This window comes from Sphingomonas sp. CFBP 13603, assembly GCF_014892665.1.
Taxonomy (GTDB): domain Bacteria; phylum Pseudomonadota; class Alphaproteobacteria; order Sphingomonadales; family Sphingomonadaceae; genus Sphingomonas.
Genome location: NZ_JADBIA010000003.1, coordinates 1 through 228,017, shown reverse-complemented (window position 1 = coordinate 228,017; position 228,017 = coordinate 1). Strand labels below are relative to the sequence as shown.

Genomic DNA, 228,017 nt, shown 5'->3' with positions numbered 1-228,017 from the left:
GTCGAACCCTAGGGGCGGGTGGGCGCACTAGACAAGTGCGCCCACGACGAGTTGACGATCTTCCCCGCAAACTTCGACATTAGACTGAGGTCCGACAGGGAACGGGTTACTGGTCGCCCCTACTGATCACGCCGTCCGAGCAGGCGCAGGCGCAGTGCGTTCAGCTTGATGAAGCCGGCCGCGTCGCGCTGGTCGTAGGCGCCCTGGTCGTCCTCGAACGTCACGACCTTCTCCGAATACAGCGAGTTCGGCGACTTGCGGCCGACCACGTACACGCCGCCCTTGTAGAGCTTCAGTCGGACGGTGCCCGAGACCTTCTCCTGGCTGCGATCGATCGCGGCCTGGAGCATCTCGCGCTCCGGCGAGAACCAGAAGCCGTTGTAGATCAACTCGGCATAGCGCGGTGCCAGCTCATCCTTCAGATGCGCGGCGCCGCGATCGAGCGTCAGCTGCTCGATCCCGCGATGCGCGAGGTGATAGATCGTGCCACCGGGAGTCTCGTACATGCCGCGGCTCTTCATGCCGACGAAGCGGTTCTCGACGAGATCGAGACGGCCGATGCCGTGGCGACGGCCGTACTCGTTGAGCGTCGACAGCAGGGTGGCCGGGCTCATGCCCTCGCCGTTGATCGCGACGCCGTCGCCGCGCTCGAAATCGATCGTGATGTACTCAGGGACATCGGGCGCGTCCTCGGGGTTCACCGTGCGCGAATAGACATAGTCGGGAACCTCGTCCCACGGGTTCTCGAGCACGAGGCCTTCGCTCGATGTGTGCAGCATGTTCGCATCGGTCGAGAACGGCGCCTGGCCGCGCTTGTCCTTGCTGACCGGGATCTGGTGCTGTTCGGCGAACTCGATCAGCTTGGTGCGGCTGGTGAGATCCCATTCACGCCACGGTGCGATCACCTTGATGTCGGGCGACAGCGCGTAATAGCCGAGCTCGAAGCGGACCTGGTCGTTGCCCTTGCCGGTCGCGCCGTGGCTGACCGCATCGGCGCCGACCATCTTGGCGATCTCGATCTGGCGCTTGGCGATCAGCGGCCGCGCGATCGACGTGCCGAGCAGGTACAGCCCCTCGTACAGCGCGTTCGACCGCATCATCGGGAACACGTAGTCGCGCACGAACTCCTCGCGCAGGTCGTCGACGAAGATGTGCTCGGGCTTGACGCCCATCATCTCGGCCTTCGCGCGCGCGGGCTCGAGTTCCTCGCCCTGGCCGAGATCGGCGGTGAAGGTCACGACTTCGCAGTTATACGTCTGCTGCAGCCATTTCAGGATCACGCTCGTGTCCAGGCCACCGGAATAGGCGAGCACGACGCGGTTGATCTGATCGGTCACGGGCAGAATCCTTTGGGCAATATCCAATGCGGCGCCCCTATGCGCTGGGCGCGCGCCATGCAACCACGCGCGTTAATGGCGCGTACAACCGAACCGGTCTATCTGCGCCGCGCATCCTCTGGAGTTACTGCACCGTGCTACGCCAAAGCCTCACCCTTCTCGTCCTCGCCGGCCTTGCGACTCCGGCGCTCGCGCAGGAAACCCGCGCGTCCGCCTCGGCCAAGTTCAAGGCCGAGTTCGCCGCGTCGGATACCAACAAGGACGGCGTCCTCACGCGCGCGGAAGTGCAGGCGCGGATCGGCAACATGAAGGTCGGCGGGCAGGGCCGTCCGGACCCGGTGCATGCCAAACGCCTCGCCGACCTGTGGTTCACCAGCGCAGACAAGAACAAGGACGGCAAGGTCACGCAGGCCGAAGCACAGGCGCTGCTCGCGGCGACGTTTGCGAAGTACGACGCGAACAAGGACGGCAAGATCGGCGGCGACGAACGCGCCGCGGCGAAGGCCGACGTGCAGGGCCCGCGCTGACTCCATTCGCCTAACACCGTTGTTCTCCCGCGGACGCGGGAGCCCAGCTAAGTACCGTATCCCTGCTTGGTCCTGGGCCCCCGCCTCCGCGGGGGAACACGGAGGTTGACGGGCGGCGTCCTGCGCCAAGCCCGAATTGTACAGGGGATGGTATGAGCGTGGGTCAGCCTTCGCGCAACGCCCGCTCACCCTCGATCATATAGTCGCGCGTCAGCGGCAGCGTCATTCGGCTCTTCGACAGCTGGATCTGGTAGTTGACCATCCCCCCGGTCCGAAACGCCGCAGCGGCGCCCGCGAGGTAGAACGTCCACATTCGGTAGAACCGCTCGTCGTACAGCGCGACGATCGCGTCCTTTGCAGCCACCGTCCGGTTGTACCAGAGGTCGATCGTCAGCGCATAATGCACGCGCAGCACCTCGATATCGGTCGGGAAGAACTTCAGCCCCTCATACCCCTTCACGATCTCCGACAGCGCCGGATTATAGCCGCCCGGGAAAATGTACTTGGTCGTGAACGTGTCGGTGACGCCCGGACCGCCCATCCGGCCGATCGTGTGGAGCAGCATCACGCCGTCGTCGGTCAGCAGGTCGCGGCACTTGCGGAAGAACGCCTTGTAGTGCGCGGGGCCAACATGTTCGAACATCCCGACCGAGACGATCCGGTCGAAACTGCCCGTCAGCGCGCGATAGTCGATCAGCTCGAACTTCACCTTGTCGGCGACGCCCGCTTCCTCGGCCCGCCGCCGCGCGACCTTCAACTGCTCCTCGCTCAGCGTTACGCCCAGCACCTCGGCGCCGGTCTTGGCGTGCAGGTACAGCGCCATGCCGCCCCAGCCGCAGCCGATGTCTAGCACGCGCATGCCCGGCTGGATCGCGAGCTTGGCGGCGATATGCGCCTTCTTGTCGTCCTGCGCCTGCTCCAGGCTGTTGCCCGCGTCAGTAAAGTACGCGCAGGAATATTGCCGGTCCGCGTCGAGGAACAGGTCGTACAGCCGGTCCGACAGGTCGTAATGATGCGCGACGTTCTTCTTCGACCGGCGCGCCATGTTCACGCGGTCGACGCGGTGGACGACCTTGCCGAGCAGTTTGATCGGCAGCGAGGGATTGAGTCCGCCGCCACGCTCCCACGGACTGTTGCCCTTGAGCAGATTGATGAGATCACGGATGTCGCCGCGCTCGATCACAAGGCGCCCGTCCATGAACGCCTCTGCCGCGCCAAGCGCCGGGTGGCGGACGATCGCGCTGGCGACGCCGGGCTGGGTCAGCCGGATCGTGACCGGGTTGTAGGCAGGGTCGGGCTTGCCGAAATGCTTGGTCGTGCCGTCGGCGTGGATGAGCGTGAGTTCGCCGGTTTTAACCTGCCGGGCCAGGAAACGATCGAAAAGAGCCATGGGGGGTTAGCTAATGATTGGTACGGAATTGCGCTACCCCCGGCGGCCGATCAGATTCCGGCGTACCAGTCGTAATCGACGTTATCTTCCCAATACCCCCCCTTGCCCTTGCCGATCCCGGCGAGGCTGGCGACCGCGTCGATCGCCATGACGTATTTGGCGTGCTTGTAGCCAAGCTGCCGTTCGACGCGCAGCCGGACGGGGGCACCGTGCGCGACGTCGAGCACCTGATCGTTGAGCGCCCAAGCAAGGATCGTCTGCGGATGGAACGCGTCGACTAGGTCAACCGACTCGTAATAGTTCGCGCCGTTGTACAGGTCGGCGCAGGTGAAGACGATGTAGCGTGCGGACTTCTGCAATCCGGCGGCGTCGAGCAGTGCGCCAAGCTTCGGCCCCTGCCACTTGCCGATCGCGCTCCAGCCCTCGACGCAATCGTGCCGCGTGATCTGCGCCCGCGATGGCATCTGGCGGAGTTGCGGGAGCGAGACCGACAGCGGTCGATCGACCAACCCGCCGACCTTCAGCCGGTAATCCGCGAAGTTATTGACGACCATCTCGGTGTAATCCGCGGTCCCCGGATTGCTTGTGCCGTTCGACCGGAAGATCGGCGACATCTGCGCGGGGCTGAACTCGGGCGCCAGCGCGTTGCGGTTGCTCAGCGCGCGCTGCAGCCCGCGGTTCATGTCCTCGCCCATGAACAGGATTTTCCGCGCCTCGGGGTTCGCGGCGATCTTGTCGCAGCCGGTCAGCAGCGCGCCTGCACCGATGGTCGCACCCATGACGAGCGAGCGGCGGGTAATCAGCGAACTCATGCGACGTCCTCCGACGGGTGGGCGGGTATTTTCCAACGCCCGGTAATCATCGAGCGCACTTCGTTCCAGGTCCCCGCCAGGATCACGAGCGCCAGATGCGCGATGATGAACAGCACCAGCCCGGTCGCGGCGATGAAGTGGATCGAGCGCGCCGACTGCCGCCCGCCGAACACCTCCAGCAGCCACGGCCACGCCGCGTCCATCCCCGGCGACATCGTCAGCCCGGTCAGGATCATCACCGGGATCAGTACGAAGATCGTCGCCACATAGGACAGTTTCTGGAGGATATTGTACGCGCCCGGCCGCTTCGGATCATGGAAGCGGAACGCGAGATGCTCCTTCACGTCGTGCACCACCTCGCGCGGCGACAGCTCGACGGCGCGCACGCGCAGATCGCGCTGGAAATGCTTGTTGATCAGGCTGACGATCATGAACCCGAGCAGCGCGAAGGCGAGCACCAGCGCGAAGAACAGATGCCAGCGCCGCGACAGCGCCAGGTTATAGCTCGTCGGGATCGTCAGCAGGTTGAGCAGCGACACCAGCCAACTCGGCCACTGGTCGAGCGTCGTCCACGCGGTATCGAAATTCGCGCCATACCGTCCCCAATACAGCCGCGGATGCGCTTTCAGGATGCCGATCCCGCTGCCGATCATGATGAACATCGTCACCACCGTCACCCAGTGCCAGACGCGCGTCGCCAGCCGGTGGCGCTTGATGACCGGGGGGCTGACGGGGGTGCTGACGGGGAGGGCAGTGGGATCGTTCATGCTCGACCTTCGCTATAGGCAGTCAGACAGTGACTTAGCAGGAATACATGTATGACCGAATGGCATTCTTACGAGCCCACGAACGGCCATCGCCTGCCGCACGATCCCCTGAACGCGATCGTCGCGCCGCGGCCGATCGGCTGGGTCAGCACCGTGTCCGCGGACGGCGTGCCGAACCTCGCGCCGTACAGTTTCTTCAACCTGTTCAACTACAACCCGCCGATCATCGGTTTCTCGTCGATGGGCTGGAAGGACAGCGTCGCCAATATCGAGGCGACCGGCGAGTTCGTCTGGAACCTCGTCACGCGCGATCTTGGCGAGGCGATGAACGCCACGTCTGCGGGCGTGCCGGCGGACGTCGACGAGTTCGCCCTGGCAGGACTCGAGATGGCGGCCTCGACGAAGATCAAGCCGGCGCGGGTCGCCGCTTCGCGCGCGCAGTTCGAGTGCAAGCTGACGCAGTTGATCCGGCTGGAGACCAAGGACGGCAAAGAGCTCGACCAGTGGCTGGTGCTCGGCGAGGCGGTCGCGATCCATATTGACTCGGCGATGCTGGAGGACGGCGTCTACCAGACCGCGCGCGCGCAACCGATCCTGCGCGGCGGCGGTCCCGCGGATTACTTTGCGATCACGGAAGATTCCTTGTTCAAGATGCGTCGCCCGGGCTGAGAGAGGCGTATGTTGCGGCGCAGCATGTAGCGCCGCACCGACTTACGAAAGAGATGCTCATGAAACCTGTCGATGCGCGCATGGCGCTGCTCGCGCTCGCCGTCGGCGGGTTTGCGATCGGCACCACCGAGTTCGCGGCGATGAGCCTGTTGCCGCAGTTCGCGCGCGGGCTCGGGATCGACGAGCCGACCGCGGGGCATGTCATCAGCGCCTATGCGCTCGGCGTGGTGGTCGGTGCGCCGACGATCGCGGTGCTGGCGGCGAAGATCGAGCGGCGGGTGTTGCTGATCGGGTTGATGACGTTCCTCGGGATCGCCAACGGCCTGTCCGCGCTTGCGCCGACCTATCATCTGATGCTGCTCGCCCGGTTCCTGAGTGGCCTGCCACACGGCGCGTATTTCGGCGTCGGATCGCTGGTCGCGGCATCGATGGTGCCGCGCGAGAAGCGGTCGCGCGCGGTGTCGCGGATGATGCTCGGGCTGACGATCGCGACGATTGCGGGCGTGCCGTTGGCGAATGGCATCGGGCAGTGGTTCGGCTGGCGCTGGGGGTTCGGGATCGTCGCGATCATCGCGGCGGCGACGGTGGCGATGCTGCTGAAGTTTGCGCCAATTCTTCGACCTGCCAAGGATGCGAGCCCGCTCGGGGAACTGGCTGCGCTGCGCAACGGGCAGGTGTGGCTGACGCTGGCGATCGGTGCGGTCGGGTTCGGCGGGATCTTCTGCGTCTACACTTATCTCGCCTCGACGCTGACCGAAGTCACGGGGGTCTCGTCCGCGTTCACGCCGGTCGCGTTCGCATTGTTCGGCGTGGGCATGACGATCGGTACGCTGGTCTGTGCGAAGGCGGCGGACGTGGCGCTGATGCCGGCGGCGGGGATCACGTTGCTGTTCGGAGCAGGGGCGCTTGCGCTCTACGCGCCGGCGACGCCGCATCTCTGGGCGATGCTGCCGGTGGTGGTGTTGATCGGGTGCGGCGGCGGGTTGTCGACGATCCTCCAGACGCGACTAATGGACGTCGCGGAGGAGGCGCAGACATTGGCGGCGGCGCTCAACCATTCCGCGTTCAATACCGCCAACGCGCTTGGGCCTTGGCTTGGTGGGCTGGCGATTGCGGGCGGGTATGGGTTGCCGTCCACCGGCTGGGTCGGGACCGCGCTGGCGCTGGGCGGGTTTGCGATCTGGGCGGTGTCTTGGGGACTGGATCGCCGACGGGTCTGACTACCCTCACCGTCATTCCAGCGTTCGCCGGCTGACCGTCATCGCAGCGAAAGCTGGGATCTCCCCGTTCCGGGTCGCAGCGTCCGCCAACGATGATACCCCAGCTTTCGCTGGGGCGACGGTTTTTTTGGGGGGGGCGACGGTTCTGGAGAGGCTTAGAGATATCCCAATCGCTACCACCCCGGCGAAGGCCGGGGCCCAATTGGGGGACGGTGCTAACTAGGGGCAGCGCTCTGTTACTGCAGCCTTGCCAATTGGGCCCCGGCCTTCGCCGGGGTAGTGCTTTTGGGGAGTTCCGACCTCAGCGGGCGATGTCGCGCTTGGCGAGCTGCTTGTTCAGCCCCAAGGCGATCAGCGTGAACACCGCGCCCGAGAACAGGTACGCGCCGCTCGCCGCCAGCCCAAGCTTGCTCGTCAGCAACAGTGCCGCCAGCGGCGCGAACCCTGCACCGAACAGCCACGCCAGATCGGTCGTCAGCGCCGAACCGGTATAGCGGTGCTGCGGCGACAGGCTCGACGCGATCGCGCCCGAGGACTGGCCGAACGACAGGCCGAACAGCAGGAAGCCAATGCCCATGAACAGGCGCTCGCCGATCTCGCCGCCATCGAGCAGCGATGGTGCGGCTATCGCGAACAGCGCGATCAGCACCGCGATCGTCCCCAGCATCGTGCGACGTCCGAACCGGTCTGCGAGCAACCCCGACACCAGCATCGCGCCGATCCCGATGATCGCGCCGATCACCTCGACCACGAGGAAGCGACCTGCCGATTCACGCGTGAACAGCACGACCCACGACAGCGGGAACACCGTGACCATGTGGAACAGCGCGAAGCTCGCGAGCGGCACGAACGAGCCGAGCCAGATCGCCTTCCACTGCGACTGCACGGTCTCGACGACGGGTGCCGGCTCCAGCTCGCGCTTGGCATACATCTCTTCGAATTCGGGCGTCACGACCAGGCGAAGGCGGGCGAACAGCGCGACGACGTTGATGGCGAACGCCACGAAGAACGGATAGCGCCAGCCCCAGGCGAAGAAATCCTCGGTCGGCAGCGCAGCGACGAAGAACGCGAACAGGCCACTCGCGACCAGCAGGCCGATCGGCGCACCGAGCTGCGGCAGCATCGCGTACCAGCCACGATGCTTTTCCGGCGAGTTCAGTGACAGCAGCGAGGCGAGACCATCCCAGGCGCCGCCGAGCGCGACGCCCTGGCCAATGCGCAGCAGCGCGAGGATCGCAACCGACCAGTTGCCGACCTGATCATAGCCGGGGATGAACCCCATCGCGACCGTCGACGTGCCGAGCAGGAACAGCGAGATCGTCAGCTTGACGCTGCGGCCGTACGCGCGATCGACAGCGATGAAGATGATCGAGCCTATCGGGCGGGCGATGAACGCCAGCGCGAACACCGCGAACGAATAGAGCGTGCCCTGCAACCGATCGACATACGGGAAGACAAGGGTCGGGAACACGAGCACCGAGGCGATCGCATACACGAAGAAGTCGAAGAATTCTGAGGTGCGGCCGATCACCACGCCGATCGCGATCACGCCGGGCGTGACGTGCTCGCCGTCGCTGTGGATACTGCGAGCATCGGCTTCGAAGCTCGTCTCGGGGATCGTGTTTGCACTCATTCTTCAACTCGCTCTTCAGGGCGCGAACCCGATGATACGCTGTTCCGGCGGATGCGGGCAGATATATTCCGTCCCATCCCTCCGCGCCCAATGCGGGCAGGGGTGATCTATGCTACTCTTGGCAACGATAAAGCCATGCCGATGTTGCAGTGCAGCGCCCATTGGACAAATTGTCCACTGTAGCGCGGCGAAAGCGAGGCGTAGGGGATCCGCATGATCGTTGAGAAAACCGTTTCCCGCGCGAAAAAATGGCTGGCCGTGCTGCCGCTTGCGCTGCTCACCAGCGGCTGCAACTGGGTCGTGATGTCGCCCTCGGGTGATATCGCAGTGCAACAGCGCGATCTCGTGCTGATCGCGACCGGGCTGATGCTGTTGATCATCGTGCCGGTGATCTGCCTCACGCTGCTGTTCGCGTTCCGCTACCGGCAGTCGAACAAGACCGCGAAGTACGAGCCCAACTGGGATCACTCGGTCGGCCTCGAGCTGTTGATCTGGGGCATTCCGCTGCTGATCATCATCGCGCTCGGCGCGCTGACATGGACCAGTACGCATCTGCTCGATCCGTACCGCCCGCTCGGCCGGATCAAGCCCGATGCGCCGACGCTCGCGAACAACGTGCCGGTCGGCAACCTGGTCGACAAGCAGCAGCTGGCGAACGGCGTCGGCAAGCCGCTCGAGGTTCAGGTCGTCGCGCTCGATTGGAAGTGGCTCTTCATCTATCCGGAATACGGCATCGCCACGGTCAACGAACTGGCCGCGCCGGTCGATCGCCCGATCCGCTTCCAGATGACCTCGTCGTCGGTGATGAACGCGTTCTACATCCCTGCGCTCGCCGGCATGATCTACACGATGCCCGGCATGCAGACGACGCTGAACGCGGTGATCAACAAGCCCGGCAATTACGAGGGTTTCTCGTCCAACTATAGCGGCGCGGGCTTCTCGGGGATGCGCTTCCGCTTCCACGGCGTCAGCGACGCTGGCTTCCAGGCCTGGGTCAACCAGGTCAAGCAGCGCGGCGGCGGCCTCAATCGTGCAAGCTACCTCCAGCTGGAGAAGCCGAGCGAGAAGGTCCCGGTCCGCTACTACAATGCGGTCGAGGCGAACATGTTCAAGCTGGTCGTCGAGCAGTGCGTCCAGCCCGGCAAGGTCTGCATGTCGCAGATGATGCACGGCGGCAAAGGCGGGGGGGACTCGCACGCCGGCATGGCGATGCCGGGCGTTAACGGCGGCAAGGGCCCGCAGGATTCGTCCGAGCGAGTCGAAGGCGCGTTGATGAAGGACGCGGACGAAAAGGGAAGCGGCAACCACTGGACCGCGCCGGCCGACATAAAACAGGACGGCGCCAACAGCGCGCCCGGCTCGCAGTCCAACCGCAATCACACGATGTTGATGCCCCAGAAGAATGGGCTGACCCCCTCCACCATGCCGGGCACGCGCCCCGTCGCGAACGGCTAGAGAACCATCATGAACGACACCCTGTTGAAGACTATCTTCGGCCGCCTGACCCTGGAGTCGCTGCCGCTGCACGAACCGATCGTCGTCGCCACCTTCGCGATGGTGGCGATCGGCGGGCTCGGGCTCGTCGCCGCGCTGACCTATTTCAAGGTCTGGGGCTATCTCTGGAACGAGTGGTTCACGAGCGTGGACCACAAGAAGATCGGGATCATGTACATGATCCTGGCGATCGTCATGCTGCTGCGCGGGTTCTCTGACGCGATCATGATGCGCGCACAGCAGGCGATGGCGTTCAACGGTTCCGAAGGATACCTGACCGCGCACCACTACGACCAGGTCTTCACCGCGCACGGCGTGATCATGATCTTCTTCGTGGCGATGCCGATGGTCACGGGTCTGATGAACTATGTCGTCCCGCTCCAGATCGGCGCGCGCGACGTGTCGTTCCCGTTCCTCAACAATTTCAGCTTCTGGATGACCACGGCCGGTGCCGTGATCGTCATGATGTCGCTGTTCATCGGTGAGTTCGCGCGGACCGGCTGGCTCGCGATGCCGCCCCTCTCGGGACTGGCGTACTCGCCCGACGTCGGTGTCGATTACTATATCTGGGCCTTGCAGATCGCGGGCATCGGGACGCTGTTGTCCGGCGTCAATCTGGTCGCGACCATCGTCAAGATGCGCGCGCCCGGCATGACCATGATGAAGATGCCGATCTTCACCTGGACGTCGCTCTGCACCAACATCCTGATCGTCGCCGCCTTCCCGGTGCTGACCGCGGTTCTCGCGATGCTGTCGCTCGATCGCTACATTGGCACCGCGTTCTTCACGAACGACTCGGGCGGCAATCCGATGATGTACGTCAACCTGATCTGGATCTGGGGTCACCCCGAGGTCTACATCCTGGTCCTGCCGGCGTTCGGCATCTTCTCGGAAGTCACCTCGACCTTCTCGGGCAAGCGCCTCTTCGGCTACAGCTCGATGGTCTATGCGACGCTCGTCATCACGATCCTCGCCTATCTCGTCTGGCTGCACCACTTCTTCACGATGGGGTCGGGCGCGAGCGTGAACTCGTTCTTCGGCATCACCACGATGATCATCTCGATCCCGACAGGGGCCAAGATCTTCAACTGGCTGTTCACGATGTACAAGGGCCGGATCCGGTTCGAACTGCCGATGATGTGGACGATCGCCTTCATGGTGACCTTCACGATCGGCGGCATGACCGGCGTGCTGCTCGCGGTGCCGCCAGCCGACTTCGTGCTGCACAACTCGCTGTTCCTGGTCGCGCATTTCCATAACGTGATCATCGGCGGCACGCTGTTCGGCATGTTCGCCGGCATCAACTATTGGTTCCCGAAGGCGTTCGGCTTCAAGCTGGACAAGAAGTGGGGCACGGTATCGTTCTGGTGCTGGGTGGTCGGCTTTTACTTCGCGTTCATGCCGCTCTACGTGCTCGGCCTGATGGGCGTGACTCGCCGGATGCGCTATTTCGACGATCCGAACCTGCAGATCTGGTTCGTCATCGCCGCCTTCGGTGCAGCGCTGATCGCAGCCGGCATCGGTGCCTTCCTGCTCCAGATCTTCGTCAGCATCCGCAACCGCGAAGCGCTGGCCGATCACAGCGGCGATCCCTGGGGTGGGCGTACGCTGGAGTGGGCGACCTCGTCGCCGCCACCGGAGTACAACTTCGCGTTCACGCCGATCGTCCACGACCTGGACGCCTGGTACGACATGAAGGAGCGCAAGCACGAGCGGCCTGTGACCGGCTTCAAGTCGATCCACATGCCGAGCGGCACCGGCACGGGCGTCGTGCTCGCCGGCCTCAGCGTGGCGTTCGGGTTCGCGATGATCTGGTACATCTGGTGGCTCGCAGGGCTCACGCTGGTCGGCATCTTCGCGACGACGATCTTCCACACGTTCAACTACAAGCGCGACTTCCACATCCCGGTCGAGGACGTGATCGCCAGCGAGGACGCGCGCACCCGCCAGCTCGCGACCCAGGGAGCCTGACGCGATGTCCGCAATACCCATGAAGGACGGCCTGAACGAGACCGAGAAGGTCTCGTTCTATGAGCTGGACGAGCACGAGCATCCCGAAGGCAGCAGCACGATGCTGGGTTTCTGGATGTACCTGATGAGCGATTGCCTCATCTTCGCGGTGCTGTTCGCGGCCTATGCCGTGCTCGGCAACAGCTATGCCGGCGGCCCCAGCCCGAAGGAGATCTTCGAGCTGCCGCTGGTGGCGGTGAACACCGCGATGCTGTTGTTCTCGTCGATCACCTACGGCTTCGCGATGCTGTCGATGGAGGAAGGTCGCCAGCGCATCATGCAGATGTGGTTGGCGTTCACCGGCCTGTTCGGCCTGTGCTTCCTGTCGATCGAAATGTACGAGTTCGCCACCCTCATCCATGAGGGTGCGGGCCCGACCCGCAGCGCGTTCCTGTCGTCGTTCTTCACGCTCGTCGGCACGCACGGCCTCCACGTCACGATGGGCTTCATCTGGCTCGTCACGCTGATGGTGCAGGTCCAGAAGCACGGCCTAATCGCTGCCAACAAGCGCCGCCTGATGTGCCTCAGCATGTTCTGGCATTTCCTCGACGTCATCTGGATCGGCGTCTTCACCTTCGTCTATCTGATGGGCACCCTACGATGAGCGACCCCCACGCAAACACGCACGACGCGCATGCGGATCATGACCACGCAGCGCACGGCACGCGCGGCAGCTACCTGAAGGGGTTCTTCCTCTCGGTCATCCTGACCGCGATCCCGTTTTGGATCGTCATGACCGACGCGTTCAAGGATCCGTCGACCGCCGCGCTCGTCGTGATGGTCTTCGCGGTCGCGCAGATCGTCGTCCACATGATCTACTTCCTGCACATGAGCGGCAAGTCGGAGGGCGGCTGGACGATGATGGCGTTGATCTTCACGATCATTCTCGTCGTCATCACGCTCAGCGGGTCGATCTGGGTGATGTACCACATGAACACGAACATGATGCCGATGCAGGCCGCGGCAGACATGTGATGAAGACGCGACCGGGCCCTGCCGTCTATGTCGCAGGTCTGGTTGCGCTGCTGCTGTTCGCCGGGTTCATGGCGCTCGGCATCTGGCAAATCGAGCGCCGCACCTGGAAGCTCAACCTGATCGAACAGGTCGCGGCGCGCTCTCACGCCGCGCCGGTCGCTCCGCCGGGGCCAGCCTCCTGGAACGCGATCACCGCCACCACTGACGCCTATCGCCGCATCCGCCTCGACGGCACCCTCGATAATTCGCGAGAAACGCTGGTCCGCGCCGCCACCGCGCTCGGCAGCGGCTATTGGGTCGTGACCCCCTTGCGGACCGCCCAAGGCTTCACCGTCCTCGTCAACTGCGGCTACGTCTCGCCCGAGCAACGCGTCGCGCATACCAAGCCGACCGGCTCGGTCACGATCACCGGCTATCTCCGCATCACCGAGCCGGGTGGCGGCTTCCTGCGCCACAACGATCCCGCCACCGGCAAGTGGTATTCGCGCGATGTTGATGCGATCGCCAGCGCGCGTGGCCTGTCGAACGTAGCGCCCTATTTCGTCGACGCGGACAAGTCCGGCACGGCCGCCCCCGTCGGCGGCCTGACGATCATCGCCTTCCCGAACAACCACCTCGTTTATATGCTGACCTGGTTCGCACTCGCCGCGATGACGATCGTCGCTTTCGCCGTGTTCGTGCGGCAGGATGCCCGCAAGCGGCGGGGGGCGATCGACACATGACGTCGTCAATGGCGGGGCAGGGGGTTGCACGACAGAGCTGGCAGCGCTGGCTCGCGCTCGCCACAGCCCGCACCGATGCGACCGGCAACGCCAACATGCGCCAGCTCGTCACGCTGCGCTGGATCGCCGTCGCCGGCCAGTTCGTCACGATATTGTTCGCCCGGTTCGCGCTCGGCTTCGACCTGCCGATGGTGCCGATGCTCGCGGCGCTGGCGGCGGGTGTCGGCCTCAACCTCGTCAGCATGCCGCTCTACGGGTGGCGCAAGGGGGCCAATATCCAGCTCCTCCTCGCGCTCCTGTTCGACGTCGGCCTGCTCACCACGCAACTCTATCTCGCCGGCGGCGCGACCAACCCGTTCATCTCGCTCTATCTGCTCCACGTCGTGCTAGGCGCGGTGCTGCTCGATCGCTGGTCGAGCTGGGCGATCGTCGCCGTCACCGCCGCCTGTTTCGGCGTGCTAACACTCTATTACCGTCCGCTGATCCTCCCCCCCGATTATAGCGGCGAATATTTCCTGCTCTACACGATCGGCTCGCTGCTCTGCTTCATGCTGATAGCGACGCTTCTGATGCTGTTCATGACCCGCATCACCGGAAACTTGCGCGCCCGAGACACGCGCCTCGCCGATCTTCGCCAGCAGGCCGCGGAGGAGGATCACATCGTCCGCATGGGCCTGCTCGCATCCGGCGCCGCGCACGAACTCGGCACGCCGCTCGCATCGATCGCCGTGATCCTAGCCGATTGGCGCCGCATGCCGACGCTCGCGCAGGACGCCGACCTCCAGGCCGAGATCGTCGAGATGCAATCCGAAGTCCAGCGCTGCAAGGCGATCGTCACCGGCATCCTCCTGTCCGCCGGCGAGGCGCGCGGCGAGGCGCCCGAGATCATGCCGCTCCACCAGCTCCTCGACGGAATCGTCGACGAGTGGCGCGCGGTGCATCCGTCGGTCGATTTCGACTATACCACCCGAGTCGGCGACGATCCGCAGGTCGTGTCGGACCCCGCGCTGAAACAGGTGATCGCCAACGTGCTCGACAACGCCGCCGAAGCCTCGCCGCACTGGGTCGCGTTCCGCGGCGAACGCAGCGATGGCGACCTCGCGCTGATCGTCCGCGACCGCGGCCCCGGCTTCAGCGACGAACGCCTCGCCAGTTTCGGCAAACCCTACCAGTCGAGCAAGCGCGAACCCGGCCACGGTCTAGGCCTGTTCCTCGCGGTCAACGTTATGCGCAAGCTCGGCGGCGGCGTGTCCGTCGTGAATTGCGAAGGCGGTGGCGCGGAAGTCACGATTACCATGCCCCTCTCCGCGATCGCCCTGTCATGACAAGCACCGTGACGGACGCCATGACCGAACCGAAACTCCTGGCCATCGTCGAGGACGACGAGACCTTCGCCCGCACGCTCCGCCGCTCGTTCGAACGCCGCGGCTACGAAGTGATGCAGGCCGCCAGCCACGAGGAGCTCGTCGAGCAACTGGCCGAGCGCACCCCGCGCTACGCCGTCGTCGACCTGAAGCTGGGCGGCGCGTCCGGCCTCGTCTGCGTCCAGACCCTTCACGCGCACGACCCGGAAATCCTCGTCGTCGTCCTCACCGGCTTCGCGAGCATCGCCACCGCGGTCGAGGCGATCAAGCTCGGCGCCTCGCACTATCTCGTCAAACCCTCGAACACCGACGACATCGAAGCCGCGTTCGATCGTACCGAGGGCAGCGTCGATACCGAACTGTCCGAGCGCCCGACCTCGATCAAGACGCTCGAATGGGAGCGCATCCACACCACGCTCGCCGAAACCGATTTCAACATTTCGGAGACCGCGCGCCGCCTCGGCATGCATCGCCGCACGCTCGCACGAAAGCTCGAGAAACGCCCGGTAAAATAGCCGCAACGCTTGGCCGGGCGCGCGCGTTGACGGTCGATGCCAGCGCCAAAACCCTCACGACTCTGGCAGCCGAAGCGACTGCTCGCGACCCCGTCCGCGCTGACCTGGGAGCACGGTGCCGAGATTGCCGCCCGCGCGACCGCGCTCGGCGTACCCGTCACGACGCTACCGAGCGACCGTCTCAAGCTCGACTTCCCTGACGACTCCCGCCGCGCCTATGCCGAAGCCAAGGCAACGCTGGCGCTGGTCGTCGCGCCGCCGTCGAAGCGCAAGCTCCAGCCGATCGCCCCCAGCGCCGACTGGCGAATCGACCTCGCCGAGGGCTGCCCCGCGCATTGCGGCTATTGCTACCTCGCCGGCTCGCTGAAAGGCCCGCCCATCACGCGTGTCTACGCCAACCTGCCCGAGATCCTCGCCGAACTCCCCGCGCACCTCGGGCAGGGCACAGTAACCTCGCGCTCGACCGCCCGCGCGCATGAAGGCACGACGTTCGAGGCGTCCTGCTACACCGACCCGCTCGGCATCGAGCACGTCACCGGATCGCTCTCCGCGCTGATCGCGCATTTCGGCGCGTGGGAGGCGGACGTGCAGTTGCGCTTCACCACCAAGTTCGACGCGGTCGAGCCACTGCTGACGCTAGACCATCACGGCCGCACCCGCATGCGCGCCTCGATCAACCCCGCCGCCTATGCACGCTTCGAGGGCGGCACGAGCCCCGTCGCCGCGCGGCTGGTGGCGCTTAGGAAAATGGCAGACGCGGGCTACAAGATCGGCCTGACGGTTGCGCCGATCATCGCCGCCGAGGGCTGGCGCGAGGCGTATGGCGACTTGCTGGCGGAGGCGGGCAGGGTGCTCGCCGACATCCCCGACGTGACAATCGAATTGATCACCCACCGCTACACCCCCGGATCGAAGGCGGTGCTCGAAACCTGGTACCCCGGCTCGTCGCTCGACCTCAGCATGGCCAACCGCACCGAGAAACGCACCAAGTTCGGCTCGGTCAAATACGTCTACGACGCCGACACGATGCGCGCGCTCCGCAGCTTCTTTCAGGACGAGGTCGCGGCCAAGCTCCCGCAGGCGCGCATCCTCTATTGGACCTGACCGCCGCGCCAACCGGCAACGCAGCGTTGCCATTCGCGACCTTCCGATCGCCGCCACCGCCGCCTACCTCGAGACTATGACAAACTCCCGCCAGCCAACCCTCTTCATCCCGCACGGTGGCGGGCCCTGTTTCTTCATGGACGACCCCGCCGGCACCTGGACCGGCATGGCCGCGTACCTCCGGTCGATCGCCGCCTCGCTACCCGAAAAGCCCAAGGCGATCCTCGTCGTCTCCGGCCACTGGGAAACGCGAGGCATCGCGTTCACCGGCGCCGCAACGCCGCCGCTGATCTACGATTACGGCGGCTTCCCCGCGCATACCTACGAGATCCGCTACGACGCGCCCGGTGATCCCGCCTTGGCCGTCCGCGCCGCCGGCCTGCTCCGCGAAGCCGGCCTGACCGCCAATGTCGACCCGACACGCGGGCTCGATCACGGCGTCTTCATCCCGATGAAGGTCGCGTTCCCCGACGCTGACATTCCGGTCGTCGAGATGTCGGTCGACCGCGATCTCGACCCGGCACTCCACGCCGCCGCCGGCCGCGCGCTCGCTCCGTTACGCGACGAAGGCGTCCTGATCGTCGGCTCGGGCATGAGCTTCCACAACATGCGCGGCTACGGCGATCCCCGCTTCACCGCGCCGTCCGAAGCCTTCGACCAATGGCTGACCGCCGCGGTCGAGTCCGAACCGACCGCCCGAGCGACAGCGCTAGCGGGCTGGGCCGAAGCCCCCGCTGGACGCCTCTCGCACCCCCGCGAAGAGCATCTCCTCCCGCTGATGGTCGCCGCCGGCGCCTCCGATCAGCCCGGTACGCAGGTCTACAACGAGCGCGTGCTGCAAACCGCAATCTCCAGCTACCGCTTCAACTAAAGGAATTCCCATGGCTCTTCCCGTCCTGCTCGCGATCTCCGGCAGCCTGCGCCGCGGCTCGTACAATACCGCGATCCTGACCACGCTTGGCGAAGCGATCACCGACAAGGCCGCGCTGACGGTCTTCGCGCTGAACGACGTGCCCCTCTACGATCAGGACGCCGACACCGACACGCCCCCCGCCGCCGTCGCAGCCCTGCGCGCGGCAATCGGCGCGGCCGACGGGATCGTCATCGCCAGCCCCGAATACAATCATGGCATGTCCGGCGTCCTGAAGAACGCGCTCGACTGGGCCTCACGCCCGCACGGCAAGGCGACGCTCACGGGCAAGCCCGTCTTCACGCTCACCTCGTCGCCCGGCGCAGTCGGCGGCGCACGCGCGCACGCGCAACTGAACGAGACGCTCGCCTCGATCGGCGCCCGCACCGTCCTGCGCCCACAAGCCGTCGTCGGCGCCGTGCACGAGAAGATCGCCGACGGTCGCCTGACCGACCAGCGCACGCTGGACTTCCTCGTGGCCGGCATCGACGACCTGCTCGCCTACATCGCGCGGCCCACCACCGCCGACCGCGAGGCCTCCTGACATGCGCCACGTCCTCGACCAGTATCCCGCCCAGCGCGACGACATTGCCGACCTGGTGACCCGCCGTCCGCTACCGGGCCCCGGCCTGCCGCAGGTCGATCCGTTCCTGTTCCTCAACCACCACGGTCCGCAGACCTATCGTCCCGGCAATAGCGGCCTGCCGTTCGGCCCACACCCGCACCGTGGCTTCGAGACGGTCAGCTTCATCCTGAAGGGTGAGATGGCGCATCTCGACAGCGGTGGCCATGAGAGCGTCATCCGCGCGGGCGGCGTCCAGTGGATGACCGCCGGCTCGGGCTTGATCCATGCGGAGATTTCGCCCGCATCCTTCAAGCGCGACGGCGGCTCGCTGGAGATCCTGCAACTCTGGGTCAATCTCCCCGGCCGGCTCAAGATGACCAAGCCCGCTTATACCGGCCTCCAACGCGAGGACATTCCCGCGATCCCGGTCGAGGGTGGCACCGTGAACCTGATCTCCGGCACGTTCGCCGGACGACAGGGCCCGTTTGAATCCCTCACCGACGTCGCGATGATGACGATTGAACTCGAAGCCGGCGCCAAGGTCGACCTGCCAGCCCCGACCGGCCGCGCGGTTTTCTTCTACGTCGTGGCCGGCTCGCCCTCGGCGAACGACACGCCGATCAAGCCACACCACCTCGCCACGTTCGACAACGAAGGCGACGCGATCACCGTCACGACCGAAGCCCCCGCCACGATCCTCTACGGCCACGCCGACCCGATCGGCGAACCCGTCGTCTCACACGGCCCCTTCGTCATGAACACCCGTGAAGAGATCGTCCGCGCGATCGAGGACTATAACGCCGGCCTGTTCGGCAAGCCGCCCGTCATCCGCTAGGGCGCTTTACGCACCGGGGGCAGCGCGGCACAGATGTCGGCGCCCCCGGCAGGCACCGTAAAGAACGGCCCCGCCCGGTTCTCGCGCGAGGCGATCCACGCCACGAACCGCGGATTGTCCGTCGCGCGATATTCGAAATGCGGTCGCTCGCCGGCGGGCAGTTCGCTCGCGAGGCGTGCGGACACGATCGGGCTACGCTCCCCCTCGGTCTTGTAGAACCCCAGATCCCCCGTCCCGCGCGGTAGCGACGACAGCCACTCGACCCCGTCGATCACGCGTCCGACCACCGCGATGTTCCGATCGAGCGCACGCGGCGAATGCCCGATCACGGTATACAATTCAGCGCCGCTCCCCGTGCTCGGCGCCAGATCGCGCGCGACGCCGACCATGCCGTAGCAATGCGGCACCCACTCGGTCGCGCCATTGCCCGCGAGCGGCCACCCGTCGCGACTATACCCCGCCCATTCGGCATAAGGATCGCGCTGCGACAGCCGCGCCACCGTCGTCGGCCCGGCATGCGAATATTCCGCCGGTGGATTCGCGACGACGCCCGCGACCAACGGTTTCTTCTCGGTCGCATCACCCCATTGCGCGACGTAATTGTCCTGCAACCGGTAGACGCTCGTCCCAGCATCCCACCAATGCGCCCGCGCCAACTTGCGTATGTTCGCGACGTGCACCGGCGCATAGCGAGGCGCCAACCGCACGGTAAACCGGTGCCCATTGACCAGGGTGAACACCATTAGTTCGTCGTCCGGGACCGCAACCCAGTCCGCCGGCACCGGATCGGACGGGAGCGTCGCGGCGGCCGGAACGGCCTGCGCAAGCATGGCGGCGAGAAGGATATTCATCATCCCCGCAGACTGCCCGAGGCCGTCCCCGCACGCAATCGCTTGCGCGCGCGCGAAACCCGCACTAGCAGACCCGCTTCCAGAGCAATGCGGAGCGGTGGCCGAGTGGTCGAAGGCGCTCGCCTGGAAAGTGAGTATACGTCAAAAGCGTATCGTGGGTTCGAATCCCACCCGCTCCGCCACCTTCCTTTGGAAGGCGTTGAAAAAGCTGACAAAAACGATATTCGTCGTTCTCCGCCCCACATTCCAACCAACACCCGTTTGCAGGCAAGGCCGAAGAGCGCTAGCTTTGATCTATCGGCGCTAGCTATTAAGCGGGTCACGCGCTTACGGCGACGTTCTGGCTGAGGGGATGGTTTGGTGACGGCTGACGCTTTGAAGGGCAAACGGCTCGCGGAATTTGCTAGCGACATTCAAACGGGCGTAGGGGCTTTCGAAGTCGGCGAGTTCGATGACCTCAGGATGATCGGCATGGCAGCGTCTCTTGCTGTCCAGCTCCGGGGGCTTCCAGAGCTTGATTACTTGATCCTCGCGCGCGTCTCGGATAGCCTGTTCAATATTCCTGCTGTGGCCTTAAAGCCCGTACTGCGCATGTTAAGCGAAGCTGGAATGCTCCGGTTATACGAGGTCGGTAGAACCATCACTAAGGTCGACCCCGAAGTTCCGTATTTTGAGGATGTGTATCGCATAATAGGTGACTATTCGTCGGAGTTCGTGCTGAACGAGACTGAACAGGCGATGGTCGCAATTATGTCGCGCCTACAGGAGCGACCAGAAAACAAGGATAGCCTTGTTGCAAAGACCGGCATGGAGAAGACACTGGCAGACAGGTGCCTGACTATTGGTGGGGAAAGCGGGCTCATCACCGGCCATCGTGCCCGGGAACAGACCGTTTTGCTTAGCCCCGTTTACTTCGCTGATAATAACCAAGGACTGGCGGACCTTTTGGCAAAAGCCGGCGGCGATGACTTCGCTCGCGTTTTAACAGTGCTTAAAGGCCATCAAGGTTGGCCGTTAAGTATGATTATTGCAAACCAAAAGATCGCGGGTCAGCCTTTAACCGCAACGCAGGTTGAGCTAATCCAGCTTCTAGCTGCGGAGAATATGCTTAAGCCGCCAACCATTGAAATTGGTGCTTTTAACGAAACCTTTGTTTTTACGCCAAGGCCAGGCTCAGCCCGTTTGTCTCCCGGCAATAGAGAGATATATGAGCGAGCTATGGCCCTGCTATCGGCGGTACGAAAGGGTCAGCTTCTACCATTTAGCTACGGCATCAGAAACCCGGCGGTACTTTTAAAAGCCTTGCTTCGAGACGGTTACTTGAATTCAAATACGGAAGCATTTCAGCAATATAATAAGGTAGCATCAACTTTTAATATTGGTTATTTTGTTCAAACGAAACCAGGATGGCATCAGTTCCATCTGCGCAAAACCGAAGAAAATGAAGAGGCGGTGCGCCTGGCTATAATGTTGGCGGAGGGGGGCAATGCCCGCGTAGAAATGCGCGAGGATAAGCAAGCGCGTGCTCTTCTGCAAATGGACGACAAATATGTAAACTCGGTCCTTGGCAGCCGTGCGCTTCGGGAACGTCAAAAGATAACGCCAAGTGCTGCTACCAAAGAGCAGTGGGAACAACTCACTTTGATGCTGGTATAAATTCATGGCGAGAAGCGATAAAGACAATCCGGCTAAAGAGCAGGCTCTCAAGTTCTGTGTAAGCTCCGGTGTAATGACATTTTTAGAGGTTGACGTTTATAATGTCGTCGAGCTTACGAGTGCGCCGAAGAAGATTACCGACATTGACGTACTTGGCATATCCTTGCGACAGGACGGCTCGATTGCGCGGACGGTCTATGACTGTAAATGTTCGGGTGGTCCTGCCTTTGCAAGAGCACTCTGGCTAAGTGGGCTTATGCAATACACGGGGATCGACGATGGTCTTATCCTCATGGGAAAGTCTGCTGAGCGTGCACATCGCCTTGCGGCGCGTAAGCTTAATGTAAACGTCTTTGGTTCGAATGCGTTTGACAATTACGCGGCAGCAACAAGCGTCGAGTATAAGCTTTTGAAGTCTCATGCCGGAAATATCGAAAATTGGCATCGTGCTTATGATGGCGCGCTTAATCAGCCAGCGATCCAAAGTATACTCGCTATTATTCAGCAGGAAGTGCCGCTAAGCAACGATCCGGCAAGATCGATCAGACGGCTTATATCACGCACGCTCCCCTTCAAGGGCGAGTTGAACCCAAACAAGCCGCTTCATATGTTTGCGTTTGTTGAATTCGTAACTTCGATATCTCTGCTTCTAAATATGATAGTAGCCGATATCAGAAATATCGTTGACCTTAGCGAGGGTGAGGGAGACTTTTTGAAGGTTGTCCGGTACTATCTCTGGGGCGGTCCAGAAGGTGTCGCTAACCTAAAGCGCATGTATGAAATTTTGAAAACGCATGACAGCACGACGGAACAGGAAACTGCGTTGATCGCTTGGCCTCAATTTGTCCAGCTTGTCCGCGGGCTCTTGGAATCTCCAACGCACGTACGCAACGCGGTTATAGCTCTTCGGGAGCTTAGCCTACGGCAGGTCGCGGACGTTGATGACGGAGCGGATATGAGATTAGGCCGTTTGTTTGCTGCCCCGCGTGCAAGGCAATTTGCAAAGCGGCTAGGAGGCTATTCGGCTAGCGCTCTTAGGTTGCCTAGCGAATTCGCCGATCGAATGGATGTGCAAATCGATCAACTAGTGGCGAAAGTCGGTTAGGACTGAATTGAAAGTTTTCGAAGTTATCAATGGGCGCTTTCCGGTGTTTGCCGGTACAAGATACCAGACTGATTAATAGCATATCGCTGTTCGGACCAACTAACGTCAGATTCGTGATCATTAGGCAGCCTCAAAGGGCGGCAATGTGACTTGTCAGAACGTCTTTCACTGCGGCCGCAATGCCTACGACAAAAACATGGTCGCCTTGAATATCGACCCGAGTAGCACCGGAAATTCTACCCTCATGAGCAGCCTGATTACGGCGTCGAACAAACGTATTTAGGTTGCTTTCAATCAAGCTTTTAGAAAAGGTGCGGTTGAGGGTATCGCTGTAGTTGCTTGCGAGCTTCTGGATAGGATCAGCTACGCCAAACCGGTTGAACATCTTTTTTAACGTCTCAGCGTTGGGATTTGCGTCTGTGGAATCAAAGCTTTTTGGATGAATGTTTCCACCCGCGACGGCGGAAGTGTAATTCTCAATCATCGATATCATTTCTATTCGGTCAATACCTTTCGCGCGAGAGGACCAGTTGATAAAGCCGTTAAGATTATTCCAATAAAATTGCTGACCTAAGCGATCGTCTTTAGCATCTGGGAATCGTTGATTTAGTTCGCCTGCACATTCATGAAAGGACCGTTTTAAGAAGCTTTCAAATCTGCCGCATGTCAACGTGACATAAGCAGAAAGAAGAGTTTCACTACGGGGCCGCGATCTTTTGGAGGCTGGGTTCTTAATCCTCGCTTCAAGCGTAAGAAATAGATGATTTCTTTTTAAGTCGAAAAGAAATGACTTCATTTCTTGATCAAGGGCGGCGGTCATCAATTACCTCGTCGAGGAGATTTTTCAAACGCGCAACCCGTGACTTTAGGTAGCTCGGCGTGTTCGTAGCGGCGTCGACCGATCGTTGGAACTCCGGCTCCGTAAAGAGAAGTTTGAACTTTTCGACAATGGTCACTTTATGCAATTCGAGATCGGATATGTCATAGTCTTGTAATGCTAGCATTTGTGCATCGTACAGAGACGCTAGTACGTGATTTCTCCATGACTGCTTATCAGGCTGCCACCTCTGAAAGCAGTTTTCGCCAAATACAGCTGATACTTTGCTTACAGTGAGGTAAAAATCGTCAATTAGAATTTTCACCTTATCGGGCTTGGAGTTTCTATTTTTCTCCATGAATGAGTCTAGCTGGCGTTTTACGCCGCCCTTGAAGTCTGCCCATGTTTTGGAAAATGTCAGGTAGCGGAGTACCAGTTCTGAATCTCGCATTTCTTGGTAAATCTTGCTGTCGGACTTCTTTGCGACGCCCATAACTCTGTAGAATCGATCGCTTTCACCGGCTTTGTTGATCGCTGAGTTCAGGTCGCCCGCGAAAATGTTGTTTCTAATCTCTTGCGCATTCAGCGGTACGCCCCCGGTATTTAGTCGCTGGAAAACCTCGTACTTAATTGCGGGATCAGATTGCCGTAATACAATGATAGCGCGAAGCGTGGGCCTGGTTCTTAAGATGGTTTGTAGATCACGCGGGAGGTCTCGGAAGTATAGTCCGTTAAGCTCGAAAAAAACCTGTAAGTTTTGAAGCGGCATCGCGTTATTGAAGAAATCCTGTATCGCAGATATGCGCTGTTTTCCATCGATCACGGAGTATCGACCGTACCGATCTTCGTTGAGGTAGATCGGGGGTATCGGAACGTTAAGCAGCAAAGATTCTATAAGCTTCGACTTTTTCTTTTCATCCCATCTAAAGCGCCGCTGAAAATGCGGCTTCATATCGATTGTGTTTTCATCGGCCAGATCACGAAGTGTACCTAGATTGTAATCAGCCTGGGCTGTGACGAGCTCTTTCTGTCGATTGCTCCAAAACGCTAGATCGTCGTTGGTCTCTTCCTCAAGATCGTTGAAGTCTAAATCCACATCGTCGCTCACGGGTAGCTCTCCTAACGGCAGGCCAAATCATGAAGACAGATGGCTGTCGCGACAAGGGCATTTAGATGCATCCGAAAACGGTCGGTTGCGAGAAGGCGGCCGAAATGTATCGAAAATAGATTAGCGGTGTTTCGTCCGTCGCCGCTGTTGCGATACACCCTTTCGATGGGGTGTAGCGATTACGGTAGGGCGCACATGTAGCTAAGTGGGGTCAGCTGGCAGGACTCAACGACAAACGGGTCAAGAACGGACACCTGCCCCCCAACAGCTTTTGTCCTGGCCTCTATCAGATCGATTCCGTGAACCACGATCAGGATATTAGCCGGATGTACACGGCGATGTAGTTCGACCTCGTTTGCGGTTAGGATCACTTGCCCATACGAAGACGTAGTGCCCTTGACCTCAATGTGATGCTGGACACCGTCGCGTGTTCCAAGAAAGTCGCACGAATGAGTAGCGTGCACGTCTCTTACGGTCGTAAACGCATTCGCAGTCAACCACGTCAACGCGGCCGACATAGCGTGCTGCTCAACGGCCTGACGTTCGAGAGTTGATAGACCGAACCCTTGTCCACCCGAAGCTGTTCGCTTCGAGCCGGGTCTAGCGACCGCGCTAACTGCGTCGATAGCTTCAATCATTTCAGGGGGCGGCGAGCTCGGTGCCTTCCCTAGTTCCTGTGCCCTATAAAGCTCGCCGAGAATGGCGACGGCTTGAAGCGCGTCGCGAGCGAGCTCACTATCATCAGGCAGGTTCCCGGCGGCATATGTCTTGGAGAACGCCGCCGTACTTTCATATGCTTTAGACAGCGTCGCAATCGAGCCGAGGTTCACCCCCTCGACCATTCCCATGAGTGCGGCCTGTTTGCTAACCAGTCCTCTAGCCCATGCCATGAGTGTCGCGGCTTCATCGAATGTACGAGGCTTAAAATCACGGCCGTCAAACCGCGTAGAGCCATGACTGATGCATAGCGCTACTCCTTCCCCGTCCTGACGAAACAGGTAAACGACGTACCAGCCATTTTGAGCGGAAGGCGAAAGCTCCGGCGAGTGAACGCGAACCCAAGGGACGAATGTCTTCAATCCCGTCCCGTCGCGGCCTTGCACGTTTAATCGTCCACGAAACGGTAGCACGGCATTCGGTTGTGCGGCTGACCAGGTGCGTAGCTCATTAGGAATCACGTTTCGGATCAGATCGCCACGTTCCTGCATCAGCGCAGTGTTTTGGGATGAGAAATCGTGTTGGAGGGTCAAGACCTCCTGGAAGTAGTTGCGCATGAAAGGAAGCTACCGGTTCCCGCCATATCAGCAAGGTCGCTCGGATGGGTATACCTTAGCGAGACAAAGCTTTGAGACAAAGGAACCGTCTCATTAGGGTTTGACTCGCGATAACGAGACAGGCAGTATCGATCCTCAAAGAAGCTATTGAGACGAATCAGCCATGTCGACAATTCTCGGTTACGCCCGCGTTAGCAGTGACGATCAGGATTGCTCTGTTCAAGAGGACGCCTTGCGAGCCGCCGGTTGCACCGTAATCCGCTCGGAGAAGATCAGCGGCACGACAACAGAGGGGCGGCACGAACTCGACACGCTCCTATCTTTCGTCAGGACCGGCGATACGCTCATGGTGACGCGCATCGATCGGTTGGCGCGTTCGGTTGCTGATTTGGAGAAGATAGTCGCGGCCTTAAAGGCGAAAGGAGCCTTTCTGCGCGCCACGGAACAGCCGATCGATACCTCGACGCCCGCCGGACTGGCGTTCCTTCAAATGCTAGGCGTCTTTGCGCAGTTCGAAACAGCGATCCGCAAAGAGCGTCAGATGGAGGGGATAGCCAAGGCGAAGGTCAAGGGTGTTTACAAGGGACGTAAGCCGTCTGTGGACGTAGCTGCGGTGCGCTCGCTGCGTAATGAAGGCGTCGGCCCAAGTGATATAGCGAAGCGCTTGGGGATAGGCAGGGCAAGCGTATACCGCGCCTTGGGAGTTTAAATAACCTTCCCGAGGCAATGGCTGATGAAGCCGAAAACCGTTCGAGCAATAGCGCGGCAAATGCTCGCCCACGTCCAAATCGACGGAAACAAAGGGCTCAAACAAAATCGGGTATCGCCCGTAGCATTTTACTTTTTAGGCTAGGTTTGTAAGAATTGAACAGGCCGTTTCGCAGCGTACCATTTCGAGCGCATTGAATAACGTTGACGCATCGCTGACCTATCGACAACACTCTTCATTTTTCGGTGATGGGAGAGTGGGGATGGGTGAAGGATACAACTTTGATAAGTTCAAAAAGGCAATTCTCGATCTAAGTGTATCGACCGATTGGGATAGCGCGAAGGCCGAGTGGCAACTCAATATGGTATATGAAGACCCTTCTGATAGATCGTGCGAGTGTGAACATTCACCGATCCACCAGATTTGCGTAATCAAGAATGAGAAGAATAGTAAGATCGCAGAAGTTGGAAATGTCTGCGTACAAAAGTTCCTGCGCCTAATGTCGAACAGAGTGTTTGCAGTTATACGCCGCCTACGCTGGGACCTTAACAAGTCGCTAAACCCCAACGCACTTCAATTGTTTGAGGACCGTGGCATCATATCGCCGTCCGAACGACAGGACTATTTACGATATTGGCGTAGGAGAAAAAATATGAGTGACGCACAGAGGGCGCAGAAGCTATCGATTAACGAACGTGTATTAGCCTATGTTGATAAGGCTACTGTGGAAATGATTGCAACTTCCAAGGCGGCATTGGCAAAATAGCTAGTTAATAGGGCGGCAATATCTTATATCTGCCACATCTATTGCCTGAACTGAAAGTGCAATAGTTTTGGCGAGAATTGTTCGTATGATAACTGGCAGATACGTGATAAAACTTCCGGGATCGACGGCGACGGGCAGGGCAGTTTAGGTTTTTTGATCTTGCGCCCCCATCGGCGTTGGCTGGTGCCCTGCTTGCCCTTTAGATCGCCTTTAAAGCCGGGAGATTATAACCTTCCGCTGGTTTTGATACTCCTGCTCGCTCAACAGTCCTTGTGCTCGTAGATCGTTAAGGCGGCGAAGCCGTGGCTCGGGCGCTTCATCAACCGCCGCAGTGGGTTTCTTTGATCGGGCATGGGGCCTTGTAACAGGGCTATCGACGCGCACCCGTGGCGGCTTCTTCGCCGTGTGGTTCTTTCCTGACATGCTGACGATTGCCGCGAGCAAGCCAAGCACGAAGCCACCTATGAGCATTCCTCCAAAGCCGCCGATAACGTTGCCAACGAAGCCGCCGAGTAGGAGTCCAGCCCCCGTTCCAACGGTTCCTATCTGATCGCCCTTCTATTGACGCAAGCAGTAAGGACAGACCTCGCCAGCAAAGGCGATCTTCATCCCGCATCCCGTGCAGTGCAAATCTCTACCGCCCCAGCTTGTCGTGTAACCGCTTCTGCACGGCGGCCTTGAAGCGCTTGGCTTCGACTTCTCCAACTGTGCAGGTCTGACGTTCGTCGTTGAAGGCGTCGATTGCAGAAGTGTATGCGGAATATGACGGCGAGAACGGATCGACATGAGCGGGCGCGATCTTGCCGCGTTGAAGCTTAGAGTCGAAATAGAAATCCTGAAAACCAATGTACGCGCCGAAGGAGTTTTTTCCGTTAACCTTCCCGGTGACACATCGGTCATTCGAGTAGATATCTTCGAATTGGGCAGCCGAGGGGTCTAGGAAGTCCTTTGTAACGAACGCCTTACCTTGAAGTTCGATATTCGGGTCATCTGTCCCCGTAGCAGCCTCGGGCATTCGCAATAAGAAGGCCGTGAGAGCCGCCGCAGCTAACAAACCAAATACCCATATCATCAACATGCCGTAGTTAGGTGACGGAGCATTTTTATCGGGGAGTGCCCCGGAGAGCGGAGCGGTATCAAACCGATAGCCACAATGCTTACACGCCTTTGCAGCAGCCTTGACCGTCTCGGCGCATTCCGGGCAAGTCTTCTCGTCTGCTTGCATTCACTCATCCCCCACGCTGACGGCTTTGCGCCCACTCTACCGGGATGGCATTACACGATTACTGTGTAAAGTGCGGCTCGCGGCATTGCCGACCGATGGCAACGGGACGAACGTCGACAACGAAGGGCTTTCAGGATGAGCGCTATCGGGTGCTTATTGGAATGCTGGTCGCTGCACGGAAGTCGGCAGGGCTAAGCCAGGGCGCACTGGCAGACCTACTACATCGGCATCAGCAGTTCGTCAGCCGCTATGAGACAGGCGAGCGGCGGCTCGATGTGGTGGAGTTTGTAGACATAGCGCGAGCGCTCGCGATCGATCCGGCGGCGGCAGTAAGCGGCGTGTCACCTGCGTCTACAGAATGACGAAGTCCTAGCCTAACGAGGGGTAGGGCAGAGGAATGGAATCAGTCAGAAGTTGATTTTTAAATCCAACCTCACAAGTTAATGACGAGTGCGGAACACGGGTGCGGTTACGCGGGCTGGAACCCGCCCCCGAACGTGCCCTATTCCCCGTTTTAAGCCCCGCACAGCGTTATTTGCATAAAACAGCCAGTACCATGGGCTCGAGCGCTATGCCTCCTGTACGGGGTTGTATAAGCCGTGTATAATCTAAAGGCCTGTAATCGAATCTAGTTATAAAATACTCTTGCATTTAAATATATTTAAGTTTGTTTACTGTTTCAGTAAGTAAATTAAACTTACTACTTTATTAACAATGTTGACTTAACTGACGCATGTTGACATAATAACCGCGAGACTTATCCCGTCTTGGCCCTAAAGGGATTTGGATTGAGTAGCCACTCTGGTTAGCGAAGGTGATGTATCACTGATGCGCTCGGAACCTGCCATCGAAATCTACTAGATCAAGCCGCGGGATCAAGCTGCTTTGGAGGAATTTATAACCTTCCGCCTCCCCCGACCGCTAACAACCTGCGTAGGGGATAATCCGGCCTAATCGAAAGATAGGGTGATACACTCCTTGTGGGTTCACAAGGTATCATACGCGGGCTGGCCCCCGTTCATTCCTTTCAAGGGAATGGCAAATAGGTAGCCGGGATAAACAAAGCACGTTGGTTTAGGGCAAGCATTCCGCTTGATACGGCTTTAGCTTCAACGCTAGGCAACTAAGATGTTCAATATCTCTTCAATATAGAAGATGTATCTCTTAGTGTATCACCCTAGCGGAAGGTAAAGCCGTATCTTACTAGATTAGGTCCACCAATACCAAGCTCAGGTCGGGCTCGGCATGGCATGGCAGGCTCAAAGTATCGTTTAAGCGTTAATCACATCCTTGATCCAAGAGATCAATCTTCTGATCGGTACCTGGGTAACCATTAAGGCCCGCAACAAGCTTGCTACGAACCTTTTGCAAGCCGCCCCTGACCTGCCTTAGAGCCTTCCTCTCAAGGCCACTGGTGTTTGCAATTGCCCGATCTAATAGCGCAATATCGTCACGCCACCGTTGAGCGGTGTCAAACATTTCACCCATGGTTACGTCCGCCATCAAACTTCTCCAATCTCGCGCGCTGAAACCCAATTGTTGATATGGCTTTCATACCAGCCGACTGCACGTCGGCCGATCTTGCGAGGTTTCGGAAATTCGTTGCGGCTCATTGCGGCATAAATGGCGCTACGTTTAAGGCCAACGATATGTTCGACTTCTGGTCGCCGGATAATGCGTTCTATAGTCATGAATTGCCTCCTTAAAAAAGAAGACAATCCAGATACACGCGAAAATGGCATCGTCAACCATCTTTATTTTGATAGGTTGGAAACGTTTAGGATAAAAACTGTTTGGATATTGTAAACGTTTTAGATGCTGAGATTCAAAGTCTAAAGGAAAATATCACAAGATTAGTTCTCTAAGTACGTTGCCCAGTCAGCCATAACCTTGGAGCGCTTTGAAAGTAAGCTAGACCTGGCGTAGGCAGCTTCGGTTTTGTCTTTAGTAACGTGAGCCAAACAGAACTCTATCACTTCTCGCGCGTGCGCCGTCTCGTCTCCGGCCCAGTCGCGGAAGCTTGATCGAAAACCGTGAGGAACGGCCGCGATATTCAGTTCTTTCATCAGCTTCGAGAGCGTATTTTCCGAGAGGGGGCGGTCTTTTTTTGTGCCTGGAAAGACCAGATCGGACTCTGCCTGGCGAAGAATGCGTGCTTCTCCCATGATGGCGAGGCAGCGTTTCGAGAGTGGAACACAGTGATCCTTTTTGGCCTTCATCCTGGCCGCCGGGACAGTCCATAGGCCCGCATCTATGTTGAATTCGCTCCAACGAGCCTTCAAGCTTTCCGAGGGACGCGTCGCGGTCAGAACCATGAATTCGAAAGCCAGTTTCGTTGCTTGAGTCGCGTTGCTCGCCTTCACCGTTGCGATGGCGTGCCTGACGGCCCCGCACGGCAACGCAAGCCGGTGGACTACCTTGGAGCGGTCGTGACGCGGCAGGGCTTTCGTAATCGCCTCCGCAGGATTGTCCGTGCGCCAGCCCTGCGCCATCGCGTGCTTCATCACCGTTCCGATGCGCTGCTTTACCCGACGCGCAGTTTCCTCGTTTACCGTCCAGATCGGCATCAGCACGGCAAGCACGTCAGCGTTTGTCACCGTGTCAATCCGCTTCGAACCAATCGTTGGGAAAGCGTAGGCGGTGAGCGTGTTAATCCATTGCTGCCCATGCTTTACGTTGCGCCATGTTGGCTCGGATAACTTGTGGACGCGCTTAGCTGCTTCTTCGAACGTCAGGATGCCCGTAGAGCGTCGTTTTGCAGCGATAGGGTCTTCACCCGACCGTGCTACCTTTCGGTGCTGTAAGGCCTGTTCTCGGGCGTCTGCTAGGCTAACCAGAGCCGCCGATCCCAGTCCTATGTCTCGACGTTTACCCTGTATAACGATGCGCTGAAACCAACGCTTGGCACCCGACTTATCGACTTTGAGGTAGAGGCCATTGCCATCACCATAGGAGCCCGCCTCCTTAAGGTTTCGGATGGTTGCGTAGGAAAGGCGCTTTTCCTTGTGCGCGCCGACTGGTTTGATACCTGACATAAGCCCACATATCACCCCACATAATAAATGGGAATATGCCCGACCTTGCTGGAACTTGTCGGAACCCTCTTTTAAAAAGCTGTTATAAAACAGCCTTCTATGGATGGCGCTGGAACAGGTAGGAACAGCAGTCGGATGACACCCGCTCCGCCACCCCTACCTCGAACCACCGGCCCGTTGGCTGTATCGGCGGCTAGGTCGCCGATGCCAGGATGCAGTATACGAGCACCGGCACGCCGATCAGCAGGATGATGAACAGAAGGTTGAGTTCCATCAATCGACCCAACCAGTTTGGCGGGCTTTCCCTCAGATCTTCCACGTCGGATTTGGAATAGTCCTGAACGACCTCCATTCGGAAGTCGTTGGAAAAGAAATGCTTCGGCCGCATTCTCAGAAAAGGTCGCGACGGATCGCTCGGTTCCTGATGATCCTTACCGGGAGATCCGTGCTCGTCCGAATTTTGAATGTCGTCTGCCACTGTACGGTTTCCACTTACTCGAGATCATGGGCGCTTCGAGGGCGTCCCAAAAGTCAGATCGAATAAAGCCCGAACTCCAGCGGCGTCTGGCCGCGAGCTCGGGCTAACCGCGTGCGGCGAGTTGACCGGCGTGGTCGTGGAAACGTTTATGTGTCGCAGGAGCGTACATGAGAGTTACATCGTGGACCCGCGGTGTAATGTCAACGACCGTCGATCTATTCAAAACCGAGTCTTGGCCTAGTGCAGCGGAACACGAGTTTGATCGTGTAGGCCGTTCCCCTCTGGCGCTCGTCTTGAACGAACGTGATGGCGGACCGCGTCGGGTCAGCGGGTTGGATAAACCTAGCCCGTTTGCTTCCACGCATCCTGATCGATCCGATCGTTTCATCTTCTGTCGATTGCTGTGAAACGAGGCGCCTTCGGTCTCCGCATCATCGCCAAGGCCTCTCCCGAAGATGACAAAAACGTTAGATTGATAGTGACTCGCAAAAGCGACTCTTCTAGAGGGCTCCCGTCAACGGGGGTTCAGTATGAGTTTGTCGAGTATATTGCTGGCGAGTGCGGCACTGGTCGGGGCACCTTTGCCGGCATCGGCGGAAGAGCCGAAGACCGCGGAAGCCGCCAGCGGATCGGACGACGCGCAGAAGTCCGACGAGATCATGGTCATCGGCAAGAGCTATGGTCGCGCGGTCGGCAAGACCGTAACGCCGCTGAAGGACACCCCGAACACCATCACCGTGATCGATCGCGAGCAGATCGAGGCGCAGAATTTGTTCACGCTGGAGGACGCGCTGACCGCGACCAACGGCATCACCGTCAACGGCGTCGGCAGCGAGGACCCGTCGTTCTTCTCGCGCGGGTTCGCGATCACCAATTACCTGATCGACGGCGTCCCGAGCTTTGCGTTCAACTTCCCGTCCGCCGTGCCGGACCTGTTCTTCTACGACCGGCTGGAGGTGCTGCGTGGCCCGGCAGGCCTGTTCAGCGGATCGGGCAATCCGGCGGGCAGCATCAACATGGTGCGAAAGCGACCGCTCGACGCGTTCAGGATGCAGGCGAGCGCCGGTGCCGGGAGCTACGACAATCTACGCTTCGAACTCGACGTCTCGACGCCGATCGGATCGAAGGCGGGGCTCCGCGTCGGTGCGATGGCGCAGGACCAGGACCAGTTCTTCGCCACCGCGCACCGCAACCGCATCGGCGGGTTCGCGGTCGGTTCGCTCGAGATCGGCGACCGCACCACGCTGACGGTCGGCGGCTATTACGACCGCTTCCGTCCGGCAGTGCAGTCGGGACTGCCCGGCATCATCGGCGGCGCGGACGGCAGCGACGGCAAGTTGCTCGACGTCAAGCGATCGACCTATCTCGGGGCCGACTGGAACCGGTTCAACGCCGAGACCTGGACCGGGTTCGCCGAACTCGCGCACAAGATCAGCGACCGCTGGACGTTGCGCGCGACCGGGCTGTTCACCGACGTCGATCGCGTCGACATCTACAGCTATATCGGCAACCAGCCGGTCACCGCGACCAACGGCTCGACCAGCCACATCGCCTATCGCGGCGACAGCAAGCAGCAGACCCGTTCGTTCGACTTCAACGGCATCGGCAGCTTCCCGCTGTTCGGTCGCGACCAGACGCTGATCCTCGGCACCGATTACCAGGCGAGTTCGGGCACGTCGTATTTCACGCGGCTGTCCAATTATGCGCGGATCGACGTGTATGATCCGGTGTCGCCGTTCGAGCCGCCGCTGAATCCGTACGGCGCGTCGCCCTATTATCCGGTGCAGGGGACGGGGGCGACCTGTCCCAGTTCCAGCACGGCGATCACGCCCGCGCCCGCCAATTGCGCGCTGCAGGTCTATGGCGGTTCCTCGACCGACGTCGAGCAATACGGCATCTACGGGCAGATGCGGCTGAGCCCGCTCGCTGGCCTGACGCTGATCGGTGGCGGCCGCGTGACGTGGTGGGATACCACGACGACCACGCTCCTGACCCCGACCGGCGTTCTGCCGCCGTCGACGCGCTACGGGATCGACAACCGCTTCACGCCCTATGCCGGGATCGTCTGGGACGTGACGTCGCAGCTCAATCTCTATGCGAGCTATGCCGACAGCTTCACGCCGCAGGCGGCACCGGTCGGCCGGGCACGCCCCGACGGGCAGCAGATCGAGCCGCTGGTCGGTGCGCAATATGAGGCGGGGACGAAGCTCTCGCTGATGAACGATCGCCTGCTGCTGTCGGCGGCGGCGTATCAGATCACGCAGACCAACCGGTTGTTCAACGATCCCGACATCCAGACCGTCGTGCTGCAGACCGGCAAGGTCCGCTCGCGCGGTATCGAAGCCGAGGCGACCGGCGAGATCCTGCCCGGCTGGCGGATCAATGGCGGCTACACCTACACCAAGACCAAGTATCTGGAGGACCAGACCACCGCGTTCGAGGGGCTGCCACTGGTGCCGATCGTTCCGAAGCATATGATCAAGGCGTTCACTAACTACGCGCCGGTCGACGGGCCGCTGGCCGGCGCGAGCCTTGGCGGCAGCGTGACGTGGTTCAGCTCGACCTTCGGCGGCAACGCGGCGGTATTCAACGCCGACGGCACGCTGCGGACCCGGTCCACCATCGTCCGCCAGCCGAGCTATGCGGTGCTCGACCTGCGCGCAGGCTACAAGTTCAACGAGCGGGTGGGTGTCTCGGTCAACGTCGCGAACGTACTCGACAAGAGCTATTACGCGCGCATCGCCGCCACCGGTCGCGGCAATTACTATGGCAGCCCGCGCACCGCGTTCGCGACGCTTCGGTATACATTCGAATGACGGCGGGCGACGCGCATGCCCGCGCGCGCTGGGCGCGACGTGGCGACATCGCGCTGCGCGTCGTCGCCGCGGTACCACTCGGCTATGCGACCGCGAGCCTCTGGGCGATGGCAATCGCGCGACTGCTGCCCGGTGATCGTGCCGAGGCGAGCGTCACCGCGTCGCTGATCGCGCTCGCCTTGTGCGCGCTCGCGGCGATGTGGGCGTTCGCGGCGCGCAGTGGCTGGCGGGCGATCTGGACGCTGGCCATCGCCGCCGGGATCGCCGCGGCGATCGCATGGGTCTCGATCGACGCGACGGGGCGGTTATGAGCAAGGGCTTTCGACAGTCGCAGGCGTTCCTGCATACGTGGTCCGGGCTGCTGCTCGGCTGGATCCTGTTCCTCGTGTTCGTCGCAGGCACGATCGCGTTCTGGCGCGAGGGTCTCAACCGCTGGATGCGGCCGGAGATCGCGCGCGTCGAACAGCCGATGCGCGTGCTGGCCGGGTCGCAGGCATTCCTCACCGGCAAGGCGCCCGACGCCAAGAGCTGGATCATCCCGGTAGCGACCGAACGATCGCCCGGCGCGCAGGTCTTCTGGGTACCGCAACCCAAGCCCGGCGAAGAGCGTGGCAGGCGGGGCCGGCGAGGGCGCGGCGACACGCAGGCGCTGATCGGCGCCGATGGACAGGTCGCGCAGGCGCGCGAGACGCGGGGCGGGGAGTTCTTCTACCGGTTCCACTTCGATCTCCATTACATGCCGGTGATCTGGGCACGGTGGCTAGTCGGGTTCGCGACCATGATGATGCTGGTCGCGATCGTCAGCGGGATCGTCACGCACAAGAAGATCTTCAAGGATTTCTTCACGTTGCGCCGTGCCAAGGGCCAGCGCTCCTGGCTCGACGGGCATAACGCGACTGCGGTGCTGGCGCTGCCGTTCCACCTGATGATCACCTATACCGGGCTGGTCACGTTGATGACGCTGCTGATGCCGTGGGCGGTCGTCGCCAATTATACCGATCAGAATACCGTGTTCGCCGCGCTGTTCCCGACCGCCAATGTGGTCGAGCGGACCGGCCGTCCCGCGCCGTTGATCGACCTGCGACGGATCGCCACCGACGCCGAACGCCGGCTTGGTGCGCCCGCCAGTTTCATCGAGGTCAGCGATCCCGGCGACGCCGCCGCACGGATCACGATCAGCCAGAGCGCCAATTCGATGCTGTCGTCGCGGACGCCGCGGCTGACCTATGACGGCGTGACCGGGCGCCTCGTCTGGCGTTCGCCGCCACCGGGCGCCGCCGCCGAGACCGCGGGCGCGATGGTCGGGCTCCACGCCGGACGGTTCGCAGGCAACGGCGGGCGCTGGCTGTATTTCCTGTGCGGGATCGCCGGCACGCTGATGGTCGCCAGCGGCCTCGTGCTGTGGACGGTCAAGCGTCGCGAGCGCCTGCCCGACCCGACCCGGCCGCATTTCGGGTTCCGCCTCGTCGAGCGGCTCAACGTCGCGGTGATCGGCGGCTTCCCGCTCGCGCTCGCGTGCTTCTTCTGGGCCAACCGCCTGCTGCCGGTAACATTGGGCGCGCGCGCGGACTGGGAGATCCACGTATTGTTCATCGCCTGGGCTGTCGCCGCGGTGACGGCGTTCGTCGTCAGGCCGGCGCGTGTGTGGCCGGCGCTGTTCGCGACGACCGGCGTGCTGCTTGTCGCGTTGCCGGTGTACGACGTCGTCGCGACCGATCGCGGGCTGTTCGCGTCGCTGGCGATCGGCGACCTGATGATCGCGGGCATCGACGCGACGATCGCGGTGTTCGGGGTTGCGTTCCTCCTGCTCGCCCGCCGCGTCGCGCGCTATCGCCCGACTGCGAAACGCGCTCGCAAGGTCAAGGCCGCGACCACCGCCAAGGTTCTGGAGCCCGCCGAATGAGCGTCCTGTCGCTTCTGTTCGCGACCGCCGCGTTCGTCCTGCTCGGTCTCGCCACCGATGCGCATCATCGCCGCCGGTTCGGCGCGTGTCCGGACGCGCGGCGACGCCGAATGCTGCGGACCGGCGGCTGGTTGGCGCTCGTCGCGAGCACCGTGCCCGCGATCCTAGCTCGAGGCTGGATCTTCGGGCCGATACTCTACGTGGGCGCGATCATGGCCGGCGCCGGGATCGCCTTCCTCACGCTCAATTTCATCCCCGCCCGTGCCGACCCCCGGCCCTCCGTCAAAGGACTCTAGCCTATGCGTACCCTGTTCGCAGCGCTCATCCTCTGCCTGCCTGCAACCGCGCAGGCTCACGAGATCTGGATCGAACGCGACGGCACCGGCCCCGCGCGCGTCTATCTGGGCGAGCCGGGCGAACCGATGCCGCCCGGCGGCGATCCCGAGTTCGCCAAGCTGAAGGCGCCGCGGATACTCGCGCAGCCAGGCGCGGTCCTGACGCGGCGTACCGGGTTCCTCGAGACGAACCTGCCGGCCGGCGACGTCCGCGCGTGGGACGATACGGTGTTCGCACCCTGGGGGCCGGACGGGAAGAAGGAGGGCGTGGTCTATTACGCGCGCGCCGGTCGTGCCGAGGCGAAGGCCAGGCTGCCGTTCGAGGTCGCGCCGGTCACCGCGAACGGGTCGCGCTTCGTGCTGACGCGCGACGGCAAGCCGGTGCCCGGCGCCACCGTCGCGCTGTACGCGCCCGATCGTTCGAAGACCGACATGACGACCGATAAAGCCGGCACCATAGAGACGGGCAAGAGTGACGAGACGGGCAAGCCGGATGTCGCCAAGCCGGGACGCTATCTCCTGGTTGCCAGCAAGAAGGAGGACGGCCCGATTTCGCTGCCCGGCGGCGTCGCGCAGGCCGTGTACCGGATCACGACGACGACGTACGTCGTACGGTAGGGCTCCGGGTGCCGGATCGATTGGCGATTGACGGCCGATCCGGCGTCACCGAAGCCGCGATCGGAATGCGGCAAGCTGGTTTTGCCGATCGAGCGTGAACGGAGTCGAGGCGTGGCCGTCAGATCATCGAAGGGAACACCGGCGAAGCCGTGGGACGGCGCGGTCGTCCGCACATGGCTGGAAAGCCGGGTGGTCGCCGCGCGGGGCGATCAGGTCGTGGCGGAGCGCGGTGGCCGAGAGCTTCAGGACGATTGCGACAAGGCAAGCGCCGAGGAGATGGTCTGCGCGATGATGAAGGCCGGAAAGACCGCCGATCTCCAGGCGTCGTTCTCGGACGCTCTGCTGCTGTTCCTCGACCGCGACGAGTATATCTGGCGCGGCGTGTATAACGACACGCGGTTCGACCGGCACGTGCGGTCCTATGCCAAGAAGCTGCTCAAGATGGCGAAGAGCAACGACGGCTTCGAAAACACCACGCATTACCAGTGATAATGCGCATCCGGAGACGGCGCGCTACGTTGCGGTGAACCGAAGCGCGACCTAAATGTCAGGGACTTAGCGCCAATCCATGGGAAGCCGGCCTTGACTGACATCACCGACCGCGTTTCCCCTGTCGTACCGAAGATGACGGCCGATGCCGAGCGGATCGCGGCCGAACTGATCGGCCAGGACGTCGGAACCGATCCGTTCGTCGCCGCGGTGCGGGCTACGCGCATGCCGATGATCATCACCAATCCGCGGCTGCCCGACAATCCGGTCGTGTTCGTGAACAACGCGTTCTGTCGCCTGAGCGGGTATGAGCGCGACGAGATACTCGGGCGTAACTGCCGCTTCCTGCAGGGGCCGGAAACCGACGAAGCGACCATCCAGCGCATCCGCGACGCGGTGAAGCGGGTCGAGCCGCTGGAGATCGACATCCAGAACCACCGCAAGGACGGTGAACTGTTCTGGAACCGTCTGCTGCTGGCGCCGGTCTACGATACCGAGGGCGTGCTGGCCTATTTCTTTGCCAGCCAGGTCGACGTGACGATCGAGCGGGAGCGGCTGCACGGCCTGGAGGTCAGCAACGCCTCGCTGATGGCCGAACTCACCGACCGGCTGCGGATGCAGGAGGAGCATGAGCGCGAACTGGCCTTCACGCTGAAGGCGGCACGGTTCGGTACGTGGAGCTTGGAAATCCCCACCAACCGCCTCACCGCGTCGGAGACTTGCAAGGAGATCTTCGGTCGCCCCGTGCACGAACCTTTCACCTACGAAGACCGGCTGGAAGCGATCCACCCGGACGACCGGCAGAAAAGCGTCGCCGAGGTGGAGCGCTGCATCGCGGAGGGGACCGATTACGGCGTCGTCTACCGCATCATCCGGCCGGACGGCGAGATGCGATGGATCGGCTCGCGCGGGCAGCCCTTCTACAATGCGCACCACGAGGCACTGCGCATCGCCGGCGTCTCGACCGACATCACCGACCAGCGGCGTGGCGACATGATGCGCGCCGCGCTCGTCGAGCTGTCCGACGTTTTCCGCGATACCGACGAGCCGGACGATATCTCGTTCGCGGCGGCGCGGATCATCGGCAATACGCTGGGCGTCAGCCGCGCGGGCTATGGCCAGGTCGATACGCAGGCCGAAACCATCACGATCGCGCGCGACTGGAATGCGCCCGGAATCACGTCGCTCGCTGGCGTGCTCAACTTCCGCGATTACGGATCGTACATCGAAGACCTCGCCCAGGGCCGCGACGTGGTGTTCGACGATGCGCGGATCGACCCCCGTACGATGGCGAACGCCGCCGCGCTCGAGGCGATCAGCGCCCGCGCCGTCATCAACATGCCGTTGACCGAGAACGGTGATCTCGTTGCCTTGTTGTACATCAATCACGAAGCGCAGCGTCACTGGCGCGAGGATGAGCTGGCGTTCATTCGCGACGTTGCCGAGCGCACGCGGATCGCGACCGAACGTCGCCGCGCGGAACAGGAGCTGGCCGCACTCGCTGCATCGCTCGAACAGCAGGTGACGGCGCGGACCAGCGAGCTTCAGAACGCCGAAGACGCGCTGCGCCAGTCGCAGAAGATGGAGGCGGTGGGCCAGCTCACCGGCGGCGTCGCGCATGATTTCAACAATCTGCTGACCGTCATCCGGTCGGCGACCGATCTGCTCAAGCGCCCGGATCTCAGCGATGATCGGCGCGCGCGCTATATCGAGGCGATTTCGGACACCGCCGATCGCGCGGCGAAACTGACCGGCCAGTTGCTCGCCTTCGCACGCCGGCAGGCGCTGAAGCCCGAGATCATCGACGTCGGCCAGAGCCTGCGCGTGATCTCGGACATGCTGGGCACGCTGACCGGATCGCGCATCGTGATCGGCATCGACGTGCCGGACGACGCGTGTTTCACCAACGTCGATCCGAGCCAGCTCGATACCGCGCTGGTGAACATGGCGGTCAACGCGCGCGATGCGATGGACGGGGCGGGGCGGATCGACGTCGCCGTGCGACACGCCGCGTTCATTCCGGCGGTCCGATCGCACCCGATGGTCCGTGGGCGGTTCGTCGCGATATCGATGACCGACACGGGATCGGGCATCGAGCCCGACAAGCTCGAACGCATCTTCGAACCGTTCTTCACCACCAAGGGCGTGGGGCAGGGGACCGGGCTCGGGCTGAGCCAGGTGTTCGGGTTCGCCAAGCAATCCGAGGGCGACATCACGGTCGAAAGCCAGGTCGGCGTCGGCACCACCTTCACGCTGTATCTCCCCGCAGTCGATCAGGGGGAGTCCACCGAAGCGGATGACGCTGTGGAGGATCTCGCCGACGGCCACGGCACCTGCGTCCTCGTCGTCGAGGACAATCGCGAAGTGGGCACGTTCACCACCCAGTCGCTCGCCGAACTCGGCTATGTGACGGTCTGGGCCGCCGACGCTCAGGAGGCGCTGGTCGAACTCGAGCGGGATGCATCGCGCTTCGACATCGTGTTTTCGGACGTCGTCATGCCGGGGATGAACGGCATCGAACTCGCCGAAGCGATCCGCGAGCGGTATCCCCGCCTGCCGGTGGTCCTGACATCGGGGTATAGCAACGTGCTCGCGCAGAACGGGACGCACGGCTTCGACCTGCTGCACAAGCCGTATTCGGTCGAGCAATTGTCGCGCGTGCTGCGCAGGGCGACGGGCTGAGGCTGAGCGGGCAGGCGGGGCGGGCAGGCGGGGCGGGCAGGCGGGGCGGGCAGGCGGGGCGGCGCATCATGCTTCATGGCTTGCTTACCAATCCGCGCTACTGAGTATCCCATGCTCCAGGACGCCGCGCTTTCCGATATGGCCGAGACCGACCCCGAGGCCGATCCACGTCCACGGTCGGCGGTCAGCCACGGTGCGGGCCTTTCCGGGTTGGCGGGCGTGCTGGCGTGGCTCGGGATCGCGCGCTGGTATGGGATGGACGGGCCGTATTCCGCGCTCATCAACGTGGTCGCGTGCGGACTGCCGATGGTGGCCTGGTCGCTGCTGGTCGACAAGGTCCACCGGAGCCCGAGCACCGGGATCGACTGGTCGACGGGCAAGCCGTGGCGCGAGACGCTCGACACCAGCCTGACCAAGCTCGCGGGGTTGTGGGCGACCTGGGCGGGGATCGCGGTCATTTACGGCGCCGGGCGGTTTTACTGGCAGGGCAATTTCGCGTTTGCGATGTGGTGCTTCACCAACGCCGCGCCGATCCTGTTCGTCGCCTCGATCCCCTACGTGCTGTGGATCGACCGGTATCTCGTCGCGCCGCGCGACGGCGCCTGGCATCTCGGCGCATGGCTGACCGGGCAGGCAGGCGTCGACCGCGAGGCGATCTATGGCCATTTGCGCGCATGGGGCGTGAAGACGTTCTTTCTCGCTTTCATGCTGGCGATCGTGCCACCGGGGTTCGGCGATTTCGTCCGTGGCGATCTGCGCGCGGTGCTGCACGATCCGGTGTCGCTGTCGAACTGGCTGGTGACGCTGATGTTCCTGATCGACGTGGCGTTCGCGACGATCGGCTATCTGCTGACCTTCCGCCCGCTCGATTCGCACATCCGCAGCGCCAATCCCTACGCGGCGGCGTGGATGCCCGCGCTGATGTGCTATCCTCCGTTCATCCTGATGAACACCGGCGGTCCGCTCGATTACCATCCGGGCACGTCGGACTGGGCGTATTGGTTCCAGTGGCATCCGGTGCTGCTGGCGCTGATCGGGACGGTGCTGGTGGCGCTGACCGCGATCTATGCGTGGGCGACGATGGCGTTCGGCTTCCGCTTCTCGAACCTGACCAACCGCGGCATCCTGACGCACGGGCCATACGCGGTGTCGCGGCATCCGGCGTATCTGTCGAAGAACCTGTTCTGGTGGATCTCGACGATCCCGATCCTGACCGTCGGCAGCATGGTCGATGCGGCGCGCGCGACGCTGTTGTTGGCGGCGGTCAGCGGCGTGTATTACTGGCGCGCGAAGACCGAGGAGCGCCATCTGAAGCTCGATCCGGACTATCGGGCGTATTTCGACTGGATGACGCGCAACGGCGTGGTGCCGCGGTTGTTCGCGCGACTGCGCGGCTGATTCCCTCCCGCAAGCGGGAGGGGGAGCCGTCAGAAGCTGGCCTCGTCGTAGACCTTCGAAACGTCGCCGTTCCAGACGCCGTTGTAGCGTTCGAGCAGCACTTCGGCCGGCACCTTGCCGCTACGGACGATCTCGCGCAGCGGATCGAGGAAGCCGGTCTCGTTGTCGCCCGCCCGATTGAACCGCGCCCGCGCCGACAACCCGGCACCGGCGATGTCGAGCACTTCGCCGGCGATATCGCGCAGCTTTCCGCCACCGGCGATCGGCGCGTTCAGCCCCAGCTTCGGCACCGCGTCACGCAGAGCCTGACGCTCGTCGATCGTCCAGTCCTTGACCAGGTCCCACGCCGCATCGAGCGCACCCTGATCGTACAGCAACCCGACCCACAGCGCCGGCAGCGCGCAGATCCTGTTCCACGGCCCGCCATCGGCGCCGCGCATCTCGAGGAATGTCTTCAACCGCACCTCGGGGAACGCGGTCGACAGATGATCGGTCCAGTCGTCGAGCGTCGGCTTCTCGCCCGGCAGCACCGACAATTCGCCCTTCAGGAAGTCGCGGAAAGACAACCCGGCGGCATCGATATACTTGCCCTCGCGGTAGACGAAGTACATCGGCACATCGAGCGCGTACTCGGCATAGCGCTCGTAGCCGAAACCATCCTCGAACACGAACGGCAGCATGCCGGTGCGGTGCGGATCGGTGTCGGACCAGATATGGCTGCGATACGACAGCATGCCGTTCGGCTTGCCCTCGGTGAACGGCGAGTTCGCGAACAGCGCGGTCGCGAGCGGCTGAAGCGCGAGTCCGACGCGGAATTTCTTCACCATGTCCGCCTCGGACGCGTAATCCAGGTTCACCTGGATCGTGCAGGTCCGCAGCATCATGTCGAGCCCCATGCTGCCGACGCGCGGCATGTGCCGCAGCATGATCGCATAGCGCCCCTTGGGCATCGTTGGCAGTTCCGCACGCGTCTTGTCCGGCCACATGCCGAGCCCGAGAAAGCCGATCCCGAGCTTCTCGCCCGCCGCTTTCACCTGCTCCAGATGACGCCCGGTCTCGGCGCAAGTCTCGTGCAGCGAATCGAGCGGCGCGCCCGACAGCTCGAACTGGCCCGCAGGCTCAAGGCTGATGCTGCCGTCGGGGCCCGACATGGCGATGGCGTTTCCGCCCTCCATGACCGGCTTCCAGCCATATTGCTCCAGATCGCCAAGCAACGCGCGGATGCCGCTCGGCTCGTCATAGGACGGGGCGTGGTGATCGCCGTTCGCATAAACGAACTTCTCGTGCTCGGTGCCGATCCGCCATGCGTTCTTCGGCTTCTCGCCGCCTGCGAAGCTGGCGATCAACTGGTCGCGCGACTCGATCGTCGGGCTGGTCTTTTTCGGAGCGGGAATCGTCGTCATCGCCGCGCCTTACGCGTCGATGAACGAGGGTGCTAGAGGGGATTCGGACCAATCGGTACCGATGTCATACACCCGCCCGATCGGCGCCCCAATCGCCAGCCGCAGCCATCCACAAGGCAACCGCCGCCCCCGCCGCGGTTTCGGCTCGCAGGATGCGCGGCCCCAGCCCGATGCCGACCGCGTTCGGATGCGCACGGATCGCCTCCCGCTCGTCCGCATCGAAGCCGCCCTCGGGCCCAATCAGGATCGCCGCCGGGCCGGGGCGCCCCCGTATCGCATCCAGCGCAGGCACGCCGCCGGTTTCATCGGCAAAGAACAGCGCGCGGTCCTCGGGCCAGTCGCGCAGCAACGCGGCGAGCTTCACCGGCTCGGCCACCTCGGGCAGCGCGGTGCGCCCGCATTGCTCGGCCGCCTCGATCATCTGCGTCCGCAGACGTTCGGTGTTGGGCTTGTCGACGATCGTCCGCCGCGTGACCACCGGCACCAGCCGCGCGACGCCCAGCTCGCACGCCTTCTCCGCCATCCAGTCGACCCGCCCCTTCTTGAGCGGCGCGGCGCACAGCCACAGATCGGGCACGTCCTCGCGCGGCCGCAGCATTTCGGTCACGTCGAGCACCAGGTCGCGCTTGCCGACGCTCGCCGCGACGCCGAGCCATTCCCCGGTCCGATCATCGAACAACTTCACCGGATCGCCGATCTTCATCCGCATCACCCCGACGAGATAATGCGCCGCCGGCCCATCGACGTGGAGCGGACCGGCCGCGAGCGGCGTATCGACGAACAGGCGCGGCGTGGACTGCGGCGGCCAGGCGGGGGTTGCAGGCATGCACCGCCTCTAGCAAATCCTCCCGCAGACGGGGAGGGGTGGCGGCATCCGGATGCTAAGCCGTCTCGTCGTCGGCCAGAGCGGCGGCGAGCCATGTCGGGATCACCGCATCGCCAAGAGCTTCGACGCGGCGATGCTCGATCATCAGGCCAAGCTCCGGGTAGGTCGTACGCGTACGGTTGCTCGGCTCGGTGAAGGGGGCCACGACCAGGCGGCGGTTGACCTTCGACCGGTGATGCATCCGCGCGGTGTTTTCCTGGCCGACGTAACACCCCTTGGTGAAACTGACGCCGTTCAGTTCGCGAGCGTTGCATTCGAGCCAGAGCGTTTCGCCGGCGCCGAGATCCGCGATGCCTTCGGGCACCCCGAGTGACAGGCGGTGCGCGTGCCACCCGGTCGCGGGCGCTGCTTCCGGGGCGATCCAGCGATGGCCGAGGTCGGCAAGGCGAGGGTCTGGCACACCTTGGGAGCCGCCGAGCGACCAATGAACCTTCAGTGCATCCGGCTGGAACGTGATCGCGCGGCGCAGGCGGTAGAGCGATAGGCGTTTCGTCAGCGCTTCGGCCTGCGTAGCCTCGACGTCGATCAGCACGTCGTCGCCGTCCGCCCACAAGATGAAGTCGAACAGCGCCTTGCCCTGCGGCGACAGCAATGCCGCCCACGCCGGAGTGGCGGGGGTCAGCAACGTGGTGTCGGCGGTGACCAGCCCTTGCAGGAAGCCCCGCACGTCTTCGCCCGCGATGCGGATCACGCTGCGATCGGCGAGCATCGTTCCAGGAGTGTCCATGATCACCACCTAGTGCGCCTGGCGCGATTTCCAAGCAGGCGACGTCTGGCATCCGGCGGCGCGCGCCGATAGTAAGGCCGCATGACCGAGCGCCTCACGATCCGCCGCCCCGATGACTGGCACGTCCACCTGCGCGATGGCGCGATGCTGGAGGCGGTAGCGAGCCATACCGCGCGGCAGTTCGCACGCGCGATCATCATGCCGAACCTGACCCCGCCCGTGACCTCGATCGAGGCCGCGAAGGCCTATCGCGAGCGGATCATGGCGGCCCTGGGGGAGGGTGCGAACTTCACGCCGTTGATGACGTGTTACCTCACCGACGGGACCGATCCGGCGGAGATCGCGCGCGGCCATGCCGAGGGCGTCTTCACCGCGTGCAAGCTGTACCCCGCGCATGCGACGACCAATTCGGCGCACGGCGTCACCGATATCCGCGCGCTGACCGGCGTGCTGGAGACGTTGCAGCGGATCGGCATACCGCTGCTGATCCACGGCGAGGTGACCGACAAGTCGATCGATATCTTCGACCGCGAGGCGGTGTTCGTCGAGCGCGTGCTGACGCCGCTGGTGCGCGACTATCCCGGCCTGAAGATCGTGCTGGAGCATATCACGACCGCCGAAGCGGCGGCGTTCGTGACCGAGGCGGATCATCCGATCGCCGCGACGATCACGCCGCAGCACCTGCTGATCAACCGCAACGCGCTGTTCGACGGGGGGCTTCGTCCGCACGCCTATTGCCTGCCGGTGCTGAAGCGCGAGACGCACCGACTGGCCGTGCGCCGCGCCGCTGTGTCGGGATCGCCGCGGTTCTTTCTCGGGACCGACAGCGCGCCGCATGTGGTGGGCGCCAAGGAATCCGGCTGCGGATGCGCGGGCATCTTCAACGCACCGTTCGCGCTGGAAGCGTATCTGCGCGTATTCGACGAGGAAGGTGCGCTCGACAAGTTCGAGGGGTTCGCCTCCGAGCACGGCGCGCGCTTCTACGGGTTGCCGCTGAACGAAGGCACCGTGACGCTGGTGCGCGGCGATGCCGAGGTACCCGCGTCGGTCGGCGCGGGGGATACGGCGGTGGTGCCGTTTCTCGCGGGGACCAATGTCGGGTGGCGGTTCGAGGGGTAGGGGCGTTCCCGAATATTCGTCAGGCTGACGAAACCTTCAGCCGGTCGAGCCACAGCCGCGCCTCCTTCTGCTCGCCGACCGCGCTGGCGCTGACCGGACCGCGCGCGGCGAAGAAGTCGCGGTGGAGTGCGAAGGGTTCCAGCATCAGGCGGTCGCGCATCGAATCGATGTCGCCGCCCATCTCGGTGAGCGCGTCGATCGTAGGGGCGATCGCGGCGCGGACGCGGCGGTCCGGGGTGCGGTCGAACAGGCCCAGCGAACCGGACGCGGTCTTTTCGAGCGCCGCGATCAGCGTTTCGCGATATTCGGTTTCCAGGTCCTCGCGCTGGGCGTCGAGGCGGGCGAGACGGTCGGGTTTTGCCATTTTTCAGGCGTAGCGTTTGGGGTGGGGGCGTCAACTTGTGCGCGTGGCTTTGGCTTTGCGCCACGAGGGACTTCGGTGTCTGGGCGCGCGCCGTGGGCGAAGCCCACGTCGTCGGACGGGCTGAAGCTCGCCGGCCGGGCTTGCGCGAGTCAGGCGGGCGTAGCCGCCTGCCGCGCTGCGCTTAGAACGGCAGCCACCTCGATTTGTGCGTGATGTTCATATACCCGACGTTCACTCCCGCACGCCAGCCGACGCCGAGACGGATCGGGATCAGGACGACGTTGCCGCGGCGGAGATAGGTCGCGGCGAAACCGCCGACGAGATACAGCCGGCCTTCTACGGCCGGGAAGCGCTTGTAGAGTTCTTCGGTGTCGTAGAGATTGTAGACCAGCACGAAGACCTTGTTCGCGTCGCCGCCGACGTCGAAGCCGACCGATGGCCCCGTCCAATAGACCGGCTGCTGGCCCTCGACCTTGTGGCTCATAATTCCCGAGCCGTAGCGGACGCCGAGGATGAACGCCCCGGACGCCTCGCGACCGGCGATATAGGCGTTGGGCTGGCCCTGATCCTTCAGGATGTTCTCGAGGATGCCGCCAAGCCCTGCTGCGCCCTTGCCGAACACGCCTTCGCCCGCGGCGAGCAGGTCGTCGCGTTCATAGGTGTCGGCGGCCTGCATCGTCGCCTCGGCACGCGTTTCGGGACGCTGGGCGTTCGTCGCGGGTGGTGGCGCCGGTGTCGGCGTCGGCGTCGGTTCGGCCGGAACGTCCTGATCGGCAGGCCGCGACGGCTGCGTCGTTGTTTGCGGAACCGACTGGCCGGCGCGATATTGCGAAGGCTGCGCGGAAAGGTCGCCGTCGATCGCCTGGTTGGGATCGATCGTGCGGACCTGCGCCGCCGCGATACCCGGCGCACCGCCGCACAAGGTGGCTGCAAGGACGCCAAGGCCAAGCCAGAAGCTACGCATGATCAACTATTCCCCAGAACGCGAATGCGCCCGCTGCGGCTAGGTAACCAAGATGCGCCTTGCCGCGCAATGAACGAACCACCGGCCCGTGTCGATTTCGCGTCGGAATAGCGCATTACAGCCGTTGCCCCGCCGCCCGACCCTCGCTATAGCCCCGCATCTGCTGCAGCCGGAGACGTGGGTGAGTGGCTGAAACCAGCGGTTTGCTAAACCGCCGTACCGGGTTTACTGGTACCGAGGGTTCGAATCCCTCCGTCTCCGCCAATTTTCGTTAGAGTGATATTTCCTTTAACCGCATGCGGTAACCCTTCGCGGGCATGCAGCGCAGCCTCATCTTGTAACGGGAGCCCCCTTGCACGGGCGCTTCCGAACGCCGCTGTTGCCGAGCGCGTCGATTTTTGACGTGGGCAACCTGCAAGCGGGGTTTCGTCCACCATGCTCCGCTCACTTCGGATGGACGACGGGGGGCATCGTCTCATACTGTGATGTCGACCGTGGCTACGGTACGGCTGGCTTGCCGTCGTGACCGGCTGGCGAGTCAGGGGTTGAAGGATGCCGAGGACGATGGACGTTTCCGCCAAGTTTGCCGCGCCGGTCGAGGGTCGCGCGCCGTACGTCGTCGCCGATTCCGCCTGAGCATCTCGGCATGAACCCGTTGACCGTCGATCGCCCGGATGAACACGCCCGCGCTCGTCCCGATTGCCACCAGGCGATCAGCATCCTCGACCTGTTCACGATCGGGATCGGGCCGTCGAGTTCGCATACCGTCGGGCCAATGCGCGCGGCGTGGCTGTTCGCGGATATGGTCGCGGACGAGAAGCCGGTGGCGGTGCGCGTCGACTTGTATGGTTCGCTGGCGCTGACCGGGCGGGGGCATGCGACCGACAGTGCGGTGATGTTGGGCCTGAGCGGCGCGCAGCCGGAGACGATCGATCCGGACCTGATCCCGGTGCGGTTGGCAGCGATCCGGTCTAGCGGGCGGCTGATGCTGGCCGAGCGGGTAGAAATCGGGTTCGAGGAGAGCCAGCATCTGCTGTTCCATGCGCAGACGTTTTTGCCGGGGCATCCCAATGCGGTGACGTTCACCGCGTCGTTCGGTGACGGGCGCAGCGTCGAGCGGACGTATTTCTCGATCGGTGGCGGCGCGATCGTCGAGGCGGGGTCGGGGCCGGTCAAGGCGAACATCCTGTTGCCGCGACCGTTCTCGTCGGGAGCGGAACTGCTCGCGACCGGGGACGCGACGGGGATGACGATCGCCGACATCGTCCGCGAGAACGAGATCGCGTGGCGGCCGGAGAGCGAGACCGATGCGTTCCTCGATGCCGTCCGCGCGGCCATGTTCGCGTCGATCGATCGCGGGTGTCGGCAGGGCGGCATCCTGCCGGGCGGGCTGAAGGTGCCGCGTCGCGCGAAGGCGCTGTTCGAGGGGTTGCAGGCGCGCGATACCGCGGCCGATCCGTCGGCGGTGTTCGAGTGGGTCAGCCTGTATGCGCTCGCGGTGAACGAGGAGAATGCGGCGGGTGGCCGGGTCGTGACCGCGCCGACCAATGGCGCGGCGGGCGTATTGCCGGCGGTGCTGCGCTTCTACGAGAATTTCACCAAGGACCCTACGCCGAAGGGTGCGCATGATTTCCTGCTGACCGCGGCGTCGATCGGGTTTCTCTACAAGAAGCGCGCGTCGATCTCGGCGGCGGAGATGGGGTGCCAGGGCGAGGTCGGCGTGGCATGCTCGATGGCGGCGGGCGCGCTCGTCGCGGCGCTCGGCGGGACCAATGCGCAGATCGAGAATGCGGCGGAGATCGGCATGGAGCATAATCTCGGCCTGACCTGCGATCCGATCGGCGGGCTGGTCCAGATCCCGTGCATCGAGCGCAACACGATGGGTGCGATCAAGGCGATCAACGCCGCGTATCTGGCGCTGCGGGGGGACGGTCGCCATATCGTCAGCCTCGATGCGGTGATCGAGACGATGCGCCAGACCGGTGAGGACATGCGCTCGCAATATAAGGAGACGTCGCTTGGTGGCCTGGCCGTCAACGTCGTCGAATGCTGAAGGATTATCCATGACTGCCCCGACGAACCCGCTTCTCGATACGCTGTCGCTGCCCCGTTTCGCCGAGCTGTCGCCCGACCAGATCGCGCCCGCGCTCGACGAGGCGATCGCGCGGCATGAGGCGATGGTCGAGGCGCTGACGACCGCGCGGCCGACGGATTTCGCGGGCGCGTGGCTGCCGTACGAGCGCGCGAATACCGAGATCGGCGCGATCTGGTCGGCGGTGTCGCACCTGCACGGTGTCGCGGACACGCCCGAACTGCGCGCGGCGTATTCGGAGGGGCAGAAGCGGCTCGTCGAGAACGACATGAAGGTCGGGCAGAACCGCGACCTGTACGAGGTGTTCGTGGCGCTGAGCGTGTCGCCCGAGTTTGCCGACCTACCCGTCGAAGATCGGGTCGCGGTCGAGCAGGCGATCCGCGACTTCACGCTGTCGGGTGTGGCGCTGGAGCCTGAGGCACGGGACCGGTTCAGCGAGATTTCGGTCGAGCTGTCGGGCCTGTCGAACGAGTTCGGCAGCGCGGTACTGGATGCGACCGATGCGTGGTCGGAACTGGTGACCGACGAGGCCGATCTCGCGGGGATTTCGGACGCGGACAAGGCGATGTTCGCGGATGCCGCCAAGGCGAAGGGGCAGGCGGGCTGGCTGGTCACGTTGCAACAGCCGAGCGTCAACGCGGTGCTGACCTTCGCCGAGAACCGCGACCTGCGCGCGCGCATGTACCGCGCGTTCGCGACGCGCGCGTCGGACCAGGGGCCGAACGCGGGCGAGTTCGACAACAGCGCGCGGATCGCGCGTATCCTCGAACTGCGGCATGAGGGGGCTAAGCTGCTCGGCTTCACCGATCCGGTCGCGTGGTCGCTCGAGACCAAGATGGCACCGAACGGCGCCGAAGTGATCGCGTTCCTGCGCGATCTGGCGCGGCGGGCGAAGCCGGCGGCTGAGCGTGACCTCGCCGAACTGAAGACGTTCGCCGCCGAGCAGCTAGGGATCGCCGATTTCGAGCCGTGGGATGCGGGCTTCGTGTCGAACCGGTTGCGGCAGGATCGCTATGCGGTCGACGCGCAGGTGGTGAAGGCGTATTTCCCGGTCGAGCGCGTGATGGAGGGCTGGCAGACGCTGATGCAGCGGCTGTTCGGCATCAAGCTCGTCGAGCGCGACGACGTGTCGCTGTATCATGACGATGCGCGGTTCTTCGACGTGGTGGACGAGAGCGGGACGGTGTTCGCCGGGCTGTATCTCGACCTGCACGCGCGGACCGGCAAGCGTGGCGGCGCGTGGATGGCGCAGGCGCGGCCGCGGTTGCACGACGGCAATACCGTGACGGTGCCCGTCGCGTACCTCGTCTGCAATTTCGCCCCGGATGGCGGCGAGACGCCGTCGCTGCTGAGCCACAACGACGTGACGACGTTGCTGCACGAGACCGGCCACTGCATCCACCTGCTCTTCACCAAGGTGAACCGCCCGAGCATCGCCGGCACCAACGGCTTCGAGTGGGACGCGATCGAGCTGCCGAGCCAGTTGATGGAGGATTTCGCCTGGGACAAGGACGTGCTGACCGGCATGTCGGGGCACTACAAGACCGGCGAGAAGCTGCCCGCCGACCTGTTCGAACGGATGGTGAAGGCGCGGCATTTTCAGGCGGGGATGTTCATCCTGCGCCAGGTCGAGTTCGCGCTGTTCGACTTGCTGCTGCATCTGGGCACGATGGGCAGCGACCCGATCGAGGTGATCGAGGCGGTGCGCGACGAGGTGGCGGTGATCCGCCCGCCCGCATGGCACCGCTTCCCGCACGCGTTCAGCCACATTTTCGCAGGCGGCTATGCGTCGGGCTATTACAGCTATCTCTATGCCGAACTGCTGGCCGCCGATGGCTTCGAGGCGTTTGCGGAAGCGGGCCTGGTCGATCGCAAGACCGGCGACCGGTTCCGCGAGGAAGTGCTCGCGCGTGGGGCCACGCGTCCGGCGGCGGAGAGCTTCCGCGCGTTCCGCGGGCGTGATCCCGAGCCGACCGCGATGCTGGTCCGTCACGGGCTGCAAGGGTGACGAAGCGCGTCGACCGGCGCTGGCTGTCGGAAGCGGTACGGCGGATCGAGGCGGACTATAACCGGTCCGCCGACACGCACCTCATTCGGGTGGATTTGCCGCGGTACCCCGGTATCGTCCTGTACCTCAAGGACGAGAGTTCGCACCCGACCGGCAGCCTCAAGCACCGGCTCGCGCGGTCGCTGTTCCTGTACGCGCTGTGCAACGAATGGATCGGGCCGGACACGACGGTGATCGAATCCTCGTCAGGATCGACTGCGGTGTCGGAGGCGTATTTCGCGAAAATGCTGGGGCTGCGCTTCATCGCGGTGGTTCCCGCGACGACCGCCAAGCCCAAGCTCGACGCGATCCGCTTTCACGGCGGCGAGATCCACATGGTCGACGATCCGCGTACCGTCTACGCGGTCTCGCACCGGCTCGCGGCGGAAACCGGCGGGCATTATCTCGACCAGTTCACCTACGCCGAGCGCGCGACCGACTGGCGCGGCAACAACAACATCGCCGAGAGCATCTTCGCGCAGATGGCCGAGGAGGAGCATCCGTGCCCGTCCTGGATCGTCTGCGGCGCGGGGACCGGCGGCACGTCGGCGACGATCGGGCGCTTCATCCGCTATTGCCGGCACGACACGAAACTCTGCGTCGCGGACCCGGTGCACTCGGTGTTCCACCGGCATTTCGAGGACCGATCGGTGGTCGCGTTGCCCGAGGGGTGCGCGTCGCGGATCGAGGGGATCGGACGGCCGCGCGTCGAGCCCAGTTTCGTGCCGAGCGTCATCGACCGGATGATCGCGGTCGAGGATGCCGACAGCATCGGTGCGATGCGCGCGCTGTCCGACCGGCTCGGCCGGCGCGTCGGCGGCTCCACCGGGACCAACCTCTGGGCCTGCGCGCAGATCGTCGAGGAGATGGCGGCGGCGGGCGAGACGGGCAGCATCGTCACGCTGTTGTGCGATGGCGGCGACCGCTATGGCTGCACCTATTACGATGACGCATGGCTCGACGATCGCGGGGTCGCATGGACCGATGCTGCGGCGCGGATGACGCAATTCCTGGGCTGAGTAACCGATGACCACATGGCAGTTCTGGATCGATCGCGGCGGCACGTTCACCGATGTCGTCGCGCGGCAGCCCGACGGACGGATCGTCACCGCCAAGCTGCTGTCGGAAGATCCCGAGCGCTATGATGATGCGGCAGTCGAGGCGATCCGGCGGCTGACCAACGGAGCGGACGTGCCTCTCGAACTGCGGATCGGGACGACGGTCGCGACCAACGCGCTGCTCGAGCGCAAGGGCGAACCGACGTGCCTCGCGATCACCCGCGGGTTCGGCGATGCGCTGCTGATCGGTCACCAGGAGCGGTCCGATATTTTCGCGCGCGACGTGAACCGTCCGCCGCCGCTGTTCGCGCATGTCGTGGAGATCGACGAGCGGGTCGGTGCGGAGGGCGATGTGCTCGGGCCGCTCGACGTCGACGCGGCCCGTGCAGGGCTACAGACGGCATTCGATAGCGGTTTGCGCGCCATCGCGATTGTCCTCATGCACGGCTACCGCTTCACCGCGCACGAGGAGGCGCTGGCGGCAATCGCGGCTGAGATCGGCTTCACCCAAATCTCGGTCAGCCACCGCGTCGCGCCGTTGATCAAGCTAATCGGGCGCGGCGATACGACCGTCGTTGACGCGTATCTGTCGCCGGTCGTCGATCGCTATGTCGCGGGCCTGAGCGACGCGCTGGGGCAGGGCGCGCTGTTCATGCAGTCGTCGGGCGGCCTGGTCGATGGCGCAGGCTTTCGCGGCAAGGATGCGATCCTGTCGGGGCCGGCGGGCGGTATCGTCGGCATGGCCGCGACGGCGCGCGAGGCCGGGTTCGAACAGATCATCGGCTTCGACATGGGCGGCACCTCGACCGACGTGTCGCACTACGCCGGCACCTATGAACGCGACACTGAGACGCTGATCGCCGGCGCCCGCATCCGCGCGCCGATGCTGCGGATCCATACCGTCGCAGCGGGCGGGGGCTCGATCTGTCGGTTCGATGGGGAGCGGCTGATCGTCGGCCCAGAGAGTGCGGGCGCGGTGCCGGGACCTGCGTGTTATCGCCGCGGCGGGCCGCTGACCGTGACCGACTGCAACGTGATGCTCGGCAAGGTTCGCCCCGAATTCTTCCCGGCGCTGTTTGGATCGGCAGGCGACCAGCCGCTCGATGCCGAGGCGGTGGCCGCCCGGTTCGTGGAACTGCCGCTCGATCCGCAGGTCGCGGCGGAAGGGTTCGTCGCGGTCGCGGTGGCGAACATGGCGAACGCGATCCGGACGATCTCCGTCGCGCGCGGGCACGACGTGACGCGCTACACGCTCGCCTGCTTCGGTGGAGCCGGAGGGCAGCATGCGTGCCTCGTCGCCGATGCGCTGGCAATGGACCGCGTGATGATCCACCCGCTGGCCGGCGTGCTGTCGGCGTACGGCATGGGCCTCGCCGATCGCCGCGTGCTCCGCGAGGCGACCTCGGGTACTGCGTTCGCGGACTATGCCGCGATCGCGCAGGCGCTGGACGGTCTGGCGGAAGCAGCGCGCGACGCCCTGGTGGCGCAGGGCGTCACGGCGGACGACGTTCGGATCGAACGCCGCGTGCATCTGCGCCGAGGCCAGACGGACCACACCATCGAGCTCGAGCTCGACGAACCGCCAGCGATGATCGCCGCGTTCGACGCCGCACACATCGCGCAGTTCGGGTTCGCCAGCGAAGCACCGCTGATCGCCGACCGGGTTGTCGCGGAGGCGATCGCCGAGAGTCCGCCGATCAACGCCTCGCTCGTCGCGTTCCCCGACGAGCCAGCCGCGCCGCTCTCGATCGCCCCCGTCTACATGGCCGGCACATGGCACGACACGCCGGTCCTCGCCCGCGAAGGCCTCCCCGCCGGCCACGCCATCGACGGACCCGCTCTGATCCTCGACAGCGTCTCGACCACCATCGTCGAGCCCGGCTGGCGCGCGCGCGTCGATCCGATCGGCAATCTGATCCTTGACCGGATCGCACCTCGCGTCGGCGCCAGCATCGGCACCGAATCCGACCCGGTCCGGCTGGCGATCTTCGCCGGTCTGTTCATGAGCATCGCCGAGGAGATGGGCGCCGCGCTCCAGCGCTCCGCCGCGTCGGTCAACATCCGCGAGCGGCTCGACTTCAGTTGCGCGCTGTTCGACGCGCACGGCAACCTCGTCGCCAACGCGCCGCACATCCCGGTCCACCTCGGGTCGATGGGCGAAAGCATCCGCACGATCATCGACGCGCGCGGCGGCGGCGCAGATGGCCGCGGTATCCGCCGCGGCGACGCCTACGCGCTCAGCGCCCCCTATCGCGGCGGCACGCACCTGCCCGACATCACCGTCATCATGCCGGTCTTTGCAGACGACAATGACGCGCCGGCGTTCTTCGTAGCCGCCCGCGGGCATCACGCGGACGTCGGCGGCATCACGCCCGGATCGATGCCGCCGGAAAGCCGCTCGGTCGAGGAAGAGGGCGTGCTGCTCGACGACGTGCTGGTAGTCGACGAAGGGCGTTTCCTCGAAACCGAACTGCGCGCAGTGTTCGCGAGTGGCCCCTATCCAGCCCGCAACATCGACCAAAACATCGCCGATCTCGCCGCACAGTTGGCCGCCTGCACACGTGGCGCGACTGGTCTCATACGGCTCGCGAACGAGTACGGCACCGACGTCGTTGCGGCGTACATGGAGCACGTCCAGGCCAACGCCGACGCCGCTGTTCGCCGCCTGATCGCGACGCTCGACGACGGCGCGTTCGCCTATGAGATGGACGATGGCGCCGTCGTCCGCGTGGCGGTCCGTGTCGACCGCGCAGCCGCGACGATGGAGGTCGATTTCGCCGGCACCAGCGACCAGCGCCCGACCAACTTTAACGCCCCCGTCTCGATCGTCCGTGCCGCCGTCCTCTATGTCGTCCGCGCGCTGATCGACGAGGCGGTACCGCTCAACGACGGCTGCCTGCGGGGCGTGACGATCCGCGTGCCCGAAGGCTCGATGCTCAACCCGCGCTATCCGGCTGCGGTCGTCGCCGGCAACGTCGAGACGAGCCAGGTCGTCACCGACGCGCTGTTCGGCGCGCTCGGCGCGATGGCCGCGAGCCAGGGGACGATGAACAACTTCACCTTCGGCAACGACACCCACCAATATTACGAGACGATCGCCGGCGGGGCAGGCGCGGGGCCCGGCTTCGACGGCGCGTCGGTGATCCAGACGCACATGACCAACAGCCGGCTGACCGACCCGGAAATCTTCGAAACGCGCTTTCCGGTATTGTTGGAAGAATTCTCGATCCGCCGCGGCTCGGGCGGCGCAGGCGCACATCACGGCGGCGACGGGGCGACGCGACGAGTCCGGTTCCTAGAGGACATGACCGCCTGCATCCTCGCCAACCGTCGCCGCGTGGCCCCGTTCGGGGTGGCGGGCGGCGAACCGGGCGGGCTGGGCTCGGCAACCATCGAGCGCGCCGACGGCGGCATCGAGCACCTGGGCTCCACCGCCAAGGTCGACATGGCGCCGGGCGACGTATTCGTGATCGAGACGCCTGGCGGCGGCGGTTTCGGCAAGGCGTGACCGGGCACGCGCCGCGCGACGTCTGGTTGCGGTAACGCGACGAACGCGGCACACACGGCATTCGATCAGCCTGAAAGTGAAGCCCATGACCGCATCCCGTTCCCGCGCCCTGTTCGTCCGATTGCTCGCGGGATCGGTGCTGGCGGTCGCAGCGCCCGCCGTCGCGCAGACGACCAACAACGCGCCCAGCGCGGCGGCGGCGCGGACCGAGGCCCCCAAGGCGCGGCCGTGGATGAACACCGCGTTGAGCGCCGATGCGCGTGTCGATCTGCTCCTGAAGGAGATGACGCTCGACGAGAAGCTGCAGCTCACCTTCGGCTATTTCGCGACCACCGCCGACTGGCAGAAGACGCCGATCAAGAATTTCGTCTATCCCAAGGACGGCCTGCCCGCATCCGCCGGGATCGTGCCCGGCATCCCGCGCCTCGGCATCCCGAACCAGTGGCAGACCGATGCCGGCGTCGGTGTCGCCAGCCAGCGCGGGCCGACGCCGCGGCTGCGCACCTCGCTGCCATCGGGGATCGCGACCGCATCGACCTGGAACCCGGACCTCGCACAGGCGGGCGGTGCGATGATCGGCAACGAGGCGTTCTTGTCAGGCTTCAACGTGCAGCTCGCGGGCGGGATGAACCTGACGCGTGAACCGCGTAACGGGCGCAATTTCGAATATGGCGGCGAGGATCCGTTGCTGGCCGGAATCATCACCGGGCACGAGATCAAGGGAATCCAGTCGCAGCACGTCGTCTCGACGATGAAGCACTACGCCTTCAACGGGCAGGAGACGAACCGCTTCACGATGGATCACAAGATCGGTGAACAGGCCGCGCGCCAGTCCGACCTGCTCGCGTTCGAGATCGCCAACGAGGTCGGCCAGCCCGGCTCGGTAATGTGCTCGTACAACCGCGTGAACGGCCATTATGCGTGCGAAAACGACTGGCTGCTCAACACCGTGCTGAAGCGCGACTGGGGCTTCAAGGGCTATGTCATGTCCGACTGGGGCGCGACGCATTCGACCAGCGAGGCGGCCAATGCCGGGCTCGATCAGCAATCGGGCTGGGCGTTCGATCGCTCGGCGTACTTCGCGGATGCGCTGCGTGAGGCGGTCAACAACGGCCATGTCAGCGAAGCGCGCGCCACCGACATGGCGCGCCGCGTGCTGTGGGGAATGTTCTCCGTAGGCGCGTTCGATACGGTCGTCGCGGGCGACCGCGCGACGACGATCGATTACGCCGCTCATGCTGCGGTGACCCGCACTGATGCGGAGGAGGGGATCGTCCTCCTGAAAAATACCGCGGGTCTGCTGCCGATCGCCAAGTCGGCCAAGTCGATCCTGCTGATCGGCGCGCATGCCGATGTTGGCGTGCTGTCGGGTGGTGGTTCGAGCCAGGTCTATTCGCCGAACGCGCCGACCAACGGCCTGATCGTGGCGGATGGGTTCCCGAGCGGTTTCCCCGGCCCCAAGACCTATCACGCCTCGTCGCCGATGAAGGCGTTGCAGGCGCGGACCGGCGCGACCGTGGCCTATCTCGACGGCAAGGACGTCAGGGCGGCCGCCGCGGCGGCGCGGAAAGCGGATGTCGTCGTCGTGTTCGGCGAGCAGTGGACCGGCGAGTCGATCGACGCGCCCGACCTGAATCTGCCCGACAACCAGAACGCGCTGATCGATGCGGTCGCGCGCGCGAACGCGAAGACGGTGGTCGTGCTCGAAACCGGCGGGCCGGTTGTGATGCCGTGGCTCGGCAAGGTCGGCGCGGTGCTGGAGGCGTGGTATCCCGGCACGGCGGGCGGCGAGGCGATCGCGCGCGTGCTGACCGGAGAGGTCAATCCGTCGGGGCATCTGCCCGCGACCTTCCCCGCGTCGCTCGCGCAGACCCCGCGGCCGGTGCTGGAGGGCGATCCGAAGCTCGACCGCGACGCGCATCCGATGGGCAATTACGATATCGAGGGCGCAGCGGTCGGCTATAAATGGTTCGACAAGACCGGCGCCACGCCGCTGTTCCCGTTCGGCTACGGACTGTCCTATACCAACTTCGCGATGAGCGGCCTGACCGCGGCAGCCGAGAGCAAGGGCATCAAGGCCGGCTTCTCGGTGAAGAACACCGGCGCCGTGCAGGGCAAGGCGGTCGCGCAGGTCTATGTGTCGGGCGCAGGCTGGGAAGCGCCGAAGCGGCTGGGGGCCTTCCGCAAGGTCGACCTCGCGCCCGGCAGCGATAAATCGGTATCGGTGACGATCGATCCGCGCCTGCTTGCGACGTTCGACACGACGACCGGCGGCTGGAAGATCGCGGGCGGCGACTACAAGGTGATGCTCGCCACCTCGGCCACGGACATCGTCCAGACCGTGACGGTCCGCGTGCCCGCGCAGACGCTCGATCGCAGCGGCAAGTGAGCCGCCGTTTCGCGCGACTGCTGCTCGCGCTGTGTGCGGCGATGTCGAGCACGCTCGCGGCGGCGCAGGACCAGCTCGTCGATCCCAACACCGTGCGCCCATCGCGCGAGGCCGGGCGGACCGCCAACGGCCTCGCGATGACGCCGCCGATGGGGTGGAACAGCTGGAACAAACACGGCTGCAAGGTCACCGAACAGGTGATCCGCGACACCGCCGACGCGATCGTCGCAAACGGCATGAAGGCGGCGGGATACGGCTATGTCGTGATCGACGATTGCTGGCACGGCGACCGTGACAAGGACGGCTTCATCACCGCCGACGCGACCAAGTTCCCGTCGGGGATCAAGGCGTTGGCGGACTACGTCCATGCAAAGGGCCTGAAGTTCGGGATCTACTCCGATGCCGGGCGAAAGACCTGCGGCGGGCGTCCCGGCAGCCAGGGGCACGAGTATCAGGACGCGCTGACCTATGCGCGCTGGGGCGTCGATTACCTCAAATACGACTGGTGTTCGACCGGCGTGCGTAATGCGGAGGAAGCCTATGCGCTGATGTCCGACGCGATCCGCGCAACCGGCCGGCCGATGCTGCTCTCGATCTGCGAATGGGGCAACAACCGCCCGTGGGAATGGGGCGCGAAGATCGGCAACATGTGGCGCACCACCGGCGACATCCGCGATGCGTGGGCGGGGCCGGTGACCTATTCGCTCGGCATGATGGACATCGTCGACAAGAACGAGCCGCTCTATCCGTTCGCGGGGCCGGGCCACTGGAACGATCCGGACATGCTCGAGGTCGGAAATGGCGGGATGACCGACACCGAATATCGCGCGCATTTCAGCCTGTGGGCGATGATGGCGGCGCCGCTGATCGCGGGCAACGACGTCGCGAAGATGGACGGCGCGACGCGCGCGATCCTGCTCAACAAGGACGTGATCGCGGTCGATCAGGATACGCTCGGGATGCAGGGGCGGCGGGTCCGCGACGATGGCGACCACGAGGTGTGGGCGCGCCCGTTGGCGGACGGAAGTCGGGCGGTGCTATTGCTGAACCGGGGAACAACACCGGCCGAGATCGCGGTGTCGTGGCCGGAGATCGGCTACACGATGGCGATGGCTTCGGACGTGCGCGATCTTTGGTCGGGGACGACGCGGCGCCTGCGTGAAGGACGGTTCTCGGCGATGGTCCCGCCGCACGGCGTGGTGATGGTGAAGGTGACGCCGAATTAGTTTGTGAAGTAGGGGCCGCGATCTTGCCCCAATCCCGTTCGTTCCGAGTAGCCATCGCATAGCTCTGCAGGGGCGCATCGAGACGGCGTATCGAAGGACAAGTTGGCGCGCGGAACGTGTACCTCGATACGCGCCCTCGATATGCTGCTGGCGCAGCTACTCGGTCTCTACTCGGCACGAGCGGGACGGGGTGAGCGACAAACGGACGCGAGGGCAGGGCGGCTTCGCAGGCGTCGGACTGCGCGTCGGATTTAAACGATCCTCCCCCGCCAGGGGGAGGTGGCTGGCTTTAGCCAGACGGAGGGGGAGGTAAGGAAAAACCCCGGTTCCGTGTCCTCCCCCTCCGTCACCTTCGGCGCCACCTCCCCCTCGCGGGGGAGGATAGCCAAGTCTCAGCCCTTGGCCTTTATCGCCGCGATCCGCTCGTCGACCCGGCGTTCCAGGATCGTCAGTGGCATCGCGCCTTCCTTCAGGATGTCGTGAAACTGCTTCAGGTCGAACGTGTCGCCCAACGCGGCCTTCGCCTTCACCCGCGCCCGCGTCCATGCCATGTGGCCGACCTTGTAGCTGCAAGCCTGACCCGCCTGCGTGCAATAACGCTCGACCTCGCGCTGCGTCCTCGGCCGCGCAAAGCCGGTCGTCGCGACCATGTAGTCGGTCGCCTTCTCGCGGCTCCAGCGTTTCGCGTGGATGCCGGTATCGACCACCAGACGCGTCGCGCGGAATAGGAACGACTGGAGATAGCCTGCGCGCTCCAGCGGCGATGCATACGCCCCGAGCTCGTCGGCCAGCTGCTCCGCATACAGCGCCCAGCCCTCCGAATAGGCGGAGAAGAAGCCGATCTTCCGCAGCGTCGGAATGTCCTTCGATTCCTGCGCAAGGCTGATCTGGAGGTGATGCCCCGGCACACCCTCGTGATAGGTGAGCGACGGCAGCGTGTATTTCGGCCAGTCGCCGACGTCCTTCAGATTGACGAAGTAGATCGCCGGGCGGCTGCCATCGAGCGAGGCACGGTTGTAATAGCCGTTCGATGCGCCGTCCTGGATCTCGACCGGCACCGCGCGGATTTCGAGTGGCTGCGTCGGGACCTCGGAGAACGCCTGGGGAAGCTTGGCGTACATCGCCTTGATGCCGTCGTTCAGCCCGGCGATCAGCTCGGTGCGCCCCTCCGCGGTGTTCGCGTAAAGCTGGTCCGGAGTCACGTTGAGCTTCGCCAGCCGCTCGCCAACCGTGCCGGTCGTGAAGCCCTGCGATTTCAGGATCGTGTCGAGCTGCGCGGTGATCTCGGCGACCTGAGCGAGGCCGATGCGGTGGACCTCGTCGGGGCTCATCGTTGTCGTCGTGGCCTGGTTCAGCGCCATCGCGTAGATCGCGTCGCCGTTGGGCACGCGCCATATCCCGTCACCGGGCTTGGTGGTCGGCTTCAACCGCTCAATCAGCGCGATCTGGCGGTCGAGCGCGGGATAGACCTTGCCCTCGACGATCTTCGAAGCGCGCGCCTGCCAGTCGCCGGCAAGACCCTTGGCCGCCGCACGTTTCACCAATGACTGGACGATGCTCGACGTCGCGGCTGGCTGGCCCCGCAGTTTCCGCATCTGTCCCAGCGTCAGGTCGAGCGACCAGCCGGGTGCGAGCAGGCCGCGTGCCGCCTCGGCTTGCTGCATCGCGCTTTCCTGATCGAGCACCGTGCCGAACTGATCGAGCCGGGACAGATACGCCTCCGCATCCGGGGTGGCGTTGATCGTGTGTGCGGTGTTGAGGAAGTCGGGCACCTGGAAATAGGCGCCGCCCTGCTGGAAAATCCGGTACGGGCGGATTGGGCTGTCCATGCCGAACTTCTCTGGCGCGGCGATCTGCGTGTTCAGCGAATAGCGCACCACTTCGAGGTTGAGCTTGGCGGCGGGCGACAGGCCTGCGCCGTCGTAGCGGGCTAGGCTGGCGAGCGCGGCCTTGGTCTCGCTCACGTCGCGTGCGCGCTTTTCCGGCGTGCGCGGCGAAAGCTGGCTCTTCAGGCCCGCGAGAGACCCCTTGTCGAGACCCAGCGATGTCGCGAGTTCGGGCGACCGGGCGACGCTCGCCTGGAATATCCGCTCGAAATCGGCGTTGAGCGCGGTGTCGCCGCTCGACTGCGCAAAGGCCGATGACGGCAACAACGTGGTGGCAAGTGCGGCGACGCCGCCCGATGCGAGGAACTGGCGACGATCCATGACGAACTCTCCCGTGAACTTTCGCGCATCTAAGCCGATCGCCGCGCGGACCGCCAGCGCTTCGGGATCGGAATTTCGGCGCGTCTGCGACCGGAACCGGCGTGGAAGATGCGTCCGTCGCGAAACCGCCGGAACAAGCGCGGATATCGTCGGTTTTACCCGAGAGCCCGGCGGTGTCCTTACCCCCCCGAAGGATGCCGTCGGGTGTATGCGTAGGTGAGGTAGACGTGCGAAACGAGACATCCAGGCGTGAAGCCGGCGCACGATTGCACGATGTCGGCGAAACGTTGCGTTCGTCCTGGCAGACGCCGACGGATACGATGATCACCGAAGACATCCCGACGCTGCTGACGCGCCTGTCGCAGGTGCCGAAGACCCGCAAGAAACCGTAATTCGACCGGCCCGGCGTGCAGCCGGACCGATCGTGCATCCCGACCTCAGCTCGTCGGCGCTGCCTTCTTCGCAGGGTCCTTCATGGCCTCGATGAGCTTCTTCACTTCCTGGCTGCGACCGCGTGGCATGATCAGGACGTCGTTGCCGCTCGCGACCACGATCAGGTCCTCGACCCCGACCAGCGAGACGCGGACGCCGTCGCTGCGGACGAAGCAGTTCTTCGTATCGATTGCGAGAACGTTGCCGTCGCCGTGGCTGCGGTGCGCGTTGCCGTCGCTGTCCGTGTCGCTGATCGCGTGGAGCGCGTCCCAGCTGCCGACGTCGTTCCAGCCCATCGCGACCGGCACGACCGCGACACGGTCGGCCTTTTCCATCACCGCATAATCGATCGAATCGTCGGGCGAGGCTGCAAAGGCGACCGCGTCGGGGTAGATGCGGGTCCCTTCGGTACGCGCCTTGTCCATCGCCTCCTGCGTGGCGGTCAGGATACCCGGATCGAACTGCGCGAGGGCTTCGAGATAGGAGTCGGCAAGGAACAGGAAGATCCCGCCGTTCCAGGCATGATCGCCGCTCGCCAGCATCGACTGCGCCTTGTCGAGCGGGGGCTTCTCGACGAACCGCGCGACGCGGTTGACGCCGGGCTGGAGTTCGTCGCCGATCTGGATCCAGCCATAGCCGGTCTCGGGCGCGTCGGGTGCGATGCCGAACGTGACCAGCCACCCTTGCGTGACGAGCGGCATTGCGGCCTCGATCGCCGCGTGGAATGCCGCGACATCGCCGATAACGTGGTCCGACGGCATAACCAGTAACGCGTCGCCGCCCCCACCGGCGGCGATCGCCGCCAGCGCGATGGCGGGCGCAGTGTTGCGACCGGTTGGCTCGAGGATCAGCGCCTGCGGTGTTGCGCCAGCTTCTGCAAGCTGCTGCTCGACCAGGTCGGCATGGCGCGCATTGGCGACCACGATCGGAGCGGCAAAGCGTTCGCCGAACGTACGACCCGCCGTAAGCTGCAGCATCGTTTCATCCGCCGTCAGCGCGAGCATCTGCTTGGGCATTTCAGGGCGGGACATCGGCCAAAGGCGCGTGCCCGATCCGCCTGACAGGATAACGGGAACGATTTTGCGTGCGGTCATGAATCCTCCGGGTGGCGCTGAGCTATAGCGGAGCGGCCACCGGTGCCAATCGCCGAATGTATCGATTGGATGCGCGGTCTTCAGGCTTTTTTCGTGTTTTCCTGCGAAACCAAGCGTTCAGGTGTCGGTAGCATTTACAAATAACCTGTCGGGAAGCGTTGCATGATACGGCTCTTCAAGCATTACGTGCCGCATACCGTGCTTCTGCTCGGGCTGGTCGACATGATCCTGCTGATCGTTTCGGCAGAGCTGGGCTGGGTCGTTCGCGCGCATCAGATCGGGATGCTGGTCGAGCCGATCGCCACCCGGATCGCGCAGTTGCTGACGTTTGCGATCGCGTTGCAGGTCTCGCTGGTCGCGGTCGGGGCGTACGGCGTCGCTTCGTTCCTGTCGCTCCGGTTCGCCGCCGCGCGTCTGGCCGTGGCGCTGGCACTCGGCGTCATCTTCTTGTCGTTCATCTTCTTTCTGGTTCCCGCACTTACCTTCTGGCGATCGAACCTGTTGTACTCCACGATCATCGCGACCGTGCTGCTCGTCACCGTGCGGGCGTTGCTCGGGAAGACGCTTGGCGGCGAGACGTTCAAGCGTCGCATCATCGTGCTGGGCGCCGGCAAGCGTGCGGCGCAGATCCTCGGATTGTCCGAACAGCCCGGCATCAATTTCGTCGTCGCGGCCTTCGTCTCCATGGGGGAGGCGGATCCCGTCGTTGCGACCGTCACGCCGCGCGCCGACATTCCGAACCTGGCGGCGTACATCGTCGATCAGAATGCCAGCGAAGTGGTCCTCGCGCTCGACGAGCGACGCAACGCCTTGCCGATGAAGGATCTGTTGCGGGTCCGCACGACCGGCGTCCAGGTCAGCGAAATTTCCAGCTTTCTCGAACGTGAAACGGGGCGCATCGACCTGAAGAGCGTCAATCCGTCATGGCTGATCTTCTCCGACGGTTTCGCATCGAGTCGCATGCTGTCGAGCGTCTTCAAGCGCGCGTTCGACATCATCGCGAGCGGGCTGTTGCTGATCGTGACGCTGCCGATCATCCTGCTCACCGCAATCGCCATCAAACTCGAATCGAAGGGCCCGGCCTTCTACCGCCAGCGCCGGGTCGGGCTCTACAACGAGGGCTTCGACATCCTGAAGCTGCGTTCGATGCGGCAGGATGCGGAGGTCGCGGGGACTGCAGTCTGGGCGGCGGAGGACGATCCCCGCATCACCCGGGTCGGTCGTTTCATCCGTAAGGTCCGGATCGACGAACTGCCGCAGACCTGGACCGTGTTGAAGGGCGAGATGAGCTTCGTCGGGCCACGCCCCGAACGCCCGCAGTTCGTCGAACAGCTTGAGGATCAGCTGCCCTTCTATGCCGAGCGGCACATGGTGAAGCCCGGCATCACCGGTTGGGCGCAGATCAACTATCCGTATGGCGCGTCGATCGAGGATGCCCGGCACAAGCTGGAATACGACCTGTATTACGCGAAGAACTACTCGCCGTTCCTCGACATGCTGATCCTGTTGCAGACGCTGCGCGTGGTGCTGTGGCCGGTCGGCGCGCGCTGAATACGGCATGATGGCGACGCTCACCCTCTGGAGCCATGCGCTCGCCGCCCTCGTGTTCGGGGGGCTGGGCGTAGCGCAACTCCGCGGCGGTGCTGGGCAATGGCCGCACGGCGCGTTCGTCACGGCCTTGTTCGCGACGAGCCTCTGGGCATTGGCCGTGGCGGGGATCGATGCCGGCCATGTCGCGCCGCGCATCGCGGAAAGCGTCCGCAATATTGCGTGGCTCGGTTTCATGCTGGCGCTGGTCCGGCGGGATCGGGCCGGGAATTTTGCGCTGGGCGCGGTCTATCTGCTGGTCGTCGCGATCGCGGTGATGAGTGCCTTGCTGGCAATAGCCGAAATGGCGCCGATTGACCGCGAGGCCGTGGTGGCGGTCGGCACCGCGCGGCTGGTCTTCCGCATGATGACCGCGGTCAGCGCACTGGTGCTGGTCCATCATCTCTACCAGGCAGCTCCGGCTTCGCGCGGTGGGATCAGGCTGGTCATGCTGGCGCTGGCGGCGATGTGGGGCGCTGACCTCGTGCTGCTCACGCTGTTTTATTTCCAGGCCGACTGGGTGTCATGGCTGTCTGCGGTGCGCGGCATGGCGATGGTGGGCGTGGCAGCGGTGTTGATGATCGCGGTGCATCGCAGTGGAGACTGGACGCTCGCGCTGTCGCGGCCGGTGACGATACGGGCGCTCACCGCGATCGGAATCGTGCTGTACGTGGGCATCGTCGCGCTCGCGACCAGTCTCGCCGGTAGCTATGCCGGGCCTTATTCCCGCATTGCACAGACCGCGATCGTGTTCGGCGCGACCGCGACCCTCATGACGATGCTGTCGACGCCGTGGCTGCGCGCGTGGACCAAGGTGAAGATCGCCAAGCACCTGTTCCGTCATCGCTATGATTACCGTGCCGAATGGCAGCGTTTCACCGATACGCTGGGCATGTCGGGCACGCAGTTCGATGGTCATCCCGAACCACTCGGAACACGGGTCGTGAAGGCAGTGGCAGATCTGACCGATTCGCCCGGCGGCCTGTTGCTGGTGCCCGATGGCGCATCGCTTGAGGTGAGCACGACGTGGAACTGGCGCGACACGACCGAGAGCGGCGGCGAAGCGTTGGCGCGCTATCTCGGCAATGGCGCCCGTATCATCGAACTCGATCCGGTCCGCACGGGCGATGCACTCCACGAAGAACAGGCTAGCGTTCCGACGTGGCTGTCCGACTGTAATGAAGCCTGGGCGATCGTGCCGCTGCTGCACGGCGGGAACCTGGTCGGTGCGATCGTTCTCGCTCGCCCGCCGGTCGACCGTGCGCTGGACTGGGAGGATTTCGATCTGCTCCGCGTCGCCGGGCGGCAGGCGGCGAGTTATCTGGCGGAGGATCGCGCGCATTCCGCGCTGGCGGACGCGGCGCGCTTCGACGAGTTCAACCGCCGCTTCGCGTTCATCCTGCACGACATCAAGAACCTCGTCAGTCAGCTGACACTGGTTGCGCGCAATGCCGAACGCCACGCCGACAATCCCGATTTCCGCGTCGACATGATCGCTACCCTCAAGGACTCCTCCGATCGCATGAATGCGCTGCTCGCCCGCCTGTCGCAGCATAATGCCGCGCCCAGCGAACCGCTCCAGCCGGTCGATGTCGGTGCGCTGGTCGAACGCATCGTAGCCGCGCGGAAGAGCCAGCATCCGATCGCGGCACGCGTCGTACCGGCGCTCGCGCTTGGCCATGCGACGCGGCTCGAACAGGTGCTGGGTCACCTCGTCCAGAACGGCATCGAGGCGAGCGGGGCCGACGATCCGATCATGCTGTCGATCGACGCGCAGGGCGACCGCGTGAGGATCGACGTGATCGACCAGGGCTGCGGCATGACGCCAGGGTTCGTACGTGACCAGCTCTTCCGCCCGTTCGTATCGTCCAAGCCGACCGGGTTCGGCATCGGTGCGTTCGAGGCGCGACAGCTCGTCCAGGCAATGGGCGGTACGCTGGAGGTCACGAGTCGCGAGGGGCAGGGAACGCGTTTTCGGATAACGTTGCCCGCCGCGACCGTGATGGAGGCGGCGGCATGAGCGGGGCCACGACCGAAAGGGGCCGGCCCGTCCTGTTGATCGTCGAGGACGATGCCGGGCTACAGCGGCAACTTCGCTGGGCCTATGAAGGCTATGAGATCGTCGTCGCGAGTGATCGCACGCAGGCCCTGGACGCGGTGCGCGCGCATGAGCCGGCGGTCGTGACGCTCGATCTCGGCCTGCCGCCCGACCCCGACGGCGTGAGCGAGGGCTTTGCGACGCTGCGCGACATCCTGGCGATGAAGCCCGACACCAAGGTGATCGTCGCATCCGGGCACGGTGCCCGCGAAAGCGCGTTGCAGGCGATCGCCGATGGTGCCTGGGATTTCTACGCCAAGCCGATCGATATCGACGCGCTGGGCATGATCGTCGGCCGCGCCTTCCACGTCCATGCGCTCGAAGCCGAAAACCGTCGGCTTGCCGCACGCGTCGAGGCAGGCGGGTTCGGTGGTCTCATCAGCGCGTCCCCCGAAATGGCGGTGGTTACGCGGACGCTGGAGCGGGTCGCCCCCGCGAACGTGTCGGTGATGTTGCTCGGTGCCAGCGGCACCGGGAAGGAGTTGCTCGCACGGGGGCTGCACGACGCATCGCCGCGATCGCGCGGTAGTTTCGTCGCGATCAACTGCGCGGCGATTCCAGAAACCCTGCTCGAAAGCGAATTGTTCGGACACGAGAAGGGCGCGTTCACCGGCGCGATCAAGACCGTCCAGGGCAAGATCGAACAGGCGGCCGGCGGCACGCTGTTTCTCGACGAGATCGGCGACGTGCCTCTCGCGCTGCAGGTCAAGCTGTTGCGGTTCCTCCAGGAGCGCGTGATCGAGCGCGTCGGCGGGCGCAAGGCGATCCCCGTCGACACGCGGATCGTGTGTGCGACTCATCAGAATGTCGACGCGATGGTCGCCGACGGACGCCTCCGCGAAGACCTGTATTACCGGCTTGCGGAGATCGTCGTGCGAATTCCCCGGTTGGCCGACCGGACCGGCGACGCGGTATTGCTCGCACGCCACTTCGTGACGCGCTACGCCGTGGCCATGAACCCCGTCGTCACCGGCCTTGCTCCCGACGCGCGCGCTGCGATCGATGGCTGGGGCTGGCCGGGCAACGTCCGCGAACTGGAGAACCGGATCAAGCGCGCGGTGATCATGGCGGACGGAAAGCTGGTCACCGCGACCGATCTCGACCTCGACGGCAAGGCGGAGGAGGCTGCCGCGCTGAACCTGCGCGCCGCCCGCGAACTTGCCGATCGCAAGGCGATCCGTCAGGCGCTGGTCCGCGCCGACGGCAACATTTCCGGCGCGTCGCGTCTGCTGGGGATCAGCCGGCCGACGCTGTACGATCTGCTCAAGAGCTATGATCTTCATGTCTGAGGCCGCGTCTGGATCGGGCGCTCGGGCAAGCCGCTATCCGCTGCTGCGTCGCAAGCGGCGGCGGCGCGTGAAGTTGCCCGCTATCCTGACAGGCAATCGCGCAAGGATCCTCGCGATCGCTCTCCTGAGTCTGGCGCTCGTCGCCGTCGCGATCGCTCTCGCTCTGCGTCCGCCACCGCCCAATGCGCGCCGGTTGCTCATCGACAGCCTGAACACGCTGAATGCCGGGAATTACAGCGCTGCCCGGACCAACGCGCAGCACGCGATTGCCGCCGAACCCAGGCTTGCCCTCGCGCATGCCGTGCTTGCCCGCGCCTATCTCGAGCTCGGTGACGGACTAGCCGCGGAAGCAGAACTGGCGCGCGCGACGGATGCCGGGCTGTCCGCCGATCGCCTTCATCAGCTGTTGGCGCATGCACGGCTGCTGCAAGGCGATGCCGACGGCGCACTCGACGAAGCCGCCAAGGCGCCGCCGCGCTATGCCGGTTATGCCGCAAGGATCCAGGCGCGTGCGCTCGCGTCGCAAGGCGATGGCGTCCAGGCGCAGGCGGTGCTTCGCGCGCTGCTCGATCGCGCGCCGAACGATGCGGCGGCATGGACCGATCTCGGACGTATCCGGCTGACGGCCGGCGATGTCGGCGGGGCGTCGGTTGCAGCGTCACGCGCTGCGACGCTCGCCCCGCGCGAGCCCGCCGCGCTGACCTTGCAGGGCGAGGTCGTCCGTAGCCGTTACGGGCTGGTCGCCGCGCTGCCATGGTTCGCGGCGGCGTTGCGGAGCGATGCCTATTATCACCCCGCCCTGATCGAATATGCCGCGACGCTGGGCGAACTGGGTCGCAACACCGAGATGCTGGGCGCCACCCGCAATGCGCTGCTGGCGCGGCCGGGCAGCCCGCAGGCGCTGTATCTCCAGGCGGTGCTCGCCGCGCGTGCCGGCCGGACCGCATTGGCGCGCACCTTGCTGCAACGGACCGGGGGCGCAATTGCGGGCTTGCCGGGTTCGCTCCTGCTGTCGGGCAGTCTGGACTATGCGGAGGGCAAGCCCGAGCAGGCGGTCGCCGCGTGGCGGCGGCTGGCTGCGGTGCAGCCCTTGAACGTCACCGCACGGCAATTGCTCGGCGCGGCATTGCTCCGCTCGGGCAACCCCCGCGAGGCGCTCGATGCGCTGCGGCCGATCGGAATGCGTGCCGACGCGGACAGTTATTCGTTGACCCTGATCGCGCGCGGGTTCGAAGCGGTCGGCGATCAGGCGTCCGCTGCGCAATACCTCGATCGGGCGGCGACGGGGCCGATCGCGCCGGCTGCGACATTTGTCACCGACGATGCGGTCGGTGCGCTGATGGCAGACGCCGACGGCGCGGTCGGCGACCCGACCTATGTGTTGGGCGTGGTCCGCGGTCTGGTCACGCGTGGTGACTTTGGCGGGGCCGTAGCGCGCGCGCGGACGCTGGCCGTATCAACGCCTGGCGCGCCCGCGGCGCAACTGGCGCTGGGGGATTCACTGGCCGCCGGGGGACGCTACGGCGAAGCGGCCGGAGCGTACGCTCGCGCGGCCGACCTGTCGTTCGACGAACCAACCATGCTGCGTCTGGTCGACGCGCTCGGCCGTGCCGGGCGGGCGGAAGATGCGAGCGCGGCACTCGCGCTGTATCTGTCGCAGAATCCGCAAAGCCTGGCGGGGCTGCGGCTGCTCGGACATTGGCAGGTCGCGTCCGGCGACTGGGACACTGCGATCGAAACGCTCGAAGGGGTACGGCGCCGCGTCGGCAATCGTGACGGCGGCGTGCTGGTCGATCTCGCGCTGGCCTATGCCGGCAGCGACGACGGCGCGATCGCGGTGCGATACGGGCGAGCCGCCTACGGACTGTCGCCGATGAGCGCGGCGGCGGCGGATGCTTATGGGGTCGCCTTGGCCGCAGACGGCAATCTCGACGGCGCACGGCAATTACTGGTCAAGGCGACTCGACTTGCACCCGGCAATGCCGTGATCACGGATCATCTTCGCCAACTCCGCTGAACGCTTGCCTGACGGGCATCGCGACGCCAGAAGCCGCGTATGACCGATCCTCTGGACCGCATCGCCGCCGCACTGGAGCGCCTGTCTCCACCGCCACCGCCCGCCGCCGATCCGCTGGCACATCCCGCGTATGTCTGGCGCGGTAATGCGCTCCAGCCGGCGCGTGCGTTCGCACCGTTGCCGCTCGCCATGCTGATCGGAGTCGAACGGCAAAAGACATCGCTGGTCGCCAACCTGCGCCATCTTGCCGACCGGCACGCGGCGCAGGATGTCTTGCTCTGGGGTGCACGCGGCACCGGCAAGTCCGCGCTCGTCAAGAGCGCCGTGGCATCCTTGCAGGCCGAAGGCGGCGATATCGCGCTGGTCGAAGTCTCCGAACTTGCAGGACTCCCGGCGCTGTTCGCCTCACTTGGGCCGGTCGATCGCGCCTTCGTGCTGTTTGTCGACGATCTGGGATTCGACGTCCCGGCCGAGGCGCGGACGCTGCGATCGATGCTGGAGGGTGGGGCGGAACCGCGGCCAGCCAACGTCCGGCTGGTGGTAACGGCCAATCGTCGCCACCTGGCATCACGCGACATCGCCGAGCAGGAGAGCGCGATCAATCCCCGGGATTCGGTCGACGACCATCTTGCGCTGGCAGACCGATTCGGTCTCAGCCTTGGTTTTCATGCGCTGGATCAGGAGGGGTATCTGGCGATCGTCGCGGCGTATGCGAAGGCGAACGATCTGTCGTTCGAGCCTGGCGATGCGATCGGCTGGGCGACACGTCGAGGAAGTCGATCGGGTCGGGTAGCGTGGCAGTTCATCGTCGATCTGGCAGGCCATGCGGGAAAGCCGCTCTAGCCAAGACCTGTATCGGTGACGTTGTGAGCGTACCGGGAAACGAGTGGGCCGACGCGGTCGCGTCGGCCCGAAACGCTTAGTTGCTGTCCGAATCGTCATCCTTGACGATTGCGACAACACCGATGGCAACAACGCCAGCAGCGATCAGAGCAGCGATGATGCCGCCGCCAGCTGCTTCGCTCTTGCCCTTTGCAACCGTGCCAGCGCGAACGTTCGCGACCGACAGGCTTGCAGGTGCTGCGGTTGCTGCAACCGAGGTGGACAGCATTGCGACAGCAAGTGCGCTGCCGGTAAGGGCCTTGAGCTTCATAAAAATCTCCAAAAACAAGTCGTGGGAATATGATGCAACGCAATATTTGTCAATGCGTTCCAACCGGTTTTGAACCCGGCTAAACGTTAGTACAAATATCAAGCCGGACCGTCGACTTGCTCCGCAAGTTCCAACCAGCGCAATTCCGCTGCTTCCTTTTCCGCACGTGCCTTCTCGATCGCGGCCGTCAATTTCGCGAACGTCGCATGGTCGCGCATGTAGAGATCGGGCTTTGCGAGCTTGACCGCATCGACCGCCATCTGCGCGTCGAGTTCCTCGATTCGCTTCGGCAGCAGCTCATAGTCGCGCTGGTCCTTGTAGGTCAGTTTCGCACGGGGTGCCGCGACGGTCGGCGCGGTCGCGGCGACCTTCTTCGACGCGCGCTTGCCGGTCGTCGTCGAGACGCGACGCTTTTCCCAATCCTCGTAGCCGCCCGCGACGACGTCGACCGTACCCGAGCCGTCGAGCCCGAGCGTGATCGTCACGGTCCGGTCGAGGAAGTCGCGATCATGGCTGACGATCAGGACGGTGCCGTCGTAATCGCCGATTACTTCCTGCAACAGATCGAGCGTTTCGAGATCGAGATCGTTGGTAGGCTCGTCCAGCACCAACAAGTTCGACGGCTTGGCGAATTCGCGCGCCAGCAACAGCCGCGAGCGTTCGCCACCCGACAGCGAGCCGATCTTCGCATCGACCATGTTGGGGTCGAACAGGAAGTCCTTCAGGTAACCGTGGATGTGCTTCCGAACGCCGAGCACGTCGATCCACTCGCCGCCATCGACGACGACTTCGCGGACCGTCTTTTCGGGCGCCATCAGGCTGCGCTGCTGGTCGATCACTACTGCATCCAGGGTCTGGGCCAGCTTGATCGAACCACTGTCGGGCTGGATCTCGCCGGTCAGCAGCTTGAGCAAGGTCGACTTGCCGGCGCCGTTGCGGCCGACGATGCCTATGCGGTCGCCTCTGGTGACCCTCAACGTCAAGTCGCCGATGATCGTGCGGTCGCCGTATACCTTGGTGACGTTCTTCGCGTCGATCACGACCTTCGACTTGGTGTCGTCGCTGGCGGTCGTCAGGTTCGCCGAGCCCTGCGGCCCGATCATCGAGGCGCGTTCGGCGCGCATCTCGTGCAGCTTGGTGAGACGGCCCTGGTTGCGCTTGCGACGGCCGGTGACGCCGCGGAGCAGCCAATGCTCCTCCAGCTTGAGGCGCGCATCGAGCTTCTCAGCCTGGCGCTGTTCCTCGGCATACACCTGCTCGGTCCACGCCTCGAACCCGCCGAAACCGATCTCCGCGCGACGGATCGCGCCGCGATCGAGCCACAGCGTCTGCTTCGTGAGTCGCGTCAGGAAGGTGCGGTCATGGCTGATCACGACGAACGCGCCGCGGAACCGCTTGAGCCAATCCTCGATCCATTCGATCGCGCCGATGTCTAGATGGTTGGTCGGCTCGTCGAGCAGCAACACGTCGGGGTCCTGCGACAGCGCCCGGACGATCGCCGCGCGACGCCGTTCGCCGCCGGACGCCGAGGCCGCCTCGCGCGACAGGTCGATGCCGAGCTGATCGGCGATCGAATCCGCCTCGTAGTTCACCGGCGCATCGTCCCCCGCCATCACGTAATCGCGCAGCGTGGCGAAACCGCGCAGATCCGGCTCCTGCTCGAGGATGACGACGCGCGTGCCGGGGACGATCGTCCTGCGTCCCTCGTCCGCCTGGACGCTCCCGCCGAGCAGTTTGAGCAAGGTCGTCTTGCCGGCGCCGTTGCGGCCGATCAGCGCGAGCCGGTCGCGCGGTCCGATATGGATGTCGAGATTGCGAAAGAGCCATCCCGAGCCCTGGACGAGTCCGAGGCCTTCGAATGCTAAGATTGGTGCTGCCATGTTCGCGCCACGTAGGGGTGCGAAGTGATGCAGGCAAGTTACACCGCGCAGGCTTCGTGCTGTCGGCGGCCTGTCGCGATCATTCACAGGCTGTTCAATGCGGGAGGCCTATGCCACCGCCATGAAGATGCTGCTTTTCCTTGCGACCCTGGCCGCTGCGCCGTTTCTGATGGGTGCCGCCCCCGTGCTGGCGGGCGAGCCCCCGCAGCGCCGCAGCGATCAGATGTCGGCGTTGCAGGCGCGCAAGACCGGAGCGCCGTCTTTGCGCGAGATCGAGTCGCGCGTGATCCCGACGATGCGGGGGGCGCAGTATCTCGGCTCGGACTATGATTCGGGCAGCGCCATTTACACGCTGAAATTCCTGCGCGATGGAACCGTCATCTGGGTCGACGTCGATGGCCGCAACGGCCAGATCGTCGGCCGCACGGGTCGCTGAACACTGTAATCGAGAGGATTGTCATGCGCGTTCTGATCGTCGAGGACGAGCCGAATCTCGGCCAGCAATTGAAGAATACCCTGGAAGGGGCCGGCTATGCGATCGACCTCGCGGTCGATGGCGAGGAAGGGCATTTCCTAGGCTCGACCGAGAATTACGATGCGGTCGTGCTCGATCTCGGCCTGCCGGAGATCGACGGGCTGACCGTGCTCGATCGCTGGCGCAAGGAGGGCAAGACGATGCCCGTGCTGGTGCTGACCGCGCGCGACAGCTGGTCGGACAAGGTCGCGGGCCTCGATGCGGGCGCGGACGATTACGTCGCCAAGCCGTTCCAGAGCGAGGAGCTGATCGCACGCCTGCGTGCGTTGATCCGGCGTGCGAGCGGCAACGCCTCGTCCGAGCTGACGGCAGGCGACATCCGCCTCGACACGCGCAGCGGCAAGGTGACGCGCGCTGGCGAGCCGGTGAAGCTGACCGCGCAGGAATACAAGCTGCTGAGCTACCTGCTGCACCACAAGGGCAAGGTCGTCAGCCGTACCGAGCTGATCGAGCATATCTACGACCAGGATTTCGATCGTGATTCGAACACGATCGAGGTGTTCGTGACGCGCATCCGCAAGAAGCTTGGCCAGGACGTGATCACGACGATCCGTGGGCTCGGCTACAGCCTCGAAGATCCGGACGCCTGATCGGCTGACGATGGACAGCGCGCCGGTCACAGACACGCCGATAGCGGACGGGCCGATCCGCGTGCCCGCCGCGGTCAAGGGATCGCTGTCGCGGCGGATGATCCTGATCGCGGCGGTGTGGATCGGCGTGCTTCTCAGCGGCGGCGGGTTCGCGCTCGACCGGGTACTGAGTCAGGCGGTGACGCGAAACTTCGACGATCAGCTCGAATATGTGCTGCGATCGCTGCTCAATTCGTCCGAGATCGGGCCCGACGGCGAGGTGATCTTCTCGCGCGAGGCGGCGGCCGACCAGCGCTTCGTCGAGCCGTATTCGGGGCTGTACTGGCAGGTGTCGGGCAAGGGGCGCGAGGATTTCCCGTCGCGTTCGCTGTGGGATCGGCGCCTCGCGTTCGGCGGGACGCATGACGACCGCAACGCGCACTTCTATGACAGCACGCAGTTTCCAGACGAGAAGCTTCGCGTCGTCGAGCGGGACGCGGTGATCCCCGGATCGAAGGTGCATTGGCGTTTCCAGGTGGCGCAGAGCCGCGACGGGCTCGATGCGCAGATCACGACGTTGCGGCGGACGCTGGTGCGCAGTTTCGCGCTGCTTGCGCTCGGGCTGATCGTGATGGCGGCGCTGCAGACATTCTATGGGCTGTGGCCGCTGCGGCGGGTGCGCGAGGAAATCGCGCGGATGCGGGCGGGTCAGTCGAACCGCGTGTCGAGCGCGATGCCGGTCGAGGTCGCGCCGATGGTCGAGGAACTGAACGCGCTGATCGAGCATAACGAGCGACAGGCGGAGGAGGCGCGGCGGCATGCCGGCAACCTCGCGCACGCGCTGAAGACACCGCTGACGGTGATCATGAACGCGGCGACGGCGCAGTCGGACGATCTGGCCGACACGGTCATCCGCGAGGCGCGGACGATGCGGCGGCAGGTCGACCATCACCTCGCGCGGGCGCGGGCGGTCGGGCGGCGTGGGTCTGCGCATAGTCGTGCGGATGTTTGGCCGAGCCTTGAGTCGGTCGAGCGGGCTGTCGGCCGGCTGTACCGGCATGTCCGGATCGACGTGACCGGGCCGCGTGGGTTGCAGGTGCATGTCGAGCGGCAGGATCTCGATGAGATGCTCGGCAACCTGATCGAGAACGCGGCGAAATATGGTGGCGGCAGCGTGTTCGTGACGGTCGGCGCGCAGTCGGGGTTCGTCGAGTTCCTGGTCGAGGATGACGGCGTCGGCATTCCAGCGGAAGAGCGGGTGCGGATCTTTGACCGAGGCGTGCGGCTCGATACGGGGAAGCCGGGGACCGGGCTGGGGCTGGCGATCGTGCGCGATGTGGCGGAGATTTATGAGGGGACGGTTGCGCTTGAGGAGAGCGAGGATCTTGGTGGGCTGCTGGTGCGGCTGAGGTTGCCGGCGGCGAATTAGCACTTAGTCCCGTTTTCCTGCGAACGCAGGAATCCAGGGTCGAGAGCGACGGCGCTTGTGACCCTGGGCTCCTGCGTCCGCAGGAAAACGGCACGGACTACCCCCGCGAGCGAGCCTGCCGATACGTCCCCAGCACGCGCAGCCACTTCGAATGGAACCCCAGTTCCTCCAGCGCATGGTCGAGGTTCGCGTCGCCCGGCTTCCCCACCACGTCCGCATAGAATTCCGTCGCGGAGAAGCTGCCGTTGCGCTGGTAGCTTTCTAGCTTGGTGATGTTCACCCCGTTGGTCGCGAACCCGCCGACTGCCTTGTACAGCGCGGCGGGGACGTTCCTGACCTCGAAGATCAGCGTCGTCATCCATTCGCCCCCAACCGGCTCCTGCGCCGCGGGAGGCTTGCCGCCGCGGGCCAACACCACGAACCGCGTCGTGTTGTGGTCCGCATCGGCGATGTCGGTCGCGAGCAGGTCGAGGCCATACAGCCCAGCCGCGGCGGGGGGCGCAAGCGCGGCGATCGTCGGGTCGCCCAACTCCGCCACCACCGCTGCCGCGCCGGCGGTGTCGGGATAGCTCACCGGTTCGATCCCGTGCGCCTTCAGCCAGTGCCGGCATTGGCCGAGTGCCTGCGGATGGCTCATCGCCTTGCGGATGCCGTCGCGCGGGCCGCATGCCATCAGCGCGTGGCGGATAGGCAGGAAATGCTCGCCGGTGATGACCAGGCCCGATTCGGGGAGCAGGAAATGGATGTCGGCGACGCGGCCGTGGAGCGAATTCTCGATCGGAATGATCGCGCAATCGGCTCGGCCGTCCTTTACCGCGTCGATCGCGTCGGAGAAATCGAAGCAGGGCAGGGGCAGGCCGTCGGGGAACGCCTCGACCGCGGCGACATGGCTGTTCGCGCCCGGTGCACCCTGGAACGCGACGGCGCGCGCGGGCTCGGCGGCGGCGGCGTCGGTCATCCGCGCGACGATCGGGCGGGCGGGTGCGGCGAAGTTTTCCATGCGCCGAGCGCCTAAAGCGCGCTGCCTGCCTGTTCAAGCCGCGTAAAGCGCCGCCGCCCGCCATACACCCGCCCTTCAAGCGCGGCTTGCGGTGCGCGCTCGCGTTTTCTATGGCTATCCCAAACAGAACAGGGCGGATGCACAAGATGGACAATCGGACCAATACGATCGCCGGCTGGGTGCTCGCAGGCTGTGGTGCGGCGCTTGGGCTGTCGATCGTCGGCGGGATGATGTTCCACGGCGAGCGCCCCGAGAAGATGGGCTATGCGATCGAGGGCGTGGTCGCCGAGGGCGGCGAGGGTGCCGCCGCCGAAGTGCCGATCGCCTCGCTGCTGCCGACCGCCGACGCCGCCAAGGGCGCCGAAGTGTTCAAGAAGTGCGCCGCCTGCCATACCATCAACCAGGGCGGCGCGAACGGCGTCGGCCCAAACCTGTACGGCACGGTCGGCGAGGAAATCGCTAAGGGCAAGAACGGCTTCGCCTTCTCGTCCGCGCTCGCGGGTATCGGCGGCAAGTGGGACTTCGACAAGATGAACGCGTGGCTGACCTCGCCGCGCAAGTTCGCGCCGGGGACGAAGATGACGTTTGCGGGTCTCGGCAACGCGCAGGACCGGGCGAACGTGATCCTGTATCTCAACCAGCAGGGTTCGAACGTGCCGTTGCCGGCGGCCCCTGCGGCTGGCGCTGCTCCGGCGGCTGGCAAGGATGCTGCGGCGAAGGATCAGCCGGCGGCCGCGAATGCGGCGGAAGCTGCGGCGACCAAGGGCGCGCCGACTGCAGACATCGCCAACACCGGAACGCCCGCTTCGGGTGCGCCATCGGTCGATCCAGAAGCAGCCCGCAAGGGCGCTCGCTCGGAGAAGTAATCTTCCTGCTCCCTCTCCCCGGAAGGGGGAGAGGGAGCAGAAGTGGTTGCCTCCCCGGGGGAAGCTCAGCCCTCGGCGGCTTCCTTCTCGGCCCGCTCGCGGTAGAACGACTGCACCGCGTCCCAGGCCTCGTCCGCGGTCTCGACGTAGCGGAAGATCCCCAGGTCCTTCTCGCTGACGACGCCTTCCTCGACCAGCGCGTCGAAGTTCACGACCCGCTCCCAGAACTGACGCCCGAACAGCAACACGGGAATCGGCTGGATCTTGCCCGTCTGGATCAGCGTCAGCAGCTCGAACAGCTCGTCGAACGTCCCGAACCCACCCGGAAACGCCGCCAGCGCCCGCGCATGCAGCAGGAAGTGCATCTTCCTGAGCGCGAAATAGTGGAACTGCACCGACAGCGATGGCGTGACGTACGGGTTCGGCGCCTGCTCGTGCGGCAGGACGATGTTCAGCCCGATCGATTCGGCGCCGACATCGTCCGCGCCGCGGTTCGCGGCTTCCATGATCGACGGACCGCCGCCCGAACACACCACGAACTGCCGCCAGCCCCGCTCGTCGCGCGGCAGCACGCTGACCTTGGCGGCCAACTCGCGCGCGACGTCGTAATATTTCGACTTCTCGACCAGCCGCTCGGCGATCTTCTTCGACTTCTCGTCGGTCGCAAGCGTCAGCAACGCCTGCGCCTTCGACGGCTCGGGAATGCGCGCGGAGCCGTAGAACACGAACGTCGAACCGATTTTCGCCTCGTCGAGGACGAGTTCGGTCTTCAGCAGTTCGAGCTGGAACCGCACCGGCCGCAGGTCTTCGCGCAACAGGAAGTCCATGTCCTGGAAGGCGAGCCGGTAATGCGGATGCTGCGTCTGGGGGGTGGAAACGGAGTCGCGGGCGGACTCGGCATCCTGGCTGGCGTTCGGAAAAACGCGCGATGGTACTCGTGTATCGGTCATTCAGGCGCGATTAGAGGAAACGCGAGGGGAGGGCTAGAGCGGTGCGCTAGCGGCAGAAATTGGCGTGATCGTCTTCGAGATGAAGGTGGTTGCGATGCGCGGCGTTGTAGTCGGGGCTGAGCACCGTACCGAACCGCTTGCACGCCGACGCGCGGATCGTCTGGAGGAACTGCCGGACCTGCGGATCGGCCGAGTTCCAGTCGTTCAGCACGGTGATGCGCCGCCCGTCCTTCAGCACGAACCCGCCGATATCGATCGCGTTGGCGATCGCGTGCCCCGATCGCCGGCCGGTATTTCGTGCCGAGCCGACGATATTGCGGCACGCATAGCTCCCCATGCTGTCGACCCGCGCGAGTTCGCTGCCGAGCATCTGGTACGCGGCGGGCGCCACCGCGTTGCGCGTCCAGCCGATGAACGCGCGCGCCGCGCCGCAACGGACTGCGGTGAGATTGGCCACGGGCACGCCGATATCGACCAGTTTCACGGTGCCGTTGAGCCCGCAACCCGGCCCCGTTTCGCGGTCGGGCAGGACCTGGAACGAGACGTGGAGTTCGCGCAGGTCGGCGAGACACTGCGCCGTTTCGCGGTTGCTCGGGACGGACAGGTTGGGGCGGGTCTTGGTCGGCGCAGTGGGCCGATCGGCACGTCCGCACGCGGCAAGCGTGAGGGCCAGGAAAACGATCCCCAACCACTCCGTCATGCCGGGCTTGTTCCGGCATCGGTCCATCGTCTTGTCCCCCATGCCGACGGCCGTGTGGCACGGTGGGCCCTGGAACAAGCCCGGGGTGACGGAGCGAGTTTGGCGCACGGTGGGGCGAGTCCCGCCGCCGCGCGCTCGCAATCGAACGCGGTTGACACCCCCGTGAACGCCGTTAGGGCCGGCGACGGGCCACGCGGTCCCAACGCCGCGCGTGCTCTCTGTGAGGAGAGATACATGACTGATACGACCTACGCACCCGCTACAAATGCGCCTGCACTGCCCGCTACGAAGCCGGCACGTCCCTTTTTCAGCTCCGGTCCCTGCGCGAAACCTCCGGGTTGGTCTGCGGATAAGCTCGCCACCGACTCGCTCGGTCGCTCGCATCGCTCGAAGATCGGCAAGACCCGCCTCCAGTACAGCATCGACCTGATGCGCGAACTGCTCAAGCTCCCCGACACGCATCGCATCGGCATCGTCCCCGGTTCGGACACCGGCGCGTACGAGATGGCGATGTGGACGATGCTCGGCGCCAAGCCCGTCACCGCGCTGGCGTGGGAAAGCTTCGGCGAGGGCTGGGTGACCGATGCCGTGAAGCAGCTCAAGATCGACCCCACGGTCGTGCGCGCCGATTACGGCCAGCTGCCCGATCTGGACGCGGTCGATTGGTCGAACGACGTGCTGTTCACCTGGAACGGCACCACCAGCGGCGTGCGCGTGCCGAACGCGGACTGGATCCCGGACGACCGCGAAGGCCTCTCGTTCGCCGATGCGACTTCGGGCGTGTTTGCGTACGATATCGACTGGGCAAAGATCGATGTGGCGACCTTCTCGTGGCAGAAGGTGCTCGGCGGCGAGGGCGCGCACGGCGTGCTGATCCTCGGGCCGCGTGCGGTCGAGCGGCTTGAGACATACACGCCCGCGTGGCCGTTGCCGAAGGTGTTCCGCCTCGTGTCTAAGGGCGAGCTCACCGAGGGCGTGTTCAAGGGCGAGACGATCAACACGCCGTCGATGCTGGCGGTCGAGGATGCGATCTTCAGTCTCGAATGGGCGAAGTCGCTTGGCGAGGACGGCCTGATCAAGCGGTCGGATGCGAATGCTGCGGCGTTGGACAAGATCGTAGCGGAGCGTGACTGGCTGGGGCATTTGGCGGTCGATCCGGCGACGCGGTCGAAGACCAGCGTGTGCCTCACGGTCGAGGGTGCCGACGAGGCGCTGATCAAGGCGATGGCCTCGGCGCTCGAAAAGGCTGGCGCGGCGTATGACGTGGCGGGTTACCGCGACGCGCCTCCGGGGCTTCGTATCTGGTGCGGCGCGACCGTCGACACCGCCGATATCGAAGCGCTCGGCCCCTGGCTCGACTGGGCCTACGCGACCGCCAAGGCGGCCTAATATTCTCGCTCCCTCTCCCCTCCGGGGAGAGGGCTGGGGTGAGGGGCTGCCACGCACGCCACCTCCCCGTACCACCCCTCACCCCGACCCTCTCCCCGGAGGGGAGAGGGAGAAGAAGGAAATCCCATGCCAAAAGTCCTCATTTCCGACAAAATGGATCCACGTGCCGCCCAGATCTTCCGTGAGCGCGGCGTCGAGGTCGACGAGATCACCGGCAAGACGCCCGCCGAACTGATGGCGATGATCGGCGAGTATGACGGCCTCGCGATCCGCAGCTCGACCAAGGTCACCAAGGAGATCCTCGAGCACGCGACCAACCTGAAGGTCGTCGGCCGCGCAGGCATCGGCGTCGATAACGTCGACATCCCCGCCGCGTCGGCGAAGGGCGTGGTCGTGATGAACACACCGTTCGGCAACTCGATCACCACCGCCGAGCACGCGATCGCGCTGATGTTCGCGCTCGCCCGCCAGCTGCCCGAGGCCGATGCCTCGACCCAGGCCGGCAAGTGGGAGAAGAACCGCTTCATGGGCGTCGAGCTGACGTCGAAGACGCTCGGCCTGATCGGTGCGGGCAATATCGGCTCGATCGTCGCCGACCGTGCGCGCGGCCTCAAGATGAAGGTCGTCGCGTTCGATCCGTTCCTGACGCCCGAGCGCGCGATCGAGATCGGCGTCGAGAAGGTCACGCTCGACGAACTGCTGGCGCGCGCCGACTTCATCACGCTGCACACGCCGCTGACCGACCAGACTCGCAACATCCTCTCGGCCGAGGCGCTCGCCAAGACCAAGAAGGGCGTGCGGATCATCAACTGCGCACGCGGCGGCCTGATCGACGAGGTCGCGCTGAAGGCGGCGCTCGATTCGGGCCAGGTCGGGGGTGCAGCACTCGACGTGTTCGTCGAGGAGCCCGCCAAGGCGTCGCCGCTGTTCAACACGCCGAACTTCGTCAGCACGCCGCATCTCGGCGCGTCGACGACCGAGGCGCAGGTCAACGTCGCGATCCAGGTCGCCGAGCAGATGGCCGATTTCCTGATGTCGGGCGGCGTCACGAACGCGCTCAACATGCCGTCGTTGTCGGCCGAGGAAGCGCCGAAGTTGAAGCCGTACATGGCGCTGGCGGAGAAGCTCGGGTCGCTGGTTGGTCAGCTGACCACCGGCGCGGTTTCGCGGATTTCGGTGCATACCGAGGGCGCGGCGGCCGATCTCAACGCCAAGCCGATCGTGAGCGCGGTGCTCGCGGGCTATCTCCAGACGCAGACCGCGACCGTCAACATGGTCAACGCGCCGGTGCTGGCGCGCGAGCGTGGCCTCGAGGTCCGCGAAGTGCGTACCGAGCGCGAGGCGGATTATCACACGCTGCTGCGCGTCGCGGTGAAGACCGAGGATGGCGAGCGGTCGGTGGCCGGCACGCTGTTCGGCGATTCGGCGCCGCGGTTGGTCGAGCTGCTGGGGATCAAGATCGAGGCCGATCTGGCGGGGCCGATGCTGTACGTCGTCAACGAGGATGCGCCGGGGTTCATCGGTCGTCTTGGGACGGCGCTAGGCGAGGCCGGGGTGAATATCGGGACGTTCCATCTTGGTCGTCGTTCGGCGGGCGGCGAGGCTGTTCTGCTGCTCTCGGTCGACGAAGCCGTGACGCCCGACCTGCTCACCAAGGTCCGCGCGCTCCCCGGCGTGAAGACCGCAATGGGCCTCAACTTCTAACGGTGTTACTGACTTAGCCCTCTCCCCTCCGGGGAGAGGGTTGGGTGAGGGGCAGTTGGGAAGGGCATCGCTCGCGGCGCCCCTCACCCCGACCCTCTCCCCGGAAAGGGGAGAGGAAGCAGTGAAGGTTGACGACCTACTTCTCGATCGCGCCAAGCGGATGCGGCGCGAGCCTACTCCGGCAGAGGCGAAACTCTGGCGCCACCTCCGTGACCGGCAGATCGCCAACACTAAATTCACCCGCCAGTTCGTCATCGGCCCCTACGTCGCGGACTTCGCCGCACGAGACGCGAAACTCGCCATCGAGGTTGACGGCGATACGCATAGTGACCAAGCGCGCGACGCAAGCCGAACGGATTGGCTCCAACGACAGGGATATCGCGTGATACGGTTCAGCAACGCCGACATCATGTCCGAGATGGACGGGGTCTGGCAGGTCATATCTGCAGCCCTCACGGCGGAGTCTGCAAAATGACGGCACTCCTCCCCGAAGGTTTCCGAGATCGCCTCCCCCCGTTTGCCGATTCGGCAGCGGCACTGGAAGCCCGCGTGCTCGAAGCGGCGCGCTTGCACGGCTACGAGCGCGTCGATCCGCCGCTCGCCGAATTCGCCGACGGGCTGGAGATGCGACTGAAGGCTGGCGGCCTCCACGACGCGGTGCGCTTCGTCGATCCGGTGTCGCAACGCACCCTTGCGATCCGCCCCGACATCACCGCACAGGTCGCGCGGATCGCCGCCACGCGCATGGGTCATCACCCACGTCCGGTCCGCCTGAGCTACGCCGGCTCTGTCCTCAAACTGCGCGCGTCGCAGCTTGCCCCCGCCCGTGAGACCCGGCAGATCGGCTGTGAGTTGGTCGGGCTCGACTCAGTCGCCGCCGCGCAGGAACTCGTCGCAGTGGCAGTCGACATGATCGCGGCCGCCGACGTCACCGGCGCGTCGATCGACTTCACGTTGCCCGACCTAGTGCCGACGCTCGCCGCCGGCCCGCTCCCCGTCGCGGACGACCTCGTCGCCACCCTGCGTGACCGCCTCGACGCGAAGGACGCCGGTGCCGTCGCCGCACTCGCGCCCGCCTACCTCCCCCTGATCGAAGCCGCAGGGCCGTTCGACCAGGCGATGGACCGCCTCCGTGCGTTCGACGCGACCGGTGCGTTGGCCTCCCGCCTCGACGGTCTCGCCCGCATCGCCGAAGCACTCGACGGCCGCGTTGCGCTGACGCTCGACCCGACCGAGCGGCACGGGTTCGAATACCAGAGCTGGCTCGGCTTCTCGCTCTTCGCCGACGGCAGCGCGCGGGAAGTGGGTAGGGGCGGCACCTACACCGTCGTTCACGAGAACGGCGCCGAGGAAGCCGCTACGGGCTTCTCGCTCTACGCCGACGCATTGGTCGAGCGGGTCGCCACCGTCGACCGCCGCCGCCTCTTCCTCCCGTTCGGCACGCCAGCCAGCGAAGGCGCAGCGATGCGCGCGCAAGGCTGGGTCACCGTCGCCGCACTGGACGCCGGCGACACCCCAGAAGCACAAGTCTGCACGCATCTATGGGTGGCGGGCGAGCCCCGCGCGCTGTAGGCGCTGCGCGTAATCCTCAGGAGATAGAGTTTGGCCAACGTAGCAGTCATCGGCGCGCAATGGGGCGACGAAGGCAAGGGCAAGATCGTCGACTGGCTCGCCGAGCGTGCCGACATGGTCGTGCGGTTCCAGGGCGGGCACAATGCCGGTCACACGCTGGTCGTCGGCGACAACGTGTACAAGTTGTCGCTGCTGCCGTCGGGCATCGTCCGCGGGACGCCGTCGTTCATCGGTAACGGCGTGGTGCTCGATCCCTGGGCGCTGAAGGACGAGATCGCCCGGCTCGGCGCGCAGGGCGTCGTCGCGACGCCGGAGACGCTGCGGATCGCCGACACCTGCGCGCTGATCCTGCCGTTCCACCGCGATCTCGACGGTCTGCGCGAGGACGCCAGCGGTGCCGGCAAGATTGGCACGACCCGCCGCGGCATCGGGCCTGCGTATGAGGACAAGGTCGGTCGCCGCGCGATCCGCGTGTGCGATCTGGCGCACCTCGACGATCTCGGGCCGCAGCTCGATCGCCTCACCGCGCATCACGACGCGCTGCGTGCCGGCTTCGGCGAGCCGCCGATCGATCGCGCGCGCCTGATCGCGGAACTGCGCGAGATCGCCGGTTTCGTGCTGCCGTTCGCCAAGCCGGTGTGGCGCGACCTCAACGCCGCGCGCTCGGCCGGCAAGCGGATCCTGTTCGAGGGTGCGCAGGGCGTGCTGCTCGACGTCGACCACGGGACGTATCCGTTCGTCACCTCGTCGAACACCATCGCAGGCGCCGCAGCCGGCGGGTCTGGCCTCGGACCATCGGCGGTTGGCTTCGTGCTCGGGATCGCCAAGGCTTACACGACGCGCGTCGGTTCGGGACCTTTCCCGACCGAGCTCGAGAACGAGACTGGCGAACGCTTGGGCGTCCGCGGGCATGAATTCGGCACGGTCACCGGGCGTAAGCGTCGATGCGGCTGGTTCGACGCGGTGCTGGTGCGCCAGGCGGCGGCGGTCGGCGGCATCACCGGAATCGCGCTGACCAAGATCGACGTGCTCGACGGGTTCGAGACCGTGTCGATCTGCACCGGCTATAAACTGCGTGGTGAGACGCTCGATTATTTCCCCGCGCATGCGGCGGACCAGGCGCTGGTCGAGCCGATCTATGAGACGATGGAAGGCTGGCAGGAGACGACTGCCGGTGCACGTAGCTGGGCCGACCTGCCCGCGCAGGCGATCAAGTATATCCGCCGGATCGAGGAGCTGATCCGCTGCCCGGTGACTTTGGTGTCGACCAGCCCACAGCGTGCCGACACGATCCTCGTCCGCGATCCGTTCTCGGACTGAGCGGACACTAAAAAGCCGGGCGATCACTCGCCCGGCTTTCCATTTACTTGATTGGGGTCGGATCAGCGCGGCGAAGTGCCGGACGTCCCTCCCGTGGTCGAACCCATCGTACCGGTGGTCGTGCCACCCATCGTGCCCGTGGTCCCGGTCGTGCCGCCCATCGTGCCGGTGGTGCCGCCCATGGTACCCGTAGTGCTTCCGGTCGTGCCCGACATCGTACCGCCAGTCGTACCTGTGCCGCTCATGGTGCCCGACGTCGTACCGCGCGTACGGCTGCGAGCCTTGGTGCTACGCTGCGTGCGCGTGCTGGTCGAGGGGTTGGCCTGATCCATCGTACCGGTCGACATGCCGCCGGTCGTGCTGCCTGCGGTCGAGCCGCCCATGGTGCCGCCGCTCATCGTTCCACCCGTGGTGCCGCCCATCGCGCCGCCGGTACCACCGGTTGTCTGTGCCATTGCCACGCCTGGAATAATCAACGCTGCCGCTGCGATCGAAGTCAGAATACGCATTTCGCTCTCCTATGTTATTGAAGGGCAAGCGTTTCAGTCCTGTTTATGTTCCAGCGTCAGCCGCACTGGCCCCGATGCAGCAGCGCTTGGTCGGCCAACACCAGCGCCACCATCGCCTCGACCACGGGGACTCCGCGGATGCCCACGCACGGATCGTGACGGCCTTTGGTGGCGATCGTCGCGGCCTCGCCGGTTGGGCTGATCGTCTCGACCGGGGTGAGGATCGAGCTGGTCGGCTTGAACGCGACGCGGAGCCGGATCGGCTGGCCGGTCGCGATCCCGCCGGCGATCCCGCCAGCATGGTTGGCAAGGAACTCTGGACCATCGACGCCCGGCCGCATCGGATCGGCATTCGCCTCGCCCGACAGCGCGGCGGCAGCGAACCCGTCGCCGATCTCGATGCCCTTGACTGCGTTAATGCTCATGCAGGCCGACGCGAGCTCGGAATCGAGCTTGGCATAGAGCGGTGCGCCCCAGCCGGCAGGAACGCCAGTCGCCTCGCACGCGATCACCGCGCCGAGCGACGAGCCCGATTTCCGCGCGGCGTCGACGAGCGCCTCCCAGCGAAGCGCTGCCTCGACGTCGGGGCAGAAGAACGGGTTCTGGTCGATCTGCGCATCGTCGAAGTTGGCCGGATCGATCGCATCGCCACCGATCGCCTCGACCCAGGCGCGGACACGGACCTGCGGCACGACGAGCCGCGCGACCGCCCCGGCGGCAACGCGTGCCGCAGTTTCGCGCGCGGACGAGCGCCCACCACCCCGGAAATCGCGAAACCCGTATTTCGCGTCATAGGCATAGTCGGCGTGGCCGGGGCGATAGGCCTTGGCGACGTCCGAATAGTCCTTCGAGCGCTGGTCGACATTCTCGATCATCAGGCTGATCGGCGTGCCGGTCGTGCGCCCCTCGAACACGCCCGAGAGTATGCGCACCGTATCCGGCTCGCGCCGCTGCGTCGTGAAGCGCGAAGTGCCGGGGCGACGCTTGTCGAGCCAGGGCTGGATATCGGCCTCGGTAAGCGCGATCCCCGGCGGGCACCCGTCGACGATCGCACCCAGCGCAGGCCCATGAGACTCGCCCCAGGTGGTGAAGCGGAACAGCCGTCCAAACGTATTGAAGCTCACTTGCCCCTCTCCCCAACGGGGAGAGGGAGGGGCCCGTGCGATGCATGGGAGGGTGAGGGCACGCGCGTGAGTCCATCAAGGATCGCGGCGAGCACGCCGTCCATCCGCTGCATCACGTCGTTGTTCCAGACACGGATCACACGATATCCCTTGGTCGCGAGGAAGGCGGTTCGGTTGTCGTCATAAGTGACGTCCCCGATATGTTGGCTGCCGTCTACCTCGACGACCAGCATGGCGTCCATGCAGAGGAAGTCGGCGATGAAGGGCCCGGTCCAGACTTGACGGCGGAACTTGAAGTTGCCGAGACGACGATTGCGGAGGCGGTACCATAGCCGGTCTTCTGCTTCGGTCGCGTTGCGCCTCAGCTCTCGTGCTCGATTCAGTGCTTCGGTGCCGTCGCGTTGCCTCACCTTGCCCCACCCTCCCATGCTTTGCATGGGCCCCTCCCTCTCCCCGGAGGGGGAGAGGGGTTATACCAGTGCGATATCGGGCGCGTCTTCGGCCTTCATGCCGATCACGTTGTAACCCGCATCGACATGGTGGGTCTCGCCGGTCACGCCGCTCGCCAGGTCGCTCAGCAAATACAACCCAGCGCCGCCGACGTCGTCGATCGTCACGTTACGCTTCAGCGGCGAGTTCAATTCGTTCCACTTCAGGATCAGGCGGAAATCACCGATGCCGCTCGCGGCCAGCGTCTTGATCGGCCCTGCCGAGATCGCATTCACCCGGATATTGTCGCGACCGAGATCGACCGCGAGATACTGCACGCTCGTCTCCAGCGCCGCTTTCGCGACGCCCATCACGTTGTAATGCGGAATGACCTTCTCCGCGCCGTAATAGCTGAGGGTCAGCATCGCGCCGCCCTCGGTCATCATCTTGGCCGCGCGCTGCGCCACCGCGACGAAAGAATACACCGAGATGTTCATCGTCATCAGGAAATTGTCGAGGCTGGTATCCACGAACCGACCGCGCAGCTCGTTCTTGTCCGAAAAACCGATCGCGTGGACGACGAAGTCGATCGTCGGCCATTCTTCGGCCAGCTTGTCGAAGGTCGCATCGAGCGCACCCATGTCCGACACGTCGCAATCGAACAGCCGCGCCACGCCCAATTGCTCGGCAAGCGGGCGTACGCGCTTCTCCATCGTCTCGCCCTGGTAGCTGAACGCGAGTTCCGCACCCGCTTCGGACAGCTTCTTGGCGATCCCCCAGGCCAGCGACTTGTCGTTCGCCAAGCCCATGATCAGCCCACGCTTGCCCGCCATCAAACCGTTCACGCCGTCCCCGCCTATACCTGCATATCCGTAGCAGGCTGCTCTAGCGTTGTTTCGGGGGGTTCCGCCAGTGCTGCGTTGAGATGCGCGCCGAATACCAGCCCGAGCCCGATGACATAGAAAAATAACAGCATGATGACGACACCTGCCAGGCTGCCATAGGTCAGGTCGTAGCCGCCAAGCCGCGACAGGATCACCGGCAGCAATGCGGTCGCGCTGACCCACCAGGCGGTGGTGAACAGCGCGCCCGGCCATTTGCGGCACTTCGAATAGCGATAGCGCGACGGCGTCACCGAATAGAACAGCAGGTACAGCGCGCCGAACATTAGCAGGCCAGGGATCAGCCGCGACAGACCGACCCACCCGGCCGCATCCTGTGCAAAGGGCAGGAGGCGATAGATGAATTGCTCGGCCGCGGTCAGGATACCCTGCACGAGGAACGAGAGCAGCGCGATCACCACCGACAGGATGATCACCGCGGACGAACCAAGCCGCGATTTCCAGAACGGCGCGGTCGCCTTGATCCCGTAGGCGCGGTGAAAGATGTCGCGGATCGTCTCGACGAAGCTGCCGACCGTCCACAGCCCGACCAGCGCGCCGAGCCACAACAGCGATCCGGTCCGCGCGGCAAGCACGTCGGCGATCGGCTTGCGCAACAGGTCGCCGACGTTGGGCGGCAGGACGTTGAGGAACGACTCGACCGCGCGCACCGTCTCGACGCTCTGGCCGAAGATCGACAGGATCGCCGCCGCAACGATGAAGAACGGAAACACCGTCATCAGCGCGAGATAGGCGAGGTTCCCCGCGTGGATGAAGCCATCGTTGAACACGCCGACGGCCGCGCGTTTGAAAACCTCGAACGCGTAACTGCCTGGCCTGACCTTCGCCATGCCGCGGGTGAGACGGGCGCGCGTCGCACCATGATCGTGCGCGCGCGCTTCGGGCGTTAGGTTATTATCATTCACAAGGCGTTCAGACGCCCATGGCCCCCCGCGGGTTCCCCGCTTCGCGACCATCCCAGCTTTCGACGAACGCCGTCAGCGCCGCATCGCTCGCGGGAATGTCGATCATCAGCGTGACCAACTGGTCGCCCCGCGTGCCGCCCTTCTTGTGAAAACCCTTGCCCTTGAGGCGCAGCGTCTTGCCCGAGGTCGTGCCCTTGGGGATGGTCAGCATCACCGGCTTGTCGACCGTCGGTGCCTTGATCGAGCCGCCCAGCACGGCTTCGGCCAGCGTGATCGGCAGGTCGAGGCGGACGTCGTCACCGTCGCGCGTGAAGAACTTGTGCGGCTGGACCTCGATCGTCAGGATCGCATCGCCTGCGCCGCCCGGACCCTGCTCGCCCTTGCCGGCCAGCTTCATCTGCGTGCCGGTCTCGACCCCGGCAGGGAGCTTGAGGTCGAGCGTCTTGCCGTCTGCGAGCGTCACGCGCTGCGGCTCCAGCGTCGCCGCCTCGACGAACGGGACTTGCAGGCGATACGCGGCATTCTCGCCCTTGGGCTGCGGGCGCCGACCGAAGCCGCCGGAGAATCCGCCGCCACCGCCACGCTGCGCGCCGCCGAACAAGCCTTCGAAGATGTCGCTCATGTCGGCCCCGCCGGCGCCGCTCTCATAGCCTTCGCTGCGGAAGCCGCCGCCGGGCTGCGGCCGCCCGCCGCCACCGCCAAAGCCGAACGGCGACGCCGGGTTGCCGTCGCCGTCGATTTCGCCGCGATCGAACCGCGCGCGCTTGTCCTTGTCGTTCAGCAGGTCGTACGCGTTGGTAACGGTGCTGAACCGCTCCGACGCCTTCGGATTGTCCTTGTTGCGATCGGGATGAAGCTCCTTTGCGAGCTTGCGGTACGCCTTCTTGATGTCGGCTTCGGTCGCGTCGCGCGCTACACCCAGAGTCTTGTACGGATCGGCCACTTACGTCCCCATTCTAACTTGCGCGTCTATGTGGGGCGAGCGCCCGCGCAACGCAATTGCGCGCGGGGTGTTTGGTTGCACGAGAGGAACGATCATGACCGACAAGCAACCAATGCAGGGCGTGCCGAAGAATGACGACGGCGCGAAGCAGAAGGACGGCGTGAACGACGCGCCGGCCAAGGACAAGGGCGGCGAGAGCGGCGGCGGCTCGTATCCGAATCCGCACGACGAGAAGTAACGCCTTCATCCTCCCCTATGAGGGGAGGTGGCTGCCCACTTGGGCTGACGGATGGGTGACCCGCCATCGAGAAGGCGTCACCCCTCCGTCTGGCAAGTGGCAGCCACCTCCCCTTGCAGGGGAGGATCGCATCGCTCCTATGCGGACTCCAACGGCGCGACGTCGACGCTGACATCCATGTTCTGCGCCCCCGACCCGAGCACCACCCCGTCGACCGGCGCGATCTCGGCATAGTCCCGCCCGACCGCCATCACGATGTGATCGCTCGCCATCCAGATCCCGTTGGTCGGATCGACCCCGACCCAGCCGCGCATCGGGCCGCACCACAACAACACCCACGCATGCGTCGCATCCGCCCCGACCAGCCGCGGCTGACCCTCGGGGGGGATCGTCCGGATATACCCCGACGCATACGCCGCCGGCAGCCCCGCCGCGCGCAAGCCGGTGATCATGATCTGCGCGAAATCCTGGCACACGCCCTTGCGCTGGAGGAACGCCTCGTGGGGCGGCGTATCGACCAACGTCGCGTCCGCATCGAATTCGAACTCAACCTGGATCCGGCGCGCGAGCGCGATCCCGGCCTCCAGCGCGCCGCGCGAAGGGTCGAGATCGACCGCGCAATAGTCGGCGATCGCCTGGTCGAGCGGGATCAGCGGCGAGGGATAGATGTAGTTCGCCGGACTCGCCGCGGAAAGATCGGTGCTCGCCCGCGCCATCGCCGCGATCTCGCCCAGCGTCGGATCGCTCGCGTCGGGGACGGGCACGAGCCGGTCGACCGTCATCCGCGACCGGCTCTCGATCGTCAGGTGGCGAACCGGGCTGTCGACGACCAATCGCGTCACGTTGGCCAGCCCCGCCTCTGCCCGCGCCCCGCTGGTACGCCCGGCCGGATGCACCGACAGCGCATAGCTATCCAGATGCTGCCCCGGCCAGTCGATCGGCTTCAACCGCAGATTGCAGCGCGCGAATTTCACGCTCGCGCCGTAATCGAACGTCGTGACGTGGCGAATGTCGTAGATCATGACCGCAAACCGATGCCCGTAGCTGAGAGGGACGCCCTCTTCTTGCTCCCTCTCCCCTCCGGGGAGAGGGCTGGGGTGAGGGGCTGTTCCAGGCTCAGCACTGCTTGGCTGCCCCTCACCCCGACCCTCTCCCCTCTGGGGAGAGGGAGTAGGTTGCGCACGCTCACACCGCCCCTCACGCCAACGTCAGCCCGCTAGTCCGCAACGGCTCGGCCCCCTGCAGGAAATACCGCCGCGCCAGCGCATCCGACACCGCGCCGAGCCGTCGCTCGATATCCCCCAGCGTCTCCGCATCCAGTTCCGCGGCCGTCGCGGTCACCACGATCGCCTGCAACCTGGTCGCTTGAGCCTGTTGCGGCTCCGCCATCTCGTCGTCGCTCAGCACCGGCAACTCCGCCAGCCGCGCCGCAATCCGCTCCGCTGAAAACGCCAACGACCGAGGATTGCCCGGATCAAGCGCCACCAGATCCATCACCGGCACCCGCGCGATGCCGGTCGGATAGCGCTGCCGATAACTGATCTGGCTGTCGGCCAGATCGAGCAGCACCGACAGATCGTCCGGTGACGCCCCCGGCATCCCGAACAGCCGGATCGCGCGCGCCATCGCCATCGCCCGCTCGATCCGCCGCCCGAGATCGTGAAAGCGCCACGCCGCCGTCCGCCCCATATGCTCGGCGGACAGCCCCGCGATCGCAGCGTAGCGCCGTTGCAGCGACCCGGCCCGCTCCAGCATCCCGCGATGCGTCGGGAAGGGCGCCTCGAGCAGCCGCACCATGTCCGCCGACAACCGATCGCGCGATCCTTCGCCGATCTCGCGCGCGTGGCGGTTGAGCGTCAGGATCGACTGCCAGCGCTCGTCCTCCATTGCGGTGCGGGCGAGCGCGGTCAGGTCCGCGCGGCGTAAGCTCGGCGGGTGCGGCGCGCTGCCCGCCCCGACGATCAGCCCGACCAGCTTGCCGACCGTGGTCGGCGACAGCACCGCACCGCCGTCGACGTCGATCGAATTGCCGAGCATCACGCGGATCGCGCCGAGCAGAGCCTCGCCGCGCTCCAGATACCGCCCGAGCCAGTAGAAATTGTCCGCCACCCGGCTCGGCAACGTCCCCGGATTGCGCCGCACCTGGAGCGAGTCCGCGGCGGTCAGCAGCGATACCGGCGCAACCGGCTCGGCACCATAGATGCAGACGTCGGCGGACCAGATGCCTTCGCCCATCACCGCCGCCCGCGCGTCGGGATGCTCGCCGATCCGCGCGAACCCGCCGGGGAGGACGGTCCATTCGCCATCGCCGTTACGCGCCGCGAAGACACGCAGGGTGAAGGGGCGGGGGACCAGCGCATCGCCGACCACGACCGGCATCGTCGAGAGCTGGACCAGTTCCTGCCCGACATAATCCTGCGGCCTGTTCGCCATGTCGGCGAGCAGGCGCGTCCGGTCTTCGCCGGTGATGTCGGCGCCTGCGGTCGGTGCACCGGTCATGCCGAGAGGCCGCGCATGGAACGCCGGACCGATCAGCAGGCGATCGAAATTCGCCTCGACCTGCGCCCGCGCGCCGTCCTGCCCACACCACCACGTCGCGATGTTGGGGAGCAGCAGGTCTTCCCCGAGCAGCGATTTCGCAAGCTGCGGCAGGAACGCCGAGAACGCCGGTGCCTCCAGCACGGCGGAGCCCGGCGCGTTCGACAGCACGACGTTGCCGGCGGCGTACGCGTCGATCAGCCCCGGCACGCCGATCTGCGAATGCGTGTCGAACGCCAGCGGATCGAGCAGCCGCGGGTCGAGCCGCCGCCACAGAGCGTCGATCCGCTTGAGGCCGCCAATGGTGCGGACATAGACCTTGTCCTCGAGCGCGGCGAGATCGGCGCCCTCGACCAGCAGCAGCCCGAGATAGCGCGCGAGATGCGCCTGTTCGGGATAACTCGGGTTGAACCGGCCGGGGGTGAGCAGCCCGATCCGCGGGTCTGTCCGCTTGCACATCGCCGCGATCCCGGCGCGGAAGGCGGCGAAGAACGGCGCGTGACGCTGGACGTTGAGCCGATCCTGCAACCCGCCGAGCGTCCGGCTGACGGCGATCCGATTCTCCAGCGCGTAGCCGGCGCCAGCGGGTGCGCGGAGGTGATCCGCGAGTACGCGCCACTCGCCGGTCGGTCCGCGGCCGAGGTCGATCGCGATGAAATCGAGATGGCGGCCGCCGGGCGGGTCGAGCCCGACCATCGGTCGCAGGAAGAACGGACTGCCGGTGACCAGCGCGGCGGGGATGTGGCCGTCGGCGACGAGCTTTCCCGCGCCGTAGAGGTCGGCGATTACCGTCTCCATCAGCGTCGCGCGCTGGATGACGCCACGCTCGATCCCCGCCCATTCGCCGGCCTCGATCAGCAGCGGGACGGGCGAGACGGGCCAGGGTCGCTCGTCGGGTTCGTCGGCGATCCTGAAGCCGGTGCCGATATCGACCGCATGCCGCTGGACGCGTTCGCGGATGTGGCCGAGGTCGTCCGAGGCGACCGTGGCCAGCTCGGCGAACATCGCCGCCCAGGCGGGGGCGGCGCTACCGTCTTCAGCGGGGCACAGCACGTCGGCGCCGGTGGTGCGCGCGCAATAGTCGGCGATCCAGCGCTCGGCATGGATCATCGCGTCGAAAAGGGGCGCGGTGTGCGTCGCCGTGTCCGCCGTGTTCAATGCCTCAAGCCCCCGAATACAGGCGGCGGTGTTTCACCTTTAGACGCGGCGGTGCAACATAAATTGTCGCCAAGGCCGCGCGTTACTCCTGTTCCCTCGCGAACGCGGGGGGCCAGGAATCCCAAGCGCTGCGTGCAGTTACCCTGGCCCCCCGCGTTCGCGGGGGAACAGCAGTAAGGTATGGCGCCCACCAATGCCGCCACCCCGGCGAAGGCCGGGGCCCAGTTGGAAAGGTGGTCGTAACGGAGCGCTGCCCTCCGAAGGCAGCGTTCACCAACTGGGCCCCGGCCTCCGCCGGGGTGGTGCTGGTGGAGGGAGCCGCTCACAAATCCGGCAGCACCTGATCCGCCACACCCCAGCCCGCCAGCGCCCGCGACCCTGCCCGCTCGATCAACTCCGCGCCATCCCGCACACCCCATCTCGCCGCCGTTTCGGTATCCCGCAACTCGGTCCAAGACACCGGTGCCGCCACCGGCGCCCCCGCTCTCGCCCGAGCCGAATACGGCATCACCGCCGTCGCGCCGCGCTGGTTGCGCAGCCAGTCGATAAAGATCCGCCCCTTGCGTTTCGCCTTCGCCATCGTCGCAACGAAGCGCTCAGGATCCGCCCCCGCCATCGCCCGCGCGAAGCGATCGGCGAAGTCCTTCACCGCCGGCCATTCCGCGTCCGGCGTCAGCGGCACGACCACGTGCACGCCCTTGCCGCCCGAGAGCATCGGGAAGCTGACCAGCCCGAGTTCGGCGAGCTGGTTCTTCAAATGCTCGGCTGCCTTCTTGGTGTCGCCGAAGTCGAGCCCCTCGTCGGGATCGAGATCGAATATCAATCGGTCCGGCTTATCCAAGGTCGCGTTCGACGAGCCCCAGCCGTGGAACTCGATCGTGCCCATCTGCACGCAGGCGACCAGCCCGTCGGCGTCGTCGACGTACAGATAGTCTTCGGTCGAGCCGTCCTTCTCGCGGATCGGTACCTTGTGGACAGCGTCGCCGAAGCTTCCGGCATCGTGTTTCTGGAAGAAGCACGCACGTGATCGACCTTGCGGGCAGCGGACGAGGCTGATCGGGCGGTTTCCCGCGACCGGCAGCATGATCCCCGAGACCGCGACGTAATAGTCCGCGAGATCGCCCTTCGTGACGTCCGACTTGTCGAAGATCACGCGGTCCCGGCTGCTGACCTTTATACTGGTCTGAGGCGCGGCGTTTTGGTCAACGTCCGGCAGCGGGGCAGGGGTTTCGGCGACGACGTCCTTCGCCGCCTTGTCCTCGCGCAGGCCGATGAAGCTCGAATGGCGTAGCACGCCGTCGGGCGTTACCTCGGCAAAGGCGACCTCCGCGACGAGTTTCGGCGTGACCCATTTCGCGCCGCGGACCGCCGCCTTAGGCGCCTCGACGGTCGGGGTCTTGCGGTCGAGCGCGTCGAGCTTGTCGCGGATCTCGTCCATCAACGCCTGGTCGAACCCGGTGCCGACCTTCCCCGCGTACCGATAGCCTTTACCCTCGCGCACGCCGAGCAGCAGCGATTTGAACCCACGCTTCTTGTCGGACGGCAGCCAGCCGACGATCACGAATTCCTGGCGGTGTGTGCATTTGACCTTGAGCCACGCCTTGGTCCGCTTGCCGGCATAGGGCGCGTCGGCGCGTTTCGACACGATGCCTTCGAGGCCTTCGCGGCACATCGTCTCGAACAGTTGCTCGCCCGCGCCGATGACGTGATCGGAGTAGCGGAGGCGGTCTTCGTCCTCGGGAATCAGGGGTTGGAGACGCGCCTTGCGGTCGAGGTTGGAGAGGCCGGTCAGGTCCTTGCCGTCGAGTGCGAGCAGGTCGAACGCGAAAAGCGTCATGTCGCCGCCTGCGGAGATCGCGTCCTTCAACGTCGAGAAGTCGGGGTGGCCGTCCTTGAACGCGACGATCTCGCCGTCGATCAGCGCGGATTTTACCGGGAGTTTGGCGGCGGCGTCGGCGATCGCGGCGAACTTGTCGGTCCAGTCGAGGCCGGTGCGAGTGAAGACTTTCGCCTTGCCGTTAGCGACGGAGATCAGTGCGCGGTAGCCGTCGTATTTTACCTCGTGGAGCCAGGCGGAGCCGGTGGGGACAGCGTCGACGAGGGTGCAGAGTTGCAGGTCCTGAAACTCGGGCAGCGCGCTTCCCGCTCGCCCCGCCCCCTTCGTCGCCCCAGCGAAAGCTGGGGTCTCCCGCGGCTCCTGTTCCGTTTTCACCGCTTGAGATCCCAGCTTTCGCTGGGATGACGGGCGGGGGGAGCGTGCCGGCTTTTTATCCTCCTCGATTTCGATCATCGTGCGGCCGGTAGAGACACTCGTCAACGCTTCTTCCACCAGCGTGTCGGTGCCCCCCGCCGCGGCATCGTCGATCTTGCGGAGGAGCCAGTTCTCGCGCTTCTCCTTCGCGCGGGGCTTCAGGCGGATCAGAAGCCATTCGCCTTTCATCCGTTCGCCATCGAGGACGAAGTGGAGGTGGCCCTTGTCGAGGTCCTTGGCCGACTTGCCCTTGATCGGCGACCATGTGCCGCGGTCCCACAGCATCACCGTGCCGCCGCCATATTCGCCGGCGGGGATCGTGCCTTCGAAGGTGGCGTAGCTGAGCGGGTGATCCTCGGTGCGGACGGCGAGGCGCTTTTCGTTGGGGTCGAGGCTGGGGCCGCGGGTGACCGCCCAGCTTTTCAGGACGCCGTCGATTTCGAGGCGGAAATCCCAGTGGAGGCGGGTGGCGTCGTGCTTCTGCACCATGAACGAATTGCCGTTGCCGGGGGCCAGCGTGCCCGCGGGCTCGGCGGTTTTGGTGAAGTTCCGCTTGGAATTGTAGAGGGCTAGGGGATCCGGGGGCGTGACCATCAATAGCGTCCCGTCTTCGTCATCCCGGCGAAAGCCGGGACCTCGCGCGGCAGGGGCACGGTCTGCGATAGGGAGATCCCAGCTTTCGCTGGGATGACGGGGCAGGGGGTGGCAACCTCAACAAGTTTGTTCTCCCGCGAAGGCGGGAGCCCAGTCTGGGTCCCCGCCTTCGCGGGGAAACAAGGAGAAGCGTTACGCACGTTTCTTCGCTGGCGTTTTGGCAGCGGTTTTTGCCGGCGCCCGCTTGGCAGGGGCCTTCTTCGCCGGCGCCTTCTCCGCACCCCCGCTCTTCTCCATCGACTTCTTCAACGCCGCCATCAGATCGACCACGTTCGACCCCGTCTTCGCCCCCGTATCCTTGTCCTCGATGATCTTCTTCCCGTTCGCCTTGCGCTTGCGTTCGATCAAATCTTTCAGCGCATCGACATAGCGATCGTGGAACTCTTGCGGGTGGAAGTCCGCGCTGCGCTTCTCGATCAGCGCCTCGGCGAGTTCGAGCAGTTCCTCGGACGGCTTGTCGTCCGGGATCTCGCGGAAATAGCCCTGCGCCTTGTGCACCTCGTCGGCGTAGCGGAGCGTCTCCAGCACCATGCCGCGCCCACACGGCTTCAGGCTGACGACGTATTCGCGCCCGCGCATCGCAAGCTGGCCGAGCCCGACCTTCTTCGTCCGTTTCAACGCCTCGCGCAAAACGATGAACGCTTCCTCCGCAAGGTCGTCCGCCGGCACCACGAAATACGGCTTCTCGTAATAGAGCACGTCGATCTCGCTCGCGTCGACGAACTGCGTCAGCTCCAGCGTCTTCTTCGACTCGAGCTTCACCGCGTCGATCTCGTCCTGTTCGAGCAAGACGTATTCGCCCTTCGAGACCTCATATCCCTTCATGATCTCGTCGGCGTCGACCGGCCCCACGCCGGTGACGACCTTGTCGTAATGGATCGGCTGGCCCGATGGCTCATGGATCTGCTTGAACGACACCGCCGCGCCGGACTTGGTCGCGGAATAGATCTCGACCGGGATCGAGACGAGGGCGAGACGGATCTGCCCCTGCCAATATGCGCGCGCTGCCACCCTGGATGTTCCTTCGTTGCGGAAACGATTCGATTATCCATCAATCGTCGGCAGGGCAGAGTCGTTCCCTGATGCGGTTTCGCTCGGGCCGAAGTTTCGCTATGGCGCAGCCATGTCCGAAGATCCGATCGCGCTGTTCGACGCCTGGTACGCCGAGGCGCGCAAAACAGAAATCAACGACTCCAACGCGGTAGCACTCGCCACCGCAAATGCGGAGGGCCGGCCTTCGGTGCGCATGGTGCTGCTCAAGGGTCACGGCCCGGATGGTTTCGTGATCTACACCAACCGCGAAAGCCGCAAGGCAGGCGACCTCGCGGTGAACACCTATGCCGCGCTGCTCTTCCACTGGAAGTCGCTGCGCCGCCAGGTCCGGATCGAGGGTAGCGTGAGCCTGGTCAGCGACGCCGAATCGGACGCCTATTTCGCATCGCGCGGTCGTGATTCACAGCTTGGCGCCTGGGCGTCGGACCAGTCGCGCCCGCTGGATTCGCGCGAGACGTTCGAACATCGTTTCGCCGAAATGCAGGCGCGGTTCGAGGGTGGCGACGTGCCCCGCCCGCCGCATTGGGGTGGCTACCGGATCGCGCCCGACCGCATCGAACTGTGGCAGGACCGCGCGCATCGCCTTCACGAACGCCGGCTGTTCACGCGCGAAGGCGGCGACTGGAGCGAAGGGCTGCTGTTCCCATGACGCAGGACGAACGTCGCAGGGTCATACCCCTCGCAACCCGCGCGGCGCTCGCCAGCGTCGCGATGGCGTGTTTCCTGCTGCTGCTGAAGGGCTTTGCGGCGTGGTCGACGGGCTCGGTGGCGATGCTCGGCTCGCTCGCCGATACCGCGCTCGACCTGCTCGCGTCGCTGGTCACGCTGTACGGCGTGCGGCTGGCGGCGACGCCGGCGGATCACGATCACCGCTTCGGCCATGGCAAGGCGGAGGCGCTCGCGGCGCTGTTCCAGGTCATGCTGATCACCGCGTCGGCGGTCGGTATCGCGTGGCGCGCGATCCTCGCGTTCGGCGATCCGCAGCCGACCACCGGGGCCGATTTCGGCATCGGCGTGTCGGTGATCGCGATCGCCGCGACGGTGGTCCTGCTATCCTATCAGCGTCGCATCATCCGCCAGACCGGCTCGGTCGCGATCCTCGCGGACAACGTCCATTACCAGTCAGACGTGCTGCTCAACGGCTCGGTGATCGTCGCGCTGGTGCTCGATCAATATGTCGGGTGGAGCGGCGCGGATCCGATCTTCGGCATCGTCATCGCGCTGTGGCTCGCCTGGGGCGCGTTCCAGGCATCGTCGAACGCGATCGACCAGCTGATGGACAAGGAATGGCCCGAAGATTTCCGCGCGCAATTCCTCGACGTCGCCGCGCGCCAGCCCGGCATCCGCGGCATCCACGATTTCCGCACGCGTCGATCGGGCAGCCACGATTTCGCGCAGTTCCACATGGAGGTCGCGCGCGACCTGACCGTGGCGAACGCGCACGACATCGTCGAGGCGGTCGAGCGCAACCTGCGCACCGCATTCCCGAAGGTCGAGGTACTGATCCATCTCGATCCGGAGGGGCATGTCGACACCGACAATCCGCTGGTCGAGGCGGACGTGACGCCGCATTGGTTCGGCAAGCGGGTTTAAGCGTAAGGGTGAGGCTCCAGGCATGAGAATACCGTTCGCGCAGATCGATGCGTTCTCCGACACGCCGTTCGGCGGCAACCAGGCGGCGGTGATGCCGCTGTCGGCGTGGCTCGACGACGCCGTGCTGCTGGACATCGCGCAGGAGAACAACCTGAGCGAGACCGCGTTCATCGTCGCGTCGGATGACGAAGACGTGGATTTCGACCTGCGCTGGTTCACGCCGGGGGCGGAGGTCGCTTTGTGCGGCCATGCTACGCTGGCGAGCGGGCATTTCGTGCTGTCGTCGGACACCGCGCTCGACCGGGTGCGGTTCCGGACGCGGCAGGCGGGGATGCTCGAGGTCGCGCGGGCGGACAGCGGCTACACGCTGGAGCTGCCGGCCTGGGGACCGAGCCCGAAGGCGATCCCGGAGATCGTAGCGGCGCTGAACGTCGCCAAGCCCGTTGAGACGTTGTGGCACGAGAAGGGCTATGCGCTCGTGATCGTCGAGGACGAGGCCGTCGTGCGCAATCTCAAGCCGGATTTCGCTGCGCTATCGGCATTCCCGATCGTCGCGATCGTCGCCGCGCGGGGCGAGGCGACCGACATCGTGAGCCGCGTCTTCACGCCGTATTATGCGATCGACGAGGATCCGGTGACGGGCTCGGCGCATGCGGTGATGGTGCCGTATTGGGCGCCAACTTTGGGGAACAGCTTCACCGCGTATCAGGCCAGTGCGCGCGGCGGCAAGCTGACGTGTCGCCTTGAGGGAGACCGGGTGGTGCTGGGCGGATCATGCGTGACGACGATCGAAGGTACGTTCCTGCTGCCTTGAGCAGGGGGCGACGGAAGTGCGACCCCAGACCAAAACCGTCACCCCAGCGAAAGCTGGGGTCTCATACTGGGCCAGATGACGGGAGTCACAGGCTGATATCCCAGCTTTCGCTGGGATGACGATCGGGCGGGGGCACCCGGTCGCAGCGTCACCGTCTACCGCTTCCGCCCCTTGGTCATCGGATCGGGCTTCTTAGGTTTCACCCAACCTGGCGGCGGGGTCATGCGTTGTTGGCTGGTGCCGAGACCCATTGCGCCGGGCTGCTGGCGAGTCAGTCCCGCGGTGTCCGCCACCTCACCACCGCCGCGCAACACGCTGATCTGATCGCGAAGCCGGCCCGCGGTCTCGAAATCCATCGCCGCGGCGGCGGCTTCCATCTGGCGGCGTAGATCTTCGATATCCATCCGCCCTGAACGCGTCAGGCGGCGACGAGTGCCGCTTCGGTTTCCGCGATCCAGCCGCCGCCGAGCACGCGCTCGCCTGCATACAGCACCGCGGCCTGACCCGGCGCGACGCCGTATTCGGGCGCATCGAACACCACGCGGTCGCCGACCAGGCGGGCAGGGACGGGTTTCGCCATCGACCGCACCTTGGCGGTCAGCGGTCCGGTGAAGTCGCCGCCCAACCAGTTGATGTCGGTCATCCGCGCCGCCTCGACCGCGAGCGCGCGCCGCGGTCCGACGACGACTCGCTTCGTCTCGGGCTCGACGCGGACGACGTACAGCGGCTCGGGGCTGCCACCGATTTCCAACCCGCGACGCTGGCCGACGGTGAAGTGGATCAGCCCGCGATGCTCGCCGAGCTTCGCGCCGCCGAGGTCGACGATGTCGCCCGCCGTCTCCGCCGCCTCGGGCCGTAGCTTCTTCACGAGCCCGGCGTAATCGCCATCGGGCACGAAGCAGATATCCTGGCTGTCCGGCTTGGCCGCGACTCCCAGCCCCAACTCCGCCGCGATCTCCCGCACCCGCGCCTTGGGCAGGCCCCCCAATGGGAAGCGCAGATAATCGAGCTGCGTCTGCGTGGTCGCGAACAGGAAATAGCTCTGGTCGCGCGCCGGATCGGCACCGCGGTGCAGTTCAGCGCCATCAACCCCCTCGACTCGCCGAACATAATGTCCCGTGGCCAGGCAGTCCGCGCCGAGATCGCGCGCGAGCTTCAGCAGGTCGGTGAACTTCGGCCCCATGTTGCACTGGACGCACGGGATCGGCGTGCGTCCCGCCAGATATTCGTCGGCGAACTTGTCGACGACCTGCTCGCGAAAGCTGGTCTCGTGGTCGAACACGTAATGCGCGATCCCCAGCCGGTCGCACACCGCGCGCGCATCGCGGATATCGCGGCCCGCGCAGCACGATCCGGCACGGCCGACCGCCTCGCCGTGATCGTAGAGCTGGAGCGTCACGCCGATCGTCTCGGCGCCGGTGGCGTGCGCGAGCGCGGCGACGACCGAGCTGTCGACGCCACCCGACATCGCCACGACGATGCGCTTTCCGGCCATGTCGGGGCCGAGCTGAAAATCACATTGTTCCATCGTCGCCACATAGGCGCGACGGCGTGCGGTTGCAAAAAGATGCACCGATTAACGTCGATCAAGACGAACGGAGCGGAAAATACGACGGGTGATTGGAATAAAGCGACAGGTTCACGAAGTCTTTCGCGGAGTTTTACGGTCCCTTCACCCCCTTGCGCTATACCTGACATCCCGAGAGTAAGCGCGAGTATCCCGTTGGACCTGAGTTTTCCCCGTTTCGATCGCGACGCAGAGGTCACCGTTCTTCCGGGTGACCTGGCCGTCCTGATCGTCGGTATCGCCGCCCGGCAGGCGGCGAGCCCGACTGCGGCGGTACAGGCCGGCTTTGCTCGTGCCGCGATCGATCCAAAGCTGTTCGCGCCGCTTCATGGTGCGTTCAATGGCCCGATGGCAGCGGCCTTAACCCGGTGGAAGGACGAATGAAGATGCTGTTTACCGCGGCGTTTCAGCCGATCTTCAATTCCTGCGACTATGTGTCGTGTGTGCGTATCGAGAGGGGGCCCCCCGCCCCGACCAGAGGTTTCAAATGATCGAGAACCAGAAAATCCGTCCCGGCAAGGTGATCGGGCCGTTGGGCGAGCAGCTGACGATGGACACGCTGCCACCCCCCAGCACCACGCGCTGGGTGGTTCGCCGCAAGGCGGAGGTGGTTGCGGCGGTCAACGGCGGCCTGCTGAGCGTCGATGACGTCTGCACGCGGTACAATCTGACGGTCGAGGAATTCGCCAGCTGGCAGCGTGCGATCGATCGCTCGGGAATGCCCGGACTGCGGGTCACGCGAATTCAGCACTATAAGTCGTTGTACGAGCGCCAACAAAAGTATTGAGCCGCAAAACTCAAAACGCGGGCGGAACAAAAAATGCCGCTCGCACGTCTTTCCGCCATCGCCCGGATACGGGTTCAACGGAGGGAAAATATCATGGGTCTCATTCTTTGGCTGATCATCGGCGGCGTCATCGGCTGGATTGCCAGCATGATCATGCGCACCGACGCACAGCAGGGTATCTTCCTCAACATCATCGTCGGCATCGTCGGCGCCTTCATCGGCGGGCTGATCCTGTCGGGTGGCTCGATCAACAACGCGCCGCTGACGCTGACCTCGTTCATCGTGTCGCTGCTGGGTGCGATCGTCCTGCTCGCGATCGTGAACCTCGTGCGTCGCGGTAGCGTCCGCTAAAAAGTTCGCATCGTCACGCGAAGACCAGGGCCGTCCGGGCAACCGGCGGCCCTTTTTCGTGCGTGGAGATGTTCGCTGGATGTGAGTGGCCCTCTCGATCCTCCCCCGCCAGGGGGAGGTGGCTGGCACTTGCCAGTCGGAGGGGGCGTTAAGGGAAGCCTACGTTCCGTGTCCTCCCCCTCCGTCACCTTCGGCGCCACCTCCCCCTTGCGGGGGAGGATCGAAGATGCAGGGAAGGATCGTAGAGAGCGTCAGTTCAGCAGGAACCGCACCGAGAGCGTGACCGTCACGTCTTTCTCGCCGGGCGCGATCTGCGTGCTGTCCTTGGCCATCGACGCGCGGGCCATCATGAACATCGGTTGTGCCGGGCCGCCCGCATCCTGACCCGATTCGGCGATCGAGACGATCCGCGACACCCGCAGCCCCGCCGCCTTGGCGTAGAGATCAGCGCGGCGCTTGGCCTGCGCGATCGCATCGGTCCGGGCTTCGTCGAGCGCCGCCTCGGGCTTGTCGATCGACAGGTTCGGACCGTCGATCTGGTTCGCACCCTGCGCCACCAGCGCATCCAGGATCGTGCCGGACTTGGCGACGTCGCGGAAGCGGATCGAGACGGTGTTGGTCGCCTGATACCCGGTGATGACCGGCGGCTGGTTGTCGGCATAGCGATATTGCGGCGCGAGCTGGACCGACGAGGTTGCGATATCGCGCGGCGCGACGCCCGCACGCTTCAACGCCGCGAGCACCTTCGCCATCCGCTGCGCATTGTCGGTGAGCGCCGCCGCCGCCGTCGGCGACTGCGAGACGACGCCTGCGCGAATCGTTGCGAGATCGGGAACGCGCGTGGTGCGCCCCTCGGCGGTCACGTCCAGAACGGTCCCGGCGGCGGGGACCATCGGCTCGACGGTCGTCGGCGCGGCCTGCGCATGGGCAGCGACGGCGGGCAGGCCAATCGCGACGGTGGCGAGGGCGCTCAGGAACGATGCTGTCTTCATTGTTTCTCTCCGGTGGGACACGGCCTGCCTGTCGTCCTACACAGTTCAACGCAAGCTGAACGGCATTGCGGATAGATCGGAATCGAAGCATGTCTGCGCTCCGCACGAGCCAAAGGGCTTGAGCGCGGTGACTTATTCAGATAACACAGCTCGCAGGCGACGGTGCGGGTCGAGACAAGACCGGTCGAAATTGGGATTGTGACGCGCATGAACTACGAGACGAAGACTGTCGGGCAAATGGGCGACAGCGACGAACAGGTAGTGCTGCCCGATTATACCGCGCCCTCGCATCGCCGTCGCAACATCATCATCGCGGTCGTCCTCGTGCTGGCGATCGTCGCTGCCATCTTCGCCTTCAAGCCAGGCAAGAAGGAAGCCGCCGCTGGTCCCGCGGTCGAGCAGGTCCCGACCGTCTCGGTCGTGGTGCCGGGCCGCAAGACGATTGATCGCACCATCTCCGCTACCGGCACGATTGCCGCTCGTCGCGAAATGCCGGTCGGCGTCGCAGGCGAGGGCGGGATGATCACGCGCGTGCTGGTCGAGCCGGGTCAGTGGGTCGCGGCGGGTCAGGTGCTGGCGACGGTCGATCGCTCGGTCCAGACCGAGACCGCCGCGTCGCTCGCCGCCTCGGTCAGCGTCGCACGCTCCGACGAGACGATCGCGCAGGCGGAACTCGATCGCGCCCAGCAGCTCGTCGATCGCGGTTTCATCTCGAAGGCCGATCTCCAGCGCAAGGCTGCGACCCGTGACGCCGCCGCCGCGCGCGTGAAAGTGGCGCAGGCGACGCTCGGCGAGGCGCGCGCGCGCAACGGTCGGCTCGATATCCGTGCGCCGGCCGCTGGGCTGGTGCTGACGCGCGGCGTCGAATCGGGTCAGGTCGTGGGCGCTGGCACCGGCGTGCTGTTCCGCATGGCGGCGGCAGGCCAGATGGAGATGCGCGCGCAGTTGAGCGAAGCCGATCTTGCCGGGCTTCATGCCGGTGCGCGTGCGACGGTCGTTCCCGTCGGGACGACTCAGGGCTTCCCCGGTCAAGTGTGGCAGGTTTCGCCGGTGATCGACCCGCAGAGCCGGCAGGGCATCGCGCGGATCGCGGTCGCCTACGACCCCGCGCTGCGGCCGGGCGGGTTCGCCGCCGCGACGATCCTCGGCGGCGCTACCCAGGCGCCGTTGCTGCCGGACTCCGCGCTGCAAAGCGACGAGAAGGGTAATTTCGTGTATGTCGTCGGCGCGGACGATAAGGTCGTCCGGCGCGACATCAAGATCGGCCAGGTCTCCGATGCCGGCGTGACGATCTTGAGCGGGCTCGACGGGTCCGAACGCGTTGTGCTGTCCGCGGGTGGGTTCCTGGCGCCGGGCCAGAAGGTGAAGCCGGTCACGAAGAAAGCGAGCTGAGCTCATGAACTTTCGCAATATCTCGGCCTGGGCGATCCGCAACCCGGTGCCGCCGATCGTGCTGTTCATCGCCCTGACGCTGGCGGGCATCGTCAGCTTCATGCGGATGGACGTGAACAACGATCCGGATATCGATTTCCCGATCGCGATCGTCGTCATCAACCAGCCGGGTGCTGCGCCGACCGAACTCGAGACGCAGGTCACGCAGCGCGTCGAGGCCGCGGTGCGATCGATCCAGGGCATCGACGAGATCAACTCGACGGTCACCGAGGGCCAGTCGCAGACCGTCGTCCAGCTCAGCATCGGCACGCCGATCGACCGCGCCGTCACCGACGTCCGCGACGCGATCGCACAGATCCGCAGCGACCTGCCCGAGGGCATCCTCGAGCCGCAGGTGTTCCGCGCGAACACCACCGACAACGATCTCGCGAGCTACTCGGTGATCGCCAAGGACATGACGATCGAGCAGCTCAGCTGGTACATCGACAACAATGTCGCGAAGGAACTGTTGTCGGTGCCCGGCATGGCCGCGGTCAACCGCAACGGCGGCGTCAGTCGCGAAATCCGGGTCATCCTCGATCCCCTGAAACTGCAAAGCCAGGGGCTCACCGCGAGCCAGGTCAACGCCCAGCTCCGCCAGGTCAACCTCAACGCGGCGGGCGGCCGCGCCGAGATCGCCGGGTCCGAACAGTCGGTCCGCGTGCTTGGTAACGCCAAGGATGCGGCCGCGCTTGCGCAGACGCAGATCAACGTCGGCAACGGCCGCACCGTGCGCCTCGCCGACATCGCGCAGGTCCGCGATCTCTACGCCGAACAGCGCAGCCGCGCGGCGATCGATGGCCGCCAGACGATCAGCTTCGATTTCCAGCGCTCCAAGGGTTCGTCCGACGTCACCGTTTTCAACGAGGCGGTGAAAAAGCTCGCGGCGATGGAGAAGCGCAACCCGAACGTGCATTTCGTGCTGCGCTCGAACAGCGTCAAATACACCGAGATGCAGTATGAGAGCGCGATTCACGCGATGATCGAGGGCGCTGTGCTCGCGGTGATCGTGGTGTTCCTGTTCCTCCGCGACTGGCGCGCGACGGTGATCTCGTCGCTGGCGATCCCGCTGTCGGCGATCCCGGCCTTCTGGTTCATGGACCTGCTCGGCTTCAACCTGAACCAGATGACGTTGCTAGCGCTCAGCCTGGTCGCGGGCGTGCTGGTCGACGACGCGATCGTCGAGATCGAGAACATCGTCCGCCACATGCGCATGGGCAAGTCCGCCTATCAGGCGTCTATCGACGCCGCCGACGAGATCGGTCTGGCCGTGCTGGCGACGACGATGGCGATCGTCGCGGTGTTCCTGCCGGTCGGCCTGATGCCGGGTATCTCCGGCCAGTTCTTCAAGAATTTCGGCCTGACCGTGGTCGCTTCGGTGCTGATGAGCCTCGCGGTCGCGCGCCTCGTCACACCGATGCTGGCTGCGTATTTCCTCAAGTCCGCCGGCCCCGCCACGCACGGCGAGGGCATCCTGATGGATGGCTATATGGCCACGCTCAAATGGACGCTCGAGACCGGCAAGGCCAAGGCCTCGGCGGCGCGCGGTGGCATCCACCGGCTTACCAGCCGTTTCCGCGATCACCGCTTCTGGGTGCTCGGGCTCGGTGCGTTCGCCTTCCTGTTGACGATCGTGATGTTCGCGGTCCTGCCGATGACGTTCCAGCCCGCGCAGGACAACGATACCTCGATGGCGGTGATCGACATGGTGCCGGGCACGACGCTCGCGCAGACCGAAGCGGTGGTGACCAAGGTCGCGGCGCTGATCGGATCGCAGCCCGACGTCCAGTCGGTCTATGCGCGCAGCGGCGCCAACGGCTCGGTCAACGCCGGCCGCGTCACCGCGACGCTCAAGGACGACCGCAAGATGAAGAGCACGGAGTTCGAGCGTAATCTCGCACCCCAGCTCGCAGCGATCCCCGACGCGCGCGTCTCGTTCCGCTCGCAGAATGGCTGGGGCGGCAGCACGCGCGACATGAGCGTCACGCTCGGTGGCGACGATCCCAAGCTGCTCGATGCGACCGCACAGAAGATCGTCGCCGAGATGTCGCGCCTGCCGACGCTCGTCGCGCCGCGCGTCGCCGGCAACATGCAGCGCCCCGAAATCGTCATCAAGCCGCGCTTCGATCTTGCCGCGAACCTGGGCGTGACGACTCAGGCGCTATCGTCGGCGATCCGTATCGCGACCCTGGGCGATATCGATCAGAACTCGGCGCGTTTCTCGCTCTCCGATCGCCAGATCCCGATCCGCGTCGCGCTCGATCAGGGCGCGCGCAGCGAGCTGTCGACGATCCAGAACCTGCCGGTCTCCACCGCCTCGGGCGGCTCGGTGCCGCTCAACCTCGTGGCGGAGATCACGCTCGGCTCCGGCCCGACCAAGATCGACCGCGTCAATCAACAGCGCCAGCTGACGATCGGTGCCGATCTCGCGCCTGGCGTCGTCTCGGGCGTCGCGCAGAAGCAGATCGACGCGCTGCCGACGATGGCGAACCTGCCGACCGGCGTGAACAAGCTCGTGCTAGGCCAGTCGAAGTTCCAGGCGGAGATGATCAACAACTTCATCCTGGCCGTGATCGCCGGCACGTTCCTGGTCTTCGCGGTGCTGGTGCTGCTGTACCGCCGCGCGCTGCCGCCGTTCGTCAACATGGGCTCGCTGTTGCTGGCCCCGCTCGGCGGACTGCTGGCGCTGTGGGCGACGGGCAACCCGGTATCGATGCCGGTGTTCATCGGTATCCTGATGCTGCTCGGCATCGTCGCGAAGAACTCGATTCTGCTGATCGACTTCGCGCTGGAAGAGATGGGCAAGGGCGTCGACGTATGGACCGCGATGGTCGATGCCGGCCACAAGCGCGCACAGCCGATCGTGATGACCACGGTCGCGATGGTCGCGGGCATGATCCCGACCGCGCTCTCGATCGGCGGCGACGGATCGTGGCGCGCGCCGATGGGTATCGTCGTGATCGGCGGGCTCGTCCTGTCGACCATCCTGACGCTGTTGATCGTCCCCGCGGCGTTCAGCCTCGCGGTCGGGATCGAGCGGTATATCGGCCCACGCCTCGGCCGCAGCCTGCTCACCTATCGCCCCGGCGACGACGGCAGCGAAGTGATCGGGCTCGCCGGACCGCATCCGTCGGGTCCTCGGCTCGGACCGGCAACCCCCAAGCTCGGCGATGGCACACAGCCAGCCGAGTGACGCCATCGCGCCCCTCGTGTTGAGCGACGACATAGTGCCTCGCGCCAGCGGGGGGCTTCCATGTGGCGCAGTGCGAAGGGGCCGCGCCCGAGCATCATGGTCGAGCGCACGCGGGTCGAAGCCCGTATCGGCGGCGGTCGTGAACTATCCCCGCGCTGGGGGATTGTTTCGGGCATGACAGTTTCAACCCGCACGCGCCCGGCGAGCGAAGCAACGCCGCCCGCTCTCGTCCGCATGCGGATCGTCGCGACCGGCCTGCTCGTGTTCATGGCCGCGACGTTCTTCGTCAGCCGCGCGCTCGTCCCCGTCCACCCCGCCTTCGCGTTCGTCCGCGCGTTCGCCGAGGCGGCGATGGTCGGCGGCCTCGCGGACTGGTTCGCGGTGACCGCGCTGTTCCGCCATCCGCTCGGCCTGCCGATCCCGCACACAGCCATAGTGCCGCGCAACAAGGACCGGATCGGCGACACGCTCGCGCAGTTCCTCCGCGCGAATTTCCTGATCCCCGTCGTCATCGCCAGGCGCACCCGCCGCCTCGACGTGGCGGGTGCGATCGCCCGCTGGCTGACCGATCCGCCCGAGGGGGCGGGGGGCCGCTTTCGCCAAGGCGCATCGAAGCTGGTCGCGCAGGTGCTCGAGGGTCTCGATCCGGCGCGGCTCGGCGGGATGGTCAAGGCTGGGATCGGCGCCCGCCTGCGCGCGACGGAGGTGTCGCCGATCCTGGGCCAGTTGCTCAAGGCCGCGATCGCCGAGCGCCGCCACGCGCCGCTGCTCGAAAGCGCGATCCGCTGGGCGGCGAAGACGCTGGCCGCGAACGACCACCTCGTCCGCGCCATGGTCCACGACAAGGCCGGATCGATCCTGCGCTGGACCGGGCTCGACACGACCGTCGCGGACAAGCTGATCAGCGGCTTCGACAAGCTGCTCGCGGAGATGGCGGAGGACCCCGAGCATCCACTGCGCCTGAAGGCGGAGGAGGGGCTCGATCGGCTCGCCTGGGACCTGCAATATGACCGCCGGATGCGCGAGCGCGTCGAGACGATGAAGAACGACCTGCTCGACAATCCGGCAATGCAGCGCTGGCTCGACGGGCTGTGGGAGCAGGCACGCGGCGCGCTTCTCGCGATCGCGCGCGACCCCGAGCGGGCGATGGCCGGCAAGCTCGGCGACATCCTGCGCCAGCTCGGCGAGACGTTGCAGCACGATCCGCGCATGTCGCGGACGATCAACCGGTTCGTGCGGCGCGCAGCGGTCGGCGCGGCGGCGGACTATGGCGACGGCATCGTCAAGCTGGTCTCGGAAACGGTCCGCAGCTGGGACGCCGACACGATCACCCGCCGCCTGGAAAACGCCGTCGGCCGCGACCTGCAATATATCCGCGTGAACGGCACGATCGTCGGCGGGCTGGTCGGACTGGTGATCCACAGCGTCGATGTGCTGTTGTGATGGCGGACGGCGTGTGATTGTTTCGATTTCACGCGGGATAGCAGCATTATCGCCCGCTAGCTTGTCGCTGTCTCCGATACGTAAGACTTGGAAAGGTTGACCCCAAAAAAGCATCAGATGGGACGGCGGTTGCCGACATCGACTGTCTGGGTTGGGAGGAAAGCGGACCGTCCGCTATTGGGAAGGCAAACGGCGTTATCGGACGTCCCTGACGCAGCCGCCCTCTCCCCAAAAGGCTGGTTGAGCGGGAATATGCGTGCTTGTAGAAGTGAGTGTGCTGAGCCTGAAGGGCGGAAATGTGCCGAACAATGCGCTTCATATAACCCTTAGGACGCATCACGTTCTTCGTGCCGTCTTTCCACCGAACTTGTGGGAGCGGGTGGAAACGACGCTAGTGATCGATTGCGGACCGGAGCAAGTCCATTCTCGAGATATCGATGGCGAAGCAATGGAGCGCATTTGGCTCGCGATTTTGAAACTATCGGATGGGAGCATCACTGCGTTCGAGAACGCGGTGCTTCTCGCCCAAATTGACTGGCGCGATGTCCTTTTGGGCGCCGGGTTCGGGAGCGATCTGGAGGCGCATAAAAAAATGGGCAGCCGTAATAGCGGCCTAATATTTTGCCAGTTCAACGATTGAGGCTTCTGCTTGCGCGGCCTTCCCAAAAACGATCGAATTTCGGGAATGTCCGGGTTGGGAAGGGGAGCGGAACGGCAGCTTTCGGGAAGGCAGGTGGCATTAGCCGACATTGCGGGGCTCAGCTTTTCCCGAAAAGGATCGAGTTTGAGGAATTAACCGCTGCCTCGTATTGTGGTGTGTGGAACAAGAATATCGGATCAGGCTGTGCAGTCTTACCCTATCGGCATGATCTTACCGGTGCCCGGCTCGGGGCGTCTGGTTCTATTCGAAGCGTATCCGACGAGGGATGTCATTCACCGCGAAATCTGGGGGCGAGAGGTGTTCTTGTTCGACGCCGGCAACCGGCCCGTTTGGCAGATCGCACCGGAACCAGGCGCGACGGACGACATGCACCGGAAGTTCGATGCGACCCGCCCCGCGACCGACACCTTCTCCGCCATCAGCAATATCGAAGGACGATTTTATGCAAGCCGGATCGGCGGTGACACCTTTGTGATCGATATGACGACGGGCGCTGCCTCTTATAGTGGCTGGGCACGGACATAGCCCTTCGTAGCGATCAGATCGCGGGATTGTCGATCTTCGCGCGAGCGTTCCCACAACCAATCGAATTCGGGAATGTCTGGGTTGGGAAGGAAAGCGGACCTTCCGCTTTGGGGGCCGCATCTTAGGGAAACGACCACGAACGGGTGACAGATGCATTAGTCATTTGCCTCGCCGGAGCCCTCGGTTTCCTGCCAGCTTCGGGCTGATGCAAAATCCGTGATTTTTTGCATCATGGAGTGGGTGAGGCGAAGCGTCGCTGTCTTGCCCCATCGTTGATGGGTTACCCGCGAACGCGTAACCCCCTCCTATGCAAATCATAGCGGCACCCTCAAATCTTGGACTTCGCCCGCTACGACCAGGGCACGAACCTGGCACATGGCGCGCTCCCGCCGCGCTGATCGCTGCGGGACTACTCGATGCGATCGGCGCTCGTCATCTTATGGAATTGCCGCGCCCGACATATTCTGCCGGGCCTCAACCGGGAACGCGTCTGCTCAACGGCCATGCCATACGCGCTTTCAATCTCGCGCTCGCAGACGCGGTTCGCGAGGCGCATATTGATGACCAGTTTGTGCTCGTCATTGGGGGAGACTGTTCGATTCTGCTCGGCGCGCTGGCAGGCGCACGTCATGCAGGACTGCTTTCGCTTATCCATATCGACGGGCACAGCGACTTCCGTCACCCCGGTAATTATGATCCCGAACAGAGCCTTGGTGCCGTGGCGGGTATGGACCTAGCCTTGGCTACGGGACGTGGTGAGACGCTGGCAACGGACTGGCCGGGCGTTTCCAGCCCCCTCGTGGCGGATGAGCAGGTCGTCCAGCTTGGAGAGCGAGAGAACCGAGATGCCGACTTCGCATGGCCCGACGTAAACAACACTCAGATCAATCGCATCGACATGTTTGAGGCGCTGAAGATCGGGTCGGACGCCGTCAGCAGACGCATCGAGGAAACCCTTCAACGAGCCCCTGACCACGGCTTTTGGGTACATCTTGACGTAGATGTTCTGGATCAGGCTATCATGCCAGCAGTCGATTGCCCTGGTTCCCCCGGCATCGCTCCAGACGACCTAGTCGCTATCATCAGCCCGCTCGTTGCAGACCCTCAATGCCGAGGAATGACCGTTTCGGTCTTCGATCCGGATCTTGATCCGGACGGCCAATTTGCCGCAACAATCGTCAATATTCTGAAGCAGCTCCCATTCCCGTTGATGCAAAACTTTTGATTTTTGCATCAACGGGAATGGCCGGGATGGGAAAGATCGCCCTGAACGAATGGCTGCTTTCGGGCTCGCACGTGGACCACTTGAACGGCCAAGAATGGGCGATAGTTACCGTCCGAGTTTGCTAATCGCGAATTCGTGTCGCCATTGGAGCTACCGCTCCCAATCCGGCATTGCCCAGCCCTTCGCCTTCGCCAGCAACCGCAAAGGCCCATGAGCATTCACCGCGAAGGGTTCGTCGGCCCATTCGAAGGTCGGGGCGTCCGAGACGTGGTCGGAATAGAAGCGGATGTGGGCGTGGTCTCGGGCGATGCCTTCGCGGTCCATCCAGGCCTGGATCATCCGCAGTTTGGCCGGGCCATAGCAATTCTCGCCTTCGATGCCGGCTAGTAGCACGCCGTCGCGGTCGCGCAGGCTCTCGGTGCCGATCACCGCGTCGAAATCCAGTCGTCGCGCGATCGCCTCGACGTAGAATCGGTACGACGCGGTCGCCATGACCAGTCGGTAGCCGGCGGCGCGGTCGGCCTCGATCTGCGCGCGGGCGCTGGTGAAGACGCCGTCGCGCATCACGCGGTCGGCAAAGGCTTCGGCCGCTCGGCGTTCTTCGGCGGGCGTCATGCGCTTGCCGAGCATCATCCGCTGCATCAGGTATTTGAGCCGTCCGCGGCTGATCAGCTTGCCGACATAGCCGAGTGCGGCGACTCCGGCGAACGGGACCAGCGCCAGCCGCCACGGCGCGCCGCCTTTCTTCGCGGTGTGGAGCAGGAACGGCGTCCAGGTCGGCGCGTGCGTGATCGTCTTGTCCATGTCGTAGATCGCGAGGCGGACGGACGGGGAGGCGGAAGGCTTTTCGATCATCGTCGTCGCTTACGCCGCATTCATCTTGCCGATCCAGTCACTTTGCCGCAAAGGTGCCCCCGATGAGCGCGATGGCCGATTTCCAGCAGGACGGTGCCGATACCGGCACGCTTCGCTTTACCGGCGATCTGTCGCTCGCAAAGATCGGCAATCTGCCCGATCGGCTCGAGGCGATCGACGCGGCTTCGGTGAAGCATGTCGACCTCAGCGGCGTCGACCGGATCGATACGATCGGCGCGTGGGTCGTCCACCGGTTCGCGGCGCGCAACGATGCGACGATCGACGGGCTCGACGAGAACGACCAGGCGTTGTTCGATCAGGTCGTCGCCTCCGACCAGCCGATCGCCGCCAGGCCCGCCAAGGTCGGCGCACTGTCCCGCGTGGTCGGCGAGATCGGCGACGCGGTCGTGCTGTCGGGCAAGACGATGCTCGGCCTGCTCGGGTTTCTCGGCGCGACGACGATCGCGTTCGGCAGCGTCATCCGCCACCCGCGCCGCTTCCGCTTCAACGCCGTGGTCCAGCGATTCGAGGTCGTCGGCGTCGCCGCGCTCGGCATCGTCGGGTTGATGAGCTTCCTGATCGGCATGGTCATCGCGCAACAGGGCGCGGTCCAGTTGCGGCAGTTCGGCGCGGAGGTGTTCACGATCAACCTCGTCGGCCGCCTGACGATCCGCGAACTCGGCCTGCTGATGACCGCGATCATGGTCGCCGGCCGCTCGGGCTCGGCGTTCGCGGCGCAGTTGGGCACGATGAAGCTCACCGAAGAAATCGACGCGATGCGAACGATCGGCGTGTCGCCGATGGAGGCGCTGGTGCTGCCCCGTGTGCTCGCGGCGATCGTGATGATGCCGCTGCTCGGTTTCTATGCGTCGATCATTGCGATCATCGGCGGCGGGCTGCTGTGCTGGGTCCAGCTCGGGATTCCGCCGGTGACGTTCATCGCGCGCATCCGCGAGGTCGTGCCGATCACCGATCTGTATATCTCGCTGATCAAGGCACCGGTGTTCGGCGCGATCATCGCGATCGCGGGCTGCTTCCAGGGGATGCAGGTCGAATCGGACGCCGAGCAGGTCGGGCTGCGCACCACGTCGGCGGTCGTCCAGGGCATCTTCCTGGTAATCGTGCTCGACGCGTTCTTCGCGGTGTTCTTCACGTGGTTGGGTTGGGACTGATGCCCCGCAAGACGGACAACAAGACAGACGATTTCATCATCTCCGTGAAGGGGCTGAAGAACGCGTTCGGCGATTCGGTGGTGCACGAGGGGCTCGACCTCGACGTGCGGCGCGGCGAGATCCTTGGCGTGGTCGGCGGGTCGGGTACCGGCAAGTCGGTGCTGATGCGCTCGATCATCGGCCTGCAGACTCCGGTCGCGGGTGAGATCACGGTGTTCGGCGAGCCCAATATCGGCCGCGAGGAAACCGAGGCGACCGAGATCCGCAAGCGCTGGGGCGTGCTGTTCCAGGGCGGTGCGCTGTTCTCGACGTTGACGGTGGCCGAGAACGTCGAAGTGCCGTTGCGTGAATTCTATCCGGACCTGTCGCCGGCGCTGCTCGCGGAGATCGCGTCGTACAAGGTGGTGATGACGGGCTTGCCCGCCGACGCCGCGAACAAGTTTCCCGCCGAATTGTCGGGTGGCATGAAGAAGCGCGCCGGCTTGGCCCGTGCGCTGGCGCTCGATCCCGAGTTGCTGTTCCTCGACGAGCCGACCGCGGGGCTCGACCCAATCGGTGCTGCGGCGTTCGACGGGCTGACTCAGTCGTTGCAGAAGACGCTGGGGCTGACGGTGTTCCTGATCACGCACGATCTCGATACGTTGTATGCGATCTGCGACCGGGTTGCGGTGCTGGCCGACAAGAAGGTCATCGCGGTCGGCACGATCGACGAACTGATCGCGCTCGATCATCCGTGGATCGAGGAATATTTCAAGGGGCCACGCGGCCGTGCCGCGGTCGCAACGCAGGAGGCGCATGAGCGCGCCGACGAGCAAGCAGCCCAACACCCTACCGAAGTCCAGTCCAAGCAGTCCGCGCCGGACGACGCCGACGCGACATACGCCGAGAAAGAAGCAAGGACGCGCTGATGGAAACCCGTTCGAACCACGTCCTAGTCGGCGCCGTCGTGCTGATCCTGCTGGCCCTGCTGGCGCTGTTCACCGTGTGGATCGCGCGGATCGGCGGCAAGGAAGAGAAGGAATACGACATCTTCTTCCGCCAGTCGGTCGACGGGCTCGCGCGCGGCTCTGCCGTGGTGTTCTCGGGCGTTCCGTCGGGGCAGGTGAAGACGATCTCGCTGTGGAAGAACGATCCGCAGTTCGTCCGCGTCCGGATCAGCGTCAACGACGAGACGCCGGTGCTGCAGGGCACGACCGCGTCGATCTCGGGCGTCGGCTTCACGGGCGTCAGCCAGATCTCGCTCGATGGCGCGCGCAAGGGTGCGCCGGCGATCGGCTGCCCCGACACGAAGACGCCGACCGAATGCCCGTACGGCGTGCCGGTGATCCCGACCAAGCTCGGTGGCCTGGGCGCTATCCTGAACTCGGCACCGCAGTTGCTCGAGCGTCTGTCGACGCTGACCGAGCGCCTTACGGGCTTGCTGACCGACCGTAACCAGGCATCGATCGCGGGTATCCTCGAGAACACCAATCGCCTGACCGATGCACTCGCCGATCGTGGGCCTGAGATCGCCGCGACGCTCGCGCAGACGCGGGTTGCGATCCAGCAGGCGGGCGATGCCGCGCAGCAGTTCGGCGTGCTTGCCAAGACCACCAACGGCGTGCTGTCCGAGGACGTGAAGCCGGCGATGGCGAACCTGAACAAGGCGATCGTCTCAGCGCAGCAGAGCGCCGAAACGCTGAATTCGGCGATCGGCGATGCGCGACCGGGCCTGCAGGCCTTCTCCAAAACGACGATCCCCGAGGCCAACCGTCTGGTCCGCGACCTCCGTACGACCGCCGCGGCGCTGTCGTCGGTCGCCGAGAAGGTCGACCAGCAGGGTGCGAGTTCGCTGATCGGGCAGCAGAAGCTCCCGGATTACAAGGGTAAGTGAGGCACGCCATGAAGACACCGCTCATCCTGATCGCGATGCTGCCACTCGCCGGGTGCATTAGCTTCGGCGCGAAACCGCCCCCCACGCTGTTGACGCTGACGAGCGCATCGTCGGTGCCGGTCGGCCAGAACCAGGACTCGGCGACGGCTAAGTCGATCACGATCCAGGTCCCGGCCGTACCGCAGTCGCTGGCGACCGCGCGCGTGCCGGTGCAGGCGACGCCGACCTCGATCGCGTACGTGACCGACGCGCAGTGGGCCGAGCCCCCGGCGCGTCTGTTCTCGCGGCTGGTGTCGGATACCGTTGCGGCGCGGACCGGGCTGGTGGTGCTGTCGACGGCGCAGTCGGTCGGCGATCCCGGCGGGTTGCTCGGTGGCGAACTGCGGTCGTTCGGTCTCGACGCGACGACCCGCGAAGCGGTCGTTACGTTCGATGCGTCGCTGACCCGCGTTGGCAAGACGACGGTCGAGAAGCGCCGCTTCGAGGCACGCGTGCCGGTCTCGGCGATCGACGCGCAGTCAGCTGCGGCCGGGATTAACCAGGCGGCGAACCAGGTTGCGACGCAGGTGGCGGACTGGATCGGTCGGTGAACGTCGTGCCGGCCTGAGCGTTGACGCTCTCTGACCAGGAGAGCGACGATGCCACAGGGCGACAAGAGCGCGTACACGGACAAGCAGAAGCGCAAGGCCGCGCATATCGCGGACGGCTATGAAGAGCGCGGCGTTCCCGAGAAGGAGGCCGAGGCGCGGGCCTGGGCTGCGGTGAACAAGGATTCTGGTGGGGGGAATTTGTCGGGCTCCGGTCGCGGCGAGCCCGATACGCACGCGTCTTCGCATGAGGGCGGGAAGCAGGCGGCTGGGCGTAGCGCGGCGGCGAAGTCCGCGGCTGCGAAGAAGGGCTGGGAGACCCGGCGGAAGAAGGCTGGGTAAAGCCGAAACGCATCATCGAAGCGATCCGTCATCCTGACGAAAGTCAGGATCCAGGGTTACTTGTGGTGCGCGTCATGGCTCTGGATCCTGACTTTCGTCAGGATGACGGACGGTATTTGGGTACGTGCTTGTTAGCGCTTCAGCGTGCGAGCGTGGCTTCCGCCTTGGCAAGGTGCAAACGTTCCACCATCTGGCCATCGAGGCGGATAGCACCCTTATCGGCATTCTCCGGTTTCGCGAACGCTGCCACGACCTTGCGCGCCCATGCCAATTCCTCCTCGCTGGGGCCAAAACCGGCGTTGGCCGCATCGATCTGGGACGGGTGGATCAGTGTCTTGCCGTCGAACCCGAGCGTCGCTCCTTGCGCGCACTCGGTCACAAACCGTGTTGGGTCGTCGAGTGCGTTGCAGACGCCGTCTAGCGCCACAATCCCGGCAGCACGGGCGGCCATGATCGTTGCGGTGAGAGCAGGGATCAGCGGCATGCGGTCGGCGCCGAGCCGGCAGCGCATCTCCTTGGCTAGGTCGTTGGTGCCGGCGATCAGCGCGGCGAGGCGCGTTTCGGCAGCAGCGGCGGAGAGGGCGGGGAGGGCGAGGATCGCGCCGCAGGTCTCGATCATTGCCCAGATCGGGGGGCCGTCTTCCCTTAGCGATGCGCGGACCGCGATCAGGTCGGCGACCGAAGAGATCTTCGGGACGAGCACTGCGGCGATGCCGGTCGCGCGGATCGCGGCGATGTCTTCCGCATACCAGACGGTGTCTAGGCCGTTGACCCGCACGACCAGTTCGCGCTCGCCGAACCCGCCTTCGCGAACCGCCTCGACCACACGGTCACGGGCTGCGGCCTTTTCGTCGGGAGCGACCGCGTCCTCCAGGTCGAGAATTACGACGTCGCAATCGAGCGTCCGCGCCTTGGCGATGGCGCGGGCGTTCGAGGCGGGCATGTAGAGCGCGCTGCGCCGGCGTCTGGTGGTCATGCTAGCGGCCGTCGCGGATCAGGTGACTACGTCGGGCGCGGTGCGGCCGGTGTGCTGGGCGATCCCCGCGATCGACTCCGCGGCGGCGACGATGCTAGCGAGCATTTCCCCGGTGTCGCGGTCGAGGTTGCCGCCGACGGGCTCGTAGCGTTCTAGGTACACGCGGAGCGTCGCGCCGGTGGTGCCGGTGCCCGAGAGGCGGAACACCACGCGGCTGCCGCCTTCGAACAGGATGCGGACGCCCTGGTTGCGGCTGATCGACCCGTCGGTCGGGTCGGTATAGGCGAACTCGTCCGCGGTTTCGACGGTGAGGTCGCGATATTGCTGGCCGGGGAGGGTGGCGAGGCTGGCGCGCAGGGTGGCCATCAACGCGTCGGCGCGTGGGGTCTCGACGCCTTCGTAATCGTGGCGCGCGTAATAGTTGCGACCGAACTTCGCCCAGTGATCGCGGGCGATCGTGTCGACGCTCTCGCCCCGGACGGCGAGGATGTTGAGCCACAGGAGGACCGCCCACAGGCCGTCCTTTTCGCGGACGTGATCGGAACCGGTGCCGGCGCTTTCCTCGCCGCAGATCGTCGCCATGCCGGCGTCGAGCAGATTACCGAAGAACTTCCATCCGGTCGGGGTTTCGTAAGCTGGGATGCCCAAGGCCTCAGCAACGCGGTCGGCGGCGGCGCTGGTCGGCATCGAGCGCGCGATGCCCTTGAGCCCGCTTGCGTAGCCGGGCGAGAGGTGCGCGTTGGCGGCCAGCATCGCGAGGCTGTCCGAGGGGGTGACGAAGCGGTGCTTGCCGATGATGAGGTTGCGGTCGCCGTCGCCGTCCGACGCTGCGCCGAAATCGGGCGCATCCGGAGCCATCATCGTCTCGTACAAGGCGTGCGCGTGGACGAGGTTGGGATCGGGGTGATGACCGCCGAAATCGGGAAGGGGCTCGCCGTTGCGGACGGTGCCGGGCGCGAAGCCGAGGCGACGTTCGAGGATCTCGGTCGCGTAAGGCCCGGTAACCGCGCTCATCGCGTCGAATGCCATCGTCAGCTTGGCGCTGCGGATCGCGTCGAAGTCGAACAGCGTCTCCATGAGCGCGGCGTAATCCTCGACCGGGTCGACGACCTCGACCGGCATATCGCCGACCGTGACTTCGCCGTCGGTGTCGAGGTCGATGTCGTCGGCGTCGACGGTCAGCCAGCGGTCGATCTCGAGCGTCCGCGCGTTGATCGCATCTGTGACGGACTCAGGGGCGGGGCCGCCGTTGGCGATGTTGTACTTGATCCCGAAATCCTCGTCGGGGCCGCCGGGGTTGTGGCTGGCCGAGAGGACGAGGCCGCCGATCGCGCCACGCTTGCGGATCATGTGGCTGGCGGCGGGGGTGGAGAGGATGCCGCCGCGCCCGACGATCACGCGGCCGAAGCCGTTCGCCGCCGCCATGCGGATCGCGACCTGGATCACTTCGCGGTTGAGGAAGCGGCCGTCGCCACCGATCACGAGCGTCGCGCCGGCCTTGTCCGCGACCACGTCGAACACGCTCTGGACGAAATTCTCGGCGTAGTTCGGCTGCTGGAAAACCTTTACCTTCTTGCGAAGGCCCGAGGTGCCGGGCTTCTGATCGGTGTAAGGCGTGGTCGATACGGTGCGGATCATGCGGTCCCCGTCAGGCTTGCGTAAAGGTCTGCGTAGCGGCGGCCGCTCTCGTCCCACGAGAAGTCCGCGCGCATCGCGTTGCGCTGCAACATGGACCAGCGATCGGGGCGTGCATAGAGCGCCATCGTTCGGCGCAGCGCGTGGCTGAGCGCTTCGGGCGTGACGCCGTCGTGCTGGACGCCGGTGGCGACCCCCGCGGCGATCGCGGCTTCATTGGCGTCGATCACGGTGTCGGCGAGCCCGCCGGTCCGCGCGACGACGGGGATGCAGCCGTAAGCGAGGCCGTAGAGCTGCGTCAGGCCGCACGGCTCGAACCGCGACGGGATCAGGATCGCGTCGGCACCGCCTTGGAGCAGGTGCGAGACGGGCTCGTCATAGCCGATGCGGACGCCGATCCGGCCGGGGTGGCGTTTTGCGGCGGCGAGGAAAGCGAGTTCCAGGGCGGTGTCGCCGGAGCCGAGCAGCGCGAGACGGCCGCCGAGCGCGACAAGTTCGTCGAGCGCGCCGGCGAGGACGTCCATGCCCTTCTGCCAGGTGAGCCGGCTGATGACGGTAAAGATCGGGCCGTCGCCGGCTTCGAGCCCGAACAAGGTCTCGATCGCGCGCTTGTTGGTGCGGCGGCGGGAAAGCGTGCGCGCGGTGTAGCGGGCGGGGAGGGACGCGTCGGTTTCTGGGTTCCAGACGGCGGGGTCGATGCCGTTGACGATTCCGGTGACGCGGCCGGCGCGGTCGTTGATCAGGCCTTCGAGGCCCATGCCGAACTCGCCGCGGCGGATTTCGGCGGCGTAGGTCGGGCTGACCGTGGTGATCGCGTCGGCCGCTTCGAGACCGGCCTTGAGGAAGCCGACGCCGCCGTAATATTCGACGCCGTCGAGCGCGAAGGCTTCGTCGGGGAGCGCGAGGTCGGCGAAGATGTCGTGGCCGTAGCGCCCCTGGAACGCGATGTTGTGGATCGTGACGACCGTTTTGGCGGGGGCGCCGGGGCCGGGTGCGTAGCGGAGATAGGCGGGGGCCATCGCCGCCTGCCAGTCGTGCGCGTGGAGGATGTCGAATGCGTAGCCGGGGACCGCGCCCGAGGCAAGATCGGCGGCGGCGCGGCCGAACGCGGCGAAGCGGCGCCAGTTGTCGGACCAGTCTGCGCCGGTCGCGTCTCCGTAGGGGCCGCCGCCTCGGGCGAATAACGCGGGGGCGTCGAGGACGAGGAGCGGGTGGTCGCCGATCTTGGTTTTCAGGATGCGGGCTTCGGTGCCGAGCAGGTCAGGGTAGCGGTGGACGACTTTCGCGCGCTTGGTGACGGCTGCGAGTGCGGGGTAGCCTGGGAGGAAGGTGGTCAGCGCGACGTTATGCGGCGCGAGCGCGGCCGGGAGCGCGCCGACGACGTCTGCGAGACCGCCGGTTTTTATGAGGGGGTAGGCTTCCGAGGCGACGGAGAGGACGCGCATCAAATCCTCCCCGGTAAGGGGAGGGGGACCGTTCGCCACTGGCGAATGGTGGAGGGGGCTCGCCTCCGACGTACCGCTTGTGGAAGCCCCCCTCCACCATGCGATGCATGGTCCCCCTCCCCGTGCCGGGGAGGATTTGCGTTGGTCATCACGCGATTAGCCGGTCGATCATAGATTTGGTCACCAGCACCACGCCGTTGTCGGTGCGGCGGAAGCGCTGCGCATCCAATTCTGCGTCCTCGCCGACCACCAGGCCGTCGGGAATTTCCACGCCGCGATCCACCACCACCTTCGACAGGCGCGCGCCGCGGCCGATCACGCAGTGCGGGAGGATCACCGCTTGATCCAGCATCGAGTAGCTGTGCGCGCGCGTGCCGGTAAAGATCAGGCTGCGGTGGATCGAGGAGCCGGAGATGATGCAATCACCGGAGACCAGCGAGGACACCGCCTCGCCGCGGCGGCCGTCGTCGGCGTGGACGAACTTGGCCGGCGGTGTGACTTCCGAATAGGTCCAGAGCGGCCAGCTGCGATCATAGAGGTCAAGCTTGGGCACGACGTCGGTGAGGTCGATGTTCGCCTCCCAATAGGCGTCGACCGTGCCGACGTCGCGCCAGTATGCGTCGACTTCGCTACCCGAGCGCACGCAGCTATCGGAGAAGCGGTGCGCGACCGCCTTGCCGTGCTTGACGAGGTACGGGATAATGTCCTTGCCGAAATCGCGCGAAGAACCGGGCGTCTCTGCATCGCGGCGCAGTTCGTCGAACAGCAATTTGGTGTGGAAGACGTAGATCCCCATCGACGCCAGCGCGATATCCGGGTTGCCGGGGATCGCGGGCGGATCGGCGGGCTTCTCGACGAACGCGGTGACGTTGTCGTGCTCGTCGACGGCCATCACGCCGAAGCCAATCGCCTCCATCCGCGGCACTTCGAGGCAGGCGATGGTGACGTCCGCGCCGGTCTCGCAATGCTGTTGCAGGATCAGCTCGTAATCCATCTTGTAGATGTGGTCGCCGGCCAGGATGACCATGTATTCGGGCGCGTGGCTCTCGATGATATCGATGTTCTGGTACACGGCATCGGCAGTGCCCTCGTACCACTGGAACTCGCTGATGCGCTGCGACGCAGGCAGGATGTCGAAGCTCTCGTTGCGTTCCGAACGCAGGAAATTCCAGCCGCTCTGGAGATGGCGGATCAGCGAATGTGCCTTGTACTGCGTCGCGACGCCGATCCGGCGGATGCCCGAGTTGATCGCGTTGGACAGCGCGAAATCGATGATGCGCGCCTTGCCGCCGAAATACACCGCGGGTTTCGCACGTGTATCCGTCAGCTCCATCAGGCGACTGCCGCGGCCGCCGGCCAGCACATACGCCATCGCGTCGCGCGCCAATGGCTGTCCCCGCCGTTCCACCATGTCAGTCTCTCCCTAAATTCGGTTGTATAACGCCCTGTTACCCATGGCTTGTTCCGTCGTTGCACCGGATCGGTCTTCGAACTCGATCAGCCTTCGTATTCGAGCATGATCGTCGCCAGCGGGGGTAGCGTGACCCAAGCCGCGCCGTCCTTCGCGACGACGCCGCCGAGATTGCCGAGGCCGCTGCCCCAATAGTCGTGCGCGTCACTGTTGATGATCTCGCACCAGCGGCCGTCGTGCGGCAATGGTACGCGGTAGGGCGCGCGCGCGATCGGCGTCATGTTGGCGACGATCGCGATCGGTTTCGCACCCGGAGCCTTGCGCAACCACGCGAACACCGAATTGGCGGCATCATCAGCGACCAGCCATTCGAAGCCCTCCGCCTCGCAGTCGCGCGCGTGCAACGCCGGCTTCTCGCGGTAGACAGTGTTCAGGTCGCGGACGAGGTTGCGGATGCCCTCATGGCTTCGGGAGTTGCGCAAATCCCAGTCGAGCGCGCGGGCTTCCGACCATTCGCGGCGTTGCGCGAACTCCTGTCCCATGAAGAGCAGCTTCTTGCCCGGATAGCCCCACATGAACGCGTAATAGGCGCGCAGATTGGCGAACTGCTGCCAGTCGTCTCCAGGCATCTTGGTCAGCAACGAGCCCTTGCCGTGGACGACCTCGTCATGGCTCAAGGGAAGGACGAAATTCTCGCTGAACGCATAGACGAGCCCGAAATTGATCTCGCCGTGGTGGTGCTTCCGGTGCAGCGGATCGCGCGCCATGTACTGGAGCGTGTCGTGCATGAAGCCCATGTTCCACTTGAACCCGAACCCGAGCCCGCCGCTCTTGCCGTCGTCACTGACGGGGGCGGAAACGCCCGGCCACGAGGTCGATTCCTCGGCGATCGTGAAGACGCCGGGGTGCTGGCCGTAGATCTCGCGGTTCATGTCGCGGAGGAACGCGACGGCCTCCCAATTCTCGCGACCGCCATCCGCATTGGGGATCCACTCGCCGTTTTTACGTGAATAGTCGCGGTACAGCATCGACGCGACCGCATCCACGCGCAGGCCGTCGATATGATAGCGTTCGGCCCAGAACAGCGCGTTGTTGACGAGGAACGACGTCACTTCGCGCCGCCCGAAATTGTAGATCGCGGTGTTCCAGTCGGGGTGGAAGCCGAGCCGCGGGTCCTCGTGCTCGTACAGCGCGGTGCCGTCGAACTTCGCGAGGCCGAACGCGTCGGTCGGGAAATGCGCAGGCACCCAGTCGAGCAGCACGCCGATCCCGGCGAGATGCGCGCCATCGACGAACCGCGCGAAGCCATCGACGTCGCCGAAGCGGGCGGACGGCGCGTAGAGGCCGGTGGTCTGGTAGCCCCAGCTCGGGTCGTACGGGTGTTCGCTGATCGGCAGGAATTCGATGTGCGTGAAGCCCATCTCGACCACGTACGGTATCAGGCGGTCGGCAAGCGCGTCCCAGGTCAGGAACCAGCCGTCGGCGTCGCGGTCCCATGATCCGGCATGGACCTCATAGATGCTGATCGGCACGCGGCGTGGATCGACTGAGGACCAGTGTTTCCGATGATCGGTGTCGGCCCAGTCATGCGCGAGTTTTCGCGTGATCGAGGCGTTGGCGGGGCGGAGTTCGGACGCGAATGCGAACGGGTCGGCCTTGAGGGGTTGTAGCTGGCCGTCGGGGCCGACGATCTCGAACTTGTACGCGCGGTATTCGGCGATGTCGGGGATGAAGATCTCCCATACGCCGACGTCGCCGCGCTTGCGCATCGCGTGGCGGCGGCCGTCCCAGTCGTTGAAGTCGCCGACCACCGAGACGCGCTGCGCATTGGGGGCCCAGAGCGCGAAATGGACGCCGTGCGCGCCCTCATGCTCGATCAGGTGTGCGCCCATCTTGTCGTGGAGGCGGCGGTGCGTGCCCTCCGCCATCAGCAGATCGTCGATCGGGCCGAGTACGGGGCCGAAGCTGTAGGGGTCGGTGACCCACCACGACGTATCGCCCGCCTCCGCATGGTATTTTACCGGCTGTTGCGTGCCGTCGATCGGACCCTCGAACAGGCCGCGATCGTCGATGCGGGGGAGAGTGCCGAGCGCGGTGCCGTCGAGTGCGTGCGCCTCCGCCGTGTCCGCCCCGGGCAGCCAGACACGCGCGAACACGCCGGTCGGGCCGTTGTGGACGCCGAGCAGCGAGAACGGATCGTCGTGACGCCCTTCCAGCAGGGCAACGATGGCACCTTCGGGTGGCTTCACATCACCGTCCAGATCTCGCGCGCATATTCGCGGATCGTGCGGTCGGACGAGAACCAGCCGACGCGCGCGACGTTGCGGACGGTCGAAGCGACCCATGCATCGCGATCGTTCCAGCGCGTGTCGACCGCGCGCTGGGCGGTGGCATAGCTGTCGAAATCAGCAGCGAGCATGAACCAGTCGCCCTCGTACAGCCCGCCCATCAGTCCGGCGTAGCGCGTCTTGTCGTCGGGCGAGAACACGCCGGACGCGATCGCGGATACCGCCTGGCGGAGTTCGTTCGAGCCGTCGATTACCGCGCGGGGATCGTATCCGTTGGCGCGCTTCGCCTCGACCTCGTCCGCGGTCATGCCGAAGATGAAGATGTTGTCGTCGCCGACGCGGTCCTTGATCTCGATATTGGCACCGTCGAGCGTGCCGATCGTCAGCGCGCCGTTCATCGCGAACTTCATGTTGCCGGTACCCGATGCTTCGAGGCCGGCGGTCGAGATCTGTTCGCTGAGATCGGCGGCGGGGATGATCTTCTCCGCCAACGACACGTTGTAGTTGGGCAGGAACGCGACCTTGAGCAGGCCACCGACCGAGGGGTCCGCGTTGATCCGGCGGGCGACGTCATTCGCCAGTTTGATGACCAGTTTCGCGTTGTGATAGCTCGACGCCGCCTTGCCCGCGAACAGCTTCACGCGGGGCGTCCAGTCTCGCTCCGGATGGCTGCGGATCTGGTCGTAGAGCGCGACCGTCTCGATGATGTTGAGCAGCTGGCGCTTATACTCGTGGATGCGCTTGATCTGGACGTCGAACATCGCGTCGGGATCGACGCGGAGCCCCATCGTCTCCTTGATGTGATTAGCCAGTGCCACCTTGTTCGAACGCTTCACGCTCGCAAAGCGCTCCCTGAAACCGGAATCGTCCGCGAAAACATCCAGATCGACGAGCTTTTCGGCATCGTCGAGGAAGCCGTCGCCGATCGCATCGCGGATCAGCGCGGTGAGGCCTGGGTTGCATTGCTGGAGCCAGCGGCGCGGCGTGATGCCGTTAGTCTTGTTGTTGATCCGCGTCGGGTAGAGCTTGTGGAGATCGGCGAAGACCGTCTTCTTCATCAGCTGCGTGTGGAGCGCGGCGACGCCGTTGACGCTGTGCGAGCCGGCAAAGGCGAGGTTCGCCATCCGCACGCGCCGCTCGCCGCCCTCGTCGATCAGGCTGATCGCGGCGATCGCGCGGTCGTCGATACCTTCCGTACCGCGCGCTTCCCGCAGCAGCTTGGCGTTGATCGCGTAGACGATCTGCATGTGCCGCGGGAGCAGGCGTTCGAACAGCGGCAGCGGCCAGCTCTCCAGCGCCTCGGGCAACAACGTGTGGTTGGTATAGCCGAAGGTGGCGCGGGTGATCTTCCACGCCTCGTCGAACGCGAATTCGTGATGGTCGATCAGCAGTCGCATGAGTTCGGCGACCGACACCGCGGGGTGCGTATCGTTGAGCTGGATCGCGGCCTTGTCGGGCAGCGTGCGGATGTCGCCGAAATACTGGATGTGGCGGCGGACGATGTCCTGGATCGACGCGGACGAGAAGAAATACTCCTGGCGCAGGCGGAGTTCCTGGCCGGCGGCGGTGGAGTCGTTGGGGTAGAGGACGCGGGTGAGCGTCTCGGCGCGCAACTGATCGGCGAGCGCACCGCTGAAATCGCCGGCGTTGAAGCGGTCGAGCTTGATCGGATCGAACGCGCGGGCGGTCCACAGGCGGAGCGTGTTGACGTGCTTGCCGCGCCAGCCGACGACGGGGGTGTCGACGGCGGTGGCCTCGACCGCCTCGGATGGGCTCCAATGGACCTGGCCGTTGTCTGCGGCAGTCACTTCGCCGCCGAAGCCGACGAAATAGGCGCTCTCGCGGCGTTCGAACTCCCAGGGGTTGCCGTGGGCCAGCCAGTTCTCGGGCATCTCGACCTGCCAGCCATCGTCGATCCGCTGGCGGAACATGCCGTTCACATAGCGGATGCCGTAGCCGTAGGCGGGGAGCGCGAGGCTTGCCATGCTTTCCATGAAGCAGGCGGCGAGCCGGCCGAGACCGCCATTGCCGAGCGCCGCGTCAGGCTCGATTTCCTCGAGTTCGGCAAGGTCGACGCCGTGGAGTTTCAAGGCCTGCGTGACCTCGTCGTTGCGCTGGAGGTTGGTCACCGCGTCGCGCAGCAGCCGGCCGATCAGGAATTCGAGGCTGAGATAATAGACGCGCTTGGCGCCGGCCGCGTGCGCCGCCTTGGTCGAGGCCATCCAGCGTTCGACGATGTCGTTGCGGACCGTCAGGATCGTCGCGGCGAGCCAGTCGTGCGGGCGGGCGGCCTGCGCATCCTTGCCGATGCGGTGGACCAGCGTGTCGAGGATCGAGTCGGCCAGATCCTGGATGACGGGTGCTTGAACGGGCGGCTGTACGGCAGGATCTGAGGTCACGCGGTTTCCGAAATCGTTACGGTCGCGGCGATCCTAGCCTCCCGCGGGCCGATGTCACGCGGACTTCCTTCCCGTGACGGAAAAGAATGTTGCCGATCAATGCTTTGAATTTGGGATGATCCATCACCGCGCTGGGGCGGTGGTGGACAGGGTAGGGTTCGAACCTACGTAGGAGAAACTCCGGCAGATTTACAGTCTGCTGCCTTTAACCACTCGGCCACCTGTCCAGGCCGCTTTTGCAAGCGCCGCTCTTTCAAGCGAGGCGGCTCAATGGCGAAGCGCGCCCCGCCTGTCAACGCGGGTTTTGCGAAGTTTCGTGGTTCATAGTTGCCGCGGGCGCCGAATGCCGACAAGGACGCGGCATACACAGACACGATAGAGAGCGAATATGGCACGCAAGGGACACAGGCCGAGCAAGGCACCGGCAGGCCGCCCCCGCTTCTGGGGCAAGCACGCGGTGGGCGCTGCGCTTGCCAATCCGGAGCGCACGGTGCGCAAAATCCTCGGCACGCGCGAGGCGCTGGCCGGGTTCGACCTGCCGGCCGACGTGCCGGTGACCTATGCCGAGGCGATGGATCTGGCGCGACTGGTGCCGGGCGATGCGCCGCACCAGGGCGTGGTGATCGAGGTCGAGCCGCTCGAGGACATGTGGCTGGCCGACCTGCTCGAGCACGGCAAGGACGACAATCGCCCCCTGGTGATCCTCGACGGCGTGACCGATCCGCATAACGTCGGCGCGATCTTGCGCTCGGCGGCGGCGTTCGATGCGCTGGGGATCATTACGCCGGATCGGAATGCGCCGCCGGAGTCCGGGACGATCGCTCGCGCTGCGTCTGGGGCGCTCGAGAGCGTGCCCTGGATCCGGGTGGTGAACCTGGCGCGCGCTCTGGAAGAGATTGCGGCGGCGGGGTTCTGGCGGATCGGGCTTACGGGCCACGCGACGCAGACGCTGTCGGAAGCGATGGGCACGCAGCGGATCGCGATCGTGCTCGGCGCCGAGGGCGAGGGCATGCGGCAGAATACCGAGCAGCATTGCGACGAGCTGGCGAAACTGCCGATCTCGGAGAAGGTGGAGAGCCTCAACGTCTCGAATGCCGCGGCGATCGCGCTCTACGCCATCACCACGCGGTAAAATTACTCCCTCGCCCCTGCGGGAGAGGGAAGGGGCCCGGCGCCCTTGCGGTGGGAAGGGAGAGGGGAGTGAGGCTCGGGACTTGGATCCCAACGCCCCTCTCCCTTCCGGCGCAAGCGCGCCTCCCTCCCTCTCCCCGGAGGGGCGAGGGACAGGGGGAGTCAGTCCTCCGCCGCGATCCGAACCTTCAGGCCATCCAAGCCTTCGGTCAGCTCGATCTGGCACGACAGACGTGAAAACTCATCCCGATCACTCGTCGAATCGAGCAGATCATCCTCGTCCGGCCCCATCGGCTTCAGTTTGGCCGCAAAGTCCGGGTCGACATGGACATGGCAGGTGGCGCACGAGCAACAGCCGCCGCACAGCGCCAGGATCTCGTCGATCCCGGCGTCGCGGATGACTTCCATCACCGAAAGGCCCGCCTCGCCGATGATCTCGCGTTCTTCCCCTTCGCGCGTCACGACGATAAGCTTGGGCATGTCATTCTCCGAAAAATCTTCGTGCGTTCATGCCGTTGCGCGAGCCAGGGATCAAGCATCATGGGCCTGAGCGCCGAGCAACTCGAAACCGCGATGGCGGCGTTGTGCGCGATCGAACCCGCGTTCGCGGTCGCGGTCGGCAATGCCGGCCACCCCGCGCCGCGGATCAGCGAGCGTGGTTTCGCGACGTTGCTGCGGACGATCGTCGGCCAGCAGGTGAGCGTCGCGTCGGCGGCGGCGGTGTGGAACAAGCTCGATGCGGTGGTCGGTGGCGCGGGCGACCCGGCGAAAATCGCCGCCGCCAGCGACGAGTTGCTGAAGAGCGCCGGCCTGTCGCGCCAGAAGCTCGGCTATGCCCGCAGCCTCGCCGACGAGGTGACGAGCGGCCGGCTCGACCTGACCAACCTGCCCGAGGACGACGAGGAGGCGATCGCCGCGCTGGTCCGCGTGAAGGGGATCGGTCGCTGGTCGGCGGAAATCTACCTGCTGTTCGCAGAGGGGCGGACCGATATCTGGCCGGCGGGCGACCTCGCGATCCAGATCGAGGTCGGACGGATTCTTGGCCACGAGACCCGCCCGAGCGAGAAACTGACGCGAGAGGTGGCGGAGGCCTGGCGCCCGCACCGCGGCGCCGCGGCGATCTTCGCGTGGCATCATTATCAGGCGGACATGAAGGTCATTTGAGGCGGCGACGGTCTGCAACTGCGGACCCGCTCCCCCGTACCGCGTTAACTCGATACTGTAGCCTCGGCCGTATTGCGGCGGAAATCAGGAGTCGCGATCATGAAATTCATCGAACTGAAGTCGCATGGCGGCAACTACTACGTCGTGGCGGCGAACGTCGCCTATCTGCGCAAGGACGAGAACGGGCAGACTAAAGTCGGACTCGTCGGCGGCGACTCGCTGCTGGTGGTGGGGAGCATGGAGGACGTCGCGGCAAAGCTGCTGGCAGGCTGACCCGACGTCGCTGTCGGCGACACATGTCCTGACGACGCGCTTGTTCCCCAAGCGCCCTTCCGGCAAAGCGACCGGCGATGCCAGCACCGACCTCAGCCTTCGCCAATTCGCTCGCCGAGAGCCACCGCACCGTCGTCGTCCCCGAAGGCGCGTCGTTCTGGCGGCGGCTGTTCGCGTTCGTGGGGCCGGGGTATCTCGTCGCGGTCGGCTATATGGACCCCGGCAACTGGGCGACCGACATCGCCGGCGGCTCCGCGTTCGGTTACACATTATTGTCCGTCGTACTGCTGTCGAACCTCATGGCGATGGTCCTGCAAGCGCTCTCCGCGCGCCTCGGCATCGTCGCCGGGCTCGATCTTGCTCAAGCCTGCCGCGCGCATTATTCGAAGCCGGTTTCGGTCGCGCTCTGGTTCCTGTGCGAGATTGCGATCATTGCCTGCGATCTCGCCGAGGTGCTCGGCACCGCGATCGCGCTGAAGCTGCTGTTCGGCATGCCTTTGGTCTATGGCGTCGTGCTCACCGCACTCGACGTGTTCCTGATCCTCGCACTGCAACGCTTCGGGTTCCGCAAGCTGGAGGCGTTCGTCGTCGCGTTGCTCGTGATCATCGCGGGCTGCTTCATCTTCGAGCTGTTCCTCGCGCGGCCCGAATGGGCGGGCGTGCTTGGCGGGCTCGTTCCGACGACGCAGATCGTGACGAACCCCGCGATGCTCTACATCGCGATCGGCATCCTCGGCGCGACCGTGATGCCGCACAATCTGTATCTCCACTCGTCGATCGTCCAGACCCGCGCCTTCGCCAAGGACGCGGCCGGCAAGCGCGACGCGATCACGATGGCGACGATCGACGGCACCGTGGCGCTCGGCCTCGCCTTCTTCATCAACGCCGCGATCCTGATCCTCGCCGCTGCAACCTTCCACGTTGCAGGGCGCACCGACGTCGCGGAGATCGACCAGGCGTACGAGTTGCTGGCGCCGATGCTCGGGATGGGTGCGGCGAGCGTGTTGTTCGCGGTCGCGCTGCTCGCGTCGGGGCAGAACTCGACGGTGACGGGCACGCTCGCCGGTCAGATCGTGATGGAGGGCTTCCTCAACCTTCGCATGCCGGTCTGGGCGCGACGTCTGGTGACTCGGTTGCTCGCGATCGTCCCCGCGGTGTTCGTGGTCGGTGCTTCGGGCGACGCTGGCGCGACCAAGCTGCTGGTGCTCAGCCAGGTCGTGCTCAGCCTGCAACTCCCGTTCGCGGTGGTGCCGCTGGTCAAGTTCACTGGTGACCGCACGATCATGGGCGACCTGGTCAGCCCGGCCTGGCTGAAGGTCCTCGCCTGGGTGATCGCAGCCGTGATCATCGGGCTGAACGGCACTTTGCTCTACGGCATGCTGTAGATACGAAAACGGCGGCCGATCGCTCGGCCGCCGCTTCGTCATTGGCTAGCTTTGGCTGAAGCTCAACGGCACTTCACGTTGCCGCGGTCGACCGAACGGCCGAGCAGTGCGCCGCCACCGGCACCCGCCAGCGTACCGAGCGTGCCGCCACCGATCAGGTTGGCCAGCGCGCCACCGCCGAGTGCACCGATCACGAGGCCGGTCGTGCCGTCGTTGCGCTTGCAATAGGCGCGGCCATCGCGACCCCGATAGATCCGGTCGTTGCGGCTGAGGCGGCGCTCACGGTACTTGCCGTCACGATAGCTGTTCGACGGATCCCAGTTACGGTCGTCGCCACGCCAGTTGCGATCGTTGCCGCGACGGTCGTTGTTGAAACGGCGATCGTCACGATCGCGACGGTCGTTGTTGTCGCGGCGATCGTCGTAACGCTGCGCGGTCGCGGCGGTCGGCAGCATGGCCGGCGCTGCGACGGCGACCGACATCAACGCTGCGATAAGATGCTTCTTCATGGGATAATCTCCTGATGCGTGACACGGTAACCCGTGCCGCACCGGAAAAGTTCAAACGGTCGCCTTATCCGCCATCGAGCAGTCGTGGCCGTTGCCGGTCTCGACCTGCAACGTCGCGTGGCCGATCCCGAATCTATCGTGGAGCATCGTCCTCGCGTCGCTCAGGAACCGGTCGCCCGGGTGGCCGGCAGGCATCACCAGATGCGCGGTGAGGACGGGCTCGGTGGTGCTCATCGGCCAGATGTGGAGATCGTGGATCTCGGTGACACCGGGCAGGCTGCACAGCGCGTCGTCGACATGGTCGAACTCGATCCCGCGGGGGACGGCGGACAGCGACATTTCGACGGTCTCGCGGAGCAGGCCCCAGGTCTGCCAGAAGATCAGGATCGCGATGACGATGCTGACCGCAGGGTCGATCCAGGTGAGGCCGGTGCGCCAGATCACGAAGCCGGCGATCACCACGCCCGCCGACACCAGCGCGTCCGCGGCCATGTGGAGGTACGCGCCGCGGATGTTGACGTCGCCCTTGCGACCGCGCGCGAACATCCAGGCGGTGAACGCGTTGACGGCGATGCCGATGCCCGCGACCATCGACACGGTGAGGCCGGCGGTCGGGGCGGGGTCGGAGAAGCGCTGCGACGCCTCCAGCACGATCGCGCCGAGCGCGACCAGCAGCAGCAAGGCGTTGGCCAGCGCGGCGAGGATCGTCGAGCCCTTCAGCCCGTAGGTGTAGCGCTTGGTCGGTGCGGTGCGCGCGAGCATCGTGCCGCCCCAGGCGACGACGAGGCCGAGCACGTCGCACAGATTGTGGCCGGCATCGGCGAGCAGCGCGACCGAGTCGATGCGAAGGCCGACGATCGCCTCGACGACGACGAAGACGATGTTGAGGCCGATGCCGATCGCGAAGGCGCGGTCGAACGAGGCGGGGGCGTGGCTGTGGCCGTGTCCGCCATGGGCGTGGCCGCCGCCGGCATGTGAGTGACCATGCGAATGGTCATGTCCGTGATAATGTCCGCCCAACGCTCGCCACTCCGCTAAATCCGGCCGCCGCCTAGCATTGACGTATCGTGAGATACTAGGACGCGGGATCAAGAACCTACGCTCTGGCTATTCCCGTGTCGTCATCCCAGCGAACGCTGGGATCCAGAGCCGCGAACCGCAACATTCTTGGCTCTGGATCCTGGGTCGAGCCCAGGATGACGGCGTGGGCGGGAGTGGTTAGCCCTCGTTCGCCAGCGCCTTCAACCGGTACAGTGTGTCCAGCGCGTCGCGCGGACTCATCGCATCGATATCGAGTTTCGCCAGATCCTCGCGCAGTACGTCGCACGCAGCCTCCTCGACCTGCGTCGCGGCGGCGAACAACGGCAGGTCGTCCAGCCCGGCCGCGAGCCCACCGGTCTTCGCGCGCCCGGCCTCGAGCTTTGCCAGCACAGCCTTCGCGCGCGCCACCGTCGCCGGCGACATCCCCGCCAACCGCGCGACCGCCAGCCCATAGCTCCGATCCGCCGGGCCGTCGGCGAGTTCGTGGAGCAGCACCAGCTCCCCCTTCCACTCGCGCGCGCGGACGTGATGCAGCGACAGCGCCTCGCAGCGCTCCGCCAACCGAGTCAGCTCGTGATAATGCGTCGCGAACAGGCAGCGGCAGCGATTGTCCTCGTGGATCGCCTCGACCACCGCCCAGGCGATCGCGAGCCCGTCATAGGTCGAGGTACCGCGCCCGACCTCGTCGAGGATCACGAACGACCGCGGTGTAGCCTGCGCGAGGATCGCCGCTGTCTCGACCATCTCGACCATGAACGTCGACCGCCCGCGCGCGAGGTTGTCGGAGGCACCGACGCGGCTGAACAGGCGATCGACCAGCCCCAGCGTGGCCTTGGTCGCGGGCACGTACGACCCGGCCTGCGCGAGCACCGCGATCAGCGCGTTCTGGCGGAGGAAGGTCGATTTACCGCCCATGTTCGGGCCGGTGACGAGCCACAACCGCGAACTCTCCGACAGGTTGCAGTCGTTGGCGACGAACCGGTCGCCCGATTTCGCGACCGCCGCCTCGACCACCGGATGCCGCCCGCCCTCGATCTCGAAACACGCGTGATCCACGAGCGAAGGCCGCGCCCAGGCGCCTTCCGCCGCACGCTCCGCCAGCCCCGCCGCGACATCGAGCCGCGCGAGCGCATCCGCGGTCGCCGCAATCGCCTCGCGCCCGGCCAAGGCCTGCGCGGTCAGTTCCTCCAGATGCGCCGCCTCCGCCGCCAGCCCGTGTGCGCCAGCCTGCGACACCTTCGCCGCAACCTCGTGCAGCGCCGGCGTATTGAACCGCACCACGCCCGCCAGCGTCTGGCGATGCGTGAAGCCACTCTCGGGCTTCATCAGAGGATCCGCCGCCCGCGCGGGCACTTCGACATGATAGCCGAGCACGCCGTTATGCCGGATTTTCAGTGCGGTAACGCCGGTCGCGGTGCGGAACTCCGCCTCCAGCGCCGCGATCGCCCGCCGCCCGCCAGCCCCCGCGTCGCGCAGGTCGTCGAGCGCGGCGTCATAGCCTGCCGCGATATACCCGCCGTCCGATGCCTCGATCGGCGGCGACGGCACCAGCGCGCGCTTCAACAGGTCGATCAGCGCACCATGTCCGCGCAATCGGGGCGCCATATCCCGTAACAGCACGGGCGGATCGACGATCGCGTCCATCCGCTCGCCGAGGCTCCACGCCCCGTCGAGTCCGTCGCGCAACTGTCCCAGATCGCGTGGGCCGCCACGCCCTGCCGCCAGCCGCCCGAGCGCGCGGCCGATGTCCGGCAAAGCGCGCAACGTCGAGCGCAACCGCTCGCGCGCCGCCTGGTCGTCATGGAATAGCCGCACCAGATCGAGCCGGGCGTCGATCGCCGCCTTGTCCATCAACGGCGCGCCGAGATCCGCGCCGAGCAACCGCGCGCCCGCCCCCGTCACGGTCCGGTCGACCGCGTCGAGCAGGCTGCCCTTCCGCACGCCGCCGGTGGTGCAGGTCAACTCCAGGCTCTCCCGCGTGGCAGCATCGATCGCCATCGTCTCCGCCGCGCGCCCAATCCGCGGCGGACGCAGAAAAGGCATAGCGCCCTTGGCATTATGCTCCAGATACGCGACCAGCCCGCCCGCCGCGGCGAGCCCCGCGCGGCCGAACTGCCCGAACCCGTCGAGCGTCGCCACGCCGTACAATCGCTTGAGCCGAGCCTCGCCCGCGCCGCTATCGAAGTCGATCTTCGGACGCAATGTCGTCGCGGCGTCCTCGAACTGGCTCGCCTCCGATGCGACGACTTCGGCCGCACCAAGCCGCGCGAGTTCCGCCTCGACCGCGTCGCCCGCAACCTCGACGATCTCGAACCGCCCGGTCGACACGTCCGCCGCGGCGATCGCCACCGATCCGCCAGCCTCGCCGATCGCCACGCACCAGTTATCCGAGCGGGCGTCGAGCAACGCTTCCTCGGTCAGCGTCCCCGCGGTCACCACGCGGACGATGGCGCGCGCGACGAGCGCCTTTGACCCGCCGCGCGCTTTGGCTTCCGCCGGACTCTCGACCTGCTCGGCGATTGCCACCCGGTGCCCCGCCTTGATCAGGCGTTGTAGATACACCGTCGCGGCGTGCACGGGCACGCCGCACATCGGGATCGGCTTGCCCTCATGCTCGCCGCGCGCGGTCAGCGCGATGTCGAGCACCCCCGCCGCGATCCGCGCATCGTCCATGAACAGTTCGAAGAAATCGCCCATCCGGTAGAACAACAGGCAATCCTGCGCCTCCGCCTTCAGGCCGAGATACTGCGTCATCATGGGGGTAGGGGCGGGGTTCGACATCACGGTGCGGGTAGCGAAAAGCCGCGCCCCATAAAACCCCTCTCTACTCGGCGGGAGGGAGGGCCCCGCGCGCAGCGTGGGAGGGTGAGGTGGCGTGAGGCTCGCGTGCTCACGCCAACCACCCCTCATCCGGCGCAGGCGCGCCACCTTCTCCCCAAGGGGGAGAAGGAGTTTCAATCGGGGCATCGTCTGCGTAAAGACACAGGCCACAAAGAGAGGCCCCGCCCATGTCCGACGAAACGCTGCAATTCTCCGAACGCGAAGCCTTGCTCTTCCACTCGGAAGGCCGCCCGGGGAAGATCGAGATCATCGCGTCGAAGCCGATGGCGACGCAGCGCGATCTCGCGCTCGCCTATTCGCCCGGCGTCGCGGTGCCGGTGCAGGCGATCTACGACGATCCCGCGACCGTCTACGATTATACCGCGAAGGGAAACCTCGTCGCGGTGATCTCGAACGGCACCGCGATCCTTGGCATGGGCAATCTCGGGCCGCTCGCCAGCAAGCCGGTGATGGAAGGCAAGGCGGTCCTCTTCAAGCGCTTCGCCGACGTCGACGCGATCGATATCGAGCTGAAGACCGAGGACGTGAACCGCTTCATCGACGCGGTCGAGCTGATGGAGCCGACCTTCGGCGGGATCAACCTCGAGGACATCAAGGCGCCGGAATGCTTCATCATCGAGCAGGCCCTGCGCGAACGCATGAACATTCCCGTCTTCCATGACGACCAGCACGGCACCGCGATCATCACCGCCGCCGGCCTGATCAACGCGTGTTTGCTCACCGGGCGGAAACTGTCCGAGGTCAAGATCGTCGTCAATGGCGCCGGCGCCGCGGCGATCGCCTGCACCGAGCTCGTGAAAGCAATGGGCGTGCGCGGCGACAACGTCATTCTCTGCGATCGCAAGGGCGTGATCTACCAGGGGCGCGAGGGCGTCGACCAGTGGAAGTCCGCGCACGCCGCGGTCACCGAAACGCGCACGCTGACCGAGGCGCTGGTGGGGGCCGACGTGTTCCTGGGGCTCTCCGCGGCGGGCTCGCTGACGCCGGAGATGGTCAAGGACATGGCGCCCGCACCGATCATCTTCGCGATGGCCAATCCCGAGCCGGAAATCCGCCCCGAACTGGCGATGGCCGCTCGCCCCGATGCGATCGTCGCGACCGGGCGCTCGGATTATCCGAACCAGGTCAACAACGTGCTCGGCTTCCCGTTCATCTTCCGCGGCGCCTTGGACGTCCGCGCGACCGGCATCAACGACGCGATGAAGATCGCCGCCGCCAACGCCATCGCCGAACTCGCGCGCGAACGCGTGCCCGAGGAAGTGGCGGCAGCGTACGGCGTCAGCCACAGCTTCGGCCCGGCGTACATCATCCCCGCGCCGTTCGATCCGCGGCTGATGGAAGTCGTCCCCGTCGCGGTCGCCAAGGCGGCGATGGCCTCCGGCGTCGCGACCAAGCCGATCCTCGACATCGAAGCGTATCGCCATTCGTTGCGCGCGCGCCTCAACCCGACCACCTCGGTCCTGTCGATGGCGTACGAAGGCGCGCGCGCGCATCCCAAGCGCGTGATCTTCGCTGAGGGCGAGGAAGAGGTTGTCCTGCGCGCGGCAATCGCGTTCAAGGAGGGCGGCTACGGCACCCCGGTGCTGGTCGGTCGCGACGACGTGCCCGACCGGTTGCGCGCGCTGGGCGTCACCGATCCCGAGAGCTTCGAACTCCACAACAGCCGCGTCTCGCCGCTCGTGCCGCGGATGGTCGACTTCCTGTATTCGCGGCTCCAGCGTCGCGGGTATCTGCGCCGCGATTGCGAGCGGATGGTCAACCAGGACCGCAACATCTTCGGCGCACTGCTGCTCCAGCTCGGCGAAGGCGACGCGCTGATCACCGGCATCACGCGCACGTACGGCGAGACGATGCGCCAGATTTATCGCGTGATCGATCCCGCCGCGGGGAAGACGCCGTTCGGCATCCATCTGCTCGTCGGGCAGAGCCACACGGTGTTCATTGCCGACACCACGGTGAACGAACGTCCGACCGCCGAGCAATTGGCCGACTTCGCCGAGCAGACTGCGGCAGTCGCGCGGCGGATGGGGCATGAGCCGCGCGTGGCGTTCCTCAGCTATTCGAACTTTGGTAATCCGAAGGGGGAGTGGCTCGACAACATCCGCGATGCGGTGACGGTGCTGGACGGGCGGAAGGTCGGGTTCGAATACGAAGGCGAGATGGCGCCGGATGTCGCGCTGAACCCGAAGCAGCTGGCGAACTATCCGTTTGCGCGGCTGTCGGGGCCGGCGAACGTGCTGATCATGCCGGGGCTCCAGTCGGCCCACATCTCGGCAAAGTTGCTGCGGGAACTGGGTGGGGACTCGGTCATCGGCCCTATGCTGATCGGCATGGAAAAGCCGGTCCAGGTCGCGCCAATGACCAGCACGGCCAGCGAACTGGTAACCCTGGCAGTGCTCGCGGCAGGCGGCATCGCCCGCTAATCTCCCTCGCCCCTACGGGGAGAGGGAAGGGGCCCGCGGCGCTTGCCGTGGGAAGGGAGAGGGGCTTGAGGCTCGGGTGGCTAATCCCAACGCCCCTCTCCCTTCCGTCGCAAGCGCTCCTCCCTCCCTCTCCCCGGAGGGGCGAGGGAATTGGCTCAGGCGTCTATGCTTGTGCCCAGCGAAGCATGCACCAGCCCGCCATCCACCGTGATCGTCTCCCCGATCACGTAATCCCCCGCGCGGCTGGCCAGGTAGATCGCCGCGCCGGCCATATCCTCGTCCACCCCGACCCGCTTCGCCGGAATCCCCTGCGCCACCGCATCGCCGTGATCGCGCGCCGCCTTGTTCATATCGCTCGCAAACGCGCCCGGCGCGATCGACGTCACATTGATAGAGTCCGTCACCAGTCGCGCCGCCATCCGTTTCGTCAGATAGATCAGCGCCGACTTCGACGCGTGATAGCTGTACGTCTCCCACGGGTTCAGCCGCTGCCCGTCGATCGACGTGATGTTGATCACCTTCGCCGGCTTCGCGCGCGATCCCGAAGCCTTCAACGCAGCATGCAAAGCCTGCGTCAGGAAGAACGGCGACTTCACGTTCAAGTCCATGACCTTGTCCCAGCCGACCTCCGAAAACTCCTCGAACGGCACGCCCCACGCCGCACCCGCGTTGTTCACGAGGATATCGAGCTTCAACTCATGTTCGGCGAACTGCGCGGCCAATGCCTTGCACCCCGCGACCGTCGACACGTCCTGCGGCAACGCGATGCAGTTCGGCCCGAGTTCCGCGGCCGCCGCCTCGCACACATCGGCCTTGCGCGACGAGATATACACCTTCGCCCCCTGCGCGATGAAGCCGGCGGCGATCATCTTGCCGATCCCGCGGCTGCCGCCGGTGATCAGCGCGACGCGGCCGTCGAGCCGGAACAGGTTGGTCGTATCCATCACGCATCCTCCGAATGTTTGCCCGCTTGGTATCGCCGAGCGCCGTCCGCCGCAAACCCGTTTTTCGAACCAGCCGTCATTGACGAGTGAAAAGCCCGTACTATGCTCGCCAAAAACTAGGAGAGAGCGTGTGAGGTTTTCTGGCAAGCGTGCCGTCGTGACCGGCGGTGCGTCCGGCATCGGCCGGGCGACCGCGCTGCGACTCGCCGACGAAGGCGCCACCGTCCTGATCGGCGACATCGACGAGGCCGGCGGCCACGCGATCGCCGACGCGTCCGGCGGCCGCATCCTGTTCCAGCGTACCGACGTGCTCCAGGCGGGCGATATCGAGGCGTTGATGCAGACCGCCGACGATGCGGGCGGGCTCGACATCCTGTTCAACAACGCCGGCGCGGGCGGCTCGCGCGACCCGATCGGCGAGATTTCGCCGGAGGACTGGGACCGCACGCAAGCGCTGCTCCTCCGCTCGGTCGCACTTGGTATCCGCTACGCCGCACCGCTGATGGCCAAGCGCGGCGGCGGCGCGATCGTCAACACCTCGTCGGTCTCCGCACTCGGCACCGGCTACGCGCCGACCGCCTATTCCACCGCCAAGGCCGGCGTGCTTCACCTCACTAAGCAGGCAGCCGCCGACCTCGCGCAGCACAAGATCCGCGTGAACGCGGTCGTCCCCGGCTTCATCGTCACCAACATCTTCACGCGCACGCTCGAACTCGACGCCGCCAAGACGTCACAGGCGGACGCAATGATCGCGCATATCGCCGCCGACGCACAGCCAATCCGCCGCCCCGGCACCAGCGAGGACATCGCCGCCGCGGTCGCGTTCCTCGCCAGCGACGATGCGAGCTTCATCACCGGCACGCACATCCTCGTGGATGGCGGCATGACGATCGGCACGCGGCCGAGCTGGGACCCGGCGCAACCCTCGCTGTTCGCGCTGCTCGACAAACTGAAATGACCGCACCCGCCCGCCGCCTCTCGACCGGCACGATGGCGAGCTACGGCTTCGGCGCCGTCGCCTACGGGGTAAAGGACGCCGGGTTCGGCACGTTCCTGCTGCTGTTCTACAACCAAGTCGTCGGGCTGCCGTCCGCCACCGTCGGGCTCGTCATCATGATGGCGCTGCTGATCGACGCATTCGTCGATCCGGCGGTGGGCTTCTTCTCCGATCGCACGCGGACGAAATGGGGCCGGCGGCATCCGTGGATGTACGCGTCTGCGCTGCCGATCATGGTCGGCTGGCTGCTGCTGTGGAACCCGCCCTCGGTGATGTCGGAGCCGCAGACGCTGATCTGGCTGTTCGTCATGGCGGTGATCGTGCGCAGCGCGGTGAGTTGCTACGAGGTCCCCTCGGTCGCGCTGACGCCCGAGTTGACTTCGGGCTATGACGAGCGGACGCGGATCATGGCGTATCGGTATCTGTTCGGCTGGGTCGGCGGGTTGCTGATGTTGTTGTCGGCGTACCAGTATTTCCTCGCGCCCACCGCAGCGTTTCCGAACGGGCTGCTCAATCGCGCCGGTTATGGCGGTTTTGCGTTGGCGGGGGCGATTTTCATTGGTGTCGCTATCCTCGTTTCCGCGCTCGGCACGCATCACGAGATCAGGCATCTCCCGAACCCGCCGATCGCCAAGCAGACCTTGCGCGAGTCCTTCGCCGAACTGCGCCAGACCGTGAAGAACCGCGCCTTCGCGATCCTGATGGCGGCGGGTGTCTGCGCGTACACGATCCAGGGCATCAGCTATGCGATGTCGAACTACCTCTATACCTATGTGTGGGGCTTCAAGGGGCCGGTGTTCGTCTATCTGACGATCGCGCTGTTCTCGGGCGTGTTCCTCGCGTTCCTCGCCGCGCCCCGGCTCGGCAGGACCGGCAGCAAGCCCAAGGCGGCGATGGGCGCGGTGCTGCTCGGCGCGGCACTCAACACGTCGCCGTACTGGTTGCGGATGCTCGGCGTGTTTCCGGAGGTTGGCGATCCGTCGCTGCTGCCGATGCTGTTCGGGTTCTTCATCCTCGGCACCGCGTCGAACGTCACCGGGTTCATCCTCGGCGCGTCGATGATGGCGGACGTGGTCGAGGATTCGGAGGCGAAGACGGGTAGGCGGTCGGAAGGCGTGTTCTTCGCGGGCTCGTTCTTCGTCCAGAAATGCACGAGCGGGATCGGGATATTCTTCGCGGGCATGATCCTCGCGGTGGCGGGGTTCCCGGCCAAGGCTATGCCGGGGACGGTCCCGGTGGGAACGATCGATCGCCTCACGCTGATCTACGCCGGCCTCTACATCGTGCTGGCGTGCGTCTCGGCGTTCTTCTTCTCGCGGTTTCCGTTTGGCCGGGTCGAGCATGAGGCGCGGTTGGCGAGACTGGCAACGACACCCGTGCAATTTCCTCCGTCATCCTGACGAAAGTCAGGATCCAGAGTGAATGATGGCTGCCCTTCGCGGCTCTGGATCCTGACTTTCGTCAGGATGACGAGGATGATGGAAGGCATTGCGCGGCCCGCCCTTCCAGTGCCAGGGACACCACGGTAGGACCGACGCTTGGCCTTCCCGATATCGAGGAACGGCGACATCGGAGTTCCCATGCGCATTCCCGCTCTAGCCACCGCCCTCGGTCTCGTCCTCGCATCCCCCGCCGTCGCGCAGACGGTCGCACCGGTCCTCACCACCCCCGACGCGCACGACCCGCACAGCTATGCCCGCCCCGCCGAGGCGCGCGTCACGCACGTCGCGCTCGATCTTGCCGCCGACTTCGACACGCACGTCATCCGCGGCATCGCCACGCTCGACTTCCTCGCGGCCCCCGGTGCCACACAGGTCGTGCTCGACGACAACGGCCTGAAGATCGTCAACATCACTGACGCGAACGGCAAGCCGCTCCCCTACTCGGTCGGCGCGGTCGACAAGATCCACGGCGCGCCACTGACCGTCACGCTCAACGGCGCCAAGAAAATCCGCATCGCCTACGCCTCGTCGCCCGACGCAAAGGCGCTGCAATGGCTCACCCCTGCGCAGACCGCGGGCAAGAAGCAGCCGTTCCTGTTCAGCCAGGGCGAGGCGATCCTCAACCGCAGCTGGATTCCGACGCAGGACTCCCCCGGCATCCGCCAGACCTGGGAAGCGAAGATCGCCGTCCCCAAGCAGCTCACCGCGGTGATGAGCGGACTCGCAACCGGCAAGCCCGCCTGCGTCGCGGATCGCTGCACATTCCAGTTTAAGATGGACAAACCCGTCGCCCCGTATTTGATCGCGCTCGCGGTCGGCGACATCGCGTTCAAGTCGACCGGCCCGCGCACCGGGATCTGGGCCGAACCCGCGACGCTCCCCAAGGCCGCGTACGAGTTCGGCGAGCTCGAGAAGTTCGTCGCCGCCGCCGAAGGGCTGTACGGTCCGTATCGCTGGGGCCGCTACGACGTGCTGGTCCTGCCGCCGTCGTTCCCGTTCGGCGGCATGGAGAACCCGACGCTCACCTTCGCCACACCGACCGCGATCGCCGGCGACCGCAGCCTCGTATCGCTGATCGCGCACGAACTCGCGCACAGCTGGTCGGGCAATCTCGTGACGAACGCGACGTGGGACGATTTCTGGCTCAACGAAGGCTTCACCAGCTATTTCGAGAACCGGATCATGGAAGCGCTCTACGGCAAGCGCCGCGCCGACATGGAGGCCGACCTCGCCTGGACCGACATGCTCGCCGCGGTAAAGGATGCTGGCGGACCCGCCGCGAAGGACACACAGCTCCACCTAGACCTCGACGCCGCGCGCGATCCCGACGACGGCATGACGCAGATCGCTTACGACAAGGGCGCAGCGTTCCTCCGCACGATTGAGAAGCAGGTCGGCCGTGCGCGGTGGGATGCCTATCTCCGCAGCTATTTCGACCGCCACGCCTTCCAGCCGCAGACCAGCGCGGGCTTCCTCGCCGACCTCAAGTCAAAGCTGCTGACGCCCGCCGAAGCCAAGACGATCGGGGTCGATGCTTGGGTCTACAGCCCCGGTATCCCGGCGAACGCGGTGCACGTGACGTCCGCCGCGTTCCCCGCGGTCGATGCGGCGGCGAAGGCGTATGCGGCCGGCGGTCACGTGTCCGCCGTTCCCGGCAGGGCAACTACGCAGGAGATCACGCGGTTCATCACGCAGTTACCGCGCAAACTCCCGGCCGAGCGGTTGAAGACGCTCGACACCGCGTTCCGCTGGAACACCACCGGCAATGCGGAGATCCGCTTCGCCTGGCTGCAACTCGCGCTCGCCAATCACTATGCGCCCGCCGATGCGTCGGCCGAGCAGTTCCTGACCTCGCAGGGCCGCCGGAAATTCGTCGCGCCGCTGTTCCAGCAGCTGATGGACTCGGGCGACTGGGGTCACAAGCTGGCGATGGACATCTACGGCAAGGCGCGGCCGGGCTATCATGCGGTCACGCAGGTCACGGTGGACCGCATAACCGGTTGGAAACTCATGAACTGAGCCTGTCTGGACGCCATTTCGGGCGTTGGTCGGCGCGGTAACACGCTTCGTCGGATATGGTTCCCGGCCGGCTTTCAATTAAATCGAACCTCCCGTAGCCAGAATGCGACAAACGGGTTTTGGCCGGGGGGTCTCGATGAATTTCAAGGCGTTAGCAGCGCGTTTTGCGCTGGTGGTATCGTGCGGCCTGATGACGGCCACCCCTGCTGCGGCTCAGTTCTGGCAGTGCGTGACGTTCGCTCGCTCGGTGTCGGGCATCGAAATCCGCGGCAACGCCAACACCTGGTGGAGCCAGGCCGAGGGTCGCTACGAGCGTGGCCACACACCGAAGGCCGGCTCGGTCCTCGCCTTCTCGCCGACCTCGCGGATGCGCGTCGGCCATGTCGCGATGGTCTCGAAGGTCGTCAGCGACCGCGAAGTCCTCCTCACGCATGCCAACTGGTCGCGCCCCGGCGCGATCGAGACCAACGTCCGCGCGGTCGACGTCTCGCCGGCCGGTGACTGGAGCATGGTCAAGGTCTGGTACGGTCCGCAGGGCGACCTCGGCACCTCGGCCTATCCGACCAAGGGCTTCATCTACTCGGGGCATGCGCCTGCTGGCGATACGCTCGACGCACAGCCTTCGTACCAGATGGCCAGCACCGTCCACACCGTCACCGCAACGCAGCGCGCCAACGCCGCGCAGCTCGCGACGATCCAGCATGGACCGACCGACCCCCGCGGCATCTTCACGCTAGTGAACGAGGCGAACTGAGGTTCTTACTTCCGCGTGATGCCTGACGTCCGCGACAGTTTACGCGCTACATCCAACGTTTCGCTACTGATTGCTCCCCGACAGTGCAGTTAAGCGACCTCCCCGGCGAAAGCCGGGGCCCAGTTGGAAAGGTCGCAGTAACAGCCCGCTACCCTCTTTAGCGACGTCCCCCAACTGGACCCCGGCCTTCGCCGGGGAGGTGCTTGAGGGTAGATCACTGCTCTACAAAACTTGTTGTTCTCCCGCGAAGGCGGGAGCCCAGTCTGGACCCCCGCCTTCGCGGGGGAACACTTTTTTTGTTTAGCAGTGTCACGCGTCGACCGCGTTTAACTGAACGCCCTCAGGCTGCCCTAAACGTCAGCGCATCGCCATTCATGCAATAGCGCTTCCCCGTCGGCTTCGGCCCATCGTCGAACACGTGCCCCAAATGCCCGCCGCAGCGCCGACAATGCACCTCGGTCCGCCCCATCCCCATCGTCGAATCCACCCGCGTCCGCACCGCGTTCGGCAGTGGCTGCCAGAAGCTCGGCCAACCCGTCCCGCTTTCGAACTTGGTCTTCGACGAGAAGTTCGGCAACGCACACCCGCCGCACGAGAAGATCCCCGCGCGATGCTCGCCGTTGAGCGGACTGGAATAGGGCACTTCCGTCGCTTCCTTGCGCAGCGTATCATACGCGTCGGGCGACAGTTTCTTACGCCACTGCGCGTCGGTCAGCGTCACCTCGAACCGCTCGGCGGCCTGCGCGGGCTGCGACGAGCACCCCCAGAGCGCAAAGCCGGCGACACCTGCTCCGGCAAGCGTGAGGAAAGCGCGGCGGTCCTGGGTCATGTTCGTCTCCATGGTTCGGATATAGGTACGTTCGAACCACCCGATAAGGTTACGCCATCCCTCAGTATTTGCTGATCTCCACCGGCAGAGTGCGATAGCCGTGGACGAAGCAGGCGGCGACCCGCGTCGGTTCGGCGAGCACGTTGATCCGCATGCGGCGGGCGGCCATCTCCTCCAGCAGGATCGCGATCTGCATCTCCGCCAGCCGCGCGCCGACGCAGCGATGGATGCCGTGGCCGAACGCTAGATGCCGCCGCGCGTTCGGGCGGTCGACCACGATCGCGTCCGCATCGTCGCCGAACACGCTCTCGTCGCGGTTCGCCGAGATGTACCAGAGCGCGAGCTTGTCGCCCGCCTTGATCTGCTGCCCCATCAGCTCCGCGTCGGCCGTCGCGGTGCGACGCATGTGCGCGAGCGGCGTCTGCCAGCGCAGGATCTCGCTCACCGCGTTGGGGATCAGCGCCGGATCCGCCTCCAGCTTCGCGCGCGATTCCGGAAACTTGTCGAGGCCGTAGGCGAGCGCGGACATCGAATTGCGCGTCGTGTCGTTGCCGCCGACGATCAGCAGGATGAGATTCCCGATGAACTCGTTGTGATCCATGTGGCTCATCGCGTCCGAATGGATCATCATCGAGATCAGGTCGGGCGTCGGCGCCTTGTCGATCTTCGCGTCCCACAAGCCTTTGAAATACGATCCGCATTCGAACATGTGCACGAGCCGCTGGCCGCGCAGTTCCTCATTCTTCACAATCTCGATATCGCCCGCCCAGTCCGACCACAACGGCAGTTTCCGCCGGTCCGCCCAGGGAAAGTCGAACAGGATCGCCAGCATCTGCGTGGTGAGTTCTATCGCGACGGTATCGACCCAGTCGAACGGCGTGTTCCAAGGCAGGCTGTCGAGCATGTCTGCGGTCCGCCTGCGGATATCGCCCGACATCCGCGTCATCTCGCTCGGGGTAAAGGCGGGTGCGACGGTGCGGCGCTGGCCGGTATGCACCGGCCGGTCGCGCGCGATGAACATCGGCATGCGGACGTCGCGCTCGGCGACGAAATCGGCGATCGTGATCCCGCCTGCCTCGGAGGAATAGAGATCGGGGAGCGACTCGACCTCGACGATGCCCTTGTAGGAGGAGACCGACCAATAGGGGCCGTAGTCGGAATGCTCGACATAATGGACGGGGGCCTCGGCGCGGAGTTGCGCGAACGGCGCCTGCCAGAGGTCGTCGCGGTAGAGTTCGGCGCGGCTCACGTCGAGCGGATCGACCGTCGGTTGCGCCACGTCTCGTACCAGAGTCGCCATCGTCTCTCTCCCGTGTTTTGCCGCAGGAGAGGCTTTGCTGACACTTATGTCAATAGACGTGGTTCTCTTGCGAACGCAGGAGTCCAGGGTAGCAAACGCCATCCCTCGCGGTCCTGGGCTCCTGCGTTCGCAGGAGAACGGTTAAGCGACTGCCTTGGCCTTGCGCCGCCAGAACGGCCGGGCGCTGCCCGACTGCAGCACGCCCCTTCGGAACAGCCTTGCGCCCACGGTAATGAAGATTGTCACCCACAACGCCTGCCACGCGAGTGCGGCGACGTGTGGCCACAGTTCGGGGGAGTTTGCCGCGCGGCCGGCCATTGCGAATGGCGAGGAGAGCGGGAACAGTTCGGCGGCGGTGGCGATCCAGCTGCCGGGGTGCGAGACCGCCGCGGACGACAGCCCGAACATCGCGACCTGCAGGATCGTGATCGGCAACGACAGCATCTGGATCTCGCGCATCGTCGAGGCCTGCGCGCCGACGCCCAGAAATACCGAGCCGAGGAGGAGGTACGCCATACTGAAATATGCCGCAAATAGGAGGGCGAACATCGGTGCGCCGACCGCGGGCGTCAGGTCGCCCAGCGCCACCGCCGCGGCGGCAGGCATCAGCGACGTGATCTGCGTGACGACAGTCCCCCAGAACGCGACGAACAGCACCGCGACGCCGAACATCCCGATCAGCTTGCCGAAGAACACCGACTCTAGCGGCACCGCGGCGGCGAGCACCTCGATCACCTTGTTGTTGCGCTCCTCGGCCATCGTGCCGACGACCTGGCCCGACAGGAACAGCGTCAGGAAAAAGATCCCGAACACCGCGAAGAAGGCGGATTGGTGCTGGCCACCGACCGAGGTGGTCGAACGCGTGATCTGCGTCTTGGTCGCGGCGATCACGGGCAGCGTTCCGCCGAGCTTCTGCGCGGCGAGCGTCGTCTGTGCGAGCAGTCCGAGATAGTCCGCCGAGCGCTTCCCGCGCGGCCCGTACAGGATCTGCGGCGTATCGAGCGGGCCGTACAGTACTGCCGACGCATCGACGTCCTTCGTCTCGAACGCAGCGCGGGCTTGCGCCGCGGGATCGGCGGTCGGCGCGACGATCGACAGTTCGGGAGGCGCTTCGTCGCCACGGAACATGCCGCGCAGGCGTGTGTCGGCCTCATCGATAGGCCGCGCGGAAGTGGCGGGGACGATCGCGATGATCCGCGTCTTGTCCTGCGCGCCGCCGCTGACGCTCGCCGCGCCCATCCCGCCGATCGCGCCGAACGATCCCATGATGACCGGCGCGAACAGGAACAGCAGGAATATCGGGGTGAACACCGTGGCGATGAAGTCGCGGCGCGCGATCGTGAACGTCTGGCGGAGGGTGCGACGGAAACGGCTCATGCTGCCTTCTCCACAGGTACATCACCGTGCTGCCCGACGATCCGGACGAACGCCTCGTGCAAGCCGGGCCGTTCGATCGACAGCCCCGAAATCCCGTACCCCGCGTCGATCAGTCTCACGAGCAAGCTCTCGATCCCCTCGTTCGGCAGCTCGAACCGCCAGCTGTCCCCGTCCGCCACCGCATCCACCGGCAGCACACCCCGAATGGCAGGATCGGGCCGATGCGGCGTGTAGTGGACGCGTTGCGGCAATATCCCTCGCGCGTCCGCGACCGTGCCTTCGAACCGCCGCTTGCCGCCGGCGATGATTGCCAGCCGGTCGCACAGCCGCTCGGCGTGGCTCATGATATGAGTCGAGAACAGGATCGTCGCGCCGCGGTCGCGTTCGTTGAGGATCAGCTTCTCGAGCCGCTCCTGGTTGACCGGATCGAGCCCCGAAAACGGCTCGTCGAGCACCAGTAGGTCGGGCTGGTGCACCACCGAGCCGAGCAACTGCACCAGCTGCGCCATGCCCTTCGACAGCTTCCGGATCTTCTCGTCGACCGCATGGCCGAGTCCTGCGGCTTCCATCAGCACCACCGCACGCTCGCGCCCGGTCTTCCAGTCGAGCCCACGCAGAGCCCCCAAAAACGCGATCGCTTCGCGCGCCTTCATCGCCGGATACAGCCCGCGCTCCTCGGGCAGATAGCCGACCCGGTCGCTCGCATCGCGCGGATTGTCGTAGCCGAGCAGCGTTCGCGATCCCTCGTCGGGCTCGATGATCCCGAGCAGCATGCGCAGCGTCGTCGTCTTGCCCGCGCCGTTGGGCCCTAGCACGCCGTACACCGAGCCGCGCGGCACCATCATGTCCACCCCGTCGACCACGCGCCGATCGCCGAACCGCTTTACGATCCCGTTCGCGGTGACCGCCCATTCATCGTTCACGCGCAATCTTCCTCCCGAGGGTGGCGTCGTGGTAGCGGGCGGACGTGGCGCAAGACAAGCTGGAACACAGGCTGAAGGCCAAAGCGGCGGAACTCGGCTTCGTCGCGTGCGGGATCGCGGATGCGGGGGCGGCGCCGCGTGCCGGCGAACGGCTGCACCAGTGGCTCGCGGACGGCCGCCACGGCGACATGATCTGGATGGAGGAGCGCAAGCACCACCGCGAGAGTCCCGCCGGCCTCTGGCCTGAGGTGCGCAGCGTCATCGCGCTCGGCATGAGCTATGCGCCGAAGGACGATCCGCTCCGGCTGGCGGACGAAGGCGGGGTAGGGCGGATCTCGGTCTATGCGCAGGGCCCCGATTATCACGACGTCGTGAAGCGGCAGTTGAAGGCGCTGGGGCGGTGGCTGGCGGCGGAGGCAGGGCGCGACTTGCCCCTCTTCGACCTGAAGGTGTTTGTCGACACCGCGCCGGTGATGGAAAAGCCGCTTGCCGAAGCCGCCGGGCTGGGCTGGCAGGGCAAGCACACCAATCTCGTCAGCCGCGATCATGGCAGCTGGCTATTCCTGGGCGCGATCTACACCACGCTCGATCTGGAGCCGGACAAGGGCGGCGTCGACACCTGCGGCAGTTGCGACGCGTGCCAGACCGCGTGCCCGACCGCGGCGTTTCCGCAGCCGTACCAGCTCGATGCCCGCCGCTGCATTTCCTACCTCACGATCGAACATGCCGGGCCGATCCCGCACGAATTCCGCGCCGCGATCGGCAACCGCATCTATGGCTGCGACGACTGCCTGGCGGTGTGCCCCTGGAACAAGTTCGCCGCCGCCGCCAACGCGAACCTCGCCTTCCACCCCCGCGCGGAACTGATCGCGCCCGAACTTGCCGACATCCTCGCGCTTGACGACGCAAGCTTCCGCACTGTCTTCGCGGGCTCCCCGATCAAGCGCATCGGCCGTAGCAAGATGATCCGCAATGCGTTGATCGCCGCGGGCAACAGCGGCGATCCCGTCCTCATCGAACCGGTCGTGCGGCTCTTGGACGATCCCGCTTCGGTCGTCCGCGATTCCGCGATCTGGGCTCTGGCCCGGCTCGATCGCGTACGGTTCCTGGACGAACGCCCCGGCCGTGTTCTGTACGAAGCCGACGACAGTATTCGCGCTGCATGGACGTGTGCCGACGCTATGCCAGCCGATCGGACTCCGTCGACGCCCGCGGATGCGAAGGGCGCTGCCGACCTCGCGGCCGGCAGCGCCCTCCCGTTTTAGGCGACGTCTCGGTCGCCTTCCGGCGCGCCGATACGATCGTTCGCCGCGGTCCCCGAGATTTCGATCCGGCGCGGCTTCATCGCCTCGGGCACTTCGCGCTTCAGGGCGATGACGAGCAGCCCGTTGTCGAAGCGCGCGTTCTGCACCTGGACGAAGTCGGCCAGCTGGAACCGGCGCTCGAACGCGCGGGTCGCGATGCCGCGGTGCAGGAACCGGCACTCGTCGCGGTCGTCCGGACGTCGGCCGGTCACGGTCAGCTGATTGTTCTGGGCCACGATCTCGATGTCGTCGGGACGGAAGCCTGCCACCGCCAGCGTGATCTGATAGCTGTCCTCGCTCTCGCGCTCGATATCGAACGGGGGGTAGCCTTCCGGGGCGTCCGTCCGTGCGGTGGTTTCGAGCAGATCGAACAGCCGATCGAAGCCGACCGTCGACCGGCGATAGGGAGCGAAATCGAAGTTGGTCCTCATATCCAAATCCTCCTCATGAGCAATCTGAGCACAAGGAACACCGGAGACCGAGCCGGTGCCCTCAGGTGACGCCGGACCGAAAGAGCGCGTCCGGCGGCGGCAAGATGGTTCGACCGAAATCGCATTCAAGAGGTCGCGTAGATTTCCGCGACGATCTTTTTGACGTTGGGATTGGACCGCAAATCAGGCGGAACGGGCGCTACCGTCCCCCCTCGCGACGGGTAAGCGCCGCCACGCAACTCGCGCGGTCGATCGCGCTGCCGTCCGGTTCGCGCGCGTCGAGGTAGGTTACGCGCGGCGCATCCGATCCCTTGGGATAGAGATATGCGTCGAGCACGCAGATCCCGCTCTGGAACTGCAACTTGCGCGCGCTGCCCTCTCGGACGTCCGCGTCGGGCTGGCCGAACAGCTTGGTCAGGCCGGCGGCATCCTGGCCCAGCACGCGCTCGAGCCCGACGCTCGTATACGCGATCGCCGGGCGGCCTACCGCGGGCTTGGCGACGGGGGCCGCGCAGCCCGCCAGTCCGCCGCCGAGCGCCAGCGCGATCCCTATCGTCGTCAATCGCGTCATGATCGGCCTTTGCTCGAATACTGGTGGTGAAAATAATGCGTGGCCATCGCGGCCCCGAGGACGGGCGCCGCGATGTTGACGATCGGAACCACGAACAGCCCGGTGTTCGCAAGTCCCAGCACGAACCGCCCAGGCCGCGTCGTCGCACGCCAGCCCCGCATCGCCGCCGCGTCCATATGCCGCGCCGCGACCATGTCCCCCAGATCGCGCCCGAGCAGCCAGCCATTGACGATGAAGAACGCCGCGGCAGTGCCGACCCCGGTGACGAGCAGCGCGATGTAGACCGGCAGCATGACGAGGTTGACCAGCACGACGCGGGCGGCCGATCGGAGCCCCGTGGCCAGGCTGCGTGCCAAGGGGACGGGGCGGGCGGTGCGCAGGGCTTCGGGATAATGCCGCGCCTCGACCGCTTCGACGACCTCGTCCGCGAAGATCCCGACGACCGCGATCGCGACCGCGCGGAACAGCAGCCACAGCGCCAGGATCGTGACGAACAGCGCGAACGCCGCGACCAGTCCGTCTGCGTGCACGTCGAGCCACGCGGCCAGCGCGGCCTGCGTTCCCCACCATGCGCCGACGCCGAGCAACGCGAAGACGAGCAGCGTCACGACCATCGACTTGACGAACACGCGCAGGATCGGCGGATCGGTAAGCTGGCCGAGCGACAGGAGGAGGGCACGGATCATCGAGCCGGGATGCCGCGCGGTCGCGCGAACGTCAACGCGGCTTTGGATAGCGCGCGCCGCAGGGCCTGAGAACTAGAGCGTTCCTCCGTGTTCGGGAGGGAGGGATCGCAAGGACAGACCATCGCATGCCAGCCGCCGGCGGGCAGATCGCGCCGAGCGAGCACGCAGGGCGAACCCTTATCTCGGTCCTCGGCAGCACATGTCTCCCGCGGCCGGATGGACAGCCTGTTCGGCGAATACGGTGAGCGACCGGCTTCGGATAGCGCGGCGGCTAGCAAATATCGGCCCGATCCGGCACCAGTTCCCGCCCGGACCTGCTGTGACGCTCCGCAGGATACCCTGCGTCACGATAGCGACCGAACGGAGAACAGCATGCCACGTACGATCGTCGATCTGTCGGTATTCCTCGAGAACGACGTGATGTCCGACCCTCCCGGTCATGGTCCTCATATCGAGTATATCGATCACAAGGCGTCGATACCTGGCCTGCTCGGGTTCTTTCCGGGGTTGCAGGCCGCCGATCTGCCCGATGGCGAGGCCTGGGCGATCGAGCGCGTGACGCTCATCACGCATAACGGCACGCATCTCGATGCGCCGTATCATTATGCCTCGACGATGGATGGCGGGAAGCGGGCGATCACGATCGACGAGGTTCCGCTCGACTGGTGCTTCCAGTCCGGCGTGAAGCTGGATTTCCGGCATTTCCCCGATGGCTATGTCGCCAGCGCTGCCGACGTCGAGGCGGAACTACAGAGGATCGGGCACACTTTGTCGCCGCTGGAGATCGTCGTCGTCAACACGCGTGCCGGCATGCGGTTCGGGCATGACGATTATGTTGCGTCGGGGTGCGGGATGGGACGCGATGCCACGCTGTACCTGACCGAGCGGGGCGTTCGCGTCACGGGAACCGATGCTTGGAGCTGGGACGCGCCGTTCGTGCATACCGCCGCCCGATACGCCGAGAGCGGCGATGCGACGCTGATCTGGGAAGGTCACAAGGCCGGGCGTGACATCGGCTATTGTCACATCGAGAAGCTGCACAATCTCGAACAATTGCCAGCGACCGGATTCACGATTGCCTGCTTTCCGGTCAAGATTCGCGCCGCGTCGGCGGGCTGGACCCGCGCCGTCGCGATCCTGGACGGGTGATCGCGCGACGTATCTCGGGCCTATCGAGACGCCGCCCGATCTTTAGCCTCAGCAGAAGCCTGGGTTTCGCTTGAGGTCCTGGCGTGTACCTCTGGTCGCGGCCTCGCTTGCCGCGCCGGTTGCGCCAATCCCTCTCGCGATTTACGGCAACGCTTTCCCGTCCGCCCGGAGACTTCCCCTTGTCCACCCCCACCACCGACGCTCCCACCTACGACGTCGTCGCAATCGGCAATGCCATCGTCGACATCCTCAGCACCGCCGATGACGCGTTCATCGAGGAAATCGGCGTCGCCAAGGGCTCGATGCAGCTCATGTTCTCGTCGGAGGAAGCCGACGCGCTCTACGCCAAGATGGGCCCGGGCATGGAAATCTCCGGCGGCTCGGCCGCCAACACCGTCGCTGGCATCGCTGCGCTCGGCGGCAAATGCGGGTTCATCGGCCAGGTCGCCGACGACCAGCTCGGCCAGGTCTTCGCACACGACGTCCGCAGCATCGGCATCGAGTTCGCCACGCCGGTACGCGCTGGCGACCCGACCACCGGCCGCTGCCTGATCTTCGTGACGCCGGACGGCCAGCGCACGATGAACACCTTCCTCGGTGCGGGCCAGTTCCTCCCCGCCGCCGCGATCGACACCGCGATGATCGCCGACAGCGCGATCCTGTATCTCGAAGGCTATCTCTGGGACCCCGAGGAGCCGCGTGCCGCGATGCGCGCCGCGATCGATTGCGCACGCGGGGCAGGGCGGAAGGTCGCCTTCACGCTCAGCGACGTGTTCTGCATCTCGCGCCACGGTGGTGATTTCCGCCAGCTGCTCAGCGACGGCCTGATCGACATCCTGTTCGCGAACGAAGGCGAACTCGCCGCGCTCGCAGAGACCGAAGACTTCGATGCCGCGGTCGCCAAGATCTCGGCGCAGGTCCCGACGCTGGTCGTCACCCGCGGCGAGCACGGCGCCTGCGCGCTCCAGAACGGTACGCGGGCCGAGGTCAAGGCAGAGCCGATCGCCAAGGTCGTCGACACCACCGGTGCGGGCGATCTGTTCGCGGCGGGCTTCCTCCACGGTCAGGCGCAGGGCTACGACCTGCAGGCGTCGCTGAAGCTCGGTGCGGTCTGCGCGGCCGAGATCATCAGCCATGTCGGCGCCCGCCCGATGGTCGACATGAAGGCACTCGCCGCCAAGCATATCGGCTGATTTGCCACGGCGTCATTCCCGCGAAGGCGGGAACCCATACTGGCTGGCGTGGCGATAGGATCGCAAGACTTGGAGGATATGGGTCCCCGCCTCCGCGGGGATGACGAACGAAATGTTGTCTCAAGACACAAAAAAAAGGGCCGCGGGAGTTTCCTCCCGCGGCCCTTTTTGCGTCCGGTCTCAGTGCGAGCCCGGCGGCGTCATGTCGATGCTCTCGCCGCCATCGGCCATCCCGCGACCCAGATAGCTCTTCCGATAGCCATACAGGAAGTAGATCACGAGGCCGATGCCGCCCCAGATCGGCAGCACCGCCATCGCCTCGAACGGCAGCGAGAAGTACAGCCCGATGCAGCCGACGATCGTCAGCGGCGCGACGACCCAGGCGGCCGGCGTGCGGAACGGGCGGTGCCGGTTCGGCTCGCGCTTGCGCAGGATCAGCAGCGCGATCGCGACCATCATGAACGCGTACAGCGTGCCCGCATTGGCGATGTCGGCGAGCTGGCCGACCGGCAGGAACGCCGCGGCGAACGCCACGAACAGCCCGGTGATCGCGGTCACGATATACGGCGTCTTCCACTTCGGATGCACGCGGCTCAGCACTTCGGGCAACAGGCCGTCACGGCTCATCACGAAGAAGATGCGGGTCTGGCCGAACATCAGGATCAGGATGACCGACGGCAGCGCGAGGCCCGCAGCATAACCCATCCAGTTGCCTACGTTCGCATAGCCGATCTGGCGCAGGACGTGCGCGAGCGCTTCGTTCGAGCAGACCAGCGCCTGCGCGTTGGCCGGAATGAGGCACGCGCGTGCCAGCTCGGGCGACCCGGTCGTGAACGGCACGCCGCTCGCGTCGAACAGCGGCTGGCCACCGATCGTCCCGATCGCGCCTGCCGCGACGAGCATGTAGAACACGGTGCAGATGCCCAGCGACGCGATCAGGCCGATCGGCACGTTGCGTTGCGGATCCTTGGTCTCCTCCGCGGCGGTCGAGACCGCGTCGAAGCCGACATAGGCAAAGAAGATCGTTGCCGCCGCGCCCACGACACCAAGGCCGTTGCTGCCGAGGATGCCCGTGGGCAGGAACGGTTCGAAATTGCCACCATGCGTCTTGGGGAGCGTCAGCGCGACGAACGCGGTCAGTGCGACGACCTTGATCGTCACCAGCACCGCATTGACGCGCGCGCTCTCGGTGGTGCCGATCATCAGCAGCCACGTGACGAGCAGCGAGATGACGACTGCCGGCAAATTGATGAAACCGCCCGGCACGTACGGCCCTGCGGCAAGCCATGTCGGCAGCGTTATCCCGAACGTCTCATGCAGGATCGAGCCCGAGAAATAGCCGGACCAGCCGACCGACACGGCGCTCGCGGCGACGGCATATTCGAGGATCAGGGCCCAGCCGACGGTCCAGGCAAGAAGCTCGCCCATCACCGAATAGGTGTAGGTGTAGGCGGAGCCGGCGACCGGCGCCATCGCCGCGATCTCGGCATAGCAAAGCGCCGCGACGACGCAGACCGCGCCCGCGACGATGAAGCTCAGGATCATGCCCGGCCCGGCCTTCTGCGCGGCGGCGGACGTCAGCACGAAGATGCCCGTGCCGATCACGCAGCCGATGCCGAGCATGGTAAGCTGGAACGCGCCCAGCGATCGGTGGAGCGATTTCTTCTCCGCCGTCGCCAAAATGGCGTCCAGTGATTTTACGCGACCAAAAATCAATTCGGTACCCCCCGGGGATTGCTGGGGCCCGGTCAGAAGGCCCCTTTGCTCAAGCGCCCGAGCCTAATGGCAATTTTATTACGTGCAATCCTTTAGTGGCGGCAAGCTGACCTATCGCGCGAGCATCGGCCCGAAAGGGCGGCCGCCGAAGACATGAACATGCAGATGCGGCACTTCCTGGTTCCCGTGCTGGCCGATATTGGCGAGCAGGCGATAGCCCGGTTCGACCAGTCCCGCCGCGCGCGCCACTGCGCCGACCGCGCGGATGAAACCCGCGATCTCCGCATCGGGTGCATGCGCGGAAAAATCGTCCCACGACACGTACGCGCCCCTCGGGATCACGAGCAGATGCGTCGGCGCCTGCGGGTTGATGTCGTGGAACGCGATCGCGAAGTCGTCTTCGTACACCCGCTTCGACGGGATCTCGCCGCGCAGGATCTTCGCGAAGATGTTCTGGTCGTCGTAAGGCTGGGTAGCGTCGATCGGCATATGTAGTCCCCTCCCGCCTGCGGGAGGGGTTAGGGGAGGGGCGTGCCTTCCCGATCCCGGCGGAGCGTGTGCGTCATGCCCTCCCCCGACCCCTCCCGCAAGCGGAAGCGGAGCAGGTCAGCCCGTCCGCCCGGCCTTCTCGACCAGGCCGCCGACACCCTCGCGTCGCTCCAGTTCCGCGCGCACGTCGTCCAAGCTCAGCCCTGCATCCGCTAGCAACACTGCCAGATGGAACATGAGGTCCGCCGCTTCCGGCACGATGCTCGCTTCGTCGCCCGAGCACGCCGCGATCACCGTCTCGACGGCTTCCTCGCCGAGTTTCTGCGCGATCTTGGGGCGGCCTTTCGCGAACAGGCTCGCGGTGTACGAGGTGTTGGCGGGCGCATCGCGGCGCGCGCGGATGGTCGCTTCGAGGCGGTCGAATACGGGGTCTGCCATGGCGCGCGTGCTGACGCAGCCGGGCAGGCGGGTCAATCCTTGTTCGGTGGGACCTCGTTCGGCGGGGTCTCGTTCGGCGAGCGTTTCCGCACGACAGCACCATCGAGCCCACGAGCCTTGGCAAACCGTTTCCGCAACGCGCGTCGCACCTGCCAGACCGCGATGGCGGCGAACACTAACAGCGCGACATCCGACATTTCATATCCGGTCAACGGATGCGCGACGCCGCTATGTCCGGACTCGACCGCGAGGACCAGAAGCGCCAGCATCCTCGTCAGCTCCTGGCGAGAGGCGGCGCGCCAACCGGCGTGCGTACGGGGATGCCGGCCGCTGCCAGCGCCGCGTGCGCATCGCCGATCGACGCCTGCCCGAAATGGAAGATCGACGCCGCCAGCACCGCGCTCGCATGCCCGTCGCGGATACCTGCGACCAGATCGTCGAGCCCGCCGACTCCGCCGCTCGCCACCACCGGTACGCTCACCCGGTCCGAAATCGCCCGGATCAGATCGAGGTCGTAGCCACTGCGCGTCCCGTCACGGTCCATCGACGTGACCAGCAATTCGCCCGCGCCCAGTTCGGCAAGCTTCAGCGCATGCGCGATCGCATCGATCCCGGTCGCGCGCCGGCCGCCATGCGTGAACACTTCCCAGCCTTCACCGGAACGCCGCGCATCGACGCTGGCGACGCAGCACTGGCTGCCGAACCGCTCGGCAATATCCGCGACCAGTTCCGGCCGCTCCACCGCCGCCGAATTGACCGCAACCTTGTCCGCCCCCGCCAGCAACAGCGCGCGCGCATCGTCCGCCGTCCGCACCCCGCCACCGACCGTCAACGGCATGAAGCACACCGCCGCCGTCCGCCGTACGACGTCGAGGATCGTCCCCCGACCCTCATGGCTCGCGCCGATATCAAGGAAGCACAGTTCGTCCGCGCCGGCCGCGTCATACGCCCGCGCCTGCTCGACCGGATCGCCCGCATCGCGCAGTTCGACGAAGTTCACGCCCTTCACCACGCGCCCATCGGCAACGTCGAGACACGGAATGACGCGCGCGCGAACTGTCATGCGCTGCGCCGCAGAAATGGTTCACGCGGAGACGCGGAGACGCGGAGACGCGGCGGAGCCGCTAAGAATGATTCACGCGAAGGCGCAAAGGCGCGAAGAGTAAGAAGGTTAGACTTCTGCTCACTCTTCGCGCCTTCGCGCCTTTGCGTGAACAAATATCTGCCTGCGGCGCCACAAGTCGTTCTGTGTCCTGCGCGTCTCTGCGCGAAAACACTATCTCCGCGTCTCCGCGTCTCCGCGTGAACCATCATGCGGCCTTAGCCACACTCAAAGCCGCGGCAAGATCGAGCCGACCGTCGTACAACGCCCGCCCCGTGATCACGCCCTCGACGCCATCCCGCACATGCAAAGCCAGCACGTGGATCTCAGCAATCCCCTTAACCCCGCCGCTAGCGATCACAGGAATGTCCACCGACCGCGCAAGATCGACCGTCGCGTCGACGTTGCACCCCTTCAGCATCCCGTCACGCCCGACGTCGGTGAACAGCAACGACGCCACTCCCGCATCCTCGAACCGCCGCGCCAGATCCACCGCGCTCGTGGTCGACACGTCCGCCCAGCCCTTGGTCGCGACCATGCCGTCTTTCGCGTCGACCGCGACGACGATCCCGCCAGGAAAGTCCTTCGCCACGCCGCGCACGAACTCGGGGTCCTCCAGCGCTGCCGTCCCGATCACCACGCGGGAGACACCCAGATCGAACCAGCCCTCGACGCTCGCTCGCGTCCGGATGCCGCCGCCAAGCTGCACGTGTCCCGGAAACTGCGCGACGATCGACCGCACCGCATCGCCGTTGACCGAAGTCCCCGCGAACGCCCCGTCGAGATCGACCACGTGCAGATGCTCCGCGCCCGCGTCGGCGAACAGCATCGCCTGCGCCGCGGGATCGTCGCCGTACACGGTCGCCCGGTCCATATCGCCCTCGGCGAGACGCACCACCTGACCCGCCTTGAGGTCGATCGCAGGAAAGATAATCAGGCTCACGGCCGCCACTCCAGGAAACGTTCGAGCAAGGCCAGGCCATAGCGCTGGCTCTTCTCAGGATGAAACTGCACGCCGATCATCGTGTCGCGACCAATCGCCGCGGTGACGGGACTGGCATGATCGGTGGTCGCGAGGACATCGGCGCCTTCAAAGCCGAAGCTATGCAGAAAATACGCCTCGCCCGGCTCGATCAGCGGATGCGCGACGGAGGGAACGACGTCGTTCCACCCCATATGCGGCACCTTCGCCTCCATCGTCCCCGGCTCAAGCCTGCGCACGCGTCCCGGAACCCAGCCGAGCCCGGCGTGCGTCCCCATCTCTTCCCCCGCATCGGCCATCAACTGCATGCCAACGCAGATCCCGAGAAACGGCGTACCCTCGTCGCGAACCCGTCGGTTCAAAGCCTCGACCATCCCCGGCACAGCACGCAAAGCCGCTGCACAAGCGCCGTACGCGCCCACGCCCGGCAACACGATCCGGTCAGCCTTGGCGACGATATCGGCGTCGGCGGTGACGATCAGATCGACACAACCCGCAGTTCGCAACGCGTTCTCGACCGAATGCAGGTTCCCCGCTCCGTAATCGATTAGTGCCAGCGTCAAATTCCCCTCCCGCTTGCGGGAGGGGTTACAGGAGGGAGTGACATAGCCGCGTCTCCGACGATCGAGGCCAAGCCCTCCCCCGACCCCTCCCGCAAGCGGGAGGGGAGCATCAGAGCATCCCCTTGGTCGACGGAATCGCATCGGCCTTGCGCGGATCGATCTCAATCGCCGTCCGCAGTGCGCGCGCGACGCCCTTGAACGCCGCCTCGGCGATGTGGTGGTTGTTGGTCCCGTACAGCGTCTCGACGTGCAGCGTGATGCCGGCGGCCTGTGCAAAGCTGTGGAAGAAATGCTCGAACATCTCGGTGTCCATGCCGCCCAGGCGTTTCTGCGAGAACAGGTCCTTCCACACCAGCCAGGGCCGCCCGGAAATATCCAGCGCTACCCGCGTCAGCGTCTCGTCCATCGGCGACAACGCATCGCCGTACCGCGCGATGCCGCGTTTATCGCCGAGCGCCTGCGCAAACGCCTGCCCGATTGCGATGCCGGTATCCTCGACGGTGTGATGCTCGTCGATATGCAGATCGCCCTTGGTCCGCACGCGGATATCGATCAGCGAGTGGCGCGACAATTGTTCGAGCATGTGATCGAAGAAACCGACCCCGGTCTCGACGTCGTACACGCCGGTCCCATCGAGGTTCACGGTGACGTCGATCGCCGTCTCGGCGGTGGAGCGGGTAATCGTGGCGGTGCGCATGCCACCTCCCATAACGTCCGCCACGACGCATGCAATCTTGACCGGCATCCGAATGGCGCTACCCAAGGGATATGACCGATGGACTGCCCGATAGCCTGATTCCGTACGACGAGATCGTACAAGAAGCCCTGCGTGCCGTGGTCGGCCGCGTGCTCGGCTCCGTCGCGGAGGCCGGCGGGCTTCCCGGCGAGCATCATTTCTACATCACCTTCAAGACGCAGGCGCCCGGCGTCGACATCCCCAAGCGTCTGATCGAGCGCTTCCCGGACGAGATGACGATCGTCATGCAGAACCGTTACTGGGACCTCATCGTCGACGACGAGCGCTTCTCGATCGGGCTGAGCTTCAACCAAGTCCCGTCGAAGCTGGTGATCCCGTACTCGGCGATCACCGCGTTCCAGGATCCCGCGGTAAGCTTCGAACTCCGCTTCCAGGCGCAGGAGGGTGCGGACGACGCGCTTGGCGACCATGACGAAGCGGAAAACGACGGCCCGACCGCGGTGCCGATCGAGGATGGCTCGAACGTCGTAGCGGTGGATTTCAAGCGGAAGAAGTGACCTAAACTCCCTCGCCCCTACGGGGAGAGGGAAGGGGCCTGCGGCGCTTGCCGTGGGAAGGGAGAGGGGAGTTAGGCTCGGGACGGTTCATCCCAACGGCCCCTCTCCCTTCCGTCGCAAGCGCTCCTCCCTCCCTCTCCCCGAAGGGGCGAGGGACCCACGCAAGCCCCGGAAGGTTCTTTCCCCATGACCACCCGCACAGAAACCGACACGATCGGCCCGATCGAAGTCCCCGCCGCCGCCTATTGGGGCGCCCAGACCGAACGCTCGATCGAGAACTTCCCCTTCGCGTCGCGCGAACGCATGCCGATCGAGATCATCCACGCGCTCGCCCTCGTCAAACAGGCCGCCGCCCGCGTGAACCGCGCCCATGGCCTCGACGAAAAAATCGCCGCCGCGATCGACTCCGCCGCGCAGGAAGTCATCGACGGCAAGCTCAACGACCAGTTCCCCCTCGTCATCTGGCAGACCGGCAGCGGCACGCAGTCGAACATGAACGCCAACGAGGTCATTGCCGGCCGCGCCAACGAAGCCCTCACCGGCACTCGCGGCGGCAAGTCGCCGGTCCACCCCAACGACCACGTCAACATGAGCCAGTCGTCCAACGACAGCTTCCCGACCGCGCTCCACATCGCCGCCGCGATCGCCACCACCCACCGCCTGATCCCCGCGCTCGACAAGCTCCACGCCGCGCTCGACGCGAAGGCCAACGCCTGGGACGACATCGTCAAGATCGGCCGCACCCATCTCCAGGACGCGACGCCACTGACGCTCGGCCAGGAATTCTCCGGTTACGCGAACCAGCTCTACCGCTGCCGTGCCCGCATCGAGCCCGCGATCAGCCACGGCATGGTGATCCTCGCACAAGGCGGCACCGCGGTCGGCACCGGCCTCAACGCCCCCGCCGGCTTTGGCGACGCGATCGCGCACGAACTCGCCGAGATCACCGGCCTGCCGTTCGTCAGCGCGCGCAACAAGTTCGAGGCACTCGCGTCGAACGACCCGCTCGTGCACCTGTCCGGCACGCTCAACACGCTGGCGGTCGCGCTAACCAAGATCGCTAACGACATTCGCCTCTTGGGCTCGGGCCCCCGCTGCGGCTTCGGCGAGATTGACCTCCCCGCGAACGAGCCCGGCAGCTCGATCATGCCGGGCAAGGTCAATCCCACCCAGTGCGAGATGCTGACGATGGTCGCCGGCCAAGTTATGGGCAACCACGTCGCGGTGACGGTCGGCGGGATGCAGGGGCATCTAGAACTGAACGTCTTCAAGCCGCTGATCGGCGCCAACGTCCTCCGCTCGATCGACCTGCTCGCGACGGCAATGGAAGGGTTCGCGGAACGCTGCGTCGACGGCATCGAACCCAATCGCGGGCGGATCGCGGACCTGCTCGACCGCTCGCTGATGCTGGTGACGGCGCTTGCCCCGGAGATCGGCTACGACGCCGCCGCAAAGATCGCCAAATACGCGCACGCCGAAGGCCTGACCCTGAAGGAAGCCGGGCTCGCACTCGGCCTGGTTGACGCCGAAACCTTCGACCGCGTCGTCAAACCCGAGTCGATGCTAGGCCGCTAACCGCCCGTTCTCCTGCGAACGCAGGAGCCCAGGGTACCAAGCGCGCCGCCCGAAACCCTGGACTCCTGCGTGCGCAGGAGAACGCGAGCGTGCGGGAACCCAATCCTCCGCCAAACGCTAACCCGCCACACGGACAGGAGAAATTACGTGGGCGCAACGACCATAGGCGCGCTGATCGGCGCAGGCATCGACTCGCTCAGCGGCGACGACGGCAACGCGGACGGCGCGATCATCGGTGCGATCACCGCCAACGTACTCAAGGTCGTCGTGCCGCTAGCCGTGACCTACGCGATCGGCTGGGCAGTGCTGCGCGGTGCAGCGGAACTCAAGGACCAGGTTTTCGGGGAGTCAGAAGCATGATCGGACGTATTATCAGTGCATTGGTCGGCCGCGAGATGGGCCGTCGCGACGGTTCGGGCGGCGCCTCGGGTGCAGTAAAGGGCGTCGTGGCGATGGGCCTGATGCGCCGCATGGGGCCGCTCGGCATGATCCTCGGCGGCGGTTACGCAGCCAAGAAGGCCTATGACCGCAACAAGGCGCGCAAGGCCGGCTATTAATCCGCCTTCGTAATACCACGCGCGGGCCGCGCATGGGTTGACGCCCATATGCGGTCCGCGGCAAGGGCGCGCATGCCCCACACACTTCCGTCCGACCCGCATGGTTTCCGTCGTCGCGGAGTCCTGTTCGTCCTGTCCTCGCCGTCCGGTGCCGGCAAGTCGACCATCGCGCGCAGATTGCTCGCGGACGAGCACGAACTCGAGATGTCGGTCTCGGTCACCACCCGGTCGATGCGACCCGGCGAAGTCGACGGCAAGGATTACCACTTCACCGACCTCGAGGGCTTTCGCGACATGGTCGCGAAGGACGAGTTCCTCGAATGGGCGCACGTCTTCAACCACCGCTACGGCACCCCGCGCGCGCAGGTCGAGGAGATGCTGGCCGCCGGCAAGGACGTGTTGTTCGACATCGACTGGCAGGGCGCGCAACAGCTGTTCCAGATCGCCGGCGGCGACGTCGTCCGCGTCTTCATCTTCCCGCCCTCGATGGAGGAACTCCACCGCCGCCTCACCAGCCGCGGCACCGATTCGGAAGAAGTGATCGAAGCCCGCATGTCGCGCGCGGCGAACGAGGTGAGCCACTGGGACGGCTATGACTATGTGCTGGTCAACGACGACGTCGACAGCTGCATCCGCGGCGTGAAGACGATCCTTGCTGCGGAGCGCCTCAAGCGCTCGCGCCAGACCGGGCTGATCGGTTTTATCCGCCGGCTGACGCGCTGACCCGCCAACCCGTTCTCCTGCGCACGCAGGAGTCCAGGGTTACAGGCCGTAGCATTTGGTATCCTGGGCTCCTGCGTTCGCAGGAGAACGGTTAGAGCAGTCCCAGAAACTCTACCCCGACCCCGAACTCCTTGCGCTTCAGCTCGCGCAACTGGGTCGCCTGCCAGTCCTCGCCCCACATCTCGACCGACCAGTCCTCGTCGATTCCCGCCGCGCCCCAAGCCGCATCCGCATCGATCTCGCCCTCGATCAGCGCCAGCCCGATCACCAGCGACCCGGTCAACGTCACCACCGGCGACAACCCCGCCAGCCTAAAATCATCATACGCCACGACCGCCTCATGCAACCGCGCGACCGTCGCCGCCGGTTGCGCGACGTGCATCACGCCTGCCGTCACCGCGAACGTCACGTCATACCGCCCCCGCGCCCACGCCAGCAGCGGATCCCAAGACGCCGCCTGCCGCTCGACCAGCTGAGGCGGCCCCTCGGCGCGGTAACAGAGCAGGTCGCTCTCGCCATACGCCGCCATCCGCGCGGCGAACTGCGCCGGATCGTTCGCGATCGGATCGGTCGCCGCGTTCGCCAAGCCCGTCAACGGCATCGTCCGCGGGTCGATCGTCTCGCCAACCGCGCGCCATTCCTCCGCAACCGCCTCGGCCAGCGCATCGCTCGGCAATGCCAGCGGCCGCCGCCCAGGCGTCCGCACCGGCTTGCCGTCGAGCGTCACCACCCGGTCCGCATCGATCGCGACGTCTTTCCAGAACCGCTTCACGCGCCCATTCCGTTCATTCAGGCGTACTCCGCCAGCGATGGGCGAGGCTGCGTGGCACGATCGCGATCATCGCCATCGCCGACAACACGATCGCCGTTCCGAGGATCTTCGGTCCGAGATCATGCGCGCGCGCGATCAGGATCAACCCGAGCAGCGCGCCCGCAACCCCTGCCAGCCGAACGCCGACCAGCACGAACCACCGCCGTTGCGCCAACTTGTCCGCTTCAGTCATGGCCGAGCCACCATGTGCAGTAGGTCCGGCACGGCCGCCGCAACGACATCCGCCCCCGCATCGGAAAGCTCGTGCACGTCGTGATATCCCCACGCGACCCCGACGGCCCGCACCCGCGCCGCGCGCGCCATCGCCATGTCAAAGCTCGTATCGCCGATCATCGCGGTCGTCTCCACGGCAGCACCTGCCTCCGCGATCGCCGCGAACAGCATCGCGGGATCGGGCTTCGACGGATGCCGGTCCGCGGTCTGCAACGTCACGAACCGCTCGGCGATCCCGTGCGCGGCCAGAATATGCGCGAGCCCGCGATCGGACTTACCAGTCGCCACACCAAGCGCCCAGCCGTCGTCGGCGAGCGTCGCCAGCACTTCCGCAATCCCCTCGAACAACGGTTCGTCCGCCAGTTCGCCACTCGCGCGCATCGCATGGAACGCGTTCTTGTAGTCGGTGGCAAGCGACCGGTGCAGCGCCTCGTCCGCCTCCGGCAGCAAGACCTGCATCGCCTCGACGAGACTCAAGCCGACGATTCGCCGGATGTCCGCACGCGGCGGCGGGACCAGTCCGGCCCCCTCAAACGCACGCTCGCACGCGACACAGATATTCGCCTGGCTATCGACGAGCGTCCCGTCGCAATCGAACACGGCAAGACGGATCATGAGATTTTCCAACGCATCGCCGCCTCGTAGATCACGCTTGCGCGCGAGGGAACGCCAAACCGGAACGCGCACGGCTGTGAGCGGTTCGTGTCGGATACCTCTGGAGACTCAACGATGGCGCACGCACAGACCGACACCCCGAACATCTGGGCCGCTGCCGCTGCGGGACTGGTCGCCGGCTTAGCCGCCTCGTTCGTGATGGACCGCTTCCAGGCCGGCGTCGCCGCGCTGTCCTCGTCGGAGAGCGACGCGGAACCTGCGACGGAGAAGGCGGCGGACAAGGTGTCGCAGGTGGTGGTGGGCCACGACATCCCCGACGATCGCAAGCCGCTCGCGGGGCAGGTCGTGCATTATGCGCTCGGGGCAGGGTTGGGGATCGCCTATGCGGTGGCGGCGGAATACCGGCCTTCGGTGACCGCGGGCTACGGCACCGCGTTCGCGGCCGCGACGACGGCGTTGCTCGATGAGGCAGCGGTGCCGGCGGCGGGGCTGGGCGATGCGCCGTGGAACACCGCGCCGACGACGCATCTATATAGCGCGGCGTCGCACATCGTGTTCGGGACGGTGACGGAGGGCGTGCGGCGGTTGCTGCTGGGGTGGCTGAAGTAGGGCGCTAGCTGCACTCTGTAGTTCCCCCGCGAAGGCGGGGGCCCAGGAATCAAGCAGCGACGCGATCGTGGCTCCTGGACCCCCGCCTTCGCGGGGGAACGGCTTGGGGCCAAAGGCGCCGCCAGCCGACCAGAAACCCCACCCCGGCGAAGGCCGGGGCCCAGTTGGAAAGTTGGCAATAATGAAGCGCTGCCCTTCGTTAGCAACGTCCCCCAACTGGGCCCCGGCCTTCGCCGGGGTGGGGCAATGGTTAGGCCTTCGCGCCCAGTCTGACCACTTCCCCCTCTCCCCTCAGGGGAGAGGGAAGGGGCCCGCGGCTGTTTGGCCGTGGGAAGGGTGAGGGCACGTTAGGCGGCAGCCATCAATTACCGAGTCCCAGGCCCACTCCGAGGCCCAGGCTTCCCAGCCCCGCCCGGACGCCCGCGCCCAGCCGGCTTGGCCCCCTCAACCCGAGGCCCGCTCCGCGGCGCCCCGAACTTCGAGCCAGCCCCGGTCCGAGGCCCACCCGTCTTCGGCGCAGGCTTGCCCGTCGCCTTCTCCTCGACAACCCCACGCCCACGCCGCTCACCTTTACGGTCTTTCCGCACCGACTTCGCATGCGCCCTAGCCCGCGATTTCATCTGCTCGCGCGTCGGCGCGGTCTTCTCGTCGAGCACCAGGTCGTCGCCCAGCTTCTCCTCGAAACCCAGCTGCTTCAAGCTTTCCGCGAAATGCGTCGGCAGTTCCGCGGTGACGTCGATCGACCCGCCATCCGGATGATCCACCTTGATCCGCCGCGCATGCAAATGCATTTTTCGCGAGATACCGCCGGTCAAAAACGCCGCCGCGCCGCCGTATTTGCCGTCGCCAACGATCGGGTGCCCGATCGCCGCCATGTGCACGCGCAACTGGTGCGTGCGCCCGGTAAACGGCTGCAACTCGACCCACGCCGCCCGGTTGCCCGCGCGCTCGATCACGCGGTACCGCGTCCGCGCCGGCGCCCCCTCGGCCTCGTCGACATGCATCTTCTCGCCGCCGGTGCCCGGCTGTTTCGCGATCGGCAGCTCGATCATGCCGTCCTCGATTGACGGCACGTCGACCACCAGCGCCCAATAGACTTTCCGCGCGGTCCGCCCCGAAAACGCCTTCGCAAAGAACGCCGCAGCGCGCGACGTGCGTGCCACCAGCAAAGCGCCGGACGTATCCTTGTCGAGCCGGTGGACCAGTTTCGGCCGACCCTCGTTATCGTACTGCAATCCGTCGAGCAGCCCGTCGACATGCTGCGTCGTCTTGGTCCCGCCTTGCGTCGCGAGGCCCGGCGGCTTGTTCAGCACGAACGCCTGGAAATCCTTGTGGATGACCATGCTCTGCGCGAGTTCGGTCTCCTCGTCCGACAGGATCACGCGTTCGCGGACGCGCCTGGGCTTGTCGACGTCGGCGGCGGCCTTGTCGGCCTCGGGCGGCGGCACGCGGAGCATCTGGCCCGCCGCGATCCGGTCGCCCGGCGTCGCGCGCGCGCCGTCGACGCGGAGTTGTCCGGTGCGCGCCCACATCGCCACCGTCGTGAAGCTCGTATCGGGCAGATGCCGCTTGAACCACCGGTCGAGCCGGATGCCGTCATCGTCGAACCCGACGTTGAACTCGCGGAAACCCGTATCGCTATCGCTTTTGCCCGCAGTCATGCGACGGCCCTTACTGCGGAGAGACCCGCGAACAACGCGGCGACCGAACCGATCACCGACACCAAAACATATCCGAACGCGACGCCGATCGCGCCTCGCTCGATCATCGTTACAACGTCCAGCGAGAACGCCGAAAACGTCGTGAATCCCCCCAATACGCCCACGCCAAGCAACAGCCGCCACGTTTCCGACGCGGTATTGCGGGCAAGCACGCCAACCAGCACCCCCATCAGCAACCCACCGATCAAATTCACGGCGAGTGTACCAAAGGGATAGTCAGGCCCCAGCAACGACAGCATCGCGCGGCCAGTCAGATAGCGCGCGCCGGATCCGACCGCACCACCGACCATGACATAGAGAAGGGGAAGCATTCTCGCGCCCTAGCGTGAATCGGGCAAAACGGAAAGGTGCGCCGCAGGGGATGGGGATGTGCGCTTCATCCTGGGCAAATCGAGATCACCGAGCGAGCCCTGTCCAAAAGTGTTTCCCCGCGAAGGCGGGGACCCAGTCTGGGCTCCCGCCTTCGCGGGAGAACAAGGAGGGAAGTATGACGCCACCCCAACACGCCACCACCCCGGCGAAGGCCGGGGCCCAGTTGGAAAGGTGGCAATAACGAAGGATCGCGCTCAGTTAGCGACGTCCCTCAACTGGACCCCGGCCTCCGCCGGGGAGGTGCACGTGTGGCGGTGCATTCCAGAAAATGCTGCTCAGTGGAACAGAGCCACGCCCTCACCGCCCAGCGTTGGAAACCATATCCACATCGCTCCCGCCCCCGGCCCGCGCCGTCACATACACAACATAAGCGTCGTTCCCCCGAACCCCGCCCAGCACATGCTGCTTGCCATCCGTACTATGCCCAGCCGAATACCCAGCCGCGCTAGCCTTCGTGAAATACCAGTCGAGCATCTTCTGCATCGGCGCAGCGCTCGCGAAACTCACCACGCGCAACCGACACCCGTCCCGATCCGCCCCAGCAGCCTCGGTCAACCGCGCCGCCGGATACAGCGGCAGGTCCGCCGGCAACCGGTTCGCCCACCCCGCCGAGTAGCCGATCTTCTGCGCGCAAACGCCCGCATCCGGCGTCGTCTGCCGCTCCGCCAGCGCCCCCAGCGTCAGCGCACCGTTCGCGGACTTGCACTCCGGACATTCGCTGGACGCTGCCGACGCGCGCTTGAGAGTCCGCGGATCGACCGGATCGGCCTTGAGCGGACCTTCCGGCGGCACCGCGCCGCTATCCGGACGAGGCGGCGGGCGCACCGCGTCGGTATTCGACGACTGCGCCAGCCGAGGATCGACCATGATCTGCCCCCCCAGCGACGACGCCAGCGCCGGATCGCGCACCGCGCCGTTGGTCAGCTCGGCATCGAGGCTGTTGAGATCCTGCTGGTCGGTCGACGACCGTCCACATGCGGCCAGCGCAAATGGCAAAAGGATCAGGGCGGGGCGCAAGGGAAAACTCATCACCGCCATCCTATGCGCGAAAGACGGTGAAGAAAGCGTTTTCCGCATATCCCCAGTCGAGCGCGTGACGCCGATCTTGCCCCAACCCCCGCGACTCGCCATGTTCACCCCATGCTGAACATCGTCTCGATCCTCATCGGTCTCGTCACCCTGGTGCTTGGCCTCGTCGCGTTCATCCCGTTGCTCGGCTGGATGAACTGGCTCGTTATCCCGATCGGCATCGTCGGCGCCGCGGTTGGCGCGCTCTCGTCGAGCAGCGGTGGCCGCAACCTCAACATCGTCCTGATCATCATCTTCGCGCTCCGCCTCAGCCTCGGCGGCGGGATCATCTGACGCAAGAAAGAGCCCGGCGTTTCCACCGGGCCCTCCAATCGCAAACACGCAACCGCTTTATGCGGCGAGCGTGTGCTCCAGCGTGATCTCGGCGTTGAGCACCTTCGACACCGGGCAGTTCGCCTTGGCGTCCGCGGCGATCGCCTCGAACTCTTCCTTCGAGATGCCGTCGACCTTCGCGTTCAGCGTCAGCGCCGACTTGGTGATCTTGAACCCGTCGCCATCCTTGTCGAGCGTAACCTTGGCGGACGTCTCGAGCGTCCCCGCCTCATACCCCTTGCTGGCGAGCGCGAAGCTCAGCGCCATCGTGAAACACGATGCATGCGCGGCCGCGATCAGCTCTTCGGGGTTGGTGCCGGGCTCGTTCTCGAACCGCGTGTTGAAGCCGTACGGGTTGTTCAACAACACGCCCGACTGCGTCGAGACATGGCCCTTGCCGCTCTTGCCGAGGCCTTCATACTTTGCCGAACCGCTGCGTGTGGTCATCGTTTTGATCCTTCATCGGACAAGAAAAAGGCGCCGCGGTTTCCCACGACGCCCTTCCACAACGCGCAACTACCGAAATAGCGGCATTGATTTAGCCGATGAGTGTCAGCGGCAACGACGGTTGTTGTTGCTCGTGCCCTTGTCGATCGCACGACCGGCGAGGCCACCGAGGACGGCGCCGCCCAGCGTGCCGACCGTGCGATCGCCGCGGGTGTCGACCGTGCGGCCGAGCAGTGCGCCGCCGACGCCGCCGATGATCGTGCCGGTCGTGCCGTTGCTCTTCTTGCAGTAGACGCGGCCGTCACGACCACGCCATTCGCGACGATCGCGCGCATCTGCGGCCGAAACCGGCACGAGGACGGTCGGCAGGACCATTGCGCTGAGGCCCATGGCCAGAACGAACTTACGCATGATGTAACTCCCTAGTGAATTGATCTGCTGATGTAACGAGGGGACTATACCGCCAGTTGCATGAACCAAAAACAACACCGCGTTCATGCTGGCGTTCATCTTTGCTGCCGGTATTCGAGTCACTGCGTTTTCGGCGCGAGCGACGTCATTCCGTGGTCGCGCTTTACGCTGGATGGCAGGCCGGTTACGCCGCGGCGATGTTGCCCGTGCCCTTGTCCGTCGAGATCCTGCCCGTCGCCGCGCCTTGGTTCGACTTGGCCGGGCTCGCGGTGTTCGCCGCATCGGGGGCGCTCGCCGCGGCCAAGCGCGGCCAGACGTTCGTGACGCTCGTGTTCTTCGGGCTGATCACCGGCGTCGGCGGCGGTACGGTACGCGACCTGCTGATCGGCGCACCGGTGTTCTGGGTCCACGATGCGCGGGCGGCGAGCGTCTGCCTGGGCATGGCGCTGCTGATCTGGGTGACGCCCGAGCGCTGGTGGAAGGACGAAGCGCTCGGCTGGTTCGATGCGGTCGGGCTGGCAGCGTATGCGGTGTACGGCGCGGCGAAGGCGCTCGGCTACGGCGTGCCGCCCGTGCCCGCGGCGCTGATGGGGGTGATGACGGCGTGCGTCGGCGGTATCATCCGCGATGTGCTCGCGGGAGAGCCGTCGATCCTGATGCGGCCGGAATTGTACGTGACCGCAGCGGCGCTCGCGGCGGCGAGTTATGTCGGGCTGGTGTTGCTGGGCGTACCGCTGGCGTTGGCGGCGGTGATCGCGGCGAGTGCTGGGTTCACGCTGAGGGCGGCCGCCATCCGCTTTCATCTAGCGCTGCCTGCGTACGGTGGCCGCCGCTAACCCATCGCCCCGCGCCAAGTATGTTTCCCCGCGAAGGCGGGGACCCAGTCTGGGCTCCCGCCTTCGCGGGAGAACAAGGAGGAGGGGGCGGTCGGTTGGACTTGAACCGACAATTACCACTCGTCGGTCTGATCTCTGCTCATTGGAGAAAGCACCTTCCAACACCGTCACCACCCCGGCGAAGGCCGGGGCCCAATTGGGGGACGTTGCTGACGACGGACCGCGCTACGTTACTATAACCTCACCAATTGGACCCCTGCCTTCGCCGGGGTGGTGTGAGTGTTCGCGCGAGCCTTCTATAATGAGGTGCGGAAGCTTTACCCCCGCATAACCCCAACACCCGCAAACCGCTTCGGCTCCACCGGCGGCATCGCAGGTTCGTTCAACTCACACTGCCAATGCCCGACATCGATCCACTGCCCGTTCTTGTACCCGACCTCGCGGTACACCCCCGCGCGGCGAAACCCGACCGCCTCATGCAGCTTGATCGACGAATCGTTCGGCAGCGCAATCGCCCCGATCGCCTGCGTAAACCCCTGAGCCCGCAGCGTATCGATCAGCGCCTCGTACAACAGCCGCCCCGCGCCCTGCCGCTGCGCCGCATCCGCGACATACACCGTGGTCTCGCACGCGAACCGATACGCCTCGCGCTTGTGAAACGCGGACGCATAGGCATACGCCAGCACGCCACCCTCAGTACCTATCGTCGCGACCAGCCACGGATACAGCCCGTCCGACGCCGCCATTCGCGCGCGCATCTGCCGCGCATCGGGCGCCTCGGTCTCGAACGATACCGTCCCGACCAGCACGTGCGGCGCATATATCGCCGCGATCGACGCGGCATCCTCGGGGACCGCCGCCCGGATGACGATCCCGCCGCCGTTGCCAGTTGCGGGGATCGCCATCAGAACCCGATCCGCGCCAGTAGCAGGTCGAGCAGCTTGGCATCGCCGATACCCGCGCTCGTCGGCCCCATCCCGCCACACTCGAGGCAGCGCGCTTGGATCGCGCCCGACGTCGCCAGCCGCTTCATGTCACCCACGGCGCGCGCGAGCATCTGGCGCCGGTCCGCCGCGACATGCGCGAACGCATCGCCACCACCTGCATCATCGTCGCCATCAGTGCCGAAATCCTGCGCGATCGTCGCGAGGAAGCCCGGCTTCTTCTCCAGATACTCGGCATGCACCTTAGCCGGATCGAGCTTGGCGCGCTTGGCGGCCTCGTCGATCGCGTCCTGCAACGTCCCGAACCGGTCGACCAGGCCGATCTGCCGCGCGGTGCCGCCATCCCAGACGCGTCCCTGGCCAATCTCGTCGACCCGCGCCGGCGTCATCTTCCGCGATGCCGCCACGCGCGAGACGAACTGGCGATAGCCGTTCTCGATCCCCGCCTGCGCGATCGCGTCGAACATCGGCGTGGTACCGCCGGTGATGTCGGGCTGGCCCGACAGCGGCGTGGTCTTCACGCCGTCGCTGGTCACGCCGATCTTGGCGAGCGCGTTCTCGAACGTCGGGATCACGCCGAAGATACCGATCGAGCCGGTGATCGTGCCGCGCTCGGCGAAGATCACGTCGGCCGGAGTCGACACCCAGTAACCGCCGCTAGCCGCGAGTCCGCCCATCGACACGACCACGGGCAGCTTCTGCCGCTTGGCCTCGAGGATCGCAAGCCGGATCTGCTCCGATGCCATCACCGACCCGCCCGGCGAATCGACGCGCACGACGAGCGCCTTCAGCGTCTTCTTCGCGAGCCCGTCGAGCACCGCCTTCTCGATCGTCTTGCCCGCCGCCTTGCCGGGGCCGCTCTCGCCGTCGACGATCTCGCCGGCGATCGTCAGCACGCCGATCGAGTCGCCCGCTGTGGGGAGGGGGTTCGCCTTCACCCAAGCGTCGTACTTGATCGCGGTGTAGTTGCCCGCCGGCTTGTTCGCGTCGCTGCCGGCGATCTCCGCCACGCGCCGCCCGAAGCTGGTCCGGTCGCCGAGCTTGTCGACGATGCCCGCGCGCAAATTCGCCTCGGCGATGTTACCGTTCGCCGCGAGGATCACCTTGTCGGGCGCGGTCATGAACTGCGCGATCTGCGCCTTGGGGCGTGCTTTCGCGACGGCCTCACGCCACTGCGCGAACAGCGTGCCGTACAGCGCGGTGCTGGCGGCGCGCGCGTCGTCGCTCTGGTCCGCCCGCGTGTAGGGCTCGACGAACGACTTGTAGCGGCCGACCCGGTAGACGTGCGCGTTGACGCCGAGCTTGTCGATCAGGCCCTTGTAATAGAGCTGGTTGCCGCCCGGCCCCATGAAGATCGTGCCACCCAGCGGGTTCACCCAGATCTCACTCGCATTCGCTGCAAGGCGATAGCCGCCATCGGTGTACGCGGTCGCGTAAGCCAGCACCGGCTTGCCGCTCGCCCGCACCCGCGCCAGCGCATCGCCGACCTCGCCGAGGGCTGCCGGATACGCGCCGCCGAAGCTGTCGAGATCGAGCACGACGACCTTCACGCGCGCATCGGTGCGCGCGGTGTCGATCGAGCGCACCACGTCGCGCAGGCGGAACTGCCGCGTCCGGCTCTGCCCCGAAAGTGCTGCGAACGCGGCCTGCTCCTCGGGCTGCTCGACGATCGAACCGTTGAGGTCGAGTACCAGCGCGCCATCCTTGATCGCCGTCGTGCTCTGCCGCGCGTTGAGCGCCGCGAAGATCAGCCCGAAGAACAGCAACATCGCGATCAGGACGAGCGCATCCTTGATCGCCACGAGGAACTTCCACACGCCCCGCACGAGCCGCCATTTCCGCCGCGGCGGGCGGGCAGGGTCGACATAGGACGGGGCGTAGGACGGGGCAGCGGTATCGGTCATGGGACGAGAGCTAGAGCAACGGGGCGCACAGGTAAATGCCCTGTATTACGCGTCCAACACAGGAGCGGTTCAAGCCAGCCCATCTACCCCAACCGCCACGCAGTTCCCCTCCCGCGTGCGGGAGGGGTTAGGGGAGGGAAGTCCCACAAGCACCCCGCCCGAGAAACCCCTCCCTCGACCCCTCCGGCAAGCGGAAGGGGAGAAGAAGGAAGCAGCGAACCGCCCGAGTGTTCTCCTGCGAACGCAGGAGCCCAGGATACCAAGCACCGCCCCCCGTCACCCTGGACTCCTGCGTGCGCAGGAGAACGGCAGTGCTCAGCAGTACCGTCACGCCCCCCTCAGCCACGATGCCCGAATACCACGCCCGCCCGAAAAAATTTCACCCCCGGAACCTTTGACATGCCGCACCCCGAGGCACATATGCCGTCCGTTGGCACTCGATAACCTCGAGTGCCAGAAATCTGTCACAATCCAAAAGGACATGGACCCCATGAACTTTCGTCCATTGCATGATCGCGTGCTGGTGAAGCGCCTCGAAGCCGAAGAGAAGACGGCTGGCGGCATCATCATCCCCGACACCGCCAAGGAAAAGCCGCAGGAAGGCGAAGTCGTCGCCATCGGCACCGGCACCCGCGCCGAGAACGGCACGATCACCCCGCTCGACGTCAAGACCGGCGACAAGATCCTGTTCGGCAAGTGGTCGGGCACCGAGGTCAAGGTCGACGGTGAAGACCTGCTGATCATGAAGGAATCGGACATTCTCGGCATCGTCGGTTGACCCGACGGGCTCGGGATCGTCGGCTATTGCTGACGTGAACGGGCCGAGAAATGCTGGCCGCGAATTCTGCGCCAGCGTCTGCACTTCCTGTACTTCACTTTTTTGAAAGGGCAGCTGACATGGCTTCCAAGGACGTAAAATTCGGTCGTGACGCGCGTGAGCGCATCCTCCGCGGCGTCGACATCCTCGCCGACGCAGTCAAGGTGACCTTGGGCCCCAAGGGCCGCAACGTCGTCATCGACAAGAGCTTCGGCGCACCGCGCATCACCAAGGACGGCGTCACCGTCGCCAAGGAGATCGAGCTCAAGGACAAGTTCGAGAACATGGGTGCGCAGATGCTGCGCGAAGTGGCTTCGAAGACCAACGACATCGCCGGTGACGGCACCACCACCGCGACGGTTCTGGCGCAGGCCATCGTTCGCGAGGGCATGAAGTCGGTCGCAGCGGGCATGAACCCGATGGACCTGAAGCGCGGCATCGATCTCGCCGTCATCAAGGTCGTCGAGGACGTCAAGGCGCGTTCGAAGCCGGTTTCGGGTTCGAAGGAAGTGGCGCAGGTCGGCATCATCTCGGCCAATGGCGACCGTGAAGTCGGCGAGAAGATCGCCGAAGCCATGGAGAAGGTCGGCAAGGAAGGCGTGATCACCGTCGAGGAAGCGAAGGGTCTCGAATTCGAGCTCGACGTCGTCGAGGGCATGCAGTTCGACCGCGGCTATCTGTCGCCGTACTTCATCACCAACCCCGAGAAGATGACCGTCGAGCTTCAGGATCCCTACATCCTGATCCACGAGAAGAAGCTGTCGAACCTGCAGGCGATGCTCCCGATCCTGGAAGCCGTCGTCCAGTCGGGTCGTCCGCTCCTGATCATCGCTGAGGACATCGAGGGTGAGGCTCTGGCCACGCTCGTCGTCAACAAGCTGCGCGGCGGCCTGAAGGTCGCAGCGGTCAAGGCACCGGGCTTCGGCGATCGTCGCAAGGCGATGCTCGAGGACATCGCGATCCTGACCAAGGGCGAGATGATCTCGGAAGACCTCGGCATCAAGCTCGAGACCGTCACGCTCGGCATGCTCGGCACCGCCAAGCGCGTCACGATCGACAAGGACAACACCGTCATCGTCGACGGTGCCGGCGATCACGACACGATCAAGGGCCGCACCGAGGCGATCCGCCAGCAGATCGAGAACACGACCAGCGACTACGACAAGGAGAAGCTCCAGGAGCGTCTCGCCAAGCTTGCCGGCGGCGTTGCCGTGATCAAGGTCGGTGGGTCTTCCGAGGTTGAGGTCAAGGAGCGCAAGGACCGCGTCGACGACGCGCTGCACGCAACCCGCGCAGCCGTCGAAGAAGGCATCGTCCCCGGCGGCGGTACGGCTCTGCTGTACGCAACCAAGGCGCTTGATGGCCTCGAGGGTGCGAACGACGACCAGACGCGCGGTATCGACATCGTCCGGAAGTCGCTGACGGCTCTGGTTCGCCAGATCGCGCAGAACGCAGGTCATGACGGTGCGGTGGTTTCGGGCAAGCTGCTCGACGGCAACGACACGTCGATCGGCTTCAACGCCGCGACCGACACGTACGAGAACCTGGTGGAAGCCGGCGTGATCGATCCGACCAAGGTCGTCCGCACCGCGCTGCAGAACGCAGCATCGGTCGCAGGCCTCCTGATCACGACCGAAGCGGCCGTGAGCGAAATGGCCGAAGACAAGCCCGCCATGCCCATGGGCGGCGGCGGCATGGGCGGCATGGGCGGCATGGACTTCTGATTTTCGACCGGGGCAGGGCAACCTGCCTCGGACAGAAAATCAGAACGGCCGGCGGGCTGGGCGGCGAAGCCCCCAGTCCCGTCCGACGAAAAGGGCCGGCTTCGCCGGTCCTCCGTTCCGACCAGAACGACCAGCGAAAAAGCCGGCAGGGGATCATCCCTCGCCGGCTTTTTTGTGCCCGTTCGCGATCGAACACTCCGGCCTTTTCACCTCGTTAACCTTCGCCGCCTACACATCCTTTCGAGGCATAAAGGATGCGATTACAATGGACTCCCGGCAGATAAATCTCGTCCAGGACAGCTTCATCCACGTCCTGCCGATCCCCGATGCAGTCGCCGCCGCGTTCTACGCCCGGCTTTTCCAACTCGCTCCGGATACCCGCCCGCTGTTCCGCGGCGACATGGTCGAACAAGGCCGAAAGCTGGTCCTGACTCTGGCGTCGGTGGTGGATTCGCTCGACCGGCTCGACGAACTCCTCCCGGTCGCGCGCGAGCTTGCGATCCGGCATGTCGGCTACGGCGTGCTCGATCGCCACTATGCGGTGGTCGGTGCCGCGCTGCTCGATACGCTGGCCGTGCAGCTCGGCGATCTGTTCGATACGGCTACGCACGATGCGTGGGCTGCGGCCTACACGATACTCGCCGACGCGATGATCGAGGCGGGCCACGCCGCGGCGCGCAAATCGGCATGATCCCAGCGGCCGCCGCGGTTCCGACAGGCACGCCTGCGTCGGTCGTTCCGCATGCGGCGCTCGATGCCGTGGCCGCGCGGCTGTCCGACGTCGCGTCGATGGTCAGCCAGGAAGCCGCGGCCGCGACCGACATGGTGCGGCTGGCGGCGGAGGACATGCGCCAGATCGCCGCGCTGGTCGTCGAACTCGATGCGGCCGCGACGCTGGTCGAACGCAACGTCCGCAAGCAGCTCAAGCTGCTCGCCCGCGCGCAACGGCTCGCGGCGGATCACATGCCGCTGTTCGATACGCTGGGCGAGACCGCGGACAGCATCCTCGTGATCTCCGGCACCATCGGCGGCATCGCGGCACGCAGCCGTCTCCTCGCGCTCAACGCCCGGATCGAGGCGGCACGACAGGATGGTCATGGCGGCGGCTTCGCAGCGGTCGCGGCCGAGATGACCGTTCTGTCTGCGCAGACGATGACCGCGACTGCCGATATCGACGCGCGCACCGGTGCGGTGGGCGACCACGTGGCGCAGGTGCGCGGCGCGTTCGCCGATAGCAGCGCGTTGATCGATCACGAACGTGACATGATCGAGGGTATCGCCGATACCGCGCAGGATCAGCGCCGCAACGCCGGAACGGCCGCCTCCCTCACGGGCGAGGCGGTCGATCGGATCGATGCCGCCGCCACGATCATCGGGCGCGTGGCGTCGGCCGCCACGACCGTCAACGTCATTGCCCGCCAACTGAGCCGCGTCGCCGCCGCATCGACCCGCTGACGATCGGGCAAAATCCTTGATGCGGTGAGGCCGGATAGACAGTGCAACCGCTTCGCGTTCGCGCTACCCTCCCGGCATGACCGCAGGACGTATCGATCAGTTGACCGAAGCCCAGCGCGCGTGCCTGCGGCTCGTGCTGACGCATCACAATTCGAAGGAGATCGCGGCGATCTTCGGGGTGTCGCCGTCCGCGATCGACAAGCGGATCGAGCGCGCCATCCAGATCCTCGGCGTCGGCACGCGGTTCGAGGCAGCGCGGCGGCTGCAGGAGCATGAGCATGAACGTGGCGAAGGCGACGACTTCGTCCTGACCCGCGCCGCCCCGCCGTCCGAACAGCCTTTGCCGACGTACGAACGGCTACCATCCGAACCAATCGACGTTCCCATCCCCCCGTCCCACGCCCCAAGGACCGGTCAGACCGAGCCGTGGGGGCTTGTTCGCCGCTTCTTCGGAATCTCCGAAGTGGGTGGATCGACGGGAGTGGCGCGCAATCGGTTTTCGGTTGGCGACAGGATAGTCAGACTGATCGCACTCATGGGCCTGATCGCCGTCACGTCGATGGCGCTCGTGAACATGGCGATGACGCTGACCAGCCTGTTGCGATCGAACCGAGACCGCAGCGCTCCCGTACACGGCTCCGCAACGACGGCGCCAACGGGGAGAACGACGATGCTGAAACAACGACGAGACGCGACCGACAAGGTCACCCTGGATTTCCTCAAGGCCGAGGCTGCCGTCGATCACGCGGCAATGCTCGCGGCCTCGTGTGTATCGACGCTGTTGCAACAGCGTGTCGCAGCCAACCTGCCGGTCGGCACCGGCGTTGCCGCGTTGCAGATGATATCGCAGGCGTCGCTCGACATCATCAATGCGCGCCAGCGCTTCGTCGAAGCGCATCGCGCGCTGGTCGACGTCCGCGCCGAGATCGGGCTCGGGCAGTTCTACGGATACGGCGACACCGCGGAATGTCCGCCCAACGAAGGCGCGTTGCGAGCGGAGATTCCGGTTCGCCTCGCGGCAGTGGCCTGAACGGCCGGTTTCGGTCCTGCTTTGGAGGTAAGAGTTGGATCGGGTCTGGCTGTTCTACGCGATACAGGTGGCCGCATCCGGCTATGCGCTCCTGCGGGGCGGAGCACCGGAGCGACTGACGGGGTTGGCCTTGCTGGTCGCGGCACTGTCGACCGGTTTCGTCCAGCGGACCATCCCCTTCCTGTTCGCAGGTGTGGAGAGCGGCGTGATGATCGTCGACTTGATCCTGCTGGCGGTGCTGATCGCGATCACGCTCAAGGCCGATCGGTTCTGGCCGGCCTGGGCCACCGCGCTCCACGCGTTGGGGACGGGGGCTCATCTGGCCCGGGCGATCAGCCCTGACGTGATCCGGCTCGTCTACGCGGTCCTTTCCGCGGCCTGGAGCTACCCCATCGTCCTGCTTCTCGTGATCGGGACAGTCAGGCACTCGCGCAGGATCCGGGCACATGGCTCGGATCTCGACTGGAGTCGCCAGGACCCGACCTTCCGCTGAAGCATATTCGGAAGACGTATATGACTTACGCAATTGCCATGGCGCCCATTGCCGCTCAGCGTACAGCTTCGCTCGGCGTATCGCCGCTGGTGTTGGTCGACATGGCCAAACGGCTGTACGAGCTTCGCAAGGTGCGCGACACGTTGCTCGGCGAGGCGCTATTCTCGGAGCCGGCTTGGGACATCCTGCTGGATCTGTTCATTTCCGATCACGAGCGGCGCCAGCTCAGCGTATCCGCGGTCTGCATCGGTGCGCGTGCGCCGTCGGCCACCGCGCTGCGCTATCTGACGATGCTCCAGGATGCCGACCTGGTCGAACGCACGCGAGACGAACGCGACGGCCGCCGATCGCACGTCCAGCTCACCGCGTTGGGTAGACGTCGCATGACGAGTCTTCTCGGGCGCCTGATCGAAGAATAGGGTGGAGCGGGTAACGGGAATCGAACCCGTGTATTCAGCTTGGAAGGCTGCTGTACTACCATTGTACTATACCCGCGAAGCCGGCGTTGCCGTGGCTTTGCGTCTCCGCTGTCGAAGCGAGAGTGCGTAGTCGGAGATAGCGTGCGGCAATCGTCCGTGCAAGCCATGAGGATGGCGCTTGAATCCTTCGCCATCCTTGCCGTGCGCTACCGTACGGCCGGGGTTGGCTGACGTGGCGCAACCACCTTTACCAACGTCTTGATGTCCTGCCGCGTGGGCAATGCGCCCGACGCCGTCAGCGTCCCGGACGCGTCGTTCCAGCGGAGGACTGCGCTGGATCCGCCACCCTTCTTGTAGCCATTGGTCACGCCGTCGTCGTCGTACAGCGTGAAGCTCGCGTCACGGCCCGGATAGACCTTGATCATCTCGAGCGCCTGCTTCGTCGCCGTGCTTGGCACCTGCACGCCCATCGGCACGATCGACCCCGCGCGGACGAACAGCGGGATGCGGTCAATCGGAGCCGCGGCAACGATCGTCTGACCGCCGGCATACCGCTGATCGGTCCAATAATCATACCATTCGGACCCAGCCGGGAGGTAGACCTTGCGGGCAGTGGCGCCCTGTTCCGTAACCGGTGCGACCAGGAAGGCCGGGCCGAACATATACTCGTCGCCGATCGTCGCGACGTCGGGGTCGTTCGGGAAGTCCATGAACAGCGCGCGCATGAACGGCGCACCCGTCTTGTAGGTCTGATAGCCGAGCGAATAGATATACGGGATCAGCGAATATCGTAGCTTCAGGAAGCCGGCGAGCACCGGTTCGGCTGCCGCACCATATTCCCAGATCGCCGTCGCCGGACGCTGGCCGTGGATCCGCAGCGTCGGCGTGAAGCTGTTATACGCGAACCAGCGCGTGAACAGTTCGGGATAATCCGCGTAGCTCGGCGACATCGCGGTCGCACCCGCCGGATCGAGCAACGGCGTATGTTCCGCCTTCGGCCCGTTCGGGTACTGCCAGCCGCCCGTATCGCTGCTCCAATAGGCCATGCCGGTCGCGGTAAAGCCGAGCCCCGCAGGGACCTGGCGGTGCAAGGTTTCCCATGTTGCCTGCACATCCGACGACCAGAACAGCGCCCCGTTGCGCTGCGTACCCAGATACGCAGCGCGGGCGAGTATCAGGTTGCGGAAGTCAGGCCGGTCTCGCGCGGAGCCTTCCGCGACGCTGCGGGTGTGCACGAGCGGATAGAGGTTGTGATAGCGATCGCCCGACCCGATCGAGAAGAAATTGCCGTCGGGCACAAGGTCCGGCTCGGTTTCGTCGAGCCAGAACCAGTCGAAGCCCTGGCTCGCGATATTGTCTCGGATCCGATCCCAGAACCAGCCTCGCGCATCCGGGTTGGTCGAATCGAGCAGCGCACCGGCACGATCGGAGCGGATCGGCAGGCCGTCCACGACACCGCCGTCCTTGTCCTTCAACAGCCATCCCTTGGTGCCGAGGAAATTGAAATAGCGCGATTCCTTCTCGAACCGCGGCCACACGCTGATGATCGAATGCATGCCCATGCTCTTGAGCGTGTCGTTCATGCCCTTGGGATCGGGGAAATAGGTTCGGTCGATGTCGAGCTGTCCCATCCGCGACCAGTAGAACCAGTCGAGCACCATCACGTCGAGCGGCAAACCGCGCTTGCGATAGCCGTTGGCGACACCGAGCAGTTCGGCCTGAGTTTCGTAGCGCGCCTTCGACTGGATCAGCCCGAACGCGGCCTTGGGTGGTAGCGGCGTCGCGCCGGTCAGCTTGGCATAACCGGCGTATAGTTCGTCGGTGGTGTCGCCAGTGATGACGAAGAACGACACGCGCTCGCCGACGTTCGACTGCCAGTGCGTCGAATTCGACAGGCCGGGCGACACGGTGGTCGCGGACGCATTGTCCCACACGATGCCGTAGCCTTTGTTGGTCACCATGAACGGCACGCACACCGTCTCGCCCGCCGGCGCGTCGTAGTTGTGGCGGCAATCGATGGTGCGGCCCTTGAGATCCAAGACACCTTCCTGGTTCTGGCCGAGCCCGTAATAATGCTCGTTCGGCTGCACCGCGAAGCTCGCGCCGACGCGGAACGTCTTCTCGCCGTTGACGGTCTGCGGCGACATTTCCCAGCCGGTCATCTCGGCGATCACGCGACCATCGGGCTTGCGCACCGCGATCGACACCGGCGGGAGCGACGGCGCGAAGTAACGCTCCATCTGGCTAGGCGCCTTCGGCCATGGCTGTGCGTTGACGGTCAGCGATACCGCACCCGAGGCGAACACGTCACCGCTGGCGTCGGTGCGGTGCGTCCAGCCACTCACGTCGGGCTTGGCGTTGGGGCCTTCGCCCGGCGGCGCGTCGGCGAGCGTGCGGTCGAGCGAGATAGTTACGCGGACGATGTTGGGCGCGTAGGGCTCGATCGCGACCAAGCTGCCGTTGCGGTCGAGCGTCGCTAGCGGGTCGGCGTTCGCCTGCATCGCAATCGCAGACGTCAGGCACGTACCGGCCAGCAGGAGGCGCGCGGCGGAAAGGAAAGTCGGCATAGGGTCGGGGTTTCCGTCAACGGGGAGACGCGAGCGCGTGCAATGGTCACGCGCGAACATGCTCGTTTCGCGGTCGGAATGCCAGAACGACGTGGTCGTATAAATGAGCTCGGTTGGGCTCTCGCGGGTGAATCTTACGGAGCGGAGACGATCGCCGCGGTGTCGCCGTTCAGCGCCAGGCGGAACGACGGTGCCACCGTGCCGCCGAACTTCGTGCGGCGAAGCGAAGCGCTGACCGTAGCGTCGGCCCGGCCCAGATCGGCGTAGTCGACGAAGCTGATCACCTCGAGTTCCCCCGTGACCCACCAGCAATAGGCCTGGAAAGGCTCGGCGGAAGGATTGGCTGCGACCAGGCCGGAGCCGTTCAACGGTCGCCACGGTCCCGAAACTGCGTCGGCTACCATACCGTATAATCCGGTCGGTGCATCGACCCCGGCGGCAAACCGCTTCGCCTGGGTCGACCAGAACAGATAATAGAGATCCTCGTGCAGCACGATATGCGGCCGTTCGAGTTCGCTGTTGACGCCGATCGCGTGGACGAGTGGTGGCCGCAGGCTCCAGTTCGCGTTGCCGATGGCGCGCGCGGCGACTCCGATCACACCGTCGTCCACCGCGTCGACCCAACCAGCGGACCCCGCGAACAGCAGATACTCGGTGCCATCGGCTGGGTCCTGGAAATAGCCGGGGTCGCGGAAACCCTTGATCCTGCCGTCGACCGCCTCGCGTTGGTCCGCCTGCCGATAGAGCGCGCCGTCCGCCGCGATCGATTCGATCGGCGCGCTCCAGTCGACGATCCGGCCGTCGACGAACCGCCCGCGTGTCTCGAACAGGCGTTGTTCGAAGCTGCGAGGTTCACCGCGACGCCCGGCGGCCGTCAGATACATCATCAGCGTCTCGCCATCGTCGTCGAGCACCGCGGAGCCGGACCATTCGCGACTGCCCGGCGTGAACCCGTCGGCAAACACATCGCCATGATCGCGCCAGCCATCGGCGCCCGCGCTGGTCAGGCGGATGCGCGCGGCGTCGTGGCGGTCCTCAGGATCGTCGAACTGCGGTGTGGCCAGGAAGAACCACCAGCTACGACCGTCGACGATCGCGGTGCGGCCGTCGCGGTACGCGATCGGCCACATGTCCCACAGGTCGTGACCGGGTACGATCGCCACGATGTCGGCAGCCGTTATGACCGGCAGCGCGGCGTTCGACTGCGCAGCAATGCGGTCCAGCATGTCGACGGACCAGGGGGTGATGGTGGTGGCGGGCATGGGAATCCTGGAGTCGATGAGGAGAGGTCGCGAAGCGATTTCGAGCGCTTCGGCGGGAAGCGGGTCGGGCTGTCGTTGAGCGTGCGTCAAAGGCGCGTCGCGCCGACCGGCAGGCCTTCGCCATTACGCTCGCGGACCGTCCAGACGGCGATCGCGGCACAGAGCATCAGGATGCCGCACAGCGTCAGCACGTTACGCGGATCGCCGTTCAGCAGCGGCCCGTAGCAAAACGGCATGGTTGCCGCGAAGACCAGCATCGGGATGACGATCATCATGTTGAAGATCCCCATATAGACGCCGGTCCGCTCGGCCGGGATCGCGCCCGCGAGGATGACGTAGGGGTTGCCCATGATGCTCGCCCAGCCGATGCCGATTCCGATCGCTGGCACGAACAGCAGCGCCTTGTCGGTGATATGCGGCAGCCACATCATGCCGATCCCGGCGAGCACGAGGCACAGCGCGTGCAGGCTCGCCGCGCCCAGTCGCTTCGCCAGCGGGACCATCGCGAATGCCGCGACGAACGCGACGCCGTTGTAGAACGCCGCCATCACGCCGTTGGTCAGCACCGCCGAATGGAATCCGGACGACGTCGCGACCTCGGTGCCATACACCGATCGGCCGATCGAATAGATCACATAGGCCCAGTAGGCGGCCATCGCATACCATTGGAACAGGCTCATCACCGCCAGCCTGCGCATCGCCGGCGGCATGTCGCGGATCGCGGACCCGATTTCATTCAAGGTCGCGGCCAGCCCCTTCGGCTTGGCCGCGATCCGCGTGCGTTCGGCGAGCGACAGCGGCAGTTCGGGTACGCGCCGGATCGACCAGAGGATCGTCGAGAACGACAGCACCGCACCGATCATGAAGGCGATGCGCGCGGTGTACGGAATATTGTGCGCGTCGACCCAATCCTGGTTCATGCCTGCCCAGACGAGCAATGACGGCGTCAGGAATGCCAGCATCTGCGCAAGGCCGGTAAAAGCGCTCTGCGTCAGGAAGCCGATCTCGTGCTGGTCCTCGTTCAGCCGGTCCGAGACATAGGCGCGGTACGGCTCCATGGTGATGTTGTTGCCGGCATCGAGGATCCACAGCATCGAAACCGCCATCAGGATCGAATGGCTGAGCGGCATGAAGAACAGCCCGAAGGCGCACAGCACCGCGCCGAACAGGAAATAGGGCGTCCGCCGGCCCCAGCGAGAATCCGTTCGGTCGCTGAGTGCGCCGATCAGCGGCTGGATCAGGAGTCCGGTCATCGGGCCCGCCAACTGTAGCAACGGTAGCGAAGCCTCGGACGCGCCGAGATAGCTGTAGATCGGCGCCATGTTGCCCTGTTGCAATCCGAAGCTGAACTGCAACCCGAGGAACCCCAGGTTCATCTCGAGGATGCGGGCCAGCGAAAGATGCGGCTTGGATTCGGGGGAACGCATGACGGCCATCCTCATTGGCGGAAACGCCCGTCTGCGCGGGGTATGTCTGAACTTACCTACGCGGCAGCGGAATGCAACAATCGATTGCAAAGTCTCTCGGATTGGCAGGCGGCACGAGAACGATCGGTGTGATCCGAACCCGGCCCGGCCGAGCGGGGTAGGCTAGGCGGTGTCGATGGGGCATGGCGTTCCCGTCTAACGAGGTGAGCTAGCAGATGGACGACCGAGCGACGATGCCGCGGATTGCGGGACCCGAGGATCACGTGGTGGTCGTCGGCGGCGGGTTTTCCGGCGCGCTGTTCGCGGTCAATCTGATGCGGCATGAGGGGCCGCGCGTGACCTTGATCGAGAGGCGCGATCGGCAGCTTGCGCGTGGTGTCGCATATAGCGCGGCGCATCCCGATCATCTGCTCAACGTCCGTGCGGGGAACATGAGCGCGCTGCCCGACGATCCCGACCACTTCGTTCGCTGGCTGGAGGCACACGGCAAGGGCGACCGCAAGACCTTCGTCCCGCGCACGACGTATGGCGCGTATCTGCGCGAACTGCTCGATGCGGCGATCGCGGAATCGGCCGGCCGGCTGGCGCATGTTGAGGGCGAGGTCTGCGCGATCGATTCGGTCGAAGGCGACGGCGTGACGCTGACGATGGCGGATGGGCGCAAGATCGCGGCCGACACTGCGGTGCTCGCACTCGGTAACCTGCCACCACACACGCCGCCGGGGTTGAAGCCGGACGCGCTGCCGGCCGGTGTCTATTACGCGGACCCGTGGGCGGCCAATCTCGCCGAGGGGCTGGGCGCGGACGATACCGTCGTGCTGGTCGGAACCGGGCTGACCGCGATCGACGCGGCGTTGCTGCTCGATGCGCAGGGGTTCGCCGGAAATATCCTGGCGATGTCGCGACGCGGGCTGTCGCCGCGGCGGCATGTCGATGGCGCGCCGGCGCATCGCGGGGTTTCGGACAAACCGCAGGGTGGGCTGACCGATCTCGTCCGCCATGTTCGTGCACGCGCTGCGCAGGAAGGCTGGCGCTGCGCCGTCGACGAACTTCGTCCGGTCACGCAGATGCTGTGGGCAGCGGCGTCGCAGGACGTGCGCGGGCGCTTCCTTCGCCATCTACGCCCGTATTGGGACGTCCACCGCCACCGGCTTGCTCCAGCCGTTGCGGACCGTGTCGAGGCGCTCGTCGCGACCGGGCGGCTGACCTTCGCGGCGGGCAAGATCGTATCTGCCGAAGCCGACGAGACGCAGGCAAAGCTGGCGTGGCGGCCGCGCGGCGAGACCGATCCGGTCGTCACGCGCGCGGCACGGATCGTGAACTGCACGGGGCCGCAGGGCGACCTGTTGCGCTCGGAGGAGCCGCTCGCGAAGCACCTGCTCGCGGCCGGCGCGATCCGGCCCGATCCGTTGCGGCTCGGCGTCGACGTCGATGCACAGTCACGCGCGATCCGCGCCGATGGAACGCCCGACGACCGGATCCACTGCATCGGGCCGATGACCCGCGGCGGGCTGTGGGAAGTCGTCGCGGTGCCCGATATCCGCGTGCAGAGCTGGGATCTCGCGCGCCGCTTGTCCAACGCGCAATGGGTGGGCGGCGAAGGTCTTTGACCGCGATCCGGCGCTTTTTCTCGAGTGATGCGGCGGGCGCCATCGTGCTGCTCGCGGCGGCGATAGCGGCACTGATCGTCGCAAATTCACCGCTCGCGCCAACGTACTTCGCGACACTGCACCACGCAGTCGGCGGGATGAGCGTCCACCACTGGATCGACGACGGCGCGATGGCGCTGTTCTTCCTGCTGATCGGGTTGGAGGTGAAGAGCGAGTTCGTCTCGGGGCATCTCTCGACCTGGGGCGAGCGCATCATGCCCGGTGCGGCGGCGCTCGCGGGTATGGCGGTGCCGGCGGTCCTCTATGTGCTCGTCAACATGGGAACGCCCGACAATCTGCGCGGCTGGGCTATCCCGGCGGCGACCGACATCGCGTTCGCGCTCGGCATCCTTGCCCTGCTCGGATCGCGTGTGCCGACCTCGTTGAAGGTGCTGCTGACGGCGATCGCGGTGATCGACGACCTGCTCGCGATCCTCGTCATCGCGCTGTTCTATACCGGCCATATCGCGCTGCTGCCGTTGCTCGGCGCGGGCGCCGGGCTGGGCGTGCTCGTCATCCTGAACCTGTCGGGCGTGCGGTCGCTGGTGCCGTATCTGCTGATCGGCGTCGGCATTTGGTACGGTGTTCTGCTGTCGGGCGTGCACGCGACGCTCGCCGGTGTGGCGGTCGCGTTGACGATCCCCTTGCGGACGGGGGACGGCCAGCCGCCGCTGAAACGTCTCGAACACGCGCTCCAACCCTGGTCGCGTTTCCTGATCGTGCCGGCGTTCGGGTTCGCCAATGCGGGCATCGCGTTCGGCGGGATGGTGGCGGCGGACGTGATCGCGCCGCTGCCGGTCGGGATCATGCTGGGGCTATTTCTCGGCAAGCAGATCGGCATCTTCGCGACGGTTCGCGGTCTCGCTTGGCTGCGGATCGCCGACCGACCCGAGGGCGCGAGCTGGACGCAGGTGTACGGCATGGCCGTGCTGTGCGGGATCGGCTTTACGATGAGCCTGTTCATCGGCGGGCTCGCCTTCGCCGGCGCGCCGCACGCGATGGACGCCGTGAAGGTCGGCGTGTTCGCCGGCTCGATCCTGTCGGGCGTCGCCGGCTGGCTGCTCCTTCGCCGCACCGCACAATAATTCGACAATACTACGCGAAACATATGCTCCGGCCCGGCAATCGATCTCGAATTGCTACGTCGCCGGAGCCTAATTGCCAGTCCTCGCGAACCGCCATCCTTTCGGCGGCACGCGCATGGGGACCGCAATGCACATTCTTCGTTTCGCCGCCGCCGCCAGTATCCTGACCGGCCTCGCCACGCCTGCGTTCGCGCAGGACACCGCGCCCCCGTCACCCGTTAGCGTCAGCGGTTCGGTAACGCTCGTGACCGATTACCGCCTGCGCGGCGTGTCGCAGTCGGACAAGGATGGCGCGATCCAGGGCGGGCTGACAATTTCGCACGAGAGCGGGATCTACGTCGGCGCATGGGGATCGAACCTCTCGGGCTGGGGCACGTTCGGCGGCTCGAACATGGAGCTCGACCTGATCGGCGGCTACAAGCACAAGCTTGCGGACAACGCGACGATCGATGTCGGCCTGACCTGGTACATGTATCCGGGCGGCGCCTCGAAGACCGACTATGCCGAGCCCTATGTGAAGCTCAGCGGCACGACTGGCCCAGCGACGCTGACCGCGAGCGCCTTCTACGCGCCGAAGCAGCAGGCACTCGGCAAATGGTATCGCACCGGCTCCGATGTCGCGGCGGGCGTTTACACCGACGCAGGTGACAAGGAGGACAACCTCTACCTGACCGGCGACGGTGCGTTTGCGATTGCCGGCACGCCGATCACCGCCAAGGCGCATATCGGCCATAGCTGGGGCAATGACGGCCTTGGCCCGAACGCGACCAGCGCAGCGCCGACCGGCGACTATTGGGATTGGTCGCTCGGTGCGGACACTACGTATAAAAACCTGACGCTGAACGTGAGCTATGTCGACACCGACATCACGCGTCGCAGTGCTGCGTATCTCCAGCCCAGCTTCAGCCGCGGCCAGGACGGCACCGGATCGATCGCCGACGGCACCGTGGTTGCCTCGCTCACCGCCGCCTTCTGAAAGGAACCCAGCCATGCAGGACCTTCTCTGGATCGCCATCATGATCGGACTGGTGGCGGCGACGCTCGCCTATGTCCGCCTGTGCGACAACGCCTGAGCCCATGAGGACACCATCATGACCCTCGACCTCTGGCTCGCCGCGATCGTCGCGCTCGGGCTGCTGTTTTACCTCGTGGCGGTGCTCATCCGTCCCGAACGCTTTTAGGAGCGCGTCCTCATGACATTCGAAGGATGGATCCTCATCCTGGGCTTCGTCGGCATATTGCTGGCGTTGACCAAACCCGTCGGCCTGTGGCTGTTCGCCTTGTACGAAGGCCGCCGCACGCCAATCCACGCGGTGCTCGGCCCCGTCGAAACGGGCTTCTACAAGCTCAGCGGCATCGACCCCAAGCAGGAGCAGGGCTGGCGTCGTTACGCGCTGCACATGATCGTGTTCAACGCCGTGCTGATGGCGCTGACCTACGCGGTCCTGCGTCTGCAGGGCGTATTGCCCGGTAATCCGCAGGGTCTCGCCGGGCTCAGCCCTCACCTCGCGTTCAACACCGCGATAAGCTTCACCGCGAACACCAACTGGCAGAGCTATGCCGGTGAATCGACCATGTCGAACTTCAGCCAGATGTTCGGGCTGACGATCCACAACTTCCTGTCGGCCGCCACCGGCATCGCGCTGGCGTTCGCGCTGTTCCGCGGGTTCGCGCGCAGGTCTAGCGCGACGATCGGCAATTTCTGGGCCGACATGACGCGCGTCACGCTTTACGTGCTGCTGCCGATCTGTGTCGTCGTTACGATCTTCTACATCGCCAGCGGCGTGCCGCAGACGCTCGCCGGCACGGTCGACATCACCACGCTCGAAGGGCTCAAGCAGACGCTGACGCTCGGGCCGGTAGCGAGCCAGGAAGCGATCAAGATGCTCGGCACCAATGGTGGCGGCTTCTTCAACGCGAACTCGGCGCATCCGTTCGAAAACCCGACCGCGCTCGTCAACCTCGTGCAGATGCTGTCGATATTCCTGATCGGCTTCGGCCTAACCTGGACCTTCGGCAAGGCCGTCGGCAACACCAGGCAGGGTTGGGCGATCCTCTCGGCCATGCTCGTGCTGTTTCTCGCCGGCGTCACCGTCACCTATTGGCAGGAAGCCGCGGGCAACCCGATCCTCCACAGCATCGGCGTCGCGGGCGGTAACATGGAAGGCAAGGAGGTCCGCTTCGGGATCGCCGCGTCCGCCTTGTTCTCGGTCGTCACCACCGCCGCATCGTGCGGCGCGGTCAACGCGATGCACGACAGCTTCACGGCCTTGGGCGGGATGATTCCGCTGCTCAACATGCAGCTTGGCGAAGTCGTCATCGGCGGCGTCGGCGCGGGCATCTACGGCTTCCTGCTGTTCGCCATCCTCGCCGTGTTCGTCGCAGGGCTGATGGTCGGCCGCACGCCCGAATATGTCGGTAAGAAGATCGAGAGTCGCGAAGTGAAACTGGCAGTGCTGGCGATCGCCATCCTGCCGCTCGTCATTCTCGGCTTCACCGCGCTCAGCGCCGTGCTGCCGGACGGGCTTGCGGGGCCGCTCAACAAGGGTCCGCACGGGTTCAGCGAGATCCTCTACGCGTTCACCAGCGCGGTCGGTAACAACGGGTCGGCCTTTGCCGGTCTGACGGCCAACACGCCGTATTACAACGGCTTGCTGGGCGTCGCGATGTGGCTCGGGCGCTTCTTCATCATCGTGCCGATGCTCGCCATCGCCGGTGGTCTCGCGGCCAAGAAGTACACGCCGGAGAGCTCAGGCTCGTTCCCGACGACGGGCGCACTGTGGGTCGGCCTGCTGGTCGGGATCATCCTGATCGTCGGTGGCCTGACCTTCCTGCCGAGCCTCGCGCTCGGTCCCATCGCCGATCATCTCGCGATGATCAGCGGCAAAACCTTCTGACGGGACAAGCCAAAATGGCACGCACCCCTACCAAGTCGCTGTTTACGGCCGACTTGATCATCCCGGCGATCGGCGACGCTTTCCGGAAACTCGACCCAAGGCAATTGATCCGCAACCCGGTGATGTTCGTCACCGCCTGCGTCGCCACGCTGTTGACGATCCTCGTCAATGTCGGCGGCGACGGGCTCTCGGTCGGCTTCAAGATCCAGCTGGTGATCTGGCTGTGGCTGACGGTGTTGTTCGGCACGTTCGCCGAAGCGCTCGCCGAAGGCCGCGGCAAGGCGCAGGCCGCGTCGTTGCGCGCGACCAAGGCCGAACTGACCGCGCGCCGCATGAAGGGGGATCAAGTGGAGTCCGTCCCCGCCAGCATGCTCCGCGCGGGCGACATCGTCCTGGTGACGATGGGCGACTTGATCCCGGCCGATGGCGAAGTCGTCTGGGGCGTCGCCTCGGTCAACGAAGCCGCGATCACCGGCGAGAGCGCGCCGGTGATCCGCGAGGCGGGCGGCGATCGCTCGGCGGTGACCGCGGGCACGCGCGTCATCTCCGACGAGATCCGGGTCAAGGTCACCGCCAACCCCGGCGAAGGCTTTCTCGACCGCATGATCGCGCTCGTCGAAGGCGCCGAGCGGCAGAAGACGCCGAACGAGATCGCGCTCACGCTGCTGCTCGTCGGCCTGACGATCATCTTCCTGATCGCGGTCGGCACGATCCCCGGTTTCGCGAGCTATGCGGGCGGCCGCGTGCCGGTCGCGATCCTGGCGGCGCTGCTGATCACGCTGATCCCGACGACGATCGCGGCGTTGCTGTCGGCGATCGGGATCGCGGGGATGGATCGTCTGGTGCGCTTCAACGTGCTGGCGAAGTCGGGTCGTGCGGTCGAGGCGGCGGGCGATATCGACGTCCTGCTGCTCGACAAGACGGGCACGATCACGATCGGCGATCGTCAGGCGAGCGAGTTCCGCTCGGTCGGCGGCACGCGCGACGAGGATCTGGCCGAGGCGGCATTGCTCGCCAGCCTCGCCGACGAGACGCCTGAGGGCCGCTCGATCGTCGTGCTGGCGCGCGAAAAGTTCGGGGTGACGACCAGCGAACTGCCGGGCGATGCGGAGGTCATCCCGTTCACCGCACAGACGCGTATCTCGGGCGTGATCGTCGGGGGTTCGCTGATCCAGAAGGGGGCCGTGGATTCGATCCTGAAGGCCAATCCGGGGGCAGGGGCGACCGCCGCTGCCACCGAACTCCGCCGCATCACCGACGAGATCGCCCGCGCCGGCGGCACGCCGCTGGCGGTTGCACGGGACGGCCGTCTGCTCGGCGCGATCTTTCTCAAGGACGTCGTCAAGGCCGGCATCCGCGAGCGCTTCGGCGAGTTGCGCGCGATGGGCATCCGCACGTTGATGATCACCGGCGACAACCCGCTCACCGCCGCCGCGATCGCGGCCGAAGCGGGCGTGGATGATTTCCTCGCGCAGGCGACCCCTGAGGACAAGCTCGACCTGATCCGCAAGGAACAGCAGGGCGGGCGACTGGTCGCGATGTGCGGCGACGGCACCAACGATGCGCCTGCGCTCGCCCAGGCCGATGTCGGCGTGGCGATGAACACCGGCACGCAGGCCGCGCGCGAGGCTGGCAACATGGTCGACCTCGACAGCGATCCGACCAAGCTGATCGAGATCGTTGGCCTTGGGAAGCAACTCCTGATGACCCGCGGTGCGCTGACGACCTTCTCGGTGGCGAACGACGTGGCGAAGTATTTCGCGATCATCCCGGCGATGTTCGTCGCGCTCTATCCGGGGCTTGGCGTGCTGAACGTGATGCGGCTGGGGTCGCCCGAAAGCGCGATCCTGTCGGCGATCATCTTCAACGCGATCATCATCCCGATGCTGGTGCCGCTTGCGCTGAAGGGCGTGGCGTACAAGCCGATGGCCGCGGGGCCGCTGCTTGCGCGGAACTTGGCGGTGTATGGCCTGGGTGGGCTGATTGCGCCGTTCGTGGGGATCAAGCTGATCGACCTTCTGGTCGGCGCGCTGGGGCTGGCGTAATGATCAAGCGTGCAACTTTACAACAAGAGCTGGCACCACCCCGGCGGAGGCCGGGGCCCAGGTGGAAAGGTCGCGGTAACGAAGCGCACCCGCCGTTAGCGATGTTCCCCAACTGGACCCCGGCCTCCGCCGGGGAGGTGCTTGGCGGGCGCGGCCGAGATGCGACGTGTGACCTCACCCCCAAGAATTGTTCACCCGCGAAGGCGGGTGCCCAGACTGGGTTCCCGCCTTCGCGGGGACACATGGAGACGACAGAATGACCTCCGATTTCACCTCCGCCCTCCGCCCCGCGTTTGTCATGACGATCCTGTTCGCGCTGCTGCTCGGGATCGTCTATCCCCTCGCGATGACCGGGATCGGACAAGCCATCTTCCCCGCCCAAGCAAACGGCAGCCTCGTCATGGCCAACGGCAAAACGATCGGCTCGACCGTAGTCGGCCAGGCCTTCACCACCGATCGCTATTTCCAGACGCGCCCCTCGGCCGCCGGCAAAGGCTATGATGGCCAGGTCTCATCCGGCTCGAACTACGGCCCGACCAGCCAAGCACTCGTCGATCGCACCAAGGCGGACGTCGCCAAGCGCCGCGCAGAAGGCGTGACCGGGCCACTCCCCGCCGATCTCGCCACCGCCTCGGGTTCGGGTCTCGACCCCGATCTGTCGCCAGCCTCGGCCTATGCCCAGGTCGCCCGCGTCGCCCGTACCCGCGGCCTTCCTGCCGACAAGGTCCGCGCGCTGGTAACCGCCAACGTCGACGGCCCGCTGCTTGGCATCCTTGGCGAGCCACGCGTCAACGTCTTCGCTCTCAACCGCGCCCTTGACGCAACGCGTTGAACGACGACACGCGACCATCACCCGAGGCCCTTCTGCGACAGGCGTCGCAGGAGGGTCGCGGCCGTCTGAAGATCTTCCTCGGCGCCGCCCCCGGTGTGGGGAAAACCTACGAGATGCTCTCCGAAGGCGCCGAACGTCGCCGCGCGGGTGTCGACGTCGTCATCGGTGTGGTCGAGACGCACGGCCGCGTCGAAACCGAAGCACTGACAAGGGGCCACGAGATCGTCGCGCGAAAGGCGATCCCGTACGAAGGCCGCACGCTCGACGAGATGGACCTCGACGCCATCCTCGAGCGCGCGCCGACGCTCGTGCTGGTCGACGAACTCGCCCACACCAACGCGCCCGGCAGCCGCCACCCGAAACGCTATCAGGACGTCGAGGAACTGCTCGCGGCGGGGATCGACGTCTATTCGACGATCAACATCCAGCACATCGAGAGCCTCAACGACGTCGTCGCCTCGTTCACGCGTGTCCGCGTCCGCGAGACCGTCCCCGACAGCATCGTCGAGGCCGCCGAGATCGAAGTCGTCGACATCCCGCCCGACGAACTGATCGAGCGACTGAAGGCGGGGAAGGTCTACCTGCCCCAGGAGGCGACCCGAGCCCTCTCGCATTTTTTCTCGAAGTCCAACCTGTCGGCCCTGCGCGAACTCGCGCTCCGTCGCGCCGCCCAAGCCGTCGATGCGCAGATGCTCGAACACGTCCGCGCATTGGGCGTCGGCGGCACCTGGGCGGGCGGCGAGCGGATCGTCGTCGCGATCAGCGAACTGCCCGGCGCATTGGGCCTCGTCCGCGCGACCAAGCGGATCGCCGACGCGATGCACGCGCCCTGGACCGCGGTGTATATCGAGACACCCCGCGCGCAGACCTTCGGCGAGGCCGAGCACCGCCAGCTTGCCGCAGTCTTCAACCTGGCGACGCAACTCGGCGGCGACGTCGCCACCGTCCCCGCGACATCGGTGGTCGACGGCCTCAAGACCTTCACGGCGGAGGCGCGCGCGACCCAGCTCGTGGTCGGCAAGTCGACCCGCTCGCGCTGGTTCGAACTGCGTCACGGCTCGGTCGTCGACCAGATGGTCCGCGAGTCACCGGGGATCGCCGTCCACGTCCTGCCGATGGATCCACCCACCGCGCCCCGCGGCACATGCGTGCGGACCGGCGGATGGGGGAGCAAGGCGGGGTACGCGTGGACGACGGCGATGGTCGCGGGTGTCACCGGTGTGGCGAGCGCGCTGTTCCACATCCTCAACCTCGGCAACGTCGCGCTGCTGTACCTGCTGCCGGTGATGGCCGCGGCGAGCCTGTTCGGCCTGCGCACCGGGTTGTTCGCAGGCGTGGTTTCGTCGATCGCGTACAACTTCTTCTTCCTGCCGCCGACCGGCACGCTGACGATCAATAATCCCGAGAACGTGATCTCGATCCTCGTGCTGCTCGGCATCGCGTTCGTGACGAGCCAGCTCACGTCGCGGGTCCGCGCGCAGGCCGATATCGCGGCGGCCAGCGCCCGCACCAACGCAGCACTTGCCGGTTTCCTGCGCCAGCTGACCTCGCTCAACGAGCCGGTCGCGCTGGCGCGCGCGATCTGCGAGGAAATCGGACGGCTGTTCGGCGTGCGTGCGGTCATCCTCGTCGCGGAGGATCCCGGCCTCGCGGTCCAGGCGGCGAACGGCGCGGATTACCGGCTGGAGACGATGGAGATGGCGGCCGCGCAATGGGCCTATGATACGGGCGCGCCGGCGGGCCGTGGGTCGAGCACGCTGGCGGCATCGGAGTGGTTCTTCCAGCCGCTGCGCTCGGGCGAGCGGACGCTGGCGGTGCTCGGGCTCGCGCGTGAGGCGGGCGGCGATCCGGTGCGCTCGGACCAACTGCCATTGCTGATGAGCCTGGTGGATCAGGCGTCGCTCGTGCTCGAACGCGCGCGGCTTGAGGTCGAGATGCGCGACGTCGATGCGGTGCGCGAGCGTGATCGGTTGCGGCAGGCGTTGCTGTCGTCGGTGAGCCACGATTTGCGCACGCCGCTGACCTCGGTGATGGCGGCGGCTGCCGAGCTGCACCGCGGCGTTACGCCCGAGCTGATCGACACGATCGAGACCGAGGCGGCGCGGCTCAACCGCTTCGTCGGCAATCTGCTCGACATGGCGCGCGTGGAAGCGGGTGCGCTCCGGTTGCGGCTGGAGCCGACCGATCTCACCGACGCGGTGGCGGGCGCGGTGCACGACACGAAGCGCGTGCTGGAGGGTCATGCGATCGAACTCGACGTCGCGCCGAACCTGCCTTTGGTCCGCGTCGACCCGCAACTGCTCCACCATTGCCTGCTCAACCTGCTCGACAATGCGGGGCGCTATGCCGATCCCGGTACGCCGATCGTCGTGCGTGCCGAGCATCGCTTCGGGCTGCTCCGCCTGTCGGTGATCGACCAGGGGCCCGGTCTGCCACCCGGGCGCGAGAAGGAGGTGTTCGAGACGTTCCGCCGCCTCGAAGGCTCCGACCGCGCGATCGGCGGCACCGGGCTCGGGCTTGCGATCGTGAAAGCGTTCGCCGAAGCGATGGGGATGACCGTCGAAGCCAGCAACCGCGAAGACCTGGCCGGCGCACGGTTCAGTCTGTGTTTCCCCGTGGCCCTGCTCGTCCGCGACACCGATGGAGCGAATCTATGAGCGCGCAGACGGTCCTGATAGTGGACGACGAACTGCATATCCGACGGTTGTTGAAGAACACGCTGGAGCGGGCGGGATACGGCGTCGAGGAGGCGGTCGACGCGCGTGAGGCGTTGCGGGTGGCGGCGAGCCGACCGTTGACCGCGGTGCTGCTCGACCTGGGGTTGCCCGATCGGGACGGGCTTGAACTGGTGCCGCTGCTTAAGAAGCTCGGCGATCCGATCATACTCGTCGTCTCCGCGCGCGAGGCGACCGACCAGAAGGTCGCGGCGCTCGATCTCGGGGCCGAGGATTATGTGACGAAGCCGTTCGATACCGAAGAGCTGCTCGCGCGGTTGCGGGTGGCGCTGCGCGGTCGAGGGGAGGCGACATCGCGGCCGACGGTCCTGCGCGCGCATGGGGTGGAAATCGATTTCGAGCACCGCCTAGTCCGGCGCGGCAACGAGGAAGCGCATCTGACGCGGAAGGAGTTCGACGTGCTGTCGGCGCTCGCGGCGCATCCGGGGCGGGTAGTGACGCACCAGCGGATTCTGGAGGCGGCATGGCCGACCGACCACGACCGCCGGATCGAATATCTCCGCATCGTCGTGCGTAACTTGCGGCAGAAGCTGGAGGGGACGGGGGGTGTCGGAACGGTCATCGCGAACGAACTCGGCATCGGGTACAGGCTGTTGGTCCACGCCTGAACCGGGAATATTAGTGTGTTTCACCGCAGCAGGTCGCCCCTGCCGCGCGAGGTCCCGGCTTTCGCCGGGATAACGGGGATATGCGGCAGGTGATAGCTGACGTGTTACATGACCGACGCCCGCGGCCTGCGCACTGACCTGAGCCTCCGCGCCAGCGGAATCCTGTCACTCGCAATTGCCCTAATCGCGATCCACACACTCTCCCGTCTTCAACCGCAAACTGGCCCATTCGCGTTCCTGCTCGCCACGATCGGCTTCGTCTGCGCCAGCGCCGGCGCGATGCTGGTGGTCGTTGGCGGACACATCCACGACCCGGTAAGCATCAGCGCCCGCTGGCGACGCGCCGCGCGATAAGGCGCGCCCGCGGCGGGACCTGTCGACGCGCGCGCATGACGTCACTATGCTACCGCATTGCAGCATGATGACGACAAGGGAGCGCTCTGCATGATCGGTCGACGCGAAGTAATGACCGCGCTGGGTCTGTTGGGTGTCCTCCCACAGGCCGCCGCCGCGATGCGTACGGCGCCCGGCAAGGCCGAGCCGTTCTCCTGGGACGCGCTCCAGCAGCGCGCCGCGACGCTCGCTACCAAGCCATATGCCGCCCCGGCCAAGGTCGCAGCCGCCGCCGCGATCGATTACGACAAGGTCGGCAGCATCCGCTTCCGCGCGGACAAGACGCTCGCCGGTGGCATCCGGCTGTTCCCGCTCGGCCGCTATGCGCCGATGCCGGTCGCGATCAACGTCGTCGAAAACGGGCAGGCGCGCCGTATCGAGTTCTCGCGCGACCTGTTCGAGGCCGAAGAGGGCCATGCCGCCGCGCTGGGCATCGCCGGGTTCCGCGCGATGGCGCCGGGCGGGACGAGTGACTGGATGGCGTTCCAGGGTGCATCCTATTTCCGCACCGCCGGCGCGCAGGACCAATATGGTCTGTCCGCGCGCGGGCTCGCGATCAACACCGGGCTGCCGGGCCGCGAGGAGTTCCCCGACTTCACCGAATTCTGGATCGAGCGGACCGGCACCGACGCGTACACGATCTACGCGCTGATGGACGGCACCAGCGTCACCGGCGCGTACCGCATCCAGTCGCGCCACGTCGCCGGCGCTGGCGTCGAGCAGCAGGTTTCCTCCGTGCTCAACGTCCGCCGCGACATCGAGCGGCTCGGCGTCGCGCCGGCGACCAGCATGTTCTGGTACGGCGAGGGTAATCGCGCCGCCGCGGTCGACTGGCGTCCCGAAATCCACGATTCGGATGGTCTGGCGCTGCTTACCGGTGCCGGCGAACGTATCTGGCGCCCGCTGAACAACCCGCCGCACGATACGCTCGACAGTTTCGCGGATCAGGCGCCCAAGGGGTTCGGCCTGATCCAGCGCGACCGCAATTTCGATCATTATCAGGACGACGGCGCGTTCTACGATCGCCGGCCGAACCTGTGGATCCAGCCGCAGGGCGACTGGGGCAAGGGCGCGGTGATGCTCTATGCGTTCCCGACCAGCAGCGAGACGGTCGACAATGTCGTCTCGTTCTGGACTCCGGCAACGCCAGCGAAGGCGGGGCAGCGGTTGCAGTTTGACTATAACCTGTCGTGGAAATCGACCGATCCGACCGCCGTTGCCCCGACCGCGCACGTCGTCGATTGCTGGCAGGGCATCGCCGGTCGACCGGGCGCCGAGCCGGTGAAGGGCGCGCGGAAGCTCGTGGTCGATTTCATTGGCGAAGGTTTGGCCGGACTCGATCGGCAGAGCGGGGTGACCGCGAAGATCGACGTCGTGCGCGGCAAACTGCTCGCCAACGCTGCCTATCCCGTCGTCGGCCAGAAGAACCGCTGGCGCGTCACCGCCGACGTGGCCCCCGATGCGCAAGGGCCCGCCGACGTCAGGCTGTTCCTCACGCGCGGCGGTCGTGCGCTCAGCGAAACCGTCCTGACCCCGATATTCTGATGCCCACGCTTCCCATGATGCCGGGCGAAACACCGATCGAGATGCTCCCGCAGCGCTTCGACGGCCCGCCGCCGCCCTGGTCCGCGCCCGAGCCTGGTCCCGGCATGGTCGTGTCGTCCGACGACATGCTCGCGCGCCGGATCCTCCTCGTGCTGATGACCGGCCTGCTCGCGACCGCGGCGTCGTCGGCGGTGCAGGAATCGTTGCTCGCCGACGGATTGAGCTTCTGGGACGCAGCGTTGCTCGCACTGTTCTTCCCACTGTTCGCATGGATCGCGTTCGGCTTCATGAACGCCGCGATCGGCTTCGTGCTGCTCATGACCGGGGGCCATCCGGGGTTCGTCCCGACGCCGCGCCAGTCCGAACCGCTCGAAGGCCGCACCGCGATCCTGATGCCGGTCCACAACGAGGACATCGATGCGGTATTCGAGCGGATCGCGTGGATGGCACGCGCGATCGCCGCGGGCGGTGTCGCCGACCGGTTCGACATCTTCATCCTAAGCGACTCCGGCGAAGCGGCGGAAGCGGCCGAGCTCGCGGCGTGGGAGCGCCTCGCGCCGACGCTAGACTGCGCGCTGTATTACCGCCGCCGCACGGTGAACGTCGGCCGCAAACCCGGCAACGTTGCCGAGTGGATCCGGCGGTTCGGCGGTGGCTATCGCTACATGCTGATGCTCGACGCGGACAGCCTGATGGGCGGCAACACGATCATAGGCATGGCGCAGGTGCTCGAACGGCGGCCCGCGGTCGCGCTGCTCCAGACCGTGCCGGCGGTGATCAACGGCGTGACGTTCTTCCAGCGCTGGATGCAGTTCGCCAGCCGGTTGTACGGCCCGATCTCTACCGCCGGGCTGGTCTGGTGGTCGGGCTCGGAGGCGACCTTCTGGGGGCACAACGCGCTGATCCGGATCGAGGCGTTCGCGGCGAGCTGCGGCCTACCGGACCTGCCGGGACGCGCGCCGTTCGGCGGCGTCATCATGAGCCACGACATGGTCGAGGCAGCGCTGCTTCGCAGGCGTGGCTGGCGCGTGCACATGCTGATGACCGAGGAGACGTTCGAGGAATATCCGCCGACGCTGATCGATGCGGCGGTACGCGACCGGCGCTGGGCGCAGGGCAATATCCAGCATCTCAGCCTGCTGACTTCGTCGGGGTTTCACTGGATCAGCCGGCTGCAATTGCTGATGGGCGCGTCGGCGTTCATCACCTCGCCGGTGTGGCTGCTGATGATCGCGACGAGCGTGGTGCAGGCGCTGATCGGCGAGCGCAATATCGTCGAGGCGCAGACCTCGCTGCAGGTGCTGGCGGTGACGCTGCTGTTGCTGTTCGGGCCGAAGCTGTTGAGCGTGATCTGGGCCTTCTCGAATGCCGAGCGTCGTGCGGGGTTCGGCGGGCGGCGCGGGATCGTCCGGTCGGTGCTGGTCGACGTGCCGTTCTCGATGCTGTCCGCGCCGGTGATCGCGTTGACGCAGACGATGGATCTTGCGGGGATATTGATGGGGCGGAAGTCGGGCTGGGCGCCGCAGAACCGCGACGCGCACGAACTGTCGCTGGCGGACGTGATGCCGCGGTATCGCTGGCATGTCGGGGTGGGGGTGGCGTTGTTGCTCGTGACGCCGTTCGCGCCGGTCACCGCGGCGTGGCTCGCGCCGGTGACGCTGGGACTGTTGCTCAGTCCGTTCCTGACGATGCTGACGGCGAGCGAGAAAGCGGGGCGGTGGGCGCTGTCGCACGGGATGTTCGTGGAGCCAGGCGAGCATGTCTCGGTGCTGTCTCGGCCGTCTTTGCCAGCGCATAGCGGCTGATACGTCCTCCCCTGCAAGGGGAGGTGGCTGGCACTTGCCAGACGGAGGGGTGATACGCTCTCGATAGGGCGTCACCCCACCGTCAGTCCTGCGGACTGCCACCTCCCATTGCAGGGGAGGATAATTATGCGGCGCGGTGTCCGCTCAACTCCGCGCCGGCATCCACCGCGAACCGGCGGTTCCAGACCGTCGCCGACGCCGACACCGCGGTCACCACTAGAAACGCCAGCGTGAAGTCCGTCAGCGCCGGCCTAGTCGCGCCCGTGCCGAGCATCCCGACATGCAGCGACGCCGCGCCGACGCAGATCCCGAGCGACAGCATCAGCTGCTGGAACGTCGCGTAGAAGCTGGTCGCACTGCTCATCCGCGACGACGGTATCTCGTCATACGCGATCGTGTTGTACGCAGAGAACTGGAAGGACATGAGGAAGCCTGACACCAACAATACCGCAAAGATCGCGGGGATCGGCCAGTCGGGGCGGAAGAGGCCGGCGACCGCATAGCCCGCGCTCGCGCATAGCCCGCCGACGACCAGGCTGTTGCGGAATCCGAAACGGCGCAGGATGCGCGGGGCGAGCCCCTTCATGCCCAGCGAGCCGATCGCGCCGGCGATCGTGATCGCACCGCTCGCCGCGGCGGTCATCCCGAACCCAAGCTGGAGCATCATCGGCAGCAGGAACGGCTGCGCGCCCTGCGTGATGCGGGTCAGCGATCCACCGATCACCGACAGCCGGAAGGTCGGGATCCGCATCAGCGACAAATCGAGGATCGGATCGCTGCGATGCTTTGCGTGGCGGATATAGGCGACGCCCGCGACCAGCCCGACCGCGATCAGCACGACGGCACGCGTCAATTCGCCGGTGCGGCTGGTCATCTCGAACCCGAACAACAAGCAGCCGAGCGACACGCCCGACAGGATGAAGCCGGGCACGTCGAAACGCGCCGGCTTGTCCTCGCGGACCTCGCCGATGAAACGCGTCACCAGGATCACGCCGAGCAGGCCGATCGGCACGTTGAGGTAGAAGATCCAGCGCCAGTCGAGATAGGTGACGATCGCGCCGCCGACCGGGGGGCCCAGGATCGGACCGATCAGCGCGGGCATGATCAGCCACGACATCGCCTGGACCATGTCCTCCTTGGCGACGCTGCGGAGCAGGACGAGGCGGCCGATCGGGATCATCATCGCGCCGCCGAGCCCTTGCAGGAAGCGGGCGATCATCATGAACGGCAGGCTGGTCGCCTGGCCGCACAGCATCGATCCGCCGACGAAAATGAGGATCGCCGCGCGGAAGATCGTGCGCGATCCGAACCTGTCCGCGAGGCGCCCGCTAGCGGGGATGAAGATCGCGAGCGCCAGCAGGTACGAGGTCAGCGCCGAACTCATGCTGGTCGCGGGGACGCCGAAATCGCGCGCCATCGTCGGCAGCGCGGTCGCGAGCACGGTCGAGTCCATCTGCTCCATGAACAGCGCGCAGGCGATGATCAGCGCGGTGACGCGGTAGTTGCTCGGCGTGTGCGGCAACGCGTCCGGGTCCTTGGCGACGCGCGCGATGGTGTCGGCGGCGGGCATGATGCCATCGCGGATCTCGCTGTTGATCGAGGCGAGCCCGCGCCGTCGGAGCCTCATGCCTGCCACCCCCCGCCGAGCGCCTTGAAGACGTCGACCTGGCGATCGACCAGCAGCGCGTCGGACGTGGCGAGGTTGGCCTGCGCGGTGGTCAGCGCGGCCTGTGCGGTCAGCAGCGAGAGGAAGTCGGTGCGGCCGAAGCGATAGAGCGTGCCGGCTTGGTCCGCGGCGCGTGCGGCGCTGGACTGGACGCGGCGCAGGGCTGCGTTGCGGTCGCCTTCGCGCGCATAGGCGGAGAGCGCGGTCTCGGTCTGGCGGAGCGCCTCGAGTGTAGTCGAATCGAACTGCGCCAGTGCCTGATCCGCGCTGGCACCGGCTTGCGCGATCTGCGCGCGGATGACCGGGCGGTTGGGGAAGCTCCAGCTGATCAACGGCCCGAGTCCGAGATGGAACGCGTTGGTCGAGCCGAGCGACGAGACCGGACCCGTGAACCCGGCCGAGCCGCCGAGGCTGACCTGCGGATAGAGGTTGGCGGTCGCCACGCCGATCCGCGCAGTGGCGGCGGCGAGCGAGCGTTCTGCCTGGCGGATATCGGGGCGGCGCAGGATCAACGCGGTCCCGTCGCCGATCGGCAGTGGGCGGGTGAGCGCGGGTGGCTTCGCACAAGTCTCAACGTCCCGCGGATAGTCGGCGGGTGTGCGGCCCATCAGCGTGGCGAGACGGTACAAGGCGGCGGTGCGCGTCGCGACCTGCGACGGGATCAGCGCCTCGCTCTGGTCGACTGCGGTCCTCGCGCGCGTCACGTCGAACGCAGTGCCGCGGCCGCCGCGTTGCAGGCGCTGCGTCACGTTCAGCGTCTGGCGTTGCAGCGCGAGGATGCGGTTGTTCGCGGCGAGCACCGAGTTGGCGGTGCAGGCGGTAGCGTAGCTGCGCGCGGTCTCCGCGGCGACGGTGACGCGGACGTTGTCGCGCGCGGCGGCGACGGCCTCGGCATCGCCTTGGGCCGCCTCGATCGCGCGGCGGATGCGGCCCGACAGGTCGAGCGGATAGGCTAGCGTGATGCCGAGGTTGTAGTCGAGCGTGCCGGGCAGGTTGCCGCCGGTCGTGTACGGGCGGTCGAGCGAGGTGCTGCCGCCGACCACAGTCGACAGCGTTCGGCCCGCGGCGACTTCGGCGACGACTGCGTCGGCGCGGCGGAGGTTGGCGTCGGCGGCGCGCAGATCGGTGTTGGCGGCGAGCGCTTCGGTGACGAACGCGTCGAGGCGGGGATCGCCGTAGAGTTGCCACCAGTGATCGGGGAGCGGGGTGTCGGCGAACGCCTTCTCGTGGCCGCTGTCGAATGCGCCCTTGGCGGAGGGGCGGTTGACGACGGCGGACTCGGGAAGCGCGTAGTTCGGGCCGGCGGTGGTGCAGGCGGCGAGGGCGAGGGCGAGTACGGCCGTCAGTATCCCGGGCATCTTTGATGATGTGCCGCACGCAATCCCGGCATATCTGCTGGCGCTGTCGACTACATCCCCACGTCCTCCTCCCCGGCGAAGGCCGGGGTCCAGTTGGGCATCGTTGCCAACAAACAGCTGCGCTTCGTCACGACGGCCTTGCCACCTGGGCCCCGGCCTCCGCCGGGGTGGTGCATTGGTCTGGGGGAGGCGCGTGACAAACCTGTTAGGGGTCAGGGCGCAATCGCGCATGCCAGGTTCGCGCATCACGACGTCGTCCCCGGTGCAACGCGGGGCTGGACCGTTACCGTCGCGGTGCGGCCCACGATCAGCTGCGTTCCCTTCGGCACTTGTGTCAGCTTCACTCGCACCGGGATACGCTGCGCCAGCCGCACCCAGTTGAAGGTCGGATTCACGTTCGGCAGCAAATTCGTCGTGTTGGTCCGCTCGCTGTCGTTGATCCCCGCCGCGATGCTGTCGACGCGGCCGTGCAGCGCTTGTGGCTCGCCCATCAGGTGGACGATCACCGGGTCGCCGAGATGAATGCTGCCGAGCTTGGTTTCCTCGAAATAGCCCTCGACGCGGAGCGAATCGGTATCGACGAGCGCCATCGCTTGCGTTCCGGTCGCGATATAGTCGCCGGGGTGGAGATCGAGGTTGGTGACGATGCCGTGGACCGTCGCGCGTACCGTCGTCCGCGCGAGGTTTAGCGCCGCGGTGGAGCGTGCGCTCTGCGCCTGGGCGAGTGCGGCGGACGCGGTGGCGACGCGCGCGACGTTCTGCTCGTGCGTCTCCTTCGCGACCAGATCGCCGAGCGCCAGATCGCGCTGCGCCTCGCGGCGTGCCTGCAAGAGTGTCGCGCGTGCGCTCGCGATCGACGCATCGGACTGCGCCAGCGTCAGCTGGAAGCGCGGGCGATCGACCACGAACAGCACGTCGCCCGGCTTCACCGCCTGGTTGTCGTGGACCGCGACCTGCGTGACGAGGCCCGCGACGTCGGGTGTCACGCGGACGATGTCGGCGCGGATATGCCCGTCGCGCGTCCACGGATCGGTCTCGTACCGCTTCCACAGCCACAGCGCGACCAGCACCGCGAGCGCGACGATGACGATCGTGACGGCGGAGCGGCCAAGCGGGGCGAGCAGGGACTTGAGGCGGGGGTTCATGCGGAAGGTCCGGTGAGCAGGGCGAGCAGCCCGAGGATGAGGAAGAACAGTGCGAGGTCGACGAGCGGCCGATACGTCACCAGGCGGTAGGCACCGGAGAACGCGAGCAGCCGCGTGGCGATGCCGGTGAGGAGCACGGCGGCAACCGCGAGCAGCAGGATGCTCGGCAGGTATACGCCGCCGATCGAGATTTCGCCGGTCATGCCGCCACTCCGGACACGTACCCATAGGCTGGCGCTTGCGGGAACAGGTTGCGGCGCAGCGAGGTCAGCGCGAGCACGCCGGTGCGGTGCCGATCGGGCGTGCTCGTGGCGAACCCGGTCATCGCCGCATCGATACCGGCAAGCAGGTCGGGTTCGGGCGGTGCAGGCTGATTGGGACGCAGCGCGCGGTAATGCGCGCCGATGCCGCGCAGCACGGGCGTGATCATCATCGCCTCGTCGGCCGTGCCGTCCAGCCGCATCTGTCGCAGTTCGCCGACCGAGACGCCGACGCGCAGATCGGTCAACGCGTCGAGCAGCGGCTTGCCCGGATCCTCGCCTTGCGCTGCGAGTCTGGGCGCGAGCAGGCCGATCCGGTCGAGCATCCGCGCGATCCAGCCCGCCGCGTCGGGCCGACCGGGCGAATCGCTGCGGTTTGCCAGCTCGCGCCAGCCCGCGCGGATCAGCCGCCGCGCGCTGGTGTCCGCGCCGATCGTCTGGAACAGGCCGACGGTGACGACCGCGAACAACGTGCCGACCAGCTGCGAGATGCCGCCGTTGAGGAACGTGTCGAACCCGCCGCCATAGCGGTCGTTGAGCCCGACCGTGTTGAGCCCGCCGAGCAGTGCGCCGAGCGTCACCAGCAAGGTCGACGGGCGCGCGAGGAACACGCCTCCGATCAGCATCGGCGGCGCGAGTACCGCGGCCAGCGTCACGAAATCGGTCACGCGCGGCAGGATCGTGAAGGCGTACACGGCGGAGACGACGAGGCCGATGATCGTGCCATAGAAGAACGCCATGATCGCCGGCGCGGGATCGTCGCTGTTACCGAACAGCGCGCAGCACACGCCCGCGATCAGCACCGCGCTCGCGCCGTCGCTCCAGCCGGTGCCGATCCAGAACGCGCACCCGAGCAGGATCGTCGTGACGGTACCCGCCGCCGCCCGCAGCGCGATGCCGCGATCACGGTGGAGCGGTCGGCGTGCCGTCCGGGCCAGCAGCCGGGCGACCGCCGGGGTGATCGCGGTTCGCGACGGCGAGCGCATCTGATCGCGCAGGTCGCGTGCATTGCGGTGCGCGTCGACCAGTTCGCCGAGGCGTGCGAGCAGGCTCAGGCGCAGCGCGTCGCGCCAGATGAGCGTGGTGCCGACCGGCGGCTCAAGTGCCTTTGCGCGGGCGATCAGCGCATCCGCGGTCGCGCCCCGTCGCTCGACCGCGGGCGGATCGCGGAGCCATTCGCGGACGTCCTCGATCAGCGCCAGCGCCTCGGGGCGGGGGGCATCGGCGCCGCGGGTCAGCTCGACGATCCGGTCGTCGACCGCGCTCGCCAGCGGCAACAGCATCGACAGTTCCGCCTGGAGCGCACGCAGCGTCCGTACGCGGGGAAGAAGCCGCGCGGTGTCGAACGGCAAATGGATGGAAAGCTGATGCAGTTCGTTGATGTCGAGCGCGAGACGCCGCCGGTCACGATCGAGCTTGGCATCGGAGGCACCGGCGAGCGAATCGCGCGACCAGCGTTCGGCGTCCGCCAGGATCGCGTCGATCCGCCCGAGCAGCGCCGCGGTCACCGTCTGCGGGAAGACGAAGCCGTGGATCAGGCTGCCGCAGAGGATCCCGATCGTGATCTCCTGCACGCGCAACGCCGCGGTCGTGAAGATCGCGCCCGGTGCCGCCACCGACGGGAAGCCGATGATGCTCGCGGTATAGCCGGCCAGCAGGAACACGTACGCGCGCGGCGTCCTGTCCAGCAACGAGATGTACAGGCACACGCCGAGCCAGAGCGCGAGACCCAGCGACAGCAGTTCGGGCGCGTTGACGAGGTTCGGCACCAGCACGACCGCAGCGATCGCGCCGAGCACCGTGCCCGCGACCCGGAAAACCGCTTTCGACAGCACCGCGCCCGCCAGTGGCTGGGCAACGATGTACGACGTCGTCACCGCCCAATAAGGCCGCGTCAGACCGATCCGCAGCGCGATATAATAAGCGAGCAATGCCGCGATCAGGCATTTGACCGAGAAGAGCGCTTCCTTCGCGCCGAATTTCGCGAGGATCATCGTGCGTGATCCGCCGCGAACCGCGCGCCGAGCCGTTCGGCGACGCGCAGCGCGGTGGCGAGGTCCTCGTCGGACACGTCGTCGAGCATCGCCGCGCGCAGGCTCGCGAATTTGGTCTCGATCGTCGTGACGAGCGCGCGGCCGTGTTCGGTCAGGCGGATGCGGCTGACGCGCGCGTCCTGCGGATCGCGCTGGCGCTCGACGAGCCCGGCGGCGGTCATCTGGTCGATCGAGCGGACCAGCGACGCTTGCGTGACGTCGAGTTCGCTCGCGAGATCGGTCTGGCGGACGTCGTCGCCCAGCCGCCCGACCTGCACCAGCGCCCACCCGATCGACGCCGACACGTTCATGTCGCTGAGCGCGCGATCCGCCGCCCGCCGCCACATCCTGGCGAGCGGCAGGAGGGTGCGGGCGTAGGAGGATTCGAGGGCACGGCGGGGGGAAGTCATTAGCGTGCTAAGTAATGACGTTTACTTATGCTGCAATGCGGAATCGGTTTGTGACGGAAATGTTAGGATTGGCGCCAGCCTCGGGACGCAGCCCGCCCGAAGCCGTGATGTAGCAGACGCGCTAGAAAAACCGTCCGTCATCCTGACGAAAGTCAGGATCCAGAGCAAAACAGGGCAACGCTTCGTTACCCTGGATCCTGACTTTCGTCAGGATGACGGGGTGCGTGGTGGCGCCTACTCCACCGCCAGGATCACATGGCTCGCCTTGATCAGCGCCAGCGCGCGTGTCCCCACCTGCAGGTCGAGCGCTTCCGCACTCTCCTTGGTCAACGTCGCGGTCAGCGTCTTGCCGAGCGTCAGTTCCAGCGTCACTTTGCTCGAAATCGCGCCGTCCTCGCGCGCGATAACGGTCCCCGCCAGCGTGTTGCGGGCCGACGTCCGCAGGGTCTCGTCACCGCGTGCGAGGATCACGAAGCTCGACTTGATCAGCGCGAGCGCGGTCGCGCCCGGCACCAGTCCCAGATCCTCGGCACTGCCGCGCGTGATCGTCGCGACGATCTCGACGCCATCCGCCACCGCCAGCGTCACCTCGGCATCGATCGTCCCCGGCGTCACCCGTGACACGGTGCCGCGCAGCACGTTGCGTGCGCTCGTCTTCATCCCGATTCCCCATAGCAAAGGCTTCAACGACAGCCCGTTCGACACGCTCGCCTCGATCCGCGCCATCGCGCTGGCGAGTTCGGCCTCGGCGACCGCATAACCGTCGAGCACCGCGACGCCCGCCTCGGTAATCGGGCTCGCGCCACCGTCCTTGCCGCCCGCCGCGGGGAGCACGAGCGGGCGGTCGAACAGATTGTTCATCACCTGCACCGCGTCCCACGCCGCCTTGTAGCTGAGCCCGACGACCTTGGCGGCGCTGGTGATCGAGCCACCGTCGCGGATCGCGCGGAGCAGCGCGATCCGATCGGCGCCGACGCGGCCAGTCTGGTCCTTGGCGAGCAGGATCGTGGCGTGGAGGGCGGGGTCGGTCATCCTCGCCTCATACTCACTGGCGGATGCGGAAGGTAAGTCCGATCGTGCGCGGGTCGCTTGGCGTGGCGAGGATTAGGCCCGAATTGCCCGCCTGGATCGTCACGTTCTGGATGTAGTCCTTGTTCAGCAGGTTGCGCGAGAAGACGGCGAGTTCCCAGCCGTCCTTCGAGCGGAAGCCGATGCTGCCGTTGACGATCGTGTAGCCTTCGATCACCGTAAACGCCGAACCCGAGGGATCGCCGAACTGCCGCGTGCGGGTGTTCGAGTCGACGTGGACGAAGCCGCTGCCGATGTCGGCGATCGGCTGGTTGTAGTCCGCGCCGAGCGTGTACGACCACCGCGGGAGGCTCGACAGGCGCTGGCCGCTGAGATCGCAGAACGCTGCGGTGTTGAAGATCCGCTCGATCGGGCAGGGGGCCGCCGGGTAGGAATTGAACTTGCCGTCGGCGTAGGCGACGCTGCCGCGCAGCGACAGGTTGCGCGTGACGAGTGCGGTCGCGTCCGCCTCGAAGCCGCGGACGGTGACCTTCGGGATGTTGGCGAGGTAGGTGCGCAAAGCGGCGGCGGCGCGGGTGTCGGTGACGTTCGCCTGGAAATCGGTGACGCGCGTGTAATAGCCGTCGACGTTGAAGATCAGGCGGTTGTCGAACAGCTGCGTCTTGAGACCGATCTCGTACGCGGTGTTCTTCTCGGGGCGGACGACTGCGGTGCCGATCGCGGGCTGGTTCTGGTCGTTGAGCGGGAGGCCGGACATGTTGATCCCGCCCGACTTCTCGCCACGCGCGTAGCTGGCATAGGCTAGGACGTTATCGGTCGCCTGATACGCGATGTTGGCGCGGCCGGTGAGCGCGCCGTCCTTGTCGCTGGCGGCGTAGTTCTGGCCGCGCAGGATCGACAGCTTGGCCGCGTTCAGTGCGGCGTTGGTCGTCTGCAAACCGCCGAAGGTGAAGGTGTCGTACGTCCCCTCCTTCTCTTCATAGGTGTAGCGCAGGCCTCCGGTCAGGGTGAGGCGATCGACCGGCTTCCAGTTCACTTCGCCGAACGCGGCATAGCTGTCCGAGCGGAAATCGGTGCGGCCGTCGGTGCCGTAGCCGTCGAGCAGGTTGCTTGGCACGGCTACCGCCGGCGTGCCCGTCGTCGTGCCGATCAGATAGCGTGCGGCGGCGGGGCCGTAGATCGAGATCGGGCGGCCGATCACGCGCTGGCGGAAGAAATAGAGCCCGCCGACGTAGCTCAATTTGTGGTCGCCGTTCGAAGCTAGGCGGAGTTCCTGGCTGTACTGGTCCTGGCGCGAGGGGATGTGCTGTTCGATCTGGATCGGGATGCTGGTGTAGTCGCGGTCGTTCGCCGCGTCCCAGTTCCAGAACCGCCACGCGCTGACCGAGGTGAGCGTCGCGCCGCCCAGGTTCCAGTCGGCGATCACGCCGACGCCGCCCTCGTTGGTATCGACGCCGAGCGCTGCGTCGATGTCGGTCTTGCGGTCGTACGGATTGGTGCTGGGCGGTGCGTAGTTGAACTGTGCGGCGAGGCCGGTCGGGCCGCCGAACTGGCGGGTGGCCGTGCGGAACACCGCGCCGCTGGCGCCGCTCGTCGGGCGGGTGGCGACGTTGTAATAGACTTGCGTGCAGCAGTTGCTCTGGAAGTTGGTGAAGTCGGCACTGGCCTTCACCTGGAATACTTCCGAAGGGCGGAACAGCAATTGGCCGCGGATCGCCTGGTTTCCGATGGTGTTCTGGTCGCGGCCGGTGACGACGTTGTCGATCACGCCATCGCGGCGCGTGCTGACTACCGAGACGCGGCCGGCGAGCGTATCGCCGATGATCGGGCCGGAGACTGCGCCCTTCACCTGGAGGAAGTTGTAGCTCGCATAGCTGATCTCGGCCTCGCCCTGCGTCGTGAAGGTCGGCGCTCGGGTCGTGATGTTGATCGCGCCGGCGGTCGAGTTCTTACCGAACAGCGTACCCTGCGGCCCGCGCAAGACTTCGACCTGCTCGATGTCGCTGAAGTCGAACGCGGCGGTGGCGGGGCGCGCGTGATAGACCTGGTCGACATAATAACCGACGCCGGGTTCGAGCCCGTCATTGGCCTGGCTGACCGCGACGACGCTGCTGCCGAGCCCGCGGATCGTGAACGCGGTGTTGCGGGGATTGGCCGAGCTGTAGTTCAGCGCAGGGACGAGCTGCGCCAGTTGCTGCGTGTTCACGGTGTAGGAGCGGTCGAGCAGCGCGCCACCGACGACGGACAGCGAGCCGGGGATCTTCTGCGCGTCTTCTGCACGACGACGGGCGGTGACGATCACCTCGATCGAGGTGTCGGGATCGTCGCTCGGTTGGGCCGTGGTGCCCTCGGTGCGGGTCTGTTCCGGATTGGCGGCGCTGGTCTGTGCGTCTGCCATCATCGGCAGGCACGTCGTTGCCAGCAGCACGGCAGTCAGCCGCGCGAAATCATGTCCCCGCATTGTCGTCACCCCTTCGTTATATAGACGAGCTACATAACGAGAAGTTTCGAAACAGATAGAGGGATTTGCGGACGCGCACGCGCGCGCAACCGCATACCACCCCGGCGAAGGCGGGGCCCCAATTGGGGGACGACGCTTGGCGGGCGTCGGATGCCGTTACTGCGACCTTTCCAATTGGGCCCCGGCCTTCGCCGGGGTGGAGGGCAGCGGCGTTAGGAAAGGAGGGCGACGATCTCCGCAGCGATTTCGACGGGCAGCCGCGACGTACCATCAGCGACCGTCGACACCGTCGCCCAGCGGCCCAGCAACCCGGCCTCGGCCATCGCTGTGTAATTCGTCCGCACCCGGTCCTGCAGTCCGGTATCCGCCTCGTACGCATCGAACGCGTCGTCGGTGTAGGAGCGCTTGCGCTTCTTCATGATCAGTCCGCGCGCGATGTCGGCCGGCGTGTCGAGATACACCGACAGGTCAGGCTTCGGCAGCGCGAACGACCCTGTCTCCAAATCTGCGATCCACGCCATCATCGCGTCCGCTTTGTCAGCCGGAACCTGCGCCGCCTGATACGCCATGTTCGAGGCGATATAGCGGTCGAACACCACCACATCGTTCGCCGCCATCGTCGCCAGCAGATGCTCCCGCGACTCCATCCGGTCGAGCGCATACAGCACCGCCGCCGCCCTGGGCGACGTGCCACGCGGCAGTGTCCCCGCGAGCATCGCGCCCAGCGCCCAGCCGCCGACCGTCTCGGTATAGCGCGGGAACGACACGACGTCCGCGGTGCGGCCGGCGACGCGCAACTGCTCGACCACCAATGCCGAGGCGGTGGCCTTGCCCGCGCCGTCGGCGCCTTCGATTGCCAGGAGAAAACTCATCTTGTCGCCCTAGCAAGCCTTACCGACTCACCAAAGCCTGCAAATCGATCAGCCCGCGCAGCAGCGACGTCCCCCCCGGCGAGGCAATGTAGCGCGGTGTCCAGTTCGGCCGGAACTTCTCCTTGTACGCGCGCAGGCCCGCGAACCCGTAGAAGCGCTCGCCGTGGCGGAACAGGAAGGCCGCCACCTTCGACCAGGTCGGGGACAGCCGCCGCGCCTCGATTCCCGACAGCGGTGCCATGCCGAGCGAGAAATGCCGATAGCCATGCTCGTGACCCCACAGCATCAGTCGCGTGAACAGGAAATCCATCCCGCCCTGCGGCATGTCCTCGGCGTGGCGCATGAGGTCGATCGACAGTTCCTGCTTGTTCCGCGTCGCCCAGATGTTGGCGAAGGCAACGATGCGCCCCTCGATCCGCACCACCGCGCAGTCGAACTTCGCCAGATAGTCGGGCTCGAACTTGCCGACGCTGAAACTCTTTTCGGCATGATCCTTGTCGGCCAGCCACCAGTCGGAGATCGTCTGTAATTCGGGAATGATCGCGGGCATCTCGGCGGCCGGCACGACGGCGAACTGCGCACCGGCACGTTCGGCGACGCGGCTGGCCTTCCGGACGCTGCGCATCTCGGGCGTCTCCAGCGTGAAGCCGTCGAGCTCGACCGTCGCCTCTTCGCCGTATTTGACCAGCTTCAGCCCCATCTCGATCGCGATCGGGACGATGCGCAGGCCGATCTGGTACAGCAGCAGCCGGCCCTGGGCGGCATCGGCGCGGGCGCGGATCGCCCATAACAGTTCGGACCATGCCTCGCTCGGCCCGACCGGGTCGCCGATCACGATCCAGCTCGCGCCCTTGACCTGGTACATCAGGAACGCGTCGCCGCTGTCCGAGACGAGGAAGCGCTTGTCGCCGGTGAAGGCGAGCATCGCGTCGGTGCGGTCGGCATGCGCGAGCGCGGCGGTCGCGACGTCGTCGGGCAGCATGTCGTGGACCATCGGCACCGGCGCCGCGGCGAACAACCGCCAGATCGCCGCACCGATCAGCAGCAGCCCGACCGCGAGGCTGGTGCGCAGAAAGCGCGAGGCGTTGGCATCGGTCTCGAACCGCCACCACAGGTCGCTCGAATAGCCGACATGGCGATAGGCGAAGAAGCCGATCAGCACGGACAGGCCGATCGCGGCGCCGACCCCGACCAGCCACTCGGGCGACAGCGGCTCCGCAGTCAGCCGCGTCCGCCGGTAGAACGCCGCGCGCGTCCATTGTAGCGCGGCGGCGGTCAGCAGCAGGATCGTCGCCTCCTCGTAATCCAGGCCCTTGGCGATCGACAGCAGCGCACCCGCGACCAGCAAGGTCCGCGCCGCCCAGAACGCGCCGTCGAGCCGCCGGTACAGCCCGAGCGCGACCAGCAGCAGCATGACGCCGACAAGGCTTGCCGCGACATGCGCCATCTCGCTGAACGGCAGCGGCAGGATCGTCGCCAGCGTATCCATGCGGCCGGGCGCGGCGGGCAGGGCACCCGAGACGAGCAGCATCGCACCGCTCATGAACACCAGCACGCCGAGCAGCAGCGGTGCGAGCGGGAGCGCGATCGCCAGCGGATCGGTCCCGCGCCCGCGCCACTGCTTGCCCTCGTGGAACGCCATCAGCACCGCGGCCAGGATCAGCGGCGCGACGTAATAGATGATGCGATAGGCGAGCAGGGCTGCGAGGATCGTCGCATTGTCCTGCGGCATCGTCGCGATGATCACCGCCTCGAACACGCCGAGCCCGCCCGGCACATGGCTGATCAGCGCGACGACGATAGCGACCGCATAGCCGAGGAACAGCACCGGATAGAGCTCGGGTGAGGCGTTCGGCAGCAGCACGAACAGCGCCGCGCTCGCCGCCGCGAGGTCGACCGTCGAGACCAGCACGAGCGCCAGCGCCTGTCGCCAGTTCGGCAACGGCAGCCGCCAGCCGAGCAGCCCGATCGATCCGCCTTGGCGATGGCGCAGCACGATGCCCAGCATCGCCAGCGGGATCGCGATGCCGATGCTGCGCTCCAGCAGCGGCGGCATCGTCCACTTGACGATCGGCAGCATCCCCGGATGGATCGCCATCGACAGGCATGCGACGGTGATCACCCCCGCCCAGAACGTCACCCCCGCGATCAGCACGACGCGGGCGACGGCGGCCTCGTCGAGCCCTGCGCGACTATAGACGCGGTAGCGTGCCGAGCCGCCGGTGAGCATCGCTAGGCCGAGATTGTGGCTGATCGTGTAGCTGGTGAACGACGCCACCGCCGCCGTCCGCCAGCGCAACGGATGGCCGATCACCTGCAACGCGATCGTATCGTAGAAGGTCAGCGCGATGTAACTGATGACGGTCAGCCCGATCGACACCGACAGCTGCGGCCAGCCGAGTGCCGAGAACGCGGCGCGCACTTCGGACAGCCGGATCTCCGCGGTCAGCTTGTGGATCGCCGCGAAGCCGAGCACCGCCACGACCAGCACCGCCGGCGCGATCAGCATGCCCCGCCGGTGCGCGATCCAGTCGCGCGTCCGGATGACCCATGGAGCCGTCGTCATCGGGTCAACCGCGGTGCCAGATCTGGGACTTGCAGAAGAACCCGCCGATCAGGCACCCCTTCACCGAAATCGTGTTCGCATCGACCAGCTTCAGCGTGGAGCCGAACGTGCGACCCATGTCGGGCACGAAGATCGTGCCGGACCATGTGTTGCGGCCGCTCGGGCGGTATTCGCGCAACAAGGCGGTGCCGATCAGCTTGGGCGTGCCACCGTCGCGCGCGTCGGCCTGCGCTTCATCAGTCGCACGGACCACCCATCCGCACAGCTTGTCGCCACAGGCACCGGTCTTCACCGCCACGCTGTTCTTCGGATTGTGCCAAATCCCTTCCACCGCCGAGGCGGGGGCAGGGGGTGCGGCAGGAGCGGGGCTGCCCGCGGCCATCGCGAGCGCCATCAGTGCAGGAATCATCGGTCGATCCTTAATGCGCGAATACGAACCGCGAGACCGTAGCGTAAAGCGCATCGGCGTCGCGGTGAAGCGGGTGCCCCCCCGGCAGGGCAATGATCCGGGCATTGGGCTGCTTCAGCAGCGGACACAAGCTGTCGGCTTCCTCGATGCCGTGGATGCACAGCACGGGTGCCCAAGTGAGCCGCCGCGCAGTCGGCAGCGCATCGCTGGTCGGCGTCCAGTAATCGAAGATCTCACCCGGCGACGCGCGGAACTGTACGGTATTCTCGGGCACGATCAGCGCGACTCGCGTCACCTTGTCGCGCAGGCTCGCGGGCAACCCGACGAGACCGACGTGAAGCATGTCCGCGCCGAACGACACGCCGATCAGCACGACGCGGTCGGTATGCCCCAATCGCAGCGCGCGTTGCTCGGCCCGTGCGATCAGCGAGGTGATCTCCGCGGGCGTGCGGGTCTTGCGCAGATAGGTCAGCGTATTGACGCCGACCACGGGAATACCGTCGGCGGCAAGACGCTCCGCGATGTCGGGGCTCATGCCCGTGTTGAAGCCGATGTCGCCCGACAGCAGCACGACCGCAAACGGCGCTCGGTCGGACGTGCTGCGCGCGGGTATGTCGGTGAACAACGCCCCCCCGAAATAGCCCAGCCAGCCCATCACACCCATCGCCAAAGCGACGATCAGGGCGAGAACGATCAGGGCTCGGCGGACACGCGTCATCGGCAACCGATTGCACCTGCCTGGATGATCGACAGGTGGAGAATGAATGACGTTTTCGTCACGGATCGTGACACTTACGCCGATCGGGACCGATCCGTATCAGGCGTGATCGTGCGCCAGCCGCTCGTGGTGGCGGATCACTTCGTCGATGATGAAGCGCAGGAATTTCTCCGAGAATTCCGGATCGAGCTGCGCATCCGCCGCGAGCTGTCGCAGTCGCGCGATCTGGCGTTCCTCGCGGCCTGGATCGGCGGGCGGAAGCCCGTGCGTGGCCTTGTGCCGGCCGACCGCCTGCGTCACCTTGAAGCGCTCGGCAAGCATGTGGATCAGTGCCGCATCGATATTGTCGATGCTCTGGCGATATCCGTTCAGCAGGTCGTCAGCCATCGCACACCCTTCCAGATTGGTTCGGGCGCCTTTTGCGGGGATGCGTCCTACTCCGCAAGGCCCGGCAAGGCTCGGCAGGGCCAGGCAGAGCCCGGCAAGGGTTGCTTTGCAGGGGCATAGGCGTCAGAGGCTCGGTGAGATGAGCGCCACCGTCCACCGCCTCGAAACCATACGTTCCAATCCCGAGTCCCAGCCGTCGCTGGACCCGATGGTCAAACTCGTCTCCGGCGACATGGACCAGGTCAATGCGGTGATCCGCGGCCGGATGGAGTCGGAAATCCCGCTGATCCCCGAACTCGCCGGTCACCTGATCGCGGGCGGGGGCAAGCGGATGCGGCCGATGCTGACGCTCGCGAGCGCGCAACTGATCGACTATACCGGAACGCAGCATCACCTGCTCGCCGCCGCGGTCGAGTTCATCCATACCGCGACGCTGCTTCACGACGACGTCGTCGACGGCTCCGACCTGCGCCGCGGCAAGCGCACCGCCAACATCATCTGGGGCAATCCCGCGAGCGTGCTGGTCGGCGATTTCCTGTTCAGCCGCAGCTTCGAACTGATGGTCGAGGCGGGCAGCCTCAAGGCGCTGAAGATCCTGTCCTCGACCAGCGCGGTCATCGCCGAGGGCGAGGTCAACCAGCTCACCGCCGCACGCCGCGTCGATCTCGGCGAGGAGCGCTATCTCGATATCATCGGCGCGAAGACCGCGGCGCTGTTCGCGGCCGCGTGCCGGATTTCGGCGGTCGTCGCCGATCGCTCCGAGGCAGAGGAAGCCGCGCTCGACGCCTATGGCAGGAACCTGGGCATCGCGTTCCAGCTGGTCGACGACGCGATCGACTACGTCTCGGACGCGGACACGATGGGCAAGGACGCGGGTGACGACTTCCGCGAGGGCAAGATGACGCTTCCGGTGATCCTCGCCTATGCGCGCGGCTCGGCCGAGGACCGTGCGTTCTGGAAGGATGCCGTCGAAGGCCGCCGCGACAGCGAGGCCGATCTCCAGCATGCCATCCGCCTGATCCGCTCGACCCGTGCGATCGACGACACCTTCGCCAGGGCGCGTCATTACGGCCAGCGGGCGATCGACTCGATCGGCGGCTTCCCCAATGGCGACGCCAAGGACGCTATGATCGAAGCCGTCGAGTTCGCGGTCGCCCGCGCATACTGATCGCGCTAGCGGATCGGTGATCCGGCATTCGGCAGCGTCGCCTCGCCGACTGGCGTCGACTTGCCGAACAGGGCGCGGTCGGCGGGGCCGAATGCGTATTTCCACAGGATGTAGAGATAGGTGGCTGCGATCGCGGGTTCACCGATCGCGAGCTCGACCCATTCGTAACGCTTGGGTAGCGCGGTGAACGCGCCACCGACCACGATCGCGGCGAGCGCGGCCCAGATCAGCGGCCAGCGCCACGGCGATACGTTGGCGCCGAGCAGGTGCCCGAGCAGCTTCGACTTGATGATCGACGTCACCCCGACCGACAGCATCAGCGCGATCGCTGGACCTGCCGCCTGGTAATTGACCGGGTAGCCGAGCTTGCGGATCGTGAAGATCAACGCGAAACTGAGCCCGATCTGGAACGCAAGCATTGCCGCCGAGATCATCAGGTTCCGGTGGCGCGCGATGTAGACGAGCGCGGATTCGCTGACTGCGCCGGTCGACGCGAGCACTTCGGCGGTGAGCAGGAACGCGAGCGCGGCAGTGCCGGCGACGAACTGCGGACCGACCACGCCCATTACCGCTTCGCCGGGGATCGAGCCCATCAGCGCGAGGCCGCCTTGCGCGGCCATGATCCAGAACGCGACCTGTCGGACCTGGTTGGCGATCGCTGCGCGGTCGTTGATCGCGAGGCTGTGGGTGATGACGGGGCCGAGGATCGGGTCGAAGCTGGTCTTGAGTTTCTGCGGCAGGCTCGCGACCTGCTGTGCCATGTAATAAATGCCGACGATCTTGGGCTCGAACATCACGCCGAGGATGAAGCGGTCGACGTTGCGGCTGCCCCATTCGAGGATGTCTGCGCCGGCCAGCGGTATATTGGCGCGGGCGAGCGCGTAGAGCGGGCGAAGTTGGGGTTTCCAACCCCGCGGCACGCCGTAGCTGCGCAGGAACGGCACGAGGCTGGCGATCAGCGCTGCTGTCATCGACGCGACGTAGCTCAGCACGAGGCCGTCGCGGATCGTGAAATAGGAAAAGGCCCAGGCGGCGATCGAGATCGTCCACGGCTCGACCACCGCGCGGGCGGTGACGGCGGCCTTGACGTTGAGGCGGTAGGCTAGCGCGGCGAGGCTGACGTCCGACCAGGCGATCGCGACGATGATCAGCGGCAGGAACCGGTCGAGCCCGGTGATCGCGCTGTTCGGATACATGATCTGCGGGAACGTGCAGAGCACGGCGCTGGCGATGAGCGATGCGACGAACGCGACCGCCATCGCGTCCCACACCACGTTGGCGTGCGGACGGTCGGCGCTGCTGAGTGCCTGAGCGAGGCCGCGCTTGAGGCCGAGCGTGGCGAGAAGCGCGGCGAGTTCGACGACCACGACGGCGATGGCGAACCGGCCGACGAGGTCAGGGCCGTAGATGCGGCCGGCGATGAACAGGAACGGGATGCGCGCGGCGAGGCGGAGGACGAAGCCGGCGATGTTGGTCCGACCGCCCTTGGCGAGCGTGTCGATATCCTGCGTGGCCTCGGTCACGCTGCTGCGCCATTCGTGGATCGCGCCGCGGCAAAGCCGCGTCGTCGGTCGGAGCAAAGGCTCCGCCGGCCGCGCTTGTGCGAGTCAGCCGGACGTGGCCGGCTGCCGCCCTGCGCGTTCAATGTGCCGCTCCCCAGCTAAGGCCGGTGCCGATCTCGATGCCGAGTGGGACGTCGAGCGTTACCGCGGGTTGCGCGGCGTTCGCCATGACCTGCTCGATCACGGGCTTGGCCGCGGCGACGTCACCTTCCGGCAATTCGAACACGAGTTCGTCGTGGACCTGGAGCAGCATGCGGACATTGGGCAGGCCCGCTTCGAGCAACGCCGGCCCCATGCGGACCATCGCGCGCTTGATGATGTCGGCGCTCGTCCCCTGGATCGGGGCGTTGATCGCGGCGCGTTCGGCGCCTTGGCGTTCGTGCTGGATCTTCGAACGGATGCGCGGGAAGTGCGTTTTTCGGCCGAACAGCGTAGTCGTGAAGCCGCTCGCGCGAACGCTTTCGGTTGTTTCGACGATGTAGTTGGAGATACCGGGGAAGCGATCGAAATAGCGGTCGATCATCGCTTGCGCTTCGTCCGCCGACACGTCCAGACGCCCGGCGAGGCCCCAGCGCGAGATGCCGTAGAGGATCGCGAAGTTGATCGTCTTCGCGCGGCCGCGGGTGTCGCGGTTGACCTCGCCGAACAGTTCCTGCGCGGTGAGGCTGTGGATGTCGTCGCCGTTGGCGAACGCGGCCTTCAGCGCCGGGACGTTCGCCATGTGCGCGGCCAGCCGCAGCTCGATCTGCGAGTAATCGGCGGCGAGGATGACGTTGCCGGGCTCGGCCACGAACGCGTCGCGGATCTGGCGGCCGATTTCGGTGCGGATGGGGATGTTCTGGAGGTTGGGATCGGTCGACGACAGCCGGCCGGTCTGCGCGCCGGTCAGCGAATAGGACGTGTGCACGCGGCCCGTCGCCGGGTTGATCTGCGCCTGCAGCGCGTCGGTGTAGGTCGATTTCAGCTTCGACAGTTGGCGCCAGTCGAGCACCTTCCGCGCGATCACCGCGCCGGGCGAATCCTTGTCCGCCGCGATCCGCTCGAGTTCGTTGACGTCGGTCGAATAGACGCCGGACTTGCCTTTGCGGCCGCCCTTGATGCCCATCTTCTCGAACAGCACGTCGCCCAGTTGCTTGGGGCTGCCGATCGTGAAGGGCGCGCCAGCGAGCGCGTGGATCTCGGTCTCCAGGCTCGCCATCTGGCCGGCGAACTCGGTCGAGAGCTTCGACAGTTTCGCGGCGTCGACCTTGATCCCGTGCATCTCCATCTGCGCGATGACGGGGACGAGCGGGCGGTCGACCATCTCGTAGACGCGGGTCGAGCCCTCCGCGGGCAGGCGGCGCTTGAACCGGCGCCAGAGGCGGAGCGTCACGTCGGCGTCCTCGGCCGCATATCGTGTCGCGGCCTTGAGATCGATTTCGTTGAAGGTCCGCTGCGTCTTGCCGGTGCCGACGACGTCCTTGAACGCGATGCAGCTGTGCGAGAGATGCGTGGCGGCGAGTTCGTCCATGCCGTGGCCGTGCAACCCGGCGTCGAGATCGAAGCTCATCACGATCGTGTCGTCGAACGGCGCGATGTTCACGCCGCCCGTCGACGCGTAGGCGCGGCCGAGGACGATCATGTCGTATTTGAGGTTGTGGCCGATCTTCAGGACGCTCGGGTCCTCCAGCAACGGCTTCAGTTTCTCTAGCACGAGCGCGCGATCGAGCTGGACCGGGTTTTCCGCGAGCAAATCCGTCCCGCCATGCGCGATAGGTACGTAGCAGGCGAGGTTCGGATGCAGCGCCATGCTGACCCCGACCAGGTCCGCGCGCGTCGCGTCGATGCCGGTGGTCTCGGTGTCGATCGCGATCCAGCCCTGGTGTTTCGCCACGGTGATCCAGCGATCGAGCGCGGCCTCGTCGACGACGGTTTCATAGTCGTCGTGCTTGCAGGGCTCGTCCTCGTCGAACTCGGCCGTGCTCGCCGGTTCCGCGACGGGGGCTTCGGCGACCGCGGACAGCTTGGCGATCAGTGACTTGAAGCCGTGATGTTCGAGGAACGCGCGCAGTGGGGCGTCGGGGATGCCCTTGAGTTCGAGATCCTCCAGCGGTTCGGGCAGCGCAACGTCGCATTTGAGCGTGACGAGGACCTTCGACAGCCGCGCCATCTCGGCATGCTCGATCAGGTTGTCGCGCAGCTTGCTCTTCTTCATGCCGTCGGCGGCGGCTAGCACGGATTCGAGATCGCCGTGTTCGAGGATCAGTTTTGCCGCGGTCTTGGGGCCGACGCCGGGGACGCCGGGGACGTTGTCGACGCTGTCGCCCATCAGCGCGAGCACGTCGCCGAGCTGCGCGGGCGAGACGCCGTGGAATTTCTCTGCGACATGCTCCGCGCCAAGCCGCCGGTTGTTCATCGTGTCGTACATGTCGAGCCCGGGCTCGATCAGCTGCATCAGGTCCTTGTCGGACGACACGATCGTTACTTCCCAGCCTTGGGCGAGCGCGGCCTTCGAATAGCACGCGATGATGTCGTCGGCTTCGAGTCCCTCGGTCTCGATGCACGGCAGGCTGAATGCGCGCGTGGCGTCGCGGATCATCGGGAACTGCGGGACGAGATCCTCGGGCGGCGGCGGACGCTGCGCCTTGTACTTGTCGTAGAGATCGTTGCGGAAGGTCTTCGACGACTTGTCGAGAATGACCGCCATGTGGGTGGGGCCGTCGGCCGCGTGGACCTCGTCGGCGAGCTTCCACAGCATCGTCGTGTAGCCATACACCGCGCCGACGGGCTCGCCATGCTTGTTGGTGAGCGGCGGCAGCCGGTGATAGGCGCGGAAGATATAGCCGGAGCCGTCGACGAGATAGAGATGGGGCATCGCGCGCGGTCTAGCGGATGCGGCGGCGCGCACCAATGGGCGAAGCGTGGTTGTTGGGTATCAGGTGGGGAGAAAAGCGGTGGGGTGTTTGCGCGCTTTAGCCTTCCCGAGAGATGCGCCACCCCGGCGGAGGCCGGGGCCCAGTTGGGAGACGGCGATAACAGAGCGGTGCGCGTCGTTACGACCACCTTTCCAACTGGGCCCCGGCCTTCGCCGGGGTGGTGCAGTGGTCAGTGCCAACGCTTCTTTGTTCTCCCGCGAAGGCGGGAGCCCAGTCTGGATCCCCGCCTTCGCGGGGAAACCTGCTGCCTCTACTTCTTGATCAGCCCGATCTCGACCAGTCGCTCGTACAGATAGTCGTGCGCGGTGATCGGGTTTGGATAGCGGTTCGCGTTGTCCGGCGTGATCGTGCCCGGCAGCGTCTCGATCAGGAAGTCGGGCGCGGGGTGCAGGAAGAACGGCATCGAATAGCGTGAGTGGCCGCGACGCTCGGGGGGCGGGTTGACGACGCGGTGCGTGGTCGAGGGGAGCACGTTGTTGGTCAGCCGCTGGAGCATGTCGCCGACGTTGACGACCATCGCGCCCTCGGGCGGCTTGATCGACAGCCAGCGGCCGTTCGCGCGGTCGAGCAGTTCGAGGCCGGCTTCCTCGGCGCCGAGCAGCAGCGTGATGAGGTTGATATCCTCATGCGCGCCGGCGCGGACGCCTTCCGCATCGGCGGGGATCGGCGGGTAATGGAGCAAACGAAGGATGCTGTTGCCGTCCTTCACCGCGGGATCGAACCAGTCGGGCTTGAGCTTCAGGTGGCGCGCGATCGCGGACAGCAGCTTGTCGCCGGCGCGGTCGAATGCGGCGAAGAGTTCGAGGAAGACCGGCTTGAACCCTTCGGGACGCGTCGGCCAGACGTTCGGTGCCATCGTGTCCGCATAGCGATGACCCTCGGGGAGCTCGCGACCGACGTGCCAGAATTCCTTGAGGTCGACGACCTTGGCGTCCTTGGCGATCTCGGTCTTGAACGGCGTGTAGCCGCGCGCGCCGCCGCCGCCGGGGATGTGATAGCCGCGCTTCTCGTCTTCGGGGAGGTCGAACAGGAGCTTGGTCTCGGCCCAGGCGCGCTCGATCAGGTCGGCGGGGATGCCGTGGTCGGCGACGATCGCAAAGCCGTACCGCTCGAACGATTCGCCGAACGCGGCGGCAAAGCCATCGGGGTCGGTGTCCTGCGTGGCGAGGCTGAGCGTCGGGACCTGGGCGGCGGGCGTATCGAGCATGGGGTGCGTGTCCGGTTTGGGGGATGCCCGATATAGGCGATCGGGGGTGGCGTGCCAAATGCCTGGGTTAGGGTAGGGCGAGATTTCAATCCTCCCCTTGGCGGGGGACGATCGTAGACTAGCCGCTGATGACGATCGTGCCGGTCGCCTTGTCCTTGCCGTCGGGCGCGAGTTCGAGGCGGAAGGGTTTGTTTTCGTCGGTGGTGCCGATCAGGTTGGCGCCCTCGGGATGGACCTGGTAGCCGACCTTGCCAAGCCGCTGTGCGAACCAGTCGCGGACTGCAGCAGGTGTTGCGGGGCTGGCGAAAGCGACGCGCAACCCGCCTGCCTTGTCGTCGCCGACGATGTTGAGTGTCTTGATCGACGATCCCGGATACAGCCGCACGCCGTTGAGATCGAAATTGCTCGTGTCGATCTTGATCTTCGGCAGCTTCACCGAGCCCTGGAAGCCCGGCACGTCGATCTTCATCTCGCCGGTCTCGCCGTTGATCGCGCCGAGGACGTTGCCGCCATCGGCGTTGATCGAGACCGATGCGCCCTCGTTCGAGCGATCGCAGGCGGACAGGGCGAGCACGCTGGTAAGGCCTACAGCAGCGGTAAAGAGCGGACGGATCATGGCTGTCTCCGAAGTGTGTTGTTCTGACAATACGGATAGGGGGCGGCGGCGCATCGCGCAATCATCTCGGAACTGCGCCGGTTAGCGGGTTCCGCAAGACCGGCCGAGCGGGTAAAGGCGCACGCATCATGCAGACCCAGGATCCACAATCCGACGCGCCAGCGATGCGCGGCGCGCCGATCGGTTTCGTCGAGTTCGTCGCGCTCGTCGCCTCGTTGATGTCGCTGACCGCGCTCGGTATCGACTCGATGCTGCCCGCGCTGCCGGCGATCGGCGACTCGCTCGGCGTCGCGACCGAGAACGGGCGGCAGTTCGTCGTCACCGCGTTCGTGATCGGGTTCGGTGTGGCGCAACTCGTCCACGGGCCGCTCGCGGATCGGTTCGGGCGGCGGACGGTGCTGCTCTGGTCGCTCGTCCTGTACATCATCGCCAACGTCGCCTGCGCGACCGCGGGGAGCTTCACGCTGCTGTTGGCCGCGCGTGCATTCGGTGGCGCAGTGATCGCCGCGGCGCGAGTGGCGACGATCGCTTTGGTTCGCGATTGCTATCACGGGCGGGCGATGGCGCGGGTGATGTCGATCGCGTTCATGGTGTTCATGATCGTCCCGATATTGGCGCCGACGTTCGGCTGGACGGTGCTGCAGTTCGGCGACTGGCGGGCAATCTTCTGGACTGTGGCGGTGCTGACGCTGGGCGTGCTGGTCTGGTTCTATCTGCGGATGCCCGAGACGCTGGCACCCGAGAACGTCCTGCCGATCACGCCGGGGCGTATCTTCAGCGATTGGCGGCAGACGCTGAGCGATCGCAATTCGCTCGGCTACACGCTCGCCTCGACGGCGTTGATGGGGGCGCTGTACGGCTATCTCAATTCGATCCAGCAGATCATGGCGGACGTGTTCCACAAGCCGACGTTGCTCGCGCTGATCTTCGCGACGACGTCGGTGACGATGGCGGCGTGCAATTTGCTCAACTCGCGGATCGTGATGCGGCTGGGGACGCGGTTGATCAGCCATGGCGCGCTGTCGGTGCTGATCCTGGTGTCGCTGGTCCACCTGTTCGCGATCGAGATCGGGTTCGAGACCTTGGTGAGTTTCGCGGTCTTCCAGGCACTGACACTTGGCTGTTTTGGCCTCGCTACCTCCAATTTTTCGGCGATGGCGATGGAGAATATGGGGCGGATCGCCGGGACTGCATCGAGCGTGCAGGGGTTCCTGAGCGTCACCGTCGGCGCGGTGTTCGGTGCGCTGATCGGGCAGGCCTTCAATGGCACCACCGTGCCGCTGGTCGGCGGGTTCCTGCTCGCGGGGTTGGCGGCGCTGGTCGCCATTCTCGTGACCGAACGCGGTCGCCTGTTCCGGCCGGCGTCGACGGCACCGGTCCGCGCTTGAAGGAACCACCGCGCACGTCCACCGTTCGCATCTGGTAGGCCCGCAACGTGCGGGCGTCCTGGAACGAGGGAGTGTGACCATGGGCGGACATCAGGCGCCGAGTGCCGGATCGGGCGACGACGGCTACGACGAAGAGGGCTATGACGAGAGCCAGCGCGCCGAGATCCTCGAGGCCACGCGCAACGGGCCGAGCGACGGCATCATCCTGACCGACCTCGAACCCGATCTGGGCGAAGACGACACCGACGACGAGTCGATCGACGAGACCAAGATGGACTCCGAAGAGGTCGGCGAGACGGACTCGTCGGTGACGATGGACGAAGCCGACATGGACGAGGACGACGTCCAGGACGAACTCGACGACGACACGATCGACGACGACGAAGACCTGAAGGACGCCGACGACGTTGCGCTGAAGCCCTGAACGATCCGCGACGCGCCTGTACCGGGCGCGTCGCCTTCAGCCCGTGGCGTTGGCCAGGGCCGCGAGATCGCCTGCGTTGTATGTAGCGCCGGTCGCGTCGGTATTTCCCTCGACGACATTCCCCGACGCAGCGTTGGTTGCCGCCGGTTCCGGCGCATCGCTGGCCACGTCATAGGCCGTCCACAAGATTCCCGCCGACCAGAACAAGGCCGCCCAACGGCTGCGGAACAGGCGTGAAAATCCCATGGATGCTGCGTTGCACACGGATTGTCACCAGCTGGTAAACGCAGAGCGTTAACAGCGCAGGCCGCTGCTTTCTGCCGCTTTTCCGCTGTATTTCTGCCTATACCATGCCGTTTGCGCCACAGTTCGTTCATGTAACTGACAGGAACCGTTGCTGTAACGCAACACAGGCGAACAGTTCCCTGGCGGTTCCCTGAATGTGACGTTTTTTGTGCAACCATGTGACCGCCGGCCGGTTTCGACTTGCCTGGACCGAACCGACGCACCGTGCAGTCGGGGATCCACGCAACACACGATATAAGGTCAAACTCATGCGTAAGCTTTCCCTGGCAATCGCCCTCGCCGCCGCAACGGTCGCAGTTCCCGCCTTCGCGCAGGACATGTCGGCACCAGCCCCCACCGACAACAGCGCACAGCCCGGCGAAGCAGCAGCGCCCGACGGCTCGAAGGCATTCGGCATCGAGCCGTATTTCGGCGTGATGGGCGGCTGGGAGCAGTTCGACAACGAGGCAGGTCACGGCATCCCGCAGGCGATCAACGCTGACGGTTCGACCCGTCGCAGCTACAAGCCATCGGGCTCGCTGGTCCAGGGCGTCATCGGCGTGAACGTGCCGCTCGGCCCGGTCTTCGTCGGCGCAGAAGGCAACGTGATCAAGGGCATCGATGGCAACATCGATTGGGAATACGGCGCAGCAGGCCGCTTCGGCTTCCGCGCTGGCGACAGCGGCCTGATCTACGGCAAGGTCGGCTACCAGTGGGTCAACTTCGACCATTTCTCGGGTCGTTCGAACGTCGTCGCCGACACCGGTCGTGACTATCACGCAGTGACCTACGGCATCGGCGCAGAAGTCGGTCCGCAGAGCATTGGCCTGAAGGGCATCACCGGCAACGCAGGCTTCCGCATCCGCGCAGAGGTCAACACCTTCGGTGCGGCACAGAGCTTCCGTCCGATGCTCGGCATCATCACGCACTTCTAAGCCTTGCGCCTCGCAAGAGGCATAAGCTGGACGCGTAACGGGGGCGGGGAGTGGCTAGGGCCATTTCCCGCCCTTCGTGTGTCCAGCGTTTCCAGTGGGTTGGCGAGTGAAGTATAGGAAGTGTAGACGCTCGCACGATTCCTCGCACTGCCTCAAATCGCCCGCGCGCGGCCCTGCTCCATGGCACGGCGGCGATGGCGGACAGGGTGTTCGGGAGTTTGTATGGGAGCGATGCCATGCGTCGATCTGGGCACGGCTCGCCCGTGTAGGACAGCGTATTCGCCGTCTTTGCCCCGCCGACGCTGACCGAGATGCCTCCCGGTGCGGGTTCGTCGGCGCTGGTTCGGCGATGAGATCGACGATGCGGGGGCGATAAAGGGCAGGTCCGGTCGTTCTGCCCTTCAGTTATCACGGCCTGGTCGGAGCCTTCGCGCGGTGCGTCGTCACCTTGGCGATACATGCCGTCACGTATCTAGCCTCCCCCTCCGAAACCAGCCGACATCGAAATCCGATCGGTCGTGTGAATCCACTTTGCCACGCGCGCATGGGATCAGCGATGTTCACGATGCGTTCGCCTCGTTTCCGACTCCGCTCGCCGCAAGTTCGGGTGGCGGTACGGTGACTTCCGCGCGCGCGCGCGCGTACGCGCGGGCGATGATGGAGTATGTGTTTGATTTCATGCGGTTGCTCGGCGGCAATCGCGCTGGCGCCACGCGTGGGCGCGGAGGGTCCGGGCGTGGCGCAAAGCCGGGAGTCCTGCTGCAACTCCGCCTGGTGTTCTACGGCGTGCTGCTCGGGCTGATGATGCCAGTGATCCGCCAGATCGACTGGGCGGCGCTGGTGCCGCCCGGATTCAAGATCGAATGGCCGACCGGGTTCGGCATCGCCTGGCCTGCCGGACATCTGCGCGTGCCGGGTGGCTGGGGTTGGGGCGCTGATGCTGCCAAGGCCAAGGCGGAGGCGTCGGCCGCCGCGACCGCCGCGGCGGGCGCCGCGACCAATGCCGGTGCCGCCACCACCGCCACGGGCGCGCTTGCCACCGCAGCGGGCGTCGCCAGCGCGGCGTCG

At 65.6% G+C, this 228,017-nt stretch carries 209 protein-coding genes and 4 tRNA genes; 113 read left to right on the top strand and 100 right to left on the bottom strand.

All coding sequences use genetic code 11. From position 1 onward, the window contains the following. Window positions 1–119: 119 nt before the first annotated feature. The gene (locus IFR23_RS06535) at window positions 120–1,337 is read right to left on the bottom strand and encodes an argininosuccinate synthase (protein ID WP_192975190.1); all 1,218 of its coding nucleotides are present in this window, start codon (window positions 1,335–1,337) and stop codon (window positions 120–122) included. 26 nt (window positions 1,338–1,363) lie between these two features. Between IFR23_RS06535 and IFR23_RS20005 the strand changes: the two genes are divergently transcribed. Further along, complete coding sequence (locus tag IFR23_RS20005) at window positions 1,364–1,864, top strand: EF-hand domain-containing protein (protein ID WP_107963941.1); 501 nt, start codon at window positions 1,364–1,366, stop codon at window positions 1,862–1,864. A 163-nt stretch (window positions 1,865–2,027) separates the two neighbouring features. Here IFR23_RS20005 and IFR23_RS06525 read toward each other — a convergent pair whose 3' ends face one another. Genes IFR23_RS06525 through IFR23_RS06515 form a run of 3 tightly spaced genes read right to left on the bottom strand, consistent with a single transcriptional unit; the run spans window position 2,028 to window position 4,833 of the window. Then, window positions 2,028–3,254: an SAM-dependent methyltransferase gene (locus IFR23_RS06525; protein ID WP_192975189.1), complete on the bottom strand. Its 1,227-nt coding sequence runs from the start codon at window positions 3,252–3,254 to the stop codon at window positions 2,028–2,030. Between the two features lie 50 nt (window positions 3,255–3,304). After that, window positions 3,305–4,066, bottom strand: a complete 762-nt coding sequence (locus IFR23_RS06520; protein WP_192975188.1) for a molybdopterin-dependent oxidoreductase — start codon at window positions 4,064–4,066, stop codon at window positions 3,305–3,307. After that, complete coding sequence (locus IFR23_RS06515; RefSeq protein ID WP_192975187.1) at window positions 4,063–4,833, bottom strand: cytochrome b/b6 domain-containing protein; 771 nt, start codon at window positions 4,831–4,833, stop codon at window positions 4,063–4,065. The genes IFR23_RS06520 and IFR23_RS06515 overlap by 4 nt, the downstream gene beginning before the upstream one ends. A 51-nt stretch (window positions 4,834–4,884) precedes the next feature. Here IFR23_RS06515 and IFR23_RS06510 point away from each other — a divergent pair, with 51 nt between their 5' ends. Further along, the gene (locus IFR23_RS06510) at window positions 4,885–5,502 is read left to right on the top strand and encodes a flavin reductase family protein (protein WP_192975186.1); all 618 of its coding nucleotides are present in this window, start codon (window positions 4,885–4,887) and stop codon (window positions 5,500–5,502) included. Between the two features lie 59 nt (window positions 5,503–5,561). Further along, a complete protein-coding gene (locus IFR23_RS06505; RefSeq protein ID WP_244655493.1) occupies window positions 5,562–6,722 on the top strand; it encodes an MFS transporter in 1,161 nt (386 codons plus the stop codon). A 301-nt stretch (window positions 6,723–7,023) separates the two neighbouring features. On the opposite strand, the gene IFR23_RS06500 is transcribed toward IFR23_RS06505, so the two are convergent. After that, window positions 7,024–8,355, bottom strand: coding sequence for an MFS transporter (locus tag IFR23_RS06500; protein ID WP_192975184.1), 1,332 nt, complete (start codon window positions 8,353–8,355; stop codon window positions 7,024–7,026). 213 nt (window positions 8,356–8,568) lie between these two features. On the opposite strand from IFR23_RS06500, the gene IFR23_RS06495 reads away from it, so the two are divergent. The 11 genes from IFR23_RS06495 to IFR23_RS06445 all read left to right on the top strand — a co-directional run bounded on the left by IFR23_RS06495 (window position 8,569) and on the right by IFR23_RS06445 (window position 18,849). Further along, complete coding sequence (locus IFR23_RS06495) at window positions 8,569–9,810, top strand: ubiquinol oxidase subunit II (protein ID WP_192975183.1); 1,242 nt, start codon at window positions 8,569–8,571, stop codon at window positions 9,808–9,810. 9 nt (window positions 9,811–9,819) lie between these two features. Beyond that, entirely contained in the window at window positions 9,820–11,820 is a 2,001-nt protein-coding gene (gene cyoB / locus IFR23_RS06490) for a cytochrome o ubiquinol oxidase subunit I (protein WP_133020319.1), read from the top strand. A 4-nt stretch (window positions 11,821–11,824) separates the two neighbouring features. After that, entirely contained in the window at window positions 11,825–12,463 is a 639-nt protein-coding gene (gene cyoC / locus IFR23_RS06485) for a cytochrome o ubiquinol oxidase subunit III (RefSeq protein ID WP_244655492.1), read from the top strand. Then, window positions 12,460–12,834: a cytochrome o ubiquinol oxidase subunit IV gene (gene cyoD / locus IFR23_RS06480; RefSeq protein ID WP_107963931.1), complete on the top strand. Its 375-nt coding sequence runs from the start codon at window positions 12,460–12,462 to the stop codon at window positions 12,832–12,834. The genes cyoC and cyoD overlap by 4 nt, the downstream gene beginning before the upstream one ends. Beyond that, the gene (locus IFR23_RS06475) at window positions 12,834–13,556 is read left to right on the top strand and encodes an SURF1 family protein (RefSeq protein ID WP_192975182.1); all 723 of its coding nucleotides are present in this window, start codon (window positions 12,834–12,836) and stop codon (window positions 13,554–13,556) included. Before cyoD ends, IFR23_RS06475 begins: the two co-directional genes overlap by 1 nt. Then, the gene (locus IFR23_RS06470; protein ID WP_192975181.1) at window positions 13,553–14,881 is read left to right on the top strand and encodes an ATP-binding protein; all 1,329 of its coding nucleotides are present in this window, start codon (window positions 13,553–13,555) and stop codon (window positions 14,879–14,881) included. Before IFR23_RS06475 ends, IFR23_RS06470 begins: the two co-directional genes overlap by 4 nt. 20 nt (window positions 14,882–14,901) lie before the next feature. Continuing rightward, window positions 14,902–15,435 (top strand): response regulator transcription factor, encoded by a 534-nt coding sequence (locus tag IFR23_RS06465; protein ID WP_056490014.1) that lies wholly within the window; start codon window positions 14,902–14,904, stop codon window positions 15,433–15,435. A 36-nt stretch (window positions 15,436–15,471) separates the two neighbouring features. Next, entirely contained in the window at window positions 15,472–16,539 is a 1,068-nt protein-coding gene (locus IFR23_RS06460; RefSeq protein WP_192975180.1) for a spore photoproduct lyase family protein, read from the top strand. Between the two features lie 76 nt (window positions 16,540–16,615). Next, window positions 16,616–17,410: a DODA-type extradiol aromatic ring-opening family dioxygenase gene (locus IFR23_RS06455; RefSeq protein WP_192975179.1), complete on the top strand. Its 795-nt coding sequence runs from the start codon at window positions 16,616–16,618 to the stop codon at window positions 17,408–17,410. Between the two features lie 10 nt (window positions 17,411–17,420). Next, the gene (locus IFR23_RS06450) at window positions 17,421–17,993 is read left to right on the top strand and encodes an NADPH-dependent FMN reductase (protein WP_192975178.1); all 573 of its coding nucleotides are present in this window, start codon (window positions 17,421–17,423) and stop codon (window positions 17,991–17,993) included. Between the two features lies 1 nt (window position 17,994). Beyond that, on the top strand, window positions 17,995–18,849 hold the full coding sequence (locus IFR23_RS06445; protein ID WP_192975177.1) for a pirin family protein: 855 nt from the start codon (window positions 17,995–17,997) through the stop codon (window positions 18,847–18,849). Here the strand turns inward: IFR23_RS06445 and IFR23_RS06440 are convergent. Further along, the gene (locus IFR23_RS06440) at window positions 18,846–19,703 is read right to left on the bottom strand and encodes a peptidylprolyl isomerase (protein ID WP_244655491.1); all 858 of its coding nucleotides are present in this window, start codon (window positions 19,701–19,703) and stop codon (window positions 18,846–18,848) included. The two genes, IFR23_RS06445 and IFR23_RS06440, sit on opposite strands and share 4 nt — an antisense overlap. A gap of 88 nt (window positions 19,704–19,791) precedes the next feature. On the opposite strand from IFR23_RS06440, the gene IFR23_RS06435 reads away from it, so the two are divergent. The 3 genes from IFR23_RS06435 (at window position 19,792) to IFR23_RS06425 (ending at window position 22,461) form a co-directional block, all read left to right on the top strand. Beyond that, window positions 19,792–19,882: transfer RNA gene (locus IFR23_RS06435), tRNA-Ser, on the top strand. A 178-nt stretch (window positions 19,883–20,060) separates the two neighbouring features. Further along, window positions 20,061–21,356 carry a hypothetical protein gene (locus IFR23_RS06430; RefSeq protein WP_192975176.1) on the top strand — a complete coding sequence of 432 codons (1,296 nt, stop codon included), beginning with the start codon at window positions 20,061–20,063 and terminating at the stop codon, window positions 21,354–21,356. A gap of 4 nt (window positions 21,357–21,360) precedes the next feature. Next, entirely contained in the window at window positions 21,361–22,461 is a 1,101-nt protein-coding gene (locus tag IFR23_RS06425; protein ID WP_192975175.1) for a hypothetical protein, read from the top strand. A gap of 130 nt (window positions 22,462–22,591) precedes the next feature. On the opposite strand, the gene IFR23_RS06420 is transcribed toward IFR23_RS06425, so the two are convergent. The 3 genes from IFR23_RS06420 to IFR23_RS06410 form a co-directional block, all read right to left on the bottom strand. Further along, window positions 22,592–23,281 (bottom strand): HEPN domain-containing protein, encoded by a 690-nt coding sequence (locus tag IFR23_RS06420; RefSeq protein ID WP_192975174.1) that lies wholly within the window; start codon window positions 23,279–23,281, stop codon window positions 22,592–22,594. Then, window positions 23,265–24,386: a GmrSD restriction endonuclease domain-containing protein gene (locus IFR23_RS06415; protein ID WP_192975173.1), complete on the bottom strand. Its 1,122-nt coding sequence runs from the start codon at window positions 24,384–24,386 to the stop codon at window positions 23,265–23,267. The genes IFR23_RS06420 and IFR23_RS06415 overlap by 17 nt, the downstream gene beginning before the upstream one ends. Window positions 24,387–24,565: 179 nt before the next feature. Beyond that, window positions 24,566–25,660 (bottom strand): MrcB family domain-containing protein, encoded by a 1,095-nt coding sequence (locus IFR23_RS06410; protein WP_192975172.1) that lies wholly within the window; start codon window positions 25,658–25,660, stop codon window positions 24,566–24,568. Window positions 25,661–25,823: 163 nt separating this feature from the next. On the opposite strand from IFR23_RS06410, the gene IFR23_RS06405 reads away from it, so the two are divergent. Together IFR23_RS06405 and IFR23_RS06400 are read left to right on the top strand one after the other, a co-directional pair. Then, window positions 25,824–26,369 carry a recombinase family protein gene (locus tag IFR23_RS06405; RefSeq protein ID WP_192975171.1) on the top strand — a complete coding sequence of 182 codons (546 nt, stop codon included), beginning with the start codon at window positions 25,824–25,826 and terminating at the stop codon, window positions 26,367–26,369. Window positions 26,370–26,631: 262 nt separating this feature from the next. Beyond that, window positions 26,632–27,135 carry a hypothetical protein gene (locus IFR23_RS06400; protein ID WP_192975170.1) on the top strand — a complete coding sequence of 168 codons (504 nt, stop codon included), beginning with the start codon at window positions 26,632–26,634 and terminating at the stop codon, window positions 27,133–27,135. A 210-nt stretch (window positions 27,136–27,345) separates the two neighbouring features. On the opposite strand, the gene IFR23_RS20600 is transcribed toward IFR23_RS06400, so the two are convergent. Together IFR23_RS20600 and IFR23_RS06390 are read right to left on the bottom strand one after the other, a co-directional pair. Beyond that, window positions 27,346–27,558, bottom strand: coding sequence for an SHOCT domain-containing protein (locus tag IFR23_RS20600; protein ID WP_446740891.1), 213 nt, complete (start codon window positions 27,556–27,558; stop codon window positions 27,346–27,348). A gap of 211 nt (window positions 27,559–27,769) precedes the next feature. Further along, window positions 27,770–28,360: a zinc ribbon domain-containing protein gene (locus tag IFR23_RS06390; protein WP_192975168.1), complete on the bottom strand. Its 591-nt coding sequence runs from the start codon at window positions 28,358–28,360 to the stop codon at window positions 27,770–27,772. Window positions 28,361–28,404: 44 nt separating this feature from the next. Between IFR23_RS06390 and IFR23_RS20525 the strand changes: the two genes are divergently transcribed. Then, window positions 28,405–28,722, top strand: coding sequence for a helix-turn-helix domain-containing protein (locus IFR23_RS20525; RefSeq protein WP_342344881.1), 318 nt, complete (start codon window positions 28,405–28,407; stop codon window positions 28,720–28,722). A 916-nt stretch (window positions 28,723–29,638) separates the two neighbouring features. On the opposite strand, the gene IFR23_RS06380 is transcribed toward IFR23_RS20525, so the two are convergent. From IFR23_RS06380 to IFR23_RS06365, 4 genes are all read right to left on the bottom strand, one after another. After that, complete coding sequence (locus IFR23_RS06380) at window positions 29,639–29,863, bottom strand: hypothetical protein (RefSeq protein ID WP_192975166.1); 225 nt, start codon at window positions 29,861–29,863, stop codon at window positions 29,639–29,641. Then, window positions 29,863–30,051, bottom strand: coding sequence for a helix-turn-helix transcriptional regulator (locus IFR23_RS06375; RefSeq protein ID WP_192975165.1), 189 nt, complete (start codon window positions 30,049–30,051; stop codon window positions 29,863–29,865). The genes IFR23_RS06380 and IFR23_RS06375 overlap by 1 nt, the downstream gene beginning before the upstream one ends. Window positions 30,052–30,213: 162 nt before the next feature. Then, window positions 30,214–31,395 carry a tyrosine-type recombinase/integrase gene (locus IFR23_RS06370; RefSeq protein WP_192975164.1) on the bottom strand — a complete coding sequence of 394 codons (1,182 nt, stop codon included), beginning with the start codon at window positions 31,393–31,395 and terminating at the stop codon, window positions 30,214–30,216. A gap of 193 nt (window positions 31,396–31,588) precedes the next feature. After that, complete coding sequence (locus IFR23_RS06365; protein WP_192975163.1) at window positions 31,589–31,873, bottom strand: hypothetical protein; 285 nt, start codon at window positions 31,871–31,873, stop codon at window positions 31,589–31,591. 530 nt (window positions 31,874–32,403) lie between these two features. Here IFR23_RS06365 and IFR23_RS06360 point away from each other — a divergent pair. From IFR23_RS06360 to IFR23_RS06325, 8 genes are all read left to right on the top strand, one after another. After that, on the top strand, window positions 32,404–34,689 hold the full coding sequence (locus IFR23_RS06360; RefSeq protein ID WP_197978319.1) for a TonB-dependent siderophore receptor: 2,286 nt from the start codon (window positions 32,404–32,406) through the stop codon (window positions 34,687–34,689). Beyond that, window positions 34,686–35,000 carry a hypothetical protein gene (locus IFR23_RS06355; RefSeq protein ID WP_192975162.1) on the top strand — a complete coding sequence of 105 codons (315 nt, stop codon included), beginning with the start codon at window positions 34,686–34,688 and terminating at the stop codon, window positions 34,998–35,000. The genes IFR23_RS06360 and IFR23_RS06355 overlap by 4 nt, the downstream gene beginning before the upstream one ends. Continuing rightward, window positions 34,997–36,592, top strand: coding sequence for a PepSY-associated TM helix domain-containing protein (locus IFR23_RS06350; protein ID WP_192975161.1), 1,596 nt, complete (start codon window positions 34,997–34,999; stop codon window positions 36,590–36,592). Before IFR23_RS06355 ends, IFR23_RS06350 begins: the two co-directional genes overlap by 4 nt. Continuing rightward, window positions 36,589–36,888, top strand: coding sequence for a DUF3325 domain-containing protein (locus IFR23_RS06345; RefSeq protein ID WP_192975160.1), 300 nt, complete (start codon window positions 36,589–36,591; stop codon window positions 36,886–36,888). The genes IFR23_RS06350 and IFR23_RS06345 overlap by 4 nt, the downstream gene beginning before the upstream one ends. Before the next feature lie 3 nt (window positions 36,889–36,891). Further along, window positions 36,892–37,545, top strand: a complete 654-nt coding sequence (locus IFR23_RS06340) for a DUF4198 domain-containing protein (protein WP_192975159.1) — start codon at window positions 36,892–36,894, stop codon at window positions 37,543–37,545. A gap of 111 nt (window positions 37,546–37,656) precedes the next feature. Continuing rightward, window positions 37,657–38,034 carry a hypothetical protein gene (locus tag IFR23_RS06335; protein WP_192975158.1) on the top strand — a complete coding sequence of 126 codons (378 nt, stop codon included), beginning with the start codon at window positions 37,657–37,659 and terminating at the stop codon, window positions 38,032–38,034. 93 nt (window positions 38,035–38,127) lie between these two features. After that, window positions 38,128–40,716, top strand: coding sequence for a PAS domain-containing protein (locus IFR23_RS06330; RefSeq protein ID WP_244655490.1), 2,589 nt, complete (start codon window positions 38,128–38,130; stop codon window positions 40,714–40,716). Window positions 40,717–40,827: 111 nt separating this feature from the next. Further along, entirely contained in the window at window positions 40,828–42,114 is a 1,287-nt protein-coding gene (locus tag IFR23_RS06325) for a methyltransferase family protein (protein WP_192975157.1), read from the top strand. Window positions 42,115–42,143: 29 nt separating this feature from the next. Here the strand turns inward: IFR23_RS06325 and IFR23_RS06320 are convergent, their stop codons facing one another. From IFR23_RS06320 to ygfZ, 3 genes are all read right to left on the bottom strand, one after another. Beyond that, a complete protein-coding gene (locus IFR23_RS06320; RefSeq protein ID WP_192975156.1) occupies window positions 42,144–43,517 on the bottom strand; it encodes a glutamate--cysteine ligase in 1,374 nt (457 codons plus the stop codon). A gap of 64 nt (window positions 43,518–43,581) precedes the next feature. Further along, entirely contained in the window at window positions 43,582–44,343 is a 762-nt protein-coding gene (locus IFR23_RS06315) for a 16S rRNA (uracil(1498)-N(3))-methyltransferase (protein WP_192975155.1), read from the bottom strand. A 55-nt stretch (window positions 44,344–44,398) separates the two neighbouring features. Beyond that, complete coding sequence (ygfZ, locus tag IFR23_RS06310) at window positions 44,399–45,130, bottom strand: CAF17-like 4Fe-4S cluster assembly/insertion protein YgfZ (protein ID WP_244655489.1); 732 nt, start codon at window positions 45,128–45,130, stop codon at window positions 44,399–44,401. An 81-nt stretch (window positions 45,131–45,211) separates the two neighbouring features. Between ygfZ and pyrC the strand changes: the two genes are divergently transcribed. Next, the gene (pyrC, locus tag IFR23_RS06305) at window positions 45,212–46,249 is read left to right on the top strand and encodes a dihydroorotase (protein WP_192975154.1); all 1,038 of its coding nucleotides are present in this window, start codon (window positions 45,212–45,214) and stop codon (window positions 46,247–46,249) included. Window positions 46,250–46,268: 19 nt separating this feature from the next. Here pyrC and IFR23_RS06300 read toward each other — a convergent pair whose 3' ends face one another. Together IFR23_RS06300 and IFR23_RS06295 are read right to left on the bottom strand one after the other, a co-directional pair. Beyond that, entirely contained in the window at window positions 46,269–46,613 is a 345-nt protein-coding gene (locus IFR23_RS06300) for a hypothetical protein (RefSeq protein WP_192975153.1), read from the bottom strand. A 181-nt stretch (window positions 46,614–46,794) separates the two neighbouring features. Next, window positions 46,795–47,577, bottom strand: coding sequence for a DUF1134 domain-containing protein (locus tag IFR23_RS06295; RefSeq protein ID WP_192975152.1), 783 nt, complete (start codon window positions 47,575–47,577; stop codon window positions 46,795–46,797). Window positions 47,578–47,748: 171 nt separating this feature from the next. Between IFR23_RS06295 and IFR23_RS06290 the strand changes: the two genes are divergently transcribed. The 7 genes from IFR23_RS06290 to IFR23_RS06260 all read left to right on the top strand — a co-directional run bounded on the left by IFR23_RS06290 (window position 47,749) and on the right by IFR23_RS06260 (window position 59,897). Next, window positions 47,749–47,841 (top strand) — tRNA-Ser (locus tag IFR23_RS06290). A gap of 382 nt (window positions 47,842–48,223) precedes the next feature. Next, entirely contained in the window at window positions 48,224–49,630 is a 1,407-nt protein-coding gene (locus IFR23_RS06285) for an L-serine ammonia-lyase (RefSeq protein WP_192975151.1), read from the top strand. Window positions 49,631–49,640: 10 nt separating this feature from the next. Next, entirely contained in the window at window positions 49,641–51,677 is a 2,037-nt protein-coding gene (locus tag IFR23_RS06280; protein ID WP_192975150.1) for a M3 family metallopeptidase, read from the top strand. Next, complete coding sequence (locus IFR23_RS06275) at window positions 51,674–52,735, top strand: pyridoxal-phosphate dependent enzyme (RefSeq protein ID WP_192975149.1); 1,062 nt, start codon at window positions 51,674–51,676, stop codon at window positions 52,733–52,735. Before IFR23_RS06280 ends, IFR23_RS06275 begins: the two co-directional genes overlap by 4 nt. 7 nt (window positions 52,736–52,742) lie before the next feature. Further along, window positions 52,743–56,282, top strand: coding sequence for a hydantoinase B/oxoprolinase family protein (locus IFR23_RS06270; protein ID WP_192975148.1), 3,540 nt, complete (start codon window positions 52,743–52,745; stop codon window positions 56,280–56,282). An 85-nt stretch (window positions 56,283–56,367) separates the two neighbouring features. After that, the gene (locus IFR23_RS06265; protein ID WP_192975147.1) at window positions 56,368–58,671 is read left to right on the top strand and encodes a glycoside hydrolase family 3 C-terminal domain-containing protein; all 2,304 of its coding nucleotides are present in this window, start codon (window positions 56,368–56,370) and stop codon (window positions 58,669–58,671) included. Then, entirely contained in the window at window positions 58,668–59,897 is a 1,230-nt protein-coding gene (locus tag IFR23_RS06260) for a glycoside hydrolase family 27 protein (protein ID WP_342344880.1), read from the top strand. The genes IFR23_RS06265 and IFR23_RS06260 overlap by 4 nt, the downstream gene beginning before the upstream one ends. A gap of 392 nt (window positions 59,898–60,289) precedes the next feature. Here IFR23_RS06260 and IFR23_RS06255 read toward each other — a convergent pair whose 3' ends face one another. Beyond that, complete coding sequence (locus tag IFR23_RS06255) at window positions 60,290–62,104, bottom strand: DUF885 domain-containing protein (RefSeq protein WP_192975146.1); 1,815 nt, start codon at window positions 62,102–62,104, stop codon at window positions 60,290–60,292. Window positions 62,105–62,331: 227 nt separating this feature from the next. Between IFR23_RS06255 and IFR23_RS06250 the strand changes: the two genes are divergently transcribed. Then, on the top strand, window positions 62,332–62,496 hold the full coding sequence (locus IFR23_RS06250; protein ID WP_192975145.1) for a hypothetical protein: 165 nt from the start codon (window positions 62,332–62,334) through the stop codon (window positions 62,494–62,496). A gap of 45 nt (window positions 62,497–62,541) precedes the next feature. Here the strand turns inward: IFR23_RS06250 and IFR23_RS06245 are convergent, their stop codons facing one another. Then, entirely contained in the window at window positions 62,542–63,630 is a 1,089-nt protein-coding gene (locus IFR23_RS06245) for a mannose-1-phosphate guanylyltransferase/mannose-6-phosphate isomerase (RefSeq protein WP_192975144.1), read from the bottom strand. A 162-nt stretch (window positions 63,631–63,792) separates the two neighbouring features. Between IFR23_RS06245 and IFR23_RS06240 the strand changes: the two genes are divergently transcribed. The 5 genes from IFR23_RS06240 to IFR23_RS06220 are packed head-to-tail and all read left to right on the top strand — an operon-like array spanning window position 63,793 to window position 71,464. Further along, window positions 63,793–65,181, top strand: coding sequence for a TIGR03013 family XrtA/PEP-CTERM system glycosyltransferase (locus IFR23_RS06240; protein WP_192975143.1), 1,389 nt, complete (start codon window positions 63,793–63,795; stop codon window positions 65,179–65,181). Between the two features lie 10 nt (window positions 65,182–65,191). Next, a complete protein-coding gene (prsK, locus tag IFR23_RS06235; RefSeq protein ID WP_192975142.1) occupies window positions 65,192–67,237 on the top strand; it encodes an XrtA/PEP-CTERM system histidine kinase PrsK in 2,046 nt (681 codons plus the stop codon). After that, window positions 67,234–68,604 carry a PEP-CTERM-box response regulator transcription factor gene (gene prsR, locus IFR23_RS06230; protein ID WP_192975141.1) on the top strand — a complete coding sequence of 457 codons (1,371 nt, stop codon included), beginning with the start codon at window positions 67,234–67,236 and terminating at the stop codon, window positions 68,602–68,604. The genes prsK and prsR overlap by 4 nt, the downstream gene beginning before the upstream one ends. Beyond that, window positions 68,588–70,621 carry a tetratricopeptide repeat protein gene (locus IFR23_RS06225; RefSeq protein ID WP_244655488.1) on the top strand — a complete coding sequence of 678 codons (2,034 nt, stop codon included), beginning with the start codon at window positions 68,588–68,590 and terminating at the stop codon, window positions 70,619–70,621. Before prsR ends, IFR23_RS06225 begins: the two co-directional genes overlap by 17 nt. 39 nt (window positions 70,622–70,660) lie before the next feature. Then, window positions 70,661–71,464, top strand: a complete 804-nt coding sequence (locus IFR23_RS06220; RefSeq protein WP_192975140.1) for a DUF815 domain-containing protein — start codon at window positions 70,661–70,663, stop codon at window positions 71,462–71,464. A gap of 76 nt (window positions 71,465–71,540) precedes the next feature. On the opposite strand, the gene IFR23_RS06215 is transcribed toward IFR23_RS06220, so the two are convergent. Both IFR23_RS06215 and IFR23_RS06210 read right to left on the bottom strand, forming a co-directional pair. Further along, the gene (locus IFR23_RS06215; RefSeq protein ID WP_107963882.1) at window positions 71,541–71,774 is read right to left on the bottom strand and encodes a hypothetical protein; all 234 of its coding nucleotides are present in this window, start codon (window positions 71,772–71,774) and stop codon (window positions 71,541–71,543) included. 98 nt (window positions 71,775–71,872) lie between these two features. Continuing rightward, window positions 71,873–73,654 (bottom strand): ABC-F family ATP-binding cassette domain-containing protein, encoded by a 1,782-nt coding sequence (locus IFR23_RS06210; protein WP_192975139.1) that lies wholly within the window; start codon window positions 73,652–73,654, stop codon window positions 71,873–71,875. Window positions 73,655–73,775: 121 nt separating this feature from the next. Here IFR23_RS06210 and IFR23_RS06205 point away from each other — a divergent pair, with 121 nt between their 5' ends. The 3 genes from IFR23_RS06205 (at window position 73,776) to IFR23_RS06195 (ending at window position 76,187) form a co-directional block, all read left to right on the top strand. After that, a complete protein-coding gene (locus IFR23_RS06205; RefSeq protein ID WP_192975138.1) occupies window positions 73,776–74,090 on the top strand; it encodes a hypothetical protein in 315 nt (104 codons plus the stop codon). Between the two features lie 23 nt (window positions 74,091–74,113). Beyond that, a complete protein-coding gene (locus IFR23_RS06200; protein ID WP_056061146.1) occupies window positions 74,114–74,779 on the top strand; it encodes a response regulator transcription factor in 666 nt (221 codons plus the stop codon). 97 nt (window positions 74,780–74,876) lie between these two features. After that, window positions 74,877–76,187, top strand: a complete 1,311-nt coding sequence (locus tag IFR23_RS06195) for a sensor histidine kinase (RefSeq protein WP_093399064.1) — start codon at window positions 74,877–74,879, stop codon at window positions 76,185–76,187. A gap of 97 nt (window positions 76,188–76,284) precedes the next feature. Here IFR23_RS06195 and IFR23_RS06190 read toward each other — a convergent pair whose 3' ends face one another. Continuing rightward, complete coding sequence (locus IFR23_RS06190) at window positions 76,285–77,187, bottom strand: prephenate dehydratase (protein WP_192975137.1); 903 nt, start codon at window positions 77,185–77,187, stop codon at window positions 76,285–76,287. A 146-nt stretch (window positions 77,188–77,333) separates the two neighbouring features. Between IFR23_RS06190 and IFR23_RS06185 the strand changes: the two genes are divergently transcribed. After that, window positions 77,334–78,053 (top strand): c-type cytochrome, encoded by a 720-nt coding sequence (locus IFR23_RS06185; RefSeq protein ID WP_192975136.1) that lies wholly within the window; start codon window positions 77,334–77,336, stop codon window positions 78,051–78,053. Window positions 78,054–78,118: 65 nt separating this feature from the next. Here the strand turns inward: IFR23_RS06185 and IFR23_RS06180 are convergent, their stop codons facing one another. Together IFR23_RS06180 and IFR23_RS06175 are read right to left on the bottom strand one after the other, a co-directional pair. Further along, window positions 78,119–79,003: an LOG family protein gene (locus IFR23_RS06180; RefSeq protein ID WP_121905165.1), complete on the bottom strand. Its 885-nt coding sequence runs from the start codon at window positions 79,001–79,003 to the stop codon at window positions 78,119–78,121. A 46-nt stretch (window positions 79,004–79,049) separates the two neighbouring features. Further along, entirely contained in the window at window positions 79,050–79,730 is a 681-nt protein-coding gene (locus IFR23_RS06175) for an extensin family protein (protein WP_342344879.1), read from the bottom strand. Window positions 79,731–79,937: 207 nt separating this feature from the next. On the opposite strand from IFR23_RS06175, the gene IFR23_RS06170 reads away from it, so the two are divergent. The 5 genes from IFR23_RS06170 to IFR23_RS06150 all read left to right on the top strand — a co-directional run bounded on the left by IFR23_RS06170 (window position 79,938) and on the right by IFR23_RS06150 (window position 85,688). Next, window positions 79,938–81,092 carry a phosphoserine transaminase gene (locus IFR23_RS06170; RefSeq protein WP_192975135.1) on the top strand — a complete coding sequence of 385 codons (1,155 nt, stop codon included), beginning with the start codon at window positions 79,938–79,940 and terminating at the stop codon, window positions 81,090–81,092. Between the two features lie 126 nt (window positions 81,093–81,218). Next, on the top strand, window positions 81,219–82,796 hold the full coding sequence (gene serA, locus IFR23_RS06165) for a phosphoglycerate dehydrogenase (protein ID WP_192975134.1): 1,578 nt from the start codon (window positions 81,219–81,221) through the stop codon (window positions 82,794–82,796). A gap of 121 nt (window positions 82,797–82,917) precedes the next feature. Continuing rightward, entirely contained in the window at window positions 82,918–83,271 is a 354-nt protein-coding gene (locus IFR23_RS06160; RefSeq protein WP_342344878.1) for an endonuclease domain-containing protein, read from the top strand. Then, on the top strand, window positions 83,268–84,368 hold the full coding sequence (locus IFR23_RS06155; protein ID WP_192975133.1) for an ATP phosphoribosyltransferase regulatory subunit: 1,101 nt from the start codon (window positions 83,268–83,270) through the stop codon (window positions 84,366–84,368). The genes IFR23_RS06160 and IFR23_RS06155 overlap by 4 nt, the downstream gene beginning before the upstream one ends. A gap of 30 nt (window positions 84,369–84,398) precedes the next feature. Continuing rightward, window positions 84,399–85,688, top strand: a complete 1,290-nt coding sequence (locus IFR23_RS06150; protein WP_056061123.1) for an adenylosuccinate synthase — start codon at window positions 84,399–84,401, stop codon at window positions 85,686–85,688. A 62-nt stretch (window positions 85,689–85,750) separates the two neighbouring features. Here IFR23_RS06150 and IFR23_RS06145 read toward each other — a convergent pair whose 3' ends face one another. The 6 genes from IFR23_RS06145 to IFR23_RS06120 form a co-directional block, all read right to left on the bottom strand. Continuing rightward, window positions 85,751–86,197 (bottom strand): hypothetical protein, encoded by a 447-nt coding sequence (locus tag IFR23_RS06145; protein ID WP_192975132.1) that lies wholly within the window; start codon window positions 86,195–86,197, stop codon window positions 85,751–85,753. A 56-nt stretch (window positions 86,198–86,253) separates the two neighbouring features. After that, complete coding sequence (aroC, locus tag IFR23_RS06140; protein WP_192975131.1) at window positions 86,254–87,321, bottom strand: chorismate synthase; 1,068 nt, start codon at window positions 87,319–87,321, stop codon at window positions 86,254–86,256. Continuing rightward, a complete protein-coding gene (locus tag IFR23_RS06135; RefSeq protein WP_244655487.1) occupies window positions 87,318–87,758 on the bottom strand; it encodes an endonuclease domain-containing protein in 441 nt (146 codons plus the stop codon). Before IFR23_RS06135 ends, aroC begins: the two co-directional genes overlap by 4 nt. A gap of 33 nt (window positions 87,759–87,791) precedes the next feature. Beyond that, on the bottom strand, window positions 87,792–88,583 hold the full coding sequence (gene fabI, locus IFR23_RS06130; protein ID WP_056054995.1) for an enoyl-ACP reductase FabI: 792 nt from the start codon (window positions 88,581–88,583) through the stop codon (window positions 87,792–87,794). Window positions 88,584–88,606: 23 nt separating this feature from the next. After that, window positions 88,607–89,482 carry a YihY/virulence factor BrkB family protein gene (locus tag IFR23_RS06125; RefSeq protein ID WP_244655510.1) on the bottom strand — a complete coding sequence of 292 codons (876 nt, stop codon included), beginning with the start codon at window positions 89,480–89,482 and terminating at the stop codon, window positions 88,607–88,609. A gap of 82 nt (window positions 89,483–89,564) precedes the next feature. Then, entirely contained in the window at window positions 89,565–90,500 is a 936-nt protein-coding gene (locus IFR23_RS06120) for a DnaJ C-terminal domain-containing protein (protein ID WP_192975129.1), read from the bottom strand. Between the two features lie 94 nt (window positions 90,501–90,594). Here IFR23_RS06120 and IFR23_RS06115 point away from each other — a divergent pair, with 94 nt between their 5' ends. Beyond that, window positions 90,595–90,738 (top strand): hypothetical protein, encoded by a 144-nt coding sequence (locus tag IFR23_RS06115; protein WP_192975128.1) that lies wholly within the window; start codon window positions 90,595–90,597, stop codon window positions 90,736–90,738. Between the two features lie 137 nt (window positions 90,739–90,875). Here the strand turns inward: IFR23_RS06115 and IFR23_RS06110 are convergent, their stop codons facing one another. The 4 genes from IFR23_RS06110 to ku all read right to left on the bottom strand — a co-directional run bounded on the left by IFR23_RS06110 (window position 90,876) and on the right by ku (window position 98,350). After that, window positions 90,876–91,760, bottom strand: a complete 885-nt coding sequence (locus tag IFR23_RS06110) for a transglutaminase family protein (RefSeq protein ID WP_192975127.1) — start codon at window positions 91,758–91,760, stop codon at window positions 90,876–90,878. Between the two features lie 175 nt (window positions 91,761–91,935). Beyond that, complete coding sequence (locus IFR23_RS06105) at window positions 91,936–94,386, bottom strand: circularly permuted type 2 ATP-grasp protein (protein ID WP_192975377.1); 2,451 nt, start codon at window positions 94,384–94,386, stop codon at window positions 91,936–91,938. A gap of 370 nt (window positions 94,387–94,756) precedes the next feature. Further along, window positions 94,757–97,279, bottom strand: a complete 2,523-nt coding sequence (ligD, locus tag IFR23_RS06100; protein ID WP_192975126.1) for a DNA ligase D — start codon at window positions 97,277–97,279, stop codon at window positions 94,757–94,759. Window positions 97,280–97,471: 192 nt separating this feature from the next. Beyond that, entirely contained in the window at window positions 97,472–98,350 is an 879-nt protein-coding gene (ku, locus tag IFR23_RS06095) for a non-homologous end joining protein Ku (protein WP_192975125.1), read from the bottom strand. A gap of 112 nt (window positions 98,351–98,462) precedes the next feature. Between ku and pdxH the strand changes: the two genes are divergently transcribed. The 3 genes from pdxH to IFR23_RS06080 are packed head-to-tail and all read left to right on the top strand — an operon-like array spanning window position 98,463 to window position 100,799. Continuing rightward, the gene (pdxH, locus tag IFR23_RS06090) at window positions 98,463–99,041 is read left to right on the top strand and encodes a pyridoxamine 5'-phosphate oxidase (RefSeq protein ID WP_192975124.1); all 579 of its coding nucleotides are present in this window, start codon (window positions 98,463–98,465) and stop codon (window positions 99,039–99,041) included. Further along, entirely contained in the window at window positions 99,038–99,985 is a 948-nt protein-coding gene (locus tag IFR23_RS06085; RefSeq protein WP_107964579.1) for a cation diffusion facilitator family transporter, read from the top strand. Before pdxH ends, IFR23_RS06085 begins: the two co-directional genes overlap by 4 nt. A 22-nt stretch (window positions 99,986–100,007) precedes the next feature. Continuing rightward, window positions 100,008–100,799, top strand: a complete 792-nt coding sequence (locus tag IFR23_RS06080) for a PhzF family phenazine biosynthesis protein (RefSeq protein ID WP_192975123.1) — start codon at window positions 100,008–100,010, stop codon at window positions 100,797–100,799. 155 nt (window positions 100,800–100,954) lie between these two features. On the opposite strand, the gene IFR23_RS06075 is transcribed toward IFR23_RS06080, so the two are convergent. Together IFR23_RS06075 and mnmA are read right to left on the bottom strand one after the other, a co-directional pair. Continuing rightward, entirely contained in the window at window positions 100,955–101,203 is a 249-nt protein-coding gene (locus tag IFR23_RS06075; protein ID WP_055881551.1) for a UvrB/UvrC motif-containing protein, read from the bottom strand. 14 nt (window positions 101,204–101,217) lie between these two features. After that, window positions 101,218–102,327, bottom strand: a complete 1,110-nt coding sequence (gene mnmA / locus IFR23_RS06070) for a tRNA 2-thiouridine(34) synthase MnmA (RefSeq protein ID WP_107964582.1) — start codon at window positions 102,325–102,327, stop codon at window positions 101,218–101,220. Between the two features lie 195 nt (window positions 102,328–102,522). On the opposite strand from mnmA, the gene IFR23_RS06065 reads away from it, so the two are divergent. The 3 genes from IFR23_RS06065 (at window position 102,523) to IFR23_RS06055 (ending at window position 103,504) form a co-directional block, all read left to right on the top strand. Next, window positions 102,523–102,750 (top strand): hypothetical protein, encoded by a 228-nt coding sequence (locus tag IFR23_RS06065; protein WP_107964583.1) that lies wholly within the window; start codon window positions 102,523–102,525, stop codon window positions 102,748–102,750. A 103-nt stretch (window positions 102,751–102,853) separates the two neighbouring features. Next, window positions 102,854–103,153 (top strand): CtrA inhibitor SciP, encoded by a 300-nt coding sequence (gene sciP / locus IFR23_RS06060; protein WP_107964584.1) that lies wholly within the window; start codon window positions 102,854–102,856, stop codon window positions 103,151–103,153. Between the two features lie 93 nt (window positions 103,154–103,246). Continuing rightward, window positions 103,247–103,504, top strand: coding sequence for a GlsB/YeaQ/YmgE family stress response membrane protein (locus tag IFR23_RS06055; protein ID WP_056484797.1), 258 nt, complete (start codon window positions 103,247–103,249; stop codon window positions 103,502–103,504). A 251-nt stretch (window positions 103,505–103,755) separates the two neighbouring features. On the opposite strand, the gene IFR23_RS06050 is transcribed toward IFR23_RS06055, so the two are convergent. Beyond that, entirely contained in the window at window positions 103,756–104,496 is a 741-nt protein-coding gene (locus IFR23_RS06050; RefSeq protein ID WP_192975122.1) for an SIMPL domain-containing protein, read from the bottom strand. A gap of 207 nt (window positions 104,497–104,703) precedes the next feature. Between IFR23_RS06050 and IFR23_RS06045 the strand changes: the two genes are divergently transcribed. From IFR23_RS06045 to IFR23_RS06020, 6 genes are all read left to right on the top strand, one after another. Then, window positions 104,704–105,888 carry an efflux RND transporter periplasmic adaptor subunit gene (locus IFR23_RS06045; RefSeq protein WP_192975376.1) on the top strand — a complete coding sequence of 395 codons (1,185 nt, stop codon included), beginning with the start codon at window positions 104,704–104,706 and terminating at the stop codon, window positions 105,886–105,888. A gap of 4 nt (window positions 105,889–105,892) precedes the next feature. Further along, window positions 105,893–109,120: an efflux RND transporter permease subunit gene (locus tag IFR23_RS06040; protein WP_192975121.1), complete on the top strand. Its 3,228-nt coding sequence runs from the start codon at window positions 105,893–105,895 to the stop codon at window positions 109,118–109,120. 174 nt (window positions 109,121–109,294) lie between these two features. Then, a complete protein-coding gene (locus tag IFR23_RS06035; RefSeq protein ID WP_244655486.1) occupies window positions 109,295–110,563 on the top strand; it encodes a DUF445 domain-containing protein in 1,269 nt (422 codons plus the stop codon). Window positions 110,564–110,819: 256 nt separating this feature from the next. Next, window positions 110,820–111,203 carry a hypothetical protein gene (locus IFR23_RS06030; protein ID WP_192975120.1) on the top strand — a complete coding sequence of 128 codons (384 nt, stop codon included), beginning with the start codon at window positions 110,820–110,822 and terminating at the stop codon, window positions 111,201–111,203. A 225-nt stretch (window positions 111,204–111,428) separates the two neighbouring features. Next, complete coding sequence (locus IFR23_RS06025) at window positions 111,429–111,749, top strand: hypothetical protein (protein ID WP_055879890.1); 321 nt, start codon at window positions 111,429–111,431, stop codon at window positions 111,747–111,749. Between the two features lie 307 nt (window positions 111,750–112,056). Continuing rightward, a complete protein-coding gene (locus IFR23_RS06020; RefSeq protein ID WP_192975119.1) occupies window positions 112,057–112,974 on the top strand; it encodes an arginase family protein in 918 nt (305 codons plus the stop codon). Window positions 112,975–113,124: 150 nt separating this feature from the next. On the opposite strand, the gene IFR23_RS06015 is transcribed toward IFR23_RS06020, so the two are convergent. Beyond that, window positions 113,125–113,829, bottom strand: coding sequence for an HAD family hydrolase (locus IFR23_RS06015; protein ID WP_244655485.1), 705 nt, complete (start codon window positions 113,827–113,829; stop codon window positions 113,125–113,127). A 62-nt stretch (window positions 113,830–113,891) separates the two neighbouring features. On the opposite strand from IFR23_RS06015, the gene IFR23_RS06010 reads away from it, so the two are divergent. Genes IFR23_RS06010 through IFR23_RS05990 form a run of 5 tightly spaced genes read left to right on the top strand, consistent with a single transcriptional unit; the run spans window position 113,892 to window position 117,803 of the window. Next, complete coding sequence (locus IFR23_RS06010) at window positions 113,892–115,001, top strand: ABC transporter permease (RefSeq protein ID WP_056061063.1); 1,110 nt, start codon at window positions 113,892–113,894, stop codon at window positions 114,999–115,001. Further along, window positions 115,001–115,909: an ABC transporter ATP-binding protein gene (locus IFR23_RS06005; RefSeq protein ID WP_192975118.1), complete on the top strand. Its 909-nt coding sequence runs from the start codon at window positions 115,001–115,003 to the stop codon at window positions 115,907–115,909. The genes IFR23_RS06010 and IFR23_RS06005 overlap by 1 nt, the downstream gene beginning before the upstream one ends. Beyond that, the gene (locus IFR23_RS06000; RefSeq protein WP_093398641.1) at window positions 115,909–116,874 is read left to right on the top strand and encodes an MlaD family protein; all 966 of its coding nucleotides are present in this window, start codon (window positions 115,909–115,911) and stop codon (window positions 116,872–116,874) included. Before IFR23_RS06005 ends, IFR23_RS06000 begins: the two co-directional genes overlap by 1 nt. 8 nt (window positions 116,875–116,882) lie before the next feature. Beyond that, entirely contained in the window at window positions 116,883–117,464 is a 582-nt protein-coding gene (locus IFR23_RS05995; protein ID WP_192975117.1) for an ABC-type transport auxiliary lipoprotein family protein, read from the top strand. 48 nt (window positions 117,465–117,512) lie between these two features. Further along, the gene (locus IFR23_RS05990) at window positions 117,513–117,803 is read left to right on the top strand and encodes a plasmid stabilization protein (RefSeq protein WP_192975116.1); all 291 of its coding nucleotides are present in this window, start codon (window positions 117,513–117,515) and stop codon (window positions 117,801–117,803) included. Window positions 117,804–117,942: 139 nt separating this feature from the next. Here IFR23_RS05990 and IFR23_RS05985 read toward each other — a convergent pair whose 3' ends face one another. The 7 genes from IFR23_RS05985 to IFR23_RS05955 all read right to left on the bottom strand — a co-directional run bounded on the left by IFR23_RS05985 (window position 117,943) and on the right by IFR23_RS05955 (window position 128,184). Then, entirely contained in the window at window positions 117,943–118,779 is an 837-nt protein-coding gene (locus IFR23_RS05985; protein WP_192975115.1) for an HpcH/HpaI aldolase/citrate lyase family protein, read from the bottom strand. Window positions 118,780–118,797: 18 nt separating this feature from the next. Beyond that, window positions 118,798–120,417 carry an alpha-D-glucose phosphate-specific phosphoglucomutase gene (locus tag IFR23_RS05980; protein ID WP_192975114.1) on the bottom strand — a complete coding sequence of 540 codons (1,620 nt, stop codon included), beginning with the start codon at window positions 120,415–120,417 and terminating at the stop codon, window positions 118,798–118,800. Next, window positions 120,414–121,859 carry a glycogen synthase GlgA gene (gene glgA, locus IFR23_RS05975; RefSeq protein WP_192975113.1) on the bottom strand — a complete coding sequence of 482 codons (1,446 nt, stop codon included), beginning with the start codon at window positions 121,857–121,859 and terminating at the stop codon, window positions 120,414–120,416. The genes IFR23_RS05980 and glgA overlap by 4 nt, the downstream gene beginning before the upstream one ends. A 148-nt stretch (window positions 121,860–122,007) precedes the next feature. Next, a complete protein-coding gene (gene glgC, locus IFR23_RS05970; protein ID WP_446740890.1) occupies window positions 122,008–123,267 on the bottom strand; it encodes a glucose-1-phosphate adenylyltransferase in 1,260 nt (419 codons plus the stop codon). Window positions 123,268–123,356: 89 nt separating this feature from the next. After that, window positions 123,357–125,519 (bottom strand): 1,4-alpha-glucan branching protein GlgB, encoded by a 2,163-nt coding sequence (glgB, locus tag IFR23_RS05965; RefSeq protein ID WP_192975111.1) that lies wholly within the window; start codon window positions 125,517–125,519, stop codon window positions 123,357–123,359. Next, a complete protein-coding gene (locus IFR23_RS05960) occupies window positions 125,516–127,912 on the bottom strand; it encodes a glycogen/starch/alpha-glucan phosphorylase (RefSeq protein ID WP_342344892.1) in 2,397 nt (798 codons plus the stop codon). Before IFR23_RS05960 ends, glgB begins: the two co-directional genes overlap by 4 nt. 185 nt (window positions 127,913–128,097) lie before the next feature. Then, window positions 128,098–128,184 (bottom strand) — tRNA-Tyr (locus IFR23_RS05955). A gap of 161 nt (window positions 128,185–128,345) precedes the next feature. Here IFR23_RS05955 and rlmB point away from each other — a divergent pair. Next, on the top strand, window positions 128,346–129,089 hold the full coding sequence (gene rlmB / locus IFR23_RS05950; protein ID WP_056055070.1) for a 23S rRNA (guanosine(2251)-2'-O)-methyltransferase RlmB: 744 nt from the start codon (window positions 128,346–128,348) through the stop codon (window positions 129,087–129,089). A gap of 161 nt (window positions 129,090–129,250) precedes the next feature. On the opposite strand, the gene IFR23_RS05945 is transcribed toward rlmB, so the two are convergent. Beyond that, window positions 129,251–129,568, bottom strand: a complete 318-nt coding sequence (locus tag IFR23_RS05945; RefSeq protein ID WP_056061033.1) for a 2Fe-2S iron-sulfur cluster-binding protein — start codon at window positions 129,566–129,568, stop codon at window positions 129,251–129,253. 60 nt (window positions 129,569–129,628) lie between these two features. On the opposite strand from IFR23_RS05945, the gene IFR23_RS05940 reads away from it, so the two are divergent. The 3 genes from IFR23_RS05940 (at window position 129,629) to IFR23_RS05930 (ending at window position 131,910) form a co-directional block, all read left to right on the top strand. Next, on the top strand, window positions 129,629–130,252 hold the full coding sequence (locus IFR23_RS05940) for a DNA-3-methyladenine glycosylase family protein (protein WP_192975109.1): 624 nt from the start codon (window positions 129,629–129,631) through the stop codon (window positions 130,250–130,252). A 99-nt stretch (window positions 130,253–130,351) separates the two neighbouring features. Continuing rightward, window positions 130,352–130,525 (top strand): hypothetical protein, encoded by a 174-nt coding sequence (locus tag IFR23_RS05935; RefSeq protein WP_165911340.1) that lies wholly within the window; start codon window positions 130,352–130,354, stop codon window positions 130,523–130,525. 77 nt (window positions 130,526–130,602) lie between these two features. Continuing rightward, window positions 130,603–131,910, top strand: a complete 1,308-nt coding sequence (locus IFR23_RS05930; protein WP_192975108.1) for an Nramp family divalent metal transporter — start codon at window positions 130,603–130,605, stop codon at window positions 131,908–131,910. 62 nt (window positions 131,911–131,972) lie between these two features. Here IFR23_RS05930 and IFR23_RS05925 read toward each other — a convergent pair whose 3' ends face one another. The 3 genes from IFR23_RS05925 to mutS form a co-directional block, all read right to left on the bottom strand. After that, on the bottom strand, window positions 131,973–132,419 hold the full coding sequence (locus IFR23_RS05925; protein ID WP_056061027.1) for a hypothetical protein: 447 nt from the start codon (window positions 132,417–132,419) through the stop codon (window positions 131,973–131,975). Window positions 132,420–132,470: 51 nt separating this feature from the next. After that, complete coding sequence (locus IFR23_RS05920; RefSeq protein WP_192975107.1) at window positions 132,471–133,439, bottom strand: cation diffusion facilitator family transporter; 969 nt, start codon at window positions 133,437–133,439, stop codon at window positions 132,471–132,473. 198 nt (window positions 133,440–133,637) lie between these two features. Beyond that, a complete protein-coding gene (mutS, locus tag IFR23_RS05915) occupies window positions 133,638–136,217 on the bottom strand; it encodes a DNA mismatch repair protein MutS (RefSeq protein WP_192975374.1) in 2,580 nt (859 codons plus the stop codon). Window positions 136,218–136,468: 251 nt separating this feature from the next. On the opposite strand from mutS, the gene IFR23_RS05910 reads away from it, so the two are divergent. Further along, window positions 136,469–138,724: an NADP-dependent malic enzyme gene (locus IFR23_RS05910; protein WP_192975106.1), complete on the top strand. Its 2,256-nt coding sequence runs from the start codon at window positions 136,469–136,471 to the stop codon at window positions 138,722–138,724. A 155-nt stretch (window positions 138,725–138,879) separates the two neighbouring features. On the opposite strand, the gene IFR23_RS05905 is transcribed toward IFR23_RS05910, so the two are convergent. Next, window positions 138,880–139,668, bottom strand: a complete 789-nt coding sequence (locus tag IFR23_RS05905; protein ID WP_192975105.1) for an SDR family NAD(P)-dependent oxidoreductase — start codon at window positions 139,666–139,668, stop codon at window positions 138,880–138,882. A 130-nt stretch (window positions 139,669–139,798) separates the two neighbouring features. Here IFR23_RS05905 and IFR23_RS05900 point away from each other — a divergent pair, with 130 nt between their 5' ends. From IFR23_RS05900 to IFR23_RS05885, 4 genes are all read left to right on the top strand, one after another. Then, window positions 139,799–140,626 (top strand): glucose 1-dehydrogenase, encoded by an 828-nt coding sequence (locus IFR23_RS05900; protein ID WP_192975104.1) that lies wholly within the window; start codon window positions 139,799–139,801, stop codon window positions 140,624–140,626. Continuing rightward, a complete protein-coding gene (locus tag IFR23_RS05895; protein ID WP_244655483.1) occupies window positions 140,623–142,065 on the top strand; it encodes an MFS transporter in 1,443 nt (480 codons plus the stop codon). Before IFR23_RS05900 ends, IFR23_RS05895 begins: the two co-directional genes overlap by 4 nt. Window positions 142,066–142,245: 180 nt before the next feature. Further along, on the top strand, window positions 142,246–144,126 hold the full coding sequence (locus IFR23_RS05890) for a M1 family metallopeptidase (RefSeq protein ID WP_192975103.1): 1,881 nt from the start codon (window positions 142,246–142,248) through the stop codon (window positions 144,124–144,126). A gap of 136 nt (window positions 144,127–144,262) precedes the next feature. Continuing rightward, window positions 144,263–144,880: a CHAP domain-containing protein gene (locus tag IFR23_RS05885; RefSeq protein ID WP_192975102.1), complete on the top strand. Its 618-nt coding sequence runs from the start codon at window positions 144,263–144,265 to the stop codon at window positions 144,878–144,880. A gap of 340 nt (window positions 144,881–145,220) precedes the next feature. Here IFR23_RS05885 and msrB read toward each other — a convergent pair whose 3' ends face one another. The 4 genes from msrB to IFR23_RS05865 all read right to left on the bottom strand — a co-directional run bounded on the left by msrB (window position 145,221) and on the right by IFR23_RS05865 (window position 149,309). Continuing rightward, entirely contained in the window at window positions 145,221–145,721 is a 501-nt protein-coding gene (msrB, locus tag IFR23_RS05880) for a peptide-methionine (R)-S-oxide reductase MsrB (RefSeq protein ID WP_192975101.1), read from the bottom strand. Window positions 145,722–145,770: 49 nt separating this feature from the next. Next, on the bottom strand, window positions 145,771–147,009 hold the full coding sequence (locus IFR23_RS05875) for a cytochrome P450 (RefSeq protein ID WP_192975100.1): 1,239 nt from the start codon (window positions 147,007–147,009) through the stop codon (window positions 145,771–145,773). A gap of 141 nt (window positions 147,010–147,150) precedes the next feature. Next, a complete protein-coding gene (locus tag IFR23_RS05870; RefSeq protein WP_192975099.1) occupies window positions 147,151–148,386 on the bottom strand; it encodes an ABC transporter permease in 1,236 nt (411 codons plus the stop codon). Continuing rightward, on the bottom strand, window positions 148,383–149,309 hold the full coding sequence (locus IFR23_RS05865) for an ATP-binding cassette domain-containing protein (protein ID WP_192975098.1): 927 nt from the start codon (window positions 149,307–149,309) through the stop codon (window positions 148,383–148,385). The genes IFR23_RS05870 and IFR23_RS05865 overlap by 4 nt, the downstream gene beginning before the upstream one ends. A gap of 44 nt (window positions 149,310–149,353) precedes the next feature. Between IFR23_RS05865 and queG the strand changes: the two genes are divergently transcribed. Continuing rightward, window positions 149,354–150,574: a tRNA epoxyqueuosine(34) reductase QueG gene (queG, locus tag IFR23_RS05860; protein WP_192975097.1), complete on the top strand. Its 1,221-nt coding sequence runs from the start codon at window positions 149,354–149,356 to the stop codon at window positions 150,572–150,574. Here the strand turns inward: queG and IFR23_RS05855 are convergent. The 3 genes from IFR23_RS05855 to IFR23_RS05845 all read right to left on the bottom strand — a co-directional run bounded on the left by IFR23_RS05855 (window position 150,571) and on the right by IFR23_RS05845 (window position 152,301). Continuing rightward, window positions 150,571–151,044 (bottom strand): Hsp20 family protein, encoded by a 474-nt coding sequence (locus tag IFR23_RS05855; protein ID WP_192975096.1) that lies wholly within the window; start codon window positions 151,042–151,044, stop codon window positions 150,571–150,573. The genes queG and IFR23_RS05855 overlap by 4 nt on opposite strands. 199 nt (window positions 151,045–151,243) lie before the next feature. Beyond that, a complete protein-coding gene (locus IFR23_RS05850; RefSeq protein WP_192145910.1) occupies window positions 151,244–151,615 on the bottom strand; it encodes a hypothetical protein in 372 nt (123 codons plus the stop codon). Beyond that, the gene (locus IFR23_RS05845) at window positions 151,612–152,301 is read right to left on the bottom strand and encodes an EI24 domain-containing protein (protein ID WP_192975095.1); all 690 of its coding nucleotides are present in this window, start codon (window positions 152,299–152,301) and stop codon (window positions 151,612–151,614) included. The genes IFR23_RS05850 and IFR23_RS05845 overlap by 4 nt, the downstream gene beginning before the upstream one ends. Before the next feature lie 372 nt (window positions 152,302–152,673). Here IFR23_RS05845 and IFR23_RS05840 point away from each other — a divergent pair, with 372 nt between their 5' ends. Together IFR23_RS05840 and IFR23_RS05835 are read left to right on the top strand one after the other, a co-directional pair. After that, the gene (locus tag IFR23_RS05840) at window positions 152,674–153,450 is read left to right on the top strand and encodes a cyclase family protein (RefSeq protein WP_192975094.1); all 777 of its coding nucleotides are present in this window, start codon (window positions 152,674–152,676) and stop codon (window positions 153,448–153,450) included. Window positions 153,451–153,629: 179 nt separating this feature from the next. Further along, window positions 153,630–154,643: an adenosine kinase gene (locus IFR23_RS05835; RefSeq protein WP_192975093.1), complete on the top strand. Its 1,014-nt coding sequence runs from the start codon at window positions 153,630–153,632 to the stop codon at window positions 154,641–154,643. 180 nt (window positions 154,644–154,823) lie between these two features. On the opposite strand, the gene IFR23_RS05830 is transcribed toward IFR23_RS05835, so the two are convergent. The 8 genes from IFR23_RS05830 to hisB all read right to left on the bottom strand — a co-directional run bounded on the left by IFR23_RS05830 (window position 154,824) and on the right by hisB (window position 160,630). Beyond that, window positions 154,824–156,359 (bottom strand): amino acid permease, encoded by a 1,536-nt coding sequence (locus IFR23_RS05830; protein WP_192975092.1) that lies wholly within the window; start codon window positions 156,357–156,359, stop codon window positions 154,824–154,826. A gap of 111 nt (window positions 156,360–156,470) precedes the next feature. Continuing rightward, entirely contained in the window at window positions 156,471–156,848 is a 378-nt protein-coding gene (locus tag IFR23_RS05825) for an HIT domain-containing protein (RefSeq protein ID WP_192975091.1), read from the bottom strand. Between the two features lie 117 nt (window positions 156,849–156,965). After that, window positions 156,966–157,286, bottom strand: coding sequence for a phosphoribosyl-ATP diphosphatase (locus tag IFR23_RS05820; RefSeq protein WP_192975090.1), 321 nt, complete (start codon window positions 157,284–157,286; stop codon window positions 156,966–156,968). Window positions 157,287–157,318: 32 nt separating this feature from the next. Beyond that, window positions 157,319–157,555, bottom strand: a complete 237-nt coding sequence (locus IFR23_RS05815) for a hypothetical protein (RefSeq protein WP_192975089.1) — start codon at window positions 157,553–157,555, stop codon at window positions 157,319–157,321. 5 nt (window positions 157,556–157,560) lie between these two features. Beyond that, entirely contained in the window at window positions 157,561–158,349 is a 789-nt protein-coding gene (hisF, locus tag IFR23_RS05810) for an imidazole glycerol phosphate synthase subunit HisF (protein ID WP_192975088.1), read from the bottom strand. Between the two features lie 247 nt (window positions 158,350–158,596). Next, the gene (gene hisA, locus IFR23_RS05805) at window positions 158,597–159,331 is read right to left on the bottom strand and encodes a 1-(5-phosphoribosyl)-5-[(5-phosphoribosylamino)methylideneamino]imidazole-4-carboxamide isomerase (protein ID WP_192975087.1); all 735 of its coding nucleotides are present in this window, start codon (window positions 159,329–159,331) and stop codon (window positions 158,597–158,599) included. Continuing rightward, window positions 159,328–159,933, bottom strand: coding sequence for an imidazole glycerol phosphate synthase subunit HisH (gene hisH / locus IFR23_RS05800; protein ID WP_192975086.1), 606 nt, complete (start codon window positions 159,931–159,933; stop codon window positions 159,328–159,330). Before hisH ends, hisA begins: the two co-directional genes overlap by 4 nt. A 109-nt stretch (window positions 159,934–160,042) precedes the next feature. Continuing rightward, on the bottom strand, window positions 160,043–160,630 hold the full coding sequence (hisB, locus tag IFR23_RS05795) for an imidazoleglycerol-phosphate dehydratase HisB (RefSeq protein WP_132896001.1): 588 nt from the start codon (window positions 160,628–160,630) through the stop codon (window positions 160,043–160,045). A 71-nt stretch (window positions 160,631–160,701) separates the two neighbouring features. Between hisB and IFR23_RS05790 the strand changes: the two genes are divergently transcribed. The 5 genes from IFR23_RS05790 to gmk all read left to right on the top strand — a co-directional run bounded on the left by IFR23_RS05790 (window position 160,702) and on the right by gmk (window position 164,042). Next, complete coding sequence (locus IFR23_RS05790) at window positions 160,702–161,187, top strand: SspB family protein (RefSeq protein WP_056052087.1); 486 nt, start codon at window positions 160,702–160,704, stop codon at window positions 161,185–161,187. A 186-nt stretch (window positions 161,188–161,373) separates the two neighbouring features. Beyond that, the gene (gene fumC / locus IFR23_RS05785) at window positions 161,374–162,762 is read left to right on the top strand and encodes a class II fumarate hydratase (RefSeq protein WP_192975085.1); all 1,389 of its coding nucleotides are present in this window, start codon (window positions 161,374–161,376) and stop codon (window positions 162,760–162,762) included. 147 nt (window positions 162,763–162,909) lie between these two features. Next, window positions 162,910–163,122, top strand: coding sequence for a hypothetical protein (locus IFR23_RS05780; protein ID WP_056489740.1), 213 nt, complete (start codon window positions 162,910–162,912; stop codon window positions 163,120–163,122). Further along, window positions 163,119–163,319, top strand: coding sequence for a hypothetical protein (locus tag IFR23_RS05775; protein ID WP_056052077.1), 201 nt, complete (start codon window positions 163,119–163,121; stop codon window positions 163,317–163,319). Before IFR23_RS05780 ends, IFR23_RS05775 begins: the two co-directional genes overlap by 4 nt. A 72-nt stretch (window positions 163,320–163,391) precedes the next feature. Then, on the top strand, window positions 163,392–164,042 hold the full coding sequence (gene gmk, locus IFR23_RS05770) for a guanylate kinase (RefSeq protein WP_132737269.1): 651 nt from the start codon (window positions 163,392–163,394) through the stop codon (window positions 164,040–164,042). 91 nt (window positions 164,043–164,133) lie between these two features. On the opposite strand, the gene IFR23_RS05765 is transcribed toward gmk, so the two are convergent. The 3 genes from IFR23_RS05765 to IFR23_RS05755 are packed head-to-tail and all read right to left on the bottom strand — an operon-like array spanning window position 164,134 to window position 165,702. Next, window positions 164,134–164,814 (bottom strand): ATP12 family protein, encoded by a 681-nt coding sequence (locus IFR23_RS05765; RefSeq protein WP_192975084.1) that lies wholly within the window; start codon window positions 164,812–164,814, stop codon window positions 164,134–164,136. Window positions 164,815–164,827: 13 nt separating this feature from the next. Continuing rightward, a complete protein-coding gene (locus IFR23_RS05760) occupies window positions 164,828–165,046 on the bottom strand; it encodes a hypothetical protein (RefSeq protein WP_192975083.1) in 219 nt (72 codons plus the stop codon). Next, a complete protein-coding gene (locus IFR23_RS05755; protein ID WP_192975082.1) occupies window positions 165,043–165,702 on the bottom strand; it encodes an HAD-IA family hydrolase in 660 nt (219 codons plus the stop codon). The genes IFR23_RS05760 and IFR23_RS05755 overlap by 4 nt, the downstream gene beginning before the upstream one ends. A gap of 114 nt (window positions 165,703–165,816) precedes the next feature. Between IFR23_RS05755 and IFR23_RS05750 the strand changes: the two genes are divergently transcribed. Continuing rightward, a complete protein-coding gene (locus tag IFR23_RS05750) occupies window positions 165,817–166,311 on the top strand; it encodes a DUF1440 domain-containing protein (protein ID WP_192975081.1) in 495 nt (164 codons plus the stop codon). 365 nt (window positions 166,312–166,676) lie between these two features. Here the strand turns inward: IFR23_RS05750 and IFR23_RS05745 are convergent, their stop codons facing one another. The 3 genes from IFR23_RS05745 to IFR23_RS05735 form a co-directional block, all read right to left on the bottom strand. Further along, window positions 166,677–167,972, bottom strand: coding sequence for an RluA family pseudouridine synthase (locus IFR23_RS05745; protein WP_192975080.1), 1,296 nt, complete (start codon window positions 167,970–167,972; stop codon window positions 166,677–166,679). Beyond that, window positions 167,969–168,343, bottom strand: coding sequence for a fluoride efflux transporter CrcB (gene crcB / locus IFR23_RS05740; protein ID WP_056489728.1), 375 nt, complete (start codon window positions 168,341–168,343; stop codon window positions 167,969–167,971). The genes IFR23_RS05745 and crcB overlap by 4 nt, the downstream gene beginning before the upstream one ends. Window positions 168,344–168,701: 358 nt before the next feature. Beyond that, window positions 168,702–169,433: a hypothetical protein gene (locus tag IFR23_RS05735; RefSeq protein ID WP_192975079.1), complete on the bottom strand. Its 732-nt coding sequence runs from the start codon at window positions 169,431–169,433 to the stop codon at window positions 168,702–168,704. 111 nt (window positions 169,434–169,544) lie between these two features. On the opposite strand from IFR23_RS05735, the gene IFR23_RS05730 reads away from it, so the two are divergent. Further along, on the top strand, window positions 169,545–169,766 hold the full coding sequence (locus tag IFR23_RS05730) for a hypothetical protein (protein ID WP_056052052.1): 222 nt from the start codon (window positions 169,545–169,547) through the stop codon (window positions 169,764–169,766). 57 nt (window positions 169,767–169,823) lie between these two features. Here IFR23_RS05730 and IFR23_RS05725 read toward each other — a convergent pair whose 3' ends face one another. After that, window positions 169,824–170,252 (bottom strand): OsmC family protein, encoded by a 429-nt coding sequence (locus IFR23_RS05725; protein ID WP_192975078.1) that lies wholly within the window; start codon window positions 170,250–170,252, stop codon window positions 169,824–169,826. 105 nt (window positions 170,253–170,357) lie between these two features. Next, entirely contained in the window at window positions 170,358–170,663 is a 306-nt protein-coding gene (locus tag IFR23_RS05720; RefSeq protein WP_056065671.1) for a glycine zipper 2TM domain-containing protein, read from the bottom strand. A 197-nt stretch (window positions 170,664–170,860) separates the two neighbouring features. Between IFR23_RS05720 and IFR23_RS05715 the strand changes: the two genes are divergently transcribed. Then, window positions 170,861–171,499 carry a trimeric intracellular cation channel family protein gene (locus tag IFR23_RS05715; protein ID WP_192975372.1) on the top strand — a complete coding sequence of 213 codons (639 nt, stop codon included), beginning with the start codon at window positions 170,861–170,863 and terminating at the stop codon, window positions 171,497–171,499. 317 nt (window positions 171,500–171,816) lie between these two features. Here IFR23_RS05715 and IFR23_RS05710 read toward each other — a convergent pair whose 3' ends face one another. Further along, window positions 171,817–172,404: a GNAT family N-acetyltransferase gene (locus IFR23_RS05710; RefSeq protein ID WP_192975077.1), complete on the bottom strand. Its 588-nt coding sequence runs from the start codon at window positions 172,402–172,404 to the stop codon at window positions 171,817–171,819. After that, entirely contained in the window at window positions 172,404–174,347 is a 1,944-nt protein-coding gene (sppA, locus tag IFR23_RS05705; protein WP_192975076.1) for a signal peptide peptidase SppA, read from the bottom strand. The genes IFR23_RS05710 and sppA overlap by 1 nt, the downstream gene beginning before the upstream one ends. Before the next feature lie 490 nt (window positions 174,348–174,837). Here sppA and groES point away from each other — a divergent pair, with 490 nt between their 5' ends. The 7 genes from groES (at window position 174,838) to IFR23_RS05670 (ending at window position 180,285) form a co-directional block, all read left to right on the top strand. Next, a complete protein-coding gene (groES, locus tag IFR23_RS05700; protein WP_056052039.1) occupies window positions 174,838–175,125 on the top strand; it encodes a co-chaperone GroES in 288 nt (95 codons plus the stop codon). A 119-nt stretch (window positions 175,126–175,244) separates the two neighbouring features. Then, window positions 175,245–176,888: a chaperonin GroEL gene (gene groL, locus IFR23_RS05695; protein ID WP_056065680.1), complete on the top strand. Its 1,644-nt coding sequence runs from the start codon at window positions 175,245–175,247 to the stop codon at window positions 176,886–176,888. Between the two features lie 265 nt (window positions 176,889–177,153). Then, window positions 177,154–177,579 (top strand): globin family protein, encoded by a 426-nt coding sequence (locus tag IFR23_RS05690; RefSeq protein WP_107963807.1) that lies wholly within the window; start codon window positions 177,154–177,156, stop codon window positions 177,577–177,579. Beyond that, complete coding sequence (locus IFR23_RS05685) at window positions 177,576–178,343, top strand: methyl-accepting chemotaxis protein (protein WP_192975075.1); 768 nt, start codon at window positions 177,576–177,578, stop codon at window positions 178,341–178,343. Before IFR23_RS05690 ends, IFR23_RS05685 begins: the two co-directional genes overlap by 4 nt. A gap of 76 nt (window positions 178,344–178,419) precedes the next feature. Continuing rightward, on the top strand, window positions 178,420–179,373 hold the full coding sequence (locus tag IFR23_RS05680) for a sigma factor-like helix-turn-helix DNA-binding protein (RefSeq protein WP_192975074.1): 954 nt from the start codon (window positions 178,420–178,422) through the stop codon (window positions 179,371–179,373). Between the two features lie 34 nt (window positions 179,374–179,407). Continuing rightward, window positions 179,408–179,866, top strand: coding sequence for a hypothetical protein (locus IFR23_RS05675; protein WP_192975073.1), 459 nt, complete (start codon window positions 179,408–179,410; stop codon window positions 179,864–179,866). Between the two features lie 20 nt (window positions 179,867–179,886). Further along, window positions 179,887–180,285, top strand: coding sequence for a winged helix DNA-binding protein (locus IFR23_RS05670; protein WP_244655482.1), 399 nt, complete (start codon window positions 179,887–179,889; stop codon window positions 180,283–180,285). Between the two features lie 2 nt (window positions 180,286–180,287). Here the strand turns inward: IFR23_RS05670 and IFR23_RS05665 are convergent. The 4 genes from IFR23_RS05665 to IFR23_RS05650 all read right to left on the bottom strand — a co-directional run bounded on the left by IFR23_RS05665 (window position 180,288) and on the right by IFR23_RS05650 (window position 185,541). Continuing rightward, window positions 180,288–180,361 (bottom strand) — tRNA-Gly (locus IFR23_RS05665). 130 nt (window positions 180,362–180,491) lie between these two features. Further along, on the bottom strand, window positions 180,492–182,786 hold the full coding sequence (locus tag IFR23_RS05660) for a glycoside hydrolase family 31 protein (RefSeq protein ID WP_244655507.1): 2,295 nt from the start codon (window positions 182,784–182,786) through the stop codon (window positions 180,492–180,494). A 200-nt stretch (window positions 182,787–182,986) separates the two neighbouring features. Next, window positions 182,987–184,114, bottom strand: a complete 1,128-nt coding sequence (locus tag IFR23_RS05655) for a glycoside hydrolase family 68 protein (RefSeq protein WP_192975071.1) — start codon at window positions 184,112–184,114, stop codon at window positions 182,987–182,989. Between the two features lie 86 nt (window positions 184,115–184,200). Further along, on the bottom strand, window positions 184,201–185,541 hold the full coding sequence (locus IFR23_RS05650) for an MFS transporter (RefSeq protein ID WP_192975070.1): 1,341 nt from the start codon (window positions 185,539–185,541) through the stop codon (window positions 184,201–184,203). A gap of 233 nt (window positions 185,542–185,774) precedes the next feature. Here IFR23_RS05650 and IFR23_RS05645 point away from each other — a divergent pair, with 233 nt between their 5' ends. The 12 genes from IFR23_RS05645 (at window position 185,775) to mdoH (ending at window position 201,135) form a co-directional block, all read left to right on the top strand. Beyond that, window positions 185,775–187,151, top strand: a complete 1,377-nt coding sequence (locus tag IFR23_RS05645; RefSeq protein ID WP_244655481.1) for an FAD/NAD(P)-binding protein — start codon at window positions 185,775–185,777, stop codon at window positions 187,149–187,151. Then, window positions 187,148–188,275, top strand: coding sequence for a Na+/H+ antiporter NhaA (gene nhaA, locus IFR23_RS05640; RefSeq protein ID WP_446740887.1), 1,128 nt, complete (start codon window positions 187,148–187,150; stop codon window positions 188,273–188,275). The genes IFR23_RS05645 and nhaA overlap by 4 nt, the downstream gene beginning before the upstream one ends. Before the next feature lie 127 nt (window positions 188,276–188,402). Continuing rightward, window positions 188,403–189,251, top strand: a complete 849-nt coding sequence (locus IFR23_RS05635) for a TorF family putative porin (RefSeq protein ID WP_192975067.1) — start codon at window positions 188,403–188,405, stop codon at window positions 189,249–189,251. A 115-nt stretch (window positions 189,252–189,366) separates the two neighbouring features. Beyond that, on the top strand, window positions 189,367–189,456 hold the full coding sequence (gene kdpF, locus IFR23_RS05630; RefSeq protein WP_055875324.1) for a K(+)-transporting ATPase subunit F: 90 nt from the start codon (window positions 189,367–189,369) through the stop codon (window positions 189,454–189,456). 12 nt (window positions 189,457–189,468) lie between these two features. Further along, window positions 189,469–191,172, top strand: a complete 1,704-nt coding sequence (gene kdpA / locus IFR23_RS05625; RefSeq protein WP_192975066.1) for a potassium-transporting ATPase subunit KdpA — start codon at window positions 189,469–189,471, stop codon at window positions 191,170–191,172. Window positions 191,173–191,186: 14 nt separating this feature from the next. Continuing rightward, window positions 191,187–193,217 (top strand): potassium-transporting ATPase subunit KdpB, encoded by a 2,031-nt coding sequence (gene kdpB, locus IFR23_RS05620; protein WP_192975065.1) that lies wholly within the window; start codon window positions 191,187–191,189, stop codon window positions 193,215–193,217. Between the two features lie 256 nt (window positions 193,218–193,473). Beyond that, entirely contained in the window at window positions 193,474–194,049 is a 576-nt protein-coding gene (gene kdpC / locus IFR23_RS05615; RefSeq protein ID WP_192975064.1) for a potassium-transporting ATPase subunit KdpC, read from the top strand. Next, window positions 194,046–196,706 carry a sensor histidine kinase gene (locus IFR23_RS05610; protein ID WP_192975063.1) on the top strand — a complete coding sequence of 887 codons (2,661 nt, stop codon included), beginning with the start codon at window positions 194,046–194,048 and terminating at the stop codon, window positions 196,704–196,706. The genes kdpC and IFR23_RS05610 overlap by 4 nt, the downstream gene beginning before the upstream one ends. Continuing rightward, a complete protein-coding gene (locus IFR23_RS05605) occupies window positions 196,703–197,392 on the top strand; it encodes a response regulator transcription factor (RefSeq protein ID WP_192975062.1) in 690 nt (229 codons plus the stop codon). The genes IFR23_RS05610 and IFR23_RS05605 overlap by 4 nt, the downstream gene beginning before the upstream one ends. A 108-nt stretch (window positions 197,393–197,500) precedes the next feature. After that, entirely contained in the window at window positions 197,501–197,746 is a 246-nt protein-coding gene (locus IFR23_RS05600) for a hypothetical protein (RefSeq protein ID WP_192975061.1), read from the top strand. A gap of 90 nt (window positions 197,747–197,836) precedes the next feature. Next, a complete protein-coding gene (locus tag IFR23_RS05595; protein WP_192975060.1) occupies window positions 197,837–199,330 on the top strand; it encodes a glucan biosynthesis protein in 1,494 nt (497 codons plus the stop codon). Further along, window positions 199,330–201,135, top strand: coding sequence for a glucans biosynthesis glucosyltransferase MdoH (gene mdoH / locus IFR23_RS05590; RefSeq protein ID WP_244655480.1), 1,806 nt, complete (start codon window positions 199,330–199,332; stop codon window positions 201,133–201,135). Before IFR23_RS05595 ends, mdoH begins: the two co-directional genes overlap by 1 nt. Before the next feature lie 124 nt (window positions 201,136–201,259). Here mdoH and IFR23_RS05585 read toward each other — a convergent pair whose 3' ends face one another. The 13 genes from IFR23_RS05585 to IFR23_RS05525 all read right to left on the bottom strand — a co-directional run bounded on the left by IFR23_RS05585 (window position 201,260) and on the right by IFR23_RS05525 (window position 216,449). Then, window positions 201,260–202,762: a DHA2 family efflux MFS transporter permease subunit gene (locus IFR23_RS05585; RefSeq protein WP_192975059.1), complete on the bottom strand. Its 1,503-nt coding sequence runs from the start codon at window positions 202,760–202,762 to the stop codon at window positions 201,260–201,262. Beyond that, complete coding sequence (locus IFR23_RS05580) at window positions 202,759–204,159, bottom strand: efflux transporter outer membrane subunit (protein ID WP_192975058.1); 1,401 nt, start codon at window positions 204,157–204,159, stop codon at window positions 202,759–202,761. Before IFR23_RS05580 ends, IFR23_RS05585 begins: the two co-directional genes overlap by 4 nt. A gap of 245 nt (window positions 204,160–204,404) precedes the next feature. Next, window positions 204,405–205,304, bottom strand: a complete 900-nt coding sequence (locus IFR23_RS05575) for an efflux RND transporter periplasmic adaptor subunit (RefSeq protein WP_192975057.1) — start codon at window positions 205,302–205,304, stop codon at window positions 204,405–204,407. Further along, window positions 205,301–205,507 carry a DUF1656 domain-containing protein gene (locus IFR23_RS05570; protein ID WP_192975056.1) on the bottom strand — a complete coding sequence of 69 codons (207 nt, stop codon included), beginning with the start codon at window positions 205,505–205,507 and terminating at the stop codon, window positions 205,301–205,303. The genes IFR23_RS05575 and IFR23_RS05570 overlap by 4 nt, the downstream gene beginning before the upstream one ends. Continuing rightward, window positions 205,504–207,558: an FUSC family protein gene (locus tag IFR23_RS05565; RefSeq protein WP_192975055.1), complete on the bottom strand. Its 2,055-nt coding sequence runs from the start codon at window positions 207,556–207,558 to the stop codon at window positions 205,504–205,506. Before IFR23_RS05565 ends, IFR23_RS05570 begins: the two co-directional genes overlap by 4 nt. Further along, on the bottom strand, window positions 207,555–208,007 hold the full coding sequence (locus IFR23_RS05560) for a MarR family winged helix-turn-helix transcriptional regulator (RefSeq protein ID WP_192975054.1): 453 nt from the start codon (window positions 208,005–208,007) through the stop codon (window positions 207,555–207,557). Before IFR23_RS05560 ends, IFR23_RS05565 begins: the two co-directional genes overlap by 4 nt. A gap of 234 nt (window positions 208,008–208,241) precedes the next feature. After that, a complete protein-coding gene (locus tag IFR23_RS05555) occupies window positions 208,242–209,039 on the bottom strand; it encodes a TOBE domain-containing protein (protein WP_192975053.1) in 798 nt (265 codons plus the stop codon). A 13-nt stretch (window positions 209,040–209,052) separates the two neighbouring features. Next, on the bottom strand, window positions 209,053–211,497 hold the full coding sequence (locus IFR23_RS05550; RefSeq protein ID WP_192975370.1) for a TonB-dependent receptor: 2,445 nt from the start codon (window positions 211,495–211,497) through the stop codon (window positions 209,053–209,055). 212 nt (window positions 211,498–211,709) lie between these two features. Next, entirely contained in the window at window positions 211,710–212,369 is a 660-nt protein-coding gene (locus IFR23_RS05545) for a thymidylate kinase (protein ID WP_192975052.1), read from the bottom strand. Window positions 212,370–212,388: 19 nt separating this feature from the next. Continuing rightward, complete coding sequence (gene mprF, locus IFR23_RS05540; protein ID WP_244655479.1) at window positions 212,389–214,935, bottom strand: bifunctional lysylphosphatidylglycerol flippase/synthetase MprF; 2,547 nt, start codon at window positions 214,933–214,935, stop codon at window positions 212,389–212,391. A gap of 4 nt (window positions 214,936–214,939) precedes the next feature. Beyond that, window positions 214,940–215,344 carry a DUF2147 domain-containing protein gene (locus IFR23_RS05535; RefSeq protein ID WP_192975051.1) on the bottom strand — a complete coding sequence of 135 codons (405 nt, stop codon included), beginning with the start codon at window positions 215,342–215,344 and terminating at the stop codon, window positions 214,940–214,942. 10 nt (window positions 215,345–215,354) lie between these two features. Next, window positions 215,355–216,062 carry an AcvB/VirJ family lysyl-phosphatidylglycerol hydrolase gene (locus IFR23_RS05530; protein ID WP_192975050.1) on the bottom strand — a complete coding sequence of 236 codons (708 nt, stop codon included), beginning with the start codon at window positions 216,060–216,062 and terminating at the stop codon, window positions 215,355–215,357. Between the two features lie 99 nt (window positions 216,063–216,161). Next, the gene (locus IFR23_RS05525) at window positions 216,162–216,449 is read right to left on the bottom strand and encodes a chorismate mutase (RefSeq protein ID WP_107963784.1); all 288 of its coding nucleotides are present in this window, start codon (window positions 216,447–216,449) and stop codon (window positions 216,162–216,164) included. A 139-nt stretch (window positions 216,450–216,588) separates the two neighbouring features. On the opposite strand from IFR23_RS05525, the gene IFR23_RS05520 reads away from it, so the two are divergent. Beyond that, window positions 216,589–217,617 carry a polyprenyl synthetase family protein gene (locus IFR23_RS05520; protein ID WP_192975049.1) on the top strand — a complete coding sequence of 343 codons (1,029 nt, stop codon included), beginning with the start codon at window positions 216,589–216,591 and terminating at the stop codon, window positions 217,615–217,617. A gap of 5 nt (window positions 217,618–217,622) precedes the next feature. On the opposite strand, the gene IFR23_RS05515 is transcribed toward IFR23_RS05520, so the two are convergent. The 4 genes from IFR23_RS05515 to IFR23_RS05500 form a co-directional block, all read right to left on the bottom strand. Further along, on the bottom strand, window positions 217,623–219,140 hold the full coding sequence (locus tag IFR23_RS05515) for a lipopolysaccharide biosynthesis protein (RefSeq protein ID WP_107963782.1): 1,518 nt from the start codon (window positions 219,138–219,140) through the stop codon (window positions 217,623–217,625). 118 nt (window positions 219,141–219,258) lie between these two features. After that, window positions 219,259–222,033 (bottom strand): DNA polymerase I, encoded by a 2,775-nt coding sequence (gene polA, locus IFR23_RS05510; RefSeq protein ID WP_192975048.1) that lies wholly within the window; start codon window positions 222,031–222,033, stop codon window positions 219,259–219,261. Between the two features lie 311 nt (window positions 222,034–222,344). Then, window positions 222,345–223,301, bottom strand: a complete 957-nt coding sequence (locus tag IFR23_RS05505; RefSeq protein WP_056055084.1) for an isopenicillin N synthase family dioxygenase — start codon at window positions 223,299–223,301, stop codon at window positions 222,345–222,347. Window positions 223,302–223,419: 118 nt separating this feature from the next. Further along, the gene (locus IFR23_RS05500) at window positions 223,420–223,917 is read right to left on the bottom strand and encodes a hypothetical protein (protein ID WP_192975047.1); all 498 of its coding nucleotides are present in this window, start codon (window positions 223,915–223,917) and stop codon (window positions 223,420–223,422) included. A gap of 128 nt (window positions 223,918–224,045) precedes the next feature. Here IFR23_RS05500 and IFR23_RS05495 point away from each other — a divergent pair, with 128 nt between their 5' ends. Then, a complete protein-coding gene (locus IFR23_RS05495; RefSeq protein WP_192975046.1) occupies window positions 224,046–225,305 on the top strand; it encodes a multidrug effflux MFS transporter in 1,260 nt (419 codons plus the stop codon). Window positions 225,306–225,384: 79 nt separating this feature from the next. Continuing rightward, window positions 225,385–225,729, top strand: a complete 345-nt coding sequence (locus IFR23_RS05490) for a DNA primase (RefSeq protein WP_192975045.1) — start codon at window positions 225,385–225,387, stop codon at window positions 225,727–225,729. 36 nt (window positions 225,730–225,765) lie between these two features. Here IFR23_RS05490 and IFR23_RS05485 read toward each other — a convergent pair whose 3' ends face one another. Next, on the bottom strand, window positions 225,766–225,975 hold the full coding sequence (locus IFR23_RS05485) for a hypothetical protein (protein ID WP_192975044.1): 210 nt from the start codon (window positions 225,973–225,975) through the stop codon (window positions 225,766–225,768). Between the two features lie 308 nt (window positions 225,976–226,283). Here IFR23_RS05485 and IFR23_RS05480 point away from each other — a divergent pair, with 308 nt between their 5' ends. Then, window positions 226,284–226,949 carry an outer membrane protein gene (locus IFR23_RS05480; protein WP_107963864.1) on the top strand — a complete coding sequence of 222 codons (666 nt, stop codon included), beginning with the start codon at window positions 226,284–226,286 and terminating at the stop codon, window positions 226,947–226,949. Window positions 226,950–227,567: 618 nt separating this feature from the next. Beyond that, on the top strand, window positions 227,568–228,017 hold a 450-nt coding region (locus IFR23_RS05475), incomplete at its 3' end, for a hypothetical protein (protein ID WP_192975043.1).

What these genes read in the sequence shown, in the direction of transcription:
- IFR23_RS05885 (WP_192975102.1), top strand. Translation starts at nt 144,263, where the DNA reads ATGAATTTCAAGGCGTTAGCAGCGCGTTTTGCGCTGGTGGTATCGTGC.
- IFR23_RS05525 (WP_107963784.1), bottom strand. Translation starts at nt 216,449, where the DNA reads ATGGCTGACGACCTGCTGAACGGATATCGCCAGAGCATCGACAATATC.
- IFR23_RS05685 (WP_192975075.1), top strand. Translation starts at nt 177,576, where the DNA reads ATGATCCCAGCGGCCGCCGCGGTTCCGACAGGCACGCCTGCGTCGGTC.
- IFR23_RS06505 (WP_244655493.1), top strand. Translation starts at nt 5,562, where the DNA reads ATGAAACCTGTCGATGCGCGCATGGCGCTGCTCGCGCTCGCCGTCGGC.
- sppA (WP_192975076.1), bottom strand. Translation starts at nt 174,347, where the DNA reads ATGACCGATACCGCTGCCCCGTCCTACGCCCCGTCCTATGTCGACCCT.
- IFR23_RS05605 (WP_192975062.1), top strand. Translation starts at nt 196,703, where the DNA reads ATGAGCGCGCAGACGGTCCTGATAGTGGACGACGAACTGCATATCCGA.
- hisB (WP_132896001.1), bottom strand. Translation starts at nt 160,630, where the DNA reads ATGCGCACCGCCACGATTACCCGCTCCACCGCCGAGACGGCGATCGAC.
- fabI (WP_056054995.1), bottom strand. Translation starts at nt 88,583, where the DNA reads ATGGCGGGCAAGCGTGGGCTGATCATGGGCTTGGCGAACGACAAGTCG.
- IFR23_RS06520 (WP_192975188.1), bottom strand. Translation starts at nt 4,066, where the DNA reads ATGAGTTCGCTGATTACCCGCCGCTCGCTCGTCATGGGTGCGACCATC.
- IFR23_RS05555 (WP_192975053.1), bottom strand. Translation starts at nt 209,039, where the DNA reads ATGACCGACCCCGCCCTCCACGCCACGATCCTGCTCGCCAAGGACCAG.
- IFR23_RS05500 (WP_192975047.1), bottom strand. Translation starts at nt 223,917, where the DNA reads ATGATCCGTCCGCTCTTTACCGCTGCTGTAGGCCTTACCAGCGTGCTC.
- IFR23_RS05545 (WP_192975052.1), bottom strand. Translation starts at nt 212,369, where the DNA reads ATGAGTTTTCTCCTGGCAATCGAAGGCGCCGACGGCGCGGGCAAGGCC.
- IFR23_RS20005 (WP_107963941.1), top strand. Translation starts at nt 1,364, where the DNA reads ATGCGGCGCCCCTATGCGCTGGGCGCGCGCCATGCAACCACGCGCGTT.
- IFR23_RS06185 (WP_192975136.1), top strand. Translation starts at nt 77,334, where the DNA reads ATGGACAATCGGACCAATACGATCGCCGGCTGGGTGCTCGCAGGCTGT.
- IFR23_RS06025 (WP_055879890.1), top strand. Translation starts at nt 111,429, where the DNA reads ATGATCTTACCGGTGCCCGGCTCGGGGCGTCTGGTTCTATTCGAAGCG.
- IFR23_RS05995 (WP_192975117.1), top strand. Translation starts at nt 116,883, where the DNA reads ATGAAGACACCGCTCATCCTGATCGCGATGCTGCCACTCGCCGGGTGC.
- IFR23_RS05905 (WP_192975105.1), bottom strand. Translation starts at nt 139,668, where the DNA reads ATGGATACGACCAACCTGTTCCGGCTCGACGGCCGCGTCGCGCTGATC.
- IFR23_RS05565 (WP_192975055.1), bottom strand. Translation starts at nt 207,558, where the DNA reads ATGATCCTCGCGAAATTCGGCGCGAAGGAAGCGCTCTTCTCGGTCAAA.
- IFR23_RS06050 (WP_192975122.1), bottom strand. Translation starts at nt 104,496, where the DNA reads ATGAAGACAGCATCGTTCCTGAGCGCCCTCGCCACCGTCGCGATTGGC.
- IFR23_RS05870 (WP_192975099.1), bottom strand. Translation starts at nt 148,386, where the DNA reads ATGAGCCGTTTCCGTCGCACCCTCCGCCAGACGTTCACGATCGCGCGC.
- hisF (WP_192975088.1), bottom strand. Translation starts at nt 158,349, where the DNA reads ATGACAGTTCGCGCGCGCGTCATTCCGTGTCTCGACGTTGCCGATGGG.
- IFR23_RS06210 (WP_192975139.1), bottom strand. Translation starts at nt 73,654, where the DNA reads ATGGCAGCACCAATCTTAGCATTCGAAGGCCTCGGACTCGTCCAGGGC.
- IFR23_RS05535 (WP_192975051.1), bottom strand. Translation starts at nt 215,344, where the DNA reads ATGATTCCTGCACTGATGGCGCTCGCGATGGCCGCGGGCAGCCCCGCT.
- IFR23_RS05645 (WP_244655481.1), top strand. Translation starts at nt 185,775, where the DNA reads ATGCCGCGGATTGCGGGACCCGAGGATCACGTGGTGGTCGTCGGCGGC.
- IFR23_RS05580 (WP_192975058.1), bottom strand. Translation starts at nt 204,159, where the DNA reads ATGCCCGGGATACTGACGGCCGTACTCGCCCTCGCCCTCGCCGCCTGC.
- IFR23_RS06405 (WP_192975171.1), top strand. Translation starts at nt 25,824, where the DNA reads ATGTCGACAATTCTCGGTTACGCCCGCGTTAGCAGTGACGATCAGGAT.
- IFR23_RS05600 (WP_192975061.1), top strand. Translation starts at nt 197,501, where the DNA reads ATGACCGACGCCCGCGGCCTGCGCACTGACCTGAGCCTCCGCGCCAGC.
- IFR23_RS05520 (WP_192975049.1), top strand. Translation starts at nt 216,589, where the DNA reads ATGAGCGCCACCGTCCACCGCCTCGAAACCATACGTTCCAATCCCGAG.
- IFR23_RS06440 (WP_244655491.1), bottom strand. Translation starts at nt 19,703, where the DNA reads ATGATGAATATCCTTCTCGCCGCCATGCTTGCGCAGGCCGTTCCGGCC.
- IFR23_RS06080 (WP_192975123.1), top strand. Translation starts at nt 100,008, where the DNA reads ATGAGAATACCGTTCGCGCAGATCGATGCGTTCTCCGACACGCCGTTC.
- pyrC (WP_192975154.1), top strand. Translation starts at nt 45,212, where the DNA reads ATGACCGAGCGCCTCACGATCCGCCGCCCCGATGACTGGCACGTCCAC.
- IFR23_RS06280 (WP_192975150.1), top strand. Translation starts at nt 49,641, where the DNA reads ATGACTGCCCCGACGAACCCGCTTCTCGATACGCTGTCGCTGCCCCGT.
- IFR23_RS06315 (WP_192975155.1), bottom strand. Translation starts at nt 44,343, where the DNA reads ATGCCTGCAACCCCCGCCTGGCCGCCGCAGTCCACGCCGCGCCTGTTC.
- groL (WP_056065680.1), top strand. Translation starts at nt 175,245, where the DNA reads ATGGCTTCCAAGGACGTAAAATTCGGTCGTGACGCGCGTGAGCGCATC.
- IFR23_RS05650 (WP_192975070.1), bottom strand. Translation starts at nt 185,541, where the DNA reads ATGCGTTCCCCCGAATCCAAGCCGCATCTTTCGCTGGCCCGCATCCTC.
- IFR23_RS06015 (WP_244655485.1), bottom strand. Translation starts at nt 113,829, where the DNA reads ATGATCGAAAAGCCTTCCGCCTCCCCGTCCGTCCGCCTCGCGATCTAC.
- IFR23_RS05850 (WP_192145910.1), bottom strand. Translation starts at nt 151,615, where the DNA reads ATGACGCGATTGACGACGATAGGGATCGCGCTGGCGCTCGGCGGCGGA.
- IFR23_RS06200 (WP_056061146.1), top strand. Translation starts at nt 74,114, where the DNA reads ATGCGCGTTCTGATCGTCGAGGACGAGCCGAATCTCGGCCAGCAATTG.
- mutS (WP_192975374.1), bottom strand. Translation starts at nt 136,217, where the DNA reads ATGATGACGCAGTATCTCGGCCTGAAGGCGGAGGCGCAGGATTGCCTG.
- IFR23_RS05480 (WP_107963864.1), top strand. Translation starts at nt 226,284, where the DNA reads ATGCGTAAGCTTTCCCTGGCAATCGCCCTCGCCGCCGCAACGGTCGCA.
- IFR23_RS05720 (WP_056065671.1), bottom strand. Translation starts at nt 170,663, where the DNA reads ATGCGTAAGTTCGTTCTGGCCATGGGCCTCAGCGCAATGGTCCTGCCG.
- IFR23_RS06495 (WP_192975183.1), top strand. Translation starts at nt 8,569, where the DNA reads ATGATCGTTGAGAAAACCGTTTCCCGCGCGAAAAAATGGCTGGCCGTG.
- IFR23_RS05585 (WP_192975059.1), bottom strand. Translation starts at nt 202,762, where the DNA reads ATGAGGCTCCGACGGCGCGGGCTCGCCTCGATCAACAGCGAGATCCGC.
- IFR23_RS05790 (WP_056052087.1), top strand. Translation starts at nt 160,702, where the DNA reads ATGACCGATGGACTGCCCGATAGCCTGATTCCGTACGACGAGATCGTA.
- IFR23_RS05945 (WP_056061033.1), bottom strand. Translation starts at nt 129,568, where the DNA reads ATGCCCAAGCTTATCGTCGTGACGCGCGAAGGGGAAGAACGCGAGATC.
- IFR23_RS05670 (WP_244655482.1), top strand. Translation starts at nt 179,887, where the DNA reads ATGACTTACGCAATTGCCATGGCGCCCATTGCCGCTCAGCGTACAGCT.
- IFR23_RS05890 (WP_192975103.1), top strand. Translation starts at nt 142,246, where the DNA reads ATGCGCATTCCCGCTCTAGCCACCGCCCTCGGTCTCGTCCTCGCATCC.
- IFR23_RS05680 (WP_192975074.1), top strand. Translation starts at nt 178,420, where the DNA reads ATGACCGCAGGACGTATCGATCAGTTGACCGAAGCCCAGCGCGCGTGC.
- IFR23_RS06345 (WP_192975160.1), top strand. Translation starts at nt 36,589, where the DNA reads ATGAGCGTCCTGTCGCTTCTGTTCGCGACCGCCGCGTTCGTCCTGCTC.
- IFR23_RS06000 (WP_093398641.1), top strand. Translation starts at nt 115,909, where the DNA reads ATGGAAACCCGTTCGAACCACGTCCTAGTCGGCGCCGTCGTGCTGATC.
- IFR23_RS06135 (WP_244655487.1), bottom strand. Translation starts at nt 87,758, where the DNA reads ATGCAAAGCATGGGAGGGTGGGGCAAGGTGAGGCAACGCGACGGCACC.
- IFR23_RS06145 (WP_192975132.1), bottom strand. Translation starts at nt 86,197, where the DNA reads ATGCGTATTCTGACTTCGATCGCAGCGGCAGCGTTGATTATTCCAGGC.
- IFR23_RS06155 (WP_192975133.1), top strand. Translation starts at nt 83,268, where the DNA reads ATGACGGCACTCCTCCCCGAAGGTTTCCGAGATCGCCTCCCCCCGTTT.
- IFR23_RS06085 (WP_107964579.1), top strand. Translation starts at nt 99,038, where the DNA reads ATGACGCAGGACGAACGTCGCAGGGTCATACCCCTCGCAACCCGCGCG.
- IFR23_RS05490 (WP_192975045.1), top strand. Translation starts at nt 225,385, where the DNA reads ATGGGCGGACATCAGGCGCCGAGTGCCGGATCGGGCGACGACGGCTAC.
- IFR23_RS06005 (WP_192975118.1), top strand. Translation starts at nt 115,001, where the DNA reads ATGCCCCGCAAGACGGACAACAAGACAGACGATTTCATCATCTCCGTG.
- IFR23_RS05485 (WP_192975044.1), bottom strand. Translation starts at nt 225,975, where the DNA reads ATGGGATTTTCACGCCTGTTCCGCAGCCGTTGGGCGGCCTTGTTCTGG.
- IFR23_RS06445 (WP_192975177.1), top strand. Translation starts at nt 17,995, where the DNA reads ATGCGCCACGTCCTCGACCAGTATCCCGCCCAGCGCGACGACATTGCC.
- IFR23_RS06240 (WP_192975143.1), top strand. Translation starts at nt 63,793, where the DNA reads ATGATACGGCTCTTCAAGCATTACGTGCCGCATACCGTGCTTCTGCTC.
- IFR23_RS06360 (WP_197978319.1), top strand. Translation starts at nt 32,404, where the DNA reads ATGAGTTTGTCGAGTATATTGCTGGCGAGTGCGGCACTGGTCGGGGCA.
- IFR23_RS06195 (WP_093399064.1), top strand. Translation starts at nt 74,877, where the DNA reads ATGATCCTGATCGCGGCGGTGTGGATCGGCGTGCTTCTCAGCGGCGGC.
- IFR23_RS06295 (WP_192975152.1), bottom strand. Translation starts at nt 47,577, where the DNA reads ATGCGTAGCTTCTGGCTTGGCCTTGGCGTCCTTGCAGCCACCTTGTGC.
- IFR23_RS06190 (WP_192975137.1), bottom strand. Translation starts at nt 77,187, where the DNA reads ATGGAAAACTTCGCCGCACCCGCCCGCCCGATCGTCGCGCGGATGACC.
- IFR23_RS06375 (WP_192975165.1), bottom strand. Translation starts at nt 30,051, where the DNA reads ATGACTATAGAACGCATTATCCGGCGACCAGAAGTCGAACATATCGTT.
- ygfZ (WP_244655489.1), bottom strand. Translation starts at nt 45,130, where the DNA reads ATGGACACTCCTGGAACGATGCTCGCCGATCGCAGCGTGATCCGCATC.
- IFR23_RS06355 (WP_192975162.1), top strand. Translation starts at nt 34,686, where the DNA reads ATGACGGCGGGCGACGCGCATGCCCGCGCGCGCTGGGCGCGACGTGGC.
- IFR23_RS06525 (WP_192975189.1), bottom strand. Translation starts at nt 3,254, where the DNA reads ATGGCTCTTTTCGATCGTTTCCTGGCCCGGCAGGTTAAAACCGGCGAA.
- IFR23_RS05660 (WP_244655507.1), bottom strand. Translation starts at nt 182,786, where the DNA reads ATGCAGGCGAACGCCGACCCGCTAGCGACGCTCGACCGCAACGGCAGC.
- IFR23_RS06410 (WP_192975172.1), bottom strand. Translation starts at nt 25,660, where the DNA reads ATGCGCAACTACTTCCAGGAGGTCTTGACCCTCCAACACGATTTCTCA.
- IFR23_RS05895 (WP_244655483.1), top strand. Translation starts at nt 140,623, where the DNA reads ATGACCGCACCCGCCCGCCGCCTCTCGACCGGCACGATGGCGAGCTAC.
- rlmB (WP_056055070.1), top strand. Translation starts at nt 128,346, where the DNA reads ATGGCACGCAAGGGACACAGGCCGAGCAAGGCACCGGCAGGCCGCCCC.
- IFR23_RS06220 (WP_192975140.1), top strand. Translation starts at nt 70,661, where the DNA reads ATGACCGATCCTCTGGACCGCATCGCCGCCGCACTGGAGCGCCTGTCT.
- IFR23_RS06450 (WP_192975178.1), top strand. Translation starts at nt 17,421, where the DNA reads ATGGCTCTTCCCGTCCTGCTCGCGATCTCCGGCAGCCTGCGCCGCGGC.
- IFR23_RS06470 (WP_192975181.1), top strand. Translation starts at nt 13,553, where the DNA reads ATGACGTCGTCAATGGCGGGGCAGGGGGTTGCACGACAGAGCTGGCAG.
- IFR23_RS05875 (WP_192975100.1), bottom strand. Translation starts at nt 147,009, where the DNA reads ATGGCGACTCTGGTACGAGACGTGGCGCAACCGACGGTCGATCCGCTC.
- IFR23_RS06455 (WP_192975179.1), top strand. Translation starts at nt 16,616, where the DNA reads ATGACAAACTCCCGCCAGCCAACCCTCTTCATCCCGCACGGTGGCGGG.
- IFR23_RS06460 (WP_192975180.1), top strand. Translation starts at nt 15,472, where the DNA reads ATGCCAGCGCCAAAACCCTCACGACTCTGGCAGCCGAAGCGACTGCTC.
- IFR23_RS05570 (WP_192975056.1), bottom strand. Translation starts at nt 205,507, where the DNA reads ATGACCGGCGAAATCTCGATCGGCGGCGTATACCTGCCGAGCATCCTG.
- IFR23_RS06265 (WP_192975147.1), top strand. Translation starts at nt 56,368, where the DNA reads ATGACCGCATCCCGTTCCCGCGCCCTGTTCGTCCGATTGCTCGCGGGA.
- IFR23_RS06175 (WP_342344879.1), bottom strand. Translation starts at nt 79,730, where the DNA reads ATGGACCGATGCCGGAACAAGCCCGGCATGACGGAGTGGTTGGGGATC.
- IFR23_RS06105 (WP_192975377.1), bottom strand. Translation starts at nt 94,386, where the DNA reads ATGATCCATGCCGAGCGCTGGATCGCCGACTATTGCGCGCGCACCACC.
- IFR23_RS06465 (WP_056490014.1), top strand. Translation starts at nt 14,902, where the DNA reads ATGACCGAACCGAAACTCCTGGCCATCGTCGAGGACGACGAGACCTTC.
- IFR23_RS05495 (WP_192975046.1), top strand. Translation starts at nt 224,046, where the DNA reads ATGCAGACCCAGGATCCACAATCCGACGCGCCAGCGATGCGCGGCGCG.
- IFR23_RS06475 (WP_192975182.1), top strand. Translation starts at nt 12,834, where the DNA reads ATGAAGACGCGACCGGGCCCTGCCGTCTATGTCGCAGGTCTGGTTGCG.
- IFR23_RS06055 (WP_056484797.1), top strand. Translation starts at nt 103,247, where the DNA reads ATGGGTCTCATTCTTTGGCTGATCATCGGCGGCGTCATCGGCTGGATT.
- IFR23_RS06035 (WP_244655486.1), top strand. Translation starts at nt 109,295, where the DNA reads ATGACAGTTTCAACCCGCACGCGCCCGGCGAGCGAAGCAACGCCGCCC.
- IFR23_RS06020 (WP_192975119.1), top strand. Translation starts at nt 112,057, where the DNA reads ATGCAAATCATAGCGGCACCCTCAAATCTTGGACTTCGCCCGCTACGA.
- kdpB (WP_192975065.1), top strand. Translation starts at nt 191,187, where the DNA reads ATGGCACGCACCCCTACCAAGTCGCTGTTTACGGCCGACTTGATCATC.
- IFR23_RS06425 (WP_192975175.1), top strand. Translation starts at nt 21,361, where the DNA reads ATGGCGAGAAGCGATAAAGACAATCCGGCTAAAGAGCAGGCTCTCAAG.
- msrB (WP_192975101.1), bottom strand. Translation starts at nt 145,721, where the DNA reads ATGGAGACGAACATGACCCAGGACCGCCGCGCTTTCCTCACGCTTGCC.
- IFR23_RS06515 (WP_192975187.1), bottom strand. Translation starts at nt 4,833, where the DNA reads ATGAACGATCCCACTGCCCTCCCCGTCAGCACCCCCGTCAGCCCCCCG.
- IFR23_RS06500 (WP_192975184.1), bottom strand. Translation starts at nt 8,355, where the DNA reads ATGAGTGCAAACACGATCCCCGAGACGAGCTTCGAAGCCGATGCTCGC.
- IFR23_RS05840 (WP_192975094.1), top strand. Translation starts at nt 152,674, where the DNA reads ATGCCACGTACGATCGTCGATCTGTCGGTATTCCTCGAGAACGACGTG.
- IFR23_RS05735 (WP_192975079.1), bottom strand. Translation starts at nt 169,433, where the DNA reads ATGAGTTTTCCCTTGCGCCCCGCCCTGATCCTTTTGCCATTTGCGCTG.
- IFR23_RS05745 (WP_192975080.1), bottom strand. Translation starts at nt 167,972, where the DNA reads ATGACTGCGGGCAAAAGCGATAGCGATACGGGTTTCCGCGAGTTCAAC.
- IFR23_RS05550 (WP_192975370.1), bottom strand. Translation starts at nt 211,497, where the DNA reads ATGCGGGGACATGATTTCGCGCGGCTGACTGCCGTGCTGCTGGCAACG.
- IFR23_RS05990 (WP_192975116.1), top strand. Translation starts at nt 117,513, where the DNA reads ATGCCACAGGGCGACAAGAGCGCGTACACGGACAAGCAGAAGCGCAAG.
- IFR23_RS06420 (WP_192975174.1), bottom strand. Translation starts at nt 23,281, where the DNA reads ATGACCGCCGCCCTTGATCAAGAAATGAAGTCATTTCTTTTCGACTTA.
- IFR23_RS06125 (WP_244655510.1), bottom strand. Translation starts at nt 89,482, where the DNA reads ATGGCGAAGGTCAGGCCAGGCAGTTACGCGTTCGAGGTTTTCAAACGC.
- IFR23_RS05560 (WP_192975054.1), bottom strand. Translation starts at nt 208,007, where the DNA reads ATGACTTCCCCCCGCCGTGCCCTCGAATCCTCCTACGCCCGCACCCTC.
- IFR23_RS06270 (WP_192975148.1), top strand. Translation starts at nt 52,743, where the DNA reads ATGACCACATGGCAGTTCTGGATCGATCGCGGCGGCACGTTCACCGAT.
- IFR23_RS05530 (WP_192975050.1), bottom strand. Translation starts at nt 216,062, where the DNA reads ATGACGCGTGTCCGCCGAGCCCTGATCGTTCTCGCCCTGATCGTCGCT.
- IFR23_RS06390 (WP_192975168.1), bottom strand. Translation starts at nt 28,360, where the DNA reads ATGCAAGCAGACGAGAAGACTTGCCCGGAATGCGCCGAGACGGTCAAG.
- IFR23_RS06300 (WP_192975153.1), bottom strand. Translation starts at nt 46,613, where the DNA reads ATGGCAAAACCCGACCGTCTCGCCCGCCTCGACGCCCAGCGCGAGGAC.
- mdoH (WP_244655480.1), top strand. Translation starts at nt 199,330, where the DNA reads ATGCCCACGCTTCCCATGATGCCGGGCGAAACACCGATCGAGATGCTC.
- IFR23_RS05925 (WP_056061027.1), bottom strand. Translation starts at nt 132,419, where the DNA reads ATGAAGAAGCATCTTATCGCAGCGTTGATGTCGGTCGCCGTCGCAGCG.
- IFR23_RS05985 (WP_192975115.1), bottom strand. Translation starts at nt 118,779, where the DNA reads ATGACCACCAGACGCCGGCGCAGCGCGCTCTACATGCCCGCCTCGAAC.
- IFR23_RS05710 (WP_192975077.1), bottom strand. Translation starts at nt 172,404, where the DNA reads ATGGCGATCCCCGCAACTGGCAACGGCGGCGGGATCGTCATCCGGGCG.
- IFR23_RS06110 (WP_192975127.1), bottom strand. Translation starts at nt 91,760, where the DNA reads ATGATCTACGACATTCGCCACGTCACGACGTTCGATTACGGCGCGAGC.
- prsK (WP_192975142.1), top strand. Translation starts at nt 65,192, where the DNA reads ATGGCGACGCTCACCCTCTGGAGCCATGCGCTCGCCGCCCTCGTGTTC.
- IFR23_RS05980 (WP_192975114.1), bottom strand. Translation starts at nt 120,417, where the DNA reads ATGATCCGCACCGTATCGACCACGCCTTACACCGATCAGAAGCCCGGC.
- IFR23_RS06340 (WP_192975159.1), top strand. Translation starts at nt 36,892, where the DNA reads ATGCGTACCCTGTTCGCAGCGCTCATCCTCTGCCTGCCTGCAACCGCG.
- kdpC (WP_192975064.1), top strand. Translation starts at nt 193,474, where the DNA reads ATGACCTCCGATTTCACCTCCGCCCTCCGCCCCGCGTTTGTCATGACG.
- IFR23_RS06510 (WP_192975186.1), top strand. Translation starts at nt 4,885, where the DNA reads ATGACCGAATGGCATTCTTACGAGCCCACGAACGGCCATCGCCTGCCG.
- IFR23_RS06255 (WP_192975146.1), bottom strand. Translation starts at nt 62,104, where the DNA reads ATGGATCGTCGCCAGTTCCTCGCATCGGGCGGCGTCGCCGCACTTGCC.
- gmk (WP_132737269.1), top strand. Translation starts at nt 163,392, where the DNA reads ATGCCCCACACACTTCCGTCCGACCCGCATGGTTTCCGTCGTCGCGGA.
- IFR23_RS20600 (WP_446740891.1), bottom strand. Translation starts at nt 27,558, where the DNA reads ATGTCAGGAAAGAACCACACGGCGAAGAAGCCGCCACGGGTGCGCGTC.
- IFR23_RS06350 (WP_192975161.1), top strand. Translation starts at nt 34,997, where the DNA reads ATGAGCAAGGGCTTTCGACAGTCGCAGGCGTTCCTGCATACGTGGTCC.
- groES (WP_056052039.1), top strand. Translation starts at nt 174,838, where the DNA reads ATGAACTTTCGTCCATTGCATGATCGCGTGCTGGTGAAGCGCCTCGAA.
- IFR23_RS06075 (WP_055881551.1), bottom strand. Translation starts at nt 101,203, where the DNA reads ATGGATATCGAAGATCTACGCCGCCAGATGGAAGCCGCCGCCGCGGCG.
- IFR23_RS06285 (WP_192975151.1), top strand. Translation starts at nt 48,224, where the DNA reads ATGAACCCGTTGACCGTCGATCGCCCGGATGAACACGCCCGCGCTCGT.
- ligD (WP_192975126.1), bottom strand. Translation starts at nt 97,279, where the DNA reads ATGGTCACGCCCCCGGATCCCCTAGCCCTCTACAATTCCAAGCGGAAC.
- IFR23_RS05815 (WP_192975089.1), bottom strand. Translation starts at nt 157,555, where the DNA reads ATGCTGGCGCTTCTGGTCCTCGCGGTCGAGTCCGGACATAGCGGCGTC.
- IFR23_RS06170 (WP_192975135.1), top strand. Translation starts at nt 79,938, where the DNA reads ATGACTGATACGACCTACGCACCCGCTACAAATGCGCCTGCACTGCCC.
- cyoB (WP_133020319.1), top strand. Translation starts at nt 9,820, where the DNA reads ATGAACGACACCCTGTTGAAGACTATCTTCGGCCGCCTGACCCTGGAG.
- IFR23_RS06320 (WP_192975156.1), bottom strand. Translation starts at nt 43,517, where the DNA reads ATGACGACGATTCCCGCTCCGAAAAAGACCAGCCCGACGATCGAGTCG.
- IFR23_RS05715 (WP_192975372.1), top strand. Translation starts at nt 170,861, where the DNA reads ATGTTGCCCGTGCCCTTGTCCGTCGAGATCCTGCCCGTCGCCGCGCCT.
- IFR23_RS05690 (WP_107963807.1), top strand. Translation starts at nt 177,154, where the DNA reads ATGGACTCCCGGCAGATAAATCTCGTCCAGGACAGCTTCATCCACGTC.
- IFR23_RS06370 (WP_192975164.1), bottom strand. Translation starts at nt 31,395, where the DNA reads ATGTCAGGTATCAAACCAGTCGGCGCGCACAAGGAAAAGCGCCTTTCC.
- IFR23_RS05820 (WP_192975090.1), bottom strand. Translation starts at nt 157,286, where the DNA reads ATGGCAGACCCCGTATTCGACCGCCTCGAAGCGACCATCCGCGCGCGC.
- IFR23_RS06180 (WP_121905165.1), bottom strand. Translation starts at nt 79,003, where the DNA reads ATGACCGATACACGAGTACCATCGCGCGTTTTTCCGAACGCCAGCCAG.
- IFR23_RS05725 (WP_192975078.1), bottom strand. Translation starts at nt 170,252, where the DNA reads ATGACCACACGCAGCGGTTCGGCAAAGTATGAAGGCCTCGGCAAGAGC.
- cyoD (WP_107963931.1), top strand. Translation starts at nt 12,460, where the DNA reads ATGAGCGACCCCCACGCAAACACGCACGACGCGCATGCGGATCATGAC.
- IFR23_RS06215 (WP_107963882.1), bottom strand. Translation starts at nt 71,774, where the DNA reads ATGAAGCTCAAGGCCCTTACCGGCAGCGCACTTGCTGTCGCAATGCTG.
- prsR (WP_192975141.1), top strand. Translation starts at nt 67,234, where the DNA reads ATGAGCGGGGCCACGACCGAAAGGGGCCGGCCCGTCCTGTTGATCGTC.
- crcB (WP_056489728.1), bottom strand. Translation starts at nt 168,343, where the DNA reads ATGCTTCCCCTTCTCTATGTCATGGTCGGTGGTGCGGTCGGATCCGGC.
- serA (WP_192975134.1), top strand. Translation starts at nt 81,219, where the DNA reads ATGCCAAAAGTCCTCATTTCCGACAAAATGGATCCACGTGCCGCCCAG.
- IFR23_RS06245 (WP_192975144.1), bottom strand. Translation starts at nt 63,630, where the DNA reads ATGACCGCACGCAAAATCGTTCCCGTTATCCTGTCAGGCGGATCGGGC.
- IFR23_RS06325 (WP_192975157.1), top strand. Translation starts at nt 40,828, where the DNA reads ATGCTCCAGGACGCCGCGCTTTCCGATATGGCCGAGACCGACCCCGAG.
- IFR23_RS05775 (WP_056052077.1), top strand. Translation starts at nt 163,119, where the DNA reads ATGATCGGACGTATTATCAGTGCATTGGTCGGCCGCGAGATGGGCCGT.
- IFR23_RS05730 (WP_056052052.1), top strand. Translation starts at nt 169,545, where the DNA reads ATGCTGAACATCGTCTCGATCCTCATCGGTCTCGTCACCCTGGTGCTT.
- polA (WP_192975048.1), bottom strand. Translation starts at nt 222,033, where the DNA reads ATGCCCCATCTCTATCTCGTCGACGGCTCCGGCTATATCTTCCGCGCC.
- IFR23_RS05755 (WP_192975082.1), bottom strand. Translation starts at nt 165,702, where the DNA reads ATGATCCGTCTTGCCGTGTTCGATTGCGACGGGACGCTCGTCGATAGC.
- IFR23_RS05655 (WP_192975071.1), bottom strand. Translation starts at nt 184,114, where the DNA reads ATGCCCGCCACCACCATCACCCCCTGGTCCGTCGACATGCTGGACCGC.
- IFR23_RS06045 (WP_192975376.1), top strand. Translation starts at nt 104,704, where the DNA reads ATGAACTACGAGACGAAGACTGTCGGGCAAATGGGCGACAGCGACGAA.
- IFR23_RS05825 (WP_192975091.1), bottom strand. Translation starts at nt 156,848, where the DNA reads ATGCCGATCGACGCTACCCAGCCTTACGACGACCAGAACATCTTCGCG.
- mnmA (WP_107964582.1), bottom strand. Translation starts at nt 102,327, where the DNA reads ATGGAACAATGTGATTTTCAGCTCGGCCCCGACATGGCCGGAAAGCGC.
- IFR23_RS05935 (WP_165911340.1), top strand. Translation starts at nt 130,352, where the DNA reads ATGAAATTCATCGAACTGAAGTCGCATGGCGGCAACTACTACGTCGTG.
- IFR23_RS06380 (WP_192975166.1), bottom strand. Translation starts at nt 29,863, where the DNA reads ATGGCGGACGTAACCATGGGTGAAATGTTTGACACCGCTCAACGGTGG.
- IFR23_RS05940 (WP_192975109.1), top strand. Translation starts at nt 129,629, where the DNA reads ATGGGCCTGAGCGCCGAGCAACTCGAAACCGCGATGGCGGCGTTGTGC.
- IFR23_RS06040 (WP_192975121.1), top strand. Translation starts at nt 105,893, where the DNA reads ATGAACTTTCGCAATATCTCGGCCTGGGCGATCCGCAACCCGGTGCCG.
- IFR23_RS05505 (WP_056055084.1), bottom strand. Translation starts at nt 223,301, where the DNA reads ATGCTCGATACGCCCGCCGCCCAGGTCCCGACGCTCAGCCTCGCCACG.
- IFR23_RS05910 (WP_192975106.1), top strand. Translation starts at nt 136,469, where the DNA reads ATGTCCGACGAAACGCTGCAATTCTCCGAACGCGAAGCCTTGCTCTTC.
- fumC (WP_192975085.1), top strand. Translation starts at nt 161,374, where the DNA reads ATGACCACCCGCACAGAAACCGACACGATCGGCCCGATCGAAGTCCCC.
- cyoC (WP_244655492.1), top strand. Translation starts at nt 11,825, where the DNA reads ATGTCCGCAATACCCATGAAGGACGGCCTGAACGAGACCGAGAAGGTC.
- IFR23_RS05845 (WP_192975095.1), bottom strand. Translation starts at nt 152,301, where the DNA reads ATGATCCGTGCCCTCCTCCTGTCGCTCGGCCAGCTTACCGATCCGCCG.
- IFR23_RS05595 (WP_192975060.1), top strand. Translation starts at nt 197,837, where the DNA reads ATGATCGGTCGACGCGAAGTAATGACCGCGCTGGGTCTGTTGGGTGTC.
- sciP (WP_107964584.1), top strand. Translation starts at nt 102,854, where the DNA reads ATGATCGAGAACCAGAAAATCCGTCCCGGCAAGGTGATCGGGCCGTTG.
- IFR23_RS05575 (WP_192975057.1), bottom strand. Translation starts at nt 205,304, where the DNA reads ATGAACCCCCGCCTCAAGTCCCTGCTCGCCCCGCTTGGCCGCTCCGCC.
- IFR23_RS06115 (WP_192975128.1), top strand. Translation starts at nt 90,595, where the DNA reads ATGACCGACAAGCAACCAATGCAGGGCGTGCCGAAGAATGACGACGGC.
- IFR23_RS06225 (WP_244655488.1), top strand. Translation starts at nt 68,588, where the DNA reads ATGATCTTCATGTCTGAGGCCGCGTCTGGATCGGGCGCTCGGGCAAGC.
- IFR23_RS05750 (WP_192975081.1), top strand. Translation starts at nt 165,817, where the DNA reads ATGGCGCACGCACAGACCGACACCCCGAACATCTGGGCCGCTGCCGCT.
- IFR23_RS05760 (WP_192975083.1), bottom strand. Translation starts at nt 165,046, where the DNA reads ATGACTGAAGCGGACAAGTTGGCGCAACGGCGGTGGTTCGTGCTGGTC.
- IFR23_RS05855 (WP_192975096.1), bottom strand. Translation starts at nt 151,044, where the DNA reads ATGAGGACCAACTTCGATTTCGCTCCCTATCGCCGGTCGACGGTCGGC.
- IFR23_RS05635 (WP_192975067.1), top strand. Translation starts at nt 188,403, where the DNA reads ATGCACATTCTTCGTTTCGCCGCCGCCGCCAGTATCCTGACCGGCCTC.
- IFR23_RS05930 (WP_192975108.1), top strand. Translation starts at nt 130,603, where the DNA reads ATGCCAGCACCGACCTCAGCCTTCGCCAATTCGCTCGCCGAGAGCCAC.
- IFR23_RS06400 (WP_192975170.1), top strand. Translation starts at nt 26,632, where the DNA reads ATGGGTGAAGGATACAACTTTGATAAGTTCAAAAAGGCAATTCTCGAT.
- glgA (WP_192975113.1), bottom strand. Translation starts at nt 121,859, where the DNA reads ATGCGCGTCCTCTCCGTCGCCTCGGAAGCCTACCCCCTCATAAAAACC.
- mprF (WP_244655479.1), bottom strand. Translation starts at nt 214,935, where the DNA reads ATGACGACGGCTCCATGGGTCATCCGGACGCGCGACTGGATCGCGCAC.
- IFR23_RS06205 (WP_192975138.1), top strand. Translation starts at nt 73,776, where the DNA reads ATGAAGATGCTGCTTTTCCTTGCGACCCTGGCCGCTGCGCCGTTTCTG.
- IFR23_RS20525 (WP_342344881.1), top strand. Translation starts at nt 28,405, where the DNA reads ATGGCATTACACGATTACTGTGTAAAGTGCGGCTCGCGGCATTGCCGA.
- kdpA (WP_192975066.1), top strand. Translation starts at nt 189,469, where the DNA reads ATGACATTCGAAGGATGGATCCTCATCCTGGGCTTCGTCGGCATATTG.
- kdpF (WP_055875324.1), top strand. Translation starts at nt 189,367, where the DNA reads ATGACCCTCGACCTCTGGCTCGCCGCGATCGTCGCGCTCGGGCTGCTG.
- IFR23_RS06010 (WP_056061063.1), top strand. Translation starts at nt 113,892, where the DNA reads ATGAGCGCGATGGCCGATTTCCAGCAGGACGGTGCCGATACCGGCACG.
- pdxH (WP_192975124.1), top strand. Translation starts at nt 98,463, where the DNA reads ATGTCCGAAGATCCGATCGCGCTGTTCGACGCCTGGTACGCCGAGGCG.